Source organism: Marinobacter sp. ANT_B65, from assembly GCF_002407605.1.
Lineage (GTDB): Bacteria > Pseudomonadota > Gammaproteobacteria > Pseudomonadales > Oleiphilaceae > Marinobacter.
The window spans coordinates 1,315,459-1,546,144 of sequence record NZ_NXGV01000001.1; the positions used below are offsets into that span (position 1 = coordinate 1,315,459).

Sequence of the window (230,686 nt, forward strand, 5' to 3'; positions counted from 1 at the left end):
CCGCCGGCGATGATTGCAGCGGTTACAGCGAACCTCAGATCCCTGGGGATTCCCGAAGCGAACATTCACTATGAATACCTTTCTTTTTAACTATCAAGTTGTCGAGGTAAGGCTATGCCAATTAACCAGATATCTGGATGCATCGGTTGTAAAACCTGTATTTCTACCTGCCCGACCGATGTCATTCAATTTGACAAAGAAAGCAAAAAGGCCGTGATTGCATACCCTGAGGACTGTCAGATCTGTCATCTGTGCCGTCTCTACTGTCCCGTTGATGCAATCACTATCACACCGGACAAAAGTATCCCTGTCATGGTCTCCTGGAGGTAGCGATAATGTGTTCCGATAAAACAATATCGAGACGTACCTTTATGGGGGCTACTGCCGGTGTCGTTGGTGCGGCGGCTTTTGCTTCTATGGCTTTTGGCGCAGAACCTGTCCCAAACAGGCCCAAAATAAACGCCAGCGAGTTCAGGAAGGAAACACAGGAAACGGACGTACTTGTTATAGGTGGTGGCATGGCAGCGTTGTTTGCGGCGGTTAAAGCGCATGATGCCGGAGCTAAGGTCACCATGGTTGCGAAGGGCCGGTTGGGAAGTTCTGGCCTGACGCCTTTTGCTAAGGGTATTTTCAGTTACGACAAGTCCAATGCCTCAATGAGCATCGATGATTTTGTTGCAGGGGTTTCTGAATCTGCCATAGGTACCAACAATCCGGTATTTACCCGGCAGCTTGCTGAACATTCCTATGACCGTGTTCAGGAACTGAAGTCATGGGGCTTTTTCGATTCAGCGCTATACGCTAACAGCTTTATGCGGCCCATCGAAGCGCGCGATATTCCAATGTTAGAGCGGGTGATGATCACGCATCTGGTGAAAGATAAAGGTCGCGTTATAGGCGCTTCCGGATTCAGCCTGGATGAAAACAGGATTCTGCATTTCTCGGCCAAAACCGTTGTTCTCTGTACCGGGTCGGGTGGCTTCAAACCAAGTGGTTTCCCGGTGTGCGACCTGACCCACGACGGATCCATTATGGCGTACGACATTGGTGCAAAGATTACGGGTAAAGAATGGAACGACGGTCATCCGGGCTCTGCAGAAAACTCGGGCTCCTGTTACGACAACTGGCATGGCCAGGTTGAAGAACGCCCCAGTATCACCGGAGTAGGCATCAATCACCATCTCGGTGTCGACCTTAATTACCGTGCATACCGGCTGGGTGGGCCAGTGGAAATGGGGCCCCCGCTGCCTGGCAGCCACAAAGACGAGACATTTTCTGAAATTCCTGGCGGCCCCTTTGTTCCTCTTGCATTCCGTCAGTCCGGCGGGCCGCCACCGCCACCGCAGGAGCAGGGGTTACTGTCTCTGTTCAGGCAAAATAAACGCGGTGGACCTCCTGGAATGGGGGGCGAGTCAGTGGGAGGCTCGTCAGCAGGTATGGCCATCCACAAATCGGAAGGTTTAGTCCCTGTTGATGCTACGGGCCTGAGCACGGTTCCCGGGCTCTACGCCGCTGGGGATGCTCTCGGTTCCTGTATGTCCGGCGGTATCTATACCCAGATAGGTAGTTCACTGGCAGGTTCGGCAGTGCAGGGTGCCATTGCCGGTGAGGCTGCAGCACTGGCAAGCGCTGACGTTAAGCGCATCCCCGTTGCCGAAACCAGGCTGCAGCAGATCAACGAGGAGATCCTTGCTCCTCTGAAGCGGGAGAAAGGATACAGCCCGGCATGGGTAACTCAGGTACTACAGGCGGTGATGATTCCCAATTTCGTTCTGTATATCAAAAAGGAGCGTATGCTGAATGGTGCACTGGCGTATGTGGAGGAACTGAAAGAACATCATGTGCCAATGTTACTGGCTGCGGACCGCCACCACCTGAGGCTCGCCCATGAAACCCGAAATATGATTGTAACGGCTGAAATGAAATTAAAGGCATCGCTGATGCGCAAAGAGAGTCGCTGCAGTCATTATCGGCTCGATTATCCAGAGATTGATGACGAAAACTGGCAGGCCTGGATTAATATCTACAAAGATGCAGACGGAAATATGCAGCTTGAAAAACAGCCCTTCGGTAGCTGGCCGGATCAGGCTTGAAGGACTTTGTGACGAGTGGCATGAAACTATCTATTTCGAAAAAACTGATCCTGTCTTTTCTGGGGCTGACACTGGTAATACTGGTCTCAACCCTTGGCCTTGCGCGCTGGAGTTTTGAGCAGGGGTTCCTTGATTATGTGAATGCCCTGGAGGAAGCACGGCTGAAGCTGGTTGCGACCAGCTTGTCCCGGGAGTATGTGGATGCCGGGAGTTCCTGGTCTACAGTGAGCAGGCGACGCTTTGAAGAAATCCTGTGGGAGCATGCACCAGCGAAACTTGAGGAGGCGTCAGGTGCTGGAAGACCTCCTCCGCGAGGTTTAATGTTATCCCTTCCCCGGCGTCCTTCGCCTGATTCTTCATCAGCGAAGTGGGGGCCAGAGCTGGGGCCGCCAACAGCCCTGTATAACGTGCATGGAGAGCTCGTTGCGGGCTCTCTTCCGTCCGCCGCTGAGACCAGACCCATCAGGGTACCGGTTCTGATTGGTGGCGAACCGGTGGGTGAGTTGCGCAGTGAACCCAGGCGTCAATTCAGCTTGCCACAGGAAACCGCGTTTTCCAGACAACAGTGGATAACCAGTGGTCTGATCGGCTTTGTCTCTCTGATGCTGGCGGTTGTGGTTTCACTGTTCTTGACCCGGGTATTGCTGGCTCCTATCCGTCGCACGATTGCGGCTATTGCTCAATTATCCAGTGGTGATTATTCCGTACGGCTTGATGAGCGCAGATCCGATGAGCTGGGCCGGTTAATGGGGGATCTGGACAAACTGGCCTACAAACTGGAGGAAAGCAGATCTTCCCGCCAGCGCTGGTTAGCCAGCATTTCCCACGAGTTGCGCACGCCTGTAACGGTACTCATTGGTGAGATTGAAGCCATGAAGGATGGCATACGGCCTCTCGACATGGTTCAGATTCTCTCACTGGACCAGGAAGTTGCGCGTCTGCACCGGCTGATTGATGATCTTTATGAACTCTCGGTGTCGGATATCGGTGGTTTGCGTTATTCGTCCGGCCCGGTGGATATCATGCAGTGCGTGACGGCTGCGGCTGATGCGATCCGGACACGTGCTGGTGAAAAAGGCATCGACCTGAACGTCAGCGGCGAGACAGGTAAAATGATAAGTGCTGATAGTCAGCGTCTGGATCAACTGTTCGTTAACCTGTTTGAAAATTCTCTGGCCTACACAGATTCTCCCGGACGAATAGAGATTTCGCTGGCCAGCAGTGGAGCGAAGATAGTTGTCAGGATTCAGGACACGCCACCTGGTGTGGATGCCGATGAATGCGAAAAGCTGTTTGAACCACTTTATCGTCATGAGATGTCCCGCAGTCGTCGTACCGCCGGGGCGGGGCTGGGGCTGGCAATATGCAGGAATATTGTGGAAGCGCACCAGGGAACCATTACGGCGACCCCGTCTGAACTGGGTGGCTTGTGTATCGAGTTGGTTTTTCCAATTACTGCCGGGACATGAAATGACTGACCAGACAATTATCATCGTGGAAGATGAGGATAAAATCGCACAGATTCTCGTGGACTATCTGGCAAAGGATGGTTTTAAAACGCATGTGCTGAATGATGGCACCCATGCAGTGGAAACGATCAAGGCTGGTAGCCCTGCGTTCGTGATACTGGACCTCATGTTGCCGGGAAAGGATGGTTTAAGTATTTGCAGGGAGGTCAGGCAATTTTCCTCTGTGCCGATCCTTATGCTTACTGCCAGAGTCGACGAAATCGATCGATTGCTTGGCCTGGAAATGGGGGCGGATGATTACGTCTGCAAACCCTTTTTGCCCCGTGAGGTGGTTGCACGGGTGCGTACTATCTTGCGGCGGGTGAACCAGCATCCGGTTTCGAGTGCCCATGAAAAAATTGAATATCGGGGTATTTCTCTGTTCCCTGAGCGTTTTCTGTGCAAGGTCGGAGATGAAGAGCTTGATCTCACGCCGGTGGAATTCCGCATGCTGAAGACCTTGCTGTCCCAGCCCGGCAGGGTGTATTCGAGGGAAATTCTGATACGTTCAAGCTATAAGGATGACCGGATTGTCAGTGACAGAACTATCGATAGCCATATAAAGAATCTGCGGAAAAAGCTTTCCCGGGCTTTGGGTGATGAAGAAGTTATTCATTCTACCTACGGCGTAGGTTACAAGATTGAATGATAGAAACTGCCCTGTCTGAATCTCCATGAGTTTTCCATATTTTCTCCATAGTCCCTTCTTACTTATTCGTCAGACTGAACACCTCTAAAGTAAAGTCAGGAGGGAAGTTGATATGTCACCGAACAAGGGTAAGTCTATATTTTTCAATGCATTTGTTTTCGGGGTCATGGCACTTGCATCCGTATCATGTACAGCTTCAGGAGAGCGTACCAGGCCGCAAGGCCCGCCATCCGAAGCCATTGATGCCTGTGCCGACCTGTCGGAAGGAGATAAGTGCAGCTTCGCTGGTCGGCGGGGTGAGGAAATAAGCGGGTCATGTATTGTTTTGCCACGGGATGAAGAAGGCTTGGCCTGTGCTCCGGAAGGCCGGCCACCAGCGAGGCAAGGCGGTCCGAATTGATCCGGCCAATAACCGGGATAATTCCGTAAGCGGTCATAACTGCCCTGGTGCTGAGCCCGCACCTCATTCCTGGCGGAATCGCGCAGGTATCCCGCGCGATTCCGGATGTGATTGGATGCAGGAGACCCTTACTCGGCGGTCAAAAGCATCTTGATCGCCTGTTCTTTCGCAGCATTGCTGAAGATGTCGTAGGCTTTTTCGATATCGTCGAGCTTGAAGCGATGGGTTACCAGATCTGCAGGCTTGACGCCACCGCTTTCAACGAACCGCATCAATACAGGGATGGTGTTGGTGTTCACCAGGCCAGTGCGCAGGGTGATATTCTTGATCCACAAGTCCTGCAGCTTGAATTCGACGCTCTTGCTATGCACGCCGATGTTGGCGATATGGCCTCCGGCGCGAATAATATCCTGGCAGATATCGAAAGTTTCGGGGATACCTACGGCCTCCATGGCGACGTCAACGCCTTCGCCATTGGTCAGTTCTTTTATAGCCTCAACCGGATCCCTGGCTATGGTGTCAGTGGCGCCGAGCATTTTTGCCATGGCCAGGCGGTTCTCGTCCGGATCGATCATGATGATCCGTGCCGGAGAGTAAAAGCGGGAGGTCATCAGGGCTGCCAGCCCTATAGGACCAGCGCCGACGATAGCCACTGTGTCTCCGAGTCTGACCTCGCCGTTCAGGGCGCCAATTTCGTGCCCGGTAGGCAGGATATCACTGAGCATGACGGCTGCAGCGGGGTCCATCTCTTCGGGTAATACATAAAGGCTGTTATCTGCATGCGGTATGCGGACATACTCGGCCTGAGTGCCATCGATCAGGTGGCCGAGAATCCAGCCGCCGTCCCGGCAATGGGCATAGACGCCCCGTTTGCAGTAGTCGCAGCGGCCGCAGGAAGTGACGCAGGAAATCAGTACCTCATCTCCAACCTTGATGTTGCTCACTCCGTCGCCGACTTCCTCAACGACTCCCAGGCCCTCATGCCCCAGAATGCGGCCTTCTTCAACCGCAGGTACATCACCTTTGAGAATGTGCAGGTCGGTACCGCAGATAGTGGTATGAGTGATGCGAACCACCGCATCCGTGGGTTTCCTGATCGCTGGCTGAGGCTTGTCTTCCCAGCTGCGTTTGCCCGGGCCATGATATACCAGTGCTTTCATGTCACTTTCTCCTTTAACGGTACAAAGCTGCCAACACCATGTGTTGCGATTCCAACCTGATCCGAACAGCGCGTAGTTTCCATGACCCAGGTCAAGACCAGGCTTGATGTAGGGGCGGGTTACAAAAGAGGTGGGAGCCCGTGCGGCTTGCTTGGTAATAAAAGCGAATAATGGTATTTTTATGGCCCTTCAAAGCCTCGCCAGCAGGCTATCCGCCTCCGGAAGCTTTCAGCAGAGCCATGTTATGCCAGAGATAGACAAAGACGATAATTACTGGATGGCACGGGCACTGACTCTGGCGGAGCGGGCTGCTTCCCTCGGTGAGGTTCCTGTTGGCGCAGTAGTCGTCCGTAATGGCAAAGAACTCGGGGCCGGCTTTAACTCCCCGATTTCCGGATGTGATCCGACAGCTCATGCTGAGATACGTGCGTTACGTGATGCGGCTGTCCGGGCGGGGAATTACCGGCTGACTGGAGCAACCCTTTATGTCACTCTGGAGCCCTGTACCATGTGCGTCGGTGCTATTGTCCACAGCCGTATCAGTCGGGTTGTTTACGGGGCGTGCGAACCTAAATCCGGCGCTGTTGAATCTACCCGACGTACATTGGATGAGCCCCACCTGAATTGGCAAGTGGAAACGGTGGGTGGCATTCTGCAGGATGAGTGCGGTCGGGTGCTCAGTGAGTTTTTCAGCCGCCGGCGGGCCGAAATCCGGCAGCGGCGCCAACAAGGTTCAGGGAAGGAGTAATTCTGCGTGAAAGTATTAGTCACCGGCGGGGCCGGGTATATCGGAAGCCACGTTGTTCGGCAGCTGGCAAATGCCGGACATGATATTGTCGTTTTCGATAATCTTTCGACCGGTTACCGCTGGGCAGTGACTGCCGGTGAGCTGGTTGTTGGTGATCTGGCGAACGAAGCCGATATTGACCAGGTGTTTTCCAGACACCAGTTTGAGGCAGTTCTGCACTTTGCTGCCAATATTGTGGTTCCGGAGTCTGTAGAAAATCCGCTCAAGTACTACAGCAACAACACCCGCAATACGCTGAATCTGCTCAAGGCTATCGACAAATTCAAAGTGCCTTACATGGTGTTTTCCTCTACCGCGGCGGTCTATGGCACGCCTGAACAGACAGTTCTCACGGAAGATCTTCCGCTTGCGCCGATCAATCCCTATGGCGCGTCCAAGATGATGAGTGAGCGGATGATCATGGACCTCGCTGCTGCATCCGGTCTGAATTACGTTATTCTGCGCTACTTCAATGTGGCGGGCGCTAACCCTGACGGACTGCTCGGTCAGGCGACACCCGAGGCGACCCATCTTATCAAGGTGGCCTGCGAATGCGTGACCGGGCAGCGTGACGGGATGAGTATTTTCGGCACGGATTACGATACCAGCGACGGCACCTGTGTTCGTGATTATATCCATGTGGAAGATCTTGCCAGTGCCCACGTTATGGCTCTTGATTACATGGCGGGCGGTGGTGACTCAAAGGTTATGAACTGTGGCTATGGTCGTGGCTTTACCGTGCGGGACGTAATCGACATGGTGCGCAGGCAGTCTGGTATTGAATTTCCTGTAGCGGAAGCCGGGCGGCGGGCAGGTGATCCTGCTGCGCTTATGGCAGACAACACCCTGATTAAAAAGACCCTGGGCTGGCAGCCCGTATACGACGATCTGGAGACGATTGTTGGCACTGCGCTGGCCTGGGAAGCAATCTGGCAGAAGAAGAAAGCTGCGGCTGGTCAGTAAAAGCCTTTTTCAAAAATTACAGATATCGGGATTTAAAGGATGAAGATAACGATTTTTGGTACCGGTTATGTCGGGCTTGTGACTGGGGCCTGTCTGGCCGATGTTGGCCATGACGTGCTTTGCATGGACGTTGATCAGTCAAAGATCGACAAGCTGAAGAATGGCCAGATTCCCATTTACGAACCCGGGCTGGAGGATATCGTAAAGCATACGGTTGAAGCCGGGCGCCTGGCATTCACCACGGATGCGCAGCAAGCTGTGCAGCACGGGGTGCTCCAGTTCATCGCAGTGGGTACGCCGCCGGATGAAGACGGTTCTGCTGATCTGCAGTACGTAACTGCTGTTGCCAGGTCTATCGGGCAATATATGGATGACTACAAGGTCATCGTAGATAAGTCTACGGTTCCGGTCGGCACTGGAGATAAGGTCAAGGCTGCTGTTCGGGCACAGCTTGATCACCGTGGTCTGGAGCTTGAGTTCGATGTGGTTTCCAATCCGGAGTTTCTTAAAGAAGGCGCGGCGATCAACGATTTCATGAAGCCGGACCGCATCATTATCGGAACTGACAGCGACAGAGCGGCTGATGTGCTTCGTGAGGTATATTATCCGTTCAATCGTAACCACGATCGCATGATTTTTATGGACATCCGGTCTGCAGAGCTGACCAAATATGCCGCAAATTCATTGCTGGCTACGAAAATCAGCTTCATGAACGAGATTGCCAACCTCGCCGAGCGTCTGGGTGCCGATATTGAGGCTGTTCGCCGCGGTATAGGTTCTGATCCGCGTATCGGTTACCACTTTATTTACCCTGGCTGCGGTTACGGTGGTTCCTGTTTCCCTAAAGATGTTCAGGCCCTGGCGCGTACGGCGAGTGATTGTGGCTACGATGCGCATTTGCTGAATGCTGTCGAGCAGGTTAACTACGCTCAGAAGCATGTGCTTTTCGATAAGGTCAGCCATTATTTCTGCGGCGATCTGAAGGGCAAGGTAGTAGCGGTCTGGGGGTTGGCATTCAAGCCGAATACCGACGACATGCGTGAAGCTTCGGCCCGGACACTGATGGAAGATTTGTGGAGTGCTGGTGCGTCTGTTCAGGCATTCGATCCGGAAGCCATGGAAGAAACCCAGCGTATTTACGGTGACCGCGAAGGCCTTGTGCTGTGCGGTACAAAAGAACAGGCGCTTCGGGGCGCGGATGTGCTGGTGATCTGCACAGAATGGAAAGAGTTCCGCTCACCTGATTTTGCGGCTATCGCGTCGACACTGCGTGAGCCCGCTGTGTTTGATGGGCGAAACCTATACGAGCCGGAAATGCTGGAACGTCACGGCCTGATCTATTATGCCATTGGTCGCGGCCGCAACCAGTTCCATTGCGATTGAGCGAAAACAGGGTGTGACCATGACTCAGGGGCAGAAATTCCGTCTTCACGAGCGCTTGGCTGCAGATACAATCAGCATGGGCCGGACCCGCTTATGCGAAGTCCGGCTGATGAATGATAAAACCTGGCCATGGGTATTGCTGGTGCCGGCACTTGCGGGCATTCGTGAGATCTATGAAATGAGTGTTGAGCAGCAACAGATGCTGATTCAGGAGTCCTCGGTGCTCAGCCGTGGCATGATGGAGGCGTTCAGTGGTGACAAGATGAATGTTGCTGCACTGGGAAATATGGTGCCCCAGCTGCACCTGCATCATATTGTCCGGTTTGAGGGTGATCCTGCATGGCCCGGCCCTGTATGGGGGCGGCAAGCCCCCGTTCCCTATGATGAAAACAGTCTGGTGGGAGTCAGGCGGGCGCTGGCGCCTGTGCTGTCAGTGCTGGATGTTGTCTGAATCACTGTCCTCTGTAGCTTGCCGATTACCGGATTGACGCATGCTTGGCCATCATCTGGGAACCGATCAGGATCATCCTGAGCTCGGTTTTCAGTTTGGCTTTCAGCTCATCCTTTTCTTTCGGAGTTGCATCCAGCGCGTCAGCGCCCTGGTTGAAAACCAGCGTCACCATAGCCTCGGCAACCACACGTGCATCAGACAAAGGCTTGTGCTGTTCTTCCGCAAAACGCCTGAGGTCGTCAGCCAACTCTGTTACGAAATGATCAATCTCGGCTTTAATGGCCGTTCGGAAGGGTTTGGAACCGCCGGTACGTTCACGGAGCATTAAGCGAAAAACGTTGGCATTGTTGCCGAGATACTCCATAAAAGTCTCTACGGAGGTAGAGATGGCACTGCCGTCCCGGGCGATCCTCTTGCGGGCCTGCCGCATGAGTTGCCGCAAGGCAACTCCGCCCTCATCAACCAGAACTAGTCCCAGCTCATCGAGATCTGAGAAGTGGCGATAAAAAGACGTAGGCGCGATACCGGCTTCCCGCGCCACTTCGCGCAGACTCAGGTTTCCGAAGCCACGATCTGCGCTCAGTTGTCCGAGTGCTGCGTCCATCAGGGTGCGGCGGGTGAGGAGTTTCTGCTCAGCTCTGGTTGACAACTTGGTGGCTCCGATAGCACGTGAGCGCGATAGTCTAGCGGTCTGTTCCACGGGAGGGAACCACCGCGGGAAGTCTGCGCCAGATTATCCCTGGCCCTTGTTCCATGGTAAACAAGCCTGATTTTCGCTGCCATTATGTTTATAATAAGCCGCTTTTCCAGTATGGTTCCTGCCTGTTTACAGAGCAGGCCAGATTGGCGTAACAAGCAAGTGGGCAGGGCTTTCCGAAACACGCTGTAAATACGTCCGTGTACGCTCGGCTCCGCCATCCATGGCTCCGCACGGTTTCGGAAAGCCCTGCCCACTTGCTTGCCAGATATCATCATTAACTCTAGACATCAGACACGACGGGAACCGGTATGCGCAGTCATTATTGCGGTGGGATCAATGAATCCCACATCGATCAGGAAGTTACACTTTGCGGATGGGTACACCGCCGCCGTGACCATGGTGGGGTTATCTTCCTGGATTTGCGAGACCGGGATGGCATATCCCAGGTCGTTGTAGACCCGGATACCCCTGAAAGCTTTGCGCTTGCCGAAAAAGTGCGCAGCGAATTTGTTGTAAAGATCACCGGGCGTGTACGCCGTCGTCCGGAAGGTACTGAGAACAGCACCATGCCTACAGGCCAGGTTGAGCTGTTGGGCAAGGAAGTTACAATCCTGAACGCGGCAGCCACGCCTCCGTTCCCGCTGGACGAGCATGTTGATGTGGGCGAGGACGTGCGTCTGCGCTACCGTTTTGTAGACCTGCGTCGCCCGGAAATGCTTAATCGCCTGCGTTTCCGTTCACGGGTGACCAGCTACATACGTAACTATCTCGACAGCAATGGCTTCATGGATGTGGAAACCCCTATCCTGACTCGTGCAACACCAGAAGGCGCCCGCGATTACCTGGTACCGAGCCGCACCCACGAAGGTTCTTTCTTCGCGCTTCCGCAGTCGCCTCAGCTATTCAAACAAATGCTGATGGTTTCGGGTGTTGATCGCTATTACCAGATTGCCAAGTGCTTCCGTGACGAAGATCTTCGGGCGGATCGTCAGCCTGAGTTTACGCAGGTGGATATCGAAGCCTCGTTCGTCAGTGAAGAAGAGCTGATGAGCCTGAACGAGGGCATGATTCGAGCACTGTTCAAAGATGTCATGAATGTGGAGTTGCCGGAATTTCCGCGCATGCCTTATTCGGAAGCCATGGATCGCTTCGGCAGTGACAAGCCGGACTTGCGTATTCCTCTGGAGCTTCAGGATGTAGGGGACCTGGTAGCCGGCGTTGATTTTAAAGTTTTTGCTGGCCCCGCCAATGATCCCAAAGGCCGTGTTGCAGCTCTGCGAGTGCCCAAGGGTGGCGAGCTGAGCCGTAAACAGATTGATGAATATACCAAATTTGTTGGCATTTACGGAGCCAAAGGTCTGGCTTATATCAAAGTGAATGATCTGGCTAAAGGTGCAGAGGGTCTGCAGTCACCTATCGTCAAGTTCCTGGGTGCGGATGTCGCCATGGCGGTCATCGAGCGTACGGGTGCTGAAGATGGCGATATTGTGTTCTTTGGCGCCGACAAGACTACGGTTGTAAATGAAGCTCTGGGTGCACTGCGTATCCGGGTTGGTCACGACCTGAAGTTGCTGACCTGCCATTGGGCACCTATGTGGGTGGTGGACTTCCCGATGTTTGAAGTATTGCCGGATGGCGGGCTTACCGCTATTCACCACCCGTTTACAGCGCCGAGCTGCAGCCCTGAAGAGCTGGCGGCGAACCCGGAAACGGCTTTGTCCCGTGCCTATGACATGGTTCTGAATGGCACTGAGCTGGGTGGCGGTTCCATCCGTATTCACAGCAACCAGATGCAGCAGGAAGTGTTCCGTATTCTGGGAATCAGTGAGGAAGAATCCCGGGCCAAATTCGGGTTCCTGCTGGATGCACTCAAATATGGGTGCCCGCCTCACGGCGGCCTGGCTTTCGGCCTGGATCGTTTGATTATGCTGATGACAGGTGCCAGCTCGATTCGCGATGTGATCGCTTTCCCGAAAACCCAAAGTGCAACCTGTCTGATGACGCAGGCGCCCGGTGAGGTGGATGAAAAGCAGTTGCGTGAACTGCATATTCGCCTTCGCAAGCCCGTAAAGCCTGCAGAAGGTAATACGTCCGACACCGACGAAAAGTAAACAGGGCGGTAATGTGGCGATTATTCTGGGTGTTGACCCCGGTTCAAGGATCACCGGTTACGGTATTATCCGCGTTGAGGGTCGGCACATAGAATATATCGATAGCGGGTGTATCCGCGTGGGCGAAAAGCCCATGGCGGAGCGCCTGCGAATCATATTTCAGAGTCTGGTGAGTCTGATTGGCGAATACCGGCCAGAAGAATTTGCCATTGAACAGGTTTTTATGGCCCGCAACCCCGATTCAGCCCTTAAGCTCGGGCAGGCCCGGGGCGCTGCTATAGTCGGTGCGGCTACAAGTGGTCTGGCCGTCCATGAATACTCTGCCCGGCAGGTCAAGCAGGCTGTGGTAGGTAAGGGCGGTGCCGACAAGTCTCAGGTACAGCACATGGTTCAAGTGTTGCTGTCACTCTCCCGTAAACCCCAGGCTGACGCAGCTGATGCTCTGGCAATTGCGCTGTGCCACGCCCACATGAATCAAAGTATTCTGAGAGTAGCCGGCGGCGCGGGCAAGGCACGTAGCGGGCGAGTGCGACAACAATAAGCTGCTCCGTGGAGCGGCAGGAGGCATTCTTGATAGGTCGTATCCGAGGTATTCTGGTCGAGAAAACACCCGGGCAGGCGTTGGTTGAATGCAGCGGCCTGGGTTACGAAGTTGACATCCCTTACACAACATTCTTTCATCTGCCGGACGCCGGGCAGGAAGTTACCCTTCATACACATTTTGCCGTTCGCGAGGACGCCCAGAGCCTCTTTGGTTTCGCTTCTCGGCTTGACCGGGATCTGTTCCGGCTTCTCATAAAGGTGAACGGTGTCGGCCCGAAGCTGGCCATCGGTATTTTGTCTGGTCTTAATGCCCAGCAGTTTATTCATTGCGTTGAGAGCCGCGATATCAAGTCGTTGGTGAAGCTCCCGGGTGTGGGAAAGAAAACTGCGGAACGTCTGTTGATCGAGATGGCAGACCGCATAAGTCAGCTGGAAGGTCAGTTTATCCCTGCGTCGGGCAGTACGGCGGGCTCTGTAACAGATTCCCCTCAGCTTTCAATGGCAGCACATCGCCCTGCTGATGAAGCCGAAGCGGCGCTCATAGCTCTTGGGTATAAGCCTCAGGAGGCGGAGCGGGCAATCGCCAAAGTGGCTGAAGAGGGAATGTCCAGCGAGGCCCTTATCAGGCTCGCTCTGAGAAATATGATCCCGGCTTGATGACGTGACTTTAATGTGTCGCTTATATAGCGCCAAACCTGTAGAGAGCGTAACGTGACACGCGCAGTGCTGTTTGTACAATTGACGTTCTTCTCTCTGCGCTTGGCGGTCTATTGATTCCCGATAAACGGAAGAATAAATGATTGAATCCGACCGACTGATCTCGGCCCGGGCCGGTGATAACGAAGAGGTTCAGGATCGTGCTATCCGGCCCGCCCTGCTCGCCGAGTATGTGGGGCAGCCTGCAGTACGAGAGCAGATGGATATCTTTATTTCGGCAGCCCGTGGTCGCCGGGAAGCGCTGGACCATGTCCTCATTTTCGGGCCTCCGGGGCTCGGCAAAACCACACTAGCCAATATTATTGCCAATGAGATGAATGTGGCGATAAAGACGACCTCCGGACCGGTTCTTGAAAAAGCCGGGGATCTTGCTGCGATGCTGACCAATCTTGAGGAGGGCGACGTTCTCTTTATCGATGAAATACATCGTCTCAGCGCTGTAGTAGAAGAAATACTGTATCCGGCCATGGAAGACTATCAGCTGGACATCATGATTGGTGAAGGGCCCGCAGCGCGCTCAATCAAGCTCGATTTGCCGCCTTTTACGCTCGTTGGTGCAACCACCCGGGCCGGGTTGCTGACGTCACCCTTGCGGGATCGTTTCGGCATAGTGCAGCGTCTGGAATTTTATAATACTGCGGACCTCACCCACATTATCGTGCGGTCTGCACGGCTTTCAGGTGTCGATATTGATGAGGAAGGCGCCTATGAGATAGCGCGTCGCTCAAGGGGAACGCCACGGATAGCTAACCGCCTGTTACGTCGGGTAAGAGATTACGCAGAAGTGCGGGCTGACGGACACATAAATGCCGGGATTGCGGATCAGGCTCTGAACATGCTGAAAGTAGACAGCGAGGGCTTTGACCATATGGACAGACGCCTGCTTCTGGCGATGATCGAGAAGTTTGATGGCGGCCCGGTAGGGGTTGAAAGCCTTGCGGCAGCGATCAGTGAAGAGCGGGGTACTATTGAAGATGTACTTGAGCCTTTTCTGATTCAGCAGGGTTTTATGTTGCGTACCCCCCGCGGTCGAATGGTGACATCCCACGCATATGAGCATTTCGGGATTGCCAGGGATAGTTCAGGCTCTGACGGAGGTTCTTTTGAGTGACAGCGAACCGTTAGCCAAGTTTGGTTGGCCTGTCCGTGTATATATCGAAGATACGGACGCCGGCGGCATTGTTTTTCATGCCCGCTACCTGCACTACATGGAACGGGCCCGGACAGAGTGGGTGCGCAGTTGTGGTGTCGGGCTCCGGGCAGGGATGGCTGATAATATAAGCTATGTAGTTCAGCGTTTGTCCATTCATTACGCCGCGCCAGCGAAGCTTGATGACGAACTTGTCGTAACGGCAGAGCCAGTGGCCTTCGGCCGGGTCTGGATGGAATTCAGACAGCGGGTTGTAAGAGTGCGGGATCGCAAACAGTTGTGTGAAGCAGATGTAAAAGTAGCCTGTGTAGCCCTCGATAGCGGGCGGCCAATACGGTTACCGGATAATATGCGGGGTTTGCTTGAGCAGAGCAGGCCGCACCCTGAAACAGAACACGGAACAAGCCAGGAGTAAGCGGTGGATTCGGAATTGTCAGTGTGGAGTCTGATCTCAAACGCCGGTGTGCTGGTGCAACTTGTCATGTTGCTACTTGCAGCCGCATCGGTAGTGTCCTGGGCGCTGATATTTCAGCGCTCTCAGGTATTTCGTAAGGCCCGCCAGGCACAACTTGCGTTTGAAGAACGCTTCTGGTCAGGCATGGATCTGGGACAGCTCTACCGCGAGGTGAATGCTGAACCCACGCCTTTTTCTGGTATGGAATCCCTGTTTCGTGCCGGCTTCAAAGAGTTTTCGCGGTTACGTCAGCAAAGCCGTGATGCTGATGCCGTTATGGAAGGAACTCAGCGAGCCATGCGGGTTGCATTTTCCCGGGAACAGGAGCGCTTTGAAGCCCATCTTCCGTTTCTTGCCACTGTAGGGTCCACAAGCCCTTATGTCGGCCTGTTCGGTACAGTATGGGGCATCATGAACTCATTCCGTGGCCTGGCACAGGTTCAGCAGGCTACGCTGGCTACTGTTGCACCTGGTATTTCTGAAGCACTTATCGCCACAGCCATGGGGCTTTTTGCGGCCATTCCTGCGGTTATCGCCTACAACCGCTTTTCAACCAAGTCGGATGCGCTTCTGAAGCATTACGAAACCTTTGCTGAAGAGTTCTCCAGTATTCTGCATCGCCGTGTTCATAGTGCCAGTAACAGTACCGACAGGGGCGCAGAGTAGTGACGCGGGTAATAACGCCTACTGTTAACAGCCGGAGTGCAACACTATGAAAGGCATAGGAATGATGCCCGAAAACCGGCGTAAGCCGATGGCTGAAATCAATGTTGTTCCGTACATCGACGTGATGTTGGTGCTGTTGATTATTTTCATGGTCACGGCACCTATGCTGACTCAGGGCGTCAAAGTGGATCTACCGGAGACGGCATCCAACCCGATTCAGGCGGATAAGGATGTTGAATCCATTGTTGTCTCCGTAGACGCCAATGGAGCCTATTATGTTGAAGTAGGGGACAAGGGGAGCGATCCCATGCCGCTTTCGGAAGTGCGTGCTCAGGTGGCAAAGATTCTGTCACAGAGAACGTCCAGCGATATTCTCGTGCGCGGAGACCAGAATGTGGAGTACGGCATCGTAGTTCGTTTGATGGCAGCTCTTCAGGGCGCGGGGGCAACCAGTATTGGTCTGATCACCGACACGCTCCCGGACGAAACGTGAGATCAGGGCAGGCGGAATTGTTGTGACAGGTCAGGAACGGGAAATTACCAGCTCCGGAGTGCCTCCCTGGAAGTCACCAGTGGCACTGTCAGTTGCTTTGCATCTGCTTATCGTCGGCGTGGCCCTTGCGGGCTGGTCGTGGTCTTCTTCTATTCAGGAGCCCCCGCCAGACAGCATTTCAGCTCGCCTTATTACCCAGCAGAAACCGGAGCCCAGTCCGGTTCTCGAACCGGTAGACCAGCCGGATCGGGAGCAGGAGCGGAAGGAAACCGAAAAGCAGAAACAGGCCGAAGTTCAGAAGCGTCAGGATGAAGAAGCACGCAAGGTCGCAGAGCAGAAAAAACGTGAAGAGGCTGAGCGCAAAACGGAAGAGCAAAAGCGCCAGCAGGCAAAGGCCGAAGAGCTGAAGGCGGAAAAAAACCGGGAGGCTGAAGCCGCTCGCAAGAAAGCCGAAGCTGAGGCGAAAGAACGTGAACGCGTAAAGGCAGAGGCCGAAGCGGAGAAGCAGCGCCAGCAGGAAGCCAGGCGTAAGGCTGAAGAGGAAAAAAAGCGTAAAGAAGAAGCTGAGCGTAAGAAGCAGGAAGAGCTGGCTCGTAAAGAGGCTGAACGCAAGCGGAAGGAGGCGGAGCGCCGGCTGCAGGAGCAGCAACTGGAAGCTCAGGCCGAGCAGTCCAGAAAAGCCCGGGCAGATGAGGCACGGCGTAAAGAGCAGGCTGCCGCTGCCAAGGCCCGGCAGGCGCAGATGCTGTCGGATAGCCAGAAATATCAGCAGTTGATACGTGACAAGCTTAACCGAGCCTGGTATGTGCCCTCGTCAGCCACGGAAGAGATGACGGCACGATTGCAAATCACCTTGTTGCCAACTGGTGAGCTGGCCAGTGTAAAACTTGTCGCCAGTAGCGGAAATAAAGCGTTCGATAACTCAACTATAAATGCAGTAAGGTCATCTAACCGGTATCCGGTCCCGAGTGAGCGGGATACATTTGAAACCTATTTCCGTCAGTTCACGATTGAATTCAATCCAAGAAGATTGAGATAAGGAAGCGGGTAACACCATGGTACAGAGAATGTCATTCAGGCCCTCAAAGGCAGTGTTTACAGTGGTTGTCATGATGCTTCTGTCGGCGGCCAGCGCCCAGGCTGAATTACTGATACGGGTGACCGAAGGCGCTGATTCTGCTATTCCGATCTCAGTGGTTCCGTTTGCAGAAAATGGAAGCATGCCTGCAGGTGACAAGGTAAGCAGTATTGTGCAGGCCGATCTGGCCATGAGTGGTGAGTTTCGGCCTTTGCCGCCCGAGAAAATGCTGAGCCTTCCATCAAAACGGTCAGACGTGTATTTCCGGGACTGGCGTCTGCTCGGGCAGCGTTATGTACTGGTTGGGGAGCTGACACTTAACGGCGACAGAGTGCAGGCCCGCTACGAATTGTTTGATGTAAACCGTGAAGAACGAATACTCGGCGAGACAGCTGCTGCGCCAGCTTCAAATATGCGCTCTCTGGCTCACCACATCAGCGATAAAGTTTATGAGGCTATTACAGGGGTTCCCGGTGCATTCTCCACCAAGCTTGCCTATGTAACGCTCGACAGGGCTAACGGGCAGGCTCGTTACCGTTTGCAGGTAAGTGATATCGATGGAAAGCGCGCGCGCATCCGGCTGGAGAGCAAGGAGCCTATTTTGTCGCCAGCCTGGTCGCCGGATGGCAAGAAGCTGGCGTATGTCTCGTTTGAAACCGGCAAGCCTGTTATTTTTGTTCACGAACTTGGCTCTGGCAACCGCACTAAAGTGGCGGATTTCCCCGGCCTGAATTCGGCTCCGGCCTGGTCACCGGATGGACAATCCATGCTGATGACCCTTTCAAAAGATGGCAATGCAGAAATATATGAGATGAATCTGCAGACCCGTAAAACGACCAAGCTTACCAATCACTGGGCGATTGATACTGAAGCAGCCTGGGATGCCTCAGGTAATGGGATATTCCTGACATCGGATCGTTCGGGTGGCCCCCAGATCTATCGTATGTCAAAGCGCGGAGCTGAACCTCAGCGGATTACATTTGGTAGTCGGTACAATGCGCGCCCACGCCCGGACAACGCCGGTAATTACGTGTATTACGTCCACCAGCGTGATCGCGCATTCACTATCGCCCGTACCAACCTGAAAACCGGTGAGGAGACAGTCCTCACCCGCACCGGATCTGATGAGTCTCCCAGTGTGTCGCCAAATGGTCGCATGTTGATTTATGCCACCAAGCAAAGTGGCGAAAGCGTGCTGACAGTCATTTCCGCTAGCGGCGGCGCTGCGTATAGTCTGCCCGCGTCAGAGGGCGATGTCCGTGACCCGGCCTGGGGTCCGATTGTAAGGTAGTCGATCAGTAATAAAGTAGTTATCTGAAAAGCAGAAGTTCAAGTCAACCAAAGGAAAGGAACGGATTATGAAGTTGTCAGCTCAAACCAAAGTACTCGCTCTTTTGTTTTCTGCAGGCCTCTTTGCCGGTTGTAGCACTACCGGTGAAAATATGGATGAAGAAGGCTATGGCTCTGATGTAGCCGCCATTGATCAGGATGGCGGTTCAACCGTTTATGGCGGTGGAGATCAGAGTGGTATTTCTTCGTCCTCAATGACTGAAGAAGAGCGGATGGAAGCTCAGCAACAAGCTGAGCAGGAAGCCCTGCGCGACATTACTACCTTCTATTTTGATTTTGATACCTCCGAAATCAAGCCGGAAGCCCGGGACGTACTTATGGCCCATGCCCGTTACCTGTCCAGCAATCCTGGCCAGAAAGTGCGGCTTGAAGGTCACGGTGATGAGCGTGGTTCCAAGGAATACAACCTCGCTTTGGGTGAGCGCCGTGCCAACGCCGTTCAGCGTTTCCTGATTGTGAATGGTGCTTCACGGGGCCAGATGGAAACCGTAAGCTATGGTGAAGAGAAGCCGGCGGTGATGGGTTCGTCAGAGAGCGCATGGGCACAGAATCGCCGTGTGGAACTCGTATTCGAGTAAACGCACACACAACATCAGGTTAACTCCATGAGAAAGCAACTCATGGCGGCAGTTGTTATCCCGCTTGCCTTGGGGCAGGCGGGAATGACGCTGGCGCAGTCATCGACCCCCGCATTTCAGAGCAACGCTTCTGAGGCTCAACGAAAGGCCAATGCCAGCCAGGCGACGTCTGAGCTCTTTTACATGATCCAGCAGCTGCAGGGCGAAGTCAGGCGGCTTCAGGGTGAAGCAGAAGAGCAGCGACATCTCATAAAACGGCTGCAGGACCAGGGCAGAGATCGGTATATCGATCTGGACCAGCGTATCCTGGACCTTTCCGAGAAGGTTTCCGCCCAGCCTCAGTCTGCTGGCTCACCGGATGGAGGGACTGACGCCGGGGATGCGGTGGCAGCCGAGATACGTGAATATCGCCAGCCCGGCGCCGAAGAGCGCAAGGCATACAAAGCCATTCAGGATCTTATTCACAACCAGAAAAAGTATGATGAAGCCATTAGCCGGCTTTATGAATTTACCGATAAGTATCCTGAAGGGGATCTTACGGTGAATGCCTACTACTGGCTGGGAGAGGTCTACCTGGTAAAGCCTCAGCTTGAGCAGGCCCGGCAGGCGTTTTCAATTGTAGCAACCCGTTACGCGGATCATCGCAAAGCCCCGGACGCTGTATACAAGTTAGGTATCACTCTGGACCGGCTGAATAAAAAAACCGAGGCTCGTCTCCAGATGGAGCAGGTGATAAGTGACTATCCGGAAAGCGATGCAGCGCGTCTGGCCAAAAAATATATGGCATCAGATCAGGGTTGAGACTGACCGGTTTGAAAAAAAATTGAAGAACATGGGCTGAAGGGGTTGATCGGCGGGGAAAAATCATTACTATATGCGCCTCGCTTGGGTCGTTAGCTCAGTTGGTAGAGCAGTTGGCTTTTAACCAATTGGTCGATGGTTCGAATCCATCACGACCCACCATATTCGATATTCCGGGGCTTGTTCTGAGCAGCCGCGGGATCGATCAGGGTCCAGGCACTGATCACCAGTTTTGGGTCGTTAGCTCAGTTGGTAGAGCAGTTGGCTTTTAACCAATTGGTCGATGGTTCGAATCCATCACGACCCACCATATTTTGAAGCTTTAAAATTGAAGCTTATAAGGACTGCAGAAATGCAGTCCTTTTTTTTTGCCGGTTTATTTCTGCAATCCCTGTTCCTCCTGTCTGATTTACATCTTTTCCCTAGTTGCAATCAGCAACCATAATTTGACCAGCATCAATTCTTCAACGCATTGGTTTCGTGAAGGCTGGTAATTGGACTGGCGTGGTCTAGGATAGTTATATGTTCGGGTTACATCTTGTAACCGCATGTTCAGGTTACAGCTTGGGTGCGCCAATTGTCAGAGGCACCTGAGAAGCGGGGTGTTCTATAGTGACTTTGAGCAGTTCTGGCGAATCAGCCGATATCGAACGCATCATTCAGGAATATGTTCCAGGCAAGCAGGTAACTCTGGCGCATTTGCTCGCAAACCCTACTGAAGATCTTTGTCACAAGGTTGGAGTTGAGCATGCGGAGGCTGTTGGCATTCTTACCCTGACGCCTGGTGAAACAGCCATTATCGCCGGAGACGTAGCAACCAAGTTTGCATCAGTCAAAATCGGATTTCTGGATCGTTTTTCGGGGGCACTTGTCCTTACCGGGAGTATTGGGTCGGTAGAAGAAGCATTAAGCGCGATTCTGTCTACATTGGAGTCGTCACTGGGATACAGAGTATGTCAGGCAACCCGGACGTGAAGGAGCACCAACTACATCCTGATCTGGCAGATTTTGTGCTGGTGGGTGATGTCGGGAGCGGCAAGACAGCGCTCACACTTGCACTGCTTGAATCCACTGACGAACTGCTGAAAACCCAGGCTGTTGTGTTCCATCCCAGTCATGTTGTGGACACGCCAGGCGAGTTCACCAGCCGCCCTGCATACTATGGCGCTTTGCTGGCTACCATCGCGGAAATCAGCACGGTTGTGTATCTGCAGCCTGCCAACAGCAGAGCCTTTTCTTTGCCTCCGGGCCTTTTGCATGTCTATCCCGACAAACGGGTTATCGGAGTGGTCAGTAAAACGGATTTGCCCGACGCCGATACTGAATCAGCCTGTCGGGTAATGGCAGATCATAATATTTCTCCACCATATTTTCTGACTTCAACCGCAACCGGCGAGGGCGTTGCCGATTTGAGGTCTTTTCTGATCAGTTTACAAACATCGGATGCCGGTATGGGTGCCTGCGAAGAACCTGGCGAACAGGCGGTCATCGGCGGAAATGAATATTGATACAAACCTGATAGGGGCCGGATTATGAAATCTCTGTTTACGGCTGAAAAAATAAAGGAACTTCACAAGAGCGGGGAAACCTCCGTAGAGGTCTCTCCCCAGAGCACAATCATTACGCCTGAAGCGCGCGATGTTGCCAAAAAGCTCGGTGTGAAAATTATTGATGTCACGGCCAGCATCGAGCCTCGGAAAAGCAGTAGATCTCAAGAGGGCAGCCTCCCTGACAATCTTCAGGATATCAAAAAGGCGGTAAGGGATAAGTTGCCAGCCGGGCACCAGAATTCCGCCTTGCTTGATCAACTGATCGAAAAGGCCCTGAAGGAGTTGCAGCATCAGGATGAGGCAGGCCCGTCATGTGAGCGTGAGAAAGCCCCAAATGGCGTTGTTCTTGTGCGTGGCAGTTCTGTTAAACCCGGTAAGTTCGAGGGTGCAGGCGGCAAGCCCATAGGCCTGACCGATGTTATTGGTTCCGCCGATAACAGCTCCATTGCTGCTGGCTATATGCAGTGGGAGAACTGCAGTTTCCCGTGGACCCTGACCTACGATGAGATTGATGTGGTTCTGGAAGGTGAGTTGCACATTACCTGTGGCAATAAGACTCATGTTGGCAAGCCGGGTGATGTGTTTTTTATACCCAAGGGCGCGGCAATTGAGTTTGGATCTCCCGGGAAAGTGCGGTTTGTGTATGTGACTTACCCGGCGGACTGGTCAGCGCAATAAAAGGGGTTGTATCGATGCCATCCTGGATTACAGAAGCCAGTTTGCGAGCCGAGCATGGTCTGGCCCATGGCAGCGAGATTCACCTGCCTGAAGGCGCCAGACTTACCCCGTCTGCAAGTCAGCTTCTGGCCGAGCGCAAGATCCGTATCAAATATATAGCCGATGACGGCCGGGTTTTTCTTCCTGATGATGGGGATGCAGGTGCAAGCCAGAAAACTCCGGTGCACCCACTCACCAGTGCGAATGCACGGCCTGGCAATCGTTGTGCCGTATGCAACAGCCACGTTGAAAAGAAAACCGAGTTGCTGACCTTGCTGGACAGTGAGCAGCTGGTTCCCAAGACGCACCCCAGAATCGCACTGCGAGGCAAGCTGGATACACTGATTTCACAGACCGTATGGGTACAGACTCAGTTTGCTGTCAGCTTTGAAAAATACCCGCTGCTGTGCCACTCCCTGGCAGACCTGCGCTCATTTATGGGCAACCTTCTGCGTAGCGAAGTCACCGGCGAGATTCAGCCAGAGATCAGCATGGGTGATCTGGATGATGAAACCATTCACCGGATCTCTCATCACCCTCTGAAATACCTTGGTCACGACCACATAGTTCCGGAATTGTCCCACGGCCCAAACGTATCCTTGCTGAACGTTCTCAGGGCAATGGCGCGGGAAGCGGAAGTTGAGGCCTGCAAGGCCTTTCAGACGGACAGCTTCAGTCTTACACGGCCAGATATCGTGCAGGGGCTCAATCGCCTGAGCAGTGCGCTTTATGTGTTGATGCTCATGGTTCTTGTGGTTGAAACAACCGGATCACTTCCCGAACTCGGAGTGATCTCGTGATCAGGGTGATGGAGCAGTGCCGGAATTCTTGTCGCGAAGCCCCCCGGCGCATCGTTTTCCCTGATGCGCTTGATGAAAGGGTTTTGCACGCAGCAAATGAATTGCAGCAGCGCGGTCTGGCTCAACCCGTTTTGCTTGGTAACCCGTTTGAGCTTCGGGATTACGCCCAGAAAGCGGGAATAGCTATGCAGTGTTTTTCAATTGTGGATCCATTGCACTCACCATGGATGGATTCGTTTATCAGTGCTTACCAGGATAAGAATGAGGGAGTAGGCAAGGATGAAGCCCGGGACCTCATGCGTGACCCGTTGTTTTTCGGAGCCATGATGGTAAAGCGCGAGCATGCTGATATCTGTATTGCCGGCAATAATTCAACCAGCGGCAATGTTATCCGTGCGGCCATAAGGGTTATTGGTGCGGCTGGGGGGCATAAAACGGTGTCCTCATTTTTTCTCATGTCCTCCGCCGATGGTAGCGACATACGATTGTTTGCTGATGCAGGGGTTATTCCACAGCCCACAGTGGAACAGCTTTCTGATATTGCCATCGACTCAGCCCGCAGTTTCGAAAGGCTTACAGGAGAGCAGGCGCGGGTCGCTTTGCTGTCATTTTCTACCAAAGGCAGTTCTCAGCATCCGGCAGCCAGGCGGGTCGTGGAAGCGTTTGAGCTGACGCGCTCCCGGGCTCCGTCGCTGATTATTGATGGTGAATTGCAGTTTGATGCAGCTGTGGTGCCCTCAGTTGCCATGAAAAAGGCACCTGACAGCCCCTTGAAAGGCAATGCGAATGTTCTGATATTCCCATCACTTGAAGCTGGAAATATCGCTTATAAGGTCGCCCAGCGCATGGGTAATTACATGGCGCTGGGGCCGATGCTGGAAGGTTTGGCGAAACCTATGCATGACTTGTCACGAGGCTGCACGGCCGACGATATCGTCGACGTCGCTATTGTGGCGTCATGCCTGGTTAACAATGAGTAGTGACACCCTGAGGAGAACTAACCATGAACGAAGCACTTGGAATTATTGAGACAAAGGGCCTGACCGCCCTGATTGAGGCCTCTGATGCCATGGTCAAGGCAGCCAGAGTTCAGCTTGTTGGCTACAAACAGATTGGTAGTGGTCTTGTAACTGCGATGGTTCGGGGCGATGTAGCCGCCTGTAAGGCAGCCACGGATGCCGGTGCCGCCGCAGCGCAGAGGCTGGGTGAACTGGTGGCTGTACACGTGATTCCGCGTCCGCACGGAGATCTGGAATCCATATTCCCTATTACTCCTACCGGACAGCCTTTATCCGACGCCTGAGACAATCAGGCAATAATGAAAAAGGTTTATTCAGATGAACGCAGTCTGGAAGCAGGCTTCAGAACAAGCCGAAAGGCACGAGGGTACCAGCATGATGGAAGCATTAGGCATTATTGAAACAAAAGGTCTGACGGCTTTGATAGAAGCCTCTGACGCCATGGTAAAAGCTGCCAGAGTTGAACTGGTGGGCTATGAGCAAATCGGCCATGGCTACGTCACTGCTCTGGTCAGAGGTGATGTTGCTGCCTGTAAAGCTGCGACAGACGCTGGAGCAGCAGCAGCGCAGCGGCTTGGTGAGCTGATTGCCGTCCATGTTATTCCACGTCCACACACGGACCTCGAAGCTATTTTTCCGATTGTGCCGAGAAAGACGGTAGAGCCGGGAAAGCAGAATCCGGGCAAGAAAGCATAGGGCTAAGGCCAATTGATCTGGAAGATATCCCATGAGACTTGCAAAGGTAATTGGTCAAGTTGTCGCTACTGTCCGCAGCGAGCGGTTGGGGATGGATAAGCTGGCGTTGATCAAGTTTATCGATCAGGACGGAAAAGAGGAAAGCCCGGTCATGGTTGCAGCTGACCGGCTGGGCGCTGGGGAAGGTGAATGGGTACTGGTGGTCGGTGGCAGCTCTGCCCGCATGTCTATAGACAGCGTCGGCCACACACCTGTCGATCTCAGTATCGTGGGTATTATCGATGAAGTTACCGGTGGCTCGGAAACCTGGTTCCGGAAATCTCAGCGACGTTACTAGGCCACTTTTATAAGGCTGCCAGAGATCGTGTGGCAGCCTCGGGGAGAGGGAAAATGCAGATGGATGCACAGCAGATAGAATCCATCGTTCGCCGCGTTATCGAGCAGTTACACTCGCCGCAGTGCGATGGTGAAAGTTACGGGGTATTCAGGACACTTGATGATGCGGTGGCGGCCGCTCAGGGTGCCCATAAGCAGTTAAAGTCGGTGGCCCAGAGAGAAGCAATTATTGCAGCTATCCGTCGTATGGGGCGCGAGCATGTGCAGGAGCTGTCCCAGCTCGCTGTTCAGGAAACAGGGTACGGCCGGGTAGAAGATAAAATACGCAAACACAATCTGGTACTCGATAAAACACCAGGGGTAGAAGCCATTATGCCGGTAGCGCTTACCGGTGATCATGGGCTGTCTCTTGTCGAGAATGCGCCCTGGGGTGTAATAGCATCTGTTACTCCCTCAACCAATCCGTCTGTAACCATTCTGAACAACGCGATCAGCATGATCGCAGCCGGTAACTCCGTTGTGTTCTCCCCGCACCCTGCAGCGAAAGCGGTGTCCCAGCGCGCTATTCAGTTAGTCAATCGTGCATCGGTAAGTGCTGGAGGGCCAGCGAATCTGGTTACCTGTGTGGAAAATCCCACGATCGAGGTAGCCACCCGTCTGTTCAGTTTTCCGGGTATTCGTCTGCTCACTATTACTGGTGGTGATGCGGTGGTGAACGCTGCACGCAAGGTCACCGACAAGCGCCTGATAGCCGCAGGGCCAGGTAATCCGCCGGTCGTGGTGGATGAAACGGCTGATATTGAGCGGGCGGCGATCAGCATCGTGCAGGGCGCGTCGTTTGACAACAACATTATCTGTGTTGATGAAAAAGAAATTGTCGCCGTCGATTCCATAGCGACAGAGTTGAAAGAGGCCATGTGCAGGCATGGTGCCGCAGAGATTAATGCGGATCAGGCAGACGCTATAGCAAGGCTGGTGCTGGCAGGTTACCCAGGCCCCAATCCGCGTCCGAAACCGGAATGGGTGGGGCGAGATGCAGAAAAAATCGCCGCAGCAGCGGGCTTCAGTGTCCCGGCAGGCACTCGTTTGCTAGTCACAGAAACCGCGCGGGATCATGCTTTTGCCACAACTGAAATGATGCTCCCGGTTATTGCGCTGATACGCGCCAGGGATGCGGACGAAGCTATTGACTGGGCAGTGGAACTGGAAGCCGGAAATCTCCATACCGCCGCCATGCATTCCCGGAATATCGACAATCTCTCCCGTATGGCTCTGGAAATTAACTGCAGTCTGTTTGTGAAAAATGGGCCATGCATTGCCGGGCTGGGCGCGGGAGGCGAAGGATGGACATCCATGACGATATCAACCCCCACAGGTGAAGGCGTTACCAATGCGAGCACTTTTGTGCGCAAGCGGCGTTGCACCATGGTGGATTCGTTCCGGATCGTCTGATAAGGAGATAGTAATGAGCAGGACAATGGCCGAGGTTAACCGGTTGCTGAAGAAAACTGCCGGCCTGATCAACGATGACACCAGCAGCCCATTTCAGGGTGAGTTCAGAGTAGGCGTCGATCTGGGCACAGCCGATATTCAGACAATTGTGCTGGATGCCGAGGGTAACCCGTTGGCCGGTTATATGGATTGGGCCAATGTCGTCCGGGATGGTGTGGTCGTCGATTTCTTTGGCGCCAGCCAGATTGTCCGGGAACAGGTCCGGCGTGCAAGTGACAAGCTGGGTATTCATATTGAACATGTCAGCACGTCTTTTCCTCCAGGTACCGACTCACGTATTTCAACCAACGTTATTGAAGCTGCCGGTCTTGAAGTGGCTGGCGTTATTGATGAGCCAAGCAGTGTGGCGAAGCTGTTGCAGCTTGATCATGCGGCGGTGGTTGATATCGGTGGTGGAACCACGGGAACCGCCATTATAGAACAGGGCCAGGTTGTCTGTTCCAGGGATGATGCCACCGGTGGCCGTCACATAACGCTGGCTCTGGCTGGCCACTTCGGTATTCCCTATGAGGAGGCCGAAGAGATGAAGCGCACGAGCAAGGATCTTGCTCTGTGCCGGCTGGTGACACCGGTAATTGCGAAAATGGCAGATATTGTTCATGGCCATATCGCGGGTAAGAAGGTGCCAGCCATCTATCTGACCGGAGGCTCCTGTGCGTTGCCGGGATTTCTTGAGGTATTTGCTGCGGAGTTTCCGGATGTTGAGGTTCTGCTTCCTTCGCACCCGCTCTATCTGACGCCACTGGCGATTGCCAGCTATTCGGACGTACTCGAGGCAAGAGAAGTGAGGGCCGGATGATATGCATTCGCTAGAACAGTCACTGGACAAAGCGTTGATCGAAGACATTGTCACCCGCACGGTAGATGAGCTGACGCCCCACGGTCTGTTCAACTTTAATGCACCTCGCCAGACATTGATGGGCGAGGGTGCAATTCTCAGAATTGGTGAGATGCTCGGCAAGCTGGGTGTAACTCATGTGCTGGTAGTTGCAGACCGTGTGGTGCATGAAAAAGGCCTGATGAAAAGCATGGAGCGCAGCCTCGAACGCGCTGGCATTGAGTTCACAATTTATCCCGCGATCACTCAGGAACCTGATGAAACGGTCGTCGCTTCTGCTACTGATCTGCTGACCCGAAACAAGGCAGACTTTGTACTCGGTTTTGGTGGTGGATCCGCGCTGGATGCAGCCAAGGCCATTGCCCTGACGGGAAGCAGCCAGAGCAGCCTGCACCAACTGGCAGAGCCGGGATTCAGTGGTCGCCGGAGTGTCGGTTTGGGTGCGGTGCCAACAACAGCCGGTACAGGGTCGGAAGTCACTGATATCAGTGTAATCATGCGCGCTGACCGGCTGCACAAGTTTGTTATCAAGAATGGCGATCTTATGCCTGACCTGGCGATCGTTGACCCGGGTCTTATGCTCAATCTGCCGCCAATGGTGACTGCTGCAACCGGTATTGATGCACTCACCCATGCCATTGAAGCCTATGCTGCGCGTAACTCCCATCCGCTCGCAAAGGCGTTGGCTATATGTGCGATACAGAGCATTGCTGAGGCGTTGCCTGTTGTGGTGGGCAACGGGAGAGATCAGGCAGCCCGGCTTACCATGTCAACCTCGTCCTATAAAGCAGGGCTTGCATTCAGTAATTCCGGGCTCGGTCTGGTTCATGCCATATCCCATCAGATTGGCCCCCGCTACAACCTGGCCCATGGCATCGCCAACGGAATTCTTCTTCCTTACGTAATGAAGTTCAATGCTCTGGTTTGCCAGCGTGAGTATGCCGCCATCGCCCATATGCTGGGCGTTACCCATGCCGGAATGACAGAGCGGGAGCAGTGTATGGCGTCAATCGACGCAGTCAGACAACTGCTCTCCGATATAGGGTTACCCGAAGATCTCGCGGGAACGGATATTCGCCGTGACGACTTTAACGCGATTGCGACTGAAGCTCTGACGGACGTTTGTATCGCGACCAACCCGAGAGACGTTACCGAAGTGGATATTGTGAAACTGCTTGAAGAGGCCTGCGGTACCAAAAAGAACCTGTGATTCGAATATTTGCTAGCAAGCGGAGAGCCGAATATGGAAATGTTAAATCAGATAATCCTTTATATCATGATGACCTTTATGGTTATCGGTGCGCTGGATCGGGTATTCATGCAATTCGGCGGGTCTGAACCGGTTCTGGGGAAACTTGGCCTTGGAGGCATGGGGCGTTCGATTTCCGGCGCAGGCAGCCAGTTTGAAGAAGGTTTTCAGGCCATGGGGGCGCTTGCGCTGGCTATGGTCGGCATTATCGCAATGGCGCCCGTACTGGCCAAAATACTGTCACCGGTCGTTGTACCTATATATACCTTCCTGGGTGCTGATCCCGCCATGTTCGCCACCACGTTGCTTGCCAACGACATGGGCGGATACTTCCTGGCGAAAGAAATGGCCACGGCTGTGGACGGCACAATTAACTACGGTGCCTGGATGTATGCAGGCCTGATTCTTGGCGCCATGATGGGGCCTACCATCGTATTCACCATTCCGGTTGCCGTTGGCATTATCCATGAAAGCGATCGCCCCTATCTGGCCTCTGGTGTACTTGCCGGTATTGTAACCATTCCTGTTGGCTGTATTGCCGGTGGACTGGCCGCGATGGCCTCAACGGTTCTTATCCCCGGGACTGATGAGGCAATACAGTTCAACATGTCTCTGATTTTCATGAACCTGATCCCGGTGATTATTGTGTCTGCTCTCATCGCAGCGGGCCTTTGGTTTATGCCAGACCGGATGATCCGTGGGTTCGCAATTTTTGCGAAATTTCTGGTTGCCTTTATCACTATCGGTCTCGCTGCTGCGGTGCTGAAACACACCCTGGGTATCACCCTGATTCCCGGAATGGATCCGATTTTTATGGTGCCAGGCGACGAGCCGGGTATCGATATGCGGGCAATCGAGGTTATCGGCTCTATTGCTGTCATCCTGTTGGGTGCTTACCCCATGGTCCTGCTCTTGACTCGCTGGTTTGAAAAGCCATTGCTGAAAATGGGTAATGTACTGAACGTAAACCCGACAGCGGCCACTGGCCTGATAGCTACTCTGGCCAACAATATCCCGATGTTCCAGGTAATGAAGGATATGGACAGCCGCGGCAAGATTCTATGTTCCGCTTTCGCGGTGAGTGCGGCATTTACCTTCGGTGATCACCTTGGTTTTACCGCGGCCAATAAGCCGGACATGATCATGGCCGTCATCATCGGCAAGCTTGTTGGAGGCATCACGGCAGTTCTGTTCGCCATGCTTGTGGCCAACCGGATGATCGCGTCTATCGAAAAAAACGGTAAGCCGGGCCCGAATGTTTCGTCCGCCGAGGAAGTGGAAGGAAAACTGTGAACAGAAAAACCGTACACAGTGTCGGAATCGACATAGGAACAACCACAACCCAGGTGATCTTTTCACGGCTCACCATGGTCAACCGGGCGCCTGTTACCCAGGTGCCCCGGTATGAGTTTGTGGAGCGGGAGATCTTTTTCCAGAGCCCCGTCAGTGCCACGCCTTTGCAGGAAGACGGAACGGTTAATGTGCCCATGCTGCAGCAGTTTATTGATGAACAGTTTGCGGCGGCGGGGATTGCGCTCAGTGATATCGAAACCGGTGCCATTATCATCACTGGTGAAACCTCAAAAGTGAAAAACGCCAAAGACACGGTTATGGGGCTTGCTGAACGTTTGGGAGATTTTGTGGTGGCAACTGCAGGCCCGAACCTGGAGTCCGTGATCGCAGGCAGAGGCAGTGGCGCCGGAGACTACTCCAAACAAAACCACGCCAGGGTGCTGAATATTGATATTGGTGGTGGTACCAGTAATTACGTGGTCTTTGATAGTGGCCGGGTAGAGGATACCGCCTGTCTTAATATCGGTGGAAATCTGATTAAAACTGACCTGTCGGGATCCGTAACCAGAGTCCGGGAGCCCGCAAGGCTGGTTATCGAGTCCCTGTTTGGAGAGGCGTTGCCTGAAAGTCGATTAAATGCAGATCAGCTTAAAAAGACTGTCGACTGCATGGCTCAACTGGTTGTTGACGTGATTGTCGGTAACCACTCCGAACTGAGCCAAAAGCTGATGATGACGCCGTATCTGAAAGAAACCGGGGAATTCGACGCCGTCTTCATAAGTGGAGGCGTCGGCACCAGTTACTACCGTCTGAAAACGGAAGGTATCGACCCGTTCAAGTGGAACGATATCGGCGTATTGCTTGGTGGTGCCTTATTAAAGCATCCCACGCTTGCGGCAATGAAAGTCAGAGAACCGGCTCAGACCCAGCAGGCCACAGTCATCGGTGCTGGCGCTTACTCCATGTCGCTCTCCGGGAGCTCAATATGGCTGAACGCAGATTCACTACCTATCCGCAATATACCTGTGGTGGAGCCTCAGATTGACTGGCAGGAGGGGGATCAGCCACCGGTTTGCCAACAGATTGTCGAGGCTGCAGAGCGCATGGACCTGCGCCTGCAGGAAGATAGCTACGCTATCGCGCTGGGCAGGGATATGCCTATGAGCTATCGGGCAGTGTCACACACAGCGAAGGAGATTGCAGAATATTATCACCAGCATGGCAATCGCCAGGCAACTGCGGTCATCGTTACTGAAAATGATCTGGGCAAGGTGTTGGGCATGGAGCTGCAACCCTTGATCGACCCCCAGAAACTGCTCGTGATTGATGAAGTAAGAGCCGTTACCGGTGACTACATCGATATCGGTGAAAGTTTTTTTGGCGGGGAAGTTGTGCCATTAACCATCAAATCTCTGGCATTTCCTGCCTAGAGGGGGAGGTTTTTCATGAACTTGAAAACAACACTGTTCGGAAAGGTTTATCAATTCCGTGATGTAAAGGATGTGCTCGCTAAGGCGAATGAGCTTCGTTCCGGCGATGTGCTTGCCGGTGTTGCCGCCGAAACCGCTCAACAGCGCGTTGCTGCCAAGCAGGTATTGAGCGAAATGCGCCTTGAAACCTTACGGGAAAACCCGGTTGTTCCCTATGAAGAGGACTCAATAACCCGGGTGATCCAGGATTCTGTAAACAAGGCGGCCTACGAGAGCATCAGGAACTGGACTGTCAGCGAGTTGAGAGAATACATACTGTCTGATGTGCCGACCTATGAAGATTATGAACGGTTGCGCAAGGGTCTGACGTCTGAAATGGTCGCAGCCGTGTGCAAAATATGTTCGAACGGGGATCTCATGGTAGGGGCCAAGAAGCTCTATGTGATTTCCAAAGCAAATTGCACCGTTGGCATTCCAGGCCACTTTTCTTCCCGTTTGCAGCCGAATGATCCAAGAGATGATGTCGACAGCATCATGGTTCAGGTATACGAAGGATTGTCTTACGGTTGCGGTGACGCCGTTATTGGTATCAACCCCGTCACCGAATCGGTGGAGAACACCATTCGTATTCTTAATGCGGTCAAGGAAGCTACGGACAAGTGGAACATTCCAACCCAGGGTAGTGTACTTGCTCACATAACAAACCAGATGGCGGCGCTTGAAAAAGGCGCGCCCGGAGGCTTGTTGTTCCAGAGCCTGTCTGGCACAGAACAGGGCCTCAATGAGTTTGGTGTCACCGTAGAAATGCTGGATGAAGCCTATGAGATGGGCAAGCATTACTGCAAGCTTGCGGGTCCAAACATGATGTACTTTGAAACTGGCCAGGGGTCGGCGCTATCTGCCAATGCACACCATGGTGCGGATCAGGTAACCATTGAAGCCCGAAACTATGGTTTGGCGAAACGTTATACCCCGCATTTGTTGAACACTGTGGTCGGATTTATCGGGCCGGAATATCTGTTCAACCATCAACAAATCACACGCGCCGGCCTGGAAGATCATTTCATGGGTAAGCTGACCGGCATCTCTATGGGGTGTGATGCCTGCTATACGAATCACGCAGATACTGATCAGAACTCCAACGAAAACCTGACCACATTGCTGGCTGCTGCGGGCTGTAACTACGTCATGTCCCTACCGATGGGGGACGACATCATGCTGAATTACCAGACTACCGGCTACCATGATGTCGCCACTGCCCGCAGGCTCCTGGGATACCGTCCCGCTCCCGAGTTCGAGGCCTGGCTGGAGACTATGGGTCTGATGGAAGACGGCAAGCTCACCGCCCGGGCGGGCGACCCATCCATCTTCTTTGATTGAGGTGACAACCATGGACGAGCAAACAATCCAGAGTATCGTCAATTCAGTGTTGCGTGAACTGGGAGAGAAAGACCTCCCTGCCGGGCAGGTAACCCGTATTCAGCCTGAAGGCAAAAGTTCACAGCAAAATAATCCGCCGGCCTACAAACCATCGGCGGCGGCTGGCAGGCAAAGCTCTTCCGGTGCCCAGGTCAGTGAGCAAAAGCAGTCAGAACCGGTTGATACCGGGGAGGGTCTTGAAGATCTCAGTCTGGATAAGTTTATTCACTGGAATGGCATTGAAAATGCTCATAACGCTTCAGTAAACGACGATATGATCAAACAAACTGCCGCCCGAGTCTGCCAGGGGCGCGCAGGACCCAGGCCCCGCACCATTTCACTGCTGCGTTTTCTTGCAGACCATTCCCGTTCCAAGGACACAGTTGTTAAAGAAGTGGCTCCGGAATGGCTGGAAGCCCACAAGCTCTGGGAAGTGCAGTCTTGCGCCACTGATAAAAGTGAGTACCTCAGGCGCCCGGATCTGGGTCGCAAGCTTTCAGATGAAGCAAAGAAAATTATTGGTGAGCGCTGTAAAAAATCGCCCCAGGTTCAGGTGGTTATATCTGATGGCCTGAGTACCGATGCGATTACCAATAATCTTGAGGAAATAATCCCGCCTCTCATGAAGGGGCTGGAGAGTGCTGGTTTTACAGTTGGTACGCCTTTCTTTTTACGTTACGGCCGGGTGAAGGCTCAGGACGAAATAGGCGAGCTTCTACAGGCTGAAGCCAATCTTCTGCTCATTGGCGAAAGGCCCGGGCTGGGGCAGTCTGAGAGCCTGAGCTGTTATTGCGTTTACAAACCCACCCAAAAGACGGTGGAATCAGATCGCATGGTTATTTCCAATATTCATAAAGGCGGTACGCCGCCCGTTGAAGCGGCGGCTGTTATCGTTGATCTGACGCGCAAAATGCTTGAGCAAAAGGCGAGCGGGCTTAACCTCAAACGCTGAATCCAAGGGCTCAGACTCATGGTCCGGGGTACTCAAAAAGAGACCCCAGCACGATATTGAAAGGAGCACCATCATGGCAATCCGGGACGAAATTAGAGCGTCGGTACTGGCGACCCGTGTTATTGCGTCAGTCGATGACGGAATGATGAAACAGTTTAATCTCAAAAAGGAACAACGCTGTATCGGCATGCTTACCGCCGATAGTGATGATGTGACCTATGTAGCTCTCGATGAAGCAACAAAAGCCGCACAGGTTGATGTAGTGTACGCCCGGTCGTTTTATGCGGGTGCGGCGCATTCATCTGGCCTGCTATCCGGAGAGGTCATCGGCATCATCGCCGGGCCAGGGCCCGCAGATGTTATTGCCGGGCTGCAGCGAGCGCGGGAAGTTATCGAGAATGAAGCCTGCTTTTACTCCGCTAATGAAGACGGCACCATTGCGTACTTCGCCCATCTTGTATCTGCCACCGGTGGCTATCTGTCGAAAGAGGGCGGGATAAAGCGAGGTGACTCTATGGCGTATCTGATCGCGCCGCCGCTTGAGGCAATGTTCGGTATGGATGCGGCACTGAAAGCTGCCAGTGTCACGGTTTCGAACTTCTTTGCTCCGCCTTCTGAAACCAACTACGGTGGTGGGTATCTCACGGGCACTCAGGCCGCGTGTAAAGCGGCGTGCGAAGCCTTTGAGGAGGCAGTTCTGGCGGTTGCCAGCAACCATATTGACATATGAGTGGCGCACTTGACATGAACTCCCTTGTGGAAAAAGTCAGAAATGCGGGTGTCGTGGGTGCCGGAGGGGCAGGTTTTCCATCCTATGTGAAAATCGAGGCCCAGGCGGATGTTCTGATTGCCAACGGCGCGGAATGCGAACCCCTGTTGTTCAAGGATCAGACGATTATTCAACGGTTCTCAGCGGAACTGCTTCAAGGCATGGCACTTCTGATGGAGCTGACTGGCGCAAGCCGCGGCGTAATCGCCATCAAGGAGATGCATCAGGACTCCATATCTCATATTGAACCACTGCTGCCGGCGAATATTGAAATAAAAGCCATGCCCAACGTCTATCCGGCGGGTGATGAATACGAGCTGGTCTATGAGGTAACGGGTAACCGTATTCCTGCCGGAGGGTTGCCAAAGGATGTTGGTGTACTGGTTCAGAATGTCGAGACGCTGGTGAATATCGCCCGGGCTGAGCAGGGCACTCCTGTAACCCGTACCATGATTACGGTTCACGGAGAGGTCGAGCATCCTTACACGGCTTTATTGCCCATAGGTATGCGCTTTGCGGATGCCATCAGTCTTGCAGGCGCCATAACCTGCGATGATCCTGTAGTGATTGATGGTGGCGCCATGATGGGGCAGGTCGTTGAAGACCTGGATGCGTCGATTTCTGCCGTGAGCAGCGGGTTGCTGGTGCTGCCCCGGGAGAGCAATCTGGTAAAGCGGCGCACGCAAACGGAAAAAGAGTACAGGCGTATTGGTAAATCCGGCTGCGACCAGTGCACCTTGTGCACTGAAATGTGCCCCAGATACCTGCTCGGTTATCCGGTACAGCCACATCTGGTTATGCGCTCATTGCTTACGACCGGAGAGGTCAGCGAAACTTTATCCGTTCATGCCCAGGCCTGCTGCGAATGTAATGTCTGCACCTTGTGGGCTTGCCCGGAGCAGCTTAATCCCCGTGACATCTGCGCTTCGACCAAGCGTGATCTGAAAGCCAATGATCTCTGGCTGACACCAGAACAGTTGCAAGGCCAGACCCGCGAGGTACACAGCATGCGTGAATATCGCGGCGTGCCATCATCACGGCTGGTCCGCAAGCTGGGGCTGGCGAAATACGACAACAGAACGGCGTACTGGAAAGAGGTTGATACGACCCCTTCCCGGGTTGTTATTGCATTGCATCAGCGCATGGGACAGCCTCCTGAGCCAGTTGTGAAAACAGGGGATACAGTGGTTGAGGGCGCAGTAATTGCAAAGCCGCCGGGCGAGGGGATGGGGGTTCCGGTCCACGCCAGTATCAGCGGTAAAGTGACACTGACAAACGGCTTCATTGAAATCAATGCTGGTAACTGACGCGGGCTCAAACAGGATTTGATTATGAGCAACAAAAGTGCGATCGGAATGATTGAAATGAATTCAATCGCGAAGGGTTATGCGGTAGGCGACGCTATGCTGAAGGCAGCCAACGTCGAAATCGTGTTCAACCGGACCATCTGCCCGGGCAAATTCATGGTCATGGTAGCGGGTGATGTTGCCGCTGTTGAGTCTGCCATGTCTGCAGGCCTCGATATGGGCAGTGAAACCATTGTGGACGAACTGATCATCCCCAATGTTCATCCCTCCGTCTTCTCCGCAATCAGCGGTACCCGGGTAATTGAAGAAACTGCCGCGCTGGGCATTATTGAAACTTTCTCGGTTGCCACCATTATTGAAGCAGCGGATGCTGCGGTGAAGGCGGCCAACGTTGAGTTGATCGATATCCACCTGGCCATGGCGATCGGAGGCAAGGGTTTCCTGACTCTGACAGGCGACGTAGCAGCTGTGACAGCGGCAGTTGAAGCGGGCACTGACTACATCAAGAAAAAAGGGCTTCTGGTGGATAAGGTTGTCATCCCTCAGCCTCGCAAAGAGATCTTGCGGGACAAGTTATAGTCGGTACAGTGCGACTGCTGCCTGAAATGATATACTGGTGCGCAGAATAAAACTGAGAGAAGCTGTTCATGACTAAAGCTGAAGACCGGATCCTTGTTCAGGAACACCTCGCCCACGCAGCAGAGCCAAAGCCGCTCAGCGCTGATGAGCAGGCGCGGCTCGAAGCCCGTATCAAGGCTGTCCTCAAGGAAAAAGACGCCGTGCTTGTGGCGCACTATTACACAGACCCTGACATTCAGCGCCTGGCTGAAGAGACCGGAGGTTGTGTGGCCGATTCTCTTGAAATGGCCCGCTTCGGAAACCAGCACCCGGCCTCTACGGTGGTTGTAGCGGGTGTTCGTTTTATGGGTGAAACTGCCAAGATTCTGAACCCTGAAAAGCGCGTGTTAATGCCCACGCTGGAGGCAACCTGCTCGCTGGATGTCGGGTGCCCGGCAGATGAATTTGAAGCCTTTTGTAATGAGCACAGCGATCGTACAGTGGTGGTTTATGCCAATACATCAGCTGCGGTCAAGGCCCGGTCCGACTGGGTAGTAACCTCCAGTTGTGCTCAGGCAATAGTTGAAGACCTGGACGCACGGGGAGAGAAGATTCTCTGGGCGCCAGACAAGCATCTTGGCCACTACGTACAGAAAACCACAGGGGCCGACATGCTGCTGTGGGATGGTTCCTGCATCGTACATGAGGAGTTCAAGCACCGCGGACTGGAAGACCTCAAGGCCCTGTATCCCGATGCCGCCGTTCTGGTGCATCCGGAATCTCCGGATGCGGTTGTGGAACTGGCGGATGTGGTTGGCTCAACGTCGCAGCTTATCCACGCGGTACAGAGCATGCCGAATCAGGAGTTCATTGTTGCTACGGACAACGGCATTTTCTACAAAATGCAGCAGCTCGCGCCTAACAAGACGCTTATTGAGGCACCCACTGCCGGCAATGGCGCAACCTGTCGAAGCTGTGCGCAGTGTCCCTGGATGGCGATGAACGGGTTGGAAAACCTGCTTCGGGTAATCGAGACAGGCGATCAGGAAGTGCACGTGGATCCAGTGACCCGGGAGAGCGCTCTCAAGCCTCTGCGGCGCATGCTGGATTTCACTGCAGAGATGAACCTGAAAGCTGCCGGTAACGCCTAACTGTTACGCCGCACCTGTAGGCGGCTGGTAATTTCTGCCAGCCGCTCACTCACAATCTGGCGCTGGGCGGAGCCCGCAGGCAGTTTTTCCTGGGCCTGCCTGAGTTGCCTCTGGGCAGATTCCAGATTCCCCATGAGGGCGTCATACTCCGCGCGAGCCCGGTGCACACCAACAATGTTTCTTGCCATACCTTCGGCTTCCGCCAGTCTCAGCCACAGATATTCCTGCTGGGGCATTCTGCGTGTCAGTTGTTTCAGATATTCGGCAGCCTGAAGCCCGTTGCCAGCTGCAATTTCTACGTCGGCGAGTGTTGACGTAATAGGGTAGTTTCCCGGGTTTCGGCTAAGAGCGCCTTTCAGAAGAGTTCGGGCTTCATCGGTTTTTTTCTGTTGGATCTGTATTTCAGCCAGTGTGACCTGCAAGGTTATTCTGCCAGGGTTGCTGGCCAGCAGGGTGTTAATCAGATTAGTGGCTTTTTCGAGCTGTTCGTCAGCCAGATAAGCTACAGCGAGCCCATACTGAATAGCTTCATTACTTTCGGTATCCGGCTTTTCCAGATAGCTTTCGAAGGTTTCAACGGCAAGTTCAGGAGTGGTGGCATAGTGTACTTGCAGACGGCTGCGTACCAGATGATATTCCTGCCCGTCCTTTATCGTTTTTTCCGGGTATTGTTCTGCACGGTTACGGGCATCCGCCACACGGTTCCGGGTCAGGGGGTGCGTTGACAGATACTCCGGCATGGTGTCTCCCTGCAGCCGGTTTTGCCGCATCATGATCTCAAACATTTCAGGCATGCCGCGGGGATCCAGCCCTGCTGTCGCCAGGATGTCCAGTCCGACCCGGTCGGCTTCCTGCTCTTGCAGGCGGCTATAGGCCAGCATGTTCTGTATGGCCAGAGCCTGAGTGCCGGCGATGGCTGCGATACCTATATCGGATTGCGTAACTGCGGAAAGCACAATGCCGGCAATCATTCCGGCAATAGTGAGTGGTGTACTGGTTTCCTGTTGCTCCAGCCGGCGGGCAAAGTGACGCTGGCTAAGGTGGGCGAGCTCGTGGGCGAGCACCGATGCAAACTGCTGCTCTGTGGCAGCGTTGAGAAAGAGGCCTCCGTTTACGCCGACAATACCTCCGGGAACCGCGAAAGCGTTGATTGCGGAGCTGTCGATGAGTGCGAGAGTCAGCTCCCGGTTCTCCAGTGGAGCCGAGGGAACCAGGCGATATATAATCGCGCTGAGGTAATCGTAGACCAGAGGATCGGTTATGCGCGGAGCTGACCTTCGGATCGACACCATAACCTGTTGCCCGATGTCACTTTCCTGTTGCCCGGAAATCAGCCCTCCACCGGTTCCGCCAATATCTGGCAACTGGGTTTCCTGAGCTACGGACGCAGAACCTGACACCAGCGCAAAAGCAAACGTCACAGCGATAGTGAGCTTTCGGTAACAGCTAAACTCTGTAAGAAGGTTATTCATGTAATGCGGTGTACTCCTGGTTCAAGCCACCCCTGTGACAACAGATTGCCGTTGAAATTCCTTGAAACAGCCAGAGCCTGGCCATTAACCGGTATTGTGATGCAATACAGTATCACTGAAGGCATAATGCCGCCTTGCGAATTACATGTCTTGCTATGGTGAACATTCTGGATGACTGATCGTACACTGGATGCTTCCGGGCTTCGTTGCCCTATGCCCTTGCTGAAAACAAAGCTGGAGCTCAATGGTATGTCTCCCGGTGAGCAGCTTGAGGTAATCGCTACCGATGCGGGCTCTGCCCGTGATATCCCGGCCTTTCTGGAGTTATCCCGCCACCGTTTGGTGAACTCCTCGGAAAATGATGGCCATTACACGTTTGTGATAGAGTGCGGCGGTTAATTCTCCGGAGTCTTTGATGTTCAGAATTTTACGCGGTCTTGCGCACAAATACTTTTCAGATGAAGAAGCTGTAATTCTTTTCCTGATTCTGGTGGCGGGCACAGTTTTTATTATCTGGTTCGGTGCCATGCTTGCACCGGTAATCGGATCCCTTATCGTAGCCTTCATTCTGCAAGGGCTTGTGACCCGGCTGAACACGCTCGGTGTTCCCGAGGGCATTGCAATACTGAGCGTCTTTCTGGTGTTTCTGGGCGTATTGGTAGGCTTTATTTTTGGGCTTCTTCCGCTTGTATGGACTCAGCTCAGTACCCTGGCCGGCGAAGCTCCCCGAATCATCGGCGAGTTGCAGTCCTATCTTGAGTTGCTACCTGAAGAGTATCCACACATTATCTCTGCCGAGGCGGTGGCCAGTCTGTATCAGCAGGTGAACACGGAAGTGGGGCATATGACCCAGTGGCTGGTATCTTTCTCGCTATCGAGTATTCCTGATCTGGTAGCACTGCTGATCTACATGGTACTGGTGCCCATTCTGGTGTTTTTCTTCCTGAAGGACCGTGCTGTTCTGCTTGGTTCAATCTCCCGGCTACTACCTCCCCAGCGCCCGATGATGCTGAAAATCTGGCATGAAGTGAACCTCCAATGTGCCAATTATGTGCGGGGGAAAGCCCTTGAAATCCTGATCGTTGGCAGCGCAACCTACGTCGCATTCAAATTTCTGGGCGTGCCATATGCGGCGCTGTTATCACTTTTGGTGGGGCTGAGCGTTGTTATCCCGTATATCGGTGCTGCAGTAGTAACTATTCCTGTTGCAGTAATCGCCCTGTTTGCTTTCGGCTGGGGAACCCACTTCATCTGGGTCATGGTTATATACGGAATTATTCAGGCTTTGGACGGTAATGTACTGGTCCCGGTATTGTTTTCGGAAGTGAACAACCTTCATCCGGTCGTTATCATCATTTCGGTGCTGTTTTTTGGCGGTATATGGGGGCTCTGGGGTGTCTTCTTTGCCATTCCGCTGGCAACCATGCTGAAAGCTGTTTTTTCTGCCTGGCCGGTGAAGGAGTCATACTCCTCAACCGGGCCAGATCAGATATAGTCAGCTCGTTTGCCCGAGCTCTTTGACGGCTGCGAGCACTTCATCCACGTGCCCCGGCACTTTCACTCCGCGCCATTCTTTGCGTAGCACGCCTTCCTGATCAATCAGGAACGTGCTGCGATCAATGCCCATGTACTCTTTGCCGTATAGCTTTTTGAGCTTGATAACGTCGAACAACTTGCACAGGGTTTCATCTTTATCTGAAATAAGATGAAACGGGAATTCGAACTTCGCCCGAAAATTCTCGTGGGCCTTCAGTCCGTCGCGTGAAACTCCAAAAATCTCTGTGTCCAGTTCCGCGAAGGCTTTCATCTGGTCCCGGAAGTCTTGTCCTTCCGTTGTGCAGCCCGGAGTATTGTCTTTCGGGTAGAAATAAATCACGACATTCTCGCCGCGCAAATCTGCAAGCCGAATGGTCTGGTCGCCCGTGGCAGGGGCTTCAAAATCCGGTACCGGCTTGTTTAGTTCAACAGATGACATGACTTCTCCTTTAATTCCCTTGTGTCAGTACGTGCCCAACATTACCATAACCGTTTTATTCGGACGGAGCATTTATGATTACGGGGAGCCTTGTCGCACTGGTCACGCCCATGCATCCAAACGGTGATATTCACTGGGAGGATCTGGATAAGTTGGTGGACTTTCACCTAGAGAACGGTACTGACGGTATCGTTGCTGTAGGTACCACCGGTGAATCTGCAACGCTTGATCAGAAAGAGCATTGCCGGGCAATTGGCCACATCATCAAACGTGTGAACGGACGGATTCCGGTTATTGCGGGTACCGGAGGTAATAGCACACGGGAAGCTATCGAACTGACAACTGAAGCCTGCAAGCTCGGCGCGGATGCCTGCCTGCTGGTTGTGCCGTATTACAACAAGCCGACCCAGGAAGGCCTTTACCAGCACTTCAGGACTATCGCAGAGGCTGTTCCGGGCATTAGCCAGATGCTCTATAACGTACCTGGCCGTACATCCTGCGATATGCTTAATGAGACCGTTCTCCGGCTTGCCGATATCCCGAATATTGTGGCCATTAAGGACGCTACCGGGAATATCCCACGGGGAATCGAGCTGATTGAAGCCCTTGATGGGCGTCTGGCGGTCTACTCCGGTGATGATGCCACTGCGGCAGAGCTGATTCTTGCTGGTGGTCAGGGGAACGTTTCAGTTACCGCGAACGTTGCACCTAAAGCCATGTCCGAGCTGTGCGCAGCTGCCATTGCCGGCAATCGGGAAGAAACAGAGCGTCTGAACGAGCTGCTGATGCCTTTGAACCGTAAATTATTCCTGGAAGCGAATCCGATCCCGGTGAAGTGGGCTCTTTATCGCATGGGCATGATTGGTGAAGGTATCCGGTTGCCGCTGACTCCGTTCAGCGAAAAGTTTCATGCCGAGCTTGAAGAAGCGATGAAAGCTTCGGGTGTGCTCTGAGCTTGCCTCTAACCATCCAGAAACAGTCCCACACAGAGAGTAGGCCGATGCCGGTTCTATCAGGAATTCGTAAATTTGACGCATTCCGACCCATAGCAGTTGCATCCGGGCTATTGCTGGCCGTCGCGACGTCTGGTTGTAGTCTGGTGGAAGATCGTTCTGAACGTTATGTAAATGCAGAGGAAGGTGATGCACTGGTTCTGCCGGAAACGGCGGAACCTTCCAGGTTTACCGAGATCATGCCCATTCGAAGAATAGATGCGGCAGACGCGGGCAAGATGTATTCGTCAGATATCCCCCGGCCCCCGGATATGACCTCGGAAATTCTCGAGGAAAATTACGTAGTAGAAGAGCTGGATGGCAGGGCCTGGCTTTTGGTAAACGACGTACCAGGCCGTATCTGGCCGGCGGTTACCGCATATATGAATGAGCAGGGCCTGGGTGTCGCCTATGACAACCCGCAACTGGGTTTGCTGCAAAGTGAAGTCGCAAACTTCAGCATGCGTGCCCGTGAGCTCCTGGATCTGTCGAGTGAGCCGGCTGAATTAAACAGTTCAGAAGTCAGGGCTGTGTTGCAGGCCCGGATAGCACCTGGTGTGCGTCGAAAGACTACCGAAATTCAGGTGCGCAAACTCACCTCCGATGATGGTGCCCCAGAGGGCAGCTCTGACCAGGGTAGTGTCTGGCCCGAGGGGTTAATTCCCTGGAGTGGTACTGCTGATCCTTCAACAGAAGCGTTGGAGTTGCAGAAACGTCTGCTTGCGAACCTTGGGGAATTCCTGAAAGCACGTGAAGAAAGTAAATCATTTTCCCGGGCAGCATCGGGGATGGAGGCCAAGCCTCTGGTGAAGCTTGTATCTGAAAATGAGACCGCGAAAGCTATATACATGGATCTGGACTACGGCCGTTCCTGGGCTGAGGTTAACCGTGCACTTGTGGAGTCGGATATTGCCGTGGTTGATCTTAACCGTAGTGAAGGCTGGTTCTTTGTCGATTTCCGCACTGCTGACGAACGTGATCCTGGCTGGTTCAGCTGGTTCAGTGACAAAGAGAAGCCTCGTCACACTCATACGGTCAGTCTTGTCGAGCAGGGTAGTCAGGTGCACGTAACTGTAGAAACAGCTGATAATTACAGCGGTGACCGTGGTCCTGAAGATCTGCTGACACAACTATTCGATTACCTATACTGATTCAGAAGGGGTGCCTGCGGTGCGGGCCTCCGTTTCGGAGACTTATGATGGAAAAACGCGAAGAACTCTACGCAGGCAAAGCCAAATCCGTATTCAGCACTGACGATCCGGAACGCTTTGTCCTGGTCTTCCGGGACGATACCTCGGCGTTTGATGGTGAGAAGAAGGAACAGCTTAACCGTAAGGGCATGGTGAATAACCGTTTTAACGCGTTCATCATGGAGAAGCTGGAAGCTGCTGGCGTACCTACACACCATGAAGGCCTGCTGTCAGCTAACGAATCGCTGGTGAAAAAGCTGGATATGATTCCGGTGGAATGCGTGGTTCGAAATGTTTCTGCAGGTAGTCTTTGTCGTCGCCTGGGTGTGGAAGAAGGTCTGGAGCTTAACCCTCCTACCTATGAGCTGTTCCTCAAAAATGACGCCATGCATGACCCCATGGTAAACGAGTCTCTGGCTGTCAGCTTTAACTGGGCAAATGAAGCCGAGCTGGCCCGCATGAAGGAACTCACATACAAAGTAAATGACGTATTGAAAACCCTGTTTGATGATGCCGGCATGCTGTTGGTGGATTACAAACTGGAGTTTGGCCGCAGTGGTGCGGAGATTGTTCTTGGCGATGAGTTCAGCCCGGATGGATGCCGTATATGGGACAAGGAAACCCGCAAAAAGATGGACAAGGATCGCTTCCGCCAGGGGCTGGGCAACGTTATCGAAACGTATGAAGAAGTGGGAAGCCGTCTTGGTATCCACTTCGACTGATGGTATACGACAGATTCAATCAGATTAAAACGACACAGGTGCACTATGCGTAGATTTACCCTTGCGGTAGGGAGTTCTCTTATTCTGGCGGCCCCTCTGGTGCAAGCCGATGTCATTGGTCTGGGCGCCAGCGTAAACTACTGGGACTCAGATTTGTCCGGAGATGTGACATCTGGTAGTAGCTCTGTTGATGTGAATGACGAGTTACGGCTGGAGGACGATGGCAACGCTAACGCCAGTATTTATATTGAACACCCGGTGCCCCTGTTGCCCAATGTGCGTTTGGCTTACACCCAGGTCCAGCAAAGTGGCAGCGGTACACTAAGCGGATCATACGACGGAGTAAGTTCGGGTAATGTCCGCTCAGACCTGGATCTGGAACAGCTGGATTTAACGCTTTACTACGAAGTGCTTGATAACTGGGTAAATCTGGACCTGGGCCTGACAGTGCGTGATTTTTCAGGCGAACTGCGGGTGCATAACGCGGTCCAGTCAAGCCTTACGGAAGCCGATGCTGTGATCCCTATGGGTTATGTCGAAGCCCGTTTTGACTTGCCTTTGACTGGTGCCGCTATTGGCGCTCAGGGCAATTTCATCAGTTTCGACGGCGACTCCATGCGTGACTTCAACGTGTATGGCCAGTACAGCATTTCGTTGCTTCAGTTGCGTGCAGGATACCGTCAGATTGCAGTTGATTATAAAGACGGCAGCGACGTTTTTGATGTGGAAATCGACGGCCCGTTCATCAGTGCGGGTGTGACTTTCTGAAGCAGGTAACAGGGGAGTAAGAGACTTGAAGATTCTGGTAACGGGCACTGCCGGGTTTATCGGTGCGCAACTGGCGCATCGATTGCTTGAGCGGGGAGACGAGGTCATCGGCGTTGACAACGTTAACGACTATTACGATGTCAGTCTCAAGGAAGCCCGGCTGGCGCGTCTGACCAGTCACTCTGGTTTTACCGAAGTACGCCAGGACATCGCCGACCGGCCGGTTATGGCAGACATCTTCTCAAAGTATCGCCCTGAACGTGTCGTACACCTTGCCGCGCAGGCAGGTGTACGGTATTCCCTGGAAAACCCTGACGCATACGTAGACGCCAACCTTGTTGGCTTTATGAATATTCTGGAGGGGTGCCGTCATAACGATGTAAAGCACCTGGTTTATGCCTCCAGCAGTTCTGTATACGGCGCCAATGAAGCCATGCCATTTTCCGTTCACGACAATGTGGACCACCCTCTGAGCCTGTATGCAGCCTCGAAGAAAGCCAATGAACTGATGGCCCATACATACAGTCATTTATATGCTTTGCCTACAACCGGACTTAGGTTTTTTACGGTATATGGCCCCTGGGGTCGCCCGGATATGGCGTTGTTTATCTTTACCAAAAAGATTCTTGCTGGTGAGCCAATTGATGTTTTCAATCATGGTAGCCACAAGCGTGACTTCACTTATATAGACGATATTGTAGAAGGCGTGGTACGCACATTGGATCAGGTAGCTGAGCCAAACAATGACTGGAGTGGTGCGGCGCCAGATCCGGGGACCAGCAAGGCCCCATACCGCATTTACAATATTGGAAGTAACAACCCGGTGGAGCTGTCCCGTTTTATTGAAATTATTGAAAAACAGACAGGGAAAAAAGCCCGTAAAAACCTGTTGCCAATGCAACCAGGTGACGTGCCCGCCACTTACGCAAACATCGATGACCTCATCAGCGACGTTGGTTACAAGCCCGAAACTCCGGTGGAGGAGGGTATAGCCAACTTTGTCGATTGGTTCCGCGAGTTTTATAAGGTCTGATTTTATCTGGATAATTCGGGGCACTACCCTTTCAGGTGCCCCTGTAGCTCACCCCCTTTTTTCTCTTCCCCCTCCTTCGAGTAAAAATCTTCGCGCCACTGCGACTTAAAAGTGATAACCATTCGCGCTTGCCTCCGTAAATTATATGTAAATGGGAATTGTAAGCGTTCAGTAAATGACATAATCTCACGCTTGATTTCTATCAGGATGCCTCGCTTGGAAGCTCAGCGGCACTCCGTAATCAGTCCGGGAGCGTCGACGATATATGACAGATACAGTGAGCAGCCGAGTTTCGGGTAACCATGATCGTGCCGGACAGAGCCGCAGCCGGTGGCTGAAGCTCTGTTTACGCTGGCACTGGATAAGTTCAGCGGTGGCTCTGTTTGGAATGCTGTTATTTGCCATTACCGGCATCACCCTGAATCATGCCGGACAGATAGGCGCGGCGCCCCAGGTTGTGGTTATCGAGGACACCTTGTCCGAAGAGTTAGTACAGCACCTCAGTGCTTCACAGAGCAGGGCGAACGGGAGGGTTCCAGCTGAGCTGGCCGGCTGGCTTGCTTCGGAACACCATGTCTCGCTGACAGGTGGCGTGGCGGAGTGGTCAGATTATGAGCTTTATATATCGCAGCCCCGGCCAGGGGGTGATGCATGGTTGAGCGTAGATCTGGAAACCGCAGAGGTTGTTTACGAATCCACCGATAGAGGCTGGATCGCCTGGCTGAATGATTTGCACAAAGGCCGGAACACTGGTGATGCGTGGGTCTGGTTCATTGATATTTTTGCTTTGGTTTGTGTGGTTTTCTGCGTTACCGGGTTCGGTGTTCTGTGGATTCACTCCCGGGAGAGACCAGCGATATGGCCGGTTGTGGGCGCAGGGATACTGATTCCGGTTCTGCTCGTCGCACTGTTTGTTCACTAAGGAGAGTTTATGAGGTTACCCGGCAAAATCACCTTGCTGGCCCTGTTGCTGGGATCAGCATACGCAGGGGCAGAAGAGTTGGCGTTAGAGGTTGAGATTCCGGCCCTGAACGTGGCGGAATACCACCGCCCTTACGTTGCAATCTGGGTTGAAGATAGCAAAGGGCGCCATCAGCAGAACCTTTCACTCTGGTATGACCACGACATGCGTGATGACGAGGGTCAGAAATGGCTGAAGGACCTCCGGCTCTGGTGGCGAAGAAGTGGCCGGCAGCTGGAATTTCCGGTTGACGGGTTCAGTGCCGCAACCCGCCCGGTTGGTACCCATGAGTTGGTCTTCGATAGTAATTCATCAGTTATCAGAGATCTGCCTGCGGGTGACTACCGGTTGGTGGTTGAAGCCGCGAGAGAAGTTGGAGGCAGGGAACTGTTGAGATTGCCGTTCCAGTGGCCGCCGGAAAAAAGACAGGAAATTGTGCAGCAGGGCAGTAATGAGCTTGGCCGCATACAACTTGTAGTCAAACCCTGAACACCCTGAATATAGGTTTATTTAATATGAAAAAGTTTATCGCAGTAGCATTGCTGACAGTCGGCCTGGGAACGGTTTCCCAGGCTCATGCGCACAGAGCCTGGATGTTGCCCTCAGCAACTGTTCTTGCCGGGGATACTGCCTGGGTCACTATGGATGGAGCCGTTTCAAACAGCCTCTTCTATTTTGAACACCACCCTTTAAACCTGGACCAGTTGGACATTACCGGTCCCCAGGGGGAGTCGGTGAAGGCATTAAACAAGGCTTCCGGGAAATATCGCTCAGTATTTGACGCAGAGCTCACGAATGATGGGACCTATACGTTCGAAATCAGACACTCCGGCCTTGTCGGTATGTATAAACTGAATGACAAGCCGGTCAGGTGGCGTGGCAGTGTAGATGAAGTTAAGGACATCCCCGAAAATGCCAAAGGTCTGCGCCTGTTCGAGGTAGATAATCTCATGCAGGTGTTTGTCACCAAGGGCGCGCCGACATCCGAAACCTTTAAGGTGCAAGGTGTTGGGCTGGAGATGGTTCCCGTTACCCATCCTAACGACCTGTTTGCGGGTGAAACCTCAGAGTTCCGCTTCCTTGTGGATGGCAAGCCTGCTACAGACCTGGACGTTGTCCTGATTCGGGAAGGTATCCGATACCGGGATCAGGTTGATGAAATACAGCTCAAGACTGATGCCCAAGGCAGCATTTTTGTTGAATGGGACGATCCCGGAATGTATTGGCTGGAGACCGAGCTGGAGCAGAAAGGTAAGCGTCTCGACAATGCCAAAAGACGGATGAGTTACAGCGCCACACTTGAGGTGTTGCCGCTTTGAATTTGTGGGTGAAGCCGGCTGTCGCAGCTTTGTTTTGCGGAGTTCTCTGGGTGCTATTTCAGGAAGGACTTGCGGCGGAGCGAAAAAGCGTTGCCGCTGCTGCGATGACGGCTTACGCCCTGGTCCTGCTTCGATACCATAAAGCTTGCCTCGGGGAAGCTGAAGGTGAGAGCGGGGCAGGGGTGGACTACCTGGTTGCCTACGCTACCGAAACCGGAACGGCCCGGCAAATAGCCAGGCAGACCTGCAAAACCATTCGGGGAGAGGGGCTGCGCGCATCTCTTGTTGAGCTTAATCGCCTGGTTTCAAGCCCGGTGCCTGTTAAAGGCCTGCTGGTTATCGCCAGCACTACCGGCAATGGAGATGCACCGAGAACAGGTGACGGCTGGCAGAAGGAGGGCAGAGACTTTTTAAGGAATGTCGCCTCCTGCCCCTATGCGGTTCTGGCCCTGGGTGATCGTAGCTATAGCAACTTCTGCGGTTTCGGTCTGGAGGTTGCCGCAGAGTTACAACAGGCAGGTGCGGTGCCTATGTTCGAACCTGTACTGGTTCATCAGGGCGACCCCGCGTCTGTCAGGTTCTGGTTCAGCCAGCTTTCCCAAAGCGTTGTTCAAGCCAGGCATTGATATCACTGGATTCGTACAGCCACTGCTCACTGCCGTCAGTATTCTTGATTCGAAGGCAAGGTACTTTTACGTTACCTCCTCCCTGTTCCAGTTCAGCCCGGTAGGTTTCGTTGTGCTGGGCGTCCCGTTTTTCAATCTTCAGGTTAAGCCTTGCTATCTGTTTTCGTACCTTGACGCAGAATGGGCAGGTTTTAAACTGGTACAGCGCCAATTGCTGGCAGGCTGCGTCTACTTCCTGCTGGTCTGCGGCACTGCGCTCCAAAGGCTTACCGTTGCCAAGCTTTTCGCTCAACAGCACAAAGGGTGTCAGAATAAGACGTAATGTCCGGAAAAAATAACGGATAACCATTCGCATTGAATAAACCTTTAATTTGGTAGAAGAACTCCGGGGAGCAGTATAAAGCAAAACCGGTATCGTTCGGGTAATCTGCACGTTTGTGTAATCGTCTTATAAGGAACTGAAAATGAATTCGATTTCCCTGTGGGATCTACCCACACGGTTATTTCATTGGTTGCTGGTAATCACCGTTACAGGTTCGTTGGTGTCGGTGAATCTTGGTGGTACCTGGATGCTGTGGCATGAGCGCTGTGGCCTCGCCGTTGTAGGTCTCATCAGCTTTCGGCTGGTTTGGGGTGTCATTGGCTCAACCTACTCACGTTTTATACAGTTTATTCCAGGGCCTTCGGCCATAGCAGCCTACCTGAAAGGTGAGTGGCAGGGTTTAGGGCATAACCCTCTGGGAGCATTATCGGTAATGGCCATGCTCGGGTTGCTGGGCTTTCAGGCGGTTACTGGTTTGTTTGCTACTGATGCCATTGCGTTTAATGGCCCACTGTACAGTGCTGTATCGTCTGGCTGGAACGATACGATCACTTCCTGGCACAAACTGACGGAGTGGTTTATCTACGGCTTGATTGGTTTACATATCGCCAGTGTGCTTTTTTACACGCTGATAAAGAAGGATAACCTGATTGCACCCATGATTAACGGGCGGAAAATGGTAAAAGATGCGCCAGGGAAAGACCGGAAGGGCGGTAGTCTGATGGCTCTGATTATCGCGCTGGCAATAGCGGGGTTTGCAGTCTGGGTTGCAAGCGGAGGGCTTCTTCCCCCACCTCCGCCGCCACCAGCCGACCTGGGTTGGTAAACAGCGGAGAAGGGAGTGTCTGTAAGGCCTACTTGGCGCGGAATGCGTCGTGGCAGGCTTTGCAGGACTTACCGACTTCACTGAACTGGGCTGCTATGGCTGCTTTATCACCGCCATTGGCAGCGACTTGCTGAAGCTTGGTGGCAGCCTGAGCAAATCCGATGGCTACTTCCCGGGCTTTATCCGGCTGTTCAAAAAACTCAGGCTTGAGTTTGGTGTTGTCATTTTTATCCATGCCTGTTCCGGGGCCGAAGAGGCTGCCTAATCCAGAATTCGCTACAGCGGCGATGGCGTTGGCCGCAGCCAGTATCTGCTGTTCGTTATACGCAACGTCTCCGTCAATGGCCTGAGCCTTGATTTTGCCCATGTTCCAGCCAGCGAACGTAAAGGCGCTCTGACGGGTTTCAATCTGGTCTTCCACATCCATTTGAGCCATAACAGGGGTAGCTATGGCAGCGCTTAATGCCAAGGCCGCAAAAAATCCTGATTTACGCATGGTTGTTATCCCTCTCTCATTTATGAAAAAAATTAAAGTGATAATGCCCGGCTAATGATTCCATAAATATCAATTGCTTTACATCGAAAAACTGTAAAGTTCGGGTAAACCCCACCGGGAAATGAATCCTGGTCGGGGGTTACTAACGCATTGAGAATAGTTCCTGGTGGAATCTTTTGTGAATCGGCACCCCCCTGTTGGCGAAATCGGTACGCAATGCTGCGCCAAATGCCGCCGGACCGCAGAACCAGAAACTGGCATCGCGCCATTCCGGAACCTCTTGTCTGATCCGGTCGCCTGTCAGATAGCCATCACGTGAGCTGACAAGTACATGAAGGTGAATGTGGGCAGCCTGGGCTTCGTTGGCGAGATTTTGCAGTGCATCATCATCGATCTCTGCAGTTGAGTGGAACAGGTGAATGGTTTTTGTGTCAGCTGCTCCGTTTTTTGCTAAATGCTGCATTCTCGCAATAAATGGGGTGATTCCAACTCCGCCGCCAATCCAGATTTGCACTGGCCGGTCATCATTGAATGTGAAACAGCCATAAGGACCCTCAATCGTTACGGGCTGGCCGGGTTTCAGCGTATGCTCGAGTCTCGATGTATGATCTCCAAGTGCCTTGGTGAGGAAGGCGATCTGCGATTCGTTGGCATCCCATGACGACGCGATGGTATAGGGGTGCGCGCCTTCCCTGGGGTTAGAAGTAGCGAAGGCAAACTGTCCTGCCTGATGCCCGGGCCAGCCCGGACCCATATGGATTATGGTTTGCAGAACCTTCACTCCGGGAAATTTTCTCAGATTCGTGACAGTGCCTTCCACACACCGGTCCGCACCAATGCGACCGAGTAGTGAAATGATAGCGGCGTAGCTGCCTGCAGCCATCATCACGGCCAGAACGATGCCTAGCGGAGTCAGCCAGTAACGGAACTCTGCAAGAACGATACTGTGGAAGACCAGGGCCAGATAGGCAACTGGCAGCAACCGGTGAAGACGCAGGAATTGCCGGTATGGAACAGTTTTGATCAGGGCAACCGCGATCAGTAGAACAACGGCATAGAAACTCCATTCGCCCAGGAACTCGGCAGGATCCTTTAGTTGTCTTAAAAAAGCTTCGAGTGGATTTTCAATCGGAGTGCGGGGGCCACGCGCTGGCTTGGTTAGAAGTCCCCAACCAACTGCCCACTTGACCCCATTCACGAAAAACCAATGGGAAATCGACACAACCAGTGCGCCGATACCGAGCCATTTGTGCAGGCGATACATTTTGTCGAGGCCGCCGAGCCACCGCTCTGGCCAGCGGGGCCGCAGTGCGAGAATCATGGCAAGGCTCATGCAGGATATCCCGAGAACTCCGCTGTATTGGACCAGATAGTGGCGCCATTCAAAAATTCCTGTTGCGCCAAAAATTCCAGGATCCGCCGCAAGCCACAAAATGCTGAGGACTAACAAGACTCCCCATAAGGCACGAACGATATTCGTCATGATTTCTCCCAGCCCAAAGCCTGTATCGATCTTCGGTATTTTACTGTTCGGGAGGTAGGGTGAGCATTGTGTAAGATCAAAAAGCAGTGCTAAAGTGTTGTTCTAACAGCTTGTGTTGAAAAAACGGAAATGTATCGGGAAAATAAAAAGTCAGCTTTGGGAAGGGAGGTAAATAGCTGACTTTGTTGCGGGAGATGGTAGGACCACCCAGATTCGAACTGGGGACCTCTACCATGTCAAGGTAGCGCTCTAACCAACTGAGCTATGGTCCTGTGTCCTGCAACGGGGAGGAAATATACTGACTCCGGCGTTTAGGGTCAACCTCTTTTATCCGGTTTTTCTTTTTCTCAGAGAGGCCTTGAGTGCATTACTCAGAGCACTCCAGCGATTCACGATAAGAGCTGCGAAAATTAATCCACAGCCGGCCAACTGAGTTGAGGTCATGATTTCACCAAACCATCCAGCCGCAAAAAGTGACACCCAGACAGGTTCCACAACCAGAATGACAGCACCGTGGCTGTGAGTGGACAGGCTTTGGGCATAAGTTTGCACCAGGAAACGCCCAGCAGTGCCTATGGTTGCACTGGCAATAATCCACCAGATGAGCAGTGGCGGGGGATTGCTGAAGGTTGGCTGCCAGGGCTCCAGAGCCAAGGATTCAGCCATGGTTACGAGGCCGACGGTAACCAGCGCAATAGCTGTTAATGGCAGGGCAGGAACCCGTTGCTTTTCGATGGTTTTACCCTGGCGGTTGATAACGGTACGCTGATTTGCAGCCCGGGTGTTGAGGGTGAAATACAGTGCAAAGATGGTAGCGGCCACGACAAAGAATATCTGGCCAGGTTCAGGCTGGAAACCGTTTCGCAGGGAGAGCAGGGCCAGCCCTGCAATGGCTACCGGGATGGCAAACCAGGTGCTCAGCGGCTGTACTTCTTTGAATGCCAGTCGGGCGATAATAGGCACAATAACCACACCAAGGCTGGTGATAAAAGCCCCTTCACCCATGCTGGTACCGTGAAACAGGCCCATTACCCAGAAACTCATGGCAATGCCAAACACCAGGCCGACACCCACGCCGCGTTTGAGCTGATCTGCTGTCAGGCGCATCAGCGGTCGCCAGGCAAATACGGCCAGAAGGCCGCCGGCGATCAGAAACCGCAATGCCATAAACAGTAGTGGCGGCATGAGCAATACGGCTTCTTTTGAAAAGATCCAGCTTATGGCTGCCAGCAGGGTAACGATGACGAGAAGGAGGTCAGATTTATGAGCGTCAGACATGGTGTAGGCAGCATAAGAGTTAGGAAAAGTGGTTTAGCCCGACAATGTATAGTTTGCGAAGTAAAAAAGAAAGCTGGCTCATCCATGAGCCCTTGAGAATTCCTGAAACCCCATGTCAGCGGTTGTTAATAGTTGAGGGTAGAGTAAACCAGTGAAGACATGTCAGTCTGGTCCGAGCCTGGCACCTCGATGTAATTGTCTTTGGAACCCCATAACTTCCACCACGGACGCTGGCTGTAGCTCCTGCTGGCGAAGTTCACCTGCAGGCCATTCAGGGTCGTATTGTTAACGACTGGCACCGAGATGTTACCGGTTTCCGAACCCAGTACACCGATGTGAGTAGCTCCATCGTTCATCAATATCGGGTAGTGGTTGTAGTAAAGGCCTGCCGGGCCATTCTGGCTGGTTACTTTTCCTGCGAGGGTGAGATTGCCGGAACAGGACTCAATGGCTTGGGCCGAAGTGGCTCCACAGGCTGAATGAGTGGGTACAACCCCATCGTCCGTGCCGGAGATAAATGGCTTGGTGATTCCGGCGTAGGGTGAACCTCCGGCTACGAACCGGAGCCTGGGGATAGAGTTGGGGCTCAGAGCAAGGTTTCTGGCGGAGTTGGTTTGCAGGTCATTTACCACTCCCATTTTACCTGGCTCAGGTTCTATGCCTGTGAACACCTGTACGGCTGCACGAAGTGCCCAGTTATACCAGGTGGGATTGTACGCCAGGCTCATGGCCAGGTTAGCCAGTTCGGTTCCACCACCGGCTCCGGCATAGTCGATGGATGCAAGAATCTTCAGCGGTGGCAACCCCTCGTTCTGCAGCCAGCGAGCCTGGTTTTCTAACAGATAGCGTGTAACCAGATCGCCGGTTGAGTGGGAGACAACTATGCAAAAGTCATTACACAGTCCCTGTTGGCTGATTTCGCGGATTTGCTCATAGGCCCGTTGTGCGATGGTACCTTCTATACGTCCCTCGCTTGGCCAGTCAATGCGGGCTTCCGAGCGGGACAGCCAGAAGGTCCGCCAGTAGTCTGCGCCTGCGTCTCTGATCTCCTGCAGGTTGGCTGGCGGGGACGAGAGGTCTTCCATCTGAAACCCGTGAACCAGTATAACGTTGTGCCCGGCAAGCTGAGCCTGGGCCGTTCCGGCTATCATACTGCTGGCAAGTACTGCCGCCAGTGCGGCTTTAGAGGCATATCGGTTTTTTGTTGTTGTCATGATTGCTCCGTTTTGCTTGGTTATTGTTGTAGTACCTCAGAACTTGTCAGCCAGCTGTTTCAGCAGAGCTGCACGCTGTTCTGATTCGGGATTTACCGCCGGTGTATCATTCAGATCATCAAGATCCGGCGGTTCAAATTCGTATCCGTCATCCGGGCCGAAGGCATAATGGGTGCGGTCACCGGGCAAAGCCGGTAGTTGCCGTATCTGCAGGTTACGAAGCTGGAACTTCCCATTAAACGATTTACTGGCAAGCACGGTGCCATGTGCTTTCAGGGAAATGGTGTCTGATGTCCGGTCGAGGCGTTGCTCCGCTTGCAGCTGTGCAACAGGTTGTTGCCCGTAATAAAGCTGAGCTGATAATGCATAGAAGCCTGAAGCCTGTGGTGAAAAATTCACAGGAATGACCAGGTTGTTGTTACTGAGGTAAGAGTCTTCCAGCCCTTCAAAATCCCCGAGATAGGGTTCTATTGTCAGGGTTGATGCATGCCGGACGGGTTTTCCATCAATGTTTGCTTCTACAATAAGCCGGTATTCTCCTGGCTCTTCATCGCTGCTCAGACTGCCCTGGTAGTAACCGGTATGGCCGTCCTGCTCCAGAGTTTTGCTTCCGACAGGCTCTCGGGAGTCGGTATTCTCAAGACTCGCCTGAAGTGAATGGCCCATCACCTGAGGCCCTTGCAGCGATGCAACGACAAGAATGTCTTCACCCCGGGTAAAGCGGAACTTGTCGAGAGTGACCGTAAACTGGCCTTCGTTTTCCAGAGGCAATACAACAGGCTCGTAGTGATTGCCGACATACCCCTTTGCCTGAGCTTCGGTTAAAGGCACTGACCAGGGAGGGTAACGAACTGACTGTGCATACTGGTCGGCGACTTTTGACAACATAAAGCCAACCGGATTGTCTGATGGTGGTTTTTTCTGAAAGCCCGCCGCTATCTGAGGCGGAGCAGCCGGGGAGACTGAGGCAGGAGTCTTATCCGGGTAACCCGGCTCTGCGGTTTGTTTTCCCCAGGCAAAGTCGAAGCTGTTATTTTCCGACAACAGATATCCGGTGCCGACCACCATGGAGGCTGCAACCAAAATGACTACGAGTGCTTTTCCGGACATTCGTCTGCCCTTCTTTTTATAGTGTTGTGCAACAAACATACAGGTGATTAGCCTGTAATGGCTAAAATATAGCCGAAAACCGGAACCACACAGCCGATTCCTGTGATCACTTTCACAAAGCGTTCAGAACCAGCCCGAATCCTTTATCGCTTCAAATCCAAACCTGAGCTTAACCTCATCTCCAACCAATGCAGGGTCCAGCCCATAGTCCATACCCCATTCGCTTCGTTTGAGTGTTGTTTCGGCGCTAATGCCCAGAGTGTAGTCTTTATGGCCAATAGGGTATTCCGCAGCTTTGTTCAGAGTGATGTCCAATTCCACTGGCCGGGTTTTTCCAAGCATGTTCAATTCCCCGCTGACTACACCAGTTGATTCCCCTGTCGTTTGAAACGTGGTTACAGTGAATGTAATGTCGGGGTACTTTTTACTGTGCAAAAAATCCTTGCCAGTAAGATGCTCATCCCTTTTATCGTGATTCGTGAATATGCTTTGGCTTTTGAACGCGAGCTGGCCTGAAGCCAGTTCCCGTGTGTCTTCGTCGTATACAAATTCGCCTTCAACCTTCCGGAACATTCCCATTACAGGGGCATAGCCAATGTGCATGATTTCGAAAACCATCGAGAAATGCTCATCGTCCACCTCAAAATTTGCGGGGGCAGCATTGGCGAGGTTTACAACGGATCCCAGGGCTAAGCCGCCCAGGAAAACCGGTGTCAGGCAAAACAATTCAGACCCTTTCATGTTGAAGTCTCCTTTGATACAGCCAATACACGTCCGTCATAAACGACCAGGCGAGTAACAACAGGGCGGTTGCCAGAGTTATTCCGGCAAACGTGGACGGTACGGGCGGCAGAATAGCGATCAGAAGAGTAACAATCTGCCACACACAGATTGTTTTGCGCCGGAAACTTTCGGGCAACGGCCGGTTGAGCCAGTTAAACGCAGATGCCGCCGCCACGAACAGGTAGCGCATAACTCCCAATGCGAGAACCCAGGGGCCGGCTTTACCGCTTACCATGACAGCCAGACATAACCCCAGAATCAGTAGCGCATCCATTTCCATATCGAAGCGAGCGCCGAATACGCTTTGTGAGTTTGTAACCCGGGCAAGTTTGCCATCGACGCCGTCAAGAATCAGCGCAAGCAGGGCACCCATGGCATAAAACCAAAGTGCAGTGTCGGAGGATGTTGAGATGAATGGCGATGCGGCTACCAGTGCAATAATGAGGTTGCTGCGAAAAAGTGTAGCTCTGTTAGCCCAGCCAAAATCTCTCTGGACTGGCCAGTTCTTCAGCACGGCAACACAGATCAAACCGTATATCAGGGTGGCGATCGCAAACATTCGCCAGAAAGATAAAAACAGGGTGGAGGCAAAAGCTATCCACAACACTGTTAATGCAGCTCCCCAGAGAAGATCGGCCCAGGCTGGTACATTGGCAGGTGCTGTGGAAGCCGCAGATGAATTTTTCTGCTGCCTTTCAGATTCCATAACAAAGCTCCAGCATATTGGCTTTTATGTAGCTTTCAGGCGTATGTCAGTGCTGTGCGAATATTTGTAACTATAGTTTCAGTACTAGTAAAAGTAACAGGTTATTGCATCCGACAGAGAGGCCGATTCAGATACGCCTGAACAGGCACACAAATCGGACGTCTGATTATATATTTGACATGGGGAGTGCAGAATGAGTTCCGGTTCAGACTATTTGACAGAGCAAGTTATGTCCCGGGCATTCTGGATTACCGGCCCTGGGGAGGGGCAAATTCTGGAAACACCGGTGGGGTCTGTCCGGCCGGAAGATAGCCAGCCGTCGGTGGTTGTACGAACTCTGTGGTCAGGGGTCAGCCGGGGAACGGAATCTCTGGTTTTCAGTGGCAGTGTTCCGCATAGCGAATTTCATCGTATGCGCGCTCCTTTTCAGGAAGGATCTTTTCCCTGGCCGGTAAAATACGGGTATGCCAATGTGGGGAAAGTAGTAGAGGGGCCTGACAGACTACTTGGTAAATCTGTATTTTGTCTTTTTCCTCATCAAGAGTCTTATTCAGTTCCAGCCAGCGCAGTTACACCCATTCCATATGGAGTCCCGCCGGAGCGTGCCATTCTGGCGGCGAATATGGAAACAGCCATTAATGGCCTCTGGGATGCCATGCCCGCTGTCGGTGACCGCATAGCCGTTGTGGGCCTTGGAGTTGTTGGCCTTCTCGTCAGTTGGCTTGCCAGCCGTATTCCTGGAACACGGGTGACAGTCATCGACACCAATCCGGCCAGAGCTTCCGTCGCAGAAGCTCTGGGGCTGAACTTTTCAACGGGTTCTTCCAGCGATGAAAACGATCTCGTTATCCACGCAAGCGGTCATGAATCCGGTTTGCAAACTGCGCTGTCACTGGCAGGGCAGGATGCGGTGGTGCTGGAAATGAGCTGGTACGGTGACAGACCGGTTTGCATTCCGCTTGGAGGTGCATTTCACTCCCGCAGGCTAAGGCTTCGGTCCAGCCAGGTCGGGAAGATTCCCCCGGTCCGACAGCCGAGATGGACATACCGCAAACGACTCGAGCTGGCGCTTGAAATGCTGCGACATGATGTTCTGGATCAATTGATTACCGGTGAGACGCCTTTTGAGCAGATGCCAGAGATCATGGGCCGGATTCTTGTAAATGGCAGCGATACTCTTTGCCATCGAATAAAATATTGAGGAATTTTCTATGTTTAGTCTGACAGTCCGGGATCACATGATGATTGCCCACAGTTTTAACGGAGAGATCTTTGGCCCGGCGCAAAAGACTCACGGAGCCACCTATGTGGTGGATGTCACGTTTGAGCGCCACGAGCTGGATAAAGACGATCTGGTTATTGATATAGGTCGGGCATCTGAAGTTCTCAAGCAGGTCTTGGGCGAATTCAATATGAAAAACCTGGATGATATTGAAGACTTTCGCGGAAGGAACACCACCACCGAGTTCATGGCAAAGAAAGTGTTCGACCGGATGGCTGCAGCTATTTGGGCAGGGCGACTGGGTGATACGGCAAAAGGAGTCTGTGCACTGAAGGTAACCCTGGCTGAGTCACACATTGCCTGGGCCAGTTACCATGCGGGAATCTGAATCGACCCTGCACTTTGTTGTTCCAGGGGACCCGAATCAGAACACTGGTGGTTATCGCTATGTAAGGAAACTGGTTGGAGCGCTGAATCATTCCGGAAGGGTAGCTGAGGTAACTGGGTTGCCTGGAAGCTTCCCTAAGCCTGACGCCCTTGCACTGCGTGCAATGGATGAGTTGCTCTCCGGATTTGCGGACGGCTCCAGAGTCATACTCGACGGGCTTGCCATGAGCGCAATGCCCGATGTGCTGAAAAAGCATGCGCAGCGTTTGCGGCTGACTGCTCTTATTCATCACCCGCTCGCAGACGAAACCGGATTGAGTGAGAGTGAGCAGGCGTGGTTTTTTGCACGCGAGAAGCTGGCTTTGCAGATAGTACGAGAGGTTTTTACAACCAGTACGTTTACAGCGGCAAGGCTCGCTGATTTTGGTGTCTCTGCTGCCCGTATTCGAACTGCAGAGCCTGGTACGGACCGCTCGGTAACTAGCGCATTACCGGATAAGGCTGAAAACCGGAGTCAGAGGGCTAAAAACCGGGAGGTCAGGACACCGCATATTCTTTGCGTCGGACACCTGTCACCGCGTAAGGCACAAAACCAACTTGTGAATGCTCTTGCCGGCTTGAAGGACCTGGATTGGCACTGCACCTTTGCGGGCTCGGACGAGCGTGATCCTGCCTTTGCCTGCGGTGTGCGACAGCAGATCTGCCAGTCTGATCTCGACTCCCGGATTGATCTCACCGGAGAGGTTGATGAACAGGTACTGGTTCATCTCTACGACAAAGCAGATCTGTTTGTTCTACCGTCGCTATACGAAGGCTACGGTATGGTGATCGATGAAGCCCTCGCGGCTGGATTGCCTGTAATTTCATCCGATGGCGGCGCCTTGAAACATACCGGGAACAGGTCTGGTATTTTATTGTACAGGGCAGGCGACGTTGATGCCTTGCAAGCAAATCTGAGAGCATGGCTTGGAGACTCTGCTGCTCTGGAGCTTGCCCGCGTTTTTGCGGAGGGTGAGTCCTTAACAGTAAGAAGTTGGCCGGATACAGCCAAGCAGTTTATAGACGGGCTTGGCTATTTTGACAGATGCCAACGCGAGATCTGCGTTGCTGATGAGACGTACTTTGCTGAAAAGTGGCTGCAGGCCCGTGAACCGGCAGATCATCGTGCGCGTTCCCTGGAACTGACAGTGCGATTGGCAAAATGGGCTCGTGCGGCCCTGAATACAGACCATCATGGCCCGCTAAGGATTGTCGATATAGGTACAGGTCTTGGGTCAAACGTGGTTTACGTTGCTCCAGCGCTGCCCTTACCTCAGGAATGGGTGTTGGTTGATCAGGATGAAGGCTTACTCGTGGAGGCTGCTAACAGGACGCGTCAGCTGAATGTACTCTCAGAGACCTCTCAGCGACGCTTAGCGCCAGAGGATTTCAGAGGCTTACTTCCCCACAACACTGATGTAGTGACGGCGTCAGCACTTATCGATCTGGTATCAGAAGGCTGGCTGTCGGCATTTGTCAGTGAAGCGGTTTCAACCCAGTCAGCCGTTCTCGTTGTGCTGAGCTACACCGGCTGCTTTACGCTTGCTCCAGCCCATGAAGACGACACCCTGTTGTGTGAGCTGGTAAACCAGCATCAGCATGGAGATAAGGGCACCGGTGCCGCGCTTGGGCCGGATGCTGCTGCTGTACTTGCGGACAAACTCGCCATAGAGGGTTACGAAGTGCAGGTGGCCGACACCCCGTGGCGGCTCAACAGAAATGATGCAAGTCTGGCGACCATGCTGATGGCCGGTTGGGTAGCAGCGGCAAAACAACGAAGCCCGAAGTCCCGTGATCGTCTGGGTACGTGGTTCGCGGCCAGACGGAAGCAGATGGTCGCAGGTGAACTGGAAATTACCGTTAGCCATCAGGACGTGCTTGGTCTGCCCCCTTGCCACTCCGCTACTAAAGCAATCAATTGCTTGTCATGAGAGTTCTTCGCCGCCCGTGCACTGGCATCATATTGAAATGGTTGGTGACCGCTCTGATCATTGGTGGGGTATTGTTGTTTGTCGACGGTAACACACTGATAAACGAAGTTAGCCGTATTCCACCAGTGGTTATTTTTGCGGGGCTTGGCTTAGGGGTTGCCCAGGTATTTTTGTCGGCCTGGCGCTGGCGGTATACCGCCAACCTACTGGGGCTACCAATGCCCTATATGCGAGCAGTGCGGGAGTACTATCTTGCTACCTTTACCAACCAGGTTTTGCCCGGCGGCGTTTTGGGGGATGTGAACCGCGCACTCCGCCACGGTGTGGATAGCCGCAGCCGTATAGCAGCCGCCCACGCCGTTGCTATAGAGCGTTTGTCAGGGCAGGTGGTGCTGGTGGCAGTAGCTGTATCCGGCCTTGCATGGCTGGTTCAAACCGGAAGGATTGTTGGTGGCGAACCTGCAGGCGCTGATTCACTATCCCATGTGTACTGGTTACTTGCAGGCCTGACCGCGGTAATTTTGCCGGGATGCTTCCTTGTGTGCAGAAGTGAGATGGTATCCAGCTATTTCGGCCGGTTACGCGGGGACCTAGCTAAGGCGCTGTTGTCATGGCCTGCACTTCCTGTGCAGCTACTGACATCTCTGTTGGTGATAGCAAGTTATCTTGCAGTATTTCTTGTGCTGGCAAGCGGTGCAGAATATATAGTTGATCTGTCTTCGGTGATGGTGATTGCCACGTTGTGCAGCCTTCTCCTGCTGAGTATGGTGATACCGCTGACGGTTTCCGGTTGGGGCGTCCGCGAAGGCGTTGCAGTTATACTCTGGCCCATGATGGGCCAGCCTTCAGAGCAGGGGGTAGCTCTGAGTGTGGCGTATGGAGCTATGATATTTATCTCCAGTTTGCCCGGTATTCTGTTTCTGTTCAGTTCGCCGGTAAGGGGGCGCTGAAATCAAGGTCAAAGAGCATATCCGTACCAAGATTTACAAAACGGGAAACGGGCCTGAGTGCATCATCCAGAAAATCAATTTCCGGCAAGCTGAACGCTGGCCGGCCGCTGCCGATAATCATGGGAGCAACCATCACATGAAGGCGGTCGAGCAAGCCCGCCTGGAGGAAGGCTGAAACTGTCATCCCGCCACCTTCTACAAAAATTTTTCTCAGACCGAGGTCTGCAAGAACTTCAAGAATAAATTGTGGCTCCAGCAACTCGGGGCCTCTGCTCAGGCAGGGGATTTCTGTTACGGCATGCTGACGATAATTCTCCGCCATCCCGGGCTTATAGTCGCCAGCTACCAATCGCAGCGTGGGTGCCGCTCCGTCTGTGAACAGATGGTGGCTCTCCGGAACCCTGCGATTTCGGTCAAGAACAACTCTTACCGGATTGGTCCCGCTGGTGCAGCGCACGGTCAGCTGAGGATTGTCGACCGCAGCTGTTCCCGCACCAACAACAACCGCATCTGAAAGGGCTCTGATGCGGTGAAGATGAGTAATGCCATCCTCTCCATTGATAAATCTGGATCGACCAGTAACTGTTGCAATACGGCCATCGAGACTTTGTCCGAGCTGACCGATCACGTGCAAAGGAGAGCCCTCGGCCAGAGGCCTGCATAATGGCAAAAAGACGCTCAGCAAGGACCGGGCTTCTTCCGTTGCCAGCGTCAGCAGGCGCCACTCGCTGGTCCCGTTGCTGTTAAGCTCTAGTGCCGGTTCGCCTGAGCCTGGCAGGGCAAGCGTTACACCCGAGAGATTATCCGCTCGCAAGATGAGTTCCCAGGCAGCTTCAGTGTTCAGTACTTGAGGCGTCATAAAGTTCCTGTGCAATAGTGTTCAAATCAGTATAGGCAGATTGTGCTAAAAGCTATATGTACGTTACATTTCCTGTCTGACTCATATTTCTGGTCAATTTTGCTGAGGCGAATACCATGCGTTACCTGCAGACATTCAACCGCCGGTTGCGGCAGATGCGCGAGGCAGAGCGTTTATCCTGTCAGGATGTGGCTGAGATCTGCGGTGTGGAAGAAGCGCAGGTTATAAGCTGGGAGGCATCCGATGCGAGGCAGCGCACTTATCCGGATGTAACTGCGTTGCTGGATTTCTGCATAAAAACCGAAACTCCTCTGGAGGATCTGCTCGATCTGGCGGGGTCTGGAGATGAAGCGCAACTTGAATTGCCAGGGCTGGCGTTCAGCGAAAGCGACGATCTTTCGAACGCACTCAAAGAACTGGAGCAGGAGATAAACCGGGTCCAGCTTTCAGGAGAAGAAGTAGAGCTGCTGCGCCGGTTCCGCAAAACAACTGCGGAAAACCGGCGCATGATTTTACAGATTCTGGGCGCCTGAGCAGGGCGCCCGACTCACGGTCTGGTTATTTCTGCTTTTTGTAGATGTTCTCGTACACGTAATTTGTAGCTTCTACAAACCCGTCAATACTGCCGCAGTCAAAGCGTTGCCCTTTGAACTGGTATGCCAGCACGCAGCCGGTCTTCGCCTGTTCGAGCAATGCATCCGTAATCTGGATCTCACCATTTTTGCCGGCTGGCGTACGTTCCAGAATGTCGAAAATATCAGGTGTCAGAATATAACGCCCAATGATCGCCATGTTGCTGGGAGCGTCTTCGGGTGCGGGCTTTTCTACCATGTCGGTGATGCGGTAAAGCCCATCCTTCATGGATTCGCCGGCAATAACGCCGTATTTGTGGGTTTCATCAGCAGGAACTTCTTCAATGGCAACAATAGAGCACCGGAACTGGTTATACAGCTTGACCATTTGAGCCATCACGCCATCTTCGCCTTCACCCGGCCCAACGCAGAAGTCATCCGCCAATACCACGGCAAACGGATTGTCTCCCACAAGATTGCGGCCACTGAGAATGGCATGACCAAGCCCTTTCATCTCAACCTGGCGGGTAAAGGCAAAGGTATTGTGGTCAATCAGATCACGAATAGACGTCAGCAAATCCTCTTTACCTGAACCTGCAATCTGGTGTTCCAGTTCATAGCTGATATCAAAATGATCTTCTATCGCGCGCTTGCCGCGGCCAGTCACAAATCCGAATTCATGAATACCGGCTTCTGCTGCTTCTTCAACGCCGTATTGAACCAGCGGCTTGTTAACAATGGGCAGGATTTCTTTCGGCATCGCTTTTGTTGCCGGAAGAAAGCGTGTGCCGTAACCGGCAACAGGGAAGAGGCACTTTTTGATCATGTCATTCGTCCTTTGGTCGGGATTTGAAGCGTTTCCATCATTTTACAGGAGTTTACCAAGTTATCCGGCTGAGAGGAGAAAGCGACAGGGTTCATTACCTTTTGTAGAGGCGGTTTTGGTTCCATGCCGGACAACAAGATGTCCGTAATATCTCATCTTATAGATTTAAATGTCGCTATAACCTACTGTTTTATTAAATATTAAATTTGTAAACTTTGGAAATTGGCACTGGATTATGGTGTTGTATTTTTTTACAGTGTGCCCCTTACTTTAAAGTACCGTAATTCCGGTTCTGTTCTTCAATGAGGTTTTTCTGTGGGACGCATTCTGCTGACAACCCTGATTTTTGGCATGATGGCCGCCCAGGTTTCAGCTAACAACGAGAAATCTTCCGGCGAGTCTCCTTTGTGGGACCTTTACCCTGTGGATCTTCTGCAGTCGGTCACCCGATACGTCGCCGCCCATACCGAGCTCTCCGGCAATTCCAGCCTGACCAGCGAAAAAGCAGACGGCCGTCTTAATCTGACCAGCAGTAATCTGATCTGGTCCCGGCATGTTCTTGGCCTCGATTTCAGTGATTCTGTTGCCCGTGAGGGTAGTGCGGAATCCACAACACTTGCACTGCGTTACTCCTTTCCACTGGCTGGGAACAATTTCCGGATTGATCTCGAAAACAGGGACTATGCGGGTGCTGTGAGCGGTTCCGGGCAGCGTTACAACATCCGGGGGAAGCGCCGTAATCTTAAAGTGGCGGGTAACCGTTCTCTCTGGTCCTGGCAGGGTATTGAAGTCGATAGCATCTTTTCCCACACCAGCGGTAACAGTAGTGCGTTTGAAGATTACGTATGGGTAGAGGATTCCACTCATCGGCTCTCAAGCTTTGGTCTGCAGAGTTCTGCCTCCCGGGCGTTGGCTGGCGGGCTGTATGCGACAACATCGTTGACAGCGATCGGTGGGCTGGATTCCCGGGAATCCAGCAGTCTGACAGGCAACAGCAGCGATGTAGATGGCTTTCACAAACTGGCCATTGAGGCTTCTCTCAGCAAAGAGGTCCAGAGCTGGAGCCTCGGTCTTCATGGGCGTTATCAGTTTGCCCCTGAGGATTTGCCATCCTCTGAGTATCTCCGTATTGCCGGCCCGGCCATGATGCGGGGGTTTAATGGACAGTCGGTGCATGTTTCACAAGGTGGCTGGCTCCGGATGAATGCCCGTAGTCCGGGATATCACTGGTCGTTTGCACCTGAACTGAATTCAACGGTAACGTTTTCATTGCTGCAAGGCTGGGCGCCTTATTCTGCAGCACAGTCTGACCGTTTCGGTAGTACCAGTACCGGTGAAATATCCCTGCAACTTTATTCCAGAGATTTTCGTGCAGACATGAGTATTGGCCAAATGCTCAATGCCTCTAATGCTGCGCTTCTGATGCCTGCCAGCCCGGATCTTTCCCTCTCGATTTCCATCGGTATCTGACCGCTGATTCTTCTTTCGCTCTGCTCCTTTTCGATGCCTCGTTACTAAGATGTCACTTGAGGACTGCCTCGCACCGAGTGTTACATTGAGAGGCTGGTTTACAAGGAGTTTGGCAATGAGAGGGTTACGGCTGCCCGTATTTTTTACATTGATTACTACGATGGCGCTTTGTGGTTATGCCCAGGCGTTCGGGTTCAATGATGTGATCAAAAAAGCCAGTGCCATGTCAGGTGAAACCTACAAGGAGCCACCGAAGGCGCCTGACTTCCTGAGAAATCTTGGCTATTCAGAATATCAGTCTATTCGCTTCAAACCAGACCAGAGCCTCTGGCGCTCTGGTAGATCGCGGTTTCAGGTAATGATGATTCCCCAGGGTAGTTTCTATTCCAACGCAGTCAGGCTCAATGTTATCGACGGTGAAGGTGTTCACCCCATAGGGTTCGATAAAGCCATGTTTGATTACCCCAGCCCGGAGCTTGCCAAAAGGATTCCCGCAGACCTCGGTTATGCCGGGTTCAAGTTGACCTATCCGTTGTCCGGGAAGGGCACCCAAAACCAGTTTCTGGTGTTTGGCGGAGCAAGTTACTTTCGGGGCGTTGGCGCAAACCAGAGTTTCGGGCTTTCCGGACGGGGCGTGGCTGTAGACACAGGCTTGCCTTCCGGGGAGGAATTCCCGGCATTTACCGAGTTCTGGATGGAGCATCCCAAGGCAGGGAGCGATGTTATGGTGGTCTATGGGCTACTTGACGGGCCAAGCCTGACTGGTGCTTATCGCTTTGAAATCTATCCCGGTAAAAGTACAAAGATGGATGTTACTGCACAACTGTTTTTCCGGGATGACATAGAGCAGTTGGGGCAGGCTCCGCTTACCTCCATGTTCTTCTATGGTGACAACACTCTGCGTCCACGGGGAGAGTGGCGTCCGCAAGTGCACGACTCCAAAGGTTTGTTGATCAACGATGGCTTAACGGGTGAGTGGCTTTGGCGCCCGCTTGTGAACCCGGCCAGGCTGCAGTTGAGCTATCACCATGTCCAACGTCTTGACGGCTTCGGCCTGATTCAGCGTGACCGCGAGTTCGATGACTTTCAGGACGGTGAAGCACGCTATGATCGCCGGCCGAGCATGTGGGTGAAACCTTCCGGCGCAGTCGATGACGGCTGGGACAAAGGCGAAGTTGTGCTGGTAGAGATCCCATCCAGTGCGGAATCCAACGATAACATTGTGGCTTTCTTCAAGCCGGATCAGCCGGCGACCGACGGAGCAAGCCGCAAACTGGAATATTCGGTGATGTTTGGAGAGCCCGACATTACCGGACAACCGTCTGCCCGGGCTGTACGGACCTTTGTGGGCAAAGGTAACGGGCCTGATGAACAGGGTGAGGCCTTACGGATGGTTGTTGATTTCAAAGGCGGTGAACTGGCGGGATTACGCCCGGATGCGGCTGTTGTGAGCCAGGTGAGTGGTGGTGAGGGTGTTGAAGTAGTAGAGCACTTTGTTGAATACATTGAAGCCAGGGATGTTTGGCGTTTATCAATTCTCGCAGTTCCTTCGCCAGAGCAGTCGCTCAATTTGCGAGGCTTTTTGACCAAGGACGACAAGCAAGTTACGGAGACATGGACCTACCTGCTTGGGCCTTCAACAGACCTTCGTGGGAATTCCGGCTAGCTCTTAAACCGGTAACCAGAAACAGGCAGGGAGACACATATGGAAGACATTTCCTTTCAGCATGTATTCAGCCGGGTATACAGCTATTTGTGTGAGGCGGGCGTTGAAATGACCAGTGAGCGCTGCCGACAAATGCTACAGCTTATTGATGATGCTATGGCCGCGGTTGGCGAGGATAAAGGTGGTCATCGTCTCTTACAAAACGTTATGGACAGGCTGCCTGATTACTTTTCCATTCCTGAAGCCCGGATTCCTCTGGTAGCGCCGCCTCTGAGTCGAGGTAGCATAGGATATCGTGGCCGTGGATAAGGCCCCGAGGGACGCCCCCGCGAAACGCTCCTGGCGAATGGTGGCGAATCTGCGTCGTGCGGTTTTGATGTTATTTGTATTCGGCCAGACTGCCGTGGCTTCCTATTATCTGTTGTGGGTATTGCCCTACCATGGCGGAACCCTTCTCGAAATCGGCATGCTGGTGCTTTTTGCCATCCTCTATGCCTGGATAGCTGTCGGATTCTGGACGGCCGTCTTCGGGTTCGTCATCAGGCTGATGGGCGGCGATAGCCACTCCATACTCAAGCGCCATAAAGAAGAGGAATTGCTGGAAACGCCTTTGGCGAAAACAGCCGTGCTGCTGCCTGTTTACCATGAGCCAGTGCATTGGACTCTCAGTGGCCTTAAAGCCGTGTATCGGGATATCGAGCGAACCGGCCAGATCGAACACTTCGAGTTTTACATACTCTCTGACAGCCGGGATCCTGATGTCTGGCTGGAGGAGCAGGTTGCATGGAATCAACTGGCCAGGGAGCTTGGCGGTGAGGGGCGGATTTTCTACCGCCGACGCCCGGTAAACCTCAACTACAAGAGCGGCAACGTTGCCGATTTTCTCCGTCGGTGGGGGAGGCGTTGCAAGTATATGGTTGTACTGGATGCCGATAGCCTGATGACGGGTAACACTATTGTCCGCATGGTGCGACTGATGGAGCGCGAACCGGACGTCGGTATCCTCCAGACCAATCCGAATATCATCAATGGCCAGTCCCTGTTTGCACGGATTCAACAATTCGCCAACCGCTTCTATTCCACCTTGTTCGCCAGTGGGTTGGCGGCTATCCAGATGGGCGACGCTGCGTTCTGGGGCCACAACGCCATTCTCCGAATCGATCCCTTCATGAAACACTGCGGATTGCGTAAGTTGCCCGGTATCGGAATCTTCGGCGGTCCTATCATGAGCCACGATTTTGTTGAGGCGGCGTACATGGGGCGTGCCGGCTATGAAGTATGGCTGGAACCAGGCCTGAGTGGCAGTTATGAAGAATCACCACCAACCCTGGCGGACGAGCTTGCCCGGGATAGCCGATGGGCTAAAGGCAATCTCCAGCACCTGTGGATCATGTTGCGGGAACCCGGCCTCCGCTTCGCCCACAGGATGGCATTTCTCAACGGTATTATGGCCTACGTAGCTTCCCCGTTGTGGCTGGGTTTCCTGATACTGACCACGATCGCAGCTGCCGATATGACGCTCTCGCCCATCGAATACTTTCCCGATGGTCATCAGGGGCTTTTCCCTCTCTGGCCCGAATGGCGGCCTGAGTGGGCGCTGGGCCTTGCACTGAGCACTCTAGCTCTGCTGTTTCTGCCAAAATTTCTGGCAATTCTCGACGCCATGATCCACAGGTTCACCAGGGAGTTTGGTGGCTTTTTTCGTCTTTTCTGTAGCGTCATGCTGGAAATCGTTATTTCGGTGTTGCTGGCTCCCGTGCGCATGTGGGCACACAGCCGTTATGTGGTCTCGGCCCTCCTGAATGTTTCCCTGCAGTGGGCGGGCCAAAACCGAACAGAAGAAACAGGCTGGAAAGAAGCATTGATCACCCAGTTGCCCGGGATGTTGTTAGGTGCTGGCTGGTCTGCATTTGCCTGGAGTCTGGATACCATGTTTTTCCTCTGGTCATTGCCCGTGGCCTTGCCGCTGATTCTGGCTGCGCCGACGGCCGTGTACCTCAGCCGGAATTCCCTTGGGAAGGCGCTCAGAAAACGGCAGCTCCTGCTTATACCGGAGGAAATCAGATCCATGCCTTTGCTTGAAGACGCGGTTTCGTTCCGGGCCGGTGACATTGCAGACTCCCCCCTTACGCCACTTGAGCAGGCTGTCTTGAGGCTTGATCACAATTGCCTGCATCAGGTCCTGGCCTGGGATCACCGGTTTGGTTCGCGCAAGGCTGAGCTTGAGTCGTGTGTGGCTCGATGTCTTGAAGACGGTCCGGGCGCACTGTCACCTTCCGAAATGAGCCAGATCGCCAGGGACAGGGAATCCCTTCGGGTATTGCACGAAGGTGCCTGGCGGGCGCCACCCGACAGTTTCTGGGGCCGGGCTATCGGAAGGCTGAATGCGCAAACTGAAGACTCAAGCGAAAGACACACAGCCTGATATGGCTCTTACACTGAATCTGCCAGTTTCCTGCCTGGAGGAGAAAGATTATGGATCGACGGACTCTTGTGAAAACTCTAATAGCCGGGCTTGGGGTGAGCGCACTGCCAATGGCCCCTTTGGCATGGGCACAGGAACCGGAATCCGGCGATCCCGATGACAGCAGTCCTTTCAGCTATGCATGGCTGAAAGGACACGCCAAAGAACTCGCCAGTCATTCCTATATATCCCACGAGGGCGAACTGCCCCAGAGCCTCAAACAGATTTCCTGGGACGACTATCAGGCTATCAGGTTTCGCAAGGATCACGCGCTGTGGGCTGATAGCGAATCTGCCTTCCAGGCTCAGCTTTTTCATCTAGGGCTTTACTTTCAATCTCCCGTCACTATTCATGAGGTGATAGACGGAAAAGCAACAATGCTTCGCTACAACCCGGAATTTTTTGATTACGAGGGTGAACAACCACTCGGTGACCTGCCGGGAAATCTTGGATATGCCGGTTTCCGCCTTCATTATCAGACCAATTTTTCTCTGGATCTGGCAGCGTTCCTCGGTGCCAGTTACTTCCGCGCAGTAGCTTCGGAAATGCAGTATGGAATGTCTGCCCGGGGACTGGCTATTGATACTGGTGTAAGCGGGGAAGAGGAATTTCCGAGGTTCAGCGCCTTCTGGCTTGAGCGGCCTCAGCCTGGTAGCCAGGTTATACGCGTGTGGGCATTGCTTGATTCACCCAGCACCACTGGCGCATATGCGTTTGTGCTTGATCCGGGCCGTAACTTGGTAATGGATGTAGATGTAGCTCTGTATCCACGCACCGAGATCAAACGGGCAGGTATAGCGCCCCTCACCAGCATGTATCAGGTTGGTGAAAATAACCGACGCATGGATTACGACTGGCGCCCGGAAATACATGACTCTGATGGCCTGGCTTTGCTATCCGGTAGTGGGGAATGGCTTTGGCGACCACTGGAAAACCCTGCCCATCTGCGTTTTAACAGCTTTGCCGATAACAACCCCCGGGGGTTTGGTCTGTTGCAGCGTGACCGTAATTTCGACCATTACCAGGATGATGGCGTGTTCTATGAGCGGCGTCCAAGTGTGTGGGTCGAGCCGAAAGGCGACTGGGGCAAGGGCAGTCTTGATCTGGTAGAGATCCCCACTGTGGATGAAACCTTCGACAATATCGTTGCATTCTGGCACCCGGAGCAGGCACTCAAGCCGGAGCAGGAATATCTGTTTTCATACAGATTGCACTGGGGGGAACAGGCGCCGGTCAACCCGAGAGAGCTTGCGACCGTGCAGGCGACCCGAACGGGCCTTGGCGGCGTTATCGGTCAGAAGCGTGAATACTTCTCCTGGCGCTTTGCCGTAGATTTTGCCGGAGGCGTGCTTGAGATGCTGGGTGAGGATGCTGAGGTAGAGGCTGTTATCAGTGCCAGCCGGGGCGAAGTGGAAATAACCTCGGCACGCCCATTGTCTGCAATCAATGGCTACCGGGCGATGTTTGACCTGGTTCCGGGCGACTCCGAGGAACCTGTGAATCTCCGTATGTTCCTGCGGCTGGGGGATGAGCCACTCACAGAGACATGGGTCTATCAGTACACGCCGCCACCAGAATCCGGGCGGAAGCTTTACTGATCTACCTCCAGCTCCCCACATCAGGCTTCCGGAATTGTTAACAATAAAATTTCATATTGTTGACAATATCCGGGTTCTGGCGTAGATTTCGCCAATAATAGTTAATATTGTTGACAAAATATGTCGGATATCGCTTCGCAAACCTACACTCGAGCCGATGAGGCTTTTGATTGTCTGCAAACGGCAATCGTTAAAGGTGATCTCGCTCCCGGGGATAAAATCGGCGAGCTGGATCTTTGCTCCCGTTTTGACCTGACACGCGGACCGCTTCGAGAAGCACTTGGTCGCCTCGAATCCCGAGGGTTATTGGTTCGTCGTCCTCATGCCGGTGTAAGAGTTGTTTCCCTGAGTACTTCGGAGCTGGTGGAGTTGTACCGCATAAGGGAGGTCATGGAGGGGCTCGCAGCCCGCCAGGCTGCAGAACGCATGACCGACCAGGAAATTGCCGATCTCAAGGCTACTCTGGATTCTCACGAAGCCATGATCGACGAAGCCCGTGGCCAGGCCTATTATCAGGCTGAGGGGGATTACGACTTCCATCATCGTATCGCCACTGGTAGCCGGAACACAAAGCTGGCTCAGATGCTCCTTGGTGATCTCTATTACATGGTGCGAATGTATCGCTATCGGCTAAGTACCTCCGCTGGTCGTCCCCACCTTGCTTTAGGAGAACACCGTCGTATTGTTGAAGCCATTGCCCAGCGTGATGGTGAACTTGCAGAATTTCTGATGAAAAGACACATCAACGCCGCTCGTAAAAATATCGAGAAAAAGATTCAGGAAGGCGTTTTAACCATCTGATAAGAGAGGGAAATAACATGTCCACTAAGCTATCTCCGGGCGCACGCTTTCGCAAAGCCCTGAACGACAACAAGCCCCTGCAGATTGTAGGAACCATCAATGCTTACGCTGCCATGATGGCTGAAAAAGTAGGGCATCAGGCTATTTATCTTTCCGGTGGTGGCGTGGCTAACGCCTCATACGGGCTGCCGGATCTTGGCATGACCAGCATGAATGATGTGGTAGAAGATGTACGCCGCATCACCGCAGCCACCGATCTGCCTCTGCTCGTGGATATAGATACGGGTTGGGGCGGGGCGTTCAACATTGCACGCACCATTCGTGAAATGGAACGCGCAGGCGCGGCGGCTGTGCACATTGAAGATCAGGTTGCCCAGAAGCGTTGCGGGCATCGCCCGAACAAGGAAATCGTTTCCAAAGAAGAAATGGTTGACCGGATCAAAGCAGCTGCAGATGCCCGTGTAGATAAAGACTTCTTTATCATGGCCCGCACTGACGCCTTCCAGAAAGAAGGCCTGGAAGCAGCCATCGATCGCGCCAAAGCCTGCATTGAAGCAGGTGCCGATGGTATTTTTGCTGAAGCCGTTACCGAGCTTGAGCACTACAAAGCGTTCTCTGAGGCCCTGGGTGACGTGCCACTGCTGGCTAACATCACCGAATTTGGCGCAACGCCGCTTTATAACCGCAAAGAACTGGGCGAGTCCGGTGCCAGTATGGTGCTGTATCCACTGAGCGCATTCCGCGCCATGAATAAAGCAGCGGTGACCGTGTACCAGAATATTCTGGAAAAGGGCGACCAGAAAGATGTGGTTGATCTGATGCAGACTCGTATGGAACTTTACGATTACCTGAACTATCACGATTTCGAGCAGAAGCTGGACCAGTTGTTCCAGCAGTCAAAATAATTAAAGGAGAGAGACCCATGGCAGAAGCAAAGAAACTCGGTGGCGCAGGTCTGCGCGGTCAGGTAGCGGGTGAAACTGCATTGTGCACCGTCGGCAAAACCGGAACCGGCCTGACTTATCGCGGTTATGATGTCAGCGATCTGGCCGATAATGCCCAGTTTGAAGAAGTAGCCTACCTGCTGCTGCGCGGCAAGCTGCCGAACCAGCAGGAACTGGATGCCTACAAGAAGAAACTTCAGAGCATGCGGGGGCTTCCCGCTGCATTGAAGACCGTTCTGGAGCAGATCCCCAAAGACGCTCATCCCATGGATGTGATGCGCACCGGTTGCTCCATGCTGGGCAACCTGGAAACCGAGATGGACTTCAGCGAGCAGGACGACAAGATCGACCGACTGCTGGCAACCTTCCCTGGCATCATCACCTATTGGTACCGCTTTGTTCACGACGGTGTGCGTATTGATACAGAAGGTACCTGTGACTCCATCGGTGGCCACTTCCTTGAGCTGCTGCATGGCAAGAAGCCCAGTGAGCTGCATGAACGGGTTATGAACGTATCCCTGATTCTGTATGCAGAACACGAGTTCAACGCTTCTACCTTTACTGCCCGGGTATGTGCATCCACCCTGTCTGACATTCACAGCTGCGTGACCGGTGCAATCGGTACTCTGCGAGGCCCTCTGCACGGTGGTGCCAATGAAGCGGCCATGGAGCTGATTCAAAGATTCCAGAGTGCGGACGAAGCAGAAGAAGGCCTGATGGGCATGCTGTCGCGCAAGGAAAAAATCATGGGCTTTGGCCACGCGATATACAGCGTGTCTGATCCGCGCAACGTGATTATCAAAAAGTGGTCTGAAAAACTGGCCAAGGAAGTGGGCGATACCGTTCTGTATCCGGTTTCTGTGCGTTGTGAAGAAGTTATGTGGCGTGAGAAGAAACTGTTCTGTAACGCTGACTTCTTCCATGCATCGACCTACCACTTTATGGGCATCCCGACCGAGCTGTTTACGCCGATCTTCGTTATGTCCCGTGTATCCGGCTGGACCGCCCATGTGAAAGAGCAGCGAGCCAATAACCGTATTATCCGCCCAAGCGCTGATTACACTGGCCCGGATCATGCTGAGTGGCTGCCGATTGAGAAGCGCGCTTAAATAACAAGGGATACGAGGCTTCTGATGAACACTAACTATCGCAAACCGCTTCCCGGCACAGACCTGGATTATTTCGACACCCGTGAGGCTGTTGAAGATATCCAGGCCGGTGCCTATGACAAGCTTCCGTACACCTCCAGGATTCTGGCTGAACAGCTCGTTCGCCGTTGCGATCCTGATGCACTGACGGATTCACTGAAACAGCTTATTGAGCGCAAACGGGACCTGGATTTTCCCTGGTATCCGGCTCGCGTGGTTTGCCACGACATCCTGGGCCAGACCGCCCTGGTAGATCTGGCTGGCCTGCGTGATGCAATCGCCGAAAAGGGCGGTGACCCTGCCAAGGTAAACCCTGTGGTCCCAACACAATTGATTGTGGATCACTCGCTGGCGGTTGAGCATGCCGGCTTCGAGAAAGACGCGTTCGAGAAGAACCGGGAAATCGAAGATCGCCGGAACGATGACCGCTTTCACTTTATTAACTGGACTAAAACCGCGTTTAAAAACGTGGATGTGATCCCGCCGGGGAACGGCATCATGCACCAGATCAACCTGGAGAAAATGTCTCCGGTTGTTCAGGCGCGGGCTGATGGTGAAGGCAAGCGCGTTGCTTTCCCTGATACCTGCGTAGGTACAGACAGCCATACTCCAATGGTCGATGCCCTGGGTGTTATCTCCGTGGGTGTTGGTGGTCTGGAAGCCGAGAGTGTGATGCTTGGCCGTGCTTCCATGATGCGCCTGCCGGATATCGTTGGTGTCGAACTCACCGGAAAGCTGCAGCCAGGTATCACCAGTACCGATATGGTGCTGGCCCTGACAGAGTTCCTGCGTAAAGAACGTGTAGTAGGAGCCTATCTGGAGTTCTACGGCGAAGGTGCAGACAGCCTGACCGTTGGTGATCGTGCCACCATCTCCAACATGACACCGGAATACGGTGCCACTGCAGCTATGTTCTACATCGATGGTCAGACCATCGATTATCTGAAGCTGACCGGTCGTGAAGATGATCAGGTTGCTCTGGTAGAAAGGTATGCGAAACAAACTGGCTTGTGGGCCGAAGCCCTCAAGACTGCCGAGTACGAGCGTGTTCTGAAGTTTAATCTGTCTTCCGTCACCCGTACACTTGCAGGTCCCTCTAACCCTCATGCACACCTGCCGACCTCCGAGCTGGCAGAGCGTGGTATAGCGGGTGAGTGGGAACAGGAAGAAGGTAAAATGCCGGATGGCGCTGTTATCATCGCTGCCATTACCAGCTGCACCAACACCAGCAACCCTCGTAATATGGTGGCTGCTGGCCTGATTGCCCGCAACGCCAACAAACTGGGCCTGACCCGTAAGCCTTGGGTTAAGTCTTCCCTGGCTCCGGGTTCCAAGACTGTCAAGATGTACCTGGAAGACGCTGAGTTGCTGCCTGAGCTGGAAAATCTCGGCTTTGGTGTAGTGGCGTTTGCCTGTACTACGTGTAACGGCATGAGCGGCGCACTGGATCCGGCTATCAGAGACGAAATCATAGATCGTGACCTGTATGCGACAGCCGTGCTTTCAGGCAACCGTAACTTCGACGGCCGGATTCACCCCTACGCCAAACAGGCGTTTCTTGCCTCGCCACCCCTGGTTGTGGCCTATGCGATTGCAGGCACCATCCGCTTCGATATTGAAAAGGATGCGTTAGGTTACGACAAAGATGGAAATCCGGTCACTTTGAAAGACATATGGCCGGATGACGCGGAAATCGACGCCATCGTGAAAAAATCGGTGAAGCCGGAACAGTTCCGCAGCACCTACATTCCGATGTTTGACATTACCCGTGATGCACAAGCCAACACTAATCCTCTTTATGACTGGCGCAAGATGAGTACCTACATCCGCCGCCCTCCATACTGGGAAGGTGGCATGGTTGGTGAGAAGACTCTCAAGGGTATGCGCCCACTGGCTGTTCTGCCGGACAACATCACAACCGATCACCTGTCTCCGTCCAACGCAATCATGATGGACAGTGCTGCCGGCGAATACCTGCATAAAATGGGCGTGCCCGAGGTCGACTTCAACTCGTATGCAACCCACCGTGGCGATCACCTGACCGCCCAGCGTGCTACCTTTGCCAACCCGAAACTGTTCAACGAAATGGTGTTGGATGAAAACGGCAATGTGAAGCAGGGCTCTTTTGCGCGGATTGAGCCGGAAGGCAAGGTCACCCGCATGTGGGAAGCCATTGAAACCTACATGGAGCGTAAGCAGCCGCTGATCATCATTGCCGGTGCAGACTATGGCCAGGGATCGTCTCGTGACTGGGCTGCGAAAGGCGTAGCTCTGGCAGGTGTTGAAGCGATTGCTGCTGAAGGGTTTGAGCGTATTCACCGTACCAACCTGGTTGGTATGGGTGTGATGCCCCTGCAGTTTGAGGAAGGCACAACGCGCAAAACTCTGGATATTGAAGGTACAGAAACCTTTGATGTAGAAGGCACGGCTGCGCCAGGTGCGAAGCTGACTCTGGTAATCCATCGCAAGAACGACAGCACCGAACGGGTGCCGGTGATCTGCCGGTTGGATACCGCAGAGGAGTTGTCTGTCTACTCAGCTGGCGGCGTACTGCAGCGTTTTGCCCAGGACTTCCTGGAATCTGAAGGCGCAGCGTGAAAATGAGGCCTGGCTGCTATCCGGAGCCAGGCCTTGTATTCAACCAGTCATTGCTAAGAGTGAGAGCAACAAGATGAGCAAGGCTCCCCAAATCAGAATACCCGCTACCTATATGCGTGGCGGCACCAGCAAGGGTGTGTTCTTCAGGCTGAACGATCTCCCGGAGAGAGCCCAGGCCCCTGGCCCTGCGCGGGATAATATGTTGTTGCGCATTATTGGCAGCCCCGATCCCTACCAGAAGCAGACTGACGGTATGGGCGGCGCTACATCCAGTACCAGCAAAACCGTTATTCTGAGCAAAAGTGCCCAGCCGGATCACGATGTGGATTACCTGTTCGGGCAAGTAAGCATTGATAAGCCTTTTGTGGACTGGAGCGGCAACTGCGGCAACCTCACTGCAGCCGTCGGCGCCTTCGCTATTAATAGTGGCTTCGTGGCAAAAGAGCGCATCCCGGAAAATGGCACGGCAGTTGTTCGCATCTGGCAGGCAAATATCCGTAAAACCATCATTGCCAACGTGCCAATCACCAATGGTGAAGTGCAGGAAACCGGTGACTTTGAACTGGATGGCGTAACCTTCCCTGCAGCCGAAGTGCAGGTAGAGTTCATGGACCCGGCCGACGGCGAAGGTTCCATGTTCCCCACCGGTAATCTGGTGGATGAGCTGGAAGTTCCGGGCGTTGGTACCCTGAAAGCCACCATGATCAATGCCGGCATTCCAACCGTATTCATCAATGCGAAGGAAGTTGGCTACAAAGGATCGGAGCTGCAGGACGACATCAACAGCGACCCCAAAGCCCTGGCGATGTTTGAAACTATTCGTGCGTACGGCGCTGTAAAGATGGGGTTAATCCAGAACATTGAAGAAGCTGAATCCCGGCAGCACACCCCGAAAGTAGCCATCGTAGCACCACCGGCGGACTACACTTCATCAAGCGGGAAGAAGATTGCTGCAGGTGATATTGATGTGCTGGTTCGCGCACTGTCCATGGGCAAGCTTCATCACGCCATGATGGGTACAGCTGCAGTCTCAATCGCAACCGCAGCAGCTATTCCGGGAACACTGGTAAACCTGGCGGCGGGTGGTGGTGATCGCACATCCGTTACCTTCGGCCATCCCTCGGGTACGCTGCAGGTAGGTGCAGAAGCTAAAGAAGTGAATGGTCAGTGGACAGCCACCAAGGCCATTATGAGCCGTAGTGCCCGAATTCTTATGGAAGGTTGGGTAAGGGTTCCAGAGGATAGCTTTTAAGCAAAAGCCATTTGGTCTTTCGACCAAATGGCTTTCATTTCCAGGAGAGTCAGTTTAATTGCTGAGACTCTGCATCAGGTCCTGTCAGGAGCGACGCGCCAAAAAACGGCGTCTTGCTCCGAAACCAATCAAACCCATCGCCAGCAGTGCCAGAGTTGATGGTTCTGGAACCGGCTGCGGATCCGGATCTGGTGTAATCTGACCAAGGTCGCCGATTACCATATCATCGAATGCAAAATAGTCACCCCCGCCGGCATTGGTAAATGCAATGCTGGTGTATGTTTCCTCGAGATCGTAAAAACCGAAGAACAGAGTTGCATTAGCGCTATTCGGGATATTCAGAGAATGGGGAACCGTAAGCGCTGAGGTCTCTCCAGAGGAGTTGGTGAGGTTCAGGATCATTTGAGCGGTCACAAAGTCCCCGATATCAATACCGTTGAAGCCGAAGGCGCTCACCGGATCCGTAAAATCAATCGTAAAGGCTCCCGTGGTGACTTCCCAGTAATTGACTCCGGATGTTGGAAAGCGTCCGGGACCTGAGGTGCCAATGTCGCCTGTGCCGGTTATAGTCGCAGCCAGAGCACCTCCACTGCCGGGAAAGCTCAGGCCGAGGGGTGAGCTGTCGCCGGCGGAGAAGGATTCAAAATCTTCGTTTCCCACGCCAGAAAGGTTTGAAAGGAAGTCATTTCTGGCCTGGGTAGAGTTAGGTCCCAGTACCCCGGTTGTGGCGGGATCTTCGCCGAAAAAAGTGACTGGTGCGGCAACTGCGTTTGCAACGCCACCCAAAAGAACAAGCGCCATTGACGCGCCTGCGATACGTCCACCGAATTGAAATTTCCTGCTCATTGGTTTCGTCCTTATCTATTTTTTGCCCGGTGTGCAGTTGGGCGTTAAGAGGCTTCACGCCTGCACTAATGTTGTAGCAAGCAAGGGGCCAATATATGAATATTCATTTAAATCAGTAAGGTGAAAATAACTTCAGGATCAAAAGTTCAAACAAGTGTTAAATTACCTGACGGTTTTCAGGGTATCGAGCCGGCATGTCGGGCCTGTGTACACTGAATTTCCGGTCAAAGAAGCTAGACTCCATTGGTAGCAAGTAAACAAAGGAGAGTAGTCCTGTGTCAGCAACATTCGATCTGAACGAACGCCCTGATTACGATGTGGTGCTGCAGAAAATTGCGGATTATGTGCTCACCTACCGGATTAACAGCGACGACGCCTGGAGCACGGCCCGCCACTGCCTGATTGATACCCTTGGGTGCGGAATGCTCGCACTGCGTTTTCCTGAATGCACCAAACACCTGGGGCCTTTGATTGAGGGTACGGTAGTGCCTCATGGTTCCCGGGTGCCGGGTACGTCATTCCGCCTCGACCCCGTAAAGGCAGCATGGGATATTGGCTGTATCATACGTTGGCTGGATTACAACGATACCTGGCTGGCGGCCGAATGGGGGCATCCCTCAGATAATCTGGGTGCTATTCTGGCTGTTGCAGATCACCTGTCCCAGAAACGCGTTGCAGAGGGCCGGGAGGCTCTCACCATGCGCTCGGTTCTGGAAGCCATGATCATGGCCCATGAAATACAGGGTATTCTGGCATTGGAGAACTCGTTTAACCGGGTTGGGCTGGATCACGTTGTGCTGGTGAAAGTTGCATCCACTGCAGTCACCGCCAAGCTCATGGGCGCGAACCGGGAACAACTGCTTTCTGCGCTTTCTCACGCCTGGGTAGATGGGCAGGCTCTTCGAACCTACCGCCATGCGCCCAATGCCGGTTCCCGTAAATCCTGGGCTGCTGGTGACGCCACCTCTCGGGCCGTTCGTCTTGCAGATATTGCCATGCGCGGAGAAATGGGTATTCCCGGAGTGCTGACGGCTCCCCAGTGGGGCTTTTACGATGTGCTGTTTACAAAAACAAACAGAGATCAGGCGCTCAAACCAGAAGACAAGCGCCAGTTTTTATTGCCTCAGCCGTTTGGTTCCTACGTAATGGAAAATATTCTGTTCAAGATTTCCTTTCCTGCGGAGTTCCATGCTCAGACGGCCGCCGAGGCTGCAGTAACGCTTCATCCTCAGGTTAAAGACCGGCTTGGCGAAATTGACCGGATTGTTATAACCACACATGAGTCTGCCATTCGTATTATTTCCAAGCAGGGCAAGCTTGCGAATGCCGCTGACCGCGATCACTGCCTGCAGTATATGACTGCAGTACCACTTATTTTTGGCAATCTTAACGCAGAGCACTACGAAGACGGCTTTCACGCGGCTCATCCGATAATCGATACGCTGCGGGAAAAGATGGAGGTCGTTGAAGATGAGCGGTATACCCGTGAATATCTGGAGGCTGACAAGCGCTCTATTGCAAATGCTGTCCAGGTGTTCTTTAAGGACGGCTCCAGCACAGATAAAGTTGCGGTGGAGTACCCTATTGGGCACCGCCGGCGCAGAAAAGAGGGTATTCCTCTGTTAAAAGACAAGTTCAGGGAAAATCTTGCCACCCGCTTCGCAGGGCAGAGGTGTCTGGAGATTTTCAACATTTGTAATGATCAGCAGTCGCTTGAATCGGCATACGTTCATGACTTTGTGGAGTTGTTTGTAGTTTAAAAAGAAGGGCGGCTGGAATATCACCCGGTTTAGTGGTTTTGGTGTCAGGATTATTTACAGCATATATATTAGGTGACTTTTAAGTCTATGAATAACAACAGGTAAATATGATGGCATGAATCGTGCTTTTGTTTTTTTCAGTGTCGAGAATATAAACGGCTGAATCTGAACACCAGGGAGTACGATCGTTGAATACAGCAATTAAAGTAGTAGCGGCAGTGGCAGCATTGAGTGTGTCTTCGTTGGTCAGCGCCGTGCCAGTTCTGACTATCAGTGACCAGGGGTATAGTGCCGCCACTGCGGCTGAAGCGGCATTCCTGTCATCGCTCTCCGGCAGTGTAATCACCGAGTCTTTTGACAGAGGCTATGCAGCCGGCGATCAGGCCACGACAATTAACTCGGTTTTTGGCGTTGGTTCCTTCACCAGCGTTACTCCCGGGACGGGCGGCGCCTGTAATAGCGGTAGTTACAGTTGTGCAGATGGTCTTGCTGTTCTGAGTTCGGCAACTTCTCCATTCAACGGTCGTTTTGCATTGTCTTCGCCTCAGTGGCTCGACAGTATGGATGCCAGTGAAATGACAATTTCGCCAACTACCGGGTATAACTCGATAGGCTTTTACATGACGGACCCCAACGATTCCAGTGGTCGTTTTTCCATAGGTGGTCTGGATTTTAGTTTCGGTGATATTTTTGGTAGTTCGCTCGGTAGTGGCAATGTGTTTTATGTCAGTCTGTTCGATGCTGCGGGGCTTGGCGATGTGAGCATCTTCTCCAACGCCAATGGCGATGGATACGGGTTGGATAACGTTACTATCGGCTCTGTTGCCGTACCTGAGCCCGGTACTTTTGCGCTTTTAGGGCTTGGGCTGCTTGGCCTTGGTGCTGCGCGGAAAAGAGCATCGAAATAGTCAGTCAGGACTGGTTCTGATAAAAAAATCCCGGACATGTCCGGGATTTTTTTTTGCCGCTGCGCCTATTTTTTGCGTCCGGGTGAGAGTGGTTTCACGTTGTCAGGCGTGCCAACATTCTGTTTCTGGAGTGGCGGTTCCTCCGGGAAGGCAGTGGCCAGGCGGCTGTCAATTCGCTCCAAGGCTTCCGCCATGCGTACCAGCGCGTTAGCTATCCCGGCCATGTCTCCAGAATGGGCTCCGCTTTGTTCGTGAACGGAGTGTTCCTGCTTCCTGAGTTCGGCTGTTTTGGGTGTGTCCGGCGGAAGCTCGTCTCCCAGCAAATCCTTGCGAATGGATTTGAGGTCATGAGGGTCGATAAACGGACGGTCTTCGGAGTAGGCACACATCATCATGCCATCACATAGCTTGTTGATCAGCCTCGGAATGCCTTTGCTGAGCTTGTGAATTTCGCGAACAGTGTCGCTATCGAACAGTTTGTTACCGCCGTGGCCGGAAACCAGAAGCCGGTAGTCGATATATTCGGCTGTTTCAGCAAGGCTGAGCCCTTCCAGGTGGAAGAACAGCTTTACCCGTTGCGCAAGCTGAGGAATGTCCAGAACCGCCTGTTTCAGCTCAGGCTGGCCCAGCAGGATAACCCGCATGGAGGGCCCTCCCATGCTTTCCATTCCTGCCAGCATGCGAACATCTTCAAGGTTTTCCCGGGTAAGGTTCTGCGCTTCATCAATGGTCAGAACCACCGGAGTACCCGCCGCAGCCATTTTCTCCAGATAATCTGTGATCTGGAATAGCATGGCGACTTTGCTTTCGTCTTCCACCTTCATTCCGGCTTTACGGAGAATCAGGCCAAACAGGTCCCTGGATTCCAGGTTGGTATAGGAAATGTTGAGCAGTTTCAGATTGCCTTCGAGGTTGCGGATGGTTTTCTTCAGAAGCGTCGTTTTGCCAGACCCTATTTCACCGCTGATAACCACAAAGCCTTCCGAGCTCCAGATCGCCGAAGACATGTACACATAAGCACGGGAGTGCTGCTGGCTCATGTAAATAAAATCATCTTCCGGAGTAATGCGGAAGGGGTGTCTGTGGAGACCGAAAAATTCCAGATACATTTACAGTTCCTGTCTCTGACTCAGGCGAGGCGGATCAACTGATCGCTGCGCAGCAGGGTTTTGTCTGGTTCGTAAGCGTTGTAGCTTTCGCTGACGGTTCCGAACCTGAAATCCTCAAGTAATCGCTCAAGGCGATCGTGGCATTTATTCAGATTAGTATAATGCCGGAAACGTGAGAACCAACTTGCATTATTGTAACGTGGCTGCTCCGGGTCTATCTCCCAGGGGTGCAGGTAGAACATCTGGGGCCGGGCTCCAAAGCCCGAAGCATTGCGGAACAGGTAACGAAATACCGGGTAGGGGAACTGACGGAAATAACCGCCCCCGGCCGCCGGTATGGACAGCCCCATTACATGGGCCGTGGTTAGCGGGAACTCGCGGATAATGGCCCCGCTGCTGGTTTCAATGGAGTAGGGCGCAGACGGCGAGCCGGGTATGCCATAGCGGTCGTGCCGTACAGGAAATATGCTCGAATCCCATGTGAAGCCGGCTTCGCTCAATATATCCAGTGCCCACAGGGATTCGCGGGTAATAGAGTAGCTTGCAGCACGATAGCCTTCTACCACTTTGCCGGTGATGTCTTCAAGCAAGGCTTTAGAGCGCAATGTCTCCTCCCTGAATACATCCTGGGTCTGACTGTAAATCAGTTGGTGGCTGTACCCGTGGGAGGCGATTTCATGGCCATGGTCAGATAATTTCCGGATAAGCGCAGGAAAGCGTTCGGCTACCCATCCGAGCACAAAGAAGGTTGCTTTTACCTGATGTTTTTCAAACAGGGCCAGCAGGCGTTCAGTATTCTGTTCAACCCTGGAAGGCAAGGTATCCCACTGTTCTGGCCGTATTACGCCGGAAAGAGCTGCAACGTGGAAGTAGTCTTCTACATCTATACTCATGGCATGCAGGGGTGAGGATTTTTCCGTTCCGGGCATGGGCTCTCCTTTCCAGTCATACCGATTGATCAATTTTCACCTACTGACTGTGCAAATACAATTCCTGATGCGGGTAATTCCCTTTTGCCGGCAAAACAATGTAAAACTGTGTTACTAAAAGATACAAAGAGTTGAGATTACACCTTGGTAAGTGCAATATGTGCACCAAGTTAAAAAGGAGCCGGTGGTAAGGGGTCGCTCATTGTCGGTATGAGTGTTCGCTGCCGGAGAATCTGATGTTGGTCTGTCGCACAGTGGTATAAAGTGTGTTCAGGCGACAAGGAAGTTTTGAGTGTCTTATATAAGATTTCGGAAACATTACCTCCATATTCCCTACCTGGTGCTCGGCGCACTGGAATTTCTTGTTCTGTACGGAATTTTTTCCTTTCTTGGCGCACTGCTTTCGGTTGTGGGCGTTGGTTACCCCTTCGTTGAAACAGATGCTCTGTCAGCAAGTCTCTTTGCGCTTATTCTGAGTTGCGGAACGCTCGCCATGGGCGGCTATCTAGCAATGGTTTATGAAAGCGTTTCTGCGCTCTTTTTTCGCACATTGGTTGCTTACTGCTTTGTAGGCGGGATCGGGCTCAAGCTTCTCTATCTGGTGGTTCCGTCACTGAACCCGGGCAGTACAAATCTTTTCTGGGCCGTAATTTTTTCTTCTCTGGTTGTCATCATTCTGCGACTGATATTCCTCCGGATCGTGGATTCGGAAAAACTCGTCCGGCGGGTGGTGATATTCGGAGCTGGTGATTTTGCGGCGAGCTTGCTGGATGAGTACGAGCGCAACATGCGTGCCCTTGGCGTCAGGATTATTGGTTGTATAGCGGATAATCCGAATGGTGCCGTTGATCCCGAAAAGATGCTGCCCACGCCTTACGATTTTTATCAGTTCTGCCGGCAGAACCGGGTTTCAGAAATTGTTGTTGCACAGCAGGAGCGCCGGCGCAGTGAGGGTGGCTGGTTGCCGGTACCTGACCTGATGGAGTGCAAGCTCCGTGGTGTTGCTATAACCAATGGTATCGACTTTTACGAGCGTGAGCTGAAAAAGGCCAAGCTTGATATGGTTCATCCGTCATGGATTGTGTTTTCCGAAGGATTCAAAGCCTCGAAAACCCGGGATTTTGCAAAACGCTCCCTGGATCTTCTGATCAGTCTCACACTTCTGGCAGTAATGCTTCCGTTTATTATACTCACAGCTATTGCGGTCTTCCTCGAGACGGGGCGACCAATACTGTATAGCCAGACCCGAATAGGGATGCTGGGTAAAGAGTTCCGTATCTACAAGTTTCGCAGCATGCGGCAGGATGCAGAGAAAGACGGTAAAGCCCGCTGGGCCTCAGCCAACGACAACCGGGTTACACGGGTAGGGGCGTTTATACGCAACACCCGCCTGGACGAACTGCCCCAGATCTATAATGTAATTAAAGGTGAAATGAGCATCGTCGGGCCGCGCCCGGAAAGACCGGAATTTGTCCTGGAACTGAAAGAGAAAATTCCGTTTTACGATACACGGCATTATGTAAAGCCTGGCTTAATGGGCTGGGCACAGCTTAAATATCCTTATGGTGCGTCGGTTGAAGACGCCCGGGGCAAGCTGGAGTACGATCTTTATTACTCAAAAAACCACAGCCTTTTGATGGATTTTCTGATCATGATCCAGACCGTGGAAGTGATTCTCCTCGGTAAAGGCGTTCGATAATAAACAGACCTGGAAAAACAAAGGGTTGGAGGGCGTTTATGACTATTTCTACACTGTTGCGGACAGGTTTGATTGCGGTTCTTGGGCTGTTTGTTACTGCGTGCTCCGGTCTTCCACCTTCTGCGGAGATCCCTCCGGCATCTGAGCTGGGTGCAGAGCCTTACGAGATCGGGGTAGGCGATACTATCTCGATTCATGTATGGCGCAACCCGGAACTCGGCCAGTCCATCGTGGTTCGCCCGGATGGCTTTATATCAATGCCCCTGATGGGCGATGTTAAAGCTGAAGGCAAAGAGCCGGAACAGCTCGCGGCTGAAATCAGCGATACCCTGGGCGAGTTTATCCGTACCCCGGAAGTGACCGTGATGGTTACCAGTCCACTGAGCAAAGAGTTTCGTAACCGTATCCGGGTAACCGGCCAGGTTGCATCGCCACAATCAGTTGCCTTCCAGCAGGGTATGACTGTATTGGATGTTGTGTTGATGGCCGGTGGCGTTACCGATTTTGCGGCGGACGATCGTGCCGTTTTGCATCGTCAGATAAATGGCGAGTACCAGAGTTTTGCTCTGGATCTTGAAGCAATTCTCACCGATGGTGATATGAGCACCAATCATCGCCTTCAGCCTGGTGACGTGATCAGCGTCCCTCGTAAACAGTTGTTCCGGGGCGAACTCTGATGGATATACAGTTCATTATTGATACCCTCCGGGCGGTAAAGCTCGAGCTTTACCGTCACAGGCTGGCAGCGGTTATTATCTTTATGACCGTGACAGCAGGGGTGTTGACGCTGGGCTATGTAACACCGAAGAGCTATACCTCTCAGGCTGTTTTGTACGCAGATCAGTCCAATATATTGCAGCCGTTGCTACGGGGGCAGGCTGAGGTAACTCAGCTTGATCGCATCAACGAAGCACGGGAAATGATGCAAAGCCGTTCCTTTCTGGAGCAGATTGCTCTGGATACAGGGTTGATCAGAGGCGGCGAATCAGATGCGAGCCGTAATGGAATCATCAGCAGCCTGCGCAGACAGGTAGGTATTCGCGTATCCAACCGAAATTTTCTCGAACTGAGCTATACCAGTGGAAGCCCTGACGAATCCTTCCAGGTTCTCAGCGCGGTACTGAATCGCTTTGTTGAGCGCACTGTGCGTAAAAAACGCTCTGAAAGCCAGGGGGCTTTCGAGTTCATCGATTCCCAGGTTAAAACCTATCAGCGCCAGCTCGAAGAGGCCGAACAGCGCCTGAAAGAATTCAAATCCGGTAACCAGGACGGAACCGAGAGCAGCGTACTCTCCAGAATTGAAAGCCTGAGAAGGGATATTGAAAACCTGAAGCTGGAAATCCAGCAAACCGAATCCGAAGTTGAGCTTACACGCCGGCAGCTCGAGAATGAGCAGCCAGTGCGCCGTGTGACTGTTGACCCCGGTAAATCTTCTGCCGAACGCCGGCTGGCAGCTATGCGTCTGGAGCTGGATTCGCTGTTGTTGCGCTATCACGAACGTCATCCGGACGTCGTCAGTATTCAGGACCAGATCGCAGACCTCGAAAAACGCGTTTCCACGCAGACCGATGATGATCGTGACGGTGGCGTGACAGAGGTTATGGAAAATCCGGTATACGAAAACCTGAAAATACAATTGTCTGACAGCACTACACGCCTGGCTGTGCAAAAAAACCGGCTTGCGTCGCTGGAAAGGCTTCTGGAGGAAGGGTTCGAACGTTCTCAAAGGGTAGCTGAAAATCAGGCTCAGCTTTCAGAACTTACCAGGGACTACGACGTTACCCGTGGCGTATATGAGGACATGCTTCAGCGCCGCGAAAAAGCCCGCCTTTCAATGACACTGGATGTGCAGGGTGAAGGCGTAAGCTATAAGATTCAGGAGCCTGCTTCCTATCCCACGCACTGGGATGGCTTGCAGCTATACCAGGTAGGCCTTGCCGGCCCTTTCCTTGGCAGCGCCATGGTATTGGGTTTGCTGGTCATGCTGGTGATGTTTGATCAGCGTATACGCTCGCCCCGTGCGCTGCAGCTGGCTTTGCCTGAATCCATTTCCGTGCTGACTACGATTCCTCATTACCGTAGTACCTGGAAAGACCGTTTTCTTCGTAAGGATGTTCTCTCCATCCTGATCGTACTGGCGGTTTTCATGACAGCGTATCTCGCAGTACTGGTTTTCAGTGTAATGGGCATTACCCCGGAGCAACTGATTAACAAAGCCAGCGAATTAACCGGGCAAGGGCTCGGGGATGGGGGCAATTAATGGACGACAATAAGCTCTACAATGCGCTACTGAAAAGCCGGGATGAGCGTCGGCAACTTGACCGTGACCGGGGCGAAGCAAAATCTGAAGAGAATTTCCGTAAAGAGCGCCCTTATGCCGGCTCGGATCGGGACAGGCCCAACTGGGTCCGGGTTGAGACAAACCAGAGCGAATATCCCCCCTCAGTTTATGACTCGTCGGTTTCGCTGTCCCTGATTGGTAATCCAAACCCATGGAACCGGGACCAGTTACGGGAACGAAAGATCATTTATTCCGGTATGCCAGATAAAGAAGTGATGGACGCATACCGGGAGCTTCGCATTCAGCTGCGCAACCGCGCAGGCGAGGGCAACTTTACGGTGATGTTCAGCAGCCTTGGAAGTGGCCCCGGAAGCCTTTTAACGGCCTTCAACCTGGCAGTGGCCTTCGGGTTGGACTCCCATAGTTCTGCGTTACTCGTGGACTGTGATCCCTACCACAAGGATCTGCAGGGGCTTGTATCCACCCCTTTGGGGTCGGGTGTTACAGATTTTGTCTGCGATCGCTCACTGTCTATCAAGTCTATTATTTACCCCAGCGGTGTCGAACGCGTTTCGGTGATTCCTGCGGGCACCCAGGCGTCCAATGCGGTTGAGCTGTTTTCCGCCGTGCGCATGCGTGAATTGATCACTGAACTGAAAGCCCGCTACCCGGATCGCTGCATTGTTCTGAATGCACCGCCTTTCCGGGAAAATACGGAAGCACGGATTCTCGAACGTTTTGCAGATCAAATCGTCTTCGGTGTTCCTTTTGGAGAAGTCACTGGTGAACTCATTGCAGATTCAGTAGACGCACTTGGGTCTGATAAATTTTCCGGCCTGATTTTTCAGGAGTAGCCCCATGGAATTCAGAGTAGGGAACCCAAACAAACCCTGCCTCGCTACTGCCTTGGTTGGTACCTGTTGTCTGGTATGGACTTCCGCAGCAACAGCACAAGGACTGAGTGAGAGTATCAAGACCCTCTCTGGTTCGGCTTCGGTATTTACCGGCGTCACTCATACCCGAACAGATCGTGGTACCACAACGGATACCAACACCGAGCCGAGTCTGGGGTTGTCCGGACAGTTGGGTGGTGTACTCGAAAGCGGTGCCAACTCCCTTGTTCTGCAATATGGCGGAACGCTGGAAACCAGTCGTGACACATCCGACGGGGACCAGGAAAGCGATACGTCTGTTACCGGCGCCTCCCGCTATACCCATTATGATCCCGGCAGTCGTGTTGATTTCAACCTTGGTCACAGCATCAGCTCAGTACGTAACGACACCGGGTTTGTGGTTAATACTTCGGGCTATGACACCCGCAACACCCTGAGTGGGGGTGCGGGGTTGCGATTTTACCCGGGAGATTTATCAACGTTGAGATTTTCCGTGCAGGCCGGGCGCAGTTTTGGCGATGACGAACTCAACGACGAGGAATCATATACAGCTGCCAGTGAATTTTCACGAAGACTGAGCAACCGGTCCACGGGTGGGCTGAACGTCAGTCGCAGCTGGTCTGAGGAGAGTGATACTGATATCACGATCGATTCTGCGCAGCTCGTATACAACCTGGAGATGGAAAGCGGGTATTTCAGTATAGGTGGTGGTGGCAGTCGGGCAGAAACGGAATACACCGGAGGAACAACCAACGACTTCGACGCGTTGACCGGTTTTGTGGAACGCGGCTGGGTAGCCACCGACTGGAGCACATCGATCAAATACGATCGAAGTATGTCTGACAGTGCCACAGATCTTTCCCTTAATCTGCCACCAGTGTTTTCGTTTCTGCCGGATAGCATTCGTATACGGGATCTGGTTGTTCGCGACTCTCTGTTAGCTACACACAATAACTCACGGATATGTGATGTTTGTGATCTTGGCCTGTTTGCAGAGGGCGCTGTTCTGGAATCACAGAATTCCGGTACGACAACTCACGAATACCGGGCTGGTGTAAAACTCGGTTTTCAGCTTACGTCACTTCAGCGCCTTAATTTCGGGTATAGCTGGGAAGGTGATGCGGATGAAGATGCTGATGTGATAGTCGATCAGATTCATCGTTTATACACGGGCTGGACCCGGCAACTGGCTGAAAATACCAGCTTCGGTGTGGTGCTTAACCAGTCTTATCTGCGCTCAAAGGCTGACACGGATGATCAGGATCAGTTCGAGCTTCGTCTGGTTCTGACTCGTGGTTTTTCCATGAGCGCGCAGCGTTGATGGCAACTATGTTTGAGCAAAAAACGGAAATACGCCTTCCTCCTGATACACCACCACAACTGATTGTGGTGATTGATACCGAAGAAGAGTTCGACTGGAACGCGGAGCCGGATGCCAGGGCCAATCGGGTTTCGGCTATGGCGCATATCGATCGCGCCCAGAACATCTTCAACGAGTATGGCATTTGTCCCTGCTACGTAATTGATTATCCGGTGGCCAGCCAGCCTCAGGGCTATGGACTGCTGCGGCAATTTGCAGAAAAGGGACAGTGTGAAATCGGAGCGCACCTGCACCCATGGGTGAACCCGCCACAGGAAGAAAGGGTTACGCGGTCAAACATGTATCCCGGGAACCTTCCGGAAGCGCTCGAACGGGAAAAACTGCGGATTCTGAGCGCAACCATTCAGCAGAACTTCGGCAAAGCTCCCGTCGCCTATAAGGCCGGGCGATATGGCTTTGGGCCTAATACAACGAGCATTCTACAGGAGTTGGGGTTCGGTATCGACCTGTCGGTCTGTCCGCCTCTGGATTCCCGGGCAGACGGTGGGCCGGACTACCGCAGATTTGATGCACATCCTTTCTGGTTCGGAGGTTCAGATAAACCCATTCTGGAGATTCCCTGTACGGGTGGGTTTATCGGTTGGGCGCAACCAGTGGCGATTCCGCTGTTTGATGTTGCTCAGCGATTGCGCAAGTTCAAAGCTCCGGGAATATTGTCCCGGATTGGTGCTGTAGACAGGCTCATGCTGTCCCCGGAGGGTTTTACTCCGGCAGAACACATCAAACTTACCCGGGCGCTTTACAGGCAGGGTGTGCGCACGTTCACCTGGAGTTTTCACAGCCCCAGCGTCGTGCCTGGTAATACCGATTATGTTCAGAATGAAGCCCAGTTAAAGGCATTTCTGGGTAGCTTTCGTCAGTTTTTCGATTTCTTTTTCAATGAATTAGGCGGGCAGGCCTCGTCGCCAACCCGCATTCGCAAGTATATGGAGAGTAAGGCATGAAGGTGCTCGGGATTTCCCCGCTAGACAAGGATTCGACAGTCTCAATTGTGGAGGACGGTAATATTCTCTTTGCCGCCGGTGAAGAGCGTTTTTCCAGAGTGAAACAGCAGTCAGGGTTTCCGCGCCTGGCTCTGGAAAAGGCGCTTTCATACACCGGTCTTTCCATGAGCGATTTCGACCAGGTTTGTTACCCGTTCCTCACCGCGGAAAACGAGAGAAAACTATTCACAAAAAACCTTGAGGATGAGAAGAGCTTTATCAAGGCCTTTCAGCCCAAGGACCTGAACCCGCAGATCAAAGAAGCGTTGAGCAAGGTTCCTGATCGTAACGAACCGATTCATGGCCTTGAGCATCCCAACGCCATTATGGAAAAGGGGTTTCTGCACAACTCCTATTACAACATGGCCGGCATCCAGAAGCTGGCCTCAAATAACGCAGCCCTTAAGGCGTCCAAACACTGGGGGGAAGGCGCTACAGAGTCCTTTCAGCACTGGGAAGCCGAGCTTTCACAAGGGTTGAGCGAGATGGGCTGGACGGCGCCCGTCAAACGCATGGATCATCACTTGTCTCACGCTGCGAACAGTTTTCTGTGCAGTGGCTATGAGCGGGCGCTGTGTGTGACCCTGGATGGATATGGTTCCGGGCTTGCCGGTTCAGTGAGTGAGGCCCGGGATGGCAAGATCCATCGCCTGCATGGGCTGCCATACCCAAACTCTCTTGGAACTCTCTACGAGCATGTGACCTCCAGCCTCGGGTTCAAGCCCAGTCGTCATGAAGGCAAGATTGTGGGCCTGGCCTCATACGGTGATCCCGCCATACTTGGGGACATCCTGCTCTCGCGTATTGAGCAGACGCCTGGAGATTTCCGGATTTACGAAGCCAATAACGTATTCTTCTCCCGTTATCTGGCGTCGAAGTTTCCGAAAATCGACGTCGCTGCAGCCTATCAGTATGTTCTCGAAAAAGTAGCGACCAATTATATCCGCTACTGGGTAGAAAAAACCGGGATCGACACGGTTGTGCTTTCCGGTGGGGTAACTGCAAACGTAAAACTTAACCAGCGTATTTTTGAAATCGAAGGTGTTAATAACATCTTTGTGTACCCGAACATGGGGGACGGTGGCTGTGGCACGGGAGCTGCGCTTTACCACAGCTGGCCAGGCGGGGTTAAACCCTCCATCACCAACGCCTACATGGGCCCGGATTATTCAGAGGCTGAAATAGAAAAAGCTCTGAAAGCCGAGAACCTGCAATATCGCCGTCCTGAGCATCTTGCCGCAGAGGTTGCTGCATTGATTCACGGCGGTGAAGTGGTTGCGCGCTTTGATGGCCGTATGGAATACGGCCCCAGGTCCCTGGGCAATCGCTCAATCCTCTATCACGCCCGTGAGCCTGAAGTTAACCAATGGCTGAACAAGCGCCTTGGCCGTACCGAGTTTATGCCATTTGCACCGGTTACCCTCTACGAAGCCCGGGAAAAGTGCTACCACAACATAAAAGGCGCAGAACACGCTGCGGAGTTCATGACGGTCACTTTTGATTGTACTGACTTCATGCGTGAAAACTGTCCTGCTGCTGTGCACGTAGATGGCACCGCCAGACCGCAGCTTATCCAGCGCGAAGCCAATCCCGGTTACTACGACATACTGAAAGAATATGAAAAGCTCAGTGGCATCCCGAGCCTGATAAACACCAGTTTCAACATGCACGAAGAGCCGATTGTGAACTCTCCGGAAGATGGTGTCAGAGCCTTTATTCAGGGTGCTCTGGATTATCTTGCGATTGGTCCGTTTCTGGTAAAACACCCGAACCCGGGACACTGATCTGGTAACGGATGTAACGCCATGACAGCAGGAATGCTGACTGTGACCACAGAGCCGGCAGCCACATGCACAAGATTGCGTGACGACTGGCTGGATCTGGAGAACCGTGCGGAACCCACGGTGTTTCTTTCCTGGCAATGGCTTGGGCACTGGTTAAGTGTCTACAAGCCTGATGCCATTGTTCTTCGCGTTAAGGAAGGAGACCGGCTCGTTGGGTTGGGTTTGGTGGTCGAAACTGATGAACGCCGTCATGGGGTGTTGAAATCCCGGTGCCTGCGCCTGCATCAGACCGGCCATAAACTGCTGGACCAGATCTGGATTGAATACAATGGATTCCTGGCTGAGCGAGGCAAGGAAGACGCTGTAGCCAAAGCCTGTCTGGAATACCTGTGCGAGACAATGCCGGCCTGGGATGAATTTATTCTCGGCGCTATAGATGCAGATGAAGCCGACAGGTACGCCCGGATTACCGGGTTGTACAAACACTTGCGCTGGGAGGCACCCTGTTTTGGTGTGGATCTGGATAACCTGCGACGGCGCGGTGGTCACTACCTGGATACGCTCTCACGCAATACCCGTTATCAGATTAACCGTGCCCACCGGCTCTATGGTGAACGCGGTGAAGTGAAACTGGTGCGTCCGGATTCGCTGGAAGAGGCGCTCGCAGTGTTTGATGCTATTGGGCCGAGGCACCTTGAGCGATGGGGTGACGGGCCAGACCAGAGTGGCTTTGCCAACCCGGATTTTGTGCGCTTTCACCGTGAGCTGATTCGCGAACAGTGGTCTGAAGGCGGAGTTGACCTCATTTCTGTGATGGCCGGCGATGAGCAGATTGCCTGCCTCTATAACCTGCTGCACAACCAGGTGGTGTACTTTTATCTGGGCGGCATGGCCGTAGAAACCGATAACCGTTTGAAGCCCGGCTTGCTGGGTCACAGTCTGTGTATAGAAGATTACCGGCACCACGGCTTCCATTATTACGACTTTATGGGCGGGGATGAGCGGTACAAATCCAATCTGGGCCACTTCAAGCGGAACCTGGTTCAGATTGCATTACAGCGGCCGCGCTTCAAGCTGAAGCTTGAAGACGTTGCAAGGCGTGCAAGAAACCGTTGGCTCAGGGAGGCTAATGCAGGCAATGAACGTTGAACTCCAAGCCCGGGCGTCAAGATTCAACGTTTTCCCGGTAAGTGAATACGACCAGTATGTGGCGAGCCATCCTGAGGCAACACCTTATCACCGCAGCGCCTGGCTGCAGGCAACAGAAAGTGCCTATGGCCATACAGGCTGGTTGATAACCGTTCATAGCAACGGCAACCTGTGTGGTGTACTGCCCCTGGTAGAGGTGAAGCCACCTGTCGGAACCAGTAGCCTGGTGTCGCTGCCATTCTGTGATCTTGGCGGCGCTCTGGCAGATAACTCGGACATTCACAAACGACTGATTGCCGAAGCCAGTACTCTGGCAAATACAAACCGTATTAAAACCCTGGAAATCCGTGCCGGCGGAGGGTTACTGAGAAGCGAAGCTGAACTGAAAACAGAAGCTACGCAATCCACCGGGCCGGCCCTTGAAGCATTGCCTGCGAATACAAAGGTGCGAATGCTCTGTGAGCTGCCTGAGAGCAGCGAAGCCTTGTTCAAAAGCTACAAGCCCAAGTTGCGAAGCCAGATACGTAAGGCTGAAAAAAACGGACTCAGAGCAGAGCTGCTCGAAGGAGCTGAAGCGATTGATCTGTTTTACGACGTATTCTCCCAAAACATGCGGCGATTGGGTTCGCCTGTTCATAGCCTGGAATGGTTCAGGGATCTGAAGACCGCCTATGGCAACTACCTTCTGACTGGCGTGGTTTTTCAGGGGGATAAGCCGGTAGGTGCGGGTATCGTGCTGCTGGGAAGCAAGCAGGCCTGTATTCCATGGGCGTCGACGTTGGAAGAGTTCAACCGGCTGGCACCTAACATGCTGCTGTATTGGACGTTTCTCAGCCATGTGTGCGATCGGGGGTATACATGCTTCGACTTTGGCCGCTCCACCCTGGGTGAGGGCACGTATCGCTTCAAAAAGCAGTGGGGTGCTCAGCCCCACGAGCTTATATGGACTGAATACCTCAACGGTGTGAAAAAAACAGCTGGTGTTGAGGCAGGTAGCGTCAGCACATCCAATGTATCCAGGCTCCGCCCTCTTATTGAAAATATCTGGCGGCGGCTACCGCTGCCCGTGACAAACTGGCTTGGCCCCAAACTTAGGCGTTACATCACCTTATGACGTTTGTACTACTGTTAACTCTTCTCTGCCTTTCGGTTCCCGTTTATGTGTACTTCGGTTACCCGGCAATACTATGGCTGCTCACGCGAGGTCTGCCGGATATCACTCACCGTCGCGGTGATCAGAAGCCTTCGGTCGCCCTGGTTATTTCCTGCTACAACGAGGAAGGCGTCATCAGGGAGAAACTGCAGAACGCCCTGGAACTGGATTACCCTCAGGACCTGCTTCAGATCATCGTAGTATCAGACGGCTCGGATGATGGTACAGATGAAGCGGTAAAAGAGTTTGAGGACAAAGGTATATTGCTCATCAGGCAGGAAGGCCGGTTGGGCAAAACCATGGGCATCAACCTGGCCATGGAGCAGATTGACGCCGAGATCACCGTGTTCAGTGATGCAAACGCCATGTATGCCAGTGATGCGATCAGTAAACTGGTGCGAAACTTTGCTGATCTGGACGTAGGCTACGCTGTGGGCGCTGCGCTCTATACCGATGGCAACGAGGGCGCCAGCGCCCGCAATGAAAATCTCTACTGGCGCTACGAGTTAGCAATCAAAGCCATGGAATCCCGCCTGCATTCTGTAGTGGGGGGAGACGGCGCCATCTACGCCATTCGCACCAAACTCTGGGAGCCCTTGCAGCAGCAGGATATCAACGACTTCGTGAACCCACTGCAGATTATCGCGAAAGGCTACCGTGGTGTGTTTGATGCTGACGCACGTTGCTTCGAAGAAACTGCTGGCGACTTCGACCGGGAAGTGGCACGGAAGGAACGGATCGTAAACCGCAGCATCCGTGGACTGATGCGGGTAGGGCGGGTGATGAACCCTGCGAAAACCGGAATTTTCGCCTTTGAAGTTATCTCGCACAAACTGCTGCGCTGGCTGATTCCGCTGTTTCTGCTTGTGGGTGTAGCGGGGAGTATCATTCTGGCTTTTGCGGGCTTCTGCCTGTTTCAGCTTATTACCGCCGGAACGCTGTTGATACTGGTGCTGACGCTGGTGGGGCACCTGTCGTCTAACCGGAACCAACTGCCAGCCTGGATAGCCACACCTTATTACTTTGTCATGGTGAATGGCTATGCCGTAAAAGGCATTGTGAGAGCCGTACAGGGGCGAACTCAGGTTACGTGGAACAGCGCCAGGAAAACAGAAGCTGAAAATTCCGGAGTGTCCGATTCCGAGACGCGGCTACGGGTACTTGAGTTCATTACCCCTGCGGGGTTCTACGGCGCGGAACGCTGGGTTCTGGCCCTTGCAAATAACATTAACCGTGATGATGTTATCTGTGATCTGGCGGTGACCCGGGAGTCGCCTGATCAGGATTTGTCAGTGGCCGAATATTACCCTCACAAAGACGGTCAGCAAGTCCATTATCTTGCTATGCATGGCCGCTTTGATTTCAGGGTGGTTGCAAGTTTGTGCGATGTTATCCGTAACCGCGGGATCGACGTTATTCATACTCACGGCTACAAATCCGACATACTTGGGCTTATTGCCGCCAAGCGGACGGGTATTGTGTGTGTAAGTACTCCCCATGGTTTTTCGGGGAATGTGGGCTTGAAGCTTGCAACCTTTATCCGCATTGGAACGCATATGCTGCGTTACTTTGACCAGGTTGTTCCTCTTTCCGAGGAGCTGATGGATGATATGAAGCGGTTCAAAGTGCCCGCGTCCAAAACTTCATTTATCCGGAATGGTGTCGACCTTACTGAAATCGACGCGGCGCTGGCAGGTTTACCTGAAGATAACGACCTCAACAAAGATTCGCGAATCATCGGGTTTATCGGCCAGATGATCCCCCGAAAAGGCATACCAGACCTTATTTCGGTTTTTGACCAGCTCCATCAGCAAGCACCAGACCTCCGCTTGCAGCTTCTTGGGGATGGCAGTCAAAGGCCAGAGCTGGAGCGTCAGGCTGCTGAATCAAGTAGTGCTGGTGCTGTTGAGTTTCTGGGGTTCCGCAGCGACCGGCTGGAACTACTCTCAAAGTTCAGCCTGTTTGTTATGACCTCCTCTCTGGAAGGAATTCCCCGGTGCATGATGGAAGCCATGGCCGTAGGAGTGCCTGTGGTCGCATATGATATTCCCGGTGTCGATCAGTTGGTGGAGCATGGCAAAACCGGGCTGCTTGCGCCGTTCGGAGACAAGGCCGCACTTGAAGCATGTTGTAAACAGGTTCTCGATGACCCTGAGCTGGCCGATACTCTCAGCCGTAATGCGCGGGAAATGGTTAACCAGCGCTATTCAGCCGCCCGCATGGCAGATGAATACGAAGTTCTGTTCCGAAAGCTGACAGGCAAATCCGACAACAGTTCGCCGAAACCAGAAGGTGCGAATTAATGTGTGGACTGGCCGGCTTCCTGCGCACTGATTCAACTCCTGAAAGGGATGCTCATCAGCAGTGGCTTGAAAACATGGGGCAGGCGATTATTCATCGTGGGCCCGATGCCGGCTCTACATGGCTTGATGATTCAGTCGGGCTGGTTCACCGCAGGCTGAGCATTCTTGATCTCAGCGAAGCGGGGACCCAGCCTATGGTGTCCTCCTCTGAGCGCTATGTGATTGCCTACAACGGCGAAATATACAACTTTCAGGAGTTACGTGACGAGCTCGTAAGCCAGGGCCACAGTTTCCGTACTCGAACTGATACAGAAGTTCTGCTTGCCCTCTACGAAATCCATGGGCCTGAATGCCTCCAGTTGCTGAATGGCATGTTTGCTTTGGCCATCTGGGACAGAACCGCTCGCAAGTTGTTCCTGGCAAGGGATCGTCTTGGTAAAAAGCCTTTGTACTTTTACGAAGCAAACGGCCAGTTTGCTTTCGCCTCGGAGCTGAAAGCCCTGACGCCCGCCCCCTTTGTTAAAACTGAATTACGGCATGATGCAATCAAGGATTTTTTCGCCTACCAGTATGTGCCGGACCCGAAAACCATCTACAAAAATGTCCATAAACTGGCTCCCGGCTATTGGCTGATGACCGATGGGGTCCAGACACACCAGGAACAATACTGGGATGTGTCTTTCGGGACGCCTTCAAGTGCGAGCCTGGGTGAGTTGGAGGACGGCCTGTACAACCTGATTGATGATGCGGTTCGCCTGCGCATGGTCAGTGATGTTCCCCTTGGAGCTTTCCTGAGCGGCGGTATTGATTCGAGTGCGGTCGTAGGCTTAATGGCAGGCCATACCAGCAAACCGGTTACAACCTGTGCTATCGGGTTTGATTCAAAACGGTTTGATGAAGTGCACTGGGCAAAAAAAGTTGCGGCGCAATTCAAAACCGATCATCACGAATTCACGGTAAAGGACAATGTTGCGGAGAGTCTGGGCAGCATTGCGCGCTTCTTTGACGAACCCTTCGCAGACCCTTCCTTCGTGCCTACGTATTTTGTATCCCAGCTGGCCCGCCAGAAGGTCACTGTGGCACTGGCTGGTGACGGTGGCGACGAGAACTTTGCAGGTTATAGTAAATACTACACAGATCATGTGGAAAACCAGTTAAGAGGCCTTTTCCCTGCGTCTATCCGCCGTAACCTGTTTCCCGGGCTTGCACGCCTGGCCGGGCTGGTGAATACCCCTCCAACGCGGAAGGCCAAATCACTTCTGGGAACACTGGCTCTGGATCCGGACGAAGCGTTTTTTATCACCAACAGCTTTTTCCGAAGAGATGTCTGGAACGATCTTGCAACGGGTGAGTTGAAAAGAGAAACCCAGGATTACGATCCTGCAGATATTACCCGTGCTCATTATAAGAATGCCGATACAGACGATCACCTTTCACGCATTCTCTACACAGACATCAAAACCTACCTTCCGGGGGATATTCTGGTGAAGGTAGACCGCATGAGCATGGCGAACTCACTGGAAACCCGTGCTCCACTTCTTGATTACCGGGTGGTGGAGTATGCCGCGCAGATACCAGCGGCCCTGAAACTTCACGGGAAAGAGAAGAAATACATTCTTAAAAAAGCCTTTGAGCGAATGCTGCCGGAAGATATTTTATACCGGAAGAAAATGGGCTTTTCTGTCCCCTTAGCGCACTGGCTTCGACATGAATTGAAGCCTACGGTTGAGCAGCTTTTGCTATCTTCAGATAGTGGTGTTGCAAACTTCTTCGAAACTGCCGGTATACGAAAGCTCTGGCAAAGGCATCTGGCAGGGGATGACCAGTTTACGCAGGAGCTATGGTCCTTATTGGCTTTTGAGCTTTGGTGGCAGCAGTATCAGGTGAATACATGATGGGCGATAAGAGCGGGAAAGCAGCTCAACACCACAGGAAGCCACTGAAGGTATTACACCTTACCTTCAACATGGGAATTGGTGGCACGGAACAGGTTATCCGGCAGCTCGTTCAGGGCATGGCTTCGGAAGGGGTGGAGTCTGAAATTCTTTGCATTGATGGTCAGATAGGGCCAATTGGTGAAGCGCTTGAGAAGTCGGGCATCCCGGTTCATAAACTGGCACGAAAACAAGGGTTTGACCGATCGTTGATTACGGCAATCCGGAAGCGGGTGAAGGAAGGGCAGTTTGATGTGGTGCACTGCCATCAGTATACGCCCTGGATATATGGTTGGCTGGCTGCTTTTGGAACACAAGCCGAGGTGGTTTTCACAGAACATGGTCGTTTCTATCCTGACAGATACCGCTATAAAGCAATGCTTGTTAATCCCCTGATGGCCCTGTTAACGCCAGCCGTTGTGGCGATTTCAAACGCAACCAAAGACGCACTCGTAACCTACGAATTTATCCCGAGAAAAAAGATCCAGGTAGTCTATAACGGAATTTCGCCACTGAAACGGGATGATGTGGAAGTACAAAAGGTGAGAGAGGGGTTGGGGATTCCCCAGGATGCCTTTGTAGTGGGTACCGTTTCCCGGCTCGATCCGGTTAAAAATCAAAGTATGATGCTTAGAGCTTTTAAAGAGTTCTACGAAAAGTGCCCAGACAGCTACCTGCTGATGGTGGGGGACGGCCCGGACAAAGATAAACTGATCGCATTGGCCAATGAATTGGGGATACAGGAGCGTGCAGTATTTACGGGCTTTATCAATAATCCCGTGCATTATCTATCGGCGATGGATGTATTCCTTCTTTCTTCACATACGGAAGGGACATCGATGACTTTACTAGAGGCTATGAGTTTGGGAATGCCTTCCGTAGCGACCAGAGTTGGTGGGAATCCTGAAATAGTAGACCATGGAGTAACAGGCATATTGACAGAGCCGGACCAGTCTTCAGCATTTTCCACAGCAATGAATGAGCTATACCAGGATCCCGTACTTAGAGAGTGTCAGGGAAAAGCTGCTCTAAAGCGATTTTCCGAAAAATTTAGCGCAGAAGCTATGGTGTGCCTCTATCGAAAAATATATGGTGAATAAAAAATGACTTCGTATTCACCAGTTTCAGTGCGGGCTCGATAGAAAATGGCCAAATTTGCGCTCCTGTTTCTCTTTTTATTTGCTTCCGGAATTCTAGCCGCACTCTTTATTTCACCTGTCTCGGCGGTACTCGTTTATCAGTTGGTTTACTTCGTTAATCCGGATAATAGTTGGTGGGCCGCCAGTATTCCAGGTTTGCAGTATTCATTTATAGCTGCTTTATTGATGTTGTTTATGCTGACGATTCGTTATAAAGAGCTGTCAGGTAAAGCTCAATGGAAGGATCAGCCTGTATTTAAATGGATGATCGCAATATTGTTTATGTATGTGTTTATGATTAACTTTGCAGTTGTCACTGGGGTCCACAAGTCATTCACGTATGAATTTACAAAGCTTGTTATTATTATTCTTGCAGCATATAAGTTAATCACTTCAGAGAGAGCTTTGAACGCATGCCTGTGGGCTTATATAGCTGGTGTTACATACATAGGATATATTGCATACTCGGTGGGCCGTGATGGGCAAGGGCGTGTTGAAGGCATCGGAATGATCGATACGGGCGGTGATGGAAATATGACTGCTGCGGCTATGGTACCTGCCCTGATTATTCTTACCTATATGGCATGGATGGGAAATAAAAAAATCAGAATATTGGCCATTATTTGTGGTGGGTTTATCGCTAATGGCATTGTTTTGATCAATAGCCGAGGCGCATTTCTTGGAGCAGTAGTCGGTGCACTTTTCTTCCTGATGTACATGATATTTTCAAGGTATCAGCGAAAGGGGCAGAAGGGGACTGCGATTTTGATCATTCTGATAGGCCTTTCTGGCACGATCTACGTTGCTGATGAGGCTTTCTGGTCCCGTATGGAGACGCTTCAGGACATTGATGATGGTGGGAAAAGTGGCTCTCACAGAATAGATTTCTGGATGGCAACCTTTGATGTGTTAGAAGATTATCCGCTAGGTGTTGGTGTTCAGGGATTTATTGAATTAAGCCCCAACTACCTGCCTGAACATTATTTTGAAGGTCGAAAAGTAGGAAAAGCAACCCATTCTACCTGGTTTCAGGCTCTCTCGGAAATTGGTTGGATCGGTTTCTTGTTCCTGTCAGCACTTATTATTTCGACCTTTAAGCTTTCTCGAAAGACCAAGCGGTATTTGATCCAGGTCGAAAATTACGATGCCTATTTTAAGGTCCTGGCTCTGGAAGGAGCCTTGATCAGTTTTCTTGTTGCTGCCAGTTTTATTGATCGTGCACGATCTGAAATGCTTTACTGGTTGATATTATTTATTGCTATAGCCTCTAATATTTACTACTTGCGTTTCGTCGATCCTGGAAGTAAAAAACGAAAAACCCTTGGTGCTGTGGGTGCCCATAGATCATGAATAAACTCGTATCAGTTATTGTCCCGGTTTACAATCGTGCTCATTTAGTATCGGAAACTATAGAAAGTATCCTTGCCCAGACCTACGAACCTGTTGAAATTATTTTGATAAATGATGGTTCAACCGACGAATCTCTGTCGATATTAAAGAAATATGAAGGTCAGTTTCCGGAGAATATTCGTGTTATTGATCAGAAAAATCAGGGGCAAATTGCAGCAAGAAATAACGGTATAAAAATAGCGCAGGGCGAGTATGTTGCATTTCTCGATAGTGATGATCTGTGGTTAGAAGAAAAACTTGAGCGCCAGATCCCACTTTTTGAAGAGGGAGTGGCTTTGGTATATTCCGGAACAAATATAATTGATGAGAACGGGCTTACTATTCGAACAGAGCCCGCCGACCAGTCGATTTCTGGATATATCTACCCTCAATTATTGGTCAAGAACAGGATGACTGGCGGTACAGTAGTGGTAACCGCAGAAGTTTTAAAGCAAGTCGGGGGTTTCTCAACCGAATTTAAGGCCGCTGAAAACTGGGATCTTTGGTTGCGAATATGCAAGCTTTATAGTGCCAGGGTGATATCTGAGCCTTTAATCAAGTACCGGGTCCACAGTCAGAATATGTCAGGTGATGGTCAGCTTATGCTCGGTGCGAAGCTACAAATAATTAAAAAGCACTGTGACATCCACTCCAAAGATTCGGTTGTTGCCCGTTACTCTCGTCAGGCCTATGCAGACTACCACTACCGGGCGGGTCTTAACCATTTTGCTACCGCTCAATACCAGCTTGCGAGAAGGGAATTCATTTCAGTATTGAAATTTTCCTGGTTTTACGAGGATACGTGGCTGCGCCTGATACGAAGTGTAATTGGTGCCCGCGGTAACCAGCTGTTGCGCAGCTTTAAATAGCAAATCTCCAGACCCAGGAAATTGCATGGCTAATGTAAGAAAGGCTGTTATCTTCTCATCTCTGGGGCGTTACCTGTTGATGGTTGTGGGGCTAATCAATACAATGATAGTTGCCCGGTTATTATCGCCATCAGAAATAGGGACGTTTGCCGTTGCCAGTTCATTGGTTATGATAATGGCAGAATTCAGAGTTTTGGGAGCCAATGCATATCTTATTCGTGAGAAAGAGTTAACAGATGAAAAGATACGCTCGTCTTATGGGCTGACTATACTCGTTTCCTGGTTTATGGGGTCGATGATCATTGCAGCATCGTATCCACTGTCTGATTTTTTTGAAATAGAGGAGATAGGGCCTCTTTTCATGTTGCTTTCGCTAAGTTTCTTTATCGCTCCTTATATCAGCATTCCCCACGCTATTTTGAGTCGAAGTTATAAGTTTGGTCTGATTTCAAATGTCTATTTTTGTGCGGCGATTACGAATATTACTGTCACAGTTTCCTTTATCTATTTTGGTTTCAGTTTCTATTCTTTAGCCTTCGGTAATATGGCTTCAGTTTTTGTCCAGTCTGTACTGTTTTTATATGCCAGTCGTGACGTGCCTGTATACATGCCAAAATTTAATAATATGCGCGTTATTGCTAAAATAGGCGTATATACATCTCTGGGACATGTAATCAGAAAAGCCCAACACACTGCGCCAGACATGGTCATAGGGAAAATGGGAACGCCAACAGAAGTCGGGCTCTTCTCCCGGGGACTTGGTTTTATGGTTTTTGTAAGCGATTCGATTATGTCTGGGGTTTACCCGGTTGCGGCCCCGTATTTAGCGGACATTAAGAATAGAGGTGAGAATGTTTCTACGGCATATCTCAATGCTTCTCAGCTTATTACCGGGGTTTTGTGGCCAGTTCTTGCAGTAGGCAGTGTGGCCAGTCTCCCGGCTATCAGATTGATGTTCGGGGACCAGTGGGATTCTGCCGCTCCTCTCGCATCTATTGTCGCTGTCTGGGCTATGCTCAGAGCTCCCCATGTACTGGCACCACAAGCCCTTATAACGCTGGGGCACGAAAGTTCGATGTTTGCCAAGGAGCTTGTTGTATTTATAATATTTTTAGTTTCTATTATTTTGGGCTATCAGATTGATGGCATTCATGGAGTAGCGTATGGATTTGTAATTGGGGGCATTGCGGACTTGGTTGTCTCTGCTCTCGTTACCCATATTCGTATAGGGTTGCCTGTGTTCAAGCACATGGCGTGTCTGGTTCCCAGTTTAATGGTTACAACCGCTTGCTGGGCAGGGGTTCAAGGCATAGCATATGTTTGGCCATTTAACGAAACCCCGCCGATCCTATCATTCCTGCAGATACTCATGGTATTGCCTTTAGTCTGGATACTTGGGCTCTTCATATTCAAGCATCCACTGAGATTAGAACTTACCAGGATTGCCGGTATCTTCCGGAAATGATCGTATCGTTAGATGGGATAATATAAAAACATGTTAGTACTTGGTTTCAGCCCGAGGTTATTTCCCCTGTTCACTGAGAAAACAGTCCAGGACCTGTTTTAACCAGGTTCGATAGGGTTTTCGCTTTTCGCCAGTACTCCATGGGCCCAGCCTGAGTAAAAGGTGATGGAGAAAGTGCCAGTGAATGACATCTTTTGAAATTCCAAGGGTCTGAGCCGATGTGACAATAGTGTAGTTAGCAGAAATGTTTGCTGCATTAACTGGATCAGCCGGGCTGGAAGGGAGCGAAAGGGCTAGTGTGAAGTGGTCATACATGGGCATACCTGTTATTCCGAAATCTTCAAAATCGATCACTGTAATATCATCAGTATCAATGATCAGGTTGTTCAGACAAAAATCCCCATGCTGTGGAACTGCCGGGGAATCCGGTTCTTGGGAAAGCTCTCTGATTGCCTTCTTAACAACTTTGTCAAGGCGCGGGCCCGGCGTTTCTCCGGTCATTTGATAACCGGCGTAGGCATTCTGTAGTTCTTCATGGGGCTTGATATCCCTGGCTTCGCTCGTTTCTGCCCGGGAAATCGCTGCCTGAAAATTTTTGAGTGTTTCCCATATACGCTTCTCAAGCCGCGTTCTTTCATCTTCTGAGCGGACTCTGGATTTTAGCTGGAACCAGGGAAGCCCTCGCACACCGTGCTGAACGTCATACTCTTCGCCTGAATACATATAGAGCCCTATAGGTTGAGGAACAAGGGCTCCTGCAAGCTTGTAGAGTTGAGTATGAACGTTGTGGGATTTCAGAGCTGGCTGGCCGTCAATTTTACGAACAACGTAAATCGGATAGTCCGACTTTTGATCAAACGCAAGGTAAATAGGCCTGCTAGTACTTATGCATGCAATTGAGTATTCAGATTTTTTTTTATCATCAAGCAAACCTGTATTGGAGAGCAACTGTTTTATAAACAACATGATTAATCCCTGTACAGAATAAGTCCCAAGCCACCTATAGCCGGGTTGGCACCTAGTAACCTGCTGATAATATATTTAATTAGGCCAACAATAGCGGAAGTATCTCCCGGAAGAACGTTGGCTGACACGTAACGGTCGGCATTGGTGTGTAGTTGATACACGCAAGCCGGGTATTTTAAAGACGGGTAGATGCCAACGAGGCTTGTATCCGATAGCTTGTATTCCTGGGAAAGCTGCTGCTTTAGTTTTTTCAGTACAACCAGGCTTTGGTAAAGGGTTTTTATATTGCGTAATTTATGGGTGCTGCTACTCGTAGCCACAATAATACAGCATTGCCTGGATGTGGTGAGAATCCCTTTGGTTTCAAGCAACGTTGATGCGTGATCAGCAAGCTGTAGTGTCGCGATAGGGCTCTGTAAAACATCTTTGAGTTGGGAGTATTCTTCTTTGACACTGAGCTCTGACATGGCAAGCATAGGTTAATAAGATTTTGAATGGGAGCGGACTGGCGGTATATGGCAGCCTCACTGTCGCTGGTAGGCATATCTTACCTTATTTTTTGGTTAAATCACTGTATTATAAGAATTACCTGAAAAAACAGAAGGTGAGAAGCGCACGCTACTGTTGAGGCGCTAGCCGTGACGTTGCCGGTGTTAGCGGTTAGGTAACAAACTATTGATTTTGGTAACACTGATGACAAAATGCTAGTGGTTCCCAGTTGTTCGAAGCTGCTTTGATTAAGCTGGTATGTACTATCATTGAGCACAGGGATCTTGAGGTGCTTTCAATACCCTTCTTGGTTGGCAAGGAGCGAGTTCTCGAGGGGGGCGGGTTCAAGCAAGGGTTCGAATCTGTCTGACTGAACTTTTCCGCTCATGCTGGGCGAAGGAATAGATTATGTTATTGAAAAACAAGGTGCTGACTAATTGCCTCTTGGCAAGTTTTGTACTGTTTGGTGCATCAGCTATCCAAGCGGAGGTTATCTTCTCGGAGACTTTTGACGATCAACCGGACTGGACTAGTGGCTTGCCAGAAAATGACCGAGGTTCGTTCTCAATGGCCGGCAGTATTAAAGGAGGGTGGGATGTTGATGTTGTGCAGACTGCAGGTGTTCATACGATACCTGACGGCTGGGATTTCGTACGGCAAACGCCTTCATACGCTCCGTCGCTGGGTGACGCTGACCGGCACGAGACGCTTGAGGTAAGTTCTAAGTCTACGGCTGAAAATCCTAACAGAGCAAAAGGTAAGATAGGAAAATCGCTTGTTTCTTGGCGAGATAGTGATATATCAAAAGGAGAAAATTCTTTTCAATCTGACGGGATATTATTGAAATATTATCCCGAAGGTTTCGATCAGCTATATATCGAGTTTTGGGTCAACTTCTCCGACACGACTGTCGCAACCTACTACAACCCAGATTATAAAACCGCAACGACAGGTCTGAGTAAGCTCTTCCGGGTATATCACTGGGATGGGTCGGGGCTTACATTTGACTATTATTCGAACAAAAACCCTAACTTTCTCTGGGGTTTTGAGGGACGACCAGCATCCCAGTCAGGTTACGGATTCAGGAACCTGTTATCTGCATTGACACGCAGAACTGACGGTGGCGACCCCGGCCAGAGCAAGTTTCTTGACAGTAAAGGCAGTCCCTCTAACGATCTTCCGTCCTCATACCATCCGAACACGCTTGCTGCCTATAATGGCTCGGCGCTCAAGGATAAGCGGGATGGAGGCGTGATGGGCCCTAATGTGGGTGCAGTTGATATTGATCAGGTTTTTGGGAGCGAAAGTCAATGGACCAAAGTGGCGTTTTTTGTGAAAATGAACAGCGCTCCAGGAGCCTACGATGGCCAACTGATTCAGTGGATCGACGACAGAAAAATCATTGAAATAAACACGATGCAGTGGGTTGCTTCTACCCGAGACATGGTGAAATGGAATGCTTTTGGTTTTGGCGGTAATGACAACTTCAATAAGTATCCCAACGAACTCCGCCACGAAGAGTGGTATGCATTTGATGATATTATGGTGGCGACTGAAATTCCTGCCGAGCTGCTGGTTGATTTGCAGAACAAGGCCGAGCCTGGTCCACCTTTAAGTATTGCTGTTGAATAATTTTGTCGCACTGGTTATCCCCTGATTATAGTAGGGGATAACCAATGAGCTTTTGATCGAATAGTTTTCGACTGTCAGCGATGTGAATAGTTAGCTTGGTGCTGCCTCATTCCTGAAAAAAGATAACACCGTGCTACGGCACTTATGGGCGATGATACGAGAAATGTCACCTAAGGGTTTTGCGAGAATTAATGTAATTACAACAACCAATAACATGCGCAGAAGTGCTAACCCTAATTCACCTGAGAGATTTTCCAGCTTGAATGCTTTCTCGACACCAAACAGAACTAAAGTATGCAGGAGGAATACGGAGTAAGCGTAGCGGTTGGTGTAAAGAATCAGCGCCTCGGCTTTTGGGATTTTACGAAGAATGAAGAGAACTTGTTTGCGCAATGCAAGGAATAGATAAATTCCGAAGAATGACAGCAGTATGTAATAAATTGAGTGTGTTTTAACATGATCTTTCAATTGAAAGTTAAAATCGAAAACAAAAAAGAAAAAAGCAGTTAATAAAAGTAATAGCAGAGCTATAAGTCCATACGTGCTCTCACTGAGATCTGAAAAGTATCGGTAGTGAAGTCCTCCATAGATGAATATCCCAAGAAACATAAAGCTTTTCCAGAACTGGTGGCCCCAGCGTATGTCTGAAAGAAACTCAGTGGTCGTAATAGTTTCGTATGCAGGGTAATAAAACGTGTTTGCCAGAGAAAGGCAGATAGAAGCAATGAGCACTGCCCAAAGCACCCATGTTCTGGATCTGGAAATCGCAAAGAGTGGTGCAGACAAAAATACAATAAATATCAGTGAGTTGATGAACCAGATTTGATTCAGAGGAAAAAATATGGTGTCAAAGTCCGGCCAGACAACTAGCCAGCTTATCAAGTCTGATGCTGCGGGTAGTTTTTCAGGGTATAGCGTCAAGGTCAGAAAATAGACAAATATCGAGAAGACATAAAAAGGCATTATAATCAGGATTACTCTTTTTACCAGATATTCCATTGAGTTTCGGGCTCGCTTGAAGCTGTAATAACTGACTGCCCCCGAAACAAAGAATAAGACGGGCAAGAAAATTCCTATATATTGCGAGTATGGTGGGTAAAACCAAGATAGCCCCAAATGCACCAACATTACTCTTAAGATCGAAATCCCTCGCATTATGTCTATGTAATGTTTTTTTTCATCCGTTAATTCCAGGACCTCTTCTTTTAACATGTTAATCCCTTTTATTTTTTGTAAGGTTGGTTGTGGAGCGAATTAAACTCTTTAAAGTTCCCAGACTCCTTCCGACCAAATACATTAAATCCAGGCAGTATATTTTTAGTATTTCTGAAGGTGTTTTTGTGAAGTTACCTGATCTTATTAAGCGCTTTAATGAAAGTAGGGATGGAGTTGTTAATAGAGCGGCTAGAGTGATTGCGATTAAAAAAGTGTTTTTCGATACCATTATTTGTATTATTAGTGAAAGTAGTAAGAAAATAAAAAGTAACGTGATCAAGAAAATCGGGTCTTTAAATGACTTTTTTAAATTGTCAGTATAATTTTCGGAATGCCAAATCTGACGATTTATAAACTGCATAGGGGTTTTTGCGTTGCCCAAGTGGGTGACGTCCAATGAATGACAAATAAATACAGCTGAGTTTTCAGAAAGTAACCGGTTATGGAGGTCAGTATCTTCTCCAGATGATACTAGTTCATTAAAGCCATCTATCTGAAAAAAGAGTTTCCTGGGTAACATCGTGCTTGCACCAATTAAATGTTTGGGCAAGGTGGGTTGACCTTCACTGTCCTCTAACAGCCATGAAGTTTCTACCCATGTGGCGTTACTGGGTAGCTTCACACCGCCTCCATACGCGGTGTTCGGTCTGTCCTTAATTAATTTCTCCGCTCTGTTCAACCAGTCCTTGTCCATAAGGCAATCAGCATCTATGAAAACGAGAATCTGCCCACGAGCCTTTGCAGCGCCGTAGTTTCGTACAGCCCCAACATTCCCCTCCGTAAGCTCAAAAACCCTGGCCTGGCCGGTGTTAAGTGCAATCTCACGGGTTCGATCCTGTGATCCGTTGTCTACAACGATCACTTCATACTGAGCGCTGTCATAGTCAGAGCTAAAAACGGAACGGAGGCATGAGCCGATGTGCTCTTCTTCGTTATGGGCCGGCATCACGATTGAAAAATAGGGCGAAGAGGTCTCTGTTTTCGTTAGTTCATTCATTTTTCTTTAACCACCGAGCGGAATTTTCCATTACGACCACGTGGAATTTTTTGTACATTTTCAACGGTAACGCGAAAGTCGTCCCCAAGCCTTTGTTTGCAGTTGGAAACAAGGATGCTTTCATTAAAGGCAGTTGTTGGATCTTTTACCAGTCTGATGGTGGCGGAACCAGGCTGTCTTTGAACAACCTGCGCCTCCTGAATGCCATCAACTCCTTTAAAAATATGGTCAATGCGGCCTATTAGTCGCCCATCGCTGGTTTCAATGTAATCGTCGACCCTTCCATTGACAGATTTCAGCCCCGGCGTGCCGGTGGCTGGTAAGGCTGGATCCGCTAAGGTTGCCGTGTCACCAAGGTTGTACCTGAGCAATGGCATTTGTTTGTTGGTCAGAGTGGTTGCAAGTAATCTGCCTGTATCAACTGAGTCAGCACTCGTTTCAACTTCTGTGATTCCTATTATCGGGTTCGGCTTATAGATTCCTGTTTCGTCCTGTCCTGCAAAGATCACGTATTCAGCGGTTCCGTAGTAGTCATAAATCCTGCAGCCGAATACGGATTCAATTTTTTGCCGTTGCCACTGAAGGAGTGTCTCGGAGTTGGTAATGATTGCCTTTGGTTGAAAGCCTGGGGCCGAATTGGATCTTTGATAATGGGTTGCAAGATCATAGATTGCTGATGGATAGCCTATAAGTTCTTGAGGCTGAAACCTGTCCAGCTCATTCTTGTAGTAGGGAAACGTACGTTCGTTTATGTGGTAGCTGGAAAAAAGTCTCTGGTTTTCCGCCCGGTTAAAGCGCGAAAAAGGTGGATTCATGTCGTCAGCGGGTTTGAGCATTCTTCCTGCGAAGGTAGCTCGTTTGGCGCCAAAGGGAATACCATGAGCCTCTTCGTGATCGACCAGTAACGCCATTGCCAGTTTGTAAGTGCGTTCATCAACATCGAGAGCCAGTGGTGTACCAGTGCTACCGCTTGTATGCTGAACCATAAAAGGTTTTAGCGGCTCTTTGGGTCGAAAATTATGACTTTGCTCCAGTACTGTCTGTTTGTTCAGGGCGGGAAGCTTTTTAAGGTCTTCAATCTTGGTAATATCGTTTGGGTGCAGACCATAGTCATAGAATAGGTTTTGATAGTAAGGGATTTCATTGGCACAGTAGACTATCATTTTTTGAAGGCTCTCATCTTGAAAAGCCTTTATCTCTGATGGGTTTAACTTTTTAATATTTTCAAGTTCATTGCGAACTTTAAGATACAGTCCGCTGTAGCGTTTTTTATATAATCGGTATCCATAAGCCGACACCATAAAATTTTGTAGATGTATCGGAGATCGAAAATATATATATTCAGAAATATTCATTTAAAATGCATCTCCTCTCAGGTCATAGAGCTCTTTTTTATAGGGATTCCAAAAATGCTTTCTCGGATTTTCTTTAAATTAGGTTTAGGTAATGTGCTTTTCGGAAACTCTAAACCATGTTGCCTGAGTAAATACCGATTAGTTTCTGTAAGGTATCCTCGACCAAAAAGTTGTTCTGGGGCTATTCCCCAATCATCATTACCCTCCAATATTACAGGGCCTCTATCAGTTATTAATACGTCCCATCCAATTGAATTTACGGAATCAATAAACTGGGCGGCTTTTACGCATTCATCTAATACTCTATTCCAGTAAGGGATTGTGAATCCGCTGAGTTTATGCCCTGTGTCAGGGTGATGGGAAATGAATTCTCCATCAGAACTGGAGCTTGTTTTACAGCTCATGATCGTACCATGATTTATGTCGATATTACCTATGATTCCTCCTGAACCTGCGTTGCTGGTAATAGAGTTTTTTCTCCCTAACCGAATCGATGCACTAGTTATGTTTATATTAGAATCAGGAGTTCTTAGTGTTATGATTCTTATATTTGGAGCTGCATTAGGCGAAATGCTCTGGATTTCGCATGGGCTCATTACTAATTCTTCGATAATAAAATCGTTGCTTTTGTGAATCTCAGATAATTCTTCTATGAAATAAAAGAAATCATTGGTATCGAATGATTGATCGCCTACTGAAAATTTCTTTTCTTTTTTTGGATTATAGGTTGCATGGAATATACCCCTGCCTTGTGTTCCATTTGCTGGTTTTATAATGTACTCTTTGATATTTTTTTCTAGGAAGGTTTTTTCTATAGATTGTGGTGTTAAGTAATCTATGTTAATTTCTGATCGATATTTTGAGCCAATATAGCCAATTGTGCGTGGTGTTGGTATTTTTTTTGTGTGAAGTTTGTTTTTAAATAAAAGTTTGTCGTAAAGAATGCTTCTGCTATTGGTTGGGTTGATTGTATGGAGATGCTTTGAAAAGTGGATAGAGTTCGGTAGATATTCAAGTATATTTATTAATTTGTATTTTTTATGTTGAAATCCATAGCCAAAATACTCGCCCGGTGATAGACCTAAGCGAGTACTGTATTGTATTATTTCTAATAGCATGCGAGATAGTGATTTGTTCTCTGGCTTTTTTGATTCAATGATTATTTTTGATAATTTTCTGGTTATATTTTTCATCATCGCTCCGTTTATGATTTAAAATATTTTTTCGTTTTTCTACTTCATGCTTAATAGACCAAAGAAACATTTTATATGAAATATCGAGGCTATCCTTCGTTATAGTTGGCGTAATGGAAGCTCCCAGTTTAGATGCTAATAGCTTCAATGTTTTTTCGCTATAATATAATAGATTGTCAAAATAATAGGTCGATAATAGGTTGAATTTTCCTATTCCATAATTATTTTTCAAAAATGCATAAAATGCGTTTCGCAATTCTTTGTTCTTTGGGTAGCTGTAAAAACTTATTACGGTTTTTTTCCTATTTCCGAATGCTTCTCGAGAGATATTTTTGTCTTCAACTATTCGTCTGGGGATTGGTCTATCGTAGTCTCCTCCGATTGACCATGGACTCATTTCATCTGAATTTGATATCGAGTGAATTAAAGAGATTTCTCTGGCAAACATAAATGGTATTGGAACATTTATGAATCCGGACTCAAGTCTTACTTCTCCTAAGTTTAAGCCTGAGGTATCACCGCGAATAATATTGCGTTTAAGGCTTTTCGAACCCAGGTTCCGGTTCCAAATTTTATCACCATGGTACCCTGTGAAAACTATCGCCGGAATATCGTTGTTAGAAATTTCCTGATATGCCTTGTAGAATATTATTTCTGGTTCTGCTGGTGTAGGGCAGATGAATTTTGTCTCATCAGAACCGATTTCATTCGATGAGTAATCAAGGTAGGAAACCTCTAATCCGAGCTCCTTAGCAATCTCAGTTCCATCATCTATTGTTGCCTTTGGATTCATCCATGATGCAAAACCGGAGCTAGATTTATGACTGGTATAAGCTTTAGAAATATCTAAGTCGTGAATAAGAGCGGTTACGGCGGTTGAGTCATAACCACGTGATATGGTGGTATAAGCTAGAAGTGTTTTTTTTCTGTCTGGACTTTTTGAGTTGGCTCGAATCGCTTTGAGATTTTTTCGGAGTGTGTTGTAGTAAGAAGAATAATCTGAAAAGTGTGAATCACTATTTTTTGATTGATACTCTATTCCATTTTTTGTGAGTTTAAGCGGATTGTAGAATATTTGTTCAAGTGATTTTATTTCTTGGTGCAGTACCGGAAAATATCTATCATAGTCATCTACGCCCATCAATATATTATCGGACTGTTTTTTGTAGTTATGTGCATTGTCAAGGTCAGCGCCCAGGTAAGCTAAAAAGCAAACCAAGCTATTCGAAGCAAAGTAGTTATTCTCATCCTCACAAAAAAATACTCGGTCCACCAGTCCAGTAGAAGGTACAATCCAGATGCCGTCTTTGTTTATGCTTACCCCGCTACCAAAAAAAGTTTCTGCGGAGTGGAACTTCCCTAGTTTGAAGTCGCCCTCCCAGACCCCTTCAACGATAAAGTTATCTGCTACCTCAACATCAGCTCCATGGAAAATAGTTATGGAAAGAGAAGCTTTTTTTATTGAAGCAATCCAGGCTAATCGAGGTAGCCCACTATCAACAATAGTATTTATCATTTGGGTTGCCAACTAGAAGTTTTTTGAAGATAATAGTCTATGGTTTTTATTTTGCAGAGCATATCAAGTGTTGATCCGGCATCAATGCCATTTTTTGGATTGCTTTCGATGGTTGTAAGCATTTTCTGCTTGTCCCATAAATCTAAACTCAGGCTTTCTATTATTTCTTGCAATACTCTGGTCTGATATAGATGTTCATAATTAAACCAGCCTAGTCTTGGCTGGCTCTTACCCAAAATTTTCCTGCCATTTTCTAACAAGATGCGAACACCTCGGGAAAACTCTTGAAAAAGAATCGGGTATTTTGCTGGTACAAGTGTTGCAGCCATTGAATAATTAAGTAGTTTAGGGTTGGTTTCTTTTAATATTTTCTTGTTTAATTTATTATGAACTCTATTGTCAAATGGAATAAATCGAACCATGTCAGCGAGGGTGTCGTCTGCAAACGGCGCGATATAACCCGATGTTGATGATGCTGCCAAGGCTTGCTTAAAGATATATTGGCGTGCCCGGTGTTCCATATTGAATGTTTCTATCGCGCTCTGCCAATCTCCAGTATCTCCATATGCGGTGTTCAATCGATTACGCATCATGGTCTTGGTAGTTTCAGCATGGTTGCTTAGAAGATTATGGCCTTCTTCTGAAAGAAACCAATGATTAGCCGCAGGTGTGGTAAAGCGTTCCAGTGCGGTGGAAAACTGATCGTCCGGGATTAACTTTCCAGGCAGGAGTGATGCTGCAGCTAATACCTTCTGTAGCCGGCTACCCATGCTCAGCAAACCGTAGTGGCCACCAAGAAGTTCTCCCAGCACTCCACTTGATAGGGGGGAATTATAGATTTCCTGAGCTCTTTTTCCTGCTATATACCAAACAGGAAAGATGCAAAAACCTAGCTCTTCAAGCATCGTGTCCAGTAGATTTCCTGAAAGCTCAAGGTTCTGAATGTCTGAGAACATATGATCCATTCGTAAATCGCTGGTGAGACGATGTGATATGGATATTTCTCTACTGGAAAGGTCGCCATGTGTATATGCAGAGTGATAATGCTCTGGACCGGCCACAAGAAGGGTACGGGAGTCCCATCCGGCAGACATCATCAGTACGGAAGATGAGCGTTCTTCTAGTGTTGACGATAGCCGTTCTGACAACAGGTCTACCAGTTGATCTACCGTATAGTCTTTCAACGAGCTTGGTGTATCTATAACGGTCCGGCTGATCTGAAAAGAGTCGGCACTGCATGCGACTAATTTCTCGTTGGGAAGAGTTTGCTCCACGTTAAGGAAAAAAGTATTAGAGCCTATAGTGTAGCCGGTATTTAGATACTGTTGAATTGAGGGCCAATTAATTTGTTTCTCATCAAGCTCTAAATTGTCCAGGCGATTCGATATCTCCAGAGAGTTATTTTGTGCTCTTCCGTAATATAAAATTGCAGTGCCTAAGCGGTCACTTTCAATAACTAATTTCCCTGAAGTCTTGTGGTATTTTACAAGAGTCCCTTGCCCCGGTCTTTTTTCGCTATTGTTTGAAATCGGGATTTTAGTGTTTTCACCAAGGTAAACGGTAAAGCCTTCTTCGTTACATGTAAATTGAATATGATTATTGTTTTTTGTTTTTATGTAAAGAGAACAAAGCTCATCTGAGTAAACGGAGTAAGTGCTTGATCGATCTTTCTTATGGCTTCCCAATGTTATAAGAAATGAGGTTGGTTTCATTTGGATAACCCTTCTAACTCGCGTTGACTAATTACAGCAGCGGGGTTCCCAGCAACCACTGTCCCTTCTTGAATCAGGTCTCTTGTTACAATGGCACCCGCAGCAATTATTGAATGATTAGCAATATTGCACATTACAACGGAGCTATTTCCAATCCAGCAGTCGTTACCGATAGATATTTTTTGAAATACTCCTCCTTGTTCTTTTATCGGTAATTTTGGATCTTTGAAGTGATGCTGTTTTTTCCCACTTAATATGTGTACGCCACTACCCAGGAGTGTGTTCTCACCGATCGTGCATTTCCCAATGTTGCACTGTGGGCCAATGTACACGCCTTTATGGATAGACGTATCCCTGTGGGAAAAGACGGTCAGAAATCCTATGAGAATGTCGTCTGAGGTTTCCGGGCAAGCAAGCCGGTAAAATGCTGCCCGAAGGTAAATTCCGGTTTTCCCCGGAATCAGACTGAGTAATTGAGAGAAGGTCTGGAATGTGCCGTCCGGGTTGCCCAGTACACTGAGAAGCAGGTACAGGCCATAGAAGGGCAGGGCCAGTAAAAGAAAGAGGTTTTTGATGGTTCTTTTTAGTGTATGGCGCATGTTCAGTGTCGGTCCAGTCGCGTGTTTAACCAGCTCTTCTCGCGGGAGGGCCTAAAAGTAATCAGGGCCCGAAATGCCCGCCCGCCAATGCGTGAGAAAAGTAGCCTCCATGTCAGAACCGGAGGCGTCCAATGGTGTTGTGCCGGCGCAGCAGGACTATTCGTTGAGGGACTTGAAGAGGCTGGTAATTGAGGGCCGTAATTCTGCATCAGAATGATGAGTATTCTGGAGAAATGACGCTCTTTGCTGTGTTTAAGTGTTTCAGTATGCTCTTTCAACCATTTCTGGCCCTGTTTCCGATACTGCTCGGCGTTTTCATGGTCGAGTTCAGAGGCCTGGAACATAAGCATGGCTTTTCGTACGTCCTGGGCTACCCAGGTGTCATTCGGAAATTCAAGCTGACTCTTGTCCTCCATAAACGGGCGCTCATTGCCTAGCATCCATTGGGTGTAACGCAGCACAGCTTCTTTAGTGTAGTTGTATTGCTCGTCGTAACTGCCGATCTGACGTTTTAAATAGAGGTAGCGAAAAAGAGCCGCAAGGAGTACGAGATAAGACCACCTGTTTTCAACGTCGAGCAAATCCCGGTTTTCTATCACATCCAAAGGATGGATTGTTTTCCGGATAACCGCTTCCGCCTGTTTAAGCCATGATTCTTTCTCATCGAGAACCCAGGCATCCAGGAGGGTATTGAGGTAATTGCCGGTACCGCGATTGAAGCCATATCTATGGGTTGATACGGTTTCACCACGAATCATTTTTTTCAAGGCGGGAACTTCTCGTTTCTTCAAGGCAAGCATCTGTTCAAGAAAACCGCCTTGGCCTTCATGGAGGGCGGTCATCCAGCGAGCAAGCTCAAACACGGCCTGTCGCGACTTTTCATTACCTGTGAGGTAATGATGGTAGAGGAGGCCCGTTGAATAACAATGCTCTTCAGCTGGGCCCCCGCCGGTTTGTCCTGGGGTCGAGCTGGAATCGTTGAATCTTGAAAAAGTTCGATGGGTTGCGGTATAGGCGTCCAGGTAGTGGTCTGTATGCCAGAAAAGTCCGTTGTTGTATTCGTCTCTGTCTTTTTCAGTATGGTAGATATCTATATCTGTCACGTGCCGTGCCAGATCATCCATCAAGCGAAACCAGCGCTTATCGCCGGTGAGGGCAAACTGCCTGGCGAAGCCGTATAGTGGATCGTACTGGTTATTGTAATGAGAGATAAAGGGTGGCTCGCCTTCAGCTTGGTAGAGAGATTCATGGTCCGCGAAAATGTCGCCAAAATTACGCCAGCCAAATTCGTCAATAACCTCTCTTTTCGCGAAAAAGTCAGAGTCGCCGTCTAGTCCGCCCGCTATGAGTTCATCAATTACCCCGGGCTGAGCATTGGCTTTGAACCAGGGGAAGACGTCTGCCTGTTCATAGCATTCGGGAGTAAGCACAGGTACAAGAGGCGCATAGGCAGTTGCAGGGATGCTGTTGCCGGAGTTGTGATCCATCAGGAAGCGCAGAGTTTTCTGTTCTCCTCCCTGTAACTCGTAGGCACTCTTTGCATCTTTCGGGAACAGCCCGATTGTTAGCGTGTTTCCTTCTTTCCGGACACTTGTTGGAAAGTTCTGCCAGAAGTCGGGAACAGCCAATGCCAGATGCCCGCCATCGTAATCAAGGCTAACCAGTGGATCAGCACGCTTGCCTTCATGTACGAGCCTGTCGGGGCTTGATAATCTGTAACCACAGAATTGAGTGCTCACTTCACCGTTACGGTCTATATGGTTGCGGCTTTGCCAGTTCTCGCCTCCGCTGGAATCCTGGTAGAGGTTGAACTCGGGCAGATGAAACACTTCAGAGGTTATATCGGCTGCCTGGGGGGTTACCTGGGCCAGACATTCGGCCGGAAGCGTTGTTTCGACGGCAAGTTCCCGGAAGTACACTGAGCCCGGATCGCCCAGATCCCACAAACCGCCGGAATGTTTGGCACGTTCAGGGTTGTGAGTTGTCAGTTCCACCTGAACGAGGCCGGTTTCCAGGAAGATACGAAGCTCGCAATCGAAACGTGCCAACGGTTCTTTATTTTGTTTTTGCCATTGGCCTTTTAAATGTGCGGCGACAAATACGGGGCCTTTCTGAGTAATTTTCCATGTGGATTCTGCTTTCGCAGTGCAGGGTACGCCCGTCTCATCACGCAGAGTCACTGTCGATTGAGTACTTTCACCGCCTGCATTACTGAAGTGCCACGTCAGGGTGTCAGGTTCTAAATGAACGCAGCCAGCGGATGTCTGTACCTCAAGGCCATCAATGGTCTGATTAAAAGCGGGGGTGTGCTCAGCGGGGGAGGGACGTTCAAGCCTGGCCAGCACTAACTCTTTATCGCTGCCAGCCCCCAGGCTGACCAAAAAGCTGGCGTGAACCCACCGGACACTGCCGTCTGGCCAGTGGGCCAGAGGGGTAAGCTGAACGTTGACCGGTTGCTGACCATCCATGAGTGCAAGCTGGTGGGTCGACTGTGCGGCTCCCTGGGGCAGCGGAATACCAAGGCTGACTGGCTCCATGTTACGAGCGATGCCGATGGTTTCGTCTAAACGAATGGCTGTTTTTTCCATAAATCTGCCTGCTGCCTGACTCCCTGTGTGGTGCATAGGATAATCTGCTGGCTTGGTAACATAAAGCTACATTTTAAAGTCCGCCTGTATGCAGGGGATAACTTTGGAGCCTTTCATTTTTTACGGGCCTGGTTTACGAGGTAGCGAAGCTGGCCCCATTCCTCTGTCCCCTTGAGCAGTAAAAAACCAATTACCCCGGTACATAGTGCGGCTGTTATTACATGCAGGGTACCAAGAACCAAAAACTGAACCAGAAAGTGGCTGCCTGAAAGATCCAGTGACTGAACCACAGCAACAGCCAATGACGTTCCTGCGAGAGTCGGGATGCACAGGAAGAGAAGCTTGATTAACGAGAACCTTGTTTGTTGTTCCAGTATCAGCAACAGCGCAACCGTGGTTGCAACAGACAGCCAGCCCCGAACCCAGGCCATAATCTCCAGGCCACCTGTCGCTGTCAGCCAGAGGACGGCAATGATCAATAAGGTTGAGATGACATCGAACCAGAAAAGCAGTTTGACCTTCCCTTGGGCGATGATGGCATCGCTCACCAGAGCGAACAGGCAGAAGGTGAAGAAAAATAGCCCGAAGGGTTCCAGCAACGGGGAATACTCTGACCAGTCCGGGCCAAGCAGTACCCGGATGATGAGTTCGGGGTACAGCATGATGAAGGCGGTCACCGGTGTTAGCACTGTTATCATCAACGCAAGGCTCAAACGTATACGGTAAGCGAGAGCTTTGGGGTCTGCTTTACTGTCTGCGATCGCGGCCAGTAAAGGTTCGCTCATGGGGATTATGGCTGAAAGTGCCGGCAACAGACTGACTTCACGTACCAGGTTATAGCCACCTAGTTGGGCGGTTCCAAACAGGCGGGAGACCATCAGATTGTCAATTTGAGAACGGGTAAATCCAACGATGCCTCTTAAAAGTAACCATTGAGAAAACCCCCACTGCTCACGAAGTTTTTTCAAAGACCAGCCAGGCCTGTAGGAATCTACCTGATAAGAGCCAACAGTGAAAATAACGGCAGCAACCAGATTCCCCGCTATGATTGCCCAATAGCTGGGATGGATAAGTGCAATTGTAATTACGGTCAAAAAGGAGATTCCCTTTTGCCAGAGGCTTAATTTGAAAAGGGGTTTATAGTTTATCTGTCGTGCAAGGCGAAGCATTCCTGGTGTTTTCAGTGCCCGTATCGGCAGAGCCAGTGCGGCGACCGCAAGAGCGAGAGTAAGTTCGGGCTCATCGAACCAGGCTGCAACAAAAGACGAGGTGCAGATAATAATCAGGGCAATCAGGGATTTTGACAGAAAATCCAGGGTCCATGCGGTATCAAGATCTTCGTCTTCAAGTACGGACTTTTGAATGATGTATTGCCGGTTGCCGGTTTCGACCAATAATTCGAAAAACTGTAATGCGATGGTAACCAGTGCAACGATGCCAAAATGATCCGGAGTCAGCAGTCGTGCAAGGATAAGCGTGCTGATGATCCCTAAACCACGATGTATGAGCTGCAAACCGAATAGAAACCCGGCACTTTTGATAACTTTTTGACTGATTGACATAGGGCTCAGGTCAGAATTGGTTTGTCACTTTGAAAAGGTTTTCAGCCGGGAGGAGAGCTCCAGAGCTACTCTGTCTGAGCGAATGTAAGTCCAGGAATAATCAATAATGTTAAAAACCGCATAAACCGCCAGGATGATCACTATCATTTCAATAATCCCATCCGTCGAAAAAAGGTATCCGGCAATGAGATCCAGTGCTGCCCCAAACCAGAGGAGCATTGTAAAACCGTTGTAGGACGTGCTCGCTACCCGAAAACGGGAAACAGAAGACCTGATTCGGGCAACCCGGCTTTTCTTCTTGCCTGCCTGGGTGGGTTTGGGGGCTGCATTCCCGGATGGAGCCTCTTCCTTCGAAAGGTTCATCCGCATCATCTCACGCTCGAACCTTGGGTATCGTGATAGCTCTTCCGCTAATATATTTGCAGGTAACTGGGCGAGCAAAACCCGAAACCTGTTCCAGATATAGAGAATCCAGACCGCAATCCATGGCCAGATCTGATCATTATACAGATACAAACCAAACGCCAGGCAAGGAAAGGTGGCTGTTTCTACGAGGAAATGATTCCAGCGATCGAGTACAGCACCGTTCACACTGGCGCGGCCACGATGCCTTGCAATCTGGCCATCCACGTAATCGAAAAGATAATGCAGTACAAGAAAAGATGCCCCCAGGAATATCCCCCATGGACCCAGTATCATCAGTGCAGCTCCGATAAGGCCGGTGATGAGCATAGAGGCTGATGCATGGTTTTCATTCAACCCCAGTTTCAGATACAGCCTGGTGATCTGTAGCGAAACCGGCAAGCCAAACCAGCGGGTAAAATAGTCGCCTCTTTCTGAGTAAAGAGACCATTCGCGTGCTTTAAGCGCTTGGAACTCAGTATTGTTATCCATTTTAAGAGTCCTTTCCTTTATCCAGCTTGAGGTACGGATCTCATTACTCACTGATTTCTTGGAGGAAAAAATAGGGGGCTAGCCCCTGCAGTCCAACTGAAAGTTCACCTGATTGACTAGCCGCTTGCGTTTTAGCATAGCAAAGATCTGCGAAGAGGCTTTTTTAATGATCGTTCCGGGCGATACCTGCTGATGTGGGCCGGAAATTGGAAGGCGAGTGGGGCTGAACTGAGCATATGTTTTGCACCAGAAAGCAATATGCGTCGTTAAAACCCCCAGATTAGAGGGATAAGCAAGATCGCAACACCACCTACAATCAGGCTCATCGGCAGACCAATTTTTATATAGTCTGTACCCCGGTACCGTCCCGGGCCATAAACCATAAGATTAGTCTGGTAACCAAGCGGAGTGATAAAAGACGCTGATGCTGCGAACATGACAGCAACTGCAAAGGGCAGCACACTTACGTCCAGTCGCTCGGCCAGAGACAGTGCTATTGGGAACATCAGCACGGCGGCAGCGTTATTGGTAATCAGTTCGGTAAATAGCACTGTCAATAGATAAACGAGAATCAGGACTTGCCACGGGGACAGGTCCCCGGTCCCGAGTATGCCATCTACGATCCAGTCTGCTGCGCCGGTTATTGTCATAGCATTGCCAAGCGCAAAGGAGGCGGAAATAACAATCAGTACAGATAAATCTATACTAAGCCGGGCCCGGTTCGCTGTTAGGCAACCGGAAACAATCATGCCGCCTGCGGCTAGAAACGCAGCCTCCATAATGGGCAGCAATCCACTCGCGCTAGCTAAAACCATTAAAGCCAGAATACATAAAGCTATCGGCGCTTTGCGAAAGTCTGGTGGCGTCGAATCGCTCAACGCGCTAACCAACAAGAAGTCACGTCGTGAGTGGTACTGAGCTACAAATTGGTGACTGGCTTCAAGCAGCAAGGTATCACCAATTTTAAGGGTTATATCACCTAACTTACCGGGAACCCGTCGGCCTTCGCGAGCAAGAGAAAATATAACTGCGTTAAAACGGGTACGAAACTGGCTATCGCGAATGGTTTGTCCAAGCGCAGGAAACTCTGGTCCGAGAACAACCTCAACGAGGCAACGCTGGTGATTCGAAACATCCAGTTTATGCACATTACCATTGGCGGGCTTGAGCCCCTGAATACGCCGTAATTCGGTAGCACACTCTGGGGCACCAATGAAATATAGTTTATCGCCAGCCTGTAGCACTCGATCGGGCCCGACAGCAGTAATCAGCCGACCATCCCGGTCAATTTCAGCCAGATACCCGTAGTTAAGGGCGCGTAGCCCGGCTTCAGCAATCGATTTACCAATTAAAGGCCCTGGGCTGACCACTTCAACTTCAACACCGTATTCCCGAACCTGGGCCAGTTCATCCCTTGCACTACCGCGATCTGGCAATAGCTTTGAGCCGAACATGACCAGGAAAGCTCCACCAGACAGTAGCAGCGGCACACCAACCCAGGCCAGCTCAAATACACCCAGTTGGATGCCAAGCTCGGACTGAAGAAGCCCGTCAACAACCAGGTTGGTACTGGTGCCAATCAAGGTGCAGGTCCCGCCAAGAATAGCCGCGTAACTGAGCGGCAAAAGGAGTTTTGAAGCAGGAATGCCCAACCTCCGGGCCCAATCCTGAATGGCGGGAATGAACATGGCCACTACAGCAGTGTTGTTCATGAACGCACTTAGAAGTCCGGTTGGTGCAATCATCCGTAATTGTGCGCCTTTGGCTGTTTTAGGATGACCCAGCAATCGCCGGGCGATCCACTGCACGGCCCCAGTTTCTTTCAGTCCTCCAGCAACAACATATAAGGTGGCAATTGTTATAACACCCGGATTGCCAAAGCCGGCCAGAGCTTCGCCTGGAGCAACGATGCCCATAATCAGCAAAAAGGCCAGCGCAGCCATAAGGACCAGATCTGCCGAAACGCGAGTTAGCATTAGAGCGGACAGGACTGAGAAGAGTGTTGCTAGAGTGAGAATTCCTTGCCAGTCCATGGAGTGCGCTGTCTCTTTGAGTCGGAGTGTCGTCTTGTGATTAAGTTGTGATCAACTTTCGGTCGAGAAGGTAGTTCATCAAGGATTCAACGCAATCAGTCACTGAGGTGCTGGATGTATCCAGACTAATTTCCGGGTGGGCGGGTATTTCATACGGTGAGTCAATACCGGTGAACTGTTTGATTTCACCTGCACGTGCTTTTTGATAGAGCCCCTTGGGATCACGCTCTTCGCAGGTTGCTAGAGGAGTGTTCATATACACCTCTATAAACTCACCCGCAGGAAATAGCTTACGTACCATGCGCCGATCACTGTTGAAGGGTGAGATAAAGGCGCTTAGAACAATCAAACCTGCATCAGCAAACAGCTTACTCACTTCTCCAATGCGGCGGATATTTTCCACCCGGTCGCTATCGGAAAAGCCCAAGTCGCTGCACAAGCCGTGGCGGACGTTATCTCCATCTAACAGGAACGTGTGATAGCCGCGATTGTGCAATGCCACATCCAGCGCATTGGCGACGGTAGATTTTCCGGACCCACTCAGGCCTGTAAACCAGAGTATGCAGGGCTTCTGGTTTTTGTTCTCGGCTCGCTGAGAACGCACCACTTTGTGATCGTGCCAAACAATATTGTCTTCCAAAACAGCATCCTTCTGGAACTAAACCGATTTACAGCCCCCACTCGGGGTAGTTTTAACGGATGAACTGATTCAGATTGCGCTCTGCCCCAGTATACTCAGGTATTGGTACATTCCCAGAACCATTCAAAGGGCGTTCTACCATCCCTGCTGCTTTGAATCAAATAACAGACGACCGATTTTTCCATCATCTACACTGCCTTGTGGTGTCGGGATACTTTACAGCCTTTGAGGCCTGTCGGCTAACTGGAAGAGCTCTTTAGTCCTGAAGTTGCTTTGCGATAAGTTAGTTAAGTCATCTCGATCTAATTAGTCGGGTTAAATGCTCCGCAATTAATTACATGAAGCCTCAAGCGAGGTGTTTTTATTATAGAAGTGTCGAAGATACTTACATCCTGATTTTCACATCCATGGGATTTCGATTTAACATTATTTTACATGATTGAAAGATAAGCACTTTAGATTCGTGGCATGGATGATGCTGCCTGATACCCAGCGCTGACCTGTTGACTTGCATTCCAGATGGCAGCGTCCACTATTCAAGGAGAGAAAAGATGAACCACACTATTAAAAAAACGCTTCTGTCATCCCTTATCGTGCCCTTTGCACTGGGTGCGCAGTCTGCCAGCGCGGCGCTGGTAACCGATTGGGGTTATCAGGTTGAAAGCGTATTCGAAAATGCTACTGCAACCGCTGGTCTGGGCACGCTTTCTGGAAACAACACCAGCACCTTGTCCTGGGGGGTTGGCGCTGGGCCACAGTCTTCTGTCTCGATTACCGATGTCAACGAGGCCAGTGGTCTTATGACCGATGGCGGCTATGTTGACGGTGGTGTGTTTACCCACACCAACAATATTCTGCCATCCCAAGGCCTCGCCTTGGATAGCTTTGATCTGACATCTGCGCTGACTCTTACGCCTTTCGCTCCGGATCCCGGAGCCTCTTTGCCTGCGTCTGCGACTACGTTCCAGAGTTTCTTTATAGAAACGGCAAACGTTGCTCCTTGTGTTGAAGCAGCGGGTATTCCCTGTGCGGATATATTCACCATTGGGGACGTCACAGGCTCAACGCTGAATGAATTCGGCAACTTCGAATTCAACTCATCATTTGGCTATGATGGTTACGTCTACACTGTGTTCCTGGAACTGGCCGGGCTGGCCACTCTGGCTGATGACAGTTGTGCCGCAGCGGGTGCTTCAAGCGGTTGTGTTGGTCTTGTGACTGAGGAAGGCGCTGTTACCGACTTCCAGACACGCTTCCGTATCACAGCTACCGAGATGGTGCCTGAGCCAGGAACACTGGCGCTGTTGGGCATGGGTCTGGCAGGGCTTGGTCTGTCTCGCAGGAAAAAAGCAGCAAAGTCATAACGTTTAAAAGACAGAGCTGTTACAGGAAAAAGCCCCCGCGGAAATCGGGGGCTTTTTTAATGGCGGGAAGGTCGTGCTGTCAGGCAACATTCCTTTCATTTTGCACATATCCGACGGTGTTCGGTTTCGCCGGCAGGTATCGCCCGTCGTCTGTAATCAGTGACCAGACATCCGGGCGGTTCACCTTCATGCGCTCAACCAGTGTTGCCGCTTCGGTGAAAGCAGGGCACCGACGGCCGTGGTACTCCATCGCCGGGCCTACATGATCAAACTCCACACCAAACCGCTTCAGAAGCCGCAGTTGGGCAGGTTCCATGACAGCCATCCAGTGGGTTATTCCATTTTTAATGGACATCTGGAGGATGGCCGCGAAAAGCCCCAGGCTGATGTATGGCATGGCCCGCCTGCCATTTTCTGAATCCCTGTAATAGGCGGGTTCACTGATGCCCGAAACTTCTTTTTCTTCGTTAAGGCGTCTCCGGAACTCCCGGCTGACGGCCATTCTGGATATTTCTGCGATCTGCTCGCGAGGGACGCCAGCGATAGCGTTCTGAGTGTCTCGGTCCATTCTGTGGATACAAGGCCCTTCCATAGGGAAATCCCCGGCGCCCGGGTGATCGCCAGCCATGACGAGACGCACAGCAGCGACGCCGTCTCCGGATATTCGATGCCGGATCAGGCCGTGGACGGATCTGGGATCGTATGCATCATGTTCGCGTTTATCTGCGAAGCAATCAGGGTCTTCGAAAGGCCGGTCGATGCAGTAAACCTGATACCGAAGTTCAAACACCTCGTTAATTGTTTCAGTAGAGGTAGCTAGCTGAACACTGAATACCGAGTTGAATATGGTACTGACATCTATATCTGTCAGATCTGTGTGTGTTTGTTCTGCTTTCTGCTGAAGTGCAAACCCTGTTTGCATTTGTAAGTCCTCATTCTTTCCCACTCCATGGGCTATTTGGCATAAGTAGTGCCGTTTCAAATCAGGTAACGGCGTACTACGGGTTTGTCGAGGTAACAGCAATCAGACCTCGGAATGCTTTATTCTGGGTACGTAACGTCCTGGTGCCAGGATGGAATTCGGATCGACAGCCGCTTTCAACTGGCTGGCAAGCCCGGCGAAACCAGAGCCGCCGGTATTCATAATGTCCATTGCGTCGATGTTAAGGCGATAGGGCAGAAATCCTTCTTTTTGCCCGGCTTCGAACAGCGCGCGATAGCAGTCATTGGCCCGGGCTGTTGCATCCGCGTTGTTACGGTCAAAGAGCAGGGGCACAGTGGAATCGAAGCAACGATCGTTCACTGTCGTCAGCGTAATCAGCGGGTTGATACCGTACTGGGGGCAAACTGTTTCGACCATGTTGATATAGCGGCGAACATCCTTGCCCCGTATCGGGACCAGTGGCGCGAACCAGATGAGTCCACAACCATCCCGGGCAGGGTTTTTGGCTTGCCCGGCTTGGGGGAGGGTGCCTGAACGCCAGTATGCGAGTGCAAGTGCAACATCATTTGGAGCGCCGTGCATGATTTGCAGTGCCCCTGAGAGCGTGTCAGCCATGCCCTTAACCCGCGTAGCCAATTTTCCCGGAAGCAGGCGTGAGATATTTTTCGCGACATCCACCTTTCGTTGATTGATAAAGATAAGGCGGTCGGTAACAGGGCCGAGAAGTCTGCGTAGCGTACGACGGGTAGCCCGGGCCACCTCTTTGGATGCGTAGATTGCTCCGACCCCACTCCAGGCTGGAACACCATGGCTACTCGCCATACGTGCTACTTCCTGGGCCGGTAATACCCCATCGACGGCCTTGTCGTCCGGGAAGGGGGCCATCATTGAGAGCATGCGCTGGCTGTTGAGCAGGTTAATGGCCACCACCGATCCACCCAGCGTTCGCAGAACAGCCCTCACAGTGGGAACCAGTGCTTCCAGCTTTGCGTCGTCTTTTGTGGAAAAGAAAAATGCGGTTACCGTTTCAGGAACTGGCGCAAGGGCGATCGTCATGTTCACAACTACACCGAAGTTCCCCTGGCTGAAAAGCCCGTCGAGATAAGGCCCCAGACCCCATTTGAAAAGACCGTCGACTTCTGAACCGCCAAGTTGGCTCAGAGGCGTTTGGTAAAGGGTACCGTCGGGAAGAATGGCCTCTATCTTCGTTACCGCCGCGAAATGGTCAGTAATCGGGGTAATGCCGTAGCCCCGTTCAAGGGCGTTGCCCAGAATACTGCAGGTGGGCCCAGCACCCGTTACCGGAACGAGATAGTTTCCATCATGCTGATCAAGGAATTCTCTTAAGGCGCCTTGGGTAACACCAGGCTGGACAGTGACCACACCCATTTCGGAATCAAAGTTGGAAATACGGTTTAGCCGGCCAAGATCGAGAATAACGCAATCGTCTTCGACCGGGTTGGCGCTTCCGTAACCCCAGTTATTGCCTGTGCTCACTGGGTAAACCGCGACCTTGCAACGTTGGGCGATTTTAAGAACTGCCGCTACCTGCTCCTGATTCTTCGGCCGGAGTACCGCCGGAATTGAGCGATTTGTTCCTGTTGTCGAGGCGCCATAGCTTTCCGTGCCGGCAGCAACGACTCCGGACTCCCCGAGGAGAGTGCTCCATTCAGCGATTGCAGTCTCGATAGATGTGCTTGTCACGGGCGCTTCCAGGATATATCAGTAAACGGTTAAGAACGCTTGGTTAACGTGTTCTGCCGGGGTACTTGTCATAGGCGACAATTTTAAGCGAGAAGGGGTTGACAAAACATGTCGTATCATTAACTAGGCGAAGCCGGTTTGGACTAAAGAACAGTCGTGCAAACAGACAGTTAAAGGCGAAATTGAGGATGTACGGGAAGGCGTATTTTTGTTAAATAATGTTAAATTGAATGCGTTTGTTGTTCAATCAAGGCCATTGCGGAGCGTATTTCGGGGAGGGCATCTGTGCAGTCTCTGGGGCCGCAGAGTGTTTGTGCGGTTATCAAAGCAAAGCGTGTTTCACCTGTGAGTGCGGCCGGAATCTGCAGTAGCTTGGCGTTACGGTAGCTCCAGCTGCTTTGTGAACCAACCATATACTGTTGGGCCACCAGTACTCTATTTCTGGTCAGGATATTTCGATAAACACTGATGCCCGGCTCAAGCTGTTTTTCAACATGCCAGACTGACTTGTCGAATAACTGAGGTAAATAGGGAACCAGCTTTTCTTCAGCACCTTTTTTCTGATTCTGTGCGAATGATATCCAGGTGCTGCCAGAGCGCCAGACTTGCTGTTCCAGATTACCGGGAAGAGAGATGGGCAATGGTAATTTCCCTGGCTGGGTCTGCCGGAATTCCGGGAGGTCTATTACCCACAGAGGTTTTTGGGTAGCTGTGCTGTGAGCAAATGCGAGAGCCATCGGGCCAAGAATAATTGCGACGGCAATCGCAGCAATGCCGCTTTTATAAATGCTGCCATCCGCAGGCAGAGCAGCGGTTTTTACCCGTCGGCGAACTGGCGAAAAGTACAGTGCTGGAAGGATGAAGGCGCCAAACACCATCCAGCCCATGGTTTCGTGATCCGCAAGCATCTCGCTTTGCATGTCAGTTTCGTAGGCGACGACGACGAGGATGGTAATGCGTACCCAGTTAGCGATGAGGCCGAGCGTCGCTGCTGCCAGCAGGGTGATCAGCCAGCCACGCCAGCGGTAGTCGTTGAGGATGGCCATCATCATTGCCAGCAGAAGGGAGATTGCGAAATATCTTATCCCTGAGCAGCCGTCAGCAATGAGAAGGCGGCCATAGGGCAGGCTGATGCTGTTCCCTTCAATAAGTGCTGTCATCCCGAACCACCCAACCCAGCTCCCCACTATGACGCTTGCCAGATCCACAAGGGCTGGAACCAGGTCCGCCCAGACAGGCAGTGAAAGCGATAGCAGGAGTACGTAGGGGAGAAACTTCAGTGCCCGACCCAGCCCCAGTAGGGCCCAGGTAGTGGTGATTAGCCCTGCAGGGAGCAACAGGTAGGCCAGGGTATCGATGCGAACCAGTTCCAGCAGCCCCCATATCAGGGTTGTAAGGATTAACAGCACTGCGCCAGCAAGGTGGTAAGGTTTTATCTGTGTTAAGGGGGCGGTATGTTGGGGAGGATGGATCAACAAAAGGCCAAGAAAAATAATGGCGGTTACAAGACCGTGGGCCAGAACCTGCTCGAACTCAAACCATGCTTCCGCGAGCCTTATCCATGTGGGATAAAAGATCAGCACCGCTATTGCGGTAGCGATCAGGTAAGGCCTGGAGAGAGAGAGATTGTCTAACGTCTTCCCTAACATCGGTTTGTCCGCCGGACTGAATATCAAAGGACAGGATACTGTGTATATCGTTTACATAAAACTTGAATTTAAAACAAAAAAGCCAGCCGAAGCTGGCTTTTTCTCATGCTATACCGGAATCAGGCTTTCTGACGACGGCGAGCTGCACCAAGTCCTGCAAGGCCAAGGCCGAGAAGGGCAAGAGTGCCAGGCTCAGGTACTGGCAAAACTGACTCTACCATTACGATGAGGTCGTTGAAGTCCTGGTCGGAGTCGGCATAAAGACCATCTTCCCAGGCCAGCACGAATTCGTTGTTTGTCCAAAGGCCAGGAGCGAAGCCTGGAATCTGGATGGTATCAACGTTGTTGCCGCCAATGGCTACCATTTGGTCAGAGTTATCCTGGTTCAGACTGCTGTCTGAATAGAATTTCGGGCCATTGGCAGTGCCAAGGTAGTAGCCGAACTGGTTACTGGAGAAGTCGGTACCGGTGTCTTGGTTGTTCAGGCCAACAGATCCGTCAGCAAGCATGCTGAGCGTAACCTGGCTATTGAAGCCGGTGTTGGGAGCTGAGCTGCCACTGAACAGTTCTACATAGTTTGTTGCGTCTGCACGGTCATAGATGCCAAACGTGTTGTTACCAGACTGGCCTGAGATTTCAACAATGAACGTTGTAACGCTGCCGCCAGAACCGGTAATGCCCCAGTAGCTATCCAGGCCATCAGCCATTTGATCTGCGTTGACGTCTATGCTTGAAACGCCGGCTACAGGAGAGACGCTGATAGCGTCAAGCTGCGATTGCAGGCCAGTTCCAACACCGTCTTGTCCATCGTCAAACACTTGTATTGCGCTTGCTTGCGCTGTCCAAGCGGTTAATGCAATTGCGGCCGTTATAAGTTTGATTTTCATTTTTTTCTCCGGTTGTTTAGCTCTAATTCCCTATAGTTTGCTTTGCAACCAGGCTGTCTCTTTTTTGTTTGTAGAGACCCTTGGCTTTCCGTCCCATCCTCACGGATGGTTTGGCATCTTACCGGGACTGCCCGATACTGATACCGAATAAAGCGAAAGTTGTGCCAAGTCTGTATCTTATTGATAAATAGAACTTTATATTTGTTGTTTTTAAGGTCATGTAAAGGAATTCGACGCCGGAAAAGAAAAAAGGCCTGAAATGTTTACACTTCAGGCCTTTGCTTTATAGCGATGTGAAACTATCGGCTAAGGTCGTTAAAGCGCCTTCTTTACCGTCTCAAGGTGGGCTGAAATATCCTTATTTCCAGGAGCAAGGGTAAGGGCTTTTTCTATGATCGCTTTAGCCTCAAGGTGTTTACCGGTCAGGTGAAGAATCCAGCCATAGGTATCGAGAATGGCCGGGTTGCCGGGTGCTATTTCGCTTGCCTGCCTGGCGAGCCTTAGTGCCCGGTCGGGGTCATCCTCGCGCAGCACCCATGCAAGGTTGTTCAACGCGGCCAGGTTATTCGGCTGTCGTGCAAGGACCTGCTCATAGTGGTTTGCAGCGGCGGCTTCCTGATCATTGGACATCAGCCAGTCGGCTCGGGCCAGGTGTGCTGTGAGGTTTTGTGGAGCCTCGTCAAGCCAGTCATCTGTAAGGTCGTTGAGTGAGTCTGGCGCTTCCCCTTTAGCCAGCCCGATAATCGACGGCATCAGCTGAATATTCTTGGTGCTTTCCCATTTTTCCAAAAGGTATTCGTAGGCTGCTTTTGAGCCTTTTTGCTGGTTGAGCAGTTTTGCCCGCGAAAGTATGGTTGCTGTGACTTCACCGTGGGTTTCTACAACGGCATCAAGAGTGGTGTATGCATCTTCAATCTTGCCTTCCGCCTGGGCAATGCCCACTGGCAGCAGCGCGAACCCAATGTTTTCAGGTTCGAGTGTGATGGCTTCAGCGGCTTTAGCCCGAGCCTCACTCCAGTCTTTCGCATTAACTGCAGACTGGGCTTCGGCCAGCAACAACTGGCTGTAGGCGCGCTTCATGGTTGCTGAATCAGAGTCCTTCCACGGGGCAAGGGATGCTCTGGCTTCATCGAGTTCGCCCTGGGTTATGGCTATCAGTGCGCTGAGCGTGTCGGTGTTTTGTCTTAATTCAGGATGATTTTCGGCAATACCGGCCAGCCAGGCTTTTGCTTCTTTTACGTTATGGTCCTGCATGTAAATCTGGCCAGCCCGCTGCAACGGGCGTATGGATTCCGGAGCCAGGGTGGCAGCGTCTACCAGTAAGTTAACAGCCTTGTCACGCTGTCCGTTTTGGGCATAGAGGCTGGCAAGAGCGACCTTGGGGGCTTGTAGTTCCGGGCTGCTTTTAACAAGAGCCTCAAGTTGTGATACGGCTTTATCCATATTGCCGAGGCGGGTATCTACAAGGCTTGCCAGTAAAACGGCCCGGGGCTGGTCCCCATATCCGTTGAGCAGCGAGTCGCGGATTTCTGCGGCTTCCTGTTTTTCCCCTTGCCGGATCAGTACGTTGAGGTAGGTGCTGGTGGTGGCCCAGTCCGCAGGGTTTGAGGTGAAGGCCATACGAAGCTGCCCGAGTGCCTGTTCGGGTTTATCGTTCCGCAGATAGTATCTTGCCAGAGCAAGCCTTAGCCTTACACGCTCGGGTTCGTTGCCGATGGCTTTGCTGAGGCTGGCGATGCCGCTGTCTTCATGGCCTGGGAGGCTGAGGGACAGAATGCCGTGCATCGCCAGGAGCTCGTTGTCATGAGGACGGGCCTTTATGGCCCTGTCCAGGGTTGTCAGGGCGGCTTGCCGGTCTCCCGTATCAATCTGAGCCATTGTCGCTGCTCTGATGAACTGGGTGGGTGTTGTTTCCGGGTCAAGGTTTTCTGTGAGGAGTTGAGCCCCTTCGTCCAGTTCGCCAGTCCCGGCAGATATTGCTCCCAGTAGCATGGCTAACTGTTCATTCTCCGGGTCGAGCTTCAGGGTGTCTCTAAGAATCGCTTTTGCGTCTTCAAAATTTCCCGCTTTGATAGCTTCGATCGCGGCTTGCCCTTGCTCCCGTGCATCGCTGTTCTGGTTTTCAGCCAGTATGCGGTTGTAGATCTGGGCTTCTGTTATCTGCCCTTGCTCTGTCAGCACACGAGACAGCGTGGACAGAATATTGCGACGTATAGGCAAAAACATGTCAGATGTCGGGAGAATGCCAACGGCATCGGTAAGTGTTGCTGACGATTGTTCGAGCTGGTTTAGCCGATACTGGGCCAGGCCTTTTAAATACAGAACTTCAGGAGCTGCCTGATTCAGAGCCAGCCATTCGTCAGCAGCCTCTATTGCCTGGGTGTTTCTCCCCAGGTTGAGTTGTGCCTGGATAACTCCTGCTATTGCTTTGATATTTGAGGAGTTACTTGCGGAAAGGTTGCTGAAAAGTGCAAGAGCTTCTGCTGATTCTCCGGTTCTGCGCAAGGCCTCTGCACGGATCAGTGACGCTTCCAGCTGGTCTTCGGGAGAGTCTGGGGTCTGCAGCGCAAGAGTTTCTGTGGCTGAGAGCTGTTTGCCTTGTTCCACGTAGGCGCGGGCGAGGGTAAGGGCTACGGCCTCAGGTTTCTCCTGTATCCAGGGTGCCAGGAGTTCTGAGGCTTGCTTTGCTGCACCTACCTGCAGGTAAAGGTCCGCAAGTCGCACTATGTGGTCAACATTATTCGGGTCTTTCTGAATGGCATTTTTCAGTTCGAGCAGGGCAGAGCGGAACTGACCCTGTTCGGAATAGGTTTCGGCCCGGGTAATGTGAGACAGGGCTTCGGACGAATCCGGGCTGTTGTTGCAGCCCGTAAGCAGAGGGAGTGCAAGCAGCAGGCTGCTCGCAAGCACCAGGCTGGGAAGTGACTTCAGTTTGGCTTTTCTTGTGATCATATAAATCTGCTCCTTGAGCCGTTCGCTGCCATCGTATGCCTCGAGGTTAACTCAGGATTCCGAAGCTTCTGCCGATGTGTCAATTTTGTATTTGTCGGTTAGGTTGTACAGAGTCGGGCGGGTTACGCCCAGAAGCCGGGAAGCCTGTGTCATGTTGAAGCCGCTGGTCTGCAATGCTTGCGTGATAGCCTTGCGTTCGGCTTGTTCGCGAACCTGGCGAAGGTTCAGATGGCCTGAACCTGGTTCTTCGCTACTGGGTAATTCAAGATCTTCACTGGTAATCCGTTTACCGTCAGCCATGATGGTGGCTCGTTTTACTTTGTTGATCATTTCACGAACGTTGCCGGGCCAGGCGTAGCTGCTGATCGCGTTGATGGCATCTTCCGAGAACGTAAGGTTCTGCCGGTCCATTTGCTTTCCGAGGGATTTGAGTAGCGACTGGGCTATAACCAGCGCATCACCGTCGCGATCTCTTACTGCTGGCACATCCAGGGTGATTTCGCTGATCCGGTAGTAAAGATCTTCCCGGAATTGCCCGCTTTCGATCAACTGAGTTACGTTCTGGTGGGTGGCGCACACTACACGTACGTCGACCGGGATTGGTTTTACCGAGCCTATTCTGTCTACTACGCGTTCTTGCAGGAAGCGCAACAGCTTCGCCTGCAGTGGCATAGGCATGTCGCCTATTTCATCAAGGAAGAGGGTTCCGCCATTGGCGCTTTCAATTTTGCCCTTTTTGGCTTGAGTTGCGCCGGTAAAGGCGCCTTTCTCGAAGCCGAAGAGCTCACTTTCAAGAAGATTCTCGGGAATGGCAGCGCAATTGATGGCCGCGAAGACATTGCCGGCTCTGGGGCTCAGATCATGCAAGGCGCGGGCGAGGACTTCTTTGCCTGTGCCGGTTTCACCGATAACGAGGGTTGTTACGTCGGTGGGCGCGACCTTCTCGAGCGTGCGGCATACGGCCATCATTTGCGGGCTTGCGGCGACAATGCCTTTAATGTTGGTGCCATTGCCTTGCTGTGCGAGATCCTGATTTTCTTTTTCCAGTTCTGCAAGCCGGAAGGCTCGGTTAACCACAAAGTTCAGAATGTCAGCATCCAGTGGCTTCTGATAAAAATCGGAAGCTCCCATTCCTATGGCTCTGACCGCGTTTTCCTTGTCTTCACGGCCGGTAACGACAATTACTTTGGTTAAGGGCGCGAGACGAAGGATTTCTTCGAGCAATGCGAAGCCTTCTGTCGCGCCACCCGGGTCCGGGGGGAGGCCCAGGTCCAGTGTTACGACGTCAGGCTCTTCTCGCCTGAGCGCGGCAAGAGCGGCTTCTCTGTCGGAGGCCACGCTCACCTCCAGATCTGCGTTGAAACACCAGCGCATCTGGCTTTGCAGCCCCGGATCATCCTCTACAATCAGCAGTCGTCTAGTCACAACAGCAACAATTCCTTTGTTTTAAGTTTTCCGCTACACCTGATTCTTAACTGAACATTGACACTTTGCAATGATCGATTTGTTTGTTGTGGCGAATAGTCATTTAATTGACAGTATTTATTGGCCACTGGACGTTGCTGATCGATCGTCGTTTTTCGCTTGTTTAACTTACTGTGCTTTCGTCATTTGTATTCGTTACAGGGCGATATCCGGAATCATCTACTAGCGGAATGCGAATGGAAAAACAGGAGCCTAGCCCTGGTTCGCTCGTGGCATCAACGGTGCCTCCGAGTTTCTGAATGTACTCCCGGGCCTGGTAGGCACCGATACCCATGCCGGTGAGGCCTTTTGTGCTCTCGAAAGGCTTGAATAGCCGCTCACTGATGAAATCATCAGTCATGCCGCAGCCCGTATCCTGAATGAACAGTACAACGTTGCCCTTGGCGATTTTAAGAGACAGGGTAACTTCGCCATCGGGTGGCGTCGCATCCTGTGCATTCTGGATCAGGTGGCCGATAACGCTTCGTAGTTGTTCGGAGTCTGCTTTGACCATTATCTGTGGAGGAGTTCCCTCCAGAGTGGGGAAAGGCTTCTGTCTGTTACAGTGTTCCAGCAGGTTGGTTACCAGCTGGGTCAGATCCAGCGTTTTCGAATTATCGTCATCGGCCGTGGGCTTGCGAATGTGCTCCACAAGGTTGGTCATCTTGCTGACCGCGTGGTCTGTGGTTGTGATCATGTCATCGATAAAAGCAGGGTTGTTCCTGTGTTTCTGGGCATTGTTAACCAGCAGGGATAGTTGTGCTATTACCGTTTTCAGGTCATGAACCATAAAGGCTGAGGCCTTGCTGACGGCTTCAAACTGCATCGCCCGCGAAAGCCGGTTCTGTGCATCGGCCTGTGCCAGAAGGTTACATGTCTGGCGAGCTACGACTTTGATGAGATCGAAGTTTTCCCAGTTCAGTTCTACCCGGGCGTAAGGGCGGCCTACCATCGCGATTCCATATAGCTCGTTACCCAGATATAGCGGGATGACCAGCCAGGCATCCGGGGTTTTGGCTATTGCGTCCGGTATTTCCAGTAAGTCGTAACTCACTGGATCCGCCCGGTATTCATCCAGGTTCACAATCCATTCTTTATCGGAAAAAAATCGAACCAGGTCAGCGTCTTCATCGATGATGGTGTATCTGGGGGTAGACAGGTTGGCTGAATCCTTGAGTGTGTAAGAGCCCTGATCGCTCTTTAACCAGATGGCGCCAGCATTGCTTTGTACAAGACCTGCAAGAATCCGGATAGCACGCAGTGGAAGGGGAGGGTGATCACTGATATCCGACAACTCTTTCGTCATCTTCAGCCATTCTTCCCGGTAATCGTATTTGTAGTCAAAAAAGTTCTGGCTGATCAGGACCATCAGTTTTGAGCGCAGACGTCGTGAGAGGAGTAGCGTTACCAGGAAGACCAGGGCTAGCGCCGATAAAAGGACCTGAAGAGCTTCGCCCCAGTTACCGCCCAGGATGCGGATGTAATACCCACTGACGGAGAGCAGAAGAAGGTATGCGCCGGCCAGAACCAGAGTGCCCACGTGAAAGACCGCGGAACGGGAAAGCTGGAAATCAATAGGCTGCTTGCGGGAGTTGACCACGTTGATGGCGAACAGCGGCACCAGTGCGGCGTTCAGGAAGCCGCGGGCATTCCAGAAGGAGTCAGCCATCTTGCCAAAAAGTAAAGCGTCGGCGTACATGAAGAAGTCAAACGCGAAGATTGTTGCCGCACCAATACACAGGTACTTCATGCTGGAGCGGCCAAATGCCGGTGCGTTGCGCCAGATCTGTTCAGCCAGAGACAGGCCAAGAAGTGAAAGTGCAATCTGCCCGATGAGTTTTGTTTTTCCGCCTACCAGCGACAGATTGAAAACAAACTCTAGGCTGCCCAGGGCGAGCAGTGTTACGAGCAGAACAGCTGTTGCAATTCCGAGGGCGCGTTGAATTTGTCCGCTCAGCTGCCCTTGCCGCAATGTATCCCGGAGCATGGCAAACAAAAGAAGAATCCAGGTAGTGTCGCGGAGTAGTTCCAGCAGGTAACGAATAAAAAAGCCTGGCTGACCCCAGATGCTTTGAGTAAAGAGAGCAGAGGCCCAGAGGGTGGTGACAAGTGCTGCGAGAAACAGTGCACGGTCAATGTCACGTCTCAAATAGCGGGTGCCCACAAGCACCGCGAGGATTGCGTATACCGTAGCGGCCGCGCCATGGCTTATTACGCTAAGATCTGGAAGCATGAAATCTGCCTGTTTCCGGGGTATGTGTAGTTTGAGGTGGGCAAGGGCTCAGTGCAACTCCCGGATGTAGTTATTGAGTATTTGTCGATGTTGTATACATATATTCAGGCCTTACAAAGGCGTTTTGTTGTCCCGGTAAAACCGGAAGATTTCCTTCGGTGGCCGTTTTGGTTGAAAGCCGAACTCTTTTGCGAAGGCTTCTCCATCTATGACTACCGGGTATTTGAAAAATTCCAGAAGATAGGCGGGGAAGCTGCGCAGGCGCAGTGTCCGGAGTATCAGCCGGGGCAGAGCAGGGGGAATGGATGGCACTGGGACTCTGGTGCAGCCGCAGAGTTCCAGTGCTTTTTGGTAAGCCACCCAGTCATTCGGGGCTACATTGAATATTCCCCGAGTAGCTTTTTTATATGCCAGTACAACGGCTTCGGCCATGTCGTCAATGTGGATGAACTGCATCATGGGGGAAAAGCCTGCAAGCACTGGAGCTCTCGGGCTTGCCAGTAGTGAGCTTATGGTGTTGCTTACGCTTGGGCCGACGATATTGCAGGGGCGTAGTATGGCGATATTCAGTTCCGGGTAGCGCCAAAGATAGATGTTTGCCAGGTTCTCCAGTTCCACAGAATCGATCAGGTCAGCACTCAGCCCTGCGCTTTTCATGGGTGCTGACTCGTCGATGAGCGCCGGGTTATAAGCCATTGCGCCGTATACGTGGAAAGTAGAGAGGACCACAATGCGCCGGATGCCATACTTGTGGCTCAGGTCCAGTAGCTTCTGTGTGCCTAACACGTTGGCGTTGTAGCGTCGCATCCGTGTGAGCTGGCTTGAGCGGATGCGGCCGAGATGAATAACACCGTCAAAATGGTAGCGTCGAAACAGGTCTTCAAGATTCCGGTGGTTAAGATCCAGGCAGTAGCTGGGAATATCATCGCCCAGGTGTACCTGAATTCGTGCGTCCACCACTACCAGGTCGCAGGTTTTCCTGAGTCTTTCGATTACCTGTTTGGCCAGTGCCCCAGCTGCGCCGGTTATCAGGACCCTGGGTTTGGATTGCTTGGTTGTCAGAGCAGCCATCAGAACAGCCTTTTCCTTTGTGTCAGTCCCTTGTCGATCAGCCGGTTTATTTCGGCTTTTACCTGTTCGACCCGTTCATTTATCTGTTCTTCGGATATGTCCTCGCCTTCAAAGTACATGGGCGGGCCGAAATTCAGATGGACCTTGGCCGGTAATACCACGGGCATTGCGACAGGAACATATGGAAGCCCGAAGGCTTTTGCCAGGGGTTTGATGTTGGCGATGGCGGGTACAGTTTCTTCGCAGCCTACTACGCCCACGGGAACTATGGCAGCGTTATGTTTCATTGCGAGGTGCATGAATCCGCTGCCAAACCGCTGCAACTGGTAGCGGTTTCTGTAGGGTTTCCCTGAGCCCCGGATACCTTCTGGAAAAACGATAATGGCTTCGTTGTTGGCGAGCATTCTGGCACAGTTTACCGGGTCGCCAAGTGTTCCTCCCACCTCGCTGAGCAGTGTGCCGAGCCAGGGTACGGTGGGGAAAAAGCGTTCAATCATTGCCCGGGGAATACGTGGGCTTTTTTCCCGGGAGGCCAGTGCATAACCAATGAGTACGCCGTCAATCGGGAGTTGCCCGCTGTGATTTCCCACAATCAGTACAGGCCCTTCAGCGGGTATGTGGTCAACGCCTTGGGCTTCAGTCCGGAAGTATTTTTCGTAGATAGGCTTGGTCAGAGAAAATCCGTATTTGAAGGTTTCGTTGTTATAGCCCCAGGGGTCATAACCCAGTGATCCTATGGGTTTACGGATACGATTGATTTGTTCGTCCAGTTTTGCCGGAACCAGTCGGGATTTCAGAAAGGATGTCAGGCTCATTCGCACTCCATTTATCGACATTCAGCCTCGACCGATCAGGACGCCGAGCGTGTGGCTTTGCCCTTCGTTAAGCACCCGGTAGTCACTTGCTGCGTTGGCGGTTTCGACACAGAGCATTGTCTGCCAGGCTGAGTCGGGGAAGTCGCTTAGTTTTGCAGCCTTGTCAGGGCCTGGATTCCAGACAACTGTAGAGTCGCTGCCAACTGCTGTCAGAGTTCGCCTGGCTGTGGGCGTTACGATGCTGAGCGGTTCACCACTTTCGTATATCCGGTCGGTTTCGCCTTCGAAATAGACAGCGCCATCCTGAGTACAGTATTCCCAGTCGTTCAGCGTATCGATGTAATGGCTGAATCCAAGGCCTGATATTCTTGAGCCTTCTATATCGACCGTTGGCAGATAAGTGTGCAGTGCCTGGCTGAAGGCCATTGGGTCGCTTCCCAGGTTTGTGGTAGTGAGAGCAAGCTGGCAGCCCCGGACTGAGAAATTGTACGTCAGCAGGGCCAGGGCGTGGCCACTCCAGACCCCGGCGAAGTCATTGTTGGCATCAAGGGAGAGAGAGATCTCGACTTCATGAGCCGTTTCTCTTACGTCCTCAAGTTTCCAGAGAGCTGTGCGGGCAAACCCGTGAGGAGCTGTTGTTTTGACCCGTTTGCGTACCTCCGGAGCATTGCGGGCCGGATCACCGAACCAGGGCCAGCACACGGGAATGCCTCCTCTGATGGCGCGGCCGGGCTCGAAGCGGGCTGCAGGGCTGAGCCATAGCCAGTCTGATTCGTTCCTGGGGATAAAACGGGTCAGGTGTGCACCCTGAAGGAAGAGGGTCGCCTCAAACAGGGGGTGATGAACCTCTAATGCTTCCAGCTGTCCGATCGTGTTCCAGCGGGTAAAAGACCATTGTCCCGGGGAAAGAGATAAGGGTGGCTTGTTGCTGCTCTCGGACATAGGGCTCGATTCCGGGCTTAAGTGCATTTGCTTATTAGTGAGAGTAAATCAAAACTGTGTTGTGGGCGACAACTGGCCCTAAAATAGCTGCGGTACGCTGGAGAATATCATTTCAAGGAATGTCATTGGATAAATCGCAGTGGTTAGACGAGCTTGCCGATGGCCTGAGTGAACACGGCTGGATGAGCTTTGATATTACGCCCTGGCTCGGGGAGGGTCTGTTGAAGTCTCTTCAGGCAGAAATCATCGTGCTCGACCAGAATGATGCGCTTAAAAGTGCGGGTATCGGGCGTGGCAGCGCACCTGTTCGGGATCGGTCAATTCGCCGGGACAAGATAGCCTGGTTGCAGGGTTCGACGCCGGCTCAGGCCGAAATTTTCGATTTTTTTCAAAGCCTGCGACTGGGATTGAATCAGCGGCTTTTTCTGGGGCTGAAGCGTATCGAGGCTCACTACGCGACTTATCATTGTGGTGATTTCTATAAACCCCATGTGGATAGTTTTCAGGGCCGTGCATCCCGCATTGTGAGCCTGGTTCTGTACCTGAACGATCATTGGCTGCCTGCGGATGGTGGTGCGCTTCAGATCTATAGCCGGGAAAATGAAGATGAAGTCTGCGCGCAGGTATTACCTGAGGCGGGCAGGGTGGCGTTGTTCATGAGTGAGGAAATCCGGCATGAGGTGCTTGAGGCTCATCGTACGCGCTATAGCCTGGCATGCTGGTTCAGGCAGGATGTAATTCCCCTGCCTATATCGGCATTGTTATAGCCACAATTCTGCAGGGCGGTAGATTTGCCGTTGTAGTCCGCAAACCCTTTTGTTAATATTCGCGCCGCTTTCAGGGATATTGTCCTGAAACGCCGTTATGGTGGCTCCATTGGTGCCTCCGCAACATGAAACCGTGAACCCGGTCAGGCCCGGAAGGGAGCAGCCGCAGCGGTGGAATTGTGTGCCGGAGTGTCGCTAGTGGGGCCACCCCCAGATTTTCGCTTTATTCAGCTTCAGGCCCGTTCCCAGGCCTCTTCCACCGGTTCTCTCCAGCCCTCTGATTTCTGCCTCATAATAGCTTCTATAACTTCTTATAAAACCCTGACCATGCTAAGGTTAAAGGCGTTTTTCTCAGCATTTGGCGGAACATGAGCTACCAGGTACTTGCCCGTAAATGGCGCCCCCGAACCTTTGAAGATATGGTGGGCCAGGAACACGTTCTTCAGGCGTTAATTCACGCCCTGGAAAACCAGCGTCTGCATCATGCCTATCTGTTTACTGGCACCCGGGGTGTCGGTAAAACGACAATCGGGCGTTTGTTGGCTCGTTGCCTCAACTGCGAAACCGGTATTACACCGCGCCCCTGCGGTACCTGTTCCAGTTGCCGGGAAATTCAGGAAGGGCGGTTTGTTGATCTGATCGAGATTGATGCCGCATCCCGCACCGGTGTGGATGACATGCGGGAGCTTACCGACAACGTTCAGTATGCCCCCAGCCGTGGCCGCTACAAGGTGTACCTCATCGATGAGGTGCACATGCTTACGAACCAGTCGTTCAATGCGTTTCTCAAAACTCTGGAAGAGCCTCCTGAGCATGTGAAGTTTCTGCTGGCGACGACTGATCCCCAGAAGCTGCCTGTAACCGTTCTCTCACGTTGTCTGCAGTTCAATCTCAAGCGTATGACGCCGGAGCACATTGCGGGGCACCTCACAAACGTATTGACCGCTGAACAGATCCCTTTTGAAGAACCAGCCCTTTGGCTGCTGGCCCGCGCTGCTGATGGCAGTATGCGTGATGCGCTGAGCCTGACAGATCAGGCTATTGCCTTTGGCAATCAGAAACTTGCCGCCAGTGATGTCAGTAGCATGCTTGGTACGATTGACCAGCGGGATATCGAGCGGATTGTAAATGCACTGGTAGAGCGCGATGGTCCGGCTTTGCTGGCTGAAATCAGCCGTATAGCGGATTTTGCGCCGGACTACAGCATTATTCTTGCGGACCTTCTGTCCCTGTTCCACAGGGTGACTATGGAGCAGGTCATTCCCGGTAGTGCTGACAATACACTTGGGGATGCGGCTCAGGTCCAGTCGCTGGCCCGCAAGTTAAGTGCAGAAGATGCCCAGTTGTTTTATCAGGCGGCTCTGATAGGTCGCAAGGATCTGGCGATTACGCCGGATGCCCGGATGGGCTTCGAGATGACGCTGCTTAGGATGCTGGCATTCCGTCCTGGCTCCGATAGACGTGCGCCGCCCCCTGCAGTAAGTAATACAAGCGCTGGTGTTGAGGAGGAATCCCGGGACGAACCTGACCCTGAGCCCCAATCTGAGCCTGCACCGGAACCCGAAGCGGTTGAGCCGGAACCTGAAATTGCGCCGGAACCTGAAGCAGTGGAGCCGGAACCTGAGCCAGTAACTGCCCCTGCTGCGGAGCAGGAGATGCAAGGTTACGCTGATGCGCCAGAAGATGACGCCTGGCTTGCAAGTCTTGACGCTCAGGCAGAGTCCGCTCCTGATTATCCAGAGCCAGAGCCAGAGCCAGAGCCAGAGCCAGAGCCAGAGCCAGAGCCAGAGCCAGAGCCAGAGCCAGAGCCAGAGCCAGAGCCAGAGCTTGAAGCTGCTGCTGCACCGGTTGCGGATGGGGAGTTTGTCTGGGAGCGTGATTTCCGCAGCCTTGGCATTGTTGGTATGCCGGGCAATCTGGCCAGCCACGGTGCAATGTCCCGTGCCGGCGATACCATCACACTGTTGATCGACCCAGGTCATGCCCGGCTTCTGAATGCCAGGCATGAAGAAAAAATTCTGGCCGCCTTGAGAAATCGCTTTGGCGACGCCACTCAGTTAAAGATTGAGCAAGGTGATCCGGGGCCGAATACGCCGGCGGCTTTTGACGAGCGTTTGCGTGCGGCGCGCCAGAGTGCTGCAGAAGAGTCTATCCGCAATGATCCTCTGGTCAGGTCCATTGTGGAGCGGTTTGAGGCAAGGGTGGTTGAAGACAGTATTCGGCCGGCCAAAAGAGACAAGCAGGAGATAAAAGCATGATGAACGATATGGGTGGCCTGATGAAAAAGGCCCAGAAGATGCAGGAAGAAATGCAGAAGGCTCAGGAAGAGGCGGCGAAAGCGGAGATTACCGGTGAATCAGGCGCAGGCCTGGTAAAAGTCACCATGAACGGTCGTCACGATGTTCGTAAAGTGGAAATTGATCCATCCCTGATGTCTGAAGAAAAGGATATTCTTGAAGACCTGTTGGCTGCCGCCGTTAATGATGCGGTGCGCCGCGTAGAGGCCAACCAGAAGGATAAGTTATCGGGCATGATGTCTGGCATGGGTTTACCGCCTGGCTTCAAGATGCCGTTTTAAAGCGTTTTCCTGAACTGCAGTCTGAGGATGTTTCATGGCGTTCAGCCCACTGGTTGATGAACTTGTTGAGTCTCTCCGCTGTTTGCCGGGAGTTGGTCAGAAAACCGCTCAGCGTATGGCCTTTCACTTGCTTGAGCGGGCTCGCTCCGGCGGAACACGGTTGTCTGATGCTTTGAGCAATGCCATGTCGGGCGTTCGCCGCTGTGAAAGCTGCCAGAACTTCTCTGATACCGAGGTGTGCGGGATTTGCGAGAATCCGGCCCGAAACAACGGCACGCTCTGCGTGGTTGAAAGCCCCTCTGATCTGCTGGCAATTGAACAGGCTGCCGATTACAAAGGCAGCTATTTTGTTCTGATGGGACATTTATCACCCATTGACGGTGTGGGCCCCGAAGAAATCGGCATTGAACGGCTTCTGCGCCGGGTACGCACAGATGGGGTGACTGAACTCATTCTCGCAACAAACCCGACGGTCGAAGGTGAAGCGACCGCCCACTATATTTCCGATCGGCTCGATGGCTCAGATATCCTCATTACCCGCCTTGCTCATGGTATACCGGTAGGTGGAGAGCTTGGCTACGTCGACGGTTTCACGCTCACTCATGCGTTTCGCGGCAGAAAACCTCTGCTGGACTGATTCCTGCGCCTGCAATTGCACGGCGCTTTTAACTGGTTTTCTCTATGACCCTTTCCCTACCGGCTATTGATGTTCCCCCAGCCCCTGAAACCATTAACTGGATTACGCAGCCTGAGGAGTTGGACCATTGGCTGGACAGCGTACCGGGTGTTCCCTTGGTCCTGGATACCGAATTTGAGCGGGTAAATACTTTTTACCCCATTCCAGGCCTGGTTCAGCTTGGTCTTGGTGACCAGTTTTGTCTTGTAGACCCGGATGTAGCTGAGCGCTCTGTGCGTTTCAGGGAGGTCATTGCAGATCCCGGGGTTAGCAAACTGCTTTATGCCATGAGCGAAGATCTCGAACTTTTTCGTGACTGGCTTGGAATCAACCCGAAGGGCGTTGTGGATCTGCAGATTGGTGCAGCCATGGCCGGAGCTGGTTTCTCTCTGGGTTATGCGCGGCTTGTGGAAACTCTCTTTGGCGAGACACTGGATAAATCAGTTACCCGGTCAGACTGGATTTCCCGCCCTTTGAGTGATGCTCAGCAGCGTTACGCTGTTGATGACATACGTTTTCTTGCGCCTATGTACGAGTGGGTTAGTGCGCATCTCCGTGAGAGAGGGCTGGAAGCTGCGCTTGTGGAGGAATCCACGCGCTTTGCCGATGAGCTTGCGGGGCAGGGCGATCTTGAGAATCACTACCTCCGCCTGCGCGGAGGTTGGGCGCTGACAACTCAGCAGCAAGTCGTGCTCAAGAAGCTGGTTGTCTGGCGTGAACTGGAATGCAGAGAGCGGGATCGTCCACGGGGCCGGGTGCTGGCAGACCCTCTTCTGATTGCTATTGCTGACCGGTTGCCCAGATCTTTGAGTGAAATGTCCAATATTCAGGGTGTTCCGGCGAGTGTGGTCAGACGTTATGGTGAGGCCTTGGTTGAGCTGGTTGATGAAGGGCGCAATGCTGATGACTCCGGGATTGAGCGCATTGCTCCACCGTTGACCCGGGACCAGCAGATGTTTTTCAAACAGTTAAAACAATTTTTTAAAAAAGCCTCAGAGGATACTGATATACCTATTGAATTATTGGCGCCAAGAAAGCGGCTCGAAAAGGTTGTTCAGGACAGAACCCTGGCGGCCAGCCCATTTTTCCAGGGCTGGCGTGCCCAGATTCTTGCGCCGGTAATGAGTGATATTGAGGATTATCTGAAATCATGAAAGATCGGGAATTTGTGTCTGTTTTTCGAAGCAGCAAAAAAAGTGATACCTACATTTACGTTCGTCGCGGACAGAAATGGGATGATCTGCCTGAGAGCCTGAGGGTGATTTTCGGCAGCCCGGTTCATTCTATGGATCTGATACTGACACCGGAGCGAAAACTAGCCAGAGCAACGGCAGAGCAGGTTCTGAGTGCCATTGCTGACAAAGACTTCTTTTTGCAGATGCCGGAAGAGCGCGATGCCTACGTAATTGATTTTCGCACCAAGCCGGGGCTGAGAGATTCATGATTGCCCAGATTCCGTTCTGGCAGCGTAAGCGCCTGAGCGAAATGACGCAAAAGGAATGGGAATCCCTGTGCGACGGCTGCGGTAAATGCTGTCTCAACAAGCTTGAAGATGAAGATACCGGCGAGGTGTACCACACCGATCTGGTGTGTCGTTTTATGGACAACGAGAGTTGTCAATGTACGGTTTACCCGGATCGCCTGAGCAGGGTGCCGGGCTGTACGGTGCTGACACCGGATACGGTGAAAGATTACTATTGGCTACCCTATACCTGCGGCTATCGCACACTCGCAGAGGGCAGGCCTCTGGCGGACTGGCATCCGCTGTGCAGCGGGAATCCGGATTCGGTGCACGAGGCCGGTGTCTCCATACGTCACAAGGTGATTCATGAGGATCAGGTGGCCGAGGAAGACTGGGAAGAACATATCATTCACTGGGTTCTGTAATGATCGATACTGACGCACACATTGCTTACGGCATCTTCTGGGCTGCCTATGTCATTGCTTTCATCGTGTTTTTTTTCATGATGAAGAAGCTTTTCCGGTTTTTGCCGTTATACGGCTTTCGAACCCTGTTGCTGGCGGCACTGGTTGCTTTTCTTCTGACCCCGGTTGAATCTCCCGAACTGGCGGGCTGGTGGATACCTGCATGGCTTTTCGGAAGTTATGAACTTGTTCTTGGTGACGCCGACAACGCCGGCCGGGCATTGCTTAATCTTGGCATCGGAGGGGTTGTAATGCTCCTCGTCTGGATTCTGGATATGGTTCGTTACCGCTTATCCCGGCGATAAGATAACCCACACATTTTTTTGAGAACAACAATGTCGAGATTCTTTGCGCTGGTTTTTTTCACTGCTTTATTGATACCCGCAACTCTGTGGGCTGAAGAAGTAACGAAACTGACATTGCCGGAAAACCCGGACGTCCGGATCATTGTGGACATCTCGGGCTCCATGAAGGAAACCGATCCCGATAACCTGCGGCAACCAGCAGTAAGACTACTGGCCCGAGTGTTGCCTGAAGGCAGTACTGCCGGTGTATGGACCTTCGGCCAGTACGTGAATATGTTGGTGCCTCATGGGGAGGTGTCTGAATCCTGGCGTGACACGGCTGTTGAACGCTCCGGCCAGATCAATTCCGTGGCTATGCGTACCAATCTGGGCAGAGCCATTGAAGTTGCCAGCGACGACTTTGTTACAGGAGGCTCTCTTGAGAACACGCATTTCATCCTTCTGACAGACGGCAAAGTGGACATATCAAACAGCCCGGATGTGAATCAGGCTGAAGAAGAGCGAATTCTGGGCAAGATGCTGGAAGACCTGGTGGCCAGAGGCGCGACCTTCCACCCAGTTGCGCTTTCCGGTCAGGCGGACGCTGATTTTCTGAAGACACTTGCGGAGAAATCAAAAGGCAGTTTCCGGGTTGCCGATACGGCAGAATCTCTTAATCTGGCCTTTCTCGATGCATTGAATACTGCCGCACCCCAGGAGCAGATTCCATTTGAGGGCAACGCATTCATCGTTGATGGCGGTGTAAAGGAGTTTACCGCGTTGGTCTTCCGCGATCGGGCCAACACTGGCGAAGCAGATGAACCTGTCAGTCTGGAGCTGATCCGTCCTGATGGTCAAAAGCTCCTGTATTCTGCGCAACCTGATAATGTCCGGTGGGCCCGCGAGGCGGCTTATGACCTGATTACCATTTCAGGGCCCCAGGCTGGCGAATGGCGCGTAACCGGCGAACCGGGTGAGGGCAGCCGGGTTACCGTCGTAAGTGACCTGAGAATGCTGGTCAGCCCTGTGCCTGCCACGTTTACCCCGGAATCACCGGTGGAGATCCGCGTTGCGTTTTTTGAAGAAACAGAAAAGGTGACCGACCCGGAGTTTCTCGATGTAATAACCGTGAACCTCAGTCTTACATCTGAAGACGGGCGAAGTGGCAGCAAGGCCCTCTCTGAAGATCAACCTCCGGAAGACGGCGTATATACAGATACTATTGGCAAGCTTCCGGCCGAAGGTCTTTACAGAATTGATGTTGTTGCTGACGGTAAGACATTTGCCCGTAAGTTTACAGCTACCACACGGTTTATCGTGCCGACGGGGATGGTTGAGCCAGGCATGGAACCTCCTATTGATATCAGTCTTGCTGAGCAGGTCGAACCAGCACCTGAATCCGATGAGCCTCCGGAGCCTGAAGCGGTGGCTGAACCCCCTGTAGCACAGGAGTCCGTTGAATCAGAAGAGCCGGCTCAGCCTGAAGAGGAAGAAGAGCCTTTAGCCGAAGATAAGCCGGAGGCTGAGTCAGTACTTCCTGTCCCGCTGTGGATGCTGGGTGCTGGAGCGGCGGCGCTCGTGGTTGTGGTATTGATCATTATTCTGCTGGCACGAAAGCGCCGTGCAGCGGTGGGCGAAGACGAAACTTCGGGTGATGAGATCGAGAACTTTGACGATCTGTCCCAGGAAATGGCAGCAATTGAGGCTGAAGCCCCGGTTGTAATGGAAGAACCGGAACCAGAACCAGAGCCAGAGCCGGAACCGGAACCAGAGCCAGAGCCAGAACCGGATCCAGAACCAGAACCGGAGCCAGAACCAGAACCCGTGCTGGAACCCGAGCCTGAGCCCGTCATGCAGCCTGAGCCGGAAGTTGAGCCGGCGGAAGAGGATATACCGGTTGCCAACACGATTGTGGAGCCCGAAGAGGAGGTTATCCCGGAGTTGGTTGAGCCAGTAGAAGAGGACGATGAAGAAGAGTTCGGTCTGGATGATTTTGACCTTTCCGAATTTGATGATTTGCCAGATTACGATGGGCCGGAAACTGAACCGGACGATGAACAGAAAAAGTAAACTAACGAAATTGACAGGAATCCAACAAATGAAGTTTACCGGTACCGACAAATATGTAGCCACCGATGACTTGCAGATGGCCGTGAACGCTGCCATCACGCTGCAACGCCCACTGCTGATCAAAGGCGAACCCGGCACCGGCAAAACTCTGCTGGCTGAGGAAATGGCAAGCGCTCTTGGAATGCGCCTGATTCCCTGGCACATCAAATCGACTACCAAGGCTCAGCAGGGCCTATATGAGTACGATGCGGTTTCCCGTTTACGGGATTCCCAGCTGGGTGATGAGAAGGTCAAGGACATCAGCAACTACATCGTTAAGGGTAAGCTCTGGGAGGCCTTTGAAGCTGAAGATCAGGTTGTGCTGCTGATTGATGAGATCGACAAGGCTGATATCGAATTCCCTAACGATCTTTTGCTGGAACTGGATCGGATGGAGTTCTATGTATACGAAACCCAGCAGTTCGTAAAAGCCAAAAAACGGCCCATCATAGTAATCACCAGTAACAATGAAAAAGAGCTGCCAGATGCTTTCCTGCGCCGCTGTTTTTTCCATTACATCAGCTTCCCGGACCACGACACCATGAAGAGCATCGTGGATGTTCACTTTCCGGGTATTCAGCAGCAGGTGGTCAAGGATGCTCTGGAAGTTTTCTTCGATGTACGCAAAGTGCCTGGCCTGAAGAAGAAGCCCTCCACCTCTGAGCTGATTGACTGGTTGAAGCTGTTGATGGCAGACGAACTGACCGCCAAGATGCTGCAGGATAAAGACAGCAGCTCGGCGCTGCCGCCATTGTACGGTGCTCTGGTGAAGAACGAGCAGGACGTGCACCTGTTGCAGAAGCTGGCGTTTATGGCCCGCCGTCGCGGCTGAAATTCGGCAAGAGTGCGGTTTTATGTTGATTGATTTCTTTCTCGAAGTGCGGCGGGCCAAGGTGCCGGCCAGCCTGCGTGAATTCCTTGATCTGCTGGAAGCGCTGCAGCAGCGTCTGGCGTTTGCGGATATGGAGGAGTTTTATTACCTGGCGCGGTTGTGTCTGGTTAAGGATGAGCGCCATTTCGACAAGTTTGATCTGGCCTTTAAAGCCTATTTTGAAGGCATAGAGCATCTGGATCAGATGCTGGAAGCCTTGATTCCTGATGAATGGCTTCGCGCTGAGTTCGAGAAAAACCTGAGTGAGGAAGAGAAAGCTAAAATTGACTCGCTGGGTGGTCTTGAAGAGCTGATCGAAACCTTCAAGAAACGCATGGAAGAGCAGAAAAAGCGTCATGCCGGAGGCAACAAATGGATTGGTACCGGAGGCACGTCACCTTTCGGGGCTGATGGGTACAACCCGGAAGGTTTCCGGATCGGGCAAAAAAATGGCCGTCATGGGCGTGCAATCAAGGTTTGGGAAAAGCGAGAGTTCAAGGATCTGGACGACAGCGTTACCCTGGGGATCCGCAATATCAAGGTAGCGTTACGGCGATTGCGCAAGTTTGCACGCCAGGGTGCCGCTGATAAGCTGGATCTCGATGATACCATCCGGTCGACGGCGCGTAATGCGGGTTATCTTGATCTTAAAATGGTACCTGAGCGACATAACGCTGCCAAAGTGCTGATCTTTTTTGATGTGGGCGGCTCCATGGACCCCCATGTGCGGGTATGTGAGGAACTGTTCTCTGCCGCACGTGCTGAGTTCAAGCATATGGAGTACTTTTACTTTCATAACTTTGTGTATGAGAGTATGTGGAAGAACAACGTTCGCCGGATGAATGAGACCACCGACACCTGGGATATTCTCAACAAGTATTCGCCGGACTATAAGGTGATCTTCATAGGTGACGCTACTATGGCCCCCTATGAGATTTCTCATCCGGGTGGTTCCATTGAACACTGGAACGAAGAATCCGGTGCGACCTGGTTTCAGCGCCTCAGCGACCATTTCCGCAAGGTGGTCTGGATCAACCCGTTACCCGAAAATTATTGGGGAACAGGCGGCTCTCTGGGGATGACCCGGCAACTTGTGAACAACCACATGTATCCACTTACGGTGGAAGGCCTTGAGTCCGCGATGAAATACCTGAGTAAATAAAAAAGCCGATGTGGTTGAGGCATCGGCAAAGCTCGGTATATCAGGCGGGAGTGCATAGACGCGTTCCCGCCCTGATCAATTCAGCAATTAAAGGGCCAAAAAAAGAAAAGCGTCTAAAATCAGTTTATTATTGGAGCCTGCAGACGAGTCAAGCGGGTGTTTTCACCATGCATTTCTGTTCTTGCGTCAAATAATTCGACATTTTTGTCGTCGTCGGCCAGCAATGGCTTTTCTAAAGTTCAGTTCTGGGCTTCAATCGTGATCTTCGGAAGTGTTGGTTTGTAGAGTGAAACTTTCTCTGTTGGAGCGATAACCTTGGCTTCTCCTGTCACAACCTTCTGATTGTTCTGGTTGGTTACTTCACACTTGAAAACTACCCGGTTTCTGGGTTCCTTGCGCAGGACTGTCAGGCCTACCGTCAGTGTGTCATCCAGTTTAACGGGGCGTTTGAATGAGAGGCTTTGGTCAAGATAAACCGTGCCGGGGCCGGGCATGACTGTAGCCAGTGCCGCAGAAATGAGCGCGCCACTCCACATGCCATGGGCGATTCGCTCCTTGAATATGGAGTTTGCTGCAAACTCCGGGTCAAGGTGCAGGGGGTTAATGTCTCCCGAAACAGCGGCAAACAGCACCAGATCATCCTCTGACAGGGTCCGGATAAATGTGGCAGTATCGCCTTCATTAATCTCGTTATAGGTAATGTTTTCAAGTGTATCGAGAGTGTCGCTCATCGGGTACTCCATGGACGAGGCGTGGGGGCAAAGGTATCTATGCTTATGCGCTGAAACTACCTCATCGTTAACAAAACTGCTATTCTCTCCCGACTTTTGCAGATGATACTTATGTCGGGTTGATTTTTGTACTGCGCGACATATGGGAATTATTATAAAAGAAAAGCGCCAGAACAGGAGATGGTGATGGATTTTGGGAAGTTCTATCAAGATAAATACCCCGCCAGTGTTCCCCGTGAAGTCGACCTGAAAAAATACAGCAGCATGGTGGACGTGTTTGAGCAGGCCGTAAAAAAGTACGCTGACCGTCCTGCCTTCAGTGCAGTAGGCGCAACTCTCACTTATCGTGATCTGGACACTCAAACCCGAAACTTTGCGGCCTGGTTGCAAAACAAGACGGATCTGAAACCCGGCGATCGTATTGCTGTGCAAATGCCCAACCTGCCTCAGTATCCTGTTGTGGTCTTTGGTGCCATGCGTGCGGGTCTGATTGTGGTTAATACAAACCCGCTTTATACCACTCGCGAGATGGAGCACCAGTTTAACGATTCCGGAGCAAAGGCTTTGGTGGTGCTGGCGAATATGGCTGAGAACGCCGAGAAAGTTCTGCCCCATACCAGCATTGAGCATGTCATTGTTACCGAAATTGCTGACATGAATTCGCCCATCAAGCGTACGGTGATGAATGCTGTTATCAAGCACGTGAAAAAGATGGTGCCGCCTTTCAGCATTCCGCAAGCACATAAGCTGCCAGCCGTGCTCAGCGCAGGCGCCCGTGAAAAGTTCACCCGGGTCGAATGTAAGCAGGACGACATTGCGGTTCTGCAGTATACCGGCGGAACAACCGGTGTCGCCAAAGGAGCGATGCTTACGCACGGAAACCTGGTAGCGAACCTGCTGCAGGTTCGCCCGATGATGGAAGACACGATAATTGACGGGCAGGAGGTAGTTATTGCTCCTCTGCCGCTTTATCATATCTACTCTTTTACTCTTAACTGCGGAATCATGCTCGAGAGTGGCGGTCACAATGTGCTGATCCCCAATCCGCGTGACATTCCTGGCTTCGTTAAAGAGCTGAAAAAGCACGAGTTCACAGCATTTCTTGGTTTGAATACTCTGTTTGTTGCATTGTGCAATAACGAAGAGTTTCAGGAACTCGATTTCAGTCATCTGAAGCTTACGTCTTCAGGTGGTATGGCACTGACTACTGATACAGCGAAGACATGGGAGCGTGTAACTGGCTGTCCGATATCGGAAGGCTATGGCATGACCGAAACCTCGCCAGTGGTTACCTTCAATCCCCGGAGCGCCATCCAGCTGGGAACCATTGGTTTGCCTGTTCCTTCTACTCAGGTCAAAACCATTGATGATGACGGCAATGAGACAGCGCTGGGTGATGCTGGTGAACTTTGCGTGAAAGGCCCGCAGGTTATGCGCGGTTACTGGCAGCGTCCGGATGATACGCAGAAGTCGTTCACCGAAGATGGTTATATCAAGACCGGTGACATTGCGGTGATTCAGGAAGATGGCTATATCCGCATTGTTGACCGCAAGAAGGACATGATTATCGTGTCGGGATTCAACGTGTATCCCAATGAAATTGAAGATGTGGTGAGCAGCCATCCGAAGGTTCTTGAATGCGCCGCAGTTGGAATTCCCGATGCCAGAAGCGGGGAGGCGGTCAAGGTTTACCTGGTTGCCGCGCCTGAAGGTGTTACCGAGAACGAATTAAAAGAGTTCTGTCGTGAGCGCCTGACTGCCTATAAAGTGCCACGTTTCTTTGAATTTCGCGATGAACTGCCAAAAACGAACGTGGGCAAAATTTTGCGCCGTGAACTGCGCGACGAACCGGAAAATAAGTAAATACGTTGATATTGCAATCTGATACCCAAGCAGCTCTTCACAAACCAATCACTTTCCCGGCTGGGTTGCCGGTTTCCGATCGCGTGGATGATATCCGCGAAGCGATCGGAAACCATCAGGTCGTAATTATCGCTGGCGAAACCGGATCGGGTAAGACCACTCAGATACCCAAGATCTGTATGAGTATGGGCCGGGGAGTGACCGGCTTGATTGGTCATACTCAGCCAAGGCGTATTGCCGCGCGAAGCGTTGCTGCCCGGATAGCAGATGAACTGGGTGAGCAGACCGGTCAGCAGATCGGGTATCAGGTCCGGTTTACCGATAACACCTCCGAACAGACCCGGGTCAAGGTGATGACTGACGGGATTCTGCTGGCGGAGGTCCAGCATGACCGCTTTCTCAAGCGCTATGACACGCTGATTATTGATGAAGCTCACGAACGCAGCCTGAATATCGACTTTCTGCTGGGTTATCTGAAGCAACTCCTCCCCAAACGACCTGACCTTAAAGTCATTATCACCTCTGCCACGATTGAAGTGGATCGCTTCAGCGAGTTTTTCAACAATGCGCCCGTTCTGGAAGTGAGCGGCCGAACGTTTCCGGTAGATGTTCGTTACCATCCGCTTAACGGCGATGAAGACGATCGCGATCAGAGCTGGAATGATGGCACCCTCGCTGTGCTTGAAGAGATTGAGAGGCATGAGCGCAGCGAAAAGCTACCGCCGGGTGATGTGTTGGTATTCCTGCCGGGTGAACGTGAGATCCGTAACCTGAGCAAAATGCTGCGCCACGCGGAACTTCAGCATACAGAAGTGCTGCCTTTATATTCCCGGTTAAGTAATCAGGAACAGAACCGGGTATTTCAGAGCCACCGTGGCCGCAGGATTGTCCTTGCCACCAACGTCGCAGAGACGTCGCTGACAGTGCCGGGAATTCGCTACGTTATCGACACCGGTGTGGCCCGGATCAGCCGCTACAGTGTCCGTTCAAAAATACAGCGCCTTCCCGTTGAGCCTGTTTCTCAAGCCAGCGCTAACCAGCGTTCAGGCAGGTGTGGCCGGGTTGCACCGGGGATCTGTTTTCGTTTGTATGATGAAGCGGATTTTCTCAACCGCCCGGAATACACAGATCCGGAAATACTGCGTACCAATCTGGCCTCCGTTATTCTGCAGATGGCCACCTCCGGCCTCGGCGAGATTCGGAATTTCCCTTTTCTGGAGGCGCCGGACAAGCGTCTGATCAATGATGGCTACAAGCTTCTGGAAGAGCTGAGTGCGGTGGACAACCAGCGCCGGGTTACCAGGCTTGGGCGCACTATGGCCAAGCTGCCATTGGATCCGCGCCTGGCCCGTATGCTGGTTACCTCGGCCGATCATGGCAGTCTTGCGGAAACACTGATTATTATCGCAGGGTTGAGTGTTCAGGATCCAAGAGATCGTCCGCAGGACAAGCAGCAGGCAGCGGATCAGGCCCATGCCCAGTTCAATGACAAAGAATCAGACTTCATTACTCTGCTCAATATCTGGAACTTTTTCGAAGAGCAGCGCCAGGAGCTATCCCAGAATCAGCTTAAAAAGGTTTGTCAGAAAAGTTTTCTCAGCTGGATGCGCATGCGGGAATGGCGGGACATCCACCGGCAGCTCACGCTGATTTGCCGCGATCAGAAGCTGGCATTTAACCGGGATGCTGCCAGTTACGACGCAATACACAAAGCCATTCTGGCCGGCCTGTTAGGGCAGGTGGCGACCAAGGTCGAAAAAAAGGAATACCTGGCAACCCGCAATCGCAAGGTAATGATTTTTCCGGGCTCTAAGGTATCCAAAAGTGGGCCAAAATGGATTGTTGCGACGGAAATTGTTGAAACAAGCCGTGTATTCGCTCGCATGGTTGCGGCCATTCAGCCTGAATGGATAGAGCCTTTGGCCGGGCATGTGGTCAAGCATCACTATTTCGAACCCCACTGGGAGCAGAAGAGAGCCCAGGTGATGGGGTATGAAAAGATCACACTGTACGGTCTTGATGTGGTGCCAAAGCGGCGCATAGCCTTCAGTAAAATAGACCCTGTCGAGTGTCGGAATCTGTTTATCCGCCATGCACTGGTAGAGGGTGACTACCGTTCAAAAGCCCCGTTTATCGGCCGCAATCGCGAGATGCTGGCGAGCGTAGAGGAGCTTGAGAAGAAAACCCGGAGGCGGGATCTTCTCGTGGACGATGAGGTGCTGGTCAGCTTTTATGATGAGCGTCTACCGGCCGGGATCGTCAGTGGCCGTCATTTTGAACGTTGGTGGAAGGGGCTTTCTGCGGAGGAGCTCTGTAATCTTGAGTTGACTGACTCAGATGTTCTTCAGAGACCAGTTGATGCTCAGGCAGCGGATTTGTATCCGGATTTTCTGGAGTGGGAGGGGGTTCGTTATCCTCTCAGCTACGAGTTTGAGCCGACCAGTGAGCGTGACGGTGTTACGCTTCAGGTGCCTCTGATGGCGCTCCGGCAGATTCCCTCCCGGCGCCTCGAATGGCTTGTTCCGGGCCTGCTCCGGGAAAAATGTATCGCACTTGTCAAAGGTTTACCGAAATCCCTAAGGCGGAATTTCGTTCCGGTACCTGACTTTGTGGATGCTGCAATTGAGAACCTCCAGCCTTCCAATGAACCACTGGCGTTCCAGCTGGGAGAACAGTTGCGCCGTATGACCGGTGTACGCATTGATCCTGAAGCCTGGTCCGCGGATGATTTGCCTCGCCATCTTCGAATGAATCTCAGGGTTCTCGGTGACGGCGGTAAGGTAATTGCTGAAAGCCGGGAAACCGGGGAACTCCAGGGCCAGCTTGAAGGGCGGGCCGAGGAAGCGCTCGCATCGGCAACAAGCGACAGTCGGAGCCAGGAACCTGCAGGAGAATTTACGGATTGGGAATTCGGCGAACTGCCGAAACAGGTACAGACTGAAAAGGGCGGCATGCAGATTACGGTCTATCCCGCCCTTGAGGATCTGGGTAAGCAGGTTCGCGAGATTCGTTGTCTTGATCGCCTTACAGCAGAAGACATTACCCGGAAGGCAATTGCACGCCTGATCCTGAACCGGTTCGGTAATACTCTGGATGACCTTGAGCGCAAGCTTCCACGTTTCAAACAGTCAGCCCTGATGTTTGCCCCCATTGGCCAGGCAAAGGTGCTTCTGGATGACTTGCTGGTATCGACTGCTGTTCAGCACTTTCTGGACGACGGGATTCCCGGTACCCGAGAGGCTTTTGATTTGCTGTTCGATCGACACCGGGGGGATTTTATTCCCACTCTGGAGCAAGCCGACGAACACCTGTATCAGGCAATGGCGGGCTATCAGAAAGTCGCAAAACGCCTGAAAGGCAAAATTAACCTGGCTCTGGCGAACAGCATGGCGGACATGAAGTTTCAGCTTCAAAACCTTGTTTATCCGGGATTTCTTGTAGCTACTCCTCCCCAATGGCTGGCTGAGTTTGGCCGATACTTTGAGGCGGCTATGATCCGGCTGGAAAAAATGCCGCGGGAAATGGGGCGCGAACGGGAGTTTTTGCATACCAGTGACGCACTGTGGAAGCGATACGCAAGCAAGCGGGATGAGCAGCAGAAACAGGGCGTTCGTGATCCACAACTGGTTGTCTACCGCTGGATGCTTGAGGAGTACCGGGTGTCGTTTTTTGCGCAACAGCTAGGCACGAATATGACTGTGTCTGTCAAGCGTCTGGATAAGCAGTGGGAGCTCACCAGGGTCTGATCGCGGGGGCGGGCAAAACCCCGGGACTGTGTTAGTATTCCCGAAAGTACAATATTCCTGTCTTTCTGTTTTCATGTTTATGACGTGGGGTTAGCGTGATTAAAGCCGTCATTAGCGGAACCGGCCTGTATACACCGCCGGCGACCATTGATAACGATGAGCTGGTTGAAGCTTTTAATCAGTTTGTTGAGATTTACAACTCCGATCATGCGGACGCAATTGAACGTGGCGAAATTACCGCCCTTCATCCGTCCTCTTCGGCGTTTATAGAAAAGGCCTCGGGCATCAAGCGCCGGCATGTTATCGACAAGTCGGGCATTGTTGATCCGAAGCGCATGGCACCGTATATCCCTGAACGCAGCAATGATGAGCCTTCGGTCCAGTGTGATATGGCCGTAGCGGCTTGTAACGAAGCACTGGCGCAGGCAGGCAGTAAAGCCAGTGATGTAGATTCGGTGATCGTGGCATGTTCCAACATGCAGAGACCTTATCCGGCTGTCTCGATCGAAGTTCAGTCAGCTCTGGGTATTGATGGTTTTGCTTACGACATGAACGTGGCCTGCAGTTCTGCCACTTTTGGTTTGCAGGCAGCTGTGAACTCTGTCGAGAACGGGGCGGCTCGTGCAGTTCTGGTTGTCAGCCCGGAAATCTGTTCAGGCCACCTGAATTTCCGTGATCGCGATAGTCACTTTATTTTTGGTGACGCCTGCACAGCCATTCTTGTGCAGCGCGAGGAAGATACTCAGCCAGGGCAAGGGTTTGAGATTCTTGGCACCCATTTGACAACGAGCTTTTCAAATAACATCCGGAATAATTTTGGTTTCCTGAATCGTGCGGACGAAGCTGGTATTGGTGCGCCCGATAAACTGTTTATCCAGCAGGGTCGTAAAGTATTCAAGGAAGTATCACCGCTGGTTGCTGAAACCATACAGAAGCATCTTCAGAGTTTGTCGCTCGCGCCGGAAGACCTGCGCAGAATGTGGTTGCATCAGGCCAATCTGAACATGAACCAGCTTATCGCCCGCAGGGTACTTGGCCGGGATGCGAATGAAGATGAAGCTCCGGTGATTCTTGATGAGTATGCAAATACCAGCTCTGCAGGTTCCATCATTGCGTTCCATAAGCACAAAGACGATCTGAAATCCGGTGACATCGGTGTGATATGTTCCTTCGGCGCCGGTTACTCCATTGGTAGTGTTGTAGTCCGCCGTCGCTGATAATTTTACGGCGGTGCTTCAGGGCCCCGCCGTAAAGGGAAAATCAACAACCCAAGAGTTGACCATGACAAATTTCTCACTCCGAGGCTGGTTCTTCGCCACGCCGATGGTGGTTGCGTTGGCCGTTTCGGTGTCAGCAAAGCCCGTCATGGCCCAGAATACGGAAGAGTCTCTTCGTGATACTCCAGTGGTATCGATAAACCCTCAGGATCCATATGAGAACTGGAACCGGAAGGTTTTTAGCTTTAATGACACGATTGACCGCTGGGCGTTAAAACCGGTCGCCAGAACCTACCGCACTTTCATGCCGGATTTTGCCGACCGGGCCATTACCAATTTTTTCAATAACCTTTCAGAAATCCGGAACTTTACTAACAGTATTCTTCAGCTGAAGGGTGAGTCTGCAGTTGTGGCCGCTGGCCGGTTCACCTACAACACGGTGTTCGGTCTTGGTGGTCTGATTGATGTTGCAACAGTGTTTGATCTGCCGGAAAGACCGGAAGATTTTGGGCAGACTCTGGGGTATTGGGGGGCCGGATCTGGACCTTACCTGATGCTACCCTTCCTCGGGCCATCCAGCCCCCGGCACCTGAGTGGGTGGGGTGCTGATGGCTTCGTATTTCCCTCGCTGTGGGATAACGTAGACAGTCCTGAAAATTATTATGCCCGGGGGCTTCAGGTTGTAGATCAGCGGGCAGATCTGATTCCGGCAGAGGGCTTTATTTCCGGTGATACCTATACCTTTGTTCGTAATGCATTCCTGCAGCGTCGGGAGTTTCTCATCAACGACGGTAAGGTGACGCGGGATCCTTTCGCCAGTGATAATAATGACGATCTGATGCTCGACGATTTCTGATCCGGGCGGGAGGTACACGGTGCTGAAAGATCCGAGGATACACAAGTTCCGGAAGATGCTGGCTGAAGCACCTAACTATGAGGTTTGGAAAGCTGCAGCACTGGAACTGGATTTTCTTGAAGGCAATGCCGAGTGGAAAGAAGATTTCGCCTCTGAATACTATAACTATGAACTGCTTTATGACCGTCTGAGCAATATCAAACAGTACCGCCAGCAAAACGATGTGGAACGCCTCAAACGGGCATTGCGTGAGGGGCTTCATCACGATCTGGGCAATATGGGTAACCCTGCGTTGTATACCCATTCCCGGGTAGGCACCAAGCACCTGATCGAAGAATATATTGCCCAGGTATGTGAAGCTCTGGACTATTTGTGTGATCAACCGGTACCCGGCTTTCCTGTTGCCGAAAAACTTCAGTTTTTCCGCGATACCCTGACCAGCTACGGGCGGCCGACACTGCTGCTGAGTGGGGGTGCCAGCCTTGGTATGTTTCACTTCGGGGTTATAAAGGCTCTCTGGGAAAAGGGGCTGCTGCCTCAGGTTGTTACCGGCTCAAGCATTGGCGCCATCATAGCTGGCATGCTGGGTGTTCATACTGACGCCGAAATCCCCGAAATGCTTGTGCCGGAAAATCATGATCTCAAAGCCTGGAAGTGGCGTGGTCTGCTAAGTGCCATGCGGGGTGAGGGGTTGATGGATCAGGAGCAACTTCGTAACTGTCTCAGAGCCAATATCGGTGAGTACACGTTTGAAGAGGCATATCTGCGCACCGGTCGCTCTATCAATATGAGTGTATCGCCGGTTCAGGCGCACCAGAAAGCCCGGTTGCTGTCTGGTTATACTTCTCCCTATCTTATGGTGTGGAGTGCCGCGCTGGCCAGTGCGGCTGTGCCGGGTATATTTCCTCCGGTTACCCTGATGAAAAAAGATATCCACGGTCAGGCGCTTCCCTACATGTCGCGGCTGAAATTTGTGGATGGCTCGGTTGTGAGTGATTTGCCTATTGAACGTCTCATGCACCTTTATGATGTCAATTTCACCATTGTCAGCCAGACCAACCCACACGTGGTGCCGTTTCTGAATGTCCGTGGCCTCGATGAAAAGCTGTCTCTGGGGAGTCTCCCGCTGCACCTGCTGAAATCAGAGATTCAGTTTCACGGGCAGGGGGTGTTCGATTATCTCCGTAAACGGGTCAGGCCTGAGCTGTTACGGCAGATCTCTGGGCAGATATATACCATCATGGCCCAGCGGTATTCCGGAGATGTCACCATTGCGCCATCATATAGCTTCAGGGATTACCGGCGAATGCTCGCCAACCCTGAGCCTGTTTTCGTGCGGGAAATGATTCTGGCGGGCGAGCGCGCTACCTGGCCAAAAATTTCGATGATTCGTTCTCACGCACGTATCTCCAAAACACTGGAGCGCTGTGTGCGCCGCCTCAAACAACAAAATCGCCGCAGCGCCGCTGATCTCCGGCTGATAAACAGTGTTGATTCCGGGACATCGTGAGGTGACAGGCCTGCGAAGCGGGCGGTATGATACGCTGCTATAGAGCCCGGCCCGGACAATGCCCGATCAGCCCGGCGCCTGAGCATTTGACTGGACGCCCATGTATTACGAATTCTTCGGCTTCAGAGAGCCTCCATTCTCTATCGCGCCTGATCCACGCTACCTATACCTGAGTGAACGCCATAAAGAGGCGCTCGCACACCTGATGTATGGTGTGCAGGGGCAGGGTGGTTTCATCGTGATTACCGGAGAAGTCGGTACCGGTAAGACTACTGTAAGCCGGTGTTTCATTGAGAACGCACCGGCTCATGTTGATATTGCGCTGATTCTGAACCCCCGGCTTTCTGCCCGGGAACTGCTGTCTGCTATTTGTGATGAACTTGAGATTGTTCATCCGGCGGGCGCCAGCATCAAACAACTGGTGGATCTGATCAACCAGGACTTGCTGAAGGCCCACGCCGCCGGACGCCACAAGGTTCTGATGATTGATGAAGCACAGAATCTCTCTGCGAATGTTCTCGAACAGTTGCGCCTGCTAACCAATCTTGAAACCTCTGAAAAAAAGCTGCTGCAGATAGTGTTGTTGGGCCAGCCAGAGTTACAGCAGATGCTTGCTCTTCCAAAGCTGCGCCAGCTGAATCAGCGGGTAACCGCACGCTATCACCTTGATGCTATCAGTCGTAACGAATTGCCGGCCTATCTTGGCTATCGGCTTGGTGTAGCTGGTATGCGGGGCGATGTTTTTTCTCCGGCGGCAGTCAGAAAGCTTTACCGCCTGAGTAACGGGATACCGCGGCTGATTAATCTGATTAGTGATCGTGCGTTGCTGGGTGCCTACGCTGAAGGCGAACACGAAGTGAGTTCCGCTCACATCCGGCATGCAGCAAGGGAAGTCGGAGGCAGGAACCTGGGGCCAGCGTCATCCGGAGCTAAACCGGATTCGCCGGGGTATCTGGTTCTCGCCGCCTCATTTTTACTGGCGGTTATCGGTACGTTCTGGTTATACCAGCAGTGGACTGGCACTGATGCGGAGCCTGAAGCAGTTATGGAACCCACGGAGAGTCAAGCGCCTGCATCGGGGGACGGTGCGGTTCAGCCTCCTGTGGTGGATCAGGTTGTTGCGAACCCTGGTCCAAAAATGCCGCCTTTCCATTTTCCGGAACAGACACTGAATCTGGCTGAGGCTTTCCGTCAGTTATTTAATATCTGGGGTTTTGAATACAGCCCCCAGGCGTTCCCGGTTGCCTGCGATTTTGCCCGAACATCAGGACTTGCCTGCCTTGAACGGCAAGGTAGTCGTCGGAGCCTGGCGTTTCTGGACAGGCCAGCCGCGCTCTTGCTTCAGGATGATGCTGGCAATCGTGGTTATGTTGTATTGCGCAGACTTGATGGCGACGTTGCGGAAATAGCTCTGCCTGGCGGCCCGGTTCAGATATCCTTTGCCAGCCTGGAGCCCTTCTGGTTTGGTGAATATCGCCTGCTTTGGAAGCTTCCTGATTATATGACCGGAAACACAGATTCCGTTGATGCTGCTGGTGAGGAACTGTGGATCGGGGCGCGGATGATGGAGTTGGCGGATGCCCATGGGGACTCCCTTGCCGACAATGCGAGAATCAAGCGTCTGACCGCTAAGGAGCAGGTACGTTGGTATCAGTCACTGCGGGGCCTCACCGTAGACGGAATTGCGGGTGCCATGACGGTTATCCAGATCAATAATGATCTCAAGGCAGATGTTCCAAGGCTTGTTACTTCTGGAAAGGGAGAGCAGGGATAGATTATGTCCTACATTCTTGATGCCCTCAGAAAGTCCGAGACCGAACGTCGTCAGGGGAAGGTTCCGGATCTCGGCCAGCAGGTACAGCTGATTCACCGGCCCAAAAAACGAAGAATTTCTCCGGTGCTTTGGGTGGCATTGGCATTGCTGGTAAATGCTGTGGTGCTGGCAGTTTTGTTCTGGCCGGAACGGATAAGTGATTCTGGTACCGAACCGGGTGCGCTGGAGACAGCGCCGGAACAGGTTCCCACCATTGCCCCGCCGCCCACACAGATTCCAGCTGCCTCCGAACCCCCGGTTGAGGTCGTTTCTCAGGCGCAGCCGGAGCGGGCCAGTGAGCCCTTGGCAGAGCCTGTCCGCGAACGGCCAACCATTATCACTCCATCGTTGCCGCAAAAACGGCAAGCCCCGCTGTATAGCCGGGATGCCCCTGGAGCAGGGGCTGGAGCAAGAGTGCCGCACCTGGTGGAGCTGCCCCTTTCATTTCAAAAGAGTATCCCGGACCTGATGTTTAACAGCCATATTTACGCTACGGACCCTTATTCCAGCCGGGTGATGATTAACGGGCATTACCTGCGCCAGGGTGAATCTTTTTCCGGCATTACAGTCGAAGAGGTTACTGAAGACGGCGTGGTGCTCAGCAAGCAGGGCAGAAAATTTCGGGTGGGCATTGTCCGTGACTGGGTGAGCCCGCGCTGATGCCATTGAACGACGATATCAAGCAGCAGATCCAGCAGAGTTATCGGGATGTATTATCAGGCAAAGGTGTCCGCGCCCGTTATGGCCAGCGCCTGATGATCGCCGAAATCGCCCGCTACATGGGAGATATCACTGAGAATGACGGCCAGCGAACCTCTCCCGCAGCCGTCTGTGTGGTAGAAGCCGGTACGGGTACCGGTAAGACTCTGGCCTATCTCATCGCAGCCATTCCGGTGGCCAAGGCCCTGGGTAAAACGTTGGTGATCTCCACTGCAACTGTGGCCTTGCAAGACCAGATCGTTCAGAAGGACCTGCCGGATCTGAAGGCGCACAGTAAGCTGGACTTTACCTGGACGCTCGCCAAAGGCCGTGGTCGCTACCTGTGTATGTCCCGCCTGGAGTCACGGTTGCATGACGAGGGTAACGGTGACAGCGATACCATGCCCTTGTTCCTTCTGGACGGCCCCGGTACGGAAGAGCCGGGCACACGGGCATTTTTTGAGGAAATGCTTGCAAGCTACGGCTCCCGGAAGTGGGACGGAGACAGGGATCACTGGCCGGAGCAGATACCTGATGATGTTTGGCGGCAGGTAACAACGGATCACCGTCAGTGTACTAATCGCCACTGCAGCTATTTCGACAGCTGCGCCTTTTTTGATGCGCGCAAGGATCTTGACGATGTGGACATCGTGGTGGCGAACCATGACCTCGTGCTTGCGGACCTTGCTCTGGGGGGCGGAGCGATTCTGCCGGAACCGGAGAATGCACTGTTCATATTCGACGAAGGCCACCATCTGCCGGACAAAGCGCTGAACCATTTTGCTGCGTCTGTGCCGCTGAACTCCACCCGGCAATGGCTTAAGCAGTTGTCCCAGGCTCTCACGAAAATGCAGCCCTATCTGGCGCCCGCTACCCCGGCTGCCAAAAGCATTGATCGTATAAGCACTGCATCCCGGGATGTAGATCTGGTTTTGGCCCGTGTTTACGAAGAAACCGAACAGAATACCGGATGGGAGTTTAATGAAGAGCGACGCTCCGCGCAGTGGCGCTATCCTGAAGGTGAGTTGCCCGAAGCCTTGGCCGAACTGGCATCTGAAAGCCGGATTGCCACAGCGAACCTGGTCCGGCATCTGGGCAACCTGGCGGATGAACTGCAAGGCGCTTTTGATGAGCGAAAACAGCATGAGATAGACCGTGATACGGCAGAAGCCTGGTATCCGGTTATCGGAGCATTTCACAGCCGCTCTGAGGACCAGTTGCGACTATGGACAGCCTGGACGGAGCAGTTTGACGGCCCCGGGAAAAGCCCGCCTCCGGCACGCTGGAGTGTGCGCCAACGCTGGGATCATGGTGAAGACATCACCCTGTTCAGTTCTCCGGTACTGGCAGACAATCTGCTTTATTCAAGGCTATGGTCAAGAGCCTATGGTGCTGTTCTCACCAGTGCGACATTAACGGCCCTGGGCCGCTTTGACCGGCTCCAGGCCAGAGCAGGGCTGCCGGAAGCGAGCCGCATGCTGGTAGTCCCCAGCTCCTTCCGCTACGGCGAGATGGCGACCGTTGAAGTGCCGGCGATGGACTGCATGCCCACCGATGATGGTTTTGCGGACGAACTGATCAAGCGTCTGCCTGCGGTATGGGCCGGAGAAACGGCTACGCTTGTGCTGTTTACTTCCCGTCGCCAGATGCATCAGGTCAGGGATGCGCTGGCGCCTGAGTACCCGGGTTTGATTATTACTCAGGACGATATGTCCCGGGGTGAGGTTTTACGCCAGCACAGGCAGCAGGTTGATGACGGTCGTCCCAGTGTCTTGTTTGGTGTGGCCAGCTTCGCGGAAGGTATCGATCTGCCCGGTAAATATCTGCACCATGTGGTGATTACCCGGCTGCCTTTTTCGGTTCCTGATAACCCTATAGAAGCGGGTCTGGCAGAGTGGATAACCCAGCGCGGGGGTAACCCGTTTATGGAAATCACGGTTCCGGATGCCTCAATCAAGCTGGTACAGGCTGTCGGTCGACTGCTGCGGACTGAAGAAGATACCGGCCGGGTTACAATTCTTGACCGGCGCATTGTTGCCAGGCGTTATGGTCAGTTGCTGCTGGATTCGCTGCCTCCGTTCCGGCGGATTATCGAGAGGTAAGCGCGCAGATTAAATTTTGGTCTAAACTGAGGCAAAGCGCACTTCTATACTAAAACAGAATGAAAAATTGCCGGTTTATGCGTATTCTTGAATTTTGTGCGCAAACAGAAATCTATATGCAGTCCGCCACAGGCCGGAAACTCAGGGAGCGACAGAGTCAATGAAACTACAACAGTTACGCTATATCTGGGAAGTTGCTCACCATGATCTCAATGTGTCGGCAACAGCCCAGAGTCTTTTTACCTCTCAGCCGGGGATTTCCAAACAGATTCGGCTTCTTGAAGATGAGCTGGGGCTGGAAATATTTGCCCGTAGTGGCAAACATCTGACTCGTATCACCCCTGGCGGCGAAATTATTGTTCGTGAGGCTGGTGAGATTCTACGCCGAGCTGAAGGCATCAAAAAAATTGCTCAGGAGTTCAGTAATCAGCGTAAGGGTGATCTGAGCATTGCAACAACCCATACTCAGGCCCGCTATGCATTGCCGCCAATTATCAGTGGCTTTATCGAGTCCTACCCGGATGTGTCTCTGCATATGCACCAGGGCACGCCAATGCAGATCTCTGAAATGGCTGCTAACGGAGCCGTTGATTTCGCCATTGCCACTGAAGCCATGGAGTTGTTCAACGACCTGATCATGATGCCTTGCTACCGCTGGAACCGAACTGTCATTGTGCCCAAGGACCACCCGCTTGCACAGCTGTCTGAGCTGACACTGGAAGAGTTGGCTGAGTATCCACTGGTGACTTATGTGTTTGGTTTTACCGGGCGCTCAAAACTTGATGAGGCATTCCAGACTAAAGGTTTAACTCCTAAAGTTGTGTTTACTGCTGCGGATGCCGACGTTATCAAAACCTATGTGCGGCTTGGCCTGGGTGTCGGGATTATTGCGAGTATGGCCTTTGATCCCAAAACTGATCCGGACCTTGTGGCTCTGGATGCCAAAAAGCTGTTCCGCCCGAGCGTCACGCGCCTGGGCTTCCGCAAGGGAACCTTCCTGCGTGGTTACATGTATGATTTCATCCAGCGTTTCGCACCTCACCTGACGAAAGAAACTATTGATCAGGCGGTTGCTCACCAGAGCAGTCGCAGTGAGATAGAAGCCTTGTTCAAAGATGTAGAGTTGCCGACCTACTGATGAGTGGGAATTCCCGCCAGTTATTTACTGGCGGGTTATAAGGTTTCCTGCATGCAGGCCACACTCTTTCTGTGTGGCTTCTTCCCACCACCAACGACCTTCGCGTTCGTGCTGACCGGGTAAGACCGGGCGGGTACAGGGCTGGCAGCCGATACTGACAAAGCCTTTTTCGTGAAGTTCGTTATAGGGGGCTTCCGACATCCGGATGTAGTCCCATACTTCTTTTGATGTCCAGTTCGCCAGCGGGTTGAACTTGATCAGTGCCTTGCCCGGGCCGGAGAAGGTGGCGTCTTCCTGAATGACGGGCACTTCGTTGCGGGTACCCGGGCTCTGATCCTTGCGTTGGCCGGTAATCCAGGCGTCAACTCCTGCCAGTTTGCGCTTGAGCGGGTTAACCTTGCGGATACCGCAGCATTCGCTGTGGCCATCCTCGTAAAAACTGAACAGTCCCTTCCGGTTTACCAGATCCTGAACTTCGACAGTGTCTGGAAACAGAACCTCAATGCTGATTCCATAATGTTTGCGAACACGCTCGATGAATTCGTAGGTTTCGGGGTGCAGGCGCCCCGTGTCGAGGGTGAATACCTTGAGATTATCGGTGAGCTTGTGGGCCATCTCGATGAGCACCACGTCTTCGGCTCCACTAAAGGAAATAGCGATGTTGTCATAGCGTTTGAAGGCGGTTTTCAGAATCGATCTTGGGCTCTCATTAGCCAGTTCGTCCTGTAGCTCACGGATATTGCTCATAAAATATCAGTACCTGATGCGGGGTTTCATGAAGATTAGCATTAAATTGCTAATTCCATGAAGTAATGACAATCTATATAGTTATGCAAATATGCTTGTATGTGAGAAAAAACCTTGTTGTTCTGGCGCAATGTACGATGCATTCTTTGCCGGTTTTTCTTATGATACCGCGTTAGTAGCAGGGGGGCAGGGCTTGCCCCCGATCAGAATTCTCACTTGGAATATTGAATCAGGAGATCACTGTGGAACTGGCATGTCTTGACCTTGAAGGCGTATTGATCCCGGAAATCTGGATCGCATTTGCGGAGAAAACCGGTATTGATGAACTCAAGGCGACAACCCGGGATATTCCTGATTACGATGTCCTGATGAAACAGCGGCTAAAGCTGCTGGATCAACACGGATATGGCCTGCCGCAGATTCAGGAAGTGATCGGAGAGTTAGATCCTCTGCCAGGAGCCCGGGAGTTTCTCGACTGGCTGCGGGAGCGGTTTCAGGTGGTGATTCTCTCTGACACCTTCTACGAATTCGCAATGCCGCTGATGAAAAAACTGGGCTATCCTGCGCTGCTTTGCCATAAGCTGGAAGTTGCTGAAAATGGCCAGATCACTAACTATCTGCTGCGCCAGAGGGATCCCAAACGCCAGTCGGTTCGTGCGTTCCAGTTGTTGAATTACCGGGTAATTGCGGCGGGTGATTCATACAACGACACCACCATGCTGGGACAGGCCGAAGCAGGCATTCTGTTCCATGCACCTCAGAATGTTATTGAGGAGTTCCCCCAGTTCCCGGCTGTGCATGAATTTGAGGATCTGAAACAGGAATTTCTGAAGGCGAGTGCTGTACACAGCGCCTGAAAACAAGCTTGCTGAATCAGAGCGGTATTAGCCGTTCTGATTCAGTTGCTCGAGAAAATTCATCAGTGGTTTCACTTTCGTAAGTGTTTCCTGATATTCGCTGGCCGGATCTGAGTCTGCGATTATGCCTCCGCCCCCCCAGCACCGGATAGTCCCTTCGTTTTCCGCACGCCTTCTTCCGGATTCGCCGTCAGGCAACCAGTTATCACACAGCATCGTACGAATGGCGATATTGCTGTCCAGGGTGCCATCAAGCCCCCTATGGAACACCGAGCCGCAATAGGGTCCGCGCCAGTGGGGCTCCAGTTCGCGGATAATCTCCATCGCCCTTATTTTCGGCGCGCCGGTTATCGAGCCGCCGGGGAAGGCATCAAACAGCACCTGCATGGGCAACGCACCTTCTGCGAGCCCGGCCCGTATATGGCTGACCAGGTGGTGCACATTCCGGTATGACTCCAGTGCGAAAAGCCGGTCTACGGAAACGGATCCCGGCGTTGCGTGGACGCTCAGGTCATTGCGGAGCAAGTCCACAATCATCAGGTTTTCAGCCCGGTCTTTTTCAGATGCTTCCAGCTCAGCGGCGAAACTGGCATCTTCGTCAGGAGTTCTTCCCCTGGGTCGGGTGCCTTTGATCGGACTGGTTTTTATAGTGCGATCGCGGATTTCCAGAAAGCGCTCTGGAGAGACAGACAGTACCGCCCCGGAACCGGTTTTAAGAAACGCCCCGTATGGGGTAGGGTTGGCTTCAGACAGTGCCTTGAATGCGATCCACGGATCACCTGTATAGCTACCCTGAAATTCCTGGGAAAGGTTGGCCTGATAGCAGTCGCCCGCGTTGATATAACGCTGAACGGCTTCAACTCCGGCCATGAATTCTCCGGCTGGCTGGCGAGCCTTGAAGGGTGAAAGCATTTTCCAGTCTGCGGCTTTGCTCCGCGGCTTGTTGGAGAGCCAGAGCTGGATGGTGCGCCTGGTTTCTTCCGGGCATTCAGGGTGAACCCAGAGGCGGTAGGTATCGGTTTCGCGGTGGTGGCTGGCCGTCCACAGATAAAAGCCTGCAGAGAGCAGGGGTGTTGCCGGGGCCGGACAAAGACTTGAGAGGCGCTTTTCTTTGATGTAACCGAACTCATAACTCAGAAATCCTATCCATCCACCTGCCAGATAGCATTGAGTGTCCTGCTTTGGAACTTCATAGTACCGGATCAGCTGTTCCATTTCGTCCGATAGCCCACCCGTATTCTGTAAGCTGTTATCTCGCGGGGAAATACACTTTGTAGTAATTGCGCACGCCGAAAATCCGCTGAATGAACCGCGGCCACCGCTGGCTCCCACGCTGCCAAGATATGCGAAGTCCGGTTGACTGGCTGCATGGTCCAGCAGTTGTTCGTAGTCTTGCTGTGTAAGCGGAGAGAGAACAGGTAGTGACAAATTAGCTCCGGTTGATTGAAACGATGATACTCAGGTCAGAAAACGGCATTCTAGCCGAGTTGGCCCGCTTTAGCGTCAAAACTGGTGCAAATAAAGCGTGAATAAGACGGGTGTCTTTCCTGTCTGGCCGGTTAAGATAACAGTGAACTTTCAATGGGTTGAACTTTTTATGAATATACCTGCCCCAGAGGAACAATGAGCAATTTAATCCTTAGCCGCTGGGAGCGCTGGATCAACCGGCGGATTCCGCGTTCGGACACTCAGCTGTTCACTCAGAGAAACCTTTTCATTCTGCCTGCGGCCGCCGGTGTAGTGTTCGGCATACTTTTGCTGACTATGCTGATTACCGGTATCAACTATCAGAACAGCCTGATTTATCTGGTGACGTTTTTGCTGGGAGCTGTGTTCGTGGGTGCCATGCATCAGACCCACAGGAATCTCTCGGGTCTTGAACTGTCACTGGTTCAGGTGGGCGAGGGATTTGCCGGTGACGACATTCTTTTTCGCTTGCGTGCGACGGCCGGTAAAGACGATGCAATAGCGATTACACTCTCCGTGGATGATGTCTCAGTGTACCTGGGGCATGTGCCGTCTGGTCAGTCGGTAGATCTGACCCTGCCGGTGCCTTCTGCATTCCGGGGTTATTTAAGGCCCGATAAGATAAGGGTTGAAACCCGTTTCCCGTTTGGCTTGCTGAAAGCATGGTCGTGGATGAGGCCCGTTTCTGCTGCTGTGGTTTTCCCGCGGCCTGTTGCAGCACCGGATGTTCTCAGCGCGGTAGAGGGCGGGAGCCAGGATGCCAGTTCCCGTTCTCCGCAAGGTAATGATCACGCCGAGCTCAGGCCCTGGCGTGAAGGAGATATGAGCCAGCGAGTAATGTGGAAGCGTTTTGCCCGCAGTGGTCAGATGGTGGTGGCGGACTGGGAAGCGGAAAAGGGCAGCCCCCACTGGCTGGATTTCAATGCTTTTCCCGGGACTGACCACGAGTTGCGGCTCAGCTATCTCAGTTGGCTTGTTGTCGAGCGTGGTAAAACAGGAGCCCTGTTCGGCCTGAACCTCCCCGGGCAGTTTATAGAACCGGACAGTGGTTCGCCCCATACATTGCGTTGCCTTAGAGCGCTGGCAGTCTGGGGTGAGAAAAAACCACGGGACAGCCAGACAGAACGCCACGGAACACGTAGCGGCGTGGATTTGCGTAACCCGGAACAGGCAACGTCAGGAGGCCGGCCATGAGCTTCTGGAGGCGGAAGAACAAGGCCTCTGAGGAATACAGCGAAAATCTGCCTTCCCGGGCGTTGTTCTGGTTGATTTTGAGTTTTGCATTACTCCTTACGCCTCAGCTCGATCGGTTACCTGTGTGGCTGATCCTTGTCTGTCTTATTCTGGCTGGCTGGCGCTGGATTGCTCAGCAGGGCAGGGTTCGCCTGCCGGGTCGCTGGCTGCGCACCGGGATCATGTTGGCGCTGGTTGCGGCCTACCTGCTCAGGGAGCAGGGAAGCTTTACCGTTGATACCGCCGCATCATTCTTTGTGTTGACGGTTGGCCTGAAGTGGCTTGAAACCCGAACGCCCAGGGACTTTTATGTGGTGTTCTATATTCTGGTGTACCTGGCCACCGTGAATTTTCTGTTTCACCAGGAAATCCACTGGGCACTGATCAATATAGGCGCGATTGCCTTATTGCTGGTGGGGCTTCAGGTTCTCAATGCTCCCGACCTCACTGGCGGAATGAAGGCTGGCTGGTACAGGCTGGGAGGCCTTCTCCTGAAAGTCCTGCCTGTGGTTGTGCTGCTGTTTGTATTCTTCCCGCGGATGGCTCCTTTGTGGAGTGTGCCTCTTGTGTCAGGCCAGGCGCGTACCGGGATCAGTGATACTATGCGGCCGGGAGATATATCCAGCCTTGCCCAGAGCAGTGATAGAGCCTTCAGGGTTACTTTTGGCGGTCCAATGCCTGAGTATCGGGACAGATACTGGCGCGGGCTGATCCTGGATACGCTTGAAGATGGCACATGGCGCCAGAGTGGGCGCGAGTTATATGGATCGCCCGGGCGGGTCAACATTGATGGTGGTGTTGGTGAGCTGAAACCCCGGGAATATGATGTGCTGATGGAACCGACGGATCAGCGCTGGGCCTTTGCACTGGAAGGTTCAGTTGCGGTATCGGATAACGTAATAAAGGAAACCAGCGATCTGTTCCGGTTTCTCCGACCGGCAGATAGTCCTGTTCGTTACCGGCTTGCCAGGGAAGGGGGCAGCGAGCCTGGAGCAGTAACTCTGACAAGGGGGGAGGCCCGTAGTTATCTTCAGCTTCCTGCAGAAGGCAACCCCAGAGCCCGGGCCCTGGCAAATCAGCTGAAGCAGTCGACCAATGATATTGGCGTGATCCGTGCTCTGCTGGCCCGGTTTCGCGAGCAGCCATACTATTACACGCTGCGCCCGCCCAGGATGCCTGATAACGGGATCGACAGCCTGCTTTTCGACGAGAAGCGAGGTTTCTGCGCCCACTATGCCGGGGCAACGACTTTTGTACTGCGCTCAGCGGGGATTCCCGCGCGCGTAGTGGTCGGTTACCAGGGCGGAGATAACGGCGCAGGCGATGAATACCTTATCGTCCGGCAGTACGACGCCCACGCCTGGGTTGAAGCCTGGGTTGAGGGTCGTGGCTGGATGCGCGTTGATCCCACTGCAGCGATTGCCCCCGACCGGATAGAGTCGGGTTTACGGGATGCGGTGGCTGAGGAGGGTTCTTTTCTGGAAGATAGCTGGACGTCTGCCCAACGTTACGGGGATGTGGCGGTTATTCAGTGGGCAAGTCAACAACTTGACCGGATCAATTACAAATGGCAACGCTGGGTAGTTGGTTACCAGGGGGAAAGCCAGATGGATCTTATGTCCCGCTTGCCTGGCGGGTTCGGGCTGCGGGAACTCGGGTATCTTACCGCAGGCATTGTAGGTGCAGGTCTTTTGATTGCTGGTCTGATATCAGCTTTACAGATGCGCCGGAGCGAGCGGCGGGATGGCTACCAACGGATGCTGGGTAGCTGGTACCAGTTGTGTGGACGGGCTGGCGTGCCGGTAAGAAACGGTGAAACTCCGGAGATGCTGGCTTCCAGGCTGGCAGCTGCAGAACCTGCGCTCGGAGATTTCGCCCGGCTTTTTGCCCGATTGATTAACAGCCATTACTATATGCCTCAATCCACGGGTGATGATGCCAGCAACCTCAAACGATTACGCAGATTACTGGCTACCATGAAGCGACAACTTCGCAGAGCTGCCAGGAAGCGCCCCGGAACCTTCCGGACCAGGCTTGAATCAGAAAAACACAGTCTTCAATCAGGAAAGCACAGTGACTGATATTGCCCTTGAAATGCCCTGGCTCCAGAATGCCTGGCAGGTTGTACAGAAGCAGTTTGCTGAGGGCAGGTTTCCTCATGCGTTATTGCTTACCGGGGAGTGTGGTGTTGGTAAAAGGGCTTGGGCAGACGCAGTGGCAGGCCTCCTTTTGTGTGCCAGCCCGGTAAATAAGGACATAGGTGAGCCGGTTGCCTGCGGACAGTGTCGTCAGTGCCAGTTGGTGGCCGCATCAAGCCATCCGGATGTTCGGGTATATTCGCCTGAAAAATCCCGGATGATAAAAGTTGATCAGGTAAGGTCGCTTTCGGCCTTTGCGGTTTCGTCGCCGCAGGTTTCAGCACGTAAGATTGCCATCATCGACAGGGCTGACCAGCTCAACATCAATTCAGCCAACGCTCTGCTAAAAACTCTTGAAGAGCCGGTGCCTGATTTTGTACTCCTGCTTTTGCAGGAAAGTGGCCGTCCTGTTTTGCCGACTATTCGTTCACGATGCCAGGTGTTATCGATTCCCGTTCCTTCAGCGGCTCAGGCCGGTGCCTGGCTGGCTGGAAAGGTTGCGGAGCTTGAAGGCGACAAGCAGCCATCATCCGAACTCATGGCAAAGTCTTTAATGCTGGCGGGTAACGCTCCTCGCCTGGCGCTTGAATATGCCACAGGAGAGTTCCCGGTACTGCGGGATGAGGCGTTTGAGAAATTCCGGCAATTCATGAAGGGTCAGGTTGCTGTGTCTGAAGCCGCCAAGGCTTTCAAGGCTCTGGGGCTGGAGGATATGCTCTGGCTGTTTGAAGGGTGGGCAGCTGACCTGGCGCGGCTTTGTGCCGGAGGTGAAGCTAACGACCGTGAAGCTTCAGAAATGCTCGGGTTTCTGGCTGGGATCAACCCGGCCTGGCGCGCCCATGAACTGTTGGAACTGGTTCGGGAAGCCCGGGCTGCCGGCGTATATAATGCTAATCCGGAACTGGAAGCGAGTCGGTTGCTGATAGCCTGGCGAAACCTGATGCCTTCGAAGCGACGTGCGTCCTGATTGCGCTTTTGGGGGCAACAACTGCTATGATTTCGAATTATCAGGGATTTTTCTCCCGCACGTTTTTGTTTGGCGCTCAAATTATTCAATTTTCATTGAAACGATTTATTGTTTTCTATCACTAATCAATTTTTAGAAGGTGTCAGATATGGGGCCCGGATTTGGTGCACGCAGTGGCATTCTCACCCTGACCATTAAAGATAAAGCGGTTCTGTACGCCGCTTATATGCCATACATCCGCCAGGGTGGTCTGTTCATACCCACCCAGAAGCAGTACCGGCTTGGCGATGAGGTTTTTCTTTTGCTGAACCTTATGGATGAACCGGAAAAGATACCCGTTGCGGGGAAGGTTATCTGGATAACTCCCAAGGGGGCCCAGGGTAACCGTGCCGCAGGTATAGGCGTGCAATTCAATGGTGATGACGAAAGTGCCAGGACCAAGATTGAATCTTATCTTGCCGGCTCCCTGAGCTCTGATCGCCCGACGCATACAATGTGAGGTGCGATTCAGAAATGCATGATATTGCAACTTCGCCAGACCTTCGCGAAAACAAACCGGTTGTACGTGAGGCGGAATGGCCGCTGCAACATATTACTCTGGCAGGCCTGAGCTGGTCTGCCGTGGATGTTTCATCATCTAACCCGCCGATTATCATGCTGCATGGCTGGCTTGATAACAGTCTGACGTTCACCGGTATAGCACCGGAGCTGGCGAAACTTGCGTCGTTGCATGCCATCGATATGGCTGGTCACGGTCATTCCGGGCATCGCCCGCCGGGACAAAGCTATCTGCTTATGGATTATGTGGCAGATATTGCCGAACTGATTGAGGAACACTTCAATGGCGGGAAAGTGGATATTGTCGGCCATTCACTTGGGGGTATTGTAGGCTCGCTTTACGCCTCAGCTTTTCCGGAGAGTGTACGCAGGCTGGTGATGATCGACAGCCTTGGCGCGCTCAGTCGCCCTGTGAGTGACACAGTTCCGCAGTTGCGCAAATCCATCAAAAAGCGAATGGCAGGCTCTGGTAAATCTGCGGTTTATCCGGATATCGCTGCAGCGGCAAAAGTTCGTGAAGGCGGGCTCAGCCCACTTAGTCATGAAGCCGCGCTGGCCTTGATACCCCGCAACCTGAAGGCAGAAAATGATGGCTTCAGCTGGCGTACAGACCCACGTTTGCGGCATCCGTCGCAATTAATGATGACGGAGGAGCAGGTCGTTGCTTCGCTAAGCGCCATTGAGGCTCCGAGTCTGTTCGTTCGGGCGCAGGATGGGTTGTTTATCAGTCGGGCGGGAATGGATGATCGGGCAGATGCAGTGCCCCATCTGCAAATAGTGGACGTACCGGGCGGACACCATTGTCACCTGGATGGGGATACCCGGCCGGTTGCTGATGTTGTAAGAAATTTCCTTGAGAATGAGTGATACCTTGTCAAAGTATTTTGTGTTTCGTCTGCTTGTTGCTGTAATACTCTCGACAGTCGCCGGAGCTGCCAGTGCAGAGCTTCCGGAAGCTATGCCGCAAGCATTTGCCCAGTCCACTCTGGAGGCAACCGTTCCGATTGAATCTTCGGGGCATCTGGTTCTTTTCAGCCCGGTTCGCGAGGTTAACAACGAAATTCGTTCTGAATCTCTGGCCCGCCTGCCGGTTTCGGGCGAGGGGAGGTTATATCAGATCTCCCGTGATGCCAGCCGGCGGGAAGCCCGTGAGCACTATCTGGGGTTACTTCAGGAAAGAGGCGCGAGCGTCCTTTTTGAGTGCTCGGGCATTCGCTGTGGGCGAAGTAACGTATGGGCAAATCAGATTTTCAGTCAATCTGTGCTCTATGGGCGCGATGCTACCCAGGATTATCTGGTGGCTGGCCTGGTTACAGAGGACGGTAGCCGTTGGCTGACGTCTGTTTACACGGTAACCAGAGGTAATCTGAGAGAATATGTGTGGGTTGAGCACCTGAAAGTTTCTGCTGGTGCAACAGTTCCCGGCCTTGGTGCTGAAAATGACAGGGTTTCTGGCCCTGTGGTTGTGCCATGGCAGGGAGGAGTTACCTACCGGTTTGACTGGCAGGCAACGGATCGCCGGAAAATCAGTGAGCTTGCCCGGACCGATGGGGCCAGGGTTGTTCTTGTCGGCTACTCCGTGCTTGCCGGTGACGAGCTACTCAGCGATGCCATGGCTCGTGCCCGGAAAGCCGCCGAGTCGCTTTCCGAAGTACTTGTCAAAACGGGGGTTCCCAGGCAGCAGCAGGAAATTGTGGTTGCTGGTCCTGCGGTAGTTGTTCCTGACCCTGCCCGCCAGGGAGACCGGGTTGAAATCATGGTTATAACGAGGTAAATGCGTGCCCGATAATCATGTGTCCAAGGTTTTAAACAGCTCTGACATATCGACCACAGAGGCGAATGCCAGTACTGACAAGACGGCGGGCAAGCCCGACCGTCAACGCCCTACAGTTGCCCTGACTCTCGGAAGTGGCGGTGCGCGCGGCTATGCCCATATAGGCGCTATCGAAGTGCTGGCTGAGCGTGGTTACAACATTGTTGCCATTTCGGGCTGCTCTATGGGGGCGCTCGTAGGTGGAATGTACGCTGCTGGAAAAATGCAGGATTACAAGGACTGGGTAACCGGGTTGGGGCAGTTTGACGTACTTAAACTGCTGGACCTGACGTTTAACTCCGTCGGAGCAATCAGGGGAGAGAAGATCTTTTCTGTCGTTCGGGAGATGCTGGGGGATATCCGTATCGAGAACCTGCCGCTGCATTATACTGCGGTTGCTACGGATTTGCTGGCGCACAAGGAAGTCTGGTTTCAGGAAGGTCCGTTGGACAAGGCTATACGCGCGTCTGTCGCAATCCCCAGTGTTGTTACACCTCTGGTTCTTGGTGGCCGTGTTCTTGTGGACGGTGCATTGCTGAATCCATTACCTATTATACCGACCATCTCTTCTCATGCAGACCTGATTGTTGCAGTTAACCTCAGCGGTGAAGACGACCGGCGCCAGCGCATACCTGACGCCGCTTTTGCGCATAATCAGAATGCGTCAGCCGCTGGCGTAACAGATGAGTGGATGAACACTATGCTCGACAAAGCTTCCCGTTGGTTTGACTGGGATGCTCTGAAGTCACTGGGTGCGAACAGGCCTGATGGGGCGGATACCCCTGAGGACAAAATTTCGAAAGAGGTGCAGAAAAAAGAGCACCATAAAGACAGCGAGACCAAGCACCAGGAAGACCACGAGACTATCGACTGGGACAAGCTCGGGATTGGCAAGTTCGATGTTATGAACCTTACTATTGAAACCATGCAGAGTGCTCTGGTGCAGTACAAGATTGCTGGCTATCCACCTGACCTGCTTGTAAACATTCCCAAGAACGTCTCTCGCAGCTACGACTTCCACAAAGCGCCCGAGTTGATTCAGCTTGGGCGCGAGCGCATGGCTGCAGCACTTGATCGCTTTGAAGATAGCCGGAGCAGTTCCGGGCCACTTGCAATATGAGTCAGTGTCGCTGGCGGGTAATCACGTGGCTGCAGTAACGTCGTTAAACAGCGTATAATCCTGCGCTGAATCAGAACCTACAGGAAACAGCGTTTGTGACCAGCCCGATTGACGATCTTCATACCGTTCGCGACTATCTTCGTTACGCTTCCTCGCAGTTTGCCGCATCCACTGTTTTCATGGGTCATGGTACAGACAATGTGTGGGATGAGGCTGTCCATCTGGTCATGCGCAGCCTGCACCTCCCTCTGGAAAACAACACCTTGTTCCTGGATGCGCGGCTGACCCGGGAAGAGCGCCAACTGATCCTTGAACGTATCCGGCGACGCATCGATGAGCATGTACCTCTGGCTTATCTTCTTGGTGAAGCCTGGTTTATGGGTATGCCGTTCAATGTGGATGAGCGTGTGCTTGTACCACGTTCACCTATAGGTGAATTAATTGAGAACGGGTTCCAGCCATGGCTGGGAGAAAAACCGGTTGAGCGTATTCTCGATCTTTGCACAGGAAGCGGCTGTATTGGTATAGGTGCGGCATCGGTGTTCGAGGATGCCTTCGTGGACCTTTCTGACATCTCGCCGGACGCTCTGCTGGTTGCTGAATCAAATATCGAGCTTCATGAGCTCAGTGACCGGGTACGAACGATACAATCGGATGTGTTCGCGAATATCAGCGGCCGGTACGATATGATTATCAGTAATCCGCCCTATGTCGACGCGGAGGATCTTGCAGATATGCCGCAGGAATTTCACCATGAACCGGTGCTCGGGCTTGCTGCAGGTAATGACGGGCTGGACATTGCACACAGAATTATTGCTGGCGCTGCGGACTATCTTACGCCCGGTGGTCTGCTTGTGGTTGAGGTGGGGAACAGCTGGGTCGCGCTGGATGAAGCTTATCCGGATCTTCCGTTTACCTGGCTGGAATTCAGTAATGGTGGCGACGGTGTTTTCGCTATCACTGAGCAGGATCTTCGTCAGTGGCAGAGCAAGTATTAAACCATTTTCTTATAATACCCTAACAAGATATTGAATTATGTCAGGAAACTCATTCGGAAAACTGTTTACCGTAACCACATTTGGTGAAAGCCACGGCGCTGCGTTAGGCTGCATTATTGATGGGTGCCCGCCGGGGCTTGAGCTCTCGGAAGCGGACATGCAGGTTGACCTTGATCGTCGTAAGCCGGGGACATCGCGGCACACAACCCAGCGTCGTGAAGCGGATGAAGTGCGTATTCTTTCGGGTGTGTTTGAGGGAAAAACCACGGGTACTCCGATTGGTCTGATCATTGAAAACACGGATCAGCGGTCCAAGGACTATTCGAAGATTTCAGAACAATTCCGTCCGGCTCACGCTGATTATACCTACATGCATAAGTACGGTGTCCGCGATTACCGTGGCGGCGGTCGCTCCTCGGCCCGTGAGACGGCTATGCGGGTAGCGGCCGGTGCTGTAGCCCGGAAGTTCCTGTATCAGCGCCTGGGGGTTCGTATCCGGGGGTATTTGTCTGAGCTTGGTCCGGTTCGCGCTGAGAAACTGGATTGGGATCAGGTGCATCAGAATCCGTTTTTCTGTCCTGATGCTGACAAGGTTCCGGAGATGGAAGCCTACATGGATGCTCTTCGCAAGGAAGGGGATTCGATAGGGGCGCGGATCAACATAGTTGCTGAAGGCGTACCGCCGGGTTTGGGTGAGCCGGTTTTTGATCGTCTGGATGCAGATCTGGCCCATGCTCTGATGAGTATCAATGCTGTCAAGGGTGTAGAGATAGGTGCAGGGTTTGGATGCATTGTTCAAAAGGGAACAGAACATCGGGATGAGATGACTCCGGATGGTTTTCTGTCCAATCAGGCAGGCGGTGTGCTTGGGGGGATTTCCTCTGGCCAGCCTATTCTCGCGAGTATCGCATTGAAACCGACGTCGAGCCTGCGTTTGCCAGGTCATGGTATTGACGTGAATGGCAACCCGGTGGAGATTGTCACTACGGGCCGTCACGATCCCTGTGTGGGTATTCGGGCGACGCCGATTGCTGAGGCCATGATGGCGATTGTGTTGATGGACCATTACCTGCGTCACCGTGGTCAGAACAGTGATGTTGTTGTTTCAACTCCTGTTATCGGGCAGCTCTGAGCCGAGCTGTCCGGTTAAGCGATCCAGTCAGGCTTTTTATCCATGTTGACTGGGAGATACCGAGATCTACTGGCGCCTTTCCAACCTCTACTTCTGGTTTTTCGCCCTCCTTGGGGGGCTTCTGCCTTACTGGTCTCTGTATCTCCAGGGGCAGGGCTTTTCCTATCTGCAAATCGCCACTCTGATGGCTTCAATTCAGCTTACAAAAATTTTCGCGCCAAGCCTTTGGGGGTATCTGGGGGATAAAACCGGCCAGAGAGTCCGGCTTGTCCGGTTTGGCGCGATAACCGGGTCGCTGTTTTTCGCCGGAGTGTTCCTTGAGCCCGGGTTTTACGGGCTGCTGCTGGTAATGCTGGCGTTTACTTTTTTCTGGAATGCCATTCTCCCACTGTATGAAGTGATTACCCTGCGTTCGCTGGGGGAGCGGCGGGACAGGTATGGCAAGGTGCGGCTCTGGGGCTCGGTGGGGTTTATTGGCTCTGTGGCTGGTGTAGGGCTGATTCTGGAGTGGGTGCGGATTGAGTGGTTGCCTTTACTGCTTTTACCGATATTTGCAGGGATTTGTTTATCCGCTTTTCTGGTTCCAGCTGAGCGGGGGGAGCCTGAGCCAGCTGCGCCAAAGGGAAGTTTGCGGGCAATCGTGACTCATCCTGCTGTCATTTCGTTTTTCCTGATGAATTTCCTGCTGCAGGTTTCCCACGGTGCGTATTACACGTTTTTCAGTATTCATCTTGAACAGCACGGTTATAGCAATGTTGCGATCGGGCTGTTGTGGTCGCTTGGTGTGGTTTCCGAGATAGGGTTGTTTCTGGTGATGCACCGGTTAACCCGGCACTTCACGGTGCGGCAGATCGTGATTGGTGCGCTTGCGTTAACAATGATCCGCTGGATTCTGATTGCTGAGTTGACGGATGTTTTGCCGGTGCTGTTGGTTGCACAACTGTTTCATGCGGCATCCTATGGCGCGCTTCATGCTGTATCAGTGCAGTATGTTCAGGGTTTTTTCGGGCGGCATCACCATGGTCAGGGGCAGGCTCTGTACAGCGGATTGACCTTTGGTGCCGGTGGCGCGCTGGGGGCATGGATGTCGGGTTTTCTTGTTGAAGGTTTCAGCACGTCGGCGGCATTCTGGGGTGGAGCAGTAGCCATGGCGGTTGCGATTGCAATCACCGTTCGCGGACTTCAGGCGCCGCCATCTCCGGGTGTCGAGTCTGCTTCCGCCTCCTGAACAATGGATAACAACGCTCGCGCGGCGTTGCCTGGTTGCCTTCCGCTCAGTCCGATTGCTCCCAGGGATCGGGTAACCGGGTGTTCGGTTTTTACCGCCTTGGATAATACATCGCCCAGTACCTTGAGGCTCCCATCTACCATTCGCAGCGGAAGTACGCTCCAGCCCAGACCGACGCTGGTCATCATTTTCAGGGTTTCCAGATAGTTGGTCGGCATCTGCGGGTTGAGAGGCAGGTTTTCCTCAAGGAAGAGCCTGCTTACCGCCCGGTAGGTTGAGGTTGATGTATCGGGAAGCAGGGCCGGGTGCTTCGCAAGATCCAGGAGTTTTGGGTGTTTCAGTTGGGCCAGCGGGTGATCCGTAGCTACAACGAAGGCCATGGGATCTGGCCATTGAGTGAACACGTTGAAGCTGGGGGGCATGCTGTCGCTCAATGTGACGAAGGCGAGTTCGGCATTGCGTTTGCGCATCTGCTCATAAGCCGTATCTGACTCCATGAACTGCAGATTGATGGCAACCTCCGGGTATTCGCGCTTGAATCTGTGCAGCCAGTTTGGCAAATGATGCAGCCCGATATGATGGCTCGCAATGATCTGGAGTTCGCCTTCTATCAGGCTGGAATCTGGTGATAGCGCAATGCGGGCATTGTGAATTTCATCGAGTATCTTGCGGGCATGGGGTAGCAGCCGGATGCCAGCGTCGGTCAGGCCAATTTTCCGGTGGCTGCGGTCGATCAGTGTTGTGCCAAGCTGGTTCTCAAGTGTGGCGAGGCGTTTGCTGATAGCCGGCTGGGTCAGGTGCAGCTGTTCGGCGGCTTCCGAGAAGGACCCCTGGTCGACGATGGTAAGGAAGGCTTTAAGGGTATTTGAGTCCACAATTTGTCTTCCTGATATGTCTGAACGGGAAATGCTATCTCATAACCTTTTGGAATGCGATGAATAATGAACATGAATTGCAGTTATTTGATAGTGGGCGGTATGATGGGCTCAGAATGAGTGCTTCAGAGTGTCAAACCACAGTATTAAAAACAGTACCTCCAGAGAGTGAGAGAGAATCATGGCCGGTAAAACCTTATACGACAAGTTATGGGATGACCATCTGGTCAAGCAGCGGGACGACGGTTCTGCGCTGATCTATATTGATCGGCAGTTGCTGCACGAAGTAACGTCCCCCCAGGCTTTTGAAGGGTTGCGTCTCGCAAATCGCAAGCCCTGGCGCATTGATGCCAACCTGGCTACTCCTGATCATAACGTGCCGACAACTGATCGAGATAAAGGCATCGACGGTATCGTTGATCCGGTTTCCCGCATCCAGGTTGAAACGCTCGACAAGAACTGCGATGAGTTCGGCATCCTTGAGTTCAAGATCAAGGACCAGCGTCAGGGTATTGTGCATGTGATCGGGCCTGAGCAGGGGGCTACATTGCCTGGAATGACAATCGTTTGCGGTGATTCCCATACGTCGACCCACGGTGCCTTTGGTTGTCTAGCTCACGGTATTGGTACGTCCGAGGTTGAGCATGCGCTGGCGACCCAGTGCCTGGTGCAGAAGAAGATGAAGAACATGCTGGTAAAGGTTAACGGCCAGCTTGGTAAAGGTGTTACAGGTAAGGATGTTGTACTCGCGGTTATCGGAAAAATTGGTACCGCCGGGGGGACCGGACATGCCATTGAGTTTGGTGGTGAGGCTATCCAGAATCTAAGCATGGAGGGCCGGATGACCATTTGTAATATGGCCATTGAAGCCGGTGCACGGGTTGGTATGGTTGCCGTTGACGGCACCACCATTGATTACGTAAAAGGACGGCCTTTCTCTCCCAAGGGTGAAACCTGGGATGCCGCCGTCAAGTACTGGCGCACTCTGCACAGTGATACGGATGCGGTGTTTGACAAGGTTGTTGAGTTGGACGGCGAGGCTATTCTTCCGCAGGTAAGCTGGGGAACGTCTCCGGAAATGGTTGCGGGTATTGATGGCAATGTTCCGGATCCTGAGAAAGAGCAGGATCCGATCAAGCGCGAAGGTATTCAGCGTGCGCTGAAGTATATGGGGCTGCAGCCAAATCAGGCGATCACGGATATCAAACTGGACCGGGTGTTTATTGGCTCATGCACCAACAGTCGTATTGAGGATCTCCGGGAAGCGGCTGGTGTGGTTAAGGGGCGTAAAGTGGCAGCCAGCCTAAAGCAGGCCATGGTTGTTCCGGGTTCGGGGTTGGTAAAGGCTCAGGCGGAAGCGGAAGGTCTGGACAAGATCTTTATCGAGGCTGGCCTTGAATGGCGTGATCCGGGTTGCTCCATGTGTCTGGCTATGAATGCCGACAAGCTCGGGCAGGGGGAGCACTGCGCATCTACTTCTAATCGAAATTTTGAGGGTCGGCAGGGCTTTGGTGGGCGTACCCATCTGGTTAGTCCCGCGATGGCCGCAGCGGCTGCTGTAACGGGCCATTTTGTTGATGTTCGCGAATTGCTGAACTGACCCACAGGAGATAACTGAACCATGCGCGCATTTACACAACACCAGGGCCTTGTAGCTCCCATGGACCGTTCCAATGTGGATACGGACATGATCATTCCCAAGCAGTTTCTGAAGTCCATAAAGCGGACGGGGTTCGGTCCGAACCTGTTCGACGAACTGCGTTACCTGGACGAGGGTAAGCCTGATCAGGACAGTTCAAAACGGCCGCTGAATCCGGATTTTGTGCTTAATCAATCCCGTTACGAAGGTGCCAGCGTTCTGTTGGCGCGAAGCAATTTCGGGTGTGGGTCGAGTCGTGAACACGCCCCCTGGGCGCTTGATGACTACGGTTTCCGGGTTGTTATTGCTCCCAGTTTTGCTGATATTTTCTATAACAACTGCTTTAAGAATGGCCTGTTACCTATTGTTCTTGATGAAAAAATTGTAGATAAATTGTTCCAGGAAGCCGAGGCTGCTGAAGGGTATCAACTGACGGTGGACCTGGTCGGGAAAACCGTGACTACCCCCTCTGGTGAATCCTTTGAGTTTGATGTTGATGACTTTCGTCGCCACTGTCTGCTCAATGGTCTCGATGATATCGGTGTAACTCTGGAAGATGCCGGGCAGATCAAGTCCTATGAAGATCAGCGCCGGAAAACAGCGCCCTGGCTGTTTGGGTCAGCAGAGTAATCCGGATACTACAACGCCCTGTGAGCGTGAAATCCGACGATAACGCATAACATGCTGGGTCGGCTCGACCCGGCCCACAAAGATCTGGAAATCCATCATGTCCAAAACTGTACTTCTTCTGCCGGGTGACGGCATCGGCCCGGAAATTGTTGCAGAGGCTGAAAAGATCCTGCATGCAATTAACGAAAAATTTGATCTTAAGCTCAGCTTTGAGTCTGCCCTGGTAGGCGGCGCTGCCCTGGATGAAACAGACAGCCCGTTACCGGACGATACCCTGGATAAGGCCCGTAAAGCGGATGCAATTCTGCTTGGTGCTGTTGGTGGCCCAAAATGGGACAGTCTGCCCATGGCAAAGCGTCCGGAGAAAGGGTTGCTTGGACTGCGCTCCAATCTGGAGTTGTTTGCAAACCTGCGCCCGGCAATCCTGTATCCCCAGTTGGCATCAGCATCCTCACTGAAGCCTGAGGTCGTTTCCGGGCTGGATATCATGATAGTACGAGAGCTCACCGGCGGTATCTATTTTGGCCAGCCAAGAGGTGTCCGTGAATTGGAGAGTGGTGAGCGCCAGGGATACAACACCTACGCTTATACGGAATCGGAAATTCGTCGGATAGGTCGGGTTGCATTCGAAGCTGCGCAGCAGCGCGGTAAAAAACTGTGCTCGGTAGACAAGGCGAATGTACTGGAAGTGACGGTGCTGTGGCGTGAGATCATGAATGATCTGCAGCGTGAATACCCTGATGTCGAGTTGTCCCATATGTACGTGGACAACGCGGCAATGCAGTTGGTGCGCGCACCAAAACAGTTCGATGTGATTGTGACTGGTAACATGTTTGGTGATATTCTCTCCGATGAAGCAGCCATGCTTACCGGATCCATTGGTATGTTGCCGTCAGCCTCACTGAATTCCGAAAAGCAGGGCATGTACGAGCCCTGTCACGGTTCAGCTCCGGATATTGCCGGCAAAGGTATCGCCAATCCGCTGGCTACGATTATCAGTGCAGCGATGATGTTGCGTTACAGTCTCGATGAAGAGGCGGCTGCGGCAGCTATTGAATCGGCGGTAGACAAGGTGCTGGATCAGGGGTTGCGTACGGCGGATATCATGTCTGAAGGCGGTACTCTTGTGTCGACCCGTGAAATGGGCGATGCGGTGCTGGCTGCTTTATAATTTAATAATCCCCGATAGCAACGCGATGCGGTTGTTGCGGGAACATTCATCCTGTCCCTGCCGGCGATAAAGGCTGAGGGCAGGCATAAGATGAGATTCAAAGGTCGCACATGAAGCGGGTTGGACTTGTAGGTTGGCGTGGCATGGTGGGTTCTGTCCTCATGCAGCGCATGCGCGATGAAAACGATTTCGCTGATATCGATCCGGTATTCTTCTCCACCTCCCAGACTGGTCAGCCAGCCCCGGACGTGGGGAAAGAGGGCGTTCCGCCATTGCAGGACGCGTTCGATATCGAAACCCTCAAAACTCTGGATGTGGTGCTGACTTGCCAGGGCGGCGATTATACCGGTGCGGTTTATCAGAAACTGCGCGATGCGGGCTGGAACGGCTACTGGATTGATGCTGCCTCGACACTGCGGATGGCCGACCACTCTGTGATCGTACTTGATCCGGTTAACCGCAATGTAATCGATTCAGCGCTGAATAGCGGTGTAAAGGATTACATTGGTGGTAACTGCACAGTCAGTCTGATGATGCTGGCTTTGGGTGGCCTGCTGGAGCAGGACCTGATCGAATGGGTATCTCCCATGACGTATCAGGCGGCTTCCGGATCCGGAGCACAGAACATGCGAGAGTTGCTCAATCAGATGGGTGAGCTCAACCGCAGTGTTGGCGAGGAGCTTGCGAGCCCATCGTCAGCGATTCTGGAAATTGATCGCAAGGTCACCGAGACCATGCGTTCCGACAGCTTTCCTACAGAGCATTTTCAGGTGCCTCTGGCCGGAAGTCTTATTCCGTTTATCGACAAGCAACTCGATAACGGCATGAGCAAGGAGGAATGGAAAGCGGGTGTTGAGACCAACAAGATTCTCGGTCGTTCAGACAGCCCGATTCCCATCGATGGTATCTGTGTCCGGATTGGCGCTATGCGGTCCCATAGCCAGGCACTGACCATCAAACTGAAAAAAGATCTTCCGATAGCTGAAATCGAATCCATTCTTGCGAAAGCGAACGACTGGGTGAAGGTCATTCCCAATGAGCGCGATGCCAGCATTGAGGAGCTTACTCCCGCCAAGGTGACCGGCACGTTAAGCGTACCCATCGGGCGTATTCGTAAATTGGCCATGGGTCCGGAGTATATTTCTGCATTTACCGTGGGTGATCAGCTGTTGTGGGGTGCCGCTGAGCCCTTGCGCCGCATGTTACGGATCCTGCAGGAGCGTTAAGAATTGTTACACAGAGGCAATTAATGCCAACTGTGTCCGGTTTCGGAAATCCGGTCAGGGGGCAGAGGCTGATTTCAGTCTCTGCCCCTGTTATTTTCAAGAAGACTAGGGAGTTCCGGGCAACTGGTAAATAAATGGTGCAAGGATTGCTGCTGATTGATTGATAAAAGAGGCTTTATCAACAATACTTGCCGGACTGAACATTAAAAATGCGTCATATCAAACAAGAATTAGCCAGGCAGGGGTCATCGGGCTCAGTCAGGTTCTGTTTGAAAAAAGCAGTCACGCATCACGGAGACTGGAAAGGAAAAAGCATGAAGGTACGCAAGCTTGCGGTTGCACTGGCTCTGGCTGGGGGACTTGGATCCGGCGTTGCTCAAGCCCTGGGGCTGGGTGAGATTGAACTTCAGTCCTATCTGAACGAGCCGATGAACGCAGAAATTTCTCTGCCACAAAGTCAGGGCATTGATTCCGGCGATGTGTTTGTGAATATCGCTCCGGAAAAGGCATATCAGCGGCTCGGACTGCAAAGGAACCGGTTTTTAGGAAAGCTTCGTTTCGACGTAGCGACTCGTTCTGATGGCAGTCTGGTTGTCAATGTTTCCTCCAAGGAGCCGTTGAGAGAACCGTACCTTAACTTCCTGCTCGAGTTGACCTGGCCTAATGGTCGGCTGATGCGTGAATATGCAGTTTTGGTTGATCCCCCGGTTTATGCCGAAGAATCTGGTGTGTCTGAGCAGGTGGCTGCGCCTTCAAGCGCCCCGGCAGCTCAGTCCCGGCCCGCCACGTCTGCGCAGAGCGCAGAGTCGGCTCGTCGTCAGGCCGAAGCAGGTCAGTCGTCCCGGAGTGCCGGTTACGGTGCCGATACCTTTGGGCCCACAGGTGCATCTGACACATTGTGGACTATTGCCGCCAGTGTTCGCCCGGACGACAGTCTTTCCATGCAGCAGGTCATGCTGGCATTGCAGGACCTGAACCCGGATGCGTTTATCGGCAACAACATCAACAGGCTGAAGCGTGGCGAAGTGCTGCGCGTTCCGACAGCGGACCAGATTCGCAGTCGGACCCGTGCCGAGGCAACTCGTACCGTTGCTCAGCAGAACCAGGAATTCCAGCAGCCAAAACGTACCCTCGACGCTACTGCTCAGCCGCAGCCAGACACAAGTGTTGCCTCTGAAGCGGCTGTCGGCGGTGATGAACTCAAGCTTCTGGTTGCGGACGATGCAGGTAACCGGAGCGAATCTGAAGGTGGATCCGCCGGCGGAGATGGCCAGCTAGCAGGTGGCGTGGACGCTGGTGCCGCAGTGGCAATGGAAGAGCTTGAGAGTGCTCGCAGAGAGAACAACGAGCTAAACACTCGTGTGGATGATCTGCAGGATCAGGTAGAAACCCTGAAGCGCTTGCTTGAACTGAAAAACAGCCAGCTTGCCGAGATTCAGCAGGGCGCTGTCGATGCGACTGATACCTCAGCCGAAATGGCTGTGGGCGCAGGCGAAAACAGTGAAGATGGTTTCTTACCTGAACCTGCCGGCGAAACCGGGTCTGAAGTTGAGCCTGGTCAGGAAGAGGCTGTCAATGCAGTGACCCCTGAAGGGGAAACTGATGCTTCTGAGGCTGGTGCTGAAGATGACAGTGCCAGTCTGATGGAGTCCGGAGAAACGGACGTCAGCCAGGACGATATGGCTGCACCAGGTGAAGCTCTTTCAGCGCCAGGCTCCGAAGATCAGTCGGTACCCGGGGTTGCGGACGAAGAGCTGGCAACTGATACCGGTAGCGATGCGTCAGCCGTTCCAGTTGAACAGCCGGCACAACCGGAAGCAGAAGTTAAGCCTGAACCCGAGCCTGAGCCTGTAGTTGAAGAAAAAAGCTTCCCTGCCAATGTGATTGACGCAATTACCGGTAACATGTTTTACCAGATTGCACTGGGCGGTGGGCTGGTTATCCTGCTACTCATTCTCCTGCTGCTTGCCCGGCGTAATTCCAGTCGTGAGAAAGCTTTTTACGAGCAGCTAAGCAGTGAGCCCGATGGACCTGACGACACCTTCGATCTGACACTGGATGAGGAAGATCCGGAACAGGGTGGGGGCAACAGTGCTCTGGAAGAAGCGGACACTTATATTGCATATGGCCGTTATGAACAGGCTGCCCAGACTCTTGAAACCGCTATTTCCCAAGAGCCGAGCCGCACTGATCTTCGTCTGAAACTGCTTGGAGTCTACGCGGATAATCAGGACAGGGATTCGTTTGAGAAGCAGTTTGGTGAAATCCAGGCTCTGGATGATGACGAAGCGATTGCCGAGGCCAGTGATCTTCGCTCGCGCCTTGAGGAAGCAGAGTCAATGCCAAGCATTGACGAGCTTGAGTCGCAGCTTCGCTCTGGGTCCTTTGCTGCGGAACCCGATGCATCGGAACCATTTGATGCAACGGAAGGTTTCGAAAATGCTGACGCTTCTCTGTCGGATGAGCTGATCGCAGATCAATATGACGCCAGCCGGGAAGAAAAAGTTGAGAATGAATTCGGTGATTATGATTCCGACCTTTCCGATATCGATCTTGATACTCTTGAAGATGCAGAGAAATCTGCAGAAGAGGCTGAAAAGAACAGCAGTGATGAGCTGATCGAATACGATGTTTCCGGGATTTCTCTGCCGGTAAGCAAAGACGAGGCAGGGGCTGAGGTGTCAGAAGAGGAAAGCGATTTTTCCTCTCTCGAAATAGATCTGGATGATCCCGAGGAATCACTGGACTCGCTTGAACAGTCGTCCGGTGATGTGTCAGAGCCCGAAGCGGAAAGTGCAGGCATTGAATCTCTGGATGAGTCTTTCCTTGACGAGCTTGATGCAGAGTTGGATAAGGTTGCCGGCGAGGATGATGTGCTTGGCGGCAAAGATTCAGAAGAGTCCCCGTTTGATGACCTTGAGCTGGACGTGTCTGATGAGGATCTTGCCCTGATGGACGAATTCTCGGATTCTGACGACCTGAAAAACACCACTCTTGATGAAGGTGAGTTGTCTCTGGACGATGAACTGACGCTGGATGATGCGCTCAGCGATGACGATCTTCTGGGCGGAAGCGATTCACTTGAAGCCCTGGATGATGAGTTGCCGGTAGCTTCTGATGAAGTTCGGGATGAGGTTGCAAAATCACCAGTTGCTGATATTGATGAGAACGATCTCGGTGACGATGATGATTTTGATTTCCTCGCTGGAACCGATGAAGCGGCAACCAAGCTGGATCTGGCAAGGGCCTATATTGAGATGGGTGATAGCGATGGAGCTCGGGATATTCTTGAAGAGGTAGCACTCGAGGGAGATGACCAGCAGAAATCCGAAGCACAGGACTTGCTTAAAAATCTGTCCTGATCCGTTATAATCGGATTATTGAGGCAGCAAACGCCGGCCGTCGGGGATTCCCCGACATTCAGCCGGCGTTTTGTTTTTCCAGCAACATACTTTCCGGACCCACATTTGTTTCTCGATCTCCAGGAACTTTCAGCAGATAAGACCGTTGGCAGCGGGCGGGTTGCACTGGCTTTCGAGTATGATGGCCGCAACTTTCATGGTTGGCAGCTACAGAAGTCCGGAGTTCGTTCGGTGGAAGCTGACCTTGCGGCTGCCGTATCCAAAGTTGCTGACCACCCGGTAGATCTTGTGTGTGCCGGGCGGACCGATGCCCGCGTTCACGCAAGTTATCAGATCGCTCATTTCGAGACGTCGGCAATCCGTAGCCCCCGGTCCTGGGTAATGGGCATCAATACTGCTCTGCCGTTCGATATTGCTGTGCATTGGGCAGGTAATGGCTGTGACGATTTTCATGCCCGCTTTTCTGCAATTTACCGGCGCTATCGCTACATTATCTATAACAATCCGGTGCGTCCGGGGATTCAGCGGGGGCAGGTAAGCTGGACGTTTCGGCCGCTGGATGCAGAGCGTATGAACGATGCAGCCCAAGCCCTTGTCGGAGAACATGATTTCTCTTCGTTTCGCGCTGCTGGCTGTCAGTCCCGAACCCCGGTGCGCTTTCTGGAGCAAATTAAAGTAACCCGCAATGGGGGTTTCGTCGTAATTGATGTACAGGCCAATGCGTTTTTGCATCACATGGTTCGGAATATAGCCGGGGCGCTCATGGCTGTAGGTACAGGAAAGCAGTCGGTTGCCTGGATTCGTGACATACTGCTGGCAAAAGATCGTAAACTCGCTGGTGTGACTGCGCCTCCGGATGGTTTGTATCTCGTTGATGTGGGCTATCCTGAAAGTTTTGGTATCCCTGCCGCAGAGTGCGGACCGGGCTTTGCCAGGCCCTGGTTCAGTCGTGCAGAAAACAAGCCTGTATATCCGACGTACATTCATCAGAAACAACCGGTATCTATACCATGAGCGCACGCGTCAAAATTTGTGGTCTGACCCGTGTTGAGGACGTACAAGGGGCCGTTGCAAATGGAGCGGATGCTCTTGGGTTTGTGTTTTACGAGCCCAGCCCTCGTGCGGTTACTGTCGCTCAGGCCGAACTGCTCGTCAGTCATGTGCCAGCGTTCGTGTCTGTTGTTGGTCTGTTTGTGAACCCATCGGCAAAGCAGGTCAGGGAAGTTCTTGATCGCATTCCACTGGATTTACTCCAGTTCCATGGTGACGAGACTGCAGACTTCTGCGACCAGTTTGGTCGTCGCTGGATTAAGGCCGTGCGCGTTCAGAGCGCAGGGCAGATTGAACAGGCATTTGCTGAATATCACTCAGCTGCAGGGATTTTGGTGGATGCGTGGGACCCTGACCGCTACGGTGGGACCGGGCATTCGTTCAACTGGAGTCTGATCCCTCCGGAGCGTTCCTTGCCACTCATATTGGCCGGTGGATTGTCATCTGATAACGTATTTTGTGCGGTAGAACAGGTGAAGCCCTGGGCTGTAGATGTCAGCGGAGGCGTTGAGAAAAGCAAAGGCATTAAAGACATCGAAAAAATTTCTGACTTTATTAAAGAGGTTCACCGTGTCTGTAACACTGACTGAAGAAATGCTGGCTGCATTGCCGGATACGCGGGGTCATTTTGGTGCCTTCGGAGGACGATTCGTTTCCGAGACTCTGATGGATTCCCTGATGATCCTGGAAAAGGAATACCTTCGACTGAAGAAGGATCCCGATTTCCAGGCCGCGTTTGACAAGGATCTTGCGGATTACGTTGGTCGCCCCAGCCCCTTGTACTTTGCTGAGAGGCTTACCCGCGAAACCGGAGGAGCCCAGATCTGGCTTAAACGGGAAGACCTTAACCATACGGGTGCGCACAAGATAAACAACACGATTGGCCAGGCTCTGCTGGCCAGTTTTCTGGGGAAAAAGCGGATAATCGCTGAAACCGGTGCAGGGCAGCATGGCGTTGCGACGGCTACTGTCTGCGCCCGCCTCGGTCTTGAGTGTCACGTGTTTATGGGTGCTGAGGACGTTCAGCGTCAGTCGTTGAACGTTTATCGTATGAAACTTCTGGGTGCCCAGGTGCATGCAGTCGAGAGCGGTACCCGTACACTGAAAGATGCAATGAACGACGCTATGCGCGATTGGGTCACCCATGTTGATGATACTTTCTATATCATTGGCACAGTTGCGGGCCCGCATCCGTACCCCCTTCTGGTCCGGGATTTTCAGTCAGTTATCGGGCGTGAAACCCGCAGTCAGTCCCTGGAAAAGACCGGGAAACTGCCGGATGCGCTTGTAGCCTGCGTTGGCGGTGGTTCCAACGCGATAGGCATGTTTTATCCGTTCCTGACGGATGAGTCGGTTCAACTTTATGGCGTTGAAGCCGGCGGGCTTGGCATTGAAACCGGTCAGCACGCTGCACCGCTCTGTGCGGGGCGTCCGGGTGTACTCCATGGTAACCGTACCTATCTGATGGAAGATGAAAACGGACAGATTGCAGGTACCCATTCGGTAAGCGCAGGTCTGGACTATCCAGGCGTCGGGCCAGAGCACAGCTGGTTAAAAGATATCGGGCGCGCCAACTATGTTTCAGTTACTGATGAAGAAGCGCTGAGCGCATTCCGTATGCTGACGCTGGTTGAAGGCATTATGCCGGCACTGGAATCTGCTCATGCTGTGGCATATGCAGTCAAGCTTGCAGCCACGATGGATAAAGACCAGGTGGTTGTCATTAACGTATCCGGTCGCGGCGACAAAGACATTCATACCGTTGCGCAGTTGGATGGTATTGAACTCTGATTAATCGACAGGAGCAGGCATGAGCCGAATTGAAGGGGTTCTCAAGACCCTCAAAGGACAAGGGCGCAAGGCACTTATTCCCTTTATTACCGCAGGTGACCCGCACCCGGATGAGACAGTGGGCCTGATGCACACTATGGTCGATGCCGGCGTCGATATTATTGAGCTGGGTGTGCCTTTTTCCGATCCAATGGCCGACGGTCCGGTGATACAGCTGGCCTGCGAGCGAGCGCTAAAGCACGGCACATCCTTGCGCAGCGTTCTGGCGATGGTGCGAAAGTTCAGAGAAACCAACGACACGACTCCAGTCGTGCTGATGGGTTATACCAACCCTATGGAAGCCATGGGGTATGAAGCTTTTGCCGACGCTGCCGCAGAGGCTGGAGTGGATGGAGTTCTCACCGTGGATCTGCCGCCGGAAGAGGCTGATGACGTTGCACCTCTTTTTGCTCAAAGGGGGCTGGACCCTGTTTTCCTTCTGGCGCCAACCACTACCGATGAAAGAATTCGTGCAATTGCAGGTCACTCGTCGGGATATGTGTACTATGTTTCATTCAATGGTGTGACTGGCGCTGCCAAAATAAATGTGGATGAAGTGGCTTCCAAAGTGGCTCATATTCACGAATTGACTGCTTTGCCTGTCGGTGTCGGTTTCGGCATCCGCGATGCAGAAACAGCGGCAGCCGTGGGACGGGTATCCGATGGTGTAATTGTTGGCAGCGTGCTGGTCGATACAATAGCCAGAAATCAGGCAGATATCGAAGGGCTTAAACGGGCACTTACGGATCTGCTCAACCCGATGCGCGAAGCACTGGACAGCCTGGCTTCCTGACCCGGAAGGTGAAGGTAAGTCGGAAACAAAGAACAGGATATAACCATGAGTAACTGGCTGGACAAGATAATGCCGGGCAAAATCCGCTCGGAATCCAATCGCAGAACAGGTGTTCCTGAGGGGCTCTGGAAAAAGTGCCCGAAGTGCGGTGCCTTTCTATACAAGCCGGAACTGGAAAAAAACCTGGACGTTTGCCCCAAGTGCAATCATCACCTGAGGGTTAATGCCCGCAGACGACTCGATGTTTTTCTTGATGCCGAAGGACGGGAAGAGATTGGTGCTGATCTTGAGCCCTGGGATCGATTGAAGTTTAAAGACACCAAGCGCTACAAGGATCGGCTGACCCAGGCTCAAAAGGCTACTGGCGAAAAAGACGCTCTTGTCGCCATGAAAGGTACAACACTTAACGTGCCGCTGGTTGCATGCTCCTTTGAATTCAGTTTCATGGGCGGATCTATGGGGCAGGTTGTTGGTGAAAAATTTGTGCAGGCTGCCAATGTGGCACTTGCTGAACGTATTCCGTTGGTCTGCTTTTCAGCCAGTGGTGGTGCTCGCATGCAGGAAGCCATTCTTTCTCTCATGCAGATGTCCAAGACGGCAGCCGTTCTTGAGCGTATGAAGCAGGAAGGCATTCCGTATATTTCAGTGATGACAGATCCTGTTTTCGGTGGTGTATCTGCGAGTCTGGCAATGTTGGGCGATCTCAATATCGCTGAGCCTAATGCTCTGATCGGGTTTGCAGGGCCTCGGGTTATTGAACAGACTGTTCGTGAGAAGCTGCCTGAAGGTTTCCAGCGCAGTGAATTCCTGCTGGAACATGGTGCGATCGACATGATCCTGCATCGTCATCAGATGCGCGAACGCATTGCACATGTGTTGGCGAAGTTCACCGGGCAGGACCGTCCTGAAACTGAAGACCCGATTGAATTCGAAATAACGGAAAAGCCAGACGTTGAAACCCCTGAAGAATGACCTGAAGCCCCGACCCCCGGAATCACCGGGGGCGGGTGCCACTCTTGATCAGTGGCTTTCATGGCTTGAATCGATACACCCTGTTGAGATCGATCTCGGGCTTGACCGGGTATTGGTGGTTCTGCGTCGGTTGTTCCGGAAAAAGCCCACAGCACGAATCATTACGGTTGCTGGTACCAATGGTAAAGGCAGCACTGTGGCGGCCCTTGAGGTACTGCTGGCAACGGCGGGCCGGCGTGCCGGCGCCTATACATCACCCCATCTTCACAAGTATAACGAGCGTATCCGCATCGATGGTCAGAATATCAGTGATGCTGACCTGATCTCCGCGTTTGAAAAGGTGGAAGCGGCCCGAGGCTCTGAAACACTCACGTATTTCGAATTTGGTACGCTTGCTGGTTTTGTTGCGCTGAGTGAATCTGGTGTTCAGGACTGGATTCTTGAAGTCGGGCTTGGCGGTCGCCTTGACGCCGTGAACGTCATCGACCCTGATCTGGCGATCATTACATCCATTGATATAGACCACGTTGCATTTCTCGGCGACAACCGCGAGGTAATCGGGTTCGAAAAAGCCGGGATTCTTCGTCCGGGCATACCGGCGGTGCTTGCCGATATGGATCCTCCTCGTTCGGTGCTCCAGCAGGCCGCGGCTCAAAAAGTAGCCATGTCCCGGGTAGGGCAGGATTATACAATCCAGGAAACGAAAACCGATTCCGGTGAGAGTATTGTAAGCCTCCATGTTCAGCAGAATTCGCTTCGGCTACCGCCCGGACCTCTTCCTGTGCAGAGTATGGCTGCCGCAGTGATCGCACTGCGGACACTTGAGCCCCAAGTTGAGCCCGCTGTTATTGAGGCTGCGCTGAACCGTGTAAAAGCCCCGGGAAGGTTTGAGCGCCTGGAGCGAGACCCGGATCTGTATGTGGATGTAGGGCATAATCCCCATGCTGCCAACTGGCTTTGCAAACGACTGCAGGCGATAAAAAGCACAGGCCGGAAGGTTTATGCAGTTTATGCAGCGCTTGCCGATAAGGATGTGGCAGGCGTGGTTGATGCAATGGCCCCGGTTGTCGATGGCTGGTACCTGGCCGGCCTTGATGTACCGCGAGGTCTGGATCCGGACAGGTTGCGGGAGAGGATTAATACCCGGGCAGAGTTCAGCATCCGTGATTCGGTTGCAGGTGCTATTGTTGCGGCAAAGGCGGATGCGACAGCGAACGACATTATTATTGTATTTGGCTCTTTCTTTACGGTCGCCGAAGCACGTTCGCTGTTTATCTGAGTTAGTGAGCCGGGGAGCTTAAACTTTGTCCATAGCGCGGCTCAGGGCTTTGAGTTATCGCTAGAGGGCAGTTAGTATGTGGCTGGGCAAATACTCGGGGAGTCAAATAACGTGGATGGACTGAAACAAAGAATAATCGGTGCGCTGGTTCTGGTTTCACTGGCCGTTATCTTTGTTCCTATGGTCTTCGATGAGCCTCATTCTGAGCGCACTTCGACTTCGATTAATATTCCCGAGGAACCCCCTTTTCCGGAAGTTGAAACCCCTGCGTCAGATATAGCGCCTCCAGCTCCGTACCAGAAAAGCCCTGCAGTAAGCGAAGGATCAGGCTCGGTTAACCGGGACTATCGTATCCTCGAAAATGACGAGTCCGCCGCTCAGCCTGTTCCTGATAGTCGTATCAAAGCAGCTCCTGAAGTCGCCGCACCAGAAAGAACTGAGCCGGTTCCCCCTGTGAGCCCTCAGGAAAAACCTGCTGTATCTGCGCAAACGGAACCCCCGAAACAGGCAAAGCCGGTGAATGCAGAGTTTACCCGGTCGCTTGAGGGAGCCTGGGTTGTGCAGTTAGGAAGCTTTGGTAACGGTGATAATGCTCGCCGCCTGCGAGACAAGGTTCGGGACAAGGGTTACAGTTCCCATCTTCAGGAGGTGGTTCGGGGTGATAGTACGCTGACAAGGGTTTTTAGCGGGCCTTTTGCAGAAAAAACCGAGGCAGAATCCGCAAAGCGGGCTTTGGATGAGGCATTCAGTCTCAACAGTCTCGTCACCTCGGGCGACAAATAACCTTTTTAGCTGCTTTATATCGTTCAGGCGGTTTGGTGAGACGGGGTTTCCTGATAGAATTCGCGCTTCCTTTTCTCCATCGGGATTTTCATGGAAGCGCTGATCTGGATTGACTGGGTCATCATCGCCCTCATTACAGTTTCCACTCTCATCAGTCTGAAACGGGGTTTCGTTAAAGAAGCTCTGTCTCTGGTGACGTGGGTGGGCGCATTCATACTTGCTCGAACCTTCCACCCCCAGATGCAAGCCTTGCTTGAAAATACGGTTGAAACACCGCTTGTACGCCTTATTGCGGCATTTGCCATTCTGTTTTTTGGAACGCTCATTGTCGGCGCTATTATCAATAACATGATCGGGCACCTTGTGCGCGCCACTGGCCTCTCTGCTACGGACAGGGTGCTGGGTATGGGATTTGGTCTGCTGCGCGGGCTGGTCGTTGTAATTGTCGCTATAGCATTTATTCGTTATACCCCTCTGGCTCAGGATACCTGGTGGAGGACGTCAGTCATGATAGATCGCCTTGGAGTTGTCGAAGACTGGTCCAGGCGAACTTTTGGTGACGAGTTCTCCCGTTTTCTCGGGCCCGAATCCCAAAAGGCCGTGGAACCCACGTCCGCGTCTCGCTAACACTCAGAATTAACACTCGGAGATTACCTTATCCATGTGTGGCATTGTCGGCATCGTCAGTACTTCAAACGTCAATCAGTCGCTATATGATGCGCTGACCGTACTTCAGCACCGGGGCCAGGATGCAGCGGGCATTGTTACCTTTCAGGATAATCGCTTTTATCTGAGAAAGGATAACGGCCTGGTTCGCGATGTATTTCATACTCGCCACATGCACCGCCTGGTAGGCAACGTAGGGATAGGCCACGTGCGCTACCCGACTGCGGGTAGTTCCAGTTCTGCTGAATCACAGCCGTTTTATGTGAATAGCCCATACGGTATTACACTCGCTCATAATGGCAATCTGACCAACGCAGACGAGCTCAGTCGGGACTTGTTCCGCACAGATCTTCGCCACATCAATACCAACTCGGATTCAGAAGTGCTGCTGAACGTTTTTGCTCACGAACTGCAAAAACTGCGTAAGCTCGATCCGACACAAGAAGATGTATTCTCGGCGGTAAGGGCCGTTCATCAGCGCTGCCGTGGGGCCTATGCAGTTATCGCCATGATTACCGGGTACGGTATTGTTGCGTTCAGGGATCCTAATGGTATCCGTCCGGTCTGTTATGGTGAGCGCACTTCCGAATCTGGCCGCAAGGAATACATGATTGCGTCCGAGAGTGTTGCGCTCAGCGCAGCCGGGTACACTCTGGTGAGAGATATAGCGCCAGGGGAGGCTGTTTACATCGAGACAGACGGCACTCTCTATGCCCAGCAGTGTGCGCACACACCGCGCCTTTACCCCTGCATTTTTGAGCAGGTCTATTTTGCCCGGCCAGATTCAATCATCGACGGCGTGGCTGTCTACAAGGCGCGGCTGCGGATGGGTGAAACGCTGGCCGACAAGATTCTGCGGGAGCATCCAGAGCACGATATTGATGTGGTCATGCCGATTCCTGACACCAGCCGTACATCCGCCATGCAGATGGCGCATCGTCTGGGCGTGAAATTCCGGGAAGGCTTCATTAAAAACCGCTATATCGGCCGGACATTTATCATGCCGGGTCAGACTATGCGTAAAAAGTCTGTACGCCAGAAACTGAACCCTATTGACCTGGAGTTCCGGGGTAAGAATGTCATGCTGGTGGATGACTCCATTGTGAGGGGCACCACCTGTAAGGAAATCGTTCAGATGGCACGGGATGCCGGCGCCAGAAACGTTTACTTTGCATCGGCAGCGCCCCCTGTCCGGTATCCAAATGTATACGGAATTGATATGCCGTCGGCCCATGAGTTGATCGCACATGAAAGGACCGTTGATGAAATTCGCGATCTGATCGGGGCAGACTGGTTGCTGTACCAGGATCTTGAGGATCTGGTGACCTGTGTGAGCGATGTAAATGAAAGCATAGATGGGTGGGAGTGTTCTGTGTTCACCGGAGAATATATAACCGGTGATATTGATGCTGCGTATCTTACTCGCCTCGATGAATCCCGTAACGACGTCACTCGATCGGGAGACGTGAATTCAGGTTCAGGCGACAATGGCATTATTGATCTCTATAACGACGAAGACTGAACACCGGGCCATACCAGGAGAATTGCATGACTTTTCATCGTGAAGAAACTGTCCTGATTCCAGAATCGGACCTTGACGGTATGTCTTTGGATACTCTGGCCGTCAGGGCAGGGCAGCTCCGTACAGGGCAGCTTGAACACAGTGATGCGATTTTTCCCACATCAAGTTTCGTATACACCAGTGCTGCACAGGCGGCGGCCCGTTTCGGAGGTGAGGAGCCGGGAAATATCTATTCCCGTTTTACCAATCCGACTGTTCAGGCTTTTGAGGGGCGTATCGCCGCAATGGAAGGCGGGGAACGTGCAGTTGGAACTGCATCGGGTATGGCTGCCATTCTGAGCACTTGCATGGCATTGCTGAAAAGTGGCGACCATGTGATCTGTTCCCGTGGTGTATTCGGAACCACTAACGTGTTGTTTCAGAAATACATGGCGAAGTTCGGTGTTGAAACAACGTTCGTGAGCCTTACGGATATGGACGAATGGTCTTCGGCAATGCGACCGGGCACCCGTATGTTGTTCATCGAAACTCCGTCTAACCCGCTTTGTGAGGTCGCCGATATGCAGGCGCTGGCAAAGCTTGCCCACGAAAACGACGCCCTGCTGGTGGTTGATAACTGTTTCTGTACGCCAGTGTTGCAGCGGCCTCTGGAGCATGGCGCAGATATTGTCGTCCACTCTGCAACCAAATACCTCGATGGTCAGGGTCGATGTGTAGGTGGCGTTGTCGTCGGCCCGGCGAAACTCATGGATGAAGTCTATGGTTTCCTGAGATCTGCAGGGCCAACAATGAGCCCCTTTAACGCCTGGGTTTTCCATAAAGGTCTGGAAACCTTACCAATCCGTATGCGAGCCCATTGCGACAATGCGTTAGAGTTGGCCACATGGCTGGAGCAGCAAGCGGAAGTGGAGCATGTTTACTACGCCGGGCTTGAAAGCCATCCACAGCACGCACTTGCAAGAAAGCAGCAGAAAGGTTTTGGTGGTGTGTTGGCGTTTTGCCTGAAGGGTGGTCGTGAGGAAGCCTGGAAATTCATTGATGCGACACGGATGATTTCAATCACGGCAAACCTTGGCGATGTGAAAACCACCATTACCCATCCGGCAACCACAACCCACGGGCGGCTGTCGCCTGAGGACAAATCCAGTGCCGGTATAACCGAGAACCTGTTACGGCTCTCGGTTGGTATCGAAGCAGTCGAAGACCTGAAAACAGACCTGCAAAGAGGCTTTCAGGCACTTCAGAACGCAAGCAACACTTAACGTTTGAGCATTCATGGCCGAATCTGCAAAAGCGAAGAAATCACCACAGGAACTGACAGAGAAACAACTCCGCTTTCGCCGCCTGGCAGCACAAGGTGCGCGTGAAGGTGCAGTGATCGGGCTGATAGCGTTGTGTATCTACCTGGCAATGGCTCTGGTCACATTCAACCCTGCGGATCCGGGCTGGGCCAGTATCGGCCACCAGACCAGCGTGCTTAATTCAGCTGGCCGTTCCGGGGCCTGGCTTGCCAGTCTACTCAGGGACTTCTTTGGCCATGTCGCCTACCTTTTTCCGGTGATGGTTGCCGGATTTGCAATCATGCTGATCCGTCGCAGAAATGAGCCGCTGGATCTGCATTGGCCCTTATTCATGATGCGGTTTGGCGGGTTTTTGCTGATCCTCCTGTCAGCCACCAGCCTGCTGTCCCTGTACTCTGTATTCGGGTTGGGTGCCACGTCAGGCGGAGTGCTTGGGACCACTGTTGCAAATGCCATGGTTCGTTTTTTCAACCTGCCGGCAACAACACTGCTGCTTATTGCCATATTTCTCTTTGCCTTGACCGTCACTGTGGGCCTGTCATGGTTCTGGCTTATGGATCAGGTGGGAGGGCTTGCGCTTCGCCTGAGCCAGGCACTAAAAAACCTTCTGGTATCGGACAAATCCGGTCCGGCACCCGATATGACACCGGCGCCAGCACAAAAAGCCGACAAGCCTGAAGCGCAGCCGCGTTTCTCAGCCAGTGATAAAACTCAGGATCCCGAACCGGAATCTCCCCGTAAACGCTGGTGGCACAGTATTCCCGGGTTTGGCGCAGCCAGGAGTGAAAAACAGGAAAAACCGGTGAGCGAGCGCCGGGAACCGGCCCTTGAAGGCTTTTCTGCTGATTATGATCCGGAACCACCACGCCTGGAAAGTTTCAGTTCCCAGGACGAGGCAACTGCAAAAGCTGTCAAACCGGCACCGGTTGCCGGTAAACAGAAATCACCTTCTGCGAGCACCCGTTCCCTGAAAATATCGCCCTTCAAAAAAGATGAGCAGCCACCCCTGGCGAACAATGGGAAAAACGCTCAACCTTCCTTACTTGAAGATATAGAGAGCCCGATCCCTCCGGTCTCGCTACTTGACCCTCCCGAGGAACACAAGGAAAGCGGATACTCTGAAGAAGCCCTTGAGCATATGTCTCGCCTGCTTGAGGAAAAACTGGCGGATTTCGGTGTATCTGTAGAAGTGGTTGAGGTTAACCCCGGCCCGGTTATCACGCGCTTTGAAATCAAGCCTGCAGCAGGTGTAAAGGTAAGCAAGATTTCCAATCTGGCCAAGGATCTGGCCCGCTCTCTAGCCGTGCTCAGTGTGCGGGTTGTAGAAGTTATTCCCGGTAAATCCGTTGTTGGTATCGAGATTCCCAATGAAAAGCGGGAGATCGTTCGCCTGAGTGAAGTGCTGAGCTCCAGGGTGTTCACTGAATCGAGTTCGGCGCTGACGATGGCGCTGGGCAATGACATCGGCGGCAATCCGATGGTTGCAAACCTCGCCAAGATGCCCCACCTGTTGGTTGCGGGTACCACTGGCTCCGGTAAATCCGTAGGTGTCAACGCCATGCTGCTGAGCATGCTGTTGAAAGCCGGCCCGGATGAAGTCCGCTTCATAATGGTCGACCCGAAGATGCTGGAGTTAAGTATCTACGATGGCATTCCGCACCTCCTGGCGCCTGTTGTTACCGACATGAAAGAGGCGGCAAATGCGCTGCGTTGGTGTGTGGCGGAAATGGAACGCAGGTACCGTTTGATGGCTACTATGGGTGTCAGGAACGTTGCGGGCTACAACCGGAAAGTCAAAGAAGCGGTGGCAGCCGGAGAGCCTCTTCTCGATCCTCTGTGGAAGCCGGATGAATATCTGGCCAACGATGAACAGGAGCGTCCAGAGCTTGAAACACTGCCGTTCATTGTGGTGGTAATCGATGAGTTTGCCGACATGATGATGATAGTCGGTAAAAAGGTGGAAGAGCTGATTGCGCGGATAGCCCAGAAGGCGAGGGCGGCGGGTATTCACCTGATTCTTGCAACCCAGCGTCCTTCGGTGGATGTAATCACCGGCCTGATCAAAGCAAACATTCCTACGCGCATGTCCTTCCAGGTCTCTTCCAAGATTGATTCACGTACGGTGCTGGATCAGGGCGGTGCTGAACAACTTCTTGGCCATGGCGACATGCTCTACCTGCCTCCGGGCTCTGGTCTTCCGGTCCGGGTTCATGGCGCATTTGTGGATGATGATGAAGTTCACCGTGTGGTAAGTGCCTGGAAAGCCAGAGGCGAGCCCGTTTATGTTGATGACGTGCTTAATGGTGCTGAGGGGGAGAGCCTTCCAGGTGTTCCTACCTTGTCTGATGGTGGCGACAACGAAGGTGACGCTCTGTTCGATGAGGCTGTGGCGTTTGTAACGGAGGGGCGTCGCGTGTCGATTTCCTCTGTACAGCGTAAGTTCAAGATAGGCTATAACCGTGCGGCCAACCTTGTTGAGGCGATGGAAGCCTCGGGAGTGGTCAGCTCCGCGGGCCATAACGGTGCTCGCGAAGTACTGGCACCGCCCCCACCAAGAGATTAGGAGTCTTTTTATATGCAGCAGTTTATTCTGAAGCCCGTATTAGCGTTGGTGATGGCTCTGGTATTCAGCAGCTCTGTGGTAGCTGCCAGCGGGAGTGGTGAAGCTGCCGAGCTCGCCTCCTTGCTTAAAAGTTATGAGACTTATCAGGCCGACTTCATCCAGATTGTAGTCAACGAAAACGGCGGTAAGGTTCAGGAATCCCGGGGCTCCCTGAAGGCCAAGAGGCCGGGCCTGTTTTATTGGGAAACTCGTGCGCCTCTGTCTCAGTTTATTGTCAGTAACGGGAAAACTGTTGAAGTCTACGACCCCGATCTTGAGCAGGTTACCGTGCACAAGCTGGACGACCGGGTTCAGACTACTCCGGCGCTGTTGTTGAGTGGTGAAGTGGACAATCTTGAAGAAACTTACCGGGTATCCGGGAGTCAGGTCAGTGGCGATACGCGGGAGTTCACGCTTGAACCCAAAAGTGCGGATTCGCTTTTTGTCTCTCTGCAGTTGAAGTTTTTCAAGGGTGAGCTTCAGGAAATGCGCATGCAGGATTCGCTTTCGCAGCTCAGCGTCCTCAGTTTTGATCATATCCGATTGAACGAAACCGTCGGCAATGATGCATTCAGGCTTGAATATCCGGATGGCGTTGACGTAATCGGTGACGAAGGCTGATATGCAAAGTAACCTGTTCACAGAGCAGGTCGGTTTTCGGCCTCTGGCGGCTCGTATGCGCCCGGAAAGCCTCGATGCTTACGTTGGGCAGTCACATCTTGTAGGGCCGGGAAAGCCGCTCCGAAGGGCGATAGAGCAGGGGCAGCTTCACTCGATGATTCTCTGGGGCCCTCCGGGAGTTGGTAAGACAACCTTCGCAAGACTGCTGGCGAGCGTTGGCGATCTCAGCTTTGAGACACTTTCCGCTGTGCTCAGTGGCGTAAAGGATATTCGTGCCATCGTCGATCGGGCACGCAATCGCAAGCTCTCACAAGGACAGGACACCCTCCTGTTCGTGGACGAGGTTCACAGGTTTAACAAAGGCCAGCAGGACGCTTTTCTTCCGCACATCGAGGATGGCACCTTTATATTTGTGGGTGCCACCACCGAGAATCCCTCATTTGAACTGAACAGTGCATTACTTTCCCGCACCCGTGTTTACGTACTCAAAAATCTCGAAGAAGCGGATATTCTCCAGTTGCTGACCCGAGCCCTGAATTCCGGAGAAGGCTTTGGTGGTGAGCTTGCAGTTTCCGATGACGTGCTGGGCATGATGGCATCGGCATCTGGCGGTGATGGCAGGCGAGCACTGAATATTCTGGAAATCTCAGCCGACCTGGCGGAGCCCGACGCTGACGGGAAGAATCGGGTAAGCCCGGAGCACCTTGAACAGGTGATGCAAACCAGTTTGCGCCGGTTTGATAAGGGTGGAGATGTTTTTTACGACCAGATTTCAGCGCTGCATAAATCTGTCAGGGGGTCAGACCCGGATGGTTCATTATACTGGCTATGCCGGATGCTCGACGGTGGCTGCGATCCTTTGTATGTTGCCCGTCGCCTGGTCCGGATAGCAAGTGAAGATATAGGTAATGCCGACCCCAGAGCATTGCAGCTAAGTATGGATGCCTGGGATGCTCAGGAGCGGCTCGGGAGCCCCGAAGGGGAGCTCGCACTGGCTCAGGCGGTGACCTATCTGGCCCTGGCACCGAAAAGCAACGCAGTGTACAAAGCCTTTAATCGGTGCATGGCAGATATCCGTCAGGATCCGGATTATGAAGTGCCCGTTCACTTGCGCAACGCCCCCACCAAGCTCCTCAAAAGCATGGGGCACGGTGACTCCTATCGTTATGCCCATGACGAAGCGCATGCATTTGCAGCCGGGGAGTCTTACCTGCCGGATGCGATCTATCAGCGCAGGTATTACGAGCCGGTGGACCGGGGTCTTGAAATAAAGCTTTCCGAAAAACGCCAGAGGCTCGACGCCCTTAACGAACAAAGCCCCAGAAAACGCCACACCTGATTCAGGAACAACCTCTGGTGTCTGCGGTAGCCACAAGCGCCGGCAAAGGTATAATGGCGTTCTGATCTACATACATTGAAACCGGAAAATCCAGGATAACCATGCTCGATCCCAAACTCGTCCGTAACCAGGCTGAAGAGATCGCCCGTCGGCTGGCCATCAAGAACTATACTTTTGACGTGACTGCCTTTGAGCAGCTTGAAGAACGTCGCCGGGAACTTCAGATTCGCACTGAAACCTTGCAGGGCGAGCAAAATAAAAAATCGAAATCTATTGGTAAAGCCAAGGCTGCAGGGGAAGATATTCAACCGCTTCTGGATGAGGTTGAGAGTCTGAAATCACGCAAGTCGGAAGCTGAGGATGAACTGCGCAGCCTTCAGGAAGAACTTAACAGGTTTCTTGCAGGTATTCCGAATCTTCCGGATGACAGTGTGCCAGCGGGCGAAAGTGAGGAAGACAACGTAGAGCTTCGTACCTGGGGTACACCGAAATCTTTTGATTTCGAGCCCAAAGACCACGTTGCTCTGGGTGAAGGCCTTGGCGGTCTGGACTTCGAGACCGCCACACGCCTTGCCCATTCCCGTTTCGCCGTCATGCGCGGGCAGGTAGCCCGGCTACATCGCGCACTTGCACAGTTCATGCTGAATCTGCATACCGGTGAGCATGGTTATTCCGAGACCTACGTGCCTTATCTGGTTAACGCAGATGCGCTCTATGGTACCGGCCAGTTGCCGAAGTTTGAGGAAGATCTGTTTAAAATTCAGGGAGAGCATCCGCTTTATCTGATTCCCACAGCAGAGGTTCCTGTTACCAACCTGGTTTCAGATACGATTCTTGATGCCGCAGAACTGCCGCTGAAAATGGTTTGTCATACTCCTTGTTTCCGCAGTGAAGCCGGCTCTTATGGTCGCGATACCCGCGGCATGATCCGTCAGCATCAGTTCGACAAAGTAGAGCTGGTTCAGGTGGTTCGCCCCGAAGATTCCGATGCGGCGCTGGAAGCACTGACCGGCCATGCAGAAAAAGTCCTTCAGTTACTGGAGCTCCCTTATCGGCTGGTGGCTCTGTGCGGTGGTGACATGGGCTTTTCTGCAGCGAAAACCTACGACCTTGAAGTATGGTTGCCGGGGCAGAACAAGTACCGGGAAATATCCTCTTGCTCAAACACTCGTGACTTCCAGGCACGCCGGATGGGCGCGCGGTGGCGTAATCCGGAAACCGGTAAGCCCGAGCCAGTTAACACCCTGAACGGCTCCGGCCTGGCTGTTGGCCGTGCACTTGTTGCGGTTATGGAAAATTACCAGCAGGAAGACGGCAGTATTCTGGTTCCCCAAGTGCTCAAGCCCTACATGGGCGGTGTTGAGCGTCTTCAATGACAGGAAAACCACAGGATGAACTGGGCGCGGGTGTTGCAGCAACGCCTGCGCCGGTTCGCTATAAAGCGAACCCTGTTACCGCAAACCCGAACAGTTCGGCTGGTGAGGTGGCTCTCGTCGGCGCTGGCCCAGGGGATCCGGAGCTTCTCACACTGAAAGCCTGGCGGCTCATTACGTCGGCAGAGGTTGTGCTTTACGACAGGCTTGTGTCGCCGGAAATTCTGGCCTTGATTCCTGAAACAGCCGAAATGATCCACGTTGGTAAGCAACGAGCGAACCATACCTTGCCCCAGGACCAGATAAACCAGAGGCTGGTGGATCTTGCGAAGGAAGGATACCGGGTTGTAAGGCTCAAGGGCGGCGATCCGTTCATCTTCGGCCGTGGTGGTGAGGAAATCGAAACCCTGGCGGGCGCTGGTGTCCGCTTTCAGGTTGTACCCGGTATTACAGCCGCCTCTGGCTGCGCAGCTTATGCGGGTATTCCCCTTACTCACCGTGATTATGCCCAGTCAGTACGCTTTGTAACCGGACACCTCAAAAACGACAGCTGTGATTTGCCCTGGAAGGATTTTGTTCAGAATAATCAGACGCTGGTGTTTTATATGGGGCTGGTTGGCCTGCCGATTATCTGCGAGCAACTAGTACTGCATGGTATGACGCCGGATATGCCGGTAGCCCTGATTTCAAAGGGTACGACGCGGGAACAGCAGGTTATCACCGGAACACTGCAAACGATCGTGCAGCGGGTAAAAGATAATAAGGTTCAGGCTCCGACACTGGTTATCGTTGGGCACGTGGTCGCTTTGAGAGACCGGCTGGACTGGGTTGGAGGCTTGCCTGCCTTAACTTTTTAGTAGTTTGCAGTTCCTTACATGATACTGCCCGATGCTTCAGAAAGTGTATTAGCCTTCTACTTTGGAATGTTGGCCCTGCCAGTTTTACCTATTAATATTTTTAATTGAGTTTTTATTCTATTGGAGATTTTATGAGTTCGTCTGAATCAATAAGTTTGTCATCAGAAAAAAATACTGTCTGGTTGGTCTACATACTTCATGTTCTAGGTTTTTTTACCGGTGGGTTGACTAGTATTGCTGCAATAATCGTAAATTATGTGAAAATGAGTGACATGAAAAGTTCTGTCGCGAAATCTCACTTCAAATGGCAGATTCGTACCTTTTGGTGGGGCCTTTTGTGGAGTTTGATCAGTCTGGTACTGACTTATTTTCTTGTCGGTTTGCTGGGTTTTGTCGTGCTTTTCTTCTGGTTTGTTTACCGTTTGGTTATGGGAATGATCAAGCTTAATGATAATAAAGGGATGTATGGCGTAGTTTAATCTAATCGTGAAATAACGAATGGATGTCCTGAGTTATCCATGGGCAAGAAAACCCGGAGTATAGCTATGAGGCCAAACGTCAAAGCCCCGGTTTATCGGGGCTTTGACGTTCCGTTCTGTCTATGTATAAGGCTTCAGCTTATCAGGCAGCCCGTCAGACTGTCTTGCGGCCTGGAAGTACGTCCTTGAGCTTGTTGTGCATTTCCCGAATGGCCTTTTCTGTTGTTGGCCAGTCAATGCATGCATCGGTTACCGATACGCCATATTCAAGATCAGCCAGGTTCTCCGGAATAGGCTGATTGCCCCAGTTGATATTGCTTTCAATCATCAGGCTCTGAATTGACGTATTGCCTTCGAGGATCTGATGGCTGACGTCCTGCATGACCAGTGGTTGAATAGCGGGGTCTTTACTTGAGTTGGCATGGCTGCAATCTACCATGATGGACTTGCGTAACCCGGCTTTATCAAGAGCTTGCTCGCAAAGTGTAACGCTGACCGAATCGTAATTGGGCTTGCCTCCACCCCCACGAAGAACCACATGGCCATAGCGGTTGCCTTTGGTGCGGATAATAGCCACCTGTCCCTGCTGGTCAATGCCAAGAAAGCTGTGTGGGTAGGAAACGGACTTCATCGCGTTGACCGCGACATCAAGACTGCCGTCTGTGCCGTTCTTGAAGCCGATCGCCATGGAAAGACCACTGCTCATTTCACGGTGAGTCTGGGATTCTGTGGTGCGCGCGCCAATTGCGGACCAGGCAATTGTGTCTTGCAGATACTGTGGCGAGATCGGATCCAGAGCTTCTGTTGCTACCGGGAGCCCAAGCTCATTGATGTCGAGCAGGAGGCGTCGGCCCAGCTTGAGACCATATTCAATATCAAAGGTATCATCCAGATGTGGATCGTTGATCAGGCCTTTCCAGCCCACGGTTGTACGCGGTTTTTCAAAATATGCACGCATGACAATCAGCAGGGTGTCACTGACTTCGTCGGCCAGTTTCTTGAGACGCACGGCGTAATCACGGGCTGCTTCCACGTCGTGGATAGAGCAGGGGCCAACAACCAGGAACAAACGGTGGTCTTTACCATCAATAATGTCGTAAATTGCCTGGCGGCCATCTGCAACTGTTTGGGCTGCGTTGTCCGAAAGAGGCATCTTCTGCTTGAGCGTTTCAGGGGTAATCAGTGTTTCCTGGCTCGCCACGTTAAGGTCTTCTAGTTTATTGCCGGACATTTTCTGCTGTTTCCCCGATTCTTATCGTTACAATAGCGCCGGACCCAGTTGTGGCCAACCCCGGCGAGTTCGTTATACTGCTTTATTTGCAGGGCCTTTTCAACGCTTCTTGAGCATGGGGAATGGATGTTACAAAACAGGCCGAAGTCGCACCAGGTGGCCTCGCGTAAGGTGGTCGCCAAGCAAATTGACGATGTCCTTGCCGGTATTAGAGTCCCCGACCTGCCTTATCCTGCCGGGAAACTTTCGCCAGAAGCAATAAGTGACTGGCAACCCATACTATTTTCATGCTGGAAAGAGCAGCGCGACGAACGGGTCTCCCGTGTACTCCGCTCCGTTGAACTTGACTGGTCAGTGCGTCAGGTCAATGCGGCCTATGTGGCCGATCGCATTATGGACGTATTCCTCAAGACCAGCGGGCTTCACCCTCAGATTGTCCAACGCATTGCACGGTTGAGGTTCTATCTCGCATGGAGAATGAACCTGGATGGCAACCAGGCGTTTAGTGACACACTGTTGTCCTGGCTCGACAGCCTTCAGGAGTGGCGAGGCTGGAGTGATTCTGGCGGGCGCTCATCCAAAGCCCTGCTGGAACAGCTGGATACTTTGGTTATTGCCGTTTCTGCCGGGTTCGAGTCAGGCACTACCGGCCCCGTCGGCGCTTTTTGCCGGCAATGGCAGGATGATTCGCTCAGACGCAGCGCACAGGTCGGAAAATTGCGGCAGCGGTTGCTGGAAACCGAGCAGGGCGCCGCACGCCAAAGGCGCGCAGAACAGACTTCAAGGGCCCTGATCGGACGGGCCTTGCAGGGACGGAAGCTGCCCCAGCCGGTATTGCATTTTATTTTTGATCACTGGCAAAAGCTGCTTAAACAAGCTGTATGGGACTCAGGTGTTAATGGTGAGACCTGTCGGCACGGAAGCAAACTGCTGGAATGGCTGGTTTGGGTCGGGGATCCATCGCTGTCGGATAAGGACCGAAACCGGCTATATACCGTAGGCGAGCAGATAGGCGACAGGCTTCTCGATGTATGGAGCCGTGTCTTCGGTCACCCCCTTACACCAAATGCTCTTGCCGGCATTGGAACCGTCATGATGTCGAGACTAAGGGGCGAGTCGCCTGAATTGGTTGAGGCGTTACCGGACGATGGGAGCTTTCCCTGGAATCCGGACTGGCTCAGTTTTGAGGCCCCCAGAAGCGCTGATGTTCAGCCTTTCCAGAACCAGTGGTTTGTTGAAGGAGAAGGTAGTTCTGAACAACGTCGTTACTTTTTCACATTGCTTGAAGATACAGGAGAAGTTCTCTGGACCAACGGTACGGGAGTGAAACTTGGCCTGCAGTCCTGGCAAGCGTTCTGTGATGCAAAAACGACAGGCAGCATTCGTCCGCTGCCGGTTCTGACTCCATTTGGTGAGGTGCTTTGTAGCACAGTAGAGGTTCTGGCCAGGGCCTTTGAGAAGCAGCGCAAGCAACGTGAGCAGGCTGCAGAGGCTGCCAGGGCTCGCGCCGATGACCTGCGTAAGCAAAGGGAAGCCGCAGAGCTGAGGCGTCGGGAAGAGGCTGCTGCGATGCAGGCAACCCTCGAACGTGAACGGCAGGAAGCGGAAAGCAGGCGCAGGGCGAATGAACAGGCCGAGCAGGAACGGATATACAATGAAAAAATGGCTCTCGCGCAGAAGCAGGTAGACGATATCAGTCTGGGCAGCTGGATTCTGTTGGTATCAGACCGGCCAGAAACTGAAGCGGTCAGACTTAAACTGGCTGTTCGCACAAATGCATCCCGCAAGTTGATTTTTGTGGACCGCCTTGGCCTGAACCGTCGGGAATTTCAGGAAGATGAACTGGTTCTGGGTATTGTGGAAGAGCGTGTTCGCGTTCTGGGTGGTGCATCAGAGTTCGATGATACCTTGAGCCAGGTAGTCGGGCGTATTCGTGTTGGTCGAAACTGATAGAGCGGAAAGCCAGGAATAATAATGAAAGATACTGACTATACGTTTGGAACTCAGGAAGACACACCTGGAGAGAGGGACAACCGTTCGCACTATCGTCTGACCGCGCGGGCACAGATTATGCTCGAAACCGAAGCCAGTTGCCCGGAACCCCGGGGAGTGCCTGTTACATCAGGGCGTGAAGTAGAGTGTTGTGTTCGCGACATGTCGACCACAGGGCTGCGTCTGGTGTCCCATGAACGAATTGAACTTGGTGCATTGCTTCCGGCATCTGTTTCTCTGTCGAACGATTCAGAGCCTTTTGCCCTGACTGTCGAAGTGATCTGGTGTCGTCCTCATGGGACCGATTATCTGGTCGGATTGAGTATTGTAGAATCAGAACAGACCGCTCATATTGAATGGACAGAGGCTGTTGCGATAGTTATGGATCCGTTCTGAGGCAAGAGCTTCAGAGTGGGGTGCGGCAGGACAGCTGAGGGTATGGAGCAGGGAGCCTGGGGGCAGGCTCCCTGCTTTACAAATCAATCTTCAGATGTTGATTCTTCCAGTTCTCCCATGCCGGTAATGTTGAACCCGGCATCTACGTACATGATCTCACCGGTGATACCGCTGGACATGTCGGAACCCAGAAACGCAGCAGCGTTGCCTACTTCATCGGTTGTTACGTTACGGCGCAGGGGAGCACGTCTTGCGTTTTCTGCCAGCATCTTGCGGAAGCTCTTGATGCCAGAGGCCGCCAATGTACGGATTGGTCCGGCGGAAATCCCGTTTACCCGGATGCCATCCCTGCCAAGGCTGGCAGCCATGTAGCGAACATTGGCCTCCAGAGATGCTTTGGCAAGACCCATCACGTTGTAGTTCTGCAGAACCTTCTCCGCACCAAGGTAGCTCAGGGTGATCAGAGAGCTTCCTTCGTGCATCATGGAACGGGCGCCTTTCGCCAGAGCTACAAAGCTGTAGGAACTGATGTCATGGGCGATTTTAAAGCCTTCACGGGTAGTGACATCAACGTAATTACCATCAAGCTCATGCCCTGGCGCAAAACCAACAGCGTGAACGATAATATCGATGTTGTCCCAGTGTTTTCCCAGTTCTTTGAAAACATTGTCAATTTCTTCATCGCTGGCAACGTCGCAAGGGAAAACCAGGTTACTGCCCCAGCCCTCAGCGAACTTCTCGACCCGCGGTTTGAGTTTTTCATTCTGGTAAGTAAAAGCCAGCTCGGCGCCTTCGCGAGCAAATGCCTCGGCAATGCCGTATGCGATGGACAGTTTGCTGGCTACGCCTACAATCAGCGCTTTCTTGCCACTGAGTATTCCCATGGGTGATTCTCCCTGTGTTCCTGATTTTGGTGCATTATCCACGAAGTGTCCCCGCAGGAGTAACGCTCAAATAGTCTTAGTTACGTGAGCATCTTTCTGTTGATAGAAAAACGCAGCGTGTAACAGTTCTTGTGTGTATTGCTCCTTGGGTGCCTGGAAGATATCAGAGGCATCCCCATATTCAACGATGGCACCCTGTTTGAGCACCAGCAATTGATGGCTGAGGGCTCTCACAACGGCCAGATCATGGCTGATAAAGATATAGCTTAGACCATAGCGTGCCTGAATATCCCTAAGCAGCTCAATCACTTGTTTCTGAACGGTCCGATCCAGAGCGGATGTAGGTTCATCCAGAATGATAAGGTCTGGTTGTAACACCAGGGCACGGGCAATGGCAATGCGCTGGCGTTGTCCTCCTGAGAACTCATGGGGGTAACGGTGCCTTGCCTCGGGATCAAGCCCCACATCACTCAGAGCTGTTATTACCTTCTGGTCGTGGGTTTGAGTGTTTTCCGGATCGTGTATTTCCAGTCCTTCCCTAACAATCTCGGCAACAGACATGCGGGGGCTAAGACTGCCAAAAGGATCCTGGAAAACGATCTGTACTCTTCGCCGCCAGGGCCGGAATGCGCTCTGGTCGAGTCCGGCCAACTCTTGCCCGTCCAGTTTCATGCTGCCTGTGCTTGCTGTCAGCTTGAGCAGAGCATGGCCAATCGTCGTTTTTCCGCTGCCGCTTTCACCCACAATGCCGAGCGTCCGGCCAGCCTCAAGGTTGAAACTGACATGCTTCACCGCGTGAAAGTACTCTTTTACTTTGCCGAACAGTCCTTTTCGGGTCGGAAACCGGACGTCCAGGTTGCTGACGCTCAAAAGTGGTTCGCCGCCCATGGGTTGGGGGAGTGGTCCATCCGGGGGCTCGGCATCCAGAAGTTTTCGGGTATATGGATGGGTAGGCGTTGCAAACAGTGCCAGGGTTTCTCCCTGTTCAACCAGCTTGCCCCGTTCCAGTACTGCAACCCGGTCAGCGTAGCGGCGAACGATACTCAGGTCATGGGTAATGAGGAGGATCGCCATACCCAATTTCTTCTGCAAGTCCTGCAGCAGTTCCAATACCTGTTTCTGTACGGTTACATCCAGGGCAGTGGTTGGCTCATCGGCTATAAGCAGATCAGGCTCGTTGGCCAGTGCCATGGCAATCATAACGCGCTGCTTCTGGCCACCGGAAAGCTGATGCGGGTATGAGTCAAGGCGGTTTTCGGGATCGTCGATACCTACCAGTTGCAGAAGTTCAAGGCAGCGTTTTCTGGCCTGGGGGCCGCGCATACCCTTGTGGAGAGCAAGCGTTTCACTGATCTGCTTTTCAACGCTGTGCAGAGGGTTCAGGGACGTCATGGGTTCCTGAAAGATCATGCTGATCTCCCTCCCGCGAATCTGGCGAAGGCGTTTTTCCGGGGCTTGCAACAGGTCTTCGCCACGATAGCGAACCTCGCCACTGGGATAGCTTGCATGCCGTTCATCCAGCAGCCTTAACACAGACAATGCAGTGATGGATTTTCCTGAGCCACTTTCGCCAACCAGTGCGAGAGTCTCACCCTGTTGCAGGCTGAGCGACAGTGAGTCTACGGCCTTCTGACCCTGGTCAAAACAGATCGAGAGATTCGTTATCTCTAACAGCTTGCTCATAGCAGTGTGCCCTTAAGCATTCTTGCGGGGGTCAAAGGCATCACGTACAGCTTCACCTACGAAAACCAACAGGGTCAGCATCAATGACAGAGAAACAAACGCCGAAATGCCAAGCCAGGGAGCATGCAGGTTTGTTTTACCCTGAGCAATCAGCTCGCCAAGTGATGGTGAACCAGACGGTAAGCCAAAACCAAGAAAGTCCAGAGAGGTAAGGCCGGTAATTGCCCCGGTAAGGATAAACGGCAGAAACGTCAGTGTGGCTACCATGGCATTCGGGAGAATATGACGGAACATGATTTTCCGGTTATCCAGCCCCAGTGCCCTTGCCGCTTTCACGTATTCAAAATTACGGGCTCTGAGGAATTCTGCGCGCACCACATCTACCAGCCCCATCCAGCTGAACATCAGCATGATACCAAGCAGCCACCAGAAGTTTGGCTGGACTATGCCCGAGAGTATTATCAGAAGATACAGAACCGGAAGCCCTGACCAGATTTCAATAAACCGTTGCCCGACAAGGTCAATTTTCCCACCGTAAAAGCCCTGTATTGCGCCGACAGTGACGCCAGCAATGCAGCTGGCGATAGTGAGTGTAAGGCCAAACAGCACGGATATGCGGAAACCATAGATAACCCGTGCGGCTACATCACGCCCCTGATCGTCTGTCCCCAGCCAGTTCTCTGCACTGGGAGGAGCAGGAGAGGGCACATCAAGATCGTAATTGATTGTGTCGTAACTGAACCGGATCGGTGGCCAGAGCATCCAGCCATTGGCGAGGATTTCATCTGCAATAAACGGGTCCCGGTAATCGGCATCTGTAGGAAGAAAACCACCAAATGTTTCTTCCGGTACAGTCTCCACAACCGGAAAGTACAGTGTGTCGTGATAGGAAATCACAAGTGGTTTGTCGTTTGCGATCAACTCTGCCACCAGGGTGAGCCCGAAAACCACCAAAAACACCCATAGCGACCAGAAACCCCGGCGGTTTTTGCGGAAATTACGCAAACGCCTTTGTTGAACAGGTGTAAGCGCCTTCACGCTATGCGCCCTCCCGGCTTTCGAAGTCTATGCGGGGGTCTACCAGCACATAGGTGATGTCGCTGATCAGCTTAAGTGCCAGTCCCATTAACGTAAAAATAAAGAGCGTGCCAAAAATTACCGGGTAATCCCGGTTAAGAGCGGCCTCGAAGCCCAGCAGGCCCAGTCCATCAAGGGAGAAAATAACTTCAATGAGCAGTGATCCGGTAAAGAAGAGGGTAACGAGTACGCCGGGCAGGCTCGCAATGACGATAAGCATGGCGTTACGGAATACATGCCCGTAAAGAACCTGATTTTCATCCAGTCCTTTGGCTCTGGCGGTTACAACGTACTGTTTACCAATCTCATCGAGAAATGAGTTCTTGGTAAGCAGGGTAAGTGTGGCGAAGCCCCCGATAACATTAGCGGCTATCGGTAGTGCAAGGTGCCAGAAGTAATCTCCGATTTTCTGATACCAGTTGAGTTGATCAAAGTCAGGGGAGGTAAGGCCGCGCAGAGGGAACCAGTCGAAGTAACTGCCCCCGGCAAACAAAACAATCAAAAGGATTGCAAACAGGAATCCCGGGATCGCATAGCCGATTACGATGGCGGAGCTACTCCAGACATCAAAACGGGAACCGTCTGAAACTGCCTTGCGGATTCCCAGCGGGATGGAAATAAAGTAGATGATAAGCGTAGACCAGAGCCCGAGGGAGATTGAAACAGGCATTTTGTCGAGAATAAGCTCGGTAACACTTTTTTCTCTGAAGAATGAATCGCCGAAATTGAATGTTGCGTAGTCTTTGAGCATTTTGAAAAAACGCTCATGGGCGGGCTTATCGAAGCCATACATTACTTCGATTTCTTTAAGCATTTCATCCGGGATGCCGCGGGAGCCTCGCCTGTCACCTGAGGCACTGGAAACCTCGGCTCCGGTCTCGCCGCCAGAGGCACGGGCCAGGGCGCTACCGCCATGACCTTCCATTTCAGCAATCAACTGTTCAACCGGCCCGCCAGGCGCCGCCTGTACGATCACAAAGTTGAGCAGCAGTATGCCGATAAGGGTTGGAATAATCAGCGCAAGGCGCCGGAGTATATAGATGCCCATGCAGCGGCAGATTCCTCAGGGCTCAGCCCACCAGTTGTCGAGGTCAGTACCGTTTTTGGGTGTTATGTCCGGGTGCTTGAGGTGGTTCCAGTAGGCAACACGGTCTTTAGCAAGATGCCAGTGAGGAATCACATAGTGTCCATGAAGCAGAACCCTGTCCAGCGCCCGGGTTCGCTGTACCAGTTCCTCGCGATCCGGAGCCTGAATGACCAGGTCCACAAGTTCGTCAACGACCGGATCGCTTACACCTGCATAATTGCGGGAGCCTTTGGCGTCTTTCGTGGAGGAGTGCCAGAATTCCCGCTGTTCATTACCGGGAGAGTCGGACTGGCCGATGCCCTGGGTAATCATGTCAAAGTCAAATTCCCGTGCGCGCTGAACGTATTGGTTGCTATCCACAAGACGCACAGAAATGTCGATACCAAGCTTGGCCAGATTGTTTTTGAAGGGCAGTACAACCCGCTCGAAGGTTTTCTGGAACAGCAGAATCTCGAATTCGAGAGGCTTGCCTGTTTTTGCGTGGACCATCTTGCCATCGCGAATCTGGTAGCCGGCGGAACGCAAAAGCTCCATTGCTGTACGCAGGTTTTTCCTGAGACCCTGAGGGCTGTCAGTGGACGGCACGGTATAGGGCTCTGTGAAGATATCTTCTCCCAGTTGCCCACGATATTTTTCAAGAATTTCAAGCTCCCGACCAGTGGGAAGGCCACTTGAGGCCAGTTCGCTATTCTCGAAGTAACTCCTGGTACGGGTATATTGACCGAAAAACAGATTCTTGTTCGTCCACTCGTAGTCGAAACCGTAGGCCAGCGCTTGCCGAACCAGTGGATCGCTGAATATTTCCCTGCGGGTATTGAACACAAAGCCCTGCATACCGGTAGGGCGATGGTGTTCTATGGCTTCCTTGACGATTATGCCCTTATCGAACTTTTCACCGGTGTAAGCCGTTGCCCAGTTTTTGGCTGAACTCTCTATTCTGAAGTCAAAGTTACCGGCTTTGAACGCCTCTAATGCAACCGTGTCGTCGGTATAGTAATCATAGCGAATGTGGTCAAAGTTAAACCGGCCTTTACGAACTGCCAGGTCTTTTGCCCAGTAATCATCCAGACGGTCATAAACAATGGACCGGCCTGCTTCAAAACTGCCAATCCGGTAGGCGCCGCTGCCCACGGGTGGGGTGAGGCCGTTATCGCCAAACTCGTGGCTTTGCCAGTAATGCGAGGGCAGGATCGGCATCTGACCCAGGATCAGGGGGAGTTCCCGGTTACTGCTCTGCTTGAAATCAAAGCGTATCCGGTGGGGGTTCTCCACCGTTACCTTACTCACGCCGGCGTAATAATTGCGGTAGAACGGATGGCCCTTCGTTGTGAGGGTTTCGAATGAAAAATTTACATCTTCTGCGGTAATGGGTTCGCCATCCTGAAACCTGGCGGCCTTTCGCAGGTTAAACACTACGTAGCTGCGGTCTTCCGGCGTTTCCAGTGATTCGGCAATCAATCCGTACATGGAGAAGGCTTCATCAGCGGAGTATTCAAGCAGAGTGTCATAGACATAACTGCTGATGCCTGCGGCCGCCACGCCGCGTATGTCGAAGGGGTTGAAGGAATCGAAACCGTTGGATACTACGGCCATCTTCAGAGTGCCGCCTTTGGGCGCATCCGGGTTAACATAATCGAAATGACTGAACCCTTCGGGATATTTTGGCGCTCCGTGCATGGCAATGCCGTGAACAGGCTCCGGATTCAGCGGTGAAGGGGCGGAGCTCTGAGCGTTTGCAAAGAGAAAACCGGGAGCGGCCATCAGGGCCACGAAATTAAAAAGTAATGTGAGGCTTGAGGCGATTGGAGTTCTTGTCATGGGTCTCGCACGTTCTGGAGTTTCAGGCCGGCGCACCGGGGCATCCTGCCCCGTGAACCTAGTGTACTCAGGGGCTGTTACGGATATCGACGTAGAGTACCAGACTTTGCCCCGGTTGGAGATAACGCGAGGTGTTCAGATCGTTCCAGCTCGCAATATCCCGCACATTCACTGAAAACCTGTTGGCAATACGGGCAAGCGAATCGCCTTTGCGGACGCTGTACCCCACTTTACGAACCATGGCTTTGCCGCGAGCACCACTGGCGGATGCCAGAGCAGGCTGCGCCGTGTTGGACCAGATAACCAGCTCCTTACCAGGAATCAGGGGGTCGCCGGGAGCCATGCCGTTCCAGGCGGCAACCTGCCGGACAGATACTCGGTGCTCCCGGGCGATGTCCCAGAAAGTATCGCCCTTACGGACAGTATGGCGAAGTTTGCTCCCATTGCGTTTTTTGTCCTGCTTTCGCTCAAGCCGTTTGGATGCGCTTAGTGCATAGGTGTCGGAGTTTTTGGACGCCGACGGTATCATCAGGCGCTGTCCGATACGGATGAGGTCGCCCTTGAGGCTGTTCACCTGTTGCAGTACTGCCGGTGTTGTTGAGAACTTCCGGGAGATGGTGATAAGGCTGTCGCCGGACTTGACCACATAGTTGCGCCAGGAAACGCGCTTGCCCGGTGGGATTTCCGCCAGAGCCAGGCGGAACGTCTCGGCGTTCTGATGGGGGACCAGAAGCCGGTGCGGCCCCTCTGGTGAGGTTGCCCAACGGTTATAGGACGGATTCAGCAGGTAAATTTCATCAATATCAACGCCAGCCAGCTCGGCGGCCTGTGCCAGATCCAGTTGTCCGCCCGTTTCCACGACATCAAAATAAGGCTCGTCGGCCAGGGCGGGTAGCTTGATACCATAAGCTTCCGGATTGTCGAATATCTTCGCCAGGGCAATCAGTTTGGGTACGTAATACCGTGTTTCCTTTGGAAGCTGCAATGACCAGAAATCTTCAGGCTTGTTACTTTTACGATTACGTCGCATGGCACTGGAAACTGTGCCGCCTCCGCTGTTGTAGGCAGCAAGAGCCAGCGTGTAATCGCCGCCAAACCGGTTAGACAAGCGATCAAGATAGGTGAGAGCCGCATCTGTAGCTGCAATAACATCCCTGCGTTCGTCGTGCCACCAGCTCTGAGTCAGGCCGAAGTATTTTCCTGTTGAAGGGATAAACTGCCAAAGCCCTGCCGCGCGGCCATGGGAATATGCAAATGGGTCGAATGCGCTTTCAATGATGGGAAGCAGTGCGAATTCGGTTGGTAGCCCACGTTTCTCTGTTTCACTGACAATGTAATGCAGGTAGCGGCTTCCGCGGTCGACTACACGGTTAATATAATTGGGGTGTTTTGCATACCAGCTCAGTTGATCTCTGACACGTTTGTTGTCGACGTTGTGATCAAGAACAAAGCCCGCACGGAGGCGACCCCATATATCGGTTTGTTCCGTTTCGGCATTTGCCGTTTTCTGAGCTGGGTTGTCCAGCTTTTCCCGGGCTTCGCGCGCGGCTTCCCTGAGTTCAGGAGCCATGGCGTCATCAAGCGGATCTTCGCGAACGGCATCGGCGTCTTCGCCGGTTTCTATGGACTCCTTGAGCCCTTCATCACCAGCTGCGAGAGTAACTTTGTCCGAATCGAGCGGGCTTTTCTGCGCCGTATCTGCTGACGGGGAAAGAAAACTGCAGCCACCTGCCAGGGCGCTGATGAATAGCAGCAGGGGCAATCGTTTGACCGACATAGGCAATGTCCAGCTCCGGGTTATAGCCGGGGATCATCTCTGAAAGCCCGGCATATTTAATAAGTTACAAGCAAAAAGTTAAACGATTCTATGGGAGCAGGTTTCCAGCGGTCAAGAAACCTCTCGTTACGGCGCTGAAAGGAATTGTTAACCGCTCAGAAATTATCTTTACCGTGCCGTATAGCTGCAAAAATCGCAGTGTCTGAGTCAGAGGGCAGGCCATTCTCTTTGCAGTACTTTCTTGCGGCGTTTACAACGGCGGAATCATCCCAGCGTAAAAACGGATTAAGTCTTTTCTCATCCCCAAGTATTGAGGGAACAGTTGGTTTGTTTTCTTCTCTGCGCTTAATGCACTGTTGCTCGAAGGCTTCAAGTTCGCGGTCATCGGGTAGCCAGTTACGGGCAAACCGCAGGTTGGCTAAAGTATACTCGTGAGCACAATACACTGCTGTGGCTTCAGGGAGAGCACGGATGGATTTCAGTGACTCAAGCATCTGTGCCGGCGTACCCTCAAACAGGCGGCCGCAACCACACACAAAAAGCGTGTCGCCGCAAAACAGTGCAGGCCGGCCAGCAATCTCTGTATCAGTATAGAATGCTATATGGTCCAGAGTGTGTCCCGGAACGCCCATTACCTGAAACGTGACATGCTCCCATACAACTTCATCACCGGGATGGACACGGCTGGTTGTACTTTTGAAAGGTGATTCGGCAGGTCCTGTTACCCGGCAATCCGGGTGGTCATTTACAAGTGTCTTGATTCCACCAACATGATCAGGGTGGTGGTGGGTGACCAGAATGGTATCCAGCGTCAGCCGGTTTTTTGCCAGATATTCTTCTACCGGCGCAGCCTGCCCGGGGTCTACAATCAGGGCTTTACCCGTGTCAGTGTCTGCAAGGCACCAGATATAATTGTCATTAAATGCAGGGATGGCAGAAATGGTGAGCATCGGATGTCCCCGTATATGCTTGGCAAATGTGCCTGATATGATAGAGCATTAAGTCCATAGTCCCAACAACCTCTAGACCATCGGCTTTTAAACAGGTTCTTTCTGATAAGCGGGAGTATGGCAGTGTGAAGAAACCTGAGTGCATCGATTATGCGTCCCGGCACGCAAGCTTTGAAGACTGGTTTCAGACGCCTCTTGGTCGTGCCATGTTAGCGGACCAGCGCCACTTTCTGCATCATAAGCTTGGCAGTCTCACCGGTGCGAGACAGCTGCAGGTAAGTGTCAGCCACCGCATTCCGCTAACCAATGGCACCGATTTTTCCCAGAAAGTAATGACCACCCCAAAATGGTTTACCAGTATTCCTGATGGGGTTGTTGTGTGTGATGCGGATGAGCTTCCGTTTCCTGGTGATTCAATGGATCTGGCGGTGCTTCATCATACTGCCGACTTCTCGCCGCTCCCCCACGAGGCGCTCCGGGAGGCCGCCCGGGTTCTTAGAGGTGAGGGCACTATCGTTCTTGTAGGCTTCAACCCGTTAAGTAGCTGGGGGCTGCGAAGAGTGATGTCAAGGCACCATACGGGCCCTTGGGGAGGACGCTTTTTTCTGCGCCGGCGCATGGAAGACTGGCTGCGGCTGCTCGGTTTTCAGGTTGAAGTATCGGTGACGCGCTTTTTCCGTCTGCCTCTTCAGCGCAGTGGTCGCAGAACCTCGGGCAAGTTTGGTGAGCGCCTGACGGGAAACGGGCTCCTGCCAGTCGGAGCATATTACTGTATTCTTGCAAAAAAACGGGTGAGCGCCCGCGTTCCCAGACGACCCGCATGGCGTCAGAAAAACGTTTTGGGGGTACGAGGGGCTGGAACTGTAAGCGCGTCCAGGGGCTGCCCGCCCCAGAAACTGAATCAGCCTGAAGACTGACCGGCCGTTACGAGCCACTTACCAATACCAATATCAGGAGTTTTAATGTCCGGAAAGGTAATTCTGTATACCGATGGAGCCTGTAAAGGCAACCCGGGTCCCGGAGGCTGGGGTGTGGTGCTCCGGTATGGGGGTGCACGTAAAACCATGTATGGCGGGGAACCTCACACCACTAACAATCGTATGGAGCTGATGGCTGCAATCCAGGGGCTGAAAGCGCTGAAACGCGGTTGTGCCGTTGAGCTGTATACGGATTCCCAGTATGTTCGAAAAGGTATTACCGAGTGGCTGTCCGGGTGGAAACGCAATGGCTGGAGAACATCGGCAAAAAAGCCGGTGAAAAATGATGACCTGTGGCGTGAGCTTGATTTGCAGGCCGCAAACCATGAAGTTAACTGGCACTGGGTTAAAGGCCACGCGGGCGTCCCCGATAACGAACTCGCAGATGAGCTTGCCAACAGGGGCGTCGCTGAATTGATGAATGGCTGAAATGCACCCTGAATCTAACCGGTATGGGAATTATGAGACAGATTGTACTGGATACAGAAACAACAGGTATTGATCCTTCGGAAGGGCACCGGATTATCGAGATCGGCTGTGTCGAACTCATGGAGCGCCAACTTACTGGTCGCAACTACCACGTATATATTAATCCGGAACGCGAAGTTGAAGCGGAAGCGATTACCGTTCACGGGATCACTAACGAGTTTCTGCTGGATAAGCCTAAATTCGCTGAAATCGCGGATGAATTTTTTGAATTCATCAAAGGCGCAGAGCTTGTTATTCACAACGCTGCGTTCGACATAGGTTTCATGGATACAGAGTTCGCTCGCATAAAGCCTGTGCGAAAAACTGCTGATTACTGTGGTGTTGTGGATTCCCTTGCGATTGCCCGGGCAAAGCACCCTGGCCAGAAGAATAACCTGAACGCACTGTGCAAGCGCTATGGCGTTGACAACAGTAACCGGGAGCTTCATGGCGCGTTATTGGATGCGGAAATTCTGGCTGATGTCTATCTGCTTCTGACAGGTGGGCAAACTGCTTTGTCCCTTGATGCCGACTCTGATAGTGGAGGCGGTTCACGGGGGATGCGAAGGCTGGGCTCAGATCGACCACGACTGGCTGTTATCCAACCGACTGAGGCTGAGACTCAGGCTCATGATGCGTTTATGTCCGCGCTTGAGAAAAAGGCCGGTGGAACCGTCTGGAACAAACTTGAAGCTGCAGAATGAGAACTGTGTCTGTATGTACTAATTGTTACATTCCAGCCTTGTTGAGGTACTTGAGTTCTATGTTATAAGTAATGATAAGTACGCCAGTTTTTTGGTTGCGGACTTTAGTCGGAAGGATTAAACCGGCTTATAATAAAAAGGCGTGGCACCATCTGTGTCAGGCTACATTTCACTTGGACGGCGCGGAAGCTTTCCGCAGATTAACAGGAAGCGTTTATGGTTCAATCGTCTCTGGCGACGAAATCGCAGTCGTTTGATCTGGTCAAAAGTGAAATAGAACAGACTATCAAGCAGGCAGAATCCAGTCTTGAACGCTTTCAGGAAAACCGTGAGAGCGGTGAGGATCTGCAGAACTGTCTGGACTTTTTGAATCAGCTTCGCGGCATCTTTGTTCTGGTAGAACTTCGTGGCGGCATTTTGCTCTGCCAGGAAGCTGTCATCATGGCAAATGATGTCCCTGTTGGTGCAAACGACGACAAAAACATCTTGCTTACTACCTTGAGTAACGCGCTATTTATCCTGCGGCGTTACGTTGAGTATTATCATCAGCAAAGGGAAGATCACCCTGAACTTTTGCTGCCGGTTATTAACGAACTTCGCGAAGCGCGTCGCGAGAAACCCTATCCCGAATCCCGCTTTTTTGAAGTCGACTTAAAGGACAAACCTGATTTTTGCGGCGGCCTGGTGATTCCGGCTTTTGAAGGAGCAGAAGCAGAATACGAGATCCTTGCCCGGCGAATGAGGCTGACCTTTCAGGTTGCGCTTCTCGGTATGCTCCGGGATCGCAATCCCGTAGTCAGCCAGAAGCTGATAAGCCGTTCAGCACGAGGTTTTGCCCGGTTGTGCCAAGGCGCACCGATGGGGCAGATGTGGTGCCTTGTCGCGATAACAGCGGATACCATGTTGGACCGTGCAATGCCTTTCACCAAGGCCCGCAAGCGCATGTTCATGCGAATTGAAAAATACGCGCGGGAACTGGTTTACGTGGGCAAGGTAGCAACTACCAAAGATGCTCCGGATTCGCTTATTCGTGATCTGATTTATCTTCTGTATCGCAGCGGCTCCGGTAACCCGGAAGTTAAAGCGGTTCTCTCTGCTTTCCGGTTGACTCCGGCCGAGTTCCCGGATTCCATTCTGGAAGCCCATGCCCGCCGTCTGTACGGTCCGGGTGCTGACGTACTGAAATCACTCACCGAGGCATTGCAGGACGAGCTGAATCAGCTTAAAGACAAACTCGATATCATCGAGCGTGGCATTGAGCCTGACCTGGCCGAGCTTTCATCCATCGCAGAGGCTCTTGAGCGTCTCGGCAATACGTTGGTAATGCTGGACCTCAATCGGCTGGCATCTGTTGCCCGCGAAGAAGCCGCAAGGCTGCGAGCATGGGAAGCAGAGTCCCGATTGCCTGGTGAAGACGAGCTTTTCCGTCTTGCAGATTCAGTGTTGGGTATTGAAGACGCTGTCATGCAGATCGTCAATCGCGGCATTACAGCCGAAACCGATGCGCTGGTGGGCGGTGAACTGAGCCGTGAGGAGTCTGTATATTTCCAGGAAGCGGTTTATGTTGTAGCCGACGAGGCGCGGGGAGCCCTGACCCTGGCGAAACGCGCTATTACTGCCTTTGTTGAGTCAGATTATGACAAGCTCCATCTCGCCAATTTACCGGCAACTTTGCACAGTATCTGGGGCGGGCTCACGATGGTGAATGATTCTGGTGCAGCCCATGTACTTGAGCGTGTAGCTGCTTCCATTCAGGAGCGGTTGCTTGACGCCCGCGAAGCTCCGGAGAATCAGATTCTGGAAGCCTTGGCAGATGCACTGACATCTCTTGAGTACTATATTGAAAGTATTGGCAAGCGCGAGGATAAGAATCTGGATCTGCTAAGACTGGCGGAAACCTCCATGGATGAAGTTGGCCTGTGATGCTGGCCTGATCAGAATAAAACTGCAGATATAAAAAAACCCGCGCAAAGCGCGGGTTTTTTATGATCGCTACAGGTGTCATTCAACCCATATTGAACAGTTCACCCAGCTTGGTAGCCAGCATCATGTCGCCTTCAGCGCGAAGTTGACCGGCCATAAATGCCTGCATGCCATCTGTTTCACCGGATACAATACCCTGCAGGGTTTCGGAGTTCATGATCAGCGTAACGGAAGGGTCTTCGTGAGGGCCTTCATGCAGGTTGCATGTACCGTCTTTGATGGCCAGATGGTGGGTCTTGTCATCTTCGATATCGAACTGGAACACCAGGTCCAGGCCCTGAGCTGCGTCTGCGTTGAAGTTCTGCTCAAGTTTTTGAAAGATTTGATCTACAGACATTATTTTACCCTTTTTGATAGTTGTCTTGTCATGATAGCGGCTTTATATGCCAGGCCTTGCAAGCCTCGGCGGCAGCCGGGTAGAGCCGACTTCGCCATTCGACTTTATGGTGAGATTTAATGGCTGTCAAGCTCGATCGAACGCTTGTTTTAATTTTTATGCTCTGCTTATCAGCAGAGTTTCGGTAAGTTACACTCTCGTGATTGAAAACTGGCTGGAGAAGGGATTTGGAGTTTCTGACTGAATACGGTTTATTTTTGGCCAAAGTGGTCACATTTGTTATTGCAGCGATAGTTGTTGTGTCCATTATTGTCTCTGCTACCCATAAGGACAGAGCCGGTCACGACGATGACGGTGAACTGCAGATTCGCAAGCTCAATGAAAAATATCGCAACCTGCGTGAGTCGATTCAGGCAAGGCTGATGTCAGAGCATGAGCGGAAAGCCTGGAGCAAAGCCAGGAAGAAAAAAGATAAAGCCGAGAAGAAGGCGGAAAAAGCCAAAAGCGCTGATTCTGATGCTGTGGACGAGGCTCCTGCACGAATCTACGTTCTGGATTTCGACGGCGATATTAAAGCCAGTGAAACTGATCCGCTGCGCCGTGCTATATCTGCAGTATTAAGCGTTGCGGATCCTGAGAAAGATGAAGTGGTGATCCGGCTGGAAAGCGGCGGCGGTTTGGTTCACTCCTATGGACTGGCAGCGGCGCAGCTTGACAGAATCCGCAGCAAAGGGATTCGTCTGACGGCGTGTGTCGACAAGGTAGCTGCAAGCGGTGGTTATATGATGGCATGTGTGGCGGACCGGATTATTGCATCGCCGTTCGCCATACTTGGTTCTATTGGGGTGGTAGCTCAACTACCTAATTTTCACCGGTTACTCAAGAAAAACAACGTGGATTTTGAAGTGCTGACCGCAGGTGAACACAAGCGAACTATGACCATCTTTGGTGAAAACACTGATAAGGGCCGTCAGAAATTTCTTGAAGATCTCGAAGATACTCATGATCTGTTCAAGGATTACGTCAGCGAACGGCGGCCCGGTCTGGATATAGCTGCTGTTGCTACCGGTGACATATGGTTTGGCCGTCGGGCTCTTGACGTAAATCTGATTGATGAGATTAAGACCTCAGACGAGTATCTGATTGAGGCTTGTGACAGGGCGGATGTAGTCTCGGTTTCATTCGAGAAAAAACGAACCCTGCCAGAGAAACTCGGGCTGGCAACCAGTGCGGCACTTGAGCATACATTATGGAAGGTTCTGAGCAGCTTTCGTAATCAGAAGATTCAGTAGCTTGTATCAAACGGGGAAACATCATGAACGACACCCAGTTTAAAGCCTGGCGCGTAGCCGAGCAGGATGGTAGTTATTATGGTTCCGAGCAGGTCCTTGGAATCAAGGATCTTCCTGAAGGAGAGGTGTTGATAAAGGTCAGCCACTCCTCTCTGAACTACAAGGACGCACTCTCGGCTTCGGGCAACAAAGGTGTAACCCGTTCCTTCCCCCATACGCCGGGTATTGATGCCGCCGGTGAAGTTATCGAATCCGCAACTGGAGCTCCCGCAGCTGGAAGCAAGGTTATCGTGACTGGCTACGACCTGGGCATGAACACCGATGGCGGTTTTGGTGAGTATATACGCGTTCCATCTGCCTGGTGCGTGCCCATGCCGGCAGGCTGGGAAGCGGAAACAGCCATGATCTACGGCACAGCCGGCCTCACAGCCGGCTTGTGCGTACAGAAACTCCTCAGGATGGGTGCCGGGCCAGAGCAGGGCCGGGTGGCTGTTTCCGGAGCTTCAGGCGCAGTTGGCAGCGTGGCCGTTGAGCTGCTTGCAAAACTGGGTTTCGATGTTGTGGCGATCAGTGGCAAAGCCGACCATGCAGAAAGCCTGAAAAAACTGGGTGCTACAGAGGTTGTTGGGCGCGACGTGCTGGCGGACAACAAGAAGCCAATGCTCAGACCAGAATTCGCTAATGCTGTGGACACTGTTGGCGGATCACCTCTGGCTGAGCTGCTGAAACAGATCAAGCCTGGTGGATCAGTATCCTGTTGTGGGCTGGTCGCTGGCCCCCAGCTTCAGACCACGGTTCTTCCGTTTATTCTCAGAGGTGTAAACCTGCTGGGCGTGGACTCCGTTGAAATTCCACTGGCCGATAAAGAGGCTGTCTGGAAAAAGTTTGCGGAAGACTGGAAATGTCCGACAATTGAAGCTTCTGCGAAACGGATTGGGCGGACAGATCTTGACGATGCTCTGAGTGCGTTTCTGAAAGGAGAGTCAGCCGGGAAAATTGTTTTGGATCATAAGGCCTGAACCGCTGAAGTTCAGGCCATCTGAAGCAGGGCAGAAACCTAGGATGCCCTGCGCCGGAACAAAGGCAAGTCCGTATCCGTAGCAGCCTGATATCCCTGGCTGAAGAAGTTCAGGGACTGTGCTGCTTTGCGGATATCCTTATCGGGGCGCAGTTCGTAGGTATCAAAGCCACAGCGTTTCATAAACTGAAGCTGATCCAGCAGTACGTCGCCAATCGCCCGCAACTCGTTTTTATAGCCGAAACGCTCTCGTAACAGGCGGGCAATGCTGTATCCGCGACCGTCGCTGAACTTGGGAAAGTTAACCGCTATCAATGGCAGTTCATTAACATGATCAGCCAGAATTTCCGGCTCATCATGGCTGTCAAACCACACACCAATATCTTTTTTGCCAGCTAACTGCTCCCGGTTTTCAATCCAGAGGTCAACCGGAATCAGTGTGCGTTCCTGCTCCGGGATGATCAGCGGTTCGCCATTTTCAGGACGTGGAACCACAAACCACTGATCCTGACGGATGCTGCCATCGTGAAAGATAATATCAGGCATATACCCGCTCCTTGAAAGGATCAATTCCGACACGGCGATAGGTGTCGAGGAATGACTCCTCATCCGTGCGCTTGTTAACGTAGACATCGATGATCTTTGAGATCACGTTCGGCATTTCATCCCGGGCAAAGGATGGCCCCAGAATTTTACCGATTGAAGCATCGTGTTGGGATGAGCCCCCAAGGCTTACCTGGTAGAACTCCTGGCCTTTTTTGTCTACGCCCAGAACGCCAATGCTGCCGACATGGTGATGACCGCAGGCATTCATGCAGCCGGATATGTTGAGGTTGATGTTGCCGAGATCATAGAGAAAGTCCAGATCGTCAAAGCGTCGCTGGATAGCTTCAGCAACCGGTATCGATTTGGCATTGGCCAGCGCGCAGAAGTCACCACCAGGGCAGCAGATGATGTCTGTTAAGGTATTAAGGTTAGGAGTTCCAAAGCCCATGGGGCCAAGCTGTTGCCAGAGTTCAAACAGGCGGTCCTGGCGAACATCTGCCAGTACAACGTTTTGGTGGTGCGTTACCCGCACTTCTCCAAAACTGTACTCATCAGCCAGATCTGCGATCTGTTCAAGCTGCTTGTCGGTGACATCTCCCGGAGGTACACCGGTCTTCTTCATGGTCAAGGTTACAATGGCGTACCCGGACATTTTATGGGTGTCCACGTTGTTCTGTAACCACTGATCAAACTCCCGGTTTACGAAGCGTTGTTGTGCAAGCAGCTCCGTCGCATTATCCACCTTGGCATAAGCAGGTTCGGTGAAGTAGCTCTGGATATGATCAATCGCCTCAGGAGTCAGTCGGGTCGGTGAATCCTTGATATGAGCCCACTCAGCTTCGACTTTCTCTGCAAAGGCTTCCGGGGTCAGCGCCTTTACAAGAATCTTGATTCGCGCCTTGAACTTGTTGTCACGGCGTCCATAGCGGTTGTAAACCCTAAGAACGGCTTCCAGGTAGGTCAGCAGGTCAAGCTCCGGAAGAAATTCACGTATAACAGGAGCGACCATTGGTGTACGTCCAAGCCCGCCGCCCACATGCACCCGAAAGCCAAGTTCACCAGCTTCATTGCGTATGATCTGAAGGCCTATGTCGTGTACCTGGATGGCGGCCCTGTCGGTCTTCTCGGATGCGTTTACTGCAACCTTGAATTTTCTCGGCAGAAATGCAAATTCCGGATGAAAGGTAGACCACTGCCGGATGATTTCACAGTAGGGGCGGGGGTCTACCAATTCATCCGACTGAACACCGGCAAACTGATCCGTTGTGGTGTTTCTGATGCAGTTCCCGCTGGTCTGGTTTGCGTGCATTTCTACTTCGGCCAGCTCGGCCAGAATGTCAGGTACATCTTCCAGGGCAGGCCAGTTGAGCTGCACATTCTGACGCGTAGTGAAATGTGCATAGCCCTTATCGTAATCCCGCGTAACCCGCGCCAGACGACGCAGCTGGGCTGAGCGCAGCATGCCGTAAGGCACGCAGATGCGGAGCATAGGAGCAAGCCGCTGAACGTAAAGTCCATTCTGAAGGCGTAAAGGAAGAAACTCATCCTCGGTTAATTCTCCGGAGAGTGCCCGCGCAGTCTGGTCCCGAAATTGTGCAACCCGTTCGGCTGCCATTTGCCGATCGTGATCGTCGTAAACGTACATAAGAATTCCTGGATAAAATGTCGTGAAGGCGTGCACCGGATAGTTTGAATTGGAGAGCTATCAAGTGCGCCCGAAAACCGGGGCCTTATATCTGAAACGAAGGATACCAGCGGGTTTTTATTCTAGAAACGATTATTTCAAGATATGTTTATCGATTAATGCGATAAGGCAATGTATCTCAGGCTGGACGAATATCAATTTACTGCTTTACTGAAGGGGGAAAAGACCGCAATTTCTGGTTTCTGTCTGAAATTCAAACAATAAATCCGGAACCCTCGGAGTATCCGGACAAGGAGCAGGTAATGAAAAAACTGATGCGCCCTGACGGCCAGGTAGATGCCATAGCCGCAGTAATGCTTGTGACACTTGTCGTTCTATTCGCTGTAGTGTGGGTTTCCGGGCAATAAGCCTAGTGGCCGGATAGTACGACCCGTACAACAACAATCAGGGTGCCGACAAATATGGCCGTGAACAGCAGCCCTCCAACAATATACGGCCATGGGCTGTGGCCTGAAAAATCTTCCTCGTGGCGTTTGTTGGACTGAACTCCCAGAGCGCCTGCTGCGACGCTCTGTAGTACTTTGAAAACTCCGGGGCCCTGAGTTTTGTTGTTTTTTTTGGTTCCAGATGTATCTGCCATAAAGCCGGTCCTGTTTGCGTGTAAGGCAGGCCTTTACTCGTCCGGATCATACGCGAGGCTGGGTGCGAGCCATCGCTCTGCTTCCGCTTTGGAAAGGCCTTTACGCTCAGCATAGTCTTCAACCTGATCTACGCCAATTTTACCTACCGAGAAAAATTTTGAATCCGGGTGGGAGAAATACCAGCCAGAAACTGCCGCTGTTGGGAACATGGCAAAGTGCTCTGTCAGTTCAATACCTGTTTTTTCTGTAGCATCAAGCAACTGGAACAGAGTGGCTTTCTCCGTGTGGTCGGGGCACGCCGGATAGCCAGGGGCAGGGCGAATGCCGCGATAGCGTTCCTTTATCAGATCTTCGCTCTCCAGTTGCTCACCTGGATCATAGCTCCAGAATTCTGTCCGCACCCGTTCGTGCATTCGCTCGGCAAAGGCCTCTGCCAGGCGATCGGCCAGAGCTTTCACCATGATTGCGTTGTAGTCGTCGTTAGCATCTTTATATTCAAGCGACATTTCTTCTGCACCGATACCGGTGGTTACAGCAAAGCCGCCAATATAGTCACAATGTTCTGAGCCTTCTTCTGCTACAAAGTCGGATAGTGCCATCATTGCTTTGCCCGGGGCTTTTTCATCCTGCTGGCGCAAGTGGTGCAGGGTGGTCAGTTCTTCTGTGCGGGTTTCGTCTGTGTATACAACAATGTCGTCTCCGCGGCGGTTTGCTGGCCAGAAACCGATTATTCCTGAAGCACTTACACGCTTTTCGTCGATCATTTTGCGAAGTATGATCTGGGCATCATCAAACAGGCTGCGGGCTGCTTCTCCACGTTTGGGGTCATCAAATACCTGCGGGTATTTGCCGGCCACATCCCAGGAGATGAAAAACGGCGTCCAGTCTATGTAAGGTACCAGTTCGTTAAGATCATATTCTTCAAACAGCCGGGTACCGGTGAAAGCAGGCCGGGGCGGAACGTAATTTTCAAAGTTGATTTCCGGTGCTCGGGCCCGGGCCTGTTTCAGGCTCACGAGCTTGGTGCGATCACCACGCTGTTTTCTGCGCTCCCGGATGTTGTCATATTCTTTGCGCGCAGCGTCCACAACTTTTGGTTTGGCCGTTTTGCTCAACAGTTGTGAGGCGACGTTAACGCAACGGGATGCATCCGATACGTAGAGCGCAATATCGTTTTTGTAATGAGGTTCAATTTTTACCGCAGTATGTGCCTTGGACGTAGTTGCACCGCCAATCATCACCGGCAGGTGGAAGTCGAGGCGCTGCATCTCCCTGGCCACATGCACCATTTCATCGAGTGATGGTGTAATGAGACCGCTCAGGCCGATAATGTCTACATTGTGTTCTTTGGCAGCCGCCAGGATTTTGTCACAGGGCACCATTACGCCGAGGTCAATAACCTCGTAGTTGTTACACTGCAACACAACTCCCACAATATTCTTGCCGATATCGTGCACGTCACCTTTTACCGTCGCCATCAGGATTTTACCTTTGGCCTGCTGGTCTCCGGACTTCTCAGCCTCGATATAGGGAATAAGGTGTGCCACAGCCTGCTTCATTACGCGGGCGCTTTTGACCACCTGGGGCAGAAACATTTTGCCATCACTAAACAGGTCCCCAACGACGTTCATGCCGTCCATGAGCGGGCCTTCAATCACGTGAATAGGGCGCTCTGCCTGCTGTCGGCACTCTTCAGTGTCTTCAATGATGAAGTTGGTGATACCTTTTACCAGAGAGTGCTCCAGCCGTTTTATAACCGGCCACCCGCGCCAGGCCAGATCCTCTTCCTGGGTTTTGCCGCCTTTGCCTTTGTAGCGTTCAGCAATTTCCAGGAGGCGGTCCGTGGAGTCATCCCGGCGATTGAGCACAACGTCTTCAACCAGTTCCTTCAGTTCAGGTTCAATTTCATCGTAAATTACCAGTTGTCCCGGGTTTACGATGCCCATGTTCATGCCGGCCTTGATGGCGTGATACAGGAACACTGAGTGAATGGCTTCACGTACCACGTCATTTCCGCGGAAGGAAAAGGATACGTTGCTGACGCCGCCGGAGATCGACGCATGGGGCAGGTTCTTCCGGATCCAGCGGGTGGCGTTTATAAAGTCCACCGCATAGTTATTGTGTTCTTCAATACCAGTTGCGATGGCGAAGATATTTGGATCAAAAATAATATCGCTCGGGTTAAAGCCGATACTGGCCAGAACCTCGTATGAGCGTTTACAGATTTCGGTTTTGCGCTCGTAGGTATCGGCCTGTCCCTGCTCATCGAAAGCCATAACCACAACGGCGGCACCGTAGCGCATACAATCACGGGCGCGTTTAATGAATGCATCTTCGCCTTCTTTCAGGCTGATGGAGTTCACCACCGCTTTGCCCTGAATGCAGCGCAGCCCAGCCTCTATAACTTCCCATTTTGAGGAGTCAATCATGATGGGCACGCGGGAAATGTCCGGCTCAGAGGCTACCAGGTTCAGGAAGGTA

Annotated in this window: 200 protein-coding genes, 3 tRNA genes, 1 other RNA gene, 2 pseudogenes and 1 riboswitch (2 of these 207 running past the window's edge); of the genes and pseudogenes, 148 read left to right on the forward strand and 58 right to left on the reverse strand. The window is 52.2% G+C overall.

From position 1 onward, the window contains the following. The 5 genes in view from CPA50_RS06170 to CPA50_RS06190 are tightly spaced (at most 24 nt apart) and all read left to right on the forward strand, a layout consistent with a single transcriptional unit that may run on beyond the window. Window positions 1-90, forward strand: the 3' end of a protein-coding gene (locus CPA50_RS06170; RefSeq protein ID WP_179397158.1) for a ferric reductase-like transmembrane domain-containing protein. It extends 1,278 nt beyond the left edge of the window; 90 of the gene's 1,368 nt are visible here — the last part of the coding sequence; its start codon lies off the left edge, out of view; its stop codon occupies window positions 88-90. 24 nt (window positions 91-114) lie between these two features. Further along, window positions 115-330, forward strand: a complete 216-nt coding sequence (locus tag CPA50_RS19905; RefSeq protein WP_096781549.1) for a ferredoxin family protein — start codon at window positions 115-117, stop codon at window positions 328-330. A 5-nt stretch (window positions 331-335) separates the two neighbouring features. After that, window positions 336-2,093 carry an FAD-binding protein gene (locus tag CPA50_RS06180; protein ID WP_096781550.1) on the forward strand — a complete coding sequence of 586 codons (1,758 nt, stop codon included), beginning with the start codon at window positions 336-338 and terminating at the stop codon, window positions 2,091-2,093. A gap of 20 nt (window positions 2,094-2,113) precedes the next feature. Continuing rightward, complete coding sequence (locus CPA50_RS06185) at window positions 2,114-3,562, forward strand: ATP-binding protein (protein ID WP_143750726.1); 1,449 nt, start codon at window positions 2,114-2,116, stop codon at window positions 3,560-3,562. Between the two features lies 1 nt (window position 3,563). Beyond that, window positions 3,564-4,250, forward strand: a complete 687-nt coding sequence (locus tag CPA50_RS06190; protein WP_096781552.1) for a response regulator — start codon at window positions 3,564-3,566, stop codon at window positions 4,248-4,250. A 528-nt stretch (window positions 4,251-4,778) separates the two neighbouring features. On the opposite strand, the gene CPA50_RS06200 is transcribed toward CPA50_RS06190, so the two are convergent. After that, a complete protein-coding gene (locus CPA50_RS06200; RefSeq protein WP_096781554.1) occupies window positions 4,779-5,810 on the reverse strand; it encodes a zinc-dependent alcohol dehydrogenase family protein in 1,032 nt (343 codons plus the stop codon). A gap of 244 nt (window positions 5,811-6,054) precedes the next feature. On the opposite strand from CPA50_RS06200, the gene tadA reads away from it, so the two are divergent. Genes tadA through CPA50_RS06220 form a run of 4 tightly spaced genes read left to right on the forward strand, consistent with a single transcriptional unit; the run spans window position 6,055 to window position 9,394 of the window. Further along, complete coding sequence (tadA, locus tag CPA50_RS06205; RefSeq protein WP_096782358.1) at window positions 6,055-6,558, forward strand: tRNA adenosine(34) deaminase TadA; 504 nt, start codon at window positions 6,055-6,057, stop codon at window positions 6,556-6,558. 6 nt (window positions 6,559-6,564) lie between these two features. After that, window positions 6,565-7,560, forward strand: coding sequence for a UDP-glucose 4-epimerase GalE (gene galE, locus CPA50_RS06210; RefSeq protein WP_096781555.1), 996 nt, complete (start codon window positions 6,565-6,567; stop codon window positions 7,558-7,560). A 39-nt stretch (window positions 7,561-7,599) separates the two neighbouring features. Beyond that, a complete protein-coding gene (locus CPA50_RS06215) occupies window positions 7,600-8,943 on the forward strand; it encodes a UDP-glucose dehydrogenase family protein (RefSeq protein ID WP_096781556.1) in 1,344 nt (447 codons plus the stop codon). 19 nt (window positions 8,944-8,962) lie between these two features. Then, on the forward strand, window positions 8,963-9,394 hold the full coding sequence (locus CPA50_RS06220) for an HIT domain-containing protein (RefSeq protein WP_096782359.1): 432 nt from the start codon (window positions 8,963-8,965) through the stop codon (window positions 9,392-9,394). A gap of 25 nt (window positions 9,395-9,419) precedes the next feature. Here the strand turns inward: CPA50_RS06220 and fabR are convergent, their stop codons facing one another. Continuing rightward, window positions 9,420-10,043, reverse strand: coding sequence for an HTH-type transcriptional repressor FabR (gene fabR, locus CPA50_RS06225; RefSeq protein ID WP_096781557.1), 624 nt, complete (start codon window positions 10,041-10,043; stop codon window positions 9,420-9,422). 359 nt (window positions 10,044-10,402) lie between these two features. On the opposite strand from fabR, the gene aspS reads away from it, so the two are divergent. From aspS to nadA, 32 genes are all read left to right on the forward strand, one after another. Next, on the forward strand, window positions 10,403-12,205 hold the full coding sequence (aspS, locus tag CPA50_RS06230) for an aspartate--tRNA ligase (protein ID WP_096781558.1): 1,803 nt from the start codon (window positions 10,403-10,405) through the stop codon (window positions 12,203-12,205). Window positions 12,206-12,218: 13 nt separating this feature from the next. Further along, window positions 12,219-12,746 carry a crossover junction endodeoxyribonuclease RuvC gene (gene ruvC / locus CPA50_RS06235; RefSeq protein ID WP_096781559.1) on the forward strand — a complete coding sequence of 176 codons (528 nt, stop codon included), beginning with the start codon at window positions 12,219-12,221 and terminating at the stop codon, window positions 12,744-12,746. 29 nt (window positions 12,747-12,775) lie between these two features. Continuing rightward, window positions 12,776-13,405: a Holliday junction branch migration protein RuvA gene (gene ruvA, locus CPA50_RS06240; protein ID WP_096781560.1), complete on the forward strand. Its 630-nt coding sequence runs from the start codon at window positions 12,776-12,778 to the stop codon at window positions 13,403-13,405. A 139-nt stretch (window positions 13,406-13,544) separates the two neighbouring features. After that, entirely contained in the window at window positions 13,545-14,576 is a 1,032-nt protein-coding gene (ruvB, locus tag CPA50_RS06245) for a Holliday junction branch migration DNA helicase RuvB (RefSeq protein ID WP_096781561.1), read from the forward strand. Further along, on the forward strand, window positions 14,569-15,030 hold the full coding sequence (ybgC, locus tag CPA50_RS06250) for a tol-pal system-associated acyl-CoA thioesterase (protein WP_227519509.1): 462 nt from the start codon (window positions 14,569-14,571) through the stop codon (window positions 15,028-15,030). Before ruvB ends, ybgC begins: the two co-directional genes overlap by 8 nt. A 3-nt stretch (window positions 15,031-15,033) precedes the next feature. Next, window positions 15,034-15,735: a protein TolQ gene (gene tolQ, locus CPA50_RS06255; RefSeq protein ID WP_096781563.1), complete on the forward strand. Its 702-nt coding sequence runs from the start codon at window positions 15,034-15,036 to the stop codon at window positions 15,733-15,735. A 46-nt stretch (window positions 15,736-15,781) separates the two neighbouring features. Continuing rightward, window positions 15,782-16,228 carry a protein TolR gene (gene tolR, locus CPA50_RS06260; RefSeq protein ID WP_096781564.1) on the forward strand — a complete coding sequence of 149 codons (447 nt, stop codon included), beginning with the start codon at window positions 15,782-15,784 and terminating at the stop codon, window positions 16,226-16,228. 79 nt (window positions 16,229-16,307) lie between these two features. After that, window positions 16,308-17,267 carry a cell envelope integrity protein TolA gene (gene tolA / locus CPA50_RS06265; RefSeq protein WP_096782360.1) on the forward strand — a complete coding sequence of 320 codons (960 nt, stop codon included), beginning with the start codon at window positions 16,308-16,310 and terminating at the stop codon, window positions 17,265-17,267. A 70-nt stretch (window positions 17,268-17,337) separates the two neighbouring features. Continuing rightward, window positions 17,338-18,597, forward strand: a complete 1,260-nt coding sequence (tolB, locus tag CPA50_RS06270) for a Tol-Pal system beta propeller repeat protein TolB (RefSeq protein WP_413772155.1) — start codon at window positions 17,338-17,340, stop codon at window positions 18,595-18,597. Window positions 18,598-18,664: 67 nt separating this feature from the next. Beyond that, a complete protein-coding gene (gene pal / locus CPA50_RS06275) occupies window positions 18,665-19,234 on the forward strand; it encodes a peptidoglycan-associated lipoprotein Pal (RefSeq protein WP_096781566.1) in 570 nt (189 codons plus the stop codon). 27 nt (window positions 19,235-19,261) lie between these two features. Continuing rightward, window positions 19,262-20,035: a tol-pal system protein YbgF gene (gene ybgF / locus CPA50_RS06280; RefSeq protein ID WP_096781567.1), complete on the forward strand. Its 774-nt coding sequence runs from the start codon at window positions 19,262-19,264 to the stop codon at window positions 20,033-20,035. 86 nt (window positions 20,036-20,121) lie between these two features. Beyond that, window positions 20,122-20,197 (forward strand) — tRNA-Lys (locus CPA50_RS06285). A 72-nt stretch (window positions 20,198-20,269) separates the two neighbouring features. Then, a tRNA-Lys gene (locus tag CPA50_RS06290) sits at window positions 20,270-20,345 on the forward strand. 302 nt (window positions 20,346-20,647) lie between these two features. Beyond that, window positions 20,648-21,010, forward strand: coding sequence for an ethanolamine utilization microcompartment protein EutS (gene eutS, locus CPA50_RS06295; RefSeq protein ID WP_096781568.1), 363 nt, complete (start codon window positions 20,648-20,650; stop codon window positions 21,008-21,010). Next, entirely contained in the window at window positions 20,989-21,543 is a 555-nt protein-coding gene (locus tag CPA50_RS06300) for a EutP/PduV family microcompartment system protein (RefSeq protein ID WP_227519512.1), read from the forward strand. The genes eutS and CPA50_RS06300 overlap by 22 nt, the downstream gene beginning before the upstream one ends. Before the next feature lie 24 nt (window positions 21,544-21,567). Then, window positions 21,568-22,263 carry an ethanolamine utilization acetate kinase EutQ gene (gene eutQ, locus CPA50_RS06305; protein WP_096781569.1) on the forward strand — a complete coding sequence of 232 codons (696 nt, stop codon included), beginning with the start codon at window positions 21,568-21,570 and terminating at the stop codon, window positions 22,261-22,263. 14 nt (window positions 22,264-22,277) lie between these two features. Next, window positions 22,278-23,102, forward strand: coding sequence for an ethanolamine utilization cob(I)yrinic acid a,c-diamide adenosyltransferase EutT (gene eutT / locus CPA50_RS06310; protein WP_096781570.1), 825 nt, complete (start codon window positions 22,278-22,280; stop codon window positions 23,100-23,102). Then, on the forward strand, window positions 23,099-24,082 hold the full coding sequence (pta, locus tag CPA50_RS06315) for a phosphate acetyltransferase (protein ID WP_202971738.1): 984 nt from the start codon (window positions 23,099-23,101) through the stop codon (window positions 24,080-24,082). Before eutT ends, pta begins: the two co-directional genes overlap by 4 nt. A gap of 23 nt (window positions 24,083-24,105) precedes the next feature. Next, entirely contained in the window at window positions 24,106-24,405 is a 300-nt protein-coding gene (eutM, locus tag CPA50_RS06320; RefSeq protein ID WP_096781571.1) for an ethanolamine utilization microcompartment protein EutM, read from the forward strand. A 91-nt stretch (window positions 24,406-24,496) separates the two neighbouring features. Further along, window positions 24,497-24,817 carry an ethanolamine utilization microcompartment protein EutM gene (eutM, locus tag CPA50_RS06325; protein WP_143750734.1) on the forward strand — a complete coding sequence of 107 codons (321 nt, stop codon included), beginning with the start codon at window positions 24,497-24,499 and terminating at the stop codon, window positions 24,815-24,817. A gap of 31 nt (window positions 24,818-24,848) precedes the next feature. Then, a complete protein-coding gene (locus CPA50_RS06330; protein ID WP_096781572.1) occupies window positions 24,849-25,154 on the forward strand; it encodes a EutN/CcmL family microcompartment protein in 306 nt (101 codons plus the stop codon). 53 nt (window positions 25,155-25,207) lie between these two features. Continuing rightward, window positions 25,208-26,605, forward strand: a complete 1,398-nt coding sequence (locus tag CPA50_RS06335) for an aldehyde dehydrogenase family protein (protein ID WP_096781573.1) — start codon at window positions 25,208-25,210, stop codon at window positions 26,603-26,605. Between the two features lie 13 nt (window positions 26,606-26,618). Further along, window positions 26,619-27,464 carry an ethanolamine utilization protein EutJ gene (gene eutJ / locus CPA50_RS06340; protein WP_096781574.1) on the forward strand — a complete coding sequence of 282 codons (846 nt, stop codon included), beginning with the start codon at window positions 26,619-26,621 and terminating at the stop codon, window positions 27,462-27,464. Window position 27,465: 1 nt separating this feature from the next. Continuing rightward, on the forward strand, window positions 27,466-28,713 hold the full coding sequence (locus CPA50_RS06345) for an iron-containing alcohol dehydrogenase (protein ID WP_096781575.1): 1,248 nt from the start codon (window positions 27,466-27,468) through the stop codon (window positions 28,711-28,713). A 33-nt stretch (window positions 28,714-28,746) separates the two neighbouring features. Then, window positions 28,747-30,045: an ethanolamine utilization protein EutH gene (eutH, locus tag CPA50_RS06350; protein WP_096781576.1), complete on the forward strand. Its 1,299-nt coding sequence runs from the start codon at window positions 28,747-28,749 to the stop codon at window positions 30,043-30,045. Continuing rightward, entirely contained in the window at window positions 30,042-31,475 is a 1,434-nt protein-coding gene (locus tag CPA50_RS06355) for an ethanolamine ammonia-lyase reactivating factor EutA (protein WP_096781577.1), read from the forward strand. Before eutH ends, CPA50_RS06355 begins: the two co-directional genes overlap by 4 nt. Before the next feature lie 15 nt (window positions 31,476-31,490). Further along, window positions 31,491-32,855: an ethanolamine ammonia-lyase subunit EutB gene (locus tag CPA50_RS06360; protein WP_096781578.1), complete on the forward strand. Its 1,365-nt coding sequence runs from the start codon at window positions 31,491-31,493 to the stop codon at window positions 32,853-32,855. 10 nt (window positions 32,856-32,865) lie between these two features. Next, on the forward strand, window positions 32,866-33,846 hold the full coding sequence (eutC, locus tag CPA50_RS06365) for an ethanolamine ammonia-lyase subunit EutC (protein ID WP_096781579.1): 981 nt from the start codon (window positions 32,866-32,868) through the stop codon (window positions 33,844-33,846). A gap of 73 nt (window positions 33,847-33,919) precedes the next feature. Beyond that, complete coding sequence (eutL, locus tag CPA50_RS06370) at window positions 33,920-34,576, forward strand: ethanolamine utilization microcompartment protein EutL (RefSeq protein WP_096781580.1); 657 nt, start codon at window positions 33,920-33,922, stop codon at window positions 34,574-34,576. Next, window positions 34,573-35,922 carry a 4Fe-4S dicluster domain-containing protein gene (locus CPA50_RS06375; RefSeq protein WP_096781581.1) on the forward strand — a complete coding sequence of 450 codons (1,350 nt, stop codon included), beginning with the start codon at window positions 34,573-34,575 and terminating at the stop codon, window positions 35,920-35,922. Before eutL ends, CPA50_RS06375 begins: the two co-directional genes overlap by 4 nt. A 24-nt stretch (window positions 35,923-35,946) precedes the next feature. After that, window positions 35,947-36,501, forward strand: coding sequence for a BMC domain-containing protein (locus tag CPA50_RS06380; protein WP_096781582.1), 555 nt, complete (start codon window positions 35,947-35,949; stop codon window positions 36,499-36,501). Between the two features lie 68 nt (window positions 36,502-36,569). Then, entirely contained in the window at window positions 36,570-37,631 is a 1,062-nt protein-coding gene (nadA, locus tag CPA50_RS06385; protein ID WP_096781583.1) for a quinolinate synthase NadA, read from the forward strand. On the opposite strand, the gene CPA50_RS06390 is transcribed toward nadA, so the two are convergent. Next, window positions 37,628-39,103, reverse strand: a complete 1,476-nt coding sequence (locus CPA50_RS06390; protein ID WP_096781584.1) for a M48 family metalloprotease — start codon at window positions 39,101-39,103, stop codon at window positions 37,628-37,630. The genes nadA and CPA50_RS06390 overlap by 4 nt on opposite strands. Window positions 39,104-39,274: 171 nt before the next feature. Between CPA50_RS06390 and CPA50_RS06395 the strand changes: the two genes are divergently transcribed. Together CPA50_RS06395 and CPA50_RS06400 are read left to right on the forward strand one after the other, a co-directional pair. Further along, window positions 39,275-39,502, forward strand: a complete 228-nt coding sequence (locus CPA50_RS06395) for a sulfurtransferase TusA family protein (RefSeq protein ID WP_096781585.1) — start codon at window positions 39,275-39,277, stop codon at window positions 39,500-39,502. Window positions 39,503-39,518: 16 nt separating this feature from the next. After that, entirely contained in the window at window positions 39,519-40,598 is a 1,080-nt protein-coding gene (locus CPA50_RS06400; RefSeq protein ID WP_096781586.1) for an AI-2E family transporter, read from the forward strand. On the opposite strand, the gene CPA50_RS06405 is transcribed toward CPA50_RS06400, so the two are convergent. After that, complete coding sequence (locus CPA50_RS06405; RefSeq protein ID WP_096781587.1) at window positions 40,599-41,078, reverse strand: peroxiredoxin; 480 nt, start codon at window positions 41,076-41,078, stop codon at window positions 40,599-40,601. A gap of 74 nt (window positions 41,079-41,152) precedes the next feature. Between CPA50_RS06405 and dapA the strand changes: the two genes are divergently transcribed. The 9 genes from dapA (at window position 41,153) to CPA50_RS06450 (ending at window position 48,689) form a co-directional block, all read left to right on the forward strand. Then, complete coding sequence (gene dapA / locus CPA50_RS06410) at window positions 41,153-42,031, forward strand: 4-hydroxy-tetrahydrodipicolinate synthase (protein WP_096781588.1); 879 nt, start codon at window positions 41,153-41,155, stop codon at window positions 42,029-42,031. Window positions 42,032-42,078: 47 nt separating this feature from the next. After that, on the forward strand, window positions 42,079-43,221 hold the full coding sequence (gene bamC, locus CPA50_RS06415; protein ID WP_096781589.1) for an outer membrane protein assembly factor BamC: 1,143 nt from the start codon (window positions 42,079-42,081) through the stop codon (window positions 43,219-43,221). A 47-nt stretch (window positions 43,222-43,268) separates the two neighbouring features. Next, the gene (gene purC, locus CPA50_RS06420) at window positions 43,269-43,982 is read left to right on the forward strand and encodes a phosphoribosylaminoimidazolesuccinocarboxamide synthase (RefSeq protein WP_096781590.1); all 714 of its coding nucleotides are present in this window, start codon (window positions 43,269-43,271) and stop codon (window positions 43,980-43,982) included. 45 nt (window positions 43,983-44,027) lie between these two features. Continuing rightward, on the forward strand, window positions 44,028-44,750 hold the full coding sequence (locus tag CPA50_RS06425) for a TIGR04219 family outer membrane beta-barrel protein (protein ID WP_096781591.1): 723 nt from the start codon (window positions 44,028-44,030) through the stop codon (window positions 44,748-44,750). 25 nt (window positions 44,751-44,775) lie between these two features. Beyond that, window positions 44,776-45,783: an NAD-dependent epimerase gene (locus tag CPA50_RS06430; RefSeq protein ID WP_096781592.1), complete on the forward strand. Its 1,008-nt coding sequence runs from the start codon at window positions 44,776-44,778 to the stop codon at window positions 45,781-45,783. A 265-nt stretch (window positions 45,784-46,048) separates the two neighbouring features. Beyond that, complete coding sequence (locus tag CPA50_RS06435) at window positions 46,049-46,705, forward strand: PepSY-associated TM helix domain-containing protein (RefSeq protein ID WP_096781593.1); 657 nt, start codon at window positions 46,049-46,051, stop codon at window positions 46,703-46,705. 9 nt (window positions 46,706-46,714) lie between these two features. After that, on the forward strand, window positions 46,715-47,233 hold the full coding sequence (locus CPA50_RS06440) for a DUF2271 domain-containing protein (protein ID WP_096781594.1): 519 nt from the start codon (window positions 46,715-46,717) through the stop codon (window positions 47,231-47,233). A gap of 26 nt (window positions 47,234-47,259) precedes the next feature. Beyond that, a complete protein-coding gene (locus CPA50_RS06445) occupies window positions 47,260-48,063 on the forward strand; it encodes a DUF4198 domain-containing protein (protein ID WP_096781595.1) in 804 nt (267 codons plus the stop codon). Between the two features lie 50 nt (window positions 48,064-48,113). After that, on the forward strand, window positions 48,114-48,689 hold the full coding sequence (locus tag CPA50_RS06450; RefSeq protein WP_096781596.1) for a flavodoxin domain-containing protein: 576 nt from the start codon (window positions 48,114-48,116) through the stop codon (window positions 48,687-48,689). On the opposite strand, the gene CPA50_RS06455 is transcribed toward CPA50_RS06450, so the two are convergent. Next, the gene (locus tag CPA50_RS06455; protein WP_096781597.1) at window positions 48,649-49,044 is read right to left on the reverse strand and encodes a glutaredoxin family protein; all 396 of its coding nucleotides are present in this window, start codon (window positions 49,042-49,044) and stop codon (window positions 48,649-48,651) included. The genes CPA50_RS06450 and CPA50_RS06455 overlap by 41 nt on opposite strands. A gap of 109 nt (window positions 49,045-49,153) precedes the next feature. Here CPA50_RS06455 and CPA50_RS06460 point away from each other — a divergent pair, with 109 nt between their 5' ends. Beyond that, window positions 49,154-49,837, forward strand: a complete 684-nt coding sequence (locus tag CPA50_RS06460; protein WP_096781598.1) for a cytochrome b/b6 domain-containing protein — start codon at window positions 49,154-49,156, stop codon at window positions 49,835-49,837. A 28-nt stretch (window positions 49,838-49,865) separates the two neighbouring features. Here the strand turns inward: CPA50_RS06460 and CPA50_RS06465 are convergent, their stop codons facing one another. From CPA50_RS06465 to CPA50_RS06500, 8 genes are all read right to left on the reverse strand, one after another. After that, on the reverse strand, window positions 49,866-50,333 hold the full coding sequence (locus tag CPA50_RS06465; protein ID WP_096781599.1) for a c-type cytochrome: 468 nt from the start codon (window positions 50,331-50,333) through the stop codon (window positions 49,866-49,868). A gap of 142 nt (window positions 50,334-50,475) precedes the next feature. Beyond that, window positions 50,476-51,816, reverse strand: coding sequence for a ferric reductase-like transmembrane domain-containing protein (locus tag CPA50_RS06470; RefSeq protein WP_096781600.1), 1,341 nt, complete (start codon window positions 51,814-51,816; stop codon window positions 50,476-50,478). A gap of 195 nt (window positions 51,817-52,011) precedes the next feature. Next, a tRNA-Val gene (locus tag CPA50_RS06475) sits at window positions 52,012-52,088 on the reverse strand. A gap of 55 nt (window positions 52,089-52,143) precedes the next feature. Continuing rightward, window positions 52,144-53,094 (reverse strand): DMT family transporter, encoded by a 951-nt coding sequence (locus CPA50_RS06480; protein WP_096781601.1) that lies wholly within the window; start codon window positions 53,092-53,094, stop codon window positions 52,144-52,146. Between the two features lie 125 nt (window positions 53,095-53,219). Beyond that, complete coding sequence (locus tag CPA50_RS06485; protein WP_096781602.1) at window positions 53,220-54,308, reverse strand: hypothetical protein; 1,089 nt, start codon at window positions 54,306-54,308, stop codon at window positions 53,220-53,222. Between the two features lie 36 nt (window positions 54,309-54,344). Next, window positions 54,345-55,418, reverse strand: coding sequence for a hypothetical protein (locus CPA50_RS06490; protein ID WP_096781603.1), 1,074 nt, complete (start codon window positions 55,416-55,418; stop codon window positions 54,345-54,347). A 123-nt stretch (window positions 55,419-55,541) separates the two neighbouring features. Beyond that, window positions 55,542-56,159 (reverse strand): YceI family protein, encoded by a 618-nt coding sequence (locus tag CPA50_RS06495; RefSeq protein ID WP_096781604.1) that lies wholly within the window; start codon window positions 56,157-56,159, stop codon window positions 55,542-55,544. Further along, window positions 56,146-56,907: a CDP-alcohol phosphatidyltransferase family protein gene (locus CPA50_RS06500; protein WP_096781605.1), complete on the reverse strand. Its 762-nt coding sequence runs from the start codon at window positions 56,905-56,907 to the stop codon at window positions 56,146-56,148. The genes CPA50_RS06495 and CPA50_RS06500 overlap by 14 nt, the downstream gene beginning before the upstream one ends. A 193-nt stretch (window positions 56,908-57,100) precedes the next feature. On the opposite strand from CPA50_RS06500, the gene CPA50_RS06505 reads away from it, so the two are divergent. The 4 genes from CPA50_RS06505 to CPA50_RS06520 are packed head-to-tail and all read left to right on the forward strand — an operon-like array spanning window position 57,101 to window position 61,436. Further along, the gene (locus tag CPA50_RS06505; protein WP_096781606.1) at window positions 57,101-58,108 is read left to right on the forward strand and encodes a zinc-dependent alcohol dehydrogenase; all 1,008 of its coding nucleotides are present in this window, start codon (window positions 57,101-57,103) and stop codon (window positions 58,106-58,108) included. Between the two features lie 10 nt (window positions 58,109-58,118). After that, window positions 58,119-58,517 carry a 6-pyruvoyl trahydropterin synthase family protein gene (locus tag CPA50_RS06510; protein WP_096781607.1) on the forward strand — a complete coding sequence of 133 codons (399 nt, stop codon included), beginning with the start codon at window positions 58,119-58,121 and terminating at the stop codon, window positions 58,515-58,517. After that, the gene (locus tag CPA50_RS06515) at window positions 58,504-60,486 is read left to right on the forward strand and encodes a glycosyltransferase (protein ID WP_096781608.1); all 1,983 of its coding nucleotides are present in this window, start codon (window positions 58,504-58,506) and stop codon (window positions 60,484-60,486) included. The genes CPA50_RS06510 and CPA50_RS06515 overlap by 14 nt, the downstream gene beginning before the upstream one ends. Window positions 60,487-60,530: 44 nt before the next feature. Next, complete coding sequence (locus tag CPA50_RS06520; RefSeq protein ID WP_264753981.1) at window positions 60,531-61,436, forward strand: lysylphosphatidylglycerol synthase transmembrane domain-containing protein; 906 nt, start codon at window positions 60,531-60,533, stop codon at window positions 61,434-61,436. Here CPA50_RS06520 and CPA50_RS06525 read toward each other — a convergent pair. Beyond that, window positions 61,411-62,295 carry a RibD family protein gene (locus CPA50_RS06525; protein WP_096781610.1) on the reverse strand — a complete coding sequence of 295 codons (885 nt, stop codon included), beginning with the start codon at window positions 62,293-62,295 and terminating at the stop codon, window positions 61,411-61,413. The genes CPA50_RS06520 and CPA50_RS06525 overlap by 26 nt on opposite strands. Before the next feature lie 116 nt (window positions 62,296-62,411). Between CPA50_RS06525 and CPA50_RS06530 the strand changes: the two genes are divergently transcribed. Beyond that, window positions 62,412-62,828: a helix-turn-helix domain-containing protein gene (locus tag CPA50_RS06530; RefSeq protein ID WP_096781611.1), complete on the forward strand. Its 417-nt coding sequence runs from the start codon at window positions 62,412-62,414 to the stop codon at window positions 62,826-62,828. Between the two features lie 25 nt (window positions 62,829-62,853). On the opposite strand, the gene galU is transcribed toward CPA50_RS06530, so the two are convergent. Continuing rightward, the gene (gene galU / locus CPA50_RS06535; protein ID WP_096781612.1) at window positions 62,854-63,693 is read right to left on the reverse strand and encodes a UTP--glucose-1-phosphate uridylyltransferase GalU; all 840 of its coding nucleotides are present in this window, start codon (window positions 63,691-63,693) and stop codon (window positions 62,854-62,856) included. Window positions 63,694-64,008: 315 nt separating this feature from the next. On the opposite strand from galU, the gene CPA50_RS06540 reads away from it, so the two are divergent. The 10 genes from CPA50_RS06540 to prpF all read left to right on the forward strand — a co-directional run bounded on the left by CPA50_RS06540 (window position 64,009) and on the right by prpF (window position 77,634). Continuing rightward, on the forward strand, window positions 64,009-65,163 hold the full coding sequence (locus CPA50_RS06540) for a ShlB/FhaC/HecB family hemolysin secretion/activation protein (protein ID WP_096781613.1): 1,155 nt from the start codon (window positions 64,009-64,011) through the stop codon (window positions 65,161-65,163). A gap of 115 nt (window positions 65,164-65,278) precedes the next feature. Beyond that, a complete protein-coding gene (locus CPA50_RS06545) occupies window positions 65,279-66,829 on the forward strand; it encodes a glucan biosynthesis protein G (protein WP_096781614.1) in 1,551 nt (516 codons plus the stop codon). A gap of 39 nt (window positions 66,830-66,868) precedes the next feature. Next, complete coding sequence (locus tag CPA50_RS06550) at window positions 66,869-67,138, forward strand: hypothetical protein (RefSeq protein WP_096781615.1); 270 nt, start codon at window positions 66,869-66,871, stop codon at window positions 67,136-67,138. Beyond that, a complete protein-coding gene (gene mdoH, locus CPA50_RS06555; RefSeq protein WP_227519513.1) occupies window positions 67,131-69,254 on the forward strand; it encodes a glucans biosynthesis glucosyltransferase MdoH in 2,124 nt (707 codons plus the stop codon). Before CPA50_RS06550 ends, mdoH begins: the two co-directional genes overlap by 8 nt. A 50-nt stretch (window positions 69,255-69,304) precedes the next feature. After that, window positions 69,305-70,891 carry a glucan biosynthesis protein gene (locus CPA50_RS06560; RefSeq protein ID WP_096781617.1) on the forward strand — a complete coding sequence of 529 codons (1,587 nt, stop codon included), beginning with the start codon at window positions 69,305-69,307 and terminating at the stop codon, window positions 70,889-70,891. A gap of 120 nt (window positions 70,892-71,011) precedes the next feature. Beyond that, window positions 71,012-71,692, forward strand: a complete 681-nt coding sequence (locus CPA50_RS06565) for a GntR family transcriptional regulator (protein ID WP_096781618.1) — start codon at window positions 71,012-71,014, stop codon at window positions 71,690-71,692. A 17-nt stretch (window positions 71,693-71,709) separates the two neighbouring features. Continuing rightward, on the forward strand, window positions 71,710-72,597 hold the full coding sequence (gene prpB / locus CPA50_RS06570) for a methylisocitrate lyase (RefSeq protein WP_096781619.1): 888 nt from the start codon (window positions 71,710-71,712) through the stop codon (window positions 72,595-72,597). Window positions 72,598-72,614: 17 nt separating this feature from the next. After that, on the forward strand, window positions 72,615-73,745 hold the full coding sequence (gene prpC, locus CPA50_RS06575) for a 2-methylcitrate synthase (RefSeq protein ID WP_096781620.1): 1,131 nt from the start codon (window positions 72,615-72,617) through the stop codon (window positions 73,743-73,745). Between the two features lie 24 nt (window positions 73,746-73,769). Continuing rightward, window positions 73,770-76,382, forward strand: coding sequence for a Fe/S-dependent 2-methylisocitrate dehydratase AcnD (acnD, locus tag CPA50_RS06580; protein WP_096781621.1), 2,613 nt, complete (start codon window positions 73,770-73,772; stop codon window positions 76,380-76,382). Between the two features lie 73 nt (window positions 76,383-76,455). Beyond that, on the forward strand, window positions 76,456-77,634 hold the full coding sequence (gene prpF, locus CPA50_RS06585) for a 2-methylaconitate cis-trans isomerase PrpF (protein WP_096781622.1): 1,179 nt from the start codon (window positions 76,456-76,458) through the stop codon (window positions 77,632-77,634). 84 nt (window positions 77,635-77,718) lie between these two features. Here prpF and CPA50_RS06590 read toward each other — a convergent pair whose 3' ends face one another. Beyond that, window positions 77,719-78,480, reverse strand: coding sequence for a PEP-CTERM sorting domain-containing protein (locus CPA50_RS06590; protein ID WP_096781623.1), 762 nt, complete (start codon window positions 78,478-78,480; stop codon window positions 77,719-77,721). Window positions 78,481-78,755: 275 nt separating this feature from the next. Between CPA50_RS06590 and prpD the strand changes: the two genes are divergently transcribed. Continuing rightward, on the forward strand, window positions 78,756-80,240 hold the full coding sequence (gene prpD, locus CPA50_RS06595; RefSeq protein WP_096781624.1) for a 2-methylcitrate dehydratase: 1,485 nt from the start codon (window positions 78,756-78,758) through the stop codon (window positions 80,238-80,240). Window positions 80,241-80,428: 188 nt separating this feature from the next. Continuing rightward, on the forward strand, window positions 80,429-81,148 hold the full coding sequence (locus CPA50_RS19625; protein ID WP_227519514.1) for a PEP-CTERM sorting domain-containing protein: 720 nt from the start codon (window positions 80,429-80,431) through the stop codon (window positions 81,146-81,148). A 65-nt stretch (window positions 81,149-81,213) separates the two neighbouring features. Here CPA50_RS19625 and CPA50_RS06605 read toward each other — a convergent pair whose 3' ends face one another. Further along, the gene (locus CPA50_RS06605; RefSeq protein ID WP_096781625.1) at window positions 81,214-82,257 is read right to left on the reverse strand and encodes an ExeA family protein; all 1,044 of its coding nucleotides are present in this window, start codon (window positions 82,255-82,257) and stop codon (window positions 81,214-81,216) included. Between the two features lie 20 nt (window positions 82,258-82,277). Further along, on the reverse strand, window positions 82,278-83,186 hold the full coding sequence (locus CPA50_RS06610; protein WP_227519515.1) for an XrtA system polysaccharide deacetylase: 909 nt from the start codon (window positions 83,184-83,186) through the stop codon (window positions 82,278-82,280). A 292-nt stretch (window positions 83,187-83,478) separates the two neighbouring features. Between CPA50_RS06610 and CPA50_RS06615 the strand changes: the two genes are divergently transcribed. Genes CPA50_RS06615 through CPA50_RS06685 form a run of 15 tightly spaced genes read left to right on the forward strand, consistent with a single transcriptional unit; the run spans window position 83,479 to window position 103,608 of the window. Then, a complete protein-coding gene (locus CPA50_RS06615; RefSeq protein ID WP_096781626.1) occupies window positions 83,479-84,885 on the forward strand; it encodes a TIGR03013 family XrtA/PEP-CTERM system glycosyltransferase in 1,407 nt (468 codons plus the stop codon). 38 nt (window positions 84,886-84,923) lie between these two features. Further along, the gene (locus CPA50_RS06620; RefSeq protein ID WP_096781627.1) at window positions 84,924-85,562 is read left to right on the forward strand and encodes an XrtA/PEP-CTERM system exopolysaccharide export protein; all 639 of its coding nucleotides are present in this window, start codon (window positions 84,924-84,926) and stop codon (window positions 85,560-85,562) included. Further along, window positions 85,562-87,145 carry an XrtA system polysaccharide chain length determinant gene (locus CPA50_RS06625; protein ID WP_096781628.1) on the forward strand — a complete coding sequence of 528 codons (1,584 nt, stop codon included), beginning with the start codon at window positions 85,562-85,564 and terminating at the stop codon, window positions 87,143-87,145. Before CPA50_RS06620 ends, CPA50_RS06625 begins: the two co-directional genes overlap by 1 nt. Next, a complete protein-coding gene (locus CPA50_RS06630) occupies window positions 87,145-88,020 on the forward strand; it encodes a polysaccharide biosynthesis protein (protein ID WP_096781629.1) in 876 nt (291 codons plus the stop codon). Before CPA50_RS06625 ends, CPA50_RS06630 begins: the two co-directional genes overlap by 1 nt. A gap of 4 nt (window positions 88,021-88,024) precedes the next feature. After that, window positions 88,025-89,380 carry a hypothetical protein gene (locus CPA50_RS06635; RefSeq protein ID WP_096781630.1) on the forward strand — a complete coding sequence of 452 codons (1,356 nt, stop codon included), beginning with the start codon at window positions 88,025-88,027 and terminating at the stop codon, window positions 89,378-89,380. Beyond that, window positions 89,380-90,384: a polysaccharide deacetylase family protein gene (locus CPA50_RS06640; protein WP_227519516.1), complete on the forward strand. Its 1,005-nt coding sequence runs from the start codon at window positions 89,380-89,382 to the stop codon at window positions 90,382-90,384. Before CPA50_RS06635 ends, CPA50_RS06640 begins: the two co-directional genes overlap by 1 nt. Beyond that, on the forward strand, window positions 90,381-92,207 hold the full coding sequence (locus CPA50_RS06645) for a carbamoyltransferase (protein ID WP_096781631.1): 1,827 nt from the start codon (window positions 90,381-90,383) through the stop codon (window positions 92,205-92,207). The genes CPA50_RS06640 and CPA50_RS06645 overlap by 4 nt, the downstream gene beginning before the upstream one ends. Before the next feature lie 21 nt (window positions 92,208-92,228). Continuing rightward, on the forward strand, window positions 92,229-93,356 hold the full coding sequence (locus tag CPA50_RS06650; protein WP_179397159.1) for a GNAT family N-acetyltransferase: 1,128 nt from the start codon (window positions 92,229-92,231) through the stop codon (window positions 93,354-93,356). Continuing rightward, a complete protein-coding gene (locus CPA50_RS06655) occupies window positions 93,346-94,470 on the forward strand; it encodes a FemAB family XrtA/PEP-CTERM system-associated protein (protein ID WP_096782367.1) in 1,125 nt (374 codons plus the stop codon). The genes CPA50_RS06650 and CPA50_RS06655 overlap by 11 nt, the downstream gene beginning before the upstream one ends. After that, the gene (locus CPA50_RS19630) at window positions 94,467-96,812 is read left to right on the forward strand and encodes a glycosyltransferase (protein WP_096781632.1); all 2,346 of its coding nucleotides are present in this window, start codon (window positions 94,467-94,469) and stop codon (window positions 96,810-96,812) included. Before CPA50_RS06655 ends, CPA50_RS19630 begins: the two co-directional genes overlap by 4 nt. Continuing rightward, window positions 96,812-98,707, forward strand: coding sequence for an asparagine synthase (glutamine-hydrolyzing) (asnB, locus tag CPA50_RS06665; RefSeq protein ID WP_096781633.1), 1,896 nt, complete (start codon window positions 96,812-96,814; stop codon window positions 98,705-98,707). The genes CPA50_RS19630 and asnB overlap by 1 nt, the downstream gene beginning before the upstream one ends. Next, window positions 98,704-99,846, forward strand: a complete 1,143-nt coding sequence (locus CPA50_RS06670; RefSeq protein WP_227519517.1) for a glycosyltransferase — start codon at window positions 98,704-98,706, stop codon at window positions 99,844-99,846. The genes asnB and CPA50_RS06670 overlap by 4 nt, the downstream gene beginning before the upstream one ends. 45 nt (window positions 99,847-99,891) lie before the next feature. Next, the gene (locus CPA50_RS06675; RefSeq protein WP_096781634.1) at window positions 99,892-101,235 is read left to right on the forward strand and encodes an O-antigen ligase family protein; all 1,344 of its coding nucleotides are present in this window, start codon (window positions 99,892-99,894) and stop codon (window positions 101,233-101,235) included. Beyond that, on the forward strand, window positions 101,232-102,143 hold the full coding sequence (locus tag CPA50_RS06680; RefSeq protein ID WP_096781635.1) for a glycosyltransferase family 2 protein: 912 nt from the start codon (window positions 101,232-101,234) through the stop codon (window positions 102,141-102,143). Before CPA50_RS06675 ends, CPA50_RS06680 begins: the two co-directional genes overlap by 4 nt. A gap of 25 nt (window positions 102,144-102,168) precedes the next feature. Further along, window positions 102,169-103,608, forward strand: coding sequence for an oligosaccharide flippase family protein (locus CPA50_RS06685; RefSeq protein ID WP_096781636.1), 1,440 nt, complete (start codon window positions 102,169-102,171; stop codon window positions 103,606-103,608). 57 nt (window positions 103,609-103,665) lie between these two features. Here the strand turns inward: CPA50_RS06685 and CPA50_RS06690 are convergent, their stop codons facing one another. Then, window positions 103,666-104,574 carry an aminoglycoside phosphotransferase family protein gene (locus CPA50_RS06690; protein WP_096781637.1) on the reverse strand — a complete coding sequence of 303 codons (909 nt, stop codon included), beginning with the start codon at window positions 104,572-104,574 and terminating at the stop codon, window positions 103,666-103,668. Between the two features lie 897 nt (window positions 104,575-105,471). On the opposite strand from CPA50_RS06690, the gene CPA50_RS06700 reads away from it, so the two are divergent. Further along, window positions 105,472-106,695 carry a hypothetical protein gene (locus CPA50_RS06700; RefSeq protein WP_096781639.1) on the forward strand — a complete coding sequence of 408 codons (1,224 nt, stop codon included), beginning with the start codon at window positions 105,472-105,474 and terminating at the stop codon, window positions 106,693-106,695. A gap of 90 nt (window positions 106,696-106,785) precedes the next feature. On the opposite strand, the gene CPA50_RS06705 is transcribed toward CPA50_RS06700, so the two are convergent. The 12 genes from CPA50_RS06705 to cysC form a co-directional block, all read right to left on the reverse strand. After that, a complete protein-coding gene (locus tag CPA50_RS06705) occupies window positions 106,786-107,907 on the reverse strand; it encodes an acyltransferase family protein (protein ID WP_096781640.1) in 1,122 nt (373 codons plus the stop codon). 1 nt (window position 107,908) lies between these two features. Next, window positions 107,909-108,907 (reverse strand): glycosyltransferase, encoded by a 999-nt coding sequence (locus CPA50_RS06710; protein ID WP_096781641.1) that lies wholly within the window; start codon window positions 108,905-108,907, stop codon window positions 107,909-107,911. Further along, a complete protein-coding gene (locus CPA50_RS06715; RefSeq protein WP_096781642.1) occupies window positions 108,904-110,262 on the reverse strand; it encodes a phenylacetate--CoA ligase family protein in 1,359 nt (452 codons plus the stop codon). Before CPA50_RS06715 ends, CPA50_RS06710 begins: the two co-directional genes overlap by 4 nt. Window positions 110,263-110,279: 17 nt before the next feature. Continuing rightward, window positions 110,280-111,455 carry a sugar-transfer associated ATP-grasp domain-containing protein gene (locus CPA50_RS06720; RefSeq protein WP_179397160.1) on the reverse strand — a complete coding sequence of 392 codons (1,176 nt, stop codon included), beginning with the start codon at window positions 111,453-111,455 and terminating at the stop codon, window positions 110,280-110,282. Then, window positions 111,415-112,971, reverse strand: a complete 1,557-nt coding sequence (locus CPA50_RS06725; protein WP_096781644.1) for a hypothetical protein — start codon at window positions 112,969-112,971, stop codon at window positions 111,415-111,417. The genes CPA50_RS06720 and CPA50_RS06725 overlap by 41 nt, the downstream gene beginning before the upstream one ends. Beyond that, the gene (locus CPA50_RS06730) at window positions 112,968-114,683 is read right to left on the reverse strand and encodes a hypothetical protein (RefSeq protein ID WP_096781645.1); all 1,716 of its coding nucleotides are present in this window, start codon (window positions 114,681-114,683) and stop codon (window positions 112,968-112,970) included. Before CPA50_RS06730 ends, CPA50_RS06725 begins: the two co-directional genes overlap by 4 nt. Then, complete coding sequence (locus CPA50_RS06735; protein WP_096781646.1) at window positions 114,680-115,282, reverse strand: acyltransferase; 603 nt, start codon at window positions 115,280-115,282, stop codon at window positions 114,680-114,682. The genes CPA50_RS06730 and CPA50_RS06735 overlap by 4 nt, the downstream gene beginning before the upstream one ends. Before the next feature lie 2 nt (window positions 115,283-115,284). Then, window positions 115,285-117,870 carry a hypothetical protein gene (locus CPA50_RS06740; RefSeq protein ID WP_096781647.1) on the reverse strand — a complete coding sequence of 862 codons (2,586 nt, stop codon included), beginning with the start codon at window positions 117,868-117,870 and terminating at the stop codon, window positions 115,285-115,287. Window positions 117,871-117,983: 113 nt separating this feature from the next. Then, complete coding sequence (locus tag CPA50_RS06745) at window positions 117,984-119,432, reverse strand: lipopolysaccharide biosynthesis protein (protein WP_096781648.1); 1,449 nt, start codon at window positions 119,430-119,432, stop codon at window positions 117,984-117,986. 24 nt (window positions 119,433-119,456) lie between these two features. Further along, on the reverse strand, window positions 119,457-120,326 hold the full coding sequence (locus CPA50_RS06750) for a CDP-alcohol phosphatidyltransferase family protein (RefSeq protein ID WP_096781649.1): 870 nt from the start codon (window positions 120,324-120,326) through the stop codon (window positions 119,457-119,459). 266 nt (window positions 120,327-120,592) lie between these two features. After that, window positions 120,593-122,359, reverse strand: a complete 1,767-nt coding sequence (locus CPA50_RS06755; RefSeq protein WP_096781650.1) for an SLC13 family permease — start codon at window positions 122,357-122,359, stop codon at window positions 120,593-120,595. 40 nt (window positions 122,360-122,399) lie between these two features. Next, entirely contained in the window at window positions 122,400-122,999 is a 600-nt protein-coding gene (gene cysC / locus CPA50_RS06760; protein ID WP_096781651.1) for an adenylyl-sulfate kinase, read from the reverse strand. 551 nt (window positions 123,000-123,550) lie between these two features. On the opposite strand from cysC, the gene CPA50_RS06765 reads away from it, so the two are divergent. Then, window positions 123,551-124,363, forward strand: coding sequence for a THxN family PEP-CTERM protein (locus tag CPA50_RS06765; protein ID WP_096781652.1), 813 nt, complete (start codon window positions 123,551-123,553; stop codon window positions 124,361-124,363). Between the two features lie 79 nt (window positions 124,364-124,442). Here CPA50_RS06765 and CPA50_RS06770 read toward each other — a convergent pair whose 3' ends face one another. From CPA50_RS06770 to CPA50_RS06815, 10 genes are all read right to left on the reverse strand, one after another. Then, window positions 124,443-125,285, reverse strand: coding sequence for a PEP-CTERM/exosortase system-associated acyltransferase (locus CPA50_RS06770; RefSeq protein WP_096781653.1), 843 nt, complete (start codon window positions 125,283-125,285; stop codon window positions 124,443-124,445). A gap of 102 nt (window positions 125,286-125,387) precedes the next feature. Next, on the reverse strand, window positions 125,388-127,010 hold the full coding sequence (locus CPA50_RS06775; protein ID WP_096781654.1) for an FAD-binding oxidoreductase: 1,623 nt from the start codon (window positions 127,008-127,010) through the stop codon (window positions 125,388-125,390). Window positions 127,011-127,231: 221 nt separating this feature from the next. After that, the gene (locus CPA50_RS06780) at window positions 127,232-128,659 is read right to left on the reverse strand and encodes an exosortase/archaeosortase family protein (protein ID WP_096781655.1); all 1,428 of its coding nucleotides are present in this window, start codon (window positions 128,657-128,659) and stop codon (window positions 127,232-127,234) included. A gap of 119 nt (window positions 128,660-128,778) precedes the next feature. Further along, the gene (locus CPA50_RS06785) at window positions 128,779-129,546 is read right to left on the reverse strand and encodes a DUF4114 domain-containing protein (RefSeq protein ID WP_096781656.1); all 768 of its coding nucleotides are present in this window, start codon (window positions 129,544-129,546) and stop codon (window positions 128,779-128,781) included. 40 nt (window positions 129,547-129,586) lie between these two features. Then, window positions 129,587-129,671, reverse strand: a riboswitch (cyclic di-GMP riboswitch). Window positions 129,672-129,861: 190 nt separating this feature from the next. Then, window positions 129,862-132,498 (reverse strand): tetratricopeptide repeat protein, encoded by a 2,637-nt coding sequence (locus CPA50_RS06790; protein ID WP_096781657.1) that lies wholly within the window; start codon window positions 132,496-132,498, stop codon window positions 129,862-129,864. Between the two features lie 51 nt (window positions 132,499-132,549). Beyond that, window positions 132,550-133,923 (reverse strand): PEP-CTERM-box response regulator transcription factor, encoded by a 1,374-nt coding sequence (gene prsR, locus CPA50_RS06795; protein WP_096781658.1) that lies wholly within the window; start codon window positions 133,921-133,923, stop codon window positions 132,550-132,552. Window positions 133,924-134,086: 163 nt separating this feature from the next. Then, window positions 134,087-136,195, reverse strand: coding sequence for an XrtA/PEP-CTERM system histidine kinase PrsK (prsK, locus tag CPA50_RS06800; protein WP_096781659.1), 2,109 nt, complete (start codon window positions 136,193-136,195; stop codon window positions 134,087-134,089). Window positions 136,196-136,306: 111 nt separating this feature from the next. Continuing rightward, a complete protein-coding gene (locus tag CPA50_RS06805; RefSeq protein ID WP_096781660.1) occupies window positions 136,307-137,266 on the reverse strand; it encodes an SDR family oxidoreductase in 960 nt (319 codons plus the stop codon). Next, window positions 137,266-138,081 (reverse strand): lysophospholipid acyltransferase family protein, encoded by an 816-nt coding sequence (locus CPA50_RS06810; RefSeq protein WP_096781661.1) that lies wholly within the window; start codon window positions 138,079-138,081, stop codon window positions 137,266-137,268. The genes CPA50_RS06805 and CPA50_RS06810 overlap by 1 nt, the downstream gene beginning before the upstream one ends. 21 nt (window positions 138,082-138,102) lie before the next feature. After that, window positions 138,103-139,023 (reverse strand): D-hexose-6-phosphate mutarotase, encoded by a 921-nt coding sequence (locus CPA50_RS06815; protein WP_096781662.1) that lies wholly within the window; start codon window positions 139,021-139,023, stop codon window positions 138,103-138,105. A 119-nt stretch (window positions 139,024-139,142) separates the two neighbouring features. Here CPA50_RS06815 and CPA50_RS06820 point away from each other — a divergent pair, with 119 nt between their 5' ends. From CPA50_RS06820 to CPA50_RS06875, 12 genes are all read left to right on the forward strand, one after another. Then, a complete protein-coding gene (locus CPA50_RS06820; RefSeq protein ID WP_096781663.1) occupies window positions 139,143-139,790 on the forward strand; it encodes a 2OG-Fe(II) oxygenase in 648 nt (215 codons plus the stop codon). Window positions 139,791-139,897: 107 nt separating this feature from the next. Beyond that, window positions 139,898-139,994: signal recognition particle sRNA small type (ffs, locus tag CPA50_RS06825), an RNA gene on the forward strand. 164 nt (window positions 139,995-140,158) lie between these two features. Continuing rightward, entirely contained in the window at window positions 140,159-142,048 is a 1,890-nt protein-coding gene (dnaX, locus tag CPA50_RS06830) for a DNA polymerase III subunit gamma/tau (RefSeq protein WP_096781664.1), read from the forward strand. Beyond that, entirely contained in the window at window positions 142,045-142,368 is a 324-nt protein-coding gene (locus CPA50_RS06835; protein WP_096781665.1) for a YbaB/EbfC family nucleoid-associated protein, read from the forward strand. The genes dnaX and CPA50_RS06835 overlap by 4 nt, the downstream gene beginning before the upstream one ends. Window positions 142,369-142,402: 34 nt before the next feature. Then, a complete protein-coding gene (gene recR, locus CPA50_RS06840; protein WP_096781666.1) occupies window positions 142,403-143,005 on the forward strand; it encodes a recombination mediator RecR in 603 nt (200 codons plus the stop codon). Window positions 143,006-143,049: 44 nt separating this feature from the next. Further along, window positions 143,050-144,198 carry a ribonuclease D gene (locus CPA50_RS06845; protein ID WP_096781667.1) on the forward strand — a complete coding sequence of 383 codons (1,149 nt, stop codon included), beginning with the start codon at window positions 143,050-143,052 and terminating at the stop codon, window positions 144,196-144,198. Next, window positions 144,195-144,488, forward strand: a complete 294-nt coding sequence (locus tag CPA50_RS06850) for a YcgL domain-containing protein (protein WP_096781668.1) — start codon at window positions 144,195-144,197, stop codon at window positions 144,486-144,488. Before CPA50_RS06845 ends, CPA50_RS06850 begins: the two co-directional genes overlap by 4 nt. After that, window positions 144,485-144,931: a YcgN family cysteine cluster protein gene (locus CPA50_RS06855; RefSeq protein ID WP_096781669.1), complete on the forward strand. Its 447-nt coding sequence runs from the start codon at window positions 144,485-144,487 to the stop codon at window positions 144,929-144,931. The genes CPA50_RS06850 and CPA50_RS06855 overlap by 4 nt, the downstream gene beginning before the upstream one ends. Then, window positions 144,931-145,275, forward strand: coding sequence for a hypothetical protein (locus tag CPA50_RS06860; RefSeq protein ID WP_096781670.1), 345 nt, complete (start codon window positions 144,931-144,933; stop codon window positions 145,273-145,275). Before CPA50_RS06855 ends, CPA50_RS06860 begins: the two co-directional genes overlap by 1 nt. A 30-nt stretch (window positions 145,276-145,305) precedes the next feature. Next, window positions 145,306-147,324 (forward strand): VWA domain-containing protein, encoded by a 2,019-nt coding sequence (locus CPA50_RS06865; RefSeq protein WP_096781671.1) that lies wholly within the window; start codon window positions 145,306-145,308, stop codon window positions 147,322-147,324. A 28-nt stretch (window positions 147,325-147,352) separates the two neighbouring features. Continuing rightward, the gene (locus CPA50_RS06870; protein WP_096781672.1) at window positions 147,353-148,195 is read left to right on the forward strand and encodes an AAA family ATPase; all 843 of its coding nucleotides are present in this window, start codon (window positions 147,353-147,355) and stop codon (window positions 148,193-148,195) included. 22 nt (window positions 148,196-148,217) lie between these two features. Then, window positions 148,218-149,396 (forward strand): vWA domain-containing protein, encoded by a 1,179-nt coding sequence (locus tag CPA50_RS06875; RefSeq protein ID WP_096781673.1) that lies wholly within the window; start codon window positions 148,218-148,220, stop codon window positions 149,394-149,396. A 239-nt stretch (window positions 149,397-149,635) separates the two neighbouring features. Here the strand turns inward: CPA50_RS06875 and CPA50_RS06880 are convergent, their stop codons facing one another. Continuing rightward, window positions 149,636-150,127, reverse strand: a complete 492-nt coding sequence (locus tag CPA50_RS06880; protein ID WP_096781674.1) for a MaoC/PaaZ C-terminal domain-containing protein — start codon at window positions 150,125-150,127, stop codon at window positions 149,636-149,638. A gap of 186 nt (window positions 150,128-150,313) precedes the next feature. Here CPA50_RS06880 and CPA50_RS06885 point away from each other — a divergent pair, with 186 nt between their 5' ends. The 9 genes and pseudogenes from CPA50_RS06885 (at window position 150,314) to cysB (ending at window position 165,071) form a co-directional block, all read left to right on the forward strand. Then, window positions 150,314-151,990 (forward strand): AMP-binding protein, encoded by a 1,677-nt coding sequence (locus tag CPA50_RS06885; RefSeq protein ID WP_096781675.1) that lies wholly within the window; start codon window positions 150,314-150,316, stop codon window positions 151,988-151,990. A 32-nt stretch (window positions 151,991-152,022) separates the two neighbouring features. Next, window positions 152,023-155,736: pseudogene (gene hrpA / locus CPA50_RS06890) on the forward strand (ATP-dependent RNA helicase HrpA); the annotation flags it as partial. 95 nt (window positions 155,737-155,831) lie between these two features. Further along, complete coding sequence (locus CPA50_RS06895) at window positions 155,832-156,953, forward strand: beta-ketoacyl-ACP synthase III (protein WP_096781677.1); 1,122 nt, start codon at window positions 155,832-155,834, stop codon at window positions 156,951-156,953. A 148-nt stretch (window positions 156,954-157,101) separates the two neighbouring features. Further along, complete coding sequence (locus CPA50_RS06900) at window positions 157,102-157,809, forward strand: VacJ family lipoprotein (RefSeq protein WP_264753991.1); 708 nt, start codon at window positions 157,102-157,104, stop codon at window positions 157,807-157,809. Window positions 157,810-157,828: 19 nt separating this feature from the next. Continuing rightward, window positions 157,829-159,319, forward strand: a complete 1,491-nt coding sequence (locus tag CPA50_RS06905) for a DUF3336 domain-containing protein (protein WP_096781678.1) — start codon at window positions 157,829-157,831, stop codon at window positions 159,317-159,319. A 100-nt stretch (window positions 159,320-159,419) separates the two neighbouring features. Next, window positions 159,420-161,093 (forward strand): ExeA family protein, encoded by a 1,674-nt coding sequence (locus tag CPA50_RS06910; protein WP_096781679.1) that lies wholly within the window; start codon window positions 159,420-159,422, stop codon window positions 161,091-161,093. Window positions 161,094-161,096: 3 nt separating this feature from the next. Further along, on the forward strand, window positions 161,097-161,792 hold the full coding sequence (locus CPA50_RS06915) for a general secretion pathway protein GspB (protein ID WP_096781680.1): 696 nt from the start codon (window positions 161,097-161,099) through the stop codon (window positions 161,790-161,792). Next, a complete protein-coding gene (gene dinG / locus CPA50_RS06920; RefSeq protein WP_096781681.1) occupies window positions 161,792-163,933 on the forward strand; it encodes an ATP-dependent DNA helicase DinG in 2,142 nt (713 codons plus the stop codon). Before CPA50_RS06915 ends, dinG begins: the two co-directional genes overlap by 1 nt. A 160-nt stretch (window positions 163,934-164,093) precedes the next feature. Continuing rightward, window positions 164,094-165,071: an HTH-type transcriptional regulator CysB gene (gene cysB, locus CPA50_RS06925; RefSeq protein ID WP_096781682.1), complete on the forward strand. Its 978-nt coding sequence runs from the start codon at window positions 164,094-164,096 to the stop codon at window positions 165,069-165,071. 24 nt (window positions 165,072-165,095) lie between these two features. Here the strand turns inward: cysB and CPA50_RS06930 are convergent, their stop codons facing one another. After that, complete coding sequence (locus CPA50_RS06930; RefSeq protein ID WP_096781683.1) at window positions 165,096-165,818, reverse strand: phosphoadenylyl-sulfate reductase; 723 nt, start codon at window positions 165,816-165,818, stop codon at window positions 165,096-165,098. Window positions 165,819-166,060: 242 nt separating this feature from the next. On the opposite strand from CPA50_RS06930, the gene thrH reads away from it, so the two are divergent. After that, window positions 166,061-166,675, forward strand: a complete 615-nt coding sequence (gene thrH, locus CPA50_RS06935; protein ID WP_096781684.1) for a bifunctional phosphoserine phosphatase/homoserine phosphotransferase ThrH — start codon at window positions 166,061-166,063, stop codon at window positions 166,673-166,675. Window positions 166,676-166,702: 27 nt separating this feature from the next. Here the strand turns inward: thrH and pabB are convergent, their stop codons facing one another. Continuing rightward, complete coding sequence (pabB, locus tag CPA50_RS06940) at window positions 166,703-168,103, reverse strand: aminodeoxychorismate synthase component I (RefSeq protein WP_096781685.1); 1,401 nt, start codon at window positions 168,101-168,103, stop codon at window positions 166,703-166,705. A gap of 195 nt (window positions 168,104-168,298) precedes the next feature. Between pabB and CPA50_RS06945 the strand changes: the two genes are divergently transcribed. The 10 genes from CPA50_RS06945 (at window position 168,299) to CPA50_RS06990 (ending at window position 179,329) form a co-directional block, all read left to right on the forward strand. After that, window positions 168,299-169,336 carry a DUF58 domain-containing protein gene (locus tag CPA50_RS06945; RefSeq protein ID WP_096781686.1) on the forward strand — a complete coding sequence of 346 codons (1,038 nt, stop codon included), beginning with the start codon at window positions 168,299-168,301 and terminating at the stop codon, window positions 169,334-169,336. Next, entirely contained in the window at window positions 169,333-171,456 is a 2,124-nt protein-coding gene (locus CPA50_RS06950) for a transglutaminaseTgpA domain-containing protein (protein WP_096781687.1), read from the forward strand. Before CPA50_RS06945 ends, CPA50_RS06950 begins: the two co-directional genes overlap by 4 nt. Further along, window positions 171,449-172,480 carry a DNA polymerase III subunit delta' gene (gene holB / locus CPA50_RS06955; RefSeq protein WP_096781688.1) on the forward strand — a complete coding sequence of 344 codons (1,032 nt, stop codon included), beginning with the start codon at window positions 171,449-171,451 and terminating at the stop codon, window positions 172,478-172,480. The genes CPA50_RS06950 and holB overlap by 8 nt, the downstream gene beginning before the upstream one ends. 148 nt (window positions 172,481-172,628) lie before the next feature. Beyond that, window positions 172,629-172,979 (forward strand): PilZ domain-containing protein, encoded by a 351-nt coding sequence (locus CPA50_RS06960; protein ID WP_096781689.1) that lies wholly within the window; start codon window positions 172,629-172,631, stop codon window positions 172,977-172,979. 14 nt (window positions 172,980-172,993) lie between these two features. Further along, on the forward strand, window positions 172,994-173,905 hold the full coding sequence (locus CPA50_RS06965) for an alpha/beta fold hydrolase (RefSeq protein ID WP_096781690.1): 912 nt from the start codon (window positions 172,994-172,996) through the stop codon (window positions 173,903-173,905). Beyond that, window positions 173,898-174,812 (forward strand): DUF4892 domain-containing protein, encoded by a 915-nt coding sequence (locus tag CPA50_RS06970; RefSeq protein ID WP_096781691.1) that lies wholly within the window; start codon window positions 173,898-173,900, stop codon window positions 174,810-174,812. The genes CPA50_RS06965 and CPA50_RS06970 overlap by 8 nt, the downstream gene beginning before the upstream one ends. 4 nt (window positions 174,813-174,816) lie before the next feature. Then, window positions 174,817-175,971 carry a patatin-like phospholipase family protein gene (locus tag CPA50_RS06975; RefSeq protein WP_096781692.1) on the forward strand — a complete coding sequence of 385 codons (1,155 nt, stop codon included), beginning with the start codon at window positions 174,817-174,819 and terminating at the stop codon, window positions 175,969-175,971. Window positions 175,972-176,066: 95 nt separating this feature from the next. Continuing rightward, window positions 176,067-176,969, forward strand: a complete 903-nt coding sequence (gene prmB, locus CPA50_RS06980; protein WP_096781693.1) for a 50S ribosomal protein L3 N(5)-glutamine methyltransferase — start codon at window positions 176,067-176,069, stop codon at window positions 176,967-176,969. A 37-nt stretch (window positions 176,970-177,006) separates the two neighbouring features. After that, window positions 177,007-178,101, forward strand: coding sequence for a chorismate synthase (aroC, locus tag CPA50_RS06985; protein WP_096781694.1), 1,095 nt, complete (start codon window positions 177,007-177,009; stop codon window positions 178,099-178,101). A gap of 64 nt (window positions 178,102-178,165) precedes the next feature. Then, window positions 178,166-179,329: an MFS transporter gene (locus CPA50_RS06990; protein WP_096781695.1), complete on the forward strand. Its 1,164-nt coding sequence runs from the start codon at window positions 178,166-178,168 to the stop codon at window positions 179,327-179,329. Here CPA50_RS06990 and CPA50_RS06995 read toward each other — a convergent pair. Continuing rightward, window positions 179,284-180,204: a LysR family transcriptional regulator gene (locus CPA50_RS06995; protein WP_096781696.1), complete on the reverse strand. Its 921-nt coding sequence runs from the start codon at window positions 180,202-180,204 to the stop codon at window positions 179,284-179,286. The genes CPA50_RS06990 and CPA50_RS06995 overlap by 46 nt on opposite strands. Before the next feature lie 181 nt (window positions 180,205-180,385). Here CPA50_RS06995 and leuC point away from each other — a divergent pair, with 181 nt between their 5' ends. The 21 genes and pseudogenes from leuC (at window position 180,386) to CPA50_RS07100 (ending at window position 205,699) form a co-directional block, all read left to right on the forward strand. After that, on the forward strand, window positions 180,386-181,804 hold the full coding sequence (leuC, locus tag CPA50_RS07000) for a 3-isopropylmalate dehydratase large subunit (RefSeq protein ID WP_096781697.1): 1,419 nt from the start codon (window positions 180,386-180,388) through the stop codon (window positions 181,802-181,804). Window positions 181,805-181,825: 21 nt separating this feature from the next. Continuing rightward, window positions 181,826-182,473, forward strand: a complete 648-nt coding sequence (leuD, locus tag CPA50_RS07005; protein WP_096781698.1) for a 3-isopropylmalate dehydratase small subunit — start codon at window positions 181,826-181,828, stop codon at window positions 182,471-182,473. Window positions 182,474-182,570: 97 nt separating this feature from the next. Then, complete coding sequence (gene leuB, locus CPA50_RS07010) at window positions 182,571-183,644, forward strand: 3-isopropylmalate dehydrogenase (protein WP_096781699.1); 1,074 nt, start codon at window positions 182,571-182,573, stop codon at window positions 183,642-183,644. Between the two features lie 110 nt (window positions 183,645-183,754). Next, window positions 183,755-184,870, forward strand: coding sequence for an aspartate-semialdehyde dehydrogenase (gene asd / locus CPA50_RS07015; RefSeq protein WP_096781700.1), 1,116 nt, complete (start codon window positions 183,755-183,757; stop codon window positions 184,868-184,870). A 314-nt stretch (window positions 184,871-185,184) separates the two neighbouring features. Continuing rightward, on the forward strand, window positions 185,185-188,232 hold the full coding sequence (locus CPA50_RS07020) for a FimV/HubP family polar landmark protein (RefSeq protein WP_096781701.1): 3,048 nt from the start codon (window positions 185,185-185,187) through the stop codon (window positions 188,230-188,232). 105 nt (window positions 188,233-188,337) lie between these two features. Beyond that, a complete protein-coding gene (truA, locus tag CPA50_RS07025) occupies window positions 188,338-189,246 on the forward strand; it encodes a tRNA pseudouridine(38-40) synthase TruA (RefSeq protein WP_096781702.1) in 909 nt (302 codons plus the stop codon). Next, on the forward strand, window positions 189,243-189,872 hold the full coding sequence (locus CPA50_RS07030) for a phosphoribosylanthranilate isomerase (protein WP_096781703.1): 630 nt from the start codon (window positions 189,243-189,245) through the stop codon (window positions 189,870-189,872). The genes truA and CPA50_RS07030 overlap by 4 nt, the downstream gene beginning before the upstream one ends. After that, complete coding sequence (gene trpB, locus CPA50_RS07035; RefSeq protein WP_413772156.1) at window positions 189,865-191,073, forward strand: tryptophan synthase subunit beta; 1,209 nt, start codon at window positions 189,865-189,867, stop codon at window positions 191,071-191,073. Before CPA50_RS07030 ends, trpB begins: the two co-directional genes overlap by 8 nt. Before the next feature lie 19 nt (window positions 191,074-191,092). Further along, window positions 191,093-191,905 (forward strand): tryptophan synthase subunit alpha, encoded by an 813-nt coding sequence (gene trpA / locus CPA50_RS07040; protein ID WP_096781705.1) that lies wholly within the window; start codon window positions 191,093-191,095, stop codon window positions 191,903-191,905. Between the two features lie 45 nt (window positions 191,906-191,950). Then, window positions 191,951-192,877, forward strand: coding sequence for an acetyl-CoA carboxylase, carboxyltransferase subunit beta (gene accD, locus CPA50_RS07045; RefSeq protein WP_096781706.1), 927 nt, complete (start codon window positions 191,951-191,953; stop codon window positions 192,875-192,877). Continuing rightward, entirely contained in the window at window positions 192,858-194,156 is a 1,299-nt protein-coding gene (folC, locus tag CPA50_RS07050; RefSeq protein ID WP_227519520.1) for a bifunctional tetrahydrofolate synthase/dihydrofolate synthase, read from the forward strand. Before accD ends, folC begins: the two co-directional genes overlap by 20 nt. Window positions 194,157-194,267: 111 nt before the next feature. Continuing rightward, a complete protein-coding gene (locus CPA50_RS07055; protein WP_096781707.1) occupies window positions 194,268-194,939 on the forward strand; it encodes an SPOR domain-containing protein in 672 nt (223 codons plus the stop codon). 90 nt (window positions 194,940-195,029) lie between these two features. Further along, on the forward strand, window positions 195,030-195,566 hold the full coding sequence (locus CPA50_RS07060) for a CvpA family protein (protein ID WP_096781708.1): 537 nt from the start codon (window positions 195,030-195,032) through the stop codon (window positions 195,564-195,566). A 34-nt stretch (window positions 195,567-195,600) separates the two neighbouring features. Then, on the forward strand, window positions 195,601-197,127 hold the full coding sequence (purF, locus tag CPA50_RS07065; RefSeq protein WP_096781709.1) for an amidophosphoribosyltransferase: 1,527 nt from the start codon (window positions 195,601-195,603) through the stop codon (window positions 197,125-197,127). A 26-nt stretch (window positions 197,128-197,153) separates the two neighbouring features. Continuing rightward, on the forward strand, window positions 197,154-198,389 hold the full coding sequence (locus tag CPA50_RS07070) for an O-succinylhomoserine sulfhydrylase (RefSeq protein ID WP_096781710.1): 1,236 nt from the start codon (window positions 197,154-197,156) through the stop codon (window positions 198,387-198,389). A 13-nt stretch (window positions 198,390-198,402) separates the two neighbouring features. Beyond that, on the forward strand, window positions 198,403-200,991 hold the full coding sequence (locus tag CPA50_RS19775) for a DNA translocase FtsK (protein WP_096781711.1): 2,589 nt from the start codon (window positions 198,403-198,405) through the stop codon (window positions 200,989-200,991). A gap of 12 nt (window positions 200,992-201,003) precedes the next feature. Next, window positions 201,004-201,651, forward strand: coding sequence for an outer membrane lipoprotein chaperone LolA (gene lolA, locus CPA50_RS07080; RefSeq protein ID WP_096781712.1), 648 nt, complete (start codon window positions 201,004-201,006; stop codon window positions 201,649-201,651). Window position 201,652: 1 nt separating this feature from the next. After that, a complete protein-coding gene (locus CPA50_RS07085; RefSeq protein ID WP_096781713.1) occupies window positions 201,653-202,990 on the forward strand; it encodes a replication-associated recombination protein A in 1,338 nt (445 codons plus the stop codon). A 101-nt stretch (window positions 202,991-203,091) separates the two neighbouring features. Continuing rightward, on the forward strand, window positions 203,092-204,366 hold the full coding sequence (gene serS / locus CPA50_RS07090; protein ID WP_096781714.1) for a serine--tRNA ligase: 1,275 nt from the start codon (window positions 203,092-203,094) through the stop codon (window positions 204,364-204,366). A 56-nt stretch (window positions 204,367-204,422) separates the two neighbouring features. Then, window positions 204,423-205,220: pseudogene (gene cobA / locus CPA50_RS07095) on the forward strand (uroporphyrinogen-III C-methyltransferase); the annotation flags it as partial. Window positions 205,221-205,351: 131 nt separating this feature from the next. Then, on the forward strand, window positions 205,352-205,699 hold the full coding sequence (locus CPA50_RS07100; RefSeq protein ID WP_096781716.1) for a DUF4870 family protein: 348 nt from the start codon (window positions 205,352-205,354) through the stop codon (window positions 205,697-205,699). 154 nt (window positions 205,700-205,853) lie between these two features. On the opposite strand, the gene CPA50_RS07105 is transcribed toward CPA50_RS07100, so the two are convergent. Continuing rightward, window positions 205,854-206,930: a 3-deoxy-7-phosphoheptulonate synthase gene (locus tag CPA50_RS07105; protein ID WP_096781717.1), complete on the reverse strand. Its 1,077-nt coding sequence runs from the start codon at window positions 206,928-206,930 to the stop codon at window positions 205,854-205,856. Between the two features lie 156 nt (window positions 206,931-207,086). On the opposite strand from CPA50_RS07105, the gene CPA50_RS07110 reads away from it, so the two are divergent. Next, window positions 207,087-208,880, forward strand: coding sequence for a DUF1631 family protein (locus CPA50_RS07110; RefSeq protein ID WP_227519521.1), 1,794 nt, complete (start codon window positions 207,087-207,089; stop codon window positions 208,878-208,880). 24 nt (window positions 208,881-208,904) lie between these two features. Further along, window positions 208,905-209,318: a PilZ domain-containing protein gene (locus CPA50_RS07115; RefSeq protein ID WP_096781719.1), complete on the forward strand. Its 414-nt coding sequence runs from the start codon at window positions 208,905-208,907 to the stop codon at window positions 209,316-209,318. Window positions 209,319-209,401: 83 nt separating this feature from the next. On the opposite strand, the gene CPA50_RS07120 is transcribed toward CPA50_RS07115, so the two are convergent. From CPA50_RS07120 to gloB, 7 genes are all read right to left on the reverse strand, one after another. Further along, window positions 209,402-210,202: an enoyl-ACP reductase gene (locus CPA50_RS07120; RefSeq protein ID WP_096781720.1), complete on the reverse strand. Its 801-nt coding sequence runs from the start codon at window positions 210,200-210,202 to the stop codon at window positions 209,402-209,404. A 66-nt stretch (window positions 210,203-210,268) separates the two neighbouring features. Next, window positions 210,269-211,885, reverse strand: coding sequence for an ABC transporter ATP-binding protein (locus CPA50_RS07125; RefSeq protein ID WP_096781721.1), 1,617 nt, complete (start codon window positions 211,883-211,885; stop codon window positions 210,269-210,271). Window positions 211,886-211,897: 12 nt separating this feature from the next. After that, the gene (locus tag CPA50_RS07130) at window positions 211,898-212,923 is read right to left on the reverse strand and encodes an ABC transporter permease (protein WP_096781722.1); all 1,026 of its coding nucleotides are present in this window, start codon (window positions 212,921-212,923) and stop codon (window positions 211,898-211,900) included. A 1-nt stretch (window position 212,924) separates the two neighbouring features. After that, window positions 212,925-214,010 (reverse strand): microcin C ABC transporter permease YejB, encoded by a 1,086-nt coding sequence (locus tag CPA50_RS07135; protein ID WP_096781723.1) that lies wholly within the window; start codon window positions 214,008-214,010, stop codon window positions 212,925-212,927. 15 nt (window positions 214,011-214,025) lie between these two features. Then, on the reverse strand, window positions 214,026-215,867 hold the full coding sequence (locus tag CPA50_RS07140) for an extracellular solute-binding protein (RefSeq protein WP_096782372.1): 1,842 nt from the start codon (window positions 215,865-215,867) through the stop codon (window positions 214,026-214,028). Window positions 215,868-215,934: 67 nt separating this feature from the next. Beyond that, window positions 215,935-217,644, reverse strand: coding sequence for a LysM peptidoglycan-binding domain-containing protein (locus CPA50_RS07145; protein ID WP_096781724.1), 1,710 nt, complete (start codon window positions 217,642-217,644; stop codon window positions 215,935-215,937). A gap of 155 nt (window positions 217,645-217,799) precedes the next feature. Continuing rightward, entirely contained in the window at window positions 217,800-218,594 is a 795-nt protein-coding gene (gloB, locus tag CPA50_RS07150) for a hydroxyacylglutathione hydrolase (protein ID WP_096781725.1), read from the reverse strand. Between the two features lie 125 nt (window positions 218,595-218,719). Here gloB and CPA50_RS07155 point away from each other — a divergent pair, with 125 nt between their 5' ends. The 4 genes from CPA50_RS07155 (at window position 218,720) to CPA50_RS07170 (ending at window position 222,666) form a co-directional block, all read left to right on the forward strand. Then, window positions 218,720-219,511 carry a class I SAM-dependent methyltransferase gene (locus CPA50_RS07155; RefSeq protein WP_096781726.1) on the forward strand — a complete coding sequence of 264 codons (792 nt, stop codon included), beginning with the start codon at window positions 218,720-218,722 and terminating at the stop codon, window positions 219,509-219,511. Between the two features lie 45 nt (window positions 219,512-219,556). After that, entirely contained in the window at window positions 219,557-220,000 is a 444-nt protein-coding gene (rnhA, locus tag CPA50_RS07160) for a ribonuclease HI (protein WP_096781727.1), read from the forward strand. Between the two features lie 32 nt (window positions 220,001-220,032). Then, window positions 220,033-220,743: a DNA polymerase III subunit epsilon gene (dnaQ, locus tag CPA50_RS07165; RefSeq protein WP_096781728.1), complete on the forward strand. Its 711-nt coding sequence runs from the start codon at window positions 220,033-220,035 to the stop codon at window positions 220,741-220,743. A gap of 216 nt (window positions 220,744-220,959) precedes the next feature. Continuing rightward, complete coding sequence (locus CPA50_RS07170; RefSeq protein WP_096781729.1) at window positions 220,960-222,666, forward strand: chemotaxis protein; 1,707 nt, start codon at window positions 220,960-220,962, stop codon at window positions 222,664-222,666. A gap of 82 nt (window positions 222,667-222,748) precedes the next feature. Here CPA50_RS07170 and CPA50_RS07175 read toward each other — a convergent pair whose 3' ends face one another. Next, window positions 222,749-223,063: an SCP2 sterol-binding domain-containing protein gene (locus CPA50_RS07175; RefSeq protein ID WP_096781730.1), complete on the reverse strand. Its 315-nt coding sequence runs from the start codon at window positions 223,061-223,063 to the stop codon at window positions 222,749-222,751. A gap of 227 nt (window positions 223,064-223,290) precedes the next feature. Between CPA50_RS07175 and sohB the strand changes: the two genes are divergently transcribed. Further along, on the forward strand, window positions 223,291-224,355 hold the full coding sequence (sohB, locus tag CPA50_RS07180; RefSeq protein WP_096781731.1) for a protease SohB: 1,065 nt from the start codon (window positions 223,291-223,293) through the stop codon (window positions 224,353-224,355). Between the two features lie 23 nt (window positions 224,356-224,378). Beyond that, window positions 224,379-225,374: a YhdH/YhfP family quinone oxidoreductase gene (locus CPA50_RS07185; RefSeq protein WP_096781732.1), complete on the forward strand. Its 996-nt coding sequence runs from the start codon at window positions 224,379-224,381 to the stop codon at window positions 225,372-225,374. A gap of 38 nt (window positions 225,375-225,412) precedes the next feature. Here CPA50_RS07185 and CPA50_RS07190 read toward each other — a convergent pair whose 3' ends face one another. The 4 genes from CPA50_RS07190 to metH all read right to left on the reverse strand — a co-directional run. Further along, complete coding sequence (locus tag CPA50_RS07190) at window positions 225,413-225,919, reverse strand: DUF934 domain-containing protein (protein ID WP_096781733.1); 507 nt, start codon at window positions 225,917-225,919, stop codon at window positions 225,413-225,415. Beyond that, window positions 225,912-227,564 carry a nitrite/sulfite reductase gene (locus CPA50_RS07195; protein WP_096781734.1) on the reverse strand — a complete coding sequence of 551 codons (1,653 nt, stop codon included), beginning with the start codon at window positions 227,562-227,564 and terminating at the stop codon, window positions 225,912-225,914. Before CPA50_RS07195 ends, CPA50_RS07190 begins: the two co-directional genes overlap by 8 nt. A 409-nt stretch (window positions 227,565-227,973) precedes the next feature. Next, complete coding sequence (locus tag CPA50_RS07200; RefSeq protein WP_096781735.1) at window positions 227,974-228,204, reverse strand: DUF2970 domain-containing protein; 231 nt, start codon at window positions 228,202-228,204, stop codon at window positions 227,974-227,976. Window positions 228,205-228,237: 33 nt separating this feature from the next. Next, window positions 228,238-230,686 carry the 3' portion of a methionine synthase gene (gene metH, locus CPA50_RS07205; protein WP_096781736.1) on the reverse strand. It continues 1,250 nt past the right edge of the window, so the window shows 2,449 of its 3,699 coding nt (coding positions 1,251-3,699); the start codon falls outside the window, past its right edge; it ends in the stop codon at window positions 228,238-228,240.

What these genes read in the sequence shown, in the direction of transcription:
- CPA50_RS19905 (WP_096781549.1), top strand. Translation starts at nt 115, where the DNA reads ATGCCAATTAACCAGATATCTGGATGCATCGGTTGTAAAACCTGTATT.
- CPA50_RS06180 (WP_096781550.1), top strand. Translation starts at nt 336, where the DNA reads ATGTGTTCCGATAAAACAATATCGAGACGTACCTTTATGGGGGCTACT.
- CPA50_RS06185 (WP_143750726.1), top strand. Translation starts at nt 2,114, where the DNA reads ATGAAACTATCTATTTCGAAAAAACTGATCCTGTCTTTTCTGGGGCTG.
- CPA50_RS06190 (WP_096781552.1), top strand. Translation starts at nt 3,564, where the DNA reads ATGACTGACCAGACAATTATCATCGTGGAAGATGAGGATAAAATCGCA.
- CPA50_RS06200 (WP_096781554.1), bottom strand. Translation starts at nt 5,810, where the DNA reads ATGAAAGCACTGGTATATCATGGCCCGGGCAAACGCAGCTGGGAAGAC.
- tadA (WP_096782358.1), top strand. Translation starts at nt 6,055, where the DNA reads ATGCCAGAGATAGACAAAGACGATAATTACTGGATGGCACGGGCACTG.
- CPA50_RS06215 (WP_096781556.1), top strand. Translation starts at nt 7,600, where the DNA reads ATGAAGATAACGATTTTTGGTACCGGTTATGTCGGGCTTGTGACTGGG.
- CPA50_RS06220 (WP_096782359.1), top strand. Translation starts at nt 8,963, where the DNA reads ATGACTCAGGGGCAGAAATTCCGTCTTCACGAGCGCTTGGCTGCAGAT.
- aspS (WP_096781558.1), top strand. Translation starts at nt 10,403, where the DNA reads ATGCGCAGTCATTATTGCGGTGGGATCAATGAATCCCACATCGATCAG.
- ruvB (WP_096781561.1), top strand. Translation starts at nt 13,545, where the DNA reads ATGATTGAATCCGACCGACTGATCTCGGCCCGGGCCGGTGATAACGAA.
- tolR (WP_096781564.1), top strand. Translation starts at nt 15,782, where the DNA reads ATGAAAGGCATAGGAATGATGCCCGAAAACCGGCGTAAGCCGATGGCT.
- tolB (WP_413772155.1), top strand. Translation starts at nt 17,338, where the DNA reads ATGATGCTTCTGTCGGCGGCCAGCGCCCAGGCTGAATTACTGATACGG.
- pal (WP_096781566.1), top strand. Translation starts at nt 18,665, where the DNA reads ATGAAGTTGTCAGCTCAAACCAAAGTACTCGCTCTTTTGTTTTCTGCA.
- ybgF (WP_096781567.1), top strand. Translation starts at nt 19,262, where the DNA reads ATGAGAAAGCAACTCATGGCGGCAGTTGTTATCCCGCTTGCCTTGGGG.
- CPA50_RS06300 (WP_227519512.1), top strand. Translation starts at nt 20,989, where the DNA reads ATGTCAGGCAACCCGGACGTGAAGGAGCACCAACTACATCCTGATCTG.
- eutQ (WP_096781569.1), top strand. Translation starts at nt 21,568, where the DNA reads ATGAAATCTCTGTTTACGGCTGAAAAAATAAAGGAACTTCACAAGAGC.
- eutT (WP_096781570.1), top strand. Translation starts at nt 22,278, where the DNA reads ATGCCATCCTGGATTACAGAAGCCAGTTTGCGAGCCGAGCATGGTCTG.
- eutM (WP_096781571.1), top strand. Translation starts at nt 24,106, where the DNA reads ATGAACGAAGCACTTGGAATTATTGAGACAAAGGGCCTGACCGCCCTG.
- eutM (WP_143750734.1), top strand. Translation starts at nt 24,497, where the DNA reads ATGATGGAAGCATTAGGCATTATTGAAACAAAAGGTCTGACGGCTTTG.
- CPA50_RS06330 (WP_096781572.1), top strand. Translation starts at nt 24,849, where the DNA reads ATGAGACTTGCAAAGGTAATTGGTCAAGTTGTCGCTACTGTCCGCAGC.
- CPA50_RS06335 (WP_096781573.1), top strand. Translation starts at nt 25,208, where the DNA reads ATGCAGATGGATGCACAGCAGATAGAATCCATCGTTCGCCGCGTTATC.
- eutJ (WP_096781574.1), top strand. Translation starts at nt 26,619, where the DNA reads ATGAGCAGGACAATGGCCGAGGTTAACCGGTTGCTGAAGAAAACTGCC.
- CPA50_RS06345 (WP_096781575.1), top strand. Translation starts at nt 27,466, where the DNA reads ATGCATTCGCTAGAACAGTCACTGGACAAAGCGTTGATCGAAGACATT.
- eutH (WP_096781576.1), top strand. Translation starts at nt 28,747, where the DNA reads ATGGAAATGTTAAATCAGATAATCCTTTATATCATGATGACCTTTATG.
- CPA50_RS06360 (WP_096781578.1), top strand. Translation starts at nt 31,491, where the DNA reads ATGAACTTGAAAACAACACTGTTCGGAAAGGTTTATCAATTCCGTGAT.
- eutC (WP_096781579.1), top strand. Translation starts at nt 32,866, where the DNA reads ATGGACGAGCAAACAATCCAGAGTATCGTCAATTCAGTGTTGCGTGAA.
- eutL (WP_096781580.1), top strand. Translation starts at nt 33,920, where the DNA reads ATGGCAATCCGGGACGAAATTAGAGCGTCGGTACTGGCGACCCGTGTT.
- CPA50_RS06375 (WP_096781581.1), top strand. Translation starts at nt 34,573, where the DNA reads ATGAGTGGCGCACTTGACATGAACTCCCTTGTGGAAAAAGTCAGAAAT.
- CPA50_RS06380 (WP_096781582.1), top strand. Translation starts at nt 35,947, where the DNA reads ATGAGCAACAAAAGTGCGATCGGAATGATTGAAATGAATTCAATCGCG.
- nadA (WP_096781583.1), top strand. Translation starts at nt 36,570, where the DNA reads ATGACTAAAGCTGAAGACCGGATCCTTGTTCAGGAACACCTCGCCCAC.
- CPA50_RS06390 (WP_096781584.1), bottom strand. Translation starts at nt 39,103, where the DNA reads ATGAATAACCTTCTTACAGAGTTTAGCTGTTACCGAAAGCTCACTATC.
- CPA50_RS06395 (WP_096781585.1), top strand. Translation starts at nt 39,275, where the DNA reads ATGACTGATCGTACACTGGATGCTTCCGGGCTTCGTTGCCCTATGCCC.
- CPA50_RS06400 (WP_096781586.1), top strand. Translation starts at nt 39,519, where the DNA reads ATGTTCAGAATTTTACGCGGTCTTGCGCACAAATACTTTTCAGATGAA.
- CPA50_RS06405 (WP_096781587.1), bottom strand. Translation starts at nt 41,078, where the DNA reads ATGTCATCTGTTGAACTAAACAAGCCGGTACCGGATTTTGAAGCCCCT.
- dapA (WP_096781588.1), top strand. Translation starts at nt 41,153, where the DNA reads ATGATTACGGGGAGCCTTGTCGCACTGGTCACGCCCATGCATCCAAAC.
- bamC (WP_096781589.1), top strand. Translation starts at nt 42,079, where the DNA reads ATGCCGGTTCTATCAGGAATTCGTAAATTTGACGCATTCCGACCCATA.
- purC (WP_096781590.1), top strand. Translation starts at nt 43,269, where the DNA reads ATGGAAAAACGCGAAGAACTCTACGCAGGCAAAGCCAAATCCGTATTC.
- CPA50_RS06425 (WP_096781591.1), top strand. Translation starts at nt 44,028, where the DNA reads ATGCGTAGATTTACCCTTGCGGTAGGGAGTTCTCTTATTCTGGCGGCC.
- CPA50_RS06435 (WP_096781593.1), top strand. Translation starts at nt 46,049, where the DNA reads ATGACAGATACAGTGAGCAGCCGAGTTTCGGGTAACCATGATCGTGCC.
- CPA50_RS06440 (WP_096781594.1), top strand. Translation starts at nt 46,715, where the DNA reads ATGAGGTTACCCGGCAAAATCACCTTGCTGGCCCTGTTGCTGGGATCA.
- CPA50_RS06445 (WP_096781595.1), top strand. Translation starts at nt 47,260, where the DNA reads ATGAAAAAGTTTATCGCAGTAGCATTGCTGACAGTCGGCCTGGGAACG.
- CPA50_RS06455 (WP_096781597.1), bottom strand. Translation starts at nt 49,044, where the DNA reads ATGCGAATGGTTATCCGTTATTTTTTCCGGACATTACGTCTTATTCTG.
- CPA50_RS06460 (WP_096781598.1), top strand. Translation starts at nt 49,154, where the DNA reads ATGAATTCGATTTCCCTGTGGGATCTACCCACACGGTTATTTCATTGG.
- CPA50_RS06465 (WP_096781599.1), bottom strand. Translation starts at nt 50,333, where the DNA reads ATGCGTAAATCAGGATTTTTTGCGGCCTTGGCATTAAGCGCTGCCATA.
- CPA50_RS06470 (WP_096781600.1), bottom strand. Translation starts at nt 51,816, where the DNA reads ATGACGAATATCGTTCGTGCCTTATGGGGAGTCTTGTTAGTCCTCAGC.
- CPA50_RS06480 (WP_096781601.1), bottom strand. Translation starts at nt 53,094, where the DNA reads ATGTCTGACGCTCATAAATCTGACCTCCTTCTCGTCATCGTTACCCTG.
- CPA50_RS06485 (WP_096781602.1), bottom strand. Translation starts at nt 54,308, where the DNA reads ATGACAACAACAAAAAACCGATATGCCTCTAAAGCCGCACTGGCGGCA.
- CPA50_RS06490 (WP_096781603.1), bottom strand. Translation starts at nt 55,418, where the DNA reads ATGTCCGGAAAAGCACTCGTAGTCATTTTGGTTGCAGCCTCCATGGTG.
- CPA50_RS06495 (WP_096781604.1), bottom strand. Translation starts at nt 56,159, where the DNA reads ATGAAAGGGTCTGAATTGTTTTGCCTGACACCGGTTTTCCTGGGCGGC.
- CPA50_RS06500 (WP_096781605.1), bottom strand. Translation starts at nt 56,907, where the DNA reads ATGGAATCTGAAAGGCAGCAGAAAAATTCATCTGCGGCTTCCACAGCA.
- CPA50_RS06505 (WP_096781606.1), top strand. Translation starts at nt 57,101, where the DNA reads ATGAGTTCCGGTTCAGACTATTTGACAGAGCAAGTTATGTCCCGGGCA.
- CPA50_RS06510 (WP_096781607.1), top strand. Translation starts at nt 58,119, where the DNA reads ATGTTTAGTCTGACAGTCCGGGATCACATGATGATTGCCCACAGTTTT.
- CPA50_RS06515 (WP_096781608.1), top strand. Translation starts at nt 58,504, where the DNA reads ATGCGGGAATCTGAATCGACCCTGCACTTTGTTGTTCCAGGGGACCCG.
- CPA50_RS06525 (WP_096781610.1), bottom strand. Translation starts at nt 62,295, where the DNA reads ATGACGCCTCAAGTACTGAACACTGAAGCTGCCTGGGAACTCATCTTG.
- CPA50_RS06530 (WP_096781611.1), top strand. Translation starts at nt 62,412, where the DNA reads ATGCGTTACCTGCAGACATTCAACCGCCGGTTGCGGCAGATGCGCGAG.
- galU (WP_096781612.1), bottom strand. Translation starts at nt 63,693, where the DNA reads ATGATCAAAAAGTGCCTCTTCCCTGTTGCCGGTTACGGCACACGCTTT.
- CPA50_RS06545 (WP_096781614.1), top strand. Translation starts at nt 65,279, where the DNA reads ATGAGAGGGTTACGGCTGCCCGTATTTTTTACATTGATTACTACGATG.
- CPA50_RS06550 (WP_096781615.1), top strand. Translation starts at nt 66,869, where the DNA reads ATGGAAGACATTTCCTTTCAGCATGTATTCAGCCGGGTATACAGCTAT.
- CPA50_RS06560 (WP_096781617.1), top strand. Translation starts at nt 69,305, where the DNA reads ATGGATCGACGGACTCTTGTGAAAACTCTAATAGCCGGGCTTGGGGTG.
- CPA50_RS06565 (WP_096781618.1), top strand. Translation starts at nt 71,012, where the DNA reads ATGTCGGATATCGCTTCGCAAACCTACACTCGAGCCGATGAGGCTTTT.
- prpB (WP_096781619.1), top strand. Translation starts at nt 71,710, where the DNA reads ATGTCCACTAAGCTATCTCCGGGCGCACGCTTTCGCAAAGCCCTGAAC.
- prpC (WP_096781620.1), top strand. Translation starts at nt 72,615, where the DNA reads ATGGCAGAAGCAAAGAAACTCGGTGGCGCAGGTCTGCGCGGTCAGGTA.
- acnD (WP_096781621.1), top strand. Translation starts at nt 73,770, where the DNA reads ATGAACACTAACTATCGCAAACCGCTTCCCGGCACAGACCTGGATTAT.
- prpF (WP_096781622.1), top strand. Translation starts at nt 76,456, where the DNA reads ATGAGCAAGGCTCCCCAAATCAGAATACCCGCTACCTATATGCGTGGC.
- CPA50_RS06590 (WP_096781623.1), bottom strand. Translation starts at nt 78,480, where the DNA reads ATGAGCAGGAAATTTCAATTCGGTGGACGTATCGCAGGCGCGTCAATG.
- CPA50_RS06605 (WP_096781625.1), bottom strand. Translation starts at nt 82,257, where the DNA reads ATGTATCTGGAATTTTTCGGTCTCCACAGACACCCCTTCCGCATTACT.
- CPA50_RS06610 (WP_227519515.1), bottom strand. Translation starts at nt 83,186, where the DNA reads ATGCCCGGAACGGAAAAATCCTCACCCCTGCATGCCATGAGTATAGAT.
- CPA50_RS06620 (WP_096781627.1), top strand. Translation starts at nt 84,924, where the DNA reads ATGACTATTTCTACACTGTTGCGGACAGGTTTGATTGCGGTTCTTGGG.
- CPA50_RS06625 (WP_096781628.1), top strand. Translation starts at nt 85,562, where the DNA reads ATGGATATACAGTTCATTATTGATACCCTCCGGGCGGTAAAGCTCGAG.
- CPA50_RS06630 (WP_096781629.1), top strand. Translation starts at nt 87,145, where the DNA reads ATGGACGACAATAAGCTCTACAATGCGCTACTGAAAAGCCGGGATGAG.
- CPA50_RS06635 (WP_096781630.1), top strand. Translation starts at nt 88,025, where the DNA reads ATGGAATTCAGAGTAGGGAACCCAAACAAACCCTGCCTCGCTACTGCC.
- CPA50_RS06640 (WP_227519516.1), top strand. Translation starts at nt 89,380, where the DNA reads ATGGCAACTATGTTTGAGCAAAAAACGGAAATACGCCTTCCTCCTGAT.
- CPA50_RS06645 (WP_096781631.1), top strand. Translation starts at nt 90,381, where the DNA reads ATGAAGGTGCTCGGGATTTCCCCGCTAGACAAGGATTCGACAGTCTCA.
- CPA50_RS06650 (WP_179397159.1), top strand. Translation starts at nt 92,229, where the DNA reads ATGACAGCAGGAATGCTGACTGTGACCACAGAGCCGGCAGCCACATGC.
- CPA50_RS06655 (WP_096782367.1), top strand. Translation starts at nt 93,346, where the DNA reads ATGAACGTTGAACTCCAAGCCCGGGCGTCAAGATTCAACGTTTTCCCG.
- CPA50_RS19630 (WP_096781632.1), top strand. Translation starts at nt 94,467, where the DNA reads ATGACGTTTGTACTACTGTTAACTCTTCTCTGCCTTTCGGTTCCCGTT.
- asnB (WP_096781633.1), top strand. Translation starts at nt 96,812, where the DNA reads ATGTGTGGACTGGCCGGCTTCCTGCGCACTGATTCAACTCCTGAAAGG.
- CPA50_RS06670 (WP_227519517.1), top strand. Translation starts at nt 98,704, where the DNA reads ATGATGGGCGATAAGAGCGGGAAAGCAGCTCAACACCACAGGAAGCCA.
- CPA50_RS06675 (WP_096781634.1), top strand. Translation starts at nt 99,892, where the DNA reads ATGGCCAAATTTGCGCTCCTGTTTCTCTTTTTATTTGCTTCCGGAATT.
- CPA50_RS06680 (WP_096781635.1), top strand. Translation starts at nt 101,232, where the DNA reads ATGAATAAACTCGTATCAGTTATTGTCCCGGTTTACAATCGTGCTCAT.
- CPA50_RS06685 (WP_096781636.1), top strand. Translation starts at nt 102,169, where the DNA reads ATGGCTAATGTAAGAAAGGCTGTTATCTTCTCATCTCTGGGGCGTTAC.
- CPA50_RS06690 (WP_096781637.1), bottom strand. Translation starts at nt 104,574, where the DNA reads ATGTTGTTTATAAAACAGTTGCTCTCCAATACAGGTTTGCTTGATGAT.
- CPA50_RS06700 (WP_096781639.1), top strand. Translation starts at nt 105,472, where the DNA reads ATGTTATTGAAAAACAAGGTGCTGACTAATTGCCTCTTGGCAAGTTTT.
- CPA50_RS06705 (WP_096781640.1), bottom strand. Translation starts at nt 107,907, where the DNA reads ATGTTAAAAGAAGAGGTCCTGGAATTAACGGATGAAAAAAAACATTAC.
- CPA50_RS06710 (WP_096781641.1), bottom strand. Translation starts at nt 108,907, where the DNA reads ATGAATGAACTAACGAAAACAGAGACCTCTTCGCCCTATTTTTCAATC.
- CPA50_RS06715 (WP_096781642.1), bottom strand. Translation starts at nt 110,262, where the DNA reads ATGAATATTTCTGAATATATATATTTTCGATCTCCGATACATCTACAA.
- CPA50_RS06720 (WP_179397160.1), bottom strand. Translation starts at nt 111,455, where the DNA reads ATGAAAAATATAACCAGAAAATTATCAAAAATAATCATTGAATCAAAA.
- CPA50_RS06725 (WP_096781644.1), bottom strand. Translation starts at nt 112,971, where the DNA reads ATGATAAATACTATTGTTGATAGTGGGCTACCTCGATTAGCCTGGATT.
- CPA50_RS06730 (WP_096781645.1), bottom strand. Translation starts at nt 114,683, where the DNA reads ATGAAACCAACCTCATTTCTTATAACATTGGGAAGCCATAAGAAAGAT.
- CPA50_RS06735 (WP_096781646.1), bottom strand. Translation starts at nt 115,282, where the DNA reads ATGCGCCATACACTAAAAAGAACCATCAAAAACCTCTTTCTTTTACTG.
- CPA50_RS06740 (WP_096781647.1), bottom strand. Translation starts at nt 117,870, where the DNA reads ATGGAAAAAACAGCCATTCGTTTAGACGAAACCATCGGCATCGCTCGT.
- CPA50_RS06745 (WP_096781648.1), bottom strand. Translation starts at nt 119,432, where the DNA reads ATGTCAATCAGTCAAAAAGTTATCAAAAGTGCCGGGTTTCTATTCGGT.
- CPA50_RS06750 (WP_096781649.1), bottom strand. Translation starts at nt 120,326, where the DNA reads ATGGATAACAATACTGAGTTCCAAGCGCTTAAAGCACGCGAATGGTCT.
- CPA50_RS06755 (WP_096781650.1), bottom strand. Translation starts at nt 122,359, where the DNA reads ATGGACTGGCAAGGAATTCTCACTCTAGCAACACTCTTCTCAGTCCTG.
- CPA50_RS06765 (WP_096781652.1), top strand. Translation starts at nt 123,551, where the DNA reads ATGAACCACACTATTAAAAAAACGCTTCTGTCATCCCTTATCGTGCCC.
- CPA50_RS06770 (WP_096781653.1), bottom strand. Translation starts at nt 125,285, where the DNA reads ATGCAAACAGGGTTTGCACTTCAGCAGAAAGCAGAACAAACACACACA.
- CPA50_RS06780 (WP_096781655.1), bottom strand. Translation starts at nt 128,659, where the DNA reads ATGTTAGGGAAGACGTTAGACAATCTCTCTCTCTCCAGGCCTTACCTG.
- CPA50_RS06785 (WP_096781656.1), bottom strand. Translation starts at nt 129,546, where the DNA reads ATGAAAATCAAACTTATAACGGCCGCAATTGCATTAACCGCTTGGACA.
- CPA50_RS06790 (WP_096781657.1), bottom strand. Translation starts at nt 132,498, where the DNA reads ATGATCACAAGAAAAGCCAAACTGAAGTCACTTCCCAGCCTGGTGCTT.
- prsK (WP_096781659.1), bottom strand. Translation starts at nt 136,195, where the DNA reads ATGCTTCCAGATCTTAGCGTAATAAGCCATGGCGCGGCCGCTACGGTA.
- CPA50_RS06805 (WP_096781660.1), bottom strand. Translation starts at nt 137,266, where the DNA reads ATGGCTGCTCTGACAACCAAGCAATCCAAACCCAGGGTCCTGATAACC.
- CPA50_RS06810 (WP_096781661.1), bottom strand. Translation starts at nt 138,081, where the DNA reads ATGAGCCTGACATCCTTTCTGAAATCCCGACTGGTTCCGGCAAAACTG.
- CPA50_RS06815 (WP_096781662.1), bottom strand. Translation starts at nt 139,023, where the DNA reads ATGTCCGAGAGCAGCAACAAGCCACCCTTATCTCTTTCCCCGGGACAA.
- CPA50_RS06820 (WP_096781663.1), top strand. Translation starts at nt 139,143, where the DNA reads ATGTCATTGGATAAATCGCAGTGGTTAGACGAGCTTGCCGATGGCCTG.
- dnaX (WP_096781664.1), top strand. Translation starts at nt 140,159, where the DNA reads ATGAGCTACCAGGTACTTGCCCGTAAATGGCGCCCCCGAACCTTTGAA.
- CPA50_RS06835 (WP_096781665.1), top strand. Translation starts at nt 142,045, where the DNA reads ATGATGAACGATATGGGTGGCCTGATGAAAAAGGCCCAGAAGATGCAG.
- recR (WP_096781666.1), top strand. Translation starts at nt 142,403, where the DNA reads ATGGCGTTCAGCCCACTGGTTGATGAACTTGTTGAGTCTCTCCGCTGT.
- CPA50_RS06845 (WP_096781667.1), top strand. Translation starts at nt 143,050, where the DNA reads ATGACCCTTTCCCTACCGGCTATTGATGTTCCCCCAGCCCCTGAAACC.
- CPA50_RS06850 (WP_096781668.1), top strand. Translation starts at nt 144,195, where the DNA reads ATGAAAGATCGGGAATTTGTGTCTGTTTTTCGAAGCAGCAAAAAAAGT.
- CPA50_RS06855 (WP_096781669.1), top strand. Translation starts at nt 144,485, where the DNA reads ATGATTGCCCAGATTCCGTTCTGGCAGCGTAAGCGCCTGAGCGAAATG.
- CPA50_RS06860 (WP_096781670.1), top strand. Translation starts at nt 144,931, where the DNA reads ATGATCGATACTGACGCACACATTGCTTACGGCATCTTCTGGGCTGCC.
- CPA50_RS06865 (WP_096781671.1), top strand. Translation starts at nt 145,306, where the DNA reads ATGTCGAGATTCTTTGCGCTGGTTTTTTTCACTGCTTTATTGATACCC.
- CPA50_RS06870 (WP_096781672.1), top strand. Translation starts at nt 147,353, where the DNA reads ATGAAGTTTACCGGTACCGACAAATATGTAGCCACCGATGACTTGCAG.
- CPA50_RS06875 (WP_096781673.1), top strand. Translation starts at nt 148,218, where the DNA reads ATGTTGATTGATTTCTTTCTCGAAGTGCGGCGGGCCAAGGTGCCGGCC.
- CPA50_RS06880 (WP_096781674.1), bottom strand. Translation starts at nt 150,127, where the DNA reads ATGAGCGACACTCTCGATACACTTGAAAACATTACCTATAACGAGATT.
- CPA50_RS06885 (WP_096781675.1), top strand. Translation starts at nt 150,314, where the DNA reads ATGGATTTTGGGAAGTTCTATCAAGATAAATACCCCGCCAGTGTTCCC.
- CPA50_RS06900 (WP_264753991.1), top strand. Translation starts at nt 157,102, where the DNA reads ATGGCCCAGAATACGGAAGAGTCTCTTCGTGATACTCCAGTGGTATCG.
- CPA50_RS06910 (WP_096781679.1), top strand. Translation starts at nt 159,420, where the DNA reads ATGTATTACGAATTCTTCGGCTTCAGAGAGCCTCCATTCTCTATCGCG.
- CPA50_RS06915 (WP_096781680.1), top strand. Translation starts at nt 161,097, where the DNA reads ATGTCCTACATTCTTGATGCCCTCAGAAAGTCCGAGACCGAACGTCGT.
- dinG (WP_096781681.1), top strand. Translation starts at nt 161,792, where the DNA reads ATGCCATTGAACGACGATATCAAGCAGCAGATCCAGCAGAGTTATCGG.
- cysB (WP_096781682.1), top strand. Translation starts at nt 164,094, where the DNA reads ATGAAACTACAACAGTTACGCTATATCTGGGAAGTTGCTCACCATGAT.
- CPA50_RS06930 (WP_096781683.1), bottom strand. Translation starts at nt 165,818, where the DNA reads ATGAGCAATATCCGTGAGCTACAGGACGAACTGGCTAATGAGAGCCCA.
- CPA50_RS06945 (WP_096781686.1), top strand. Translation starts at nt 168,299, where the DNA reads ATGAGCAATTTAATCCTTAGCCGCTGGGAGCGCTGGATCAACCGGCGG.
- CPA50_RS06950 (WP_096781687.1), top strand. Translation starts at nt 169,333, where the DNA reads ATGAGCTTCTGGAGGCGGAAGAACAAGGCCTCTGAGGAATACAGCGAA.
- CPA50_RS06960 (WP_096781689.1), top strand. Translation starts at nt 172,629, where the DNA reads ATGGGGCCCGGATTTGGTGCACGCAGTGGCATTCTCACCCTGACCATT.
- CPA50_RS06965 (WP_096781690.1), top strand. Translation starts at nt 172,994, where the DNA reads ATGCATGATATTGCAACTTCGCCAGACCTTCGCGAAAACAAACCGGTT.
- CPA50_RS06970 (WP_096781691.1), top strand. Translation starts at nt 173,898, where the DNA reads ATGAGTGATACCTTGTCAAAGTATTTTGTGTTTCGTCTGCTTGTTGCT.
- aroC (WP_096781694.1), top strand. Translation starts at nt 177,007, where the DNA reads ATGTCAGGAAACTCATTCGGAAAACTGTTTACCGTAACCACATTTGGT.
- leuC (WP_096781697.1), top strand. Translation starts at nt 180,386, where the DNA reads ATGGCCGGTAAAACCTTATACGACAAGTTATGGGATGACCATCTGGTC.
- leuD (WP_096781698.1), top strand. Translation starts at nt 181,826, where the DNA reads ATGCGCGCATTTACACAACACCAGGGCCTTGTAGCTCCCATGGACCGT.
- leuB (WP_096781699.1), top strand. Translation starts at nt 182,571, where the DNA reads ATGTCCAAAACTGTACTTCTTCTGCCGGGTGACGGCATCGGCCCGGAA.
- asd (WP_096781700.1), top strand. Translation starts at nt 183,755, where the DNA reads ATGAAGCGGGTTGGACTTGTAGGTTGGCGTGGCATGGTGGGTTCTGTC.
- CPA50_RS07020 (WP_096781701.1), top strand. Translation starts at nt 185,185, where the DNA reads ATGAAGGTACGCAAGCTTGCGGTTGCACTGGCTCTGGCTGGGGGACTT.
- CPA50_RS07030 (WP_096781703.1), top strand. Translation starts at nt 189,243, where the DNA reads ATGAGCGCACGCGTCAAAATTTGTGGTCTGACCCGTGTTGAGGACGTA.
- trpA (WP_096781705.1), top strand. Translation starts at nt 191,093, where the DNA reads ATGAGCCGAATTGAAGGGGTTCTCAAGACCCTCAAAGGACAAGGGCGC.
- accD (WP_096781706.1), top strand. Translation starts at nt 191,951, where the DNA reads ATGAGTAACTGGCTGGACAAGATAATGCCGGGCAAAATCCGCTCGGAA.
- CPA50_RS07060 (WP_096781708.1), top strand. Translation starts at nt 195,030, where the DNA reads ATGGAAGCGCTGATCTGGATTGACTGGGTCATCATCGCCCTCATTACA.
- purF (WP_096781709.1), top strand. Translation starts at nt 195,601, where the DNA reads ATGTGTGGCATTGTCGGCATCGTCAGTACTTCAAACGTCAATCAGTCG.
- CPA50_RS07070 (WP_096781710.1), top strand. Translation starts at nt 197,154, where the DNA reads ATGACTTTTCATCGTGAAGAAACTGTCCTGATTCCAGAATCGGACCTT.
- CPA50_RS19775 (WP_096781711.1), top strand. Translation starts at nt 198,403, where the DNA reads ATGGCCGAATCTGCAAAAGCGAAGAAATCACCACAGGAACTGACAGAG.
- lolA (WP_096781712.1), top strand. Translation starts at nt 201,004, where the DNA reads ATGCAGCAGTTTATTCTGAAGCCCGTATTAGCGTTGGTGATGGCTCTG.
- CPA50_RS07085 (WP_096781713.1), top strand. Translation starts at nt 201,653, where the DNA reads ATGCAAAGTAACCTGTTCACAGAGCAGGTCGGTTTTCGGCCTCTGGCG.
- serS (WP_096781714.1), top strand. Translation starts at nt 203,092, where the DNA reads ATGCTCGATCCCAAACTCGTCCGTAACCAGGCTGAAGAGATCGCCCGT.
- CPA50_RS07100 (WP_096781716.1), top strand. Translation starts at nt 205,352, where the DNA reads ATGAGTTCGTCTGAATCAATAAGTTTGTCATCAGAAAAAAATACTGTC.
- CPA50_RS07105 (WP_096781717.1), bottom strand. Translation starts at nt 206,930, where the DNA reads ATGTCCGGCAATAAACTAGAAGACCTTAACGTGGCGAGCCAGGAAACA.
- CPA50_RS07115 (WP_096781719.1), top strand. Translation starts at nt 208,905, where the DNA reads ATGAAAGATACTGACTATACGTTTGGAACTCAGGAAGACACACCTGGA.
- CPA50_RS07120 (WP_096781720.1), bottom strand. Translation starts at nt 210,202, where the DNA reads ATGGGAATACTCAGTGGCAAGAAAGCGCTGATTGTAGGCGTAGCCAGC.
- CPA50_RS07125 (WP_096781721.1), bottom strand. Translation starts at nt 211,885, where the DNA reads ATGAGCAAGCTGTTAGAGATAACGAATCTCTCGATCTGTTTTGACCAG.
- CPA50_RS07135 (WP_096781723.1), bottom strand. Translation starts at nt 214,010, where the DNA reads ATGGGCATCTATATACTCCGGCGCCTTGCGCTGATTATTCCAACCCTT.
- CPA50_RS07140 (WP_096782372.1), bottom strand. Translation starts at nt 215,867, where the DNA reads ATGACAAGAACTCCAATCGCCTCAAGCCTCACATTACTTTTTAATTTC.
- CPA50_RS07145 (WP_096781724.1), bottom strand. Translation starts at nt 217,644, where the DNA reads ATGTCGGTCAAACGATTGCCCCTGCTGCTATTCATCAGCGCCCTGGCA.
- gloB (WP_096781725.1), bottom strand. Translation starts at nt 218,594, where the DNA reads ATGCTCACCATTTCTGCCATCCCTGCATTTAATGACAATTATATCTGG.
- rnhA (WP_096781727.1), top strand. Translation starts at nt 219,557, where the DNA reads ATGTCCGGAAAGGTAATTCTGTATACCGATGGAGCCTGTAAAGGCAAC.
- dnaQ (WP_096781728.1), top strand. Translation starts at nt 220,033, where the DNA reads ATGAGACAGATTGTACTGGATACAGAAACAACAGGTATTGATCCTTCG.
- CPA50_RS07170 (WP_096781729.1), top strand. Translation starts at nt 220,960, where the DNA reads ATGGTTCAATCGTCTCTGGCGACGAAATCGCAGTCGTTTGATCTGGTC.
- CPA50_RS07175 (WP_096781730.1), bottom strand. Translation starts at nt 223,063, where the DNA reads ATGTCTGTAGATCAAATCTTTCAAAAACTTGAGCAGAACTTCAACGCA.
- CPA50_RS07185 (WP_096781732.1), top strand. Translation starts at nt 224,379, where the DNA reads ATGAACGACACCCAGTTTAAAGCCTGGCGCGTAGCCGAGCAGGATGGT.
- CPA50_RS07190 (WP_096781733.1), bottom strand. Translation starts at nt 225,919, where the DNA reads ATGCCTGATATTATCTTTCACGATGGCAGCATCCGTCAGGATCAGTGG.
- CPA50_RS07195 (WP_096781734.1), bottom strand. Translation starts at nt 227,564, where the DNA reads ATGTACGTTTACGACGATCACGATCGGCAAATGGCAGCCGAACGGGTT.
- CPA50_RS07200 (WP_096781735.1), bottom strand. Translation starts at nt 228,204, where the DNA reads ATGGCAGATACATCTGGAACCAAAAAAAACAACAAAACTCAGGGCCCC.